This window comes from Ardenticatena maritima (genome assembly GCF_001306175.1).
In the GTDB taxonomy this organism is placed as follows: Bacteria; Chloroflexota; Anaerolineae; order Ardenticatenales; family Ardenticatenaceae; genus Ardenticatena; species Ardenticatena maritima.
This window is the reverse complement of record NZ_LGKN01000004.1, coordinates 461,372-691,535: the sequence shown is the minus strand read 5'-3', so window position 1 is coordinate 691,535 and position 230,164 is coordinate 461,372. Positions and strand designations below refer to the sequence as shown.

205 protein-coding genes, 15 tRNA genes, 2 pseudogenes and 2 riboswitches (2 of these 224 cut by a window edge) are annotated in these 230,164 nt (G+C 59.3%); of the genes and pseudogenes, 130 read left to right on the top strand and 92 right to left on the bottom strand.

All coding sequences use genetic code 11. From position 1 onward, the window contains the following. The 4 genes from SE16_RS07875 to SE16_RS07860 all read left to right on the top strand — a co-directional run. Positions 1 to 234: the 3' end of a glycosyltransferase family 4 protein gene (locus tag SE16_RS07875; RefSeq protein WP_054493329.1), read on the top strand. Its footprint begins 918 nt before the window's first position; only the last 234 of its 1,152 coding nucleotides appear in the window; the start codon falls outside the window, past its left edge; the stop codon is at positions 232 to 234. 43 nt (positions 235 to 277) lie between these two features. Next, entirely contained in the window at positions 278 to 1,402 is a 1,125-nt protein-coding gene (gene ald, locus SE16_RS07870) for an alanine dehydrogenase (RefSeq protein ID WP_054493328.1), read from the top strand. A gap of 63 nt (positions 1,403 to 1,465) precedes the next feature. Then, complete coding sequence (locus SE16_RS07865; RefSeq protein WP_054493327.1) at positions 1,466 to 1,699, top strand: ferredoxin; 234 nt, start codon at positions 1,466 to 1,468, stop codon at positions 1,697 to 1,699. Positions 1,700 to 1,800: 101 nt separating this feature from the next. After that, positions 1,801 to 3,141, top strand: a complete 1,341-nt coding sequence (locus SE16_RS07860; RefSeq protein ID WP_200907319.1) for a glycosyltransferase family 4 protein — start codon at positions 1,801 to 1,803, stop codon at positions 3,139 to 3,141. Here the strand turns inward: SE16_RS07860 and SE16_RS07855 are convergent. From SE16_RS07855 to SE16_RS07835, 5 genes are all read right to left on the bottom strand, one after another. Then, a complete protein-coding gene (locus SE16_RS07855; RefSeq protein ID WP_054493326.1) occupies positions 3,089 to 3,868 on the bottom strand; it encodes a glycerophosphodiester phosphodiesterase in 780 nt (259 codons plus the stop codon). The genes SE16_RS07860 and SE16_RS07855 overlap by 53 nt on opposite strands. Positions 3,869 to 3,875: 7 nt before the next feature. Then, positions 3,876 to 4,631: a 6-phosphogluconolactonase gene (pgl, locus tag SE16_RS07850; RefSeq protein ID WP_054493325.1), complete on the bottom strand. Its 756-nt coding sequence runs from the start codon at positions 4,629 to 4,631 to the stop codon at positions 3,876 to 3,878. Positions 4,632 to 4,640: 9 nt separating this feature from the next. After that, on the bottom strand, positions 4,641 to 6,170 hold the full coding sequence (gene zwf, locus SE16_RS07845; protein ID WP_054493324.1) for a glucose-6-phosphate dehydrogenase: 1,530 nt from the start codon (positions 6,168 to 6,170) through the stop codon (positions 4,641 to 4,643). A gap of 111 nt (positions 6,171 to 6,281) precedes the next feature. After that, a complete protein-coding gene (locus SE16_RS07840) occupies positions 6,282 to 8,741 on the bottom strand; it encodes an NHL repeat-containing protein (RefSeq protein ID WP_060687439.1) in 2,460 nt (819 codons plus the stop codon). A 24-nt stretch (positions 8,742 to 8,765) separates the two neighbouring features. Next, a complete protein-coding gene (locus tag SE16_RS07835; protein WP_060687437.1) occupies positions 8,766 to 9,986 on the bottom strand; it encodes a metallophosphoesterase family protein in 1,221 nt (406 codons plus the stop codon). 284 nt (positions 9,987 to 10,270) lie between these two features. Here SE16_RS07835 and SE16_RS07830 point away from each other — a divergent pair, with 284 nt between their 5' ends. Next, positions 10,271 to 11,839 (top strand): 4-coumarate--CoA ligase family protein, encoded by a 1,569-nt coding sequence (locus SE16_RS07830; RefSeq protein WP_054493961.1) that lies wholly within the window; start codon positions 10,271 to 10,273, stop codon positions 11,837 to 11,839. A gap of 47 nt (positions 11,840 to 11,886) precedes the next feature. On the opposite strand, the gene SE16_RS07825 is transcribed toward SE16_RS07830, so the two are convergent. From SE16_RS07825 to SE16_RS07810, 4 genes are read right to left on the bottom strand one after another with little or no spacing between them, the layout of a single operon-like run. Continuing rightward, entirely contained in the window at positions 11,887 to 13,077 is a 1,191-nt protein-coding gene (locus SE16_RS07825; protein WP_054493960.1) for an ArnT family glycosyltransferase, read from the bottom strand. Then, complete coding sequence (locus SE16_RS07820) at positions 13,074 to 13,613, bottom strand: hypothetical protein (protein ID WP_054493959.1); 540 nt, start codon at positions 13,611 to 13,613, stop codon at positions 13,074 to 13,076. Before SE16_RS07820 ends, SE16_RS07825 begins: the two co-directional genes overlap by 4 nt. Beyond that, positions 13,610 to 15,025 carry a FesM gene (locus SE16_RS07815; protein WP_054493958.1) on the bottom strand — a complete coding sequence of 472 codons (1,416 nt, stop codon included), beginning with the start codon at positions 15,023 to 15,025 and terminating at the stop codon, positions 13,610 to 13,612. The genes SE16_RS07820 and SE16_RS07815 overlap by 4 nt, the downstream gene beginning before the upstream one ends. Beyond that, entirely contained in the window at positions 15,015 to 15,398 is a 384-nt protein-coding gene (locus tag SE16_RS07810) for a FixH family protein (RefSeq protein ID WP_054493957.1), read from the bottom strand. Before SE16_RS07810 ends, SE16_RS07815 begins: the two co-directional genes overlap by 11 nt. A gap of 230 nt (positions 15,399 to 15,628) precedes the next feature. Here SE16_RS07810 and SE16_RS07805 point away from each other — a divergent pair, with 230 nt between their 5' ends. Together SE16_RS07805 and SE16_RS07800 are read left to right on the top strand one after the other, a co-directional pair. Further along, positions 15,629 to 17,188 (top strand): hypothetical protein, encoded by a 1,560-nt coding sequence (locus SE16_RS07805; RefSeq protein ID WP_060687434.1) that lies wholly within the window; start codon positions 15,629 to 15,631, stop codon positions 17,186 to 17,188. Positions 17,189 to 17,256: 68 nt separating this feature from the next. Beyond that, the gene (locus SE16_RS07800; RefSeq protein WP_054491922.1) at positions 17,257 to 18,849 is read left to right on the top strand and encodes a DUF5666 domain-containing protein; all 1,593 of its coding nucleotides are present in this window, start codon (positions 17,257 to 17,259) and stop codon (positions 18,847 to 18,849) included. A 64-nt stretch (positions 18,850 to 18,913) separates the two neighbouring features. On the opposite strand, the gene SE16_RS07795 is transcribed toward SE16_RS07800, so the two are convergent. The 4 genes from SE16_RS07795 to SE16_RS07780 all read right to left on the bottom strand — a co-directional run bounded on the left by SE16_RS07795 (position 18,914) and on the right by SE16_RS07780 (position 23,286). Beyond that, positions 18,914 to 20,581 carry a ribonuclease J gene (locus SE16_RS07795; RefSeq protein WP_054491923.1) on the bottom strand — a complete coding sequence of 556 codons (1,668 nt, stop codon included), beginning with the start codon at positions 20,579 to 20,581 and terminating at the stop codon, positions 18,914 to 18,916. A gap of 226 nt (positions 20,582 to 20,807) precedes the next feature. Continuing rightward, the gene (locus SE16_RS07790; protein WP_054491924.1) at positions 20,808 to 21,035 is read right to left on the bottom strand and encodes a cold-shock protein; all 228 of its coding nucleotides are present in this window, start codon (positions 21,033 to 21,035) and stop codon (positions 20,808 to 20,810) included. Positions 21,036 to 21,323: 288 nt separating this feature from the next. After that, positions 21,324 to 22,037: a hypothetical protein gene (locus SE16_RS16750; RefSeq protein ID WP_054491925.1), complete on the bottom strand. Its 714-nt coding sequence runs from the start codon at positions 22,035 to 22,037 to the stop codon at positions 21,324 to 21,326. A 7-nt stretch (positions 22,038 to 22,044) separates the two neighbouring features. Then, positions 22,045 to 23,286 carry a class I SAM-dependent RNA methyltransferase gene (locus SE16_RS07780; protein WP_054491926.1) on the bottom strand — a complete coding sequence of 414 codons (1,242 nt, stop codon included), beginning with the start codon at positions 23,284 to 23,286 and terminating at the stop codon, positions 22,045 to 22,047. A 385-nt stretch (positions 23,287 to 23,671) separates the two neighbouring features. On the opposite strand from SE16_RS07780, the gene SE16_RS07775 reads away from it, so the two are divergent. From SE16_RS07775 to SE16_RS07755, 5 genes are read left to right on the top strand one after another with little or no spacing between them, the layout of a single operon-like run. Next, positions 23,672 to 24,265 (top strand): 6-carboxytetrahydropterin synthase, encoded by a 594-nt coding sequence (locus SE16_RS07775; protein WP_161804522.1) that lies wholly within the window; start codon positions 23,672 to 23,674, stop codon positions 24,263 to 24,265. After that, positions 24,237 to 26,795 carry a 6-pyruvoyl-tetrahydropterin synthase-related protein gene (locus tag SE16_RS07770; protein WP_054491928.1) on the top strand — a complete coding sequence of 853 codons (2,559 nt, stop codon included), beginning with the start codon at positions 24,237 to 24,239 and terminating at the stop codon, positions 26,793 to 26,795. Before SE16_RS07775 ends, SE16_RS07770 begins: the two co-directional genes overlap by 29 nt. 8 nt (positions 26,796 to 26,803) lie before the next feature. Next, entirely contained in the window at positions 26,804 to 27,472 is a 669-nt protein-coding gene (locus SE16_RS07765) for a hypothetical protein (protein WP_054491929.1), read from the top strand. Further along, on the top strand, positions 27,469 to 28,095 hold the full coding sequence (locus SE16_RS07760) for an exosortase/archaeosortase family protein (protein WP_054491930.1): 627 nt from the start codon (positions 27,469 to 27,471) through the stop codon (positions 28,093 to 28,095). Before SE16_RS07765 ends, SE16_RS07760 begins: the two co-directional genes overlap by 4 nt. Beyond that, positions 28,092 to 29,432, top strand: coding sequence for a TIGR03111 family XrtG-associated glycosyltransferase (locus SE16_RS07755; RefSeq protein ID WP_054491931.1), 1,341 nt, complete (start codon positions 28,092 to 28,094; stop codon positions 29,430 to 29,432). Before SE16_RS07760 ends, SE16_RS07755 begins: the two co-directional genes overlap by 4 nt. 68 nt (positions 29,433 to 29,500) lie before the next feature. On the opposite strand, the gene SE16_RS07750 is transcribed toward SE16_RS07755, so the two are convergent. From SE16_RS07750 to SE16_RS07730, 5 genes are all read right to left on the bottom strand, one after another. Next, complete coding sequence (locus SE16_RS07750; RefSeq protein WP_054491932.1) at positions 29,501 to 30,745, bottom strand: S1C family serine protease; 1,245 nt, start codon at positions 30,743 to 30,745, stop codon at positions 29,501 to 29,503. A 47-nt stretch (positions 30,746 to 30,792) separates the two neighbouring features. Beyond that, positions 30,793 to 31,635, bottom strand: a complete 843-nt coding sequence (locus tag SE16_RS07745; protein ID WP_054491933.1) for a DnaJ C-terminal domain-containing protein — start codon at positions 31,633 to 31,635, stop codon at positions 30,793 to 30,795. A gap of 66 nt (positions 31,636 to 31,701) precedes the next feature. After that, positions 31,702 to 32,337, bottom strand: coding sequence for a nucleotide exchange factor GrpE (locus SE16_RS07740; protein WP_054491934.1), 636 nt, complete (start codon positions 32,335 to 32,337; stop codon positions 31,702 to 31,704). 149 nt (positions 32,338 to 32,486) lie between these two features. Beyond that, a complete protein-coding gene (locus SE16_RS07735) occupies positions 32,487 to 34,166 on the bottom strand; it encodes a R3H domain-containing nucleic acid-binding protein (RefSeq protein ID WP_152918007.1) in 1,680 nt (559 codons plus the stop codon). A 44-nt stretch (positions 34,167 to 34,210) separates the two neighbouring features. Continuing rightward, complete coding sequence (locus tag SE16_RS07730; RefSeq protein WP_152918008.1) at positions 34,211 to 35,236, bottom strand: hypothetical protein; 1,026 nt, start codon at positions 35,234 to 35,236, stop codon at positions 34,211 to 34,213. Positions 35,237 to 35,417: 181 nt separating this feature from the next. Here SE16_RS07730 and SE16_RS07725 point away from each other — a divergent pair. The 4 genes from SE16_RS07725 (at position 35,418) to aceK (ending at position 39,969) form a co-directional block, all read left to right on the top strand. After that, positions 35,418 to 35,506 (top strand) — tRNA-Ser (locus tag SE16_RS07725). Positions 35,507 to 35,625: 119 nt separating this feature from the next. Beyond that, complete coding sequence (locus SE16_RS07720) at positions 35,626 to 36,888, top strand: glucose-1-phosphate adenylyltransferase (protein ID WP_054491936.1); 1,263 nt, start codon at positions 35,626 to 35,628, stop codon at positions 36,886 to 36,888. Between the two features lie 15 nt (positions 36,889 to 36,903). After that, the gene (locus tag SE16_RS07715) at positions 36,904 to 38,175 is read left to right on the top strand and encodes a glucose-1-phosphate adenylyltransferase family protein (RefSeq protein WP_054491937.1); all 1,272 of its coding nucleotides are present in this window, start codon (positions 36,904 to 36,906) and stop codon (positions 38,173 to 38,175) included. A 51-nt stretch (positions 38,176 to 38,226) separates the two neighbouring features. Continuing rightward, positions 38,227 to 39,969 (top strand): bifunctional isocitrate dehydrogenase kinase/phosphatase, encoded by a 1,743-nt coding sequence (gene aceK / locus SE16_RS07710; protein ID WP_054491938.1) that lies wholly within the window; start codon positions 38,227 to 38,229, stop codon positions 39,967 to 39,969. On the opposite strand, the gene SE16_RS15760 is transcribed toward aceK, so the two are convergent. From SE16_RS15760 to SE16_RS07690, 5 genes are all read right to left on the bottom strand, one after another. After that, positions 39,970 to 40,404, bottom strand: coding sequence for a hypothetical protein (locus tag SE16_RS15760; protein WP_152918009.1), 435 nt, complete (start codon positions 40,402 to 40,404; stop codon positions 39,970 to 39,972). It abuts the gene before it with no gap. Positions 40,405 to 40,567: 163 nt separating this feature from the next. After that, positions 40,568 to 41,356: a formate dehydrogenase accessory sulfurtransferase FdhD gene (fdhD, locus tag SE16_RS07705; protein WP_060687432.1), complete on the bottom strand. Its 789-nt coding sequence runs from the start codon at positions 41,354 to 41,356 to the stop codon at positions 40,568 to 40,570. A 59-nt stretch (positions 41,357 to 41,415) separates the two neighbouring features. Further along, on the bottom strand, positions 41,416 to 42,705 hold the full coding sequence (locus SE16_RS07700) for an AI-2E family transporter (RefSeq protein ID WP_054491563.1): 1,290 nt from the start codon (positions 42,703 to 42,705) through the stop codon (positions 41,416 to 41,418). A 71-nt stretch (positions 42,706 to 42,776) separates the two neighbouring features. Continuing rightward, positions 42,777 to 43,292, bottom strand: coding sequence for a redoxin domain-containing protein (locus SE16_RS07695; RefSeq protein ID WP_054491564.1), 516 nt, complete (start codon positions 43,290 to 43,292; stop codon positions 42,777 to 42,779). A gap of 246 nt (positions 43,293 to 43,538) precedes the next feature. After that, the gene (locus SE16_RS07690) at positions 43,539 to 44,270 is read right to left on the bottom strand and encodes a restriction endonuclease (protein ID WP_054491565.1); all 732 of its coding nucleotides are present in this window, start codon (positions 44,268 to 44,270) and stop codon (positions 43,539 to 43,541) included. A 176-nt stretch (positions 44,271 to 44,446) separates the two neighbouring features. Between SE16_RS07690 and SE16_RS07685 the strand changes: the two genes are divergently transcribed. The 7 genes from SE16_RS07685 to SE16_RS15960 all read left to right on the top strand — a co-directional run bounded on the left by SE16_RS07685 (position 44,447) and on the right by SE16_RS15960 (position 52,613). Next, complete coding sequence (locus SE16_RS07685) at positions 44,447 to 45,811, top strand: TrpB-like pyridoxal phosphate-dependent enzyme (RefSeq protein ID WP_054491566.1); 1,365 nt, start codon at positions 44,447 to 44,449, stop codon at positions 45,809 to 45,811. A gap of 187 nt (positions 45,812 to 45,998) precedes the next feature. Then, positions 45,999 to 47,699, top strand: a complete 1,701-nt coding sequence (locus SE16_RS07680; RefSeq protein ID WP_054491567.1) for a patatin-like phospholipase family protein — start codon at positions 45,999 to 46,001, stop codon at positions 47,697 to 47,699. Positions 47,700 to 47,837: 138 nt separating this feature from the next. Then, on the top strand, positions 47,838 to 49,532 hold the full coding sequence (locus tag SE16_RS07675) for a patatin-like phospholipase family protein (RefSeq protein WP_082373716.1): 1,695 nt from the start codon (positions 47,838 to 47,840) through the stop codon (positions 49,530 to 49,532). Next, entirely contained in the window at positions 49,529 to 50,221 is a 693-nt protein-coding gene (locus SE16_RS07670) for a response regulator transcription factor (RefSeq protein WP_054491569.1), read from the top strand. The genes SE16_RS07675 and SE16_RS07670 overlap by 4 nt, the downstream gene beginning before the upstream one ends. Further along, entirely contained in the window at positions 50,218 to 51,684 is a 1,467-nt protein-coding gene (locus SE16_RS07665; protein WP_054491570.1) for a sensor histidine kinase, read from the top strand. Before SE16_RS07670 ends, SE16_RS07665 begins: the two co-directional genes overlap by 4 nt. Positions 51,685 to 51,711: 27 nt before the next feature. Next, a complete protein-coding gene (locus tag SE16_RS07660; protein ID WP_054491571.1) occupies positions 51,712 to 52,464 on the top strand; it encodes a cytochrome c biogenesis protein in 753 nt (250 codons plus the stop codon). After that, entirely contained in the window at positions 52,461 to 52,613 is a 153-nt protein-coding gene (locus tag SE16_RS15960; RefSeq protein WP_160316918.1) for a hypothetical protein, read from the top strand. Before SE16_RS07660 ends, SE16_RS15960 begins: the two co-directional genes overlap by 4 nt. Here SE16_RS15960 and SE16_RS07655 read toward each other — a convergent pair. Then, positions 52,590 to 53,246, bottom strand: coding sequence for a class I SAM-dependent methyltransferase (locus tag SE16_RS07655; RefSeq protein ID WP_054491572.1), 657 nt, complete (start codon positions 53,244 to 53,246; stop codon positions 52,590 to 52,592). The two genes, SE16_RS15960 and SE16_RS07655, sit on opposite strands and share 24 nt — an antisense overlap. A gap of 109 nt (positions 53,247 to 53,355) precedes the next feature. Between SE16_RS07655 and SE16_RS07650 the strand changes: the two genes are divergently transcribed. From SE16_RS07650 to SE16_RS07635, 4 genes are read left to right on the top strand one after another with little or no spacing between them, the layout of a single operon-like run. Continuing rightward, on the top strand, positions 53,356 to 54,489 hold the full coding sequence (locus SE16_RS07650) for a glycosyltransferase (RefSeq protein ID WP_054491573.1): 1,134 nt from the start codon (positions 53,356 to 53,358) through the stop codon (positions 54,487 to 54,489). After that, positions 54,489 to 55,184 carry a YveK family protein gene (locus SE16_RS07645; RefSeq protein WP_054491574.1) on the top strand — a complete coding sequence of 232 codons (696 nt, stop codon included), beginning with the start codon at positions 54,489 to 54,491 and terminating at the stop codon, positions 55,182 to 55,184. Before SE16_RS07650 ends, SE16_RS07645 begins: the two co-directional genes overlap by 1 nt. Positions 55,185 to 55,211: 27 nt before the next feature. Beyond that, complete coding sequence (locus SE16_RS07640; RefSeq protein ID WP_054491575.1) at positions 55,212 to 55,919, top strand: helix-turn-helix transcriptional regulator; 708 nt, start codon at positions 55,212 to 55,214, stop codon at positions 55,917 to 55,919. Between the two features lie 16 nt (positions 55,920 to 55,935). Next, positions 55,936 to 56,376, top strand: coding sequence for a hypothetical protein (locus SE16_RS07635; protein WP_054491576.1), 441 nt, complete (start codon positions 55,936 to 55,938; stop codon positions 56,374 to 56,376). 3 nt (positions 56,377 to 56,379) lie between these two features. On the opposite strand, the gene SE16_RS07630 is transcribed toward SE16_RS07635, so the two are convergent. The 5 genes from SE16_RS07630 to SE16_RS07610 all read right to left on the bottom strand — a co-directional run bounded on the left by SE16_RS07630 (position 56,380) and on the right by SE16_RS07610 (position 57,677). Next, positions 56,380 to 56,883: an HNH endonuclease gene (locus SE16_RS07630; protein ID WP_054491577.1), complete on the bottom strand. Its 504-nt coding sequence runs from the start codon at positions 56,881 to 56,883 to the stop codon at positions 56,380 to 56,382. Positions 56,884 to 57,005: 122 nt separating this feature from the next. After that, positions 57,006 to 57,353 (bottom strand): hypothetical protein, encoded by a 348-nt coding sequence (locus SE16_RS07625; RefSeq protein ID WP_054491578.1) that lies wholly within the window; start codon positions 57,351 to 57,353, stop codon positions 57,006 to 57,008. A 21-nt stretch (positions 57,354 to 57,374) separates the two neighbouring features. Further along, positions 57,375 to 57,446, bottom strand: a tRNA-Gln gene (locus SE16_RS07620). Between the two features lie 37 nt (positions 57,447 to 57,483). Further along, positions 57,484 to 57,555, bottom strand: a tRNA-Gly gene (locus tag SE16_RS07615). A 49-nt stretch (positions 57,556 to 57,604) separates the two neighbouring features. Further along, a tRNA-Trp gene (locus tag SE16_RS07610) sits at positions 57,605 to 57,677 on the bottom strand. Positions 57,678 to 57,831: 154 nt separating this feature from the next. Here SE16_RS07610 and SE16_RS07605 point away from each other — a divergent pair. The 3 genes from SE16_RS07605 (at position 57,832) to SE16_RS07595 (ending at position 60,003) form a co-directional block, all read left to right on the top strand. Beyond that, a complete protein-coding gene (locus tag SE16_RS07605; RefSeq protein ID WP_054491579.1) occupies positions 57,832 to 58,392 on the top strand; it encodes a tetratricopeptide repeat protein in 561 nt (186 codons plus the stop codon). 112 nt (positions 58,393 to 58,504) lie between these two features. Next, positions 58,505 to 59,557, top strand: coding sequence for an aspartate-semialdehyde dehydrogenase (gene asd, locus SE16_RS07600; RefSeq protein ID WP_054491580.1), 1,053 nt, complete (start codon positions 58,505 to 58,507; stop codon positions 59,555 to 59,557). Then, positions 59,554 to 60,003 carry a Mov34/MPN/PAD-1 family protein gene (locus SE16_RS07595; RefSeq protein ID WP_054491581.1) on the top strand — a complete coding sequence of 150 codons (450 nt, stop codon included), beginning with the start codon at positions 59,554 to 59,556 and terminating at the stop codon, positions 60,001 to 60,003. The genes asd and SE16_RS07595 overlap by 4 nt, the downstream gene beginning before the upstream one ends. A gap of 57 nt (positions 60,004 to 60,060) precedes the next feature. Here SE16_RS07595 and SE16_RS07590 read toward each other — a convergent pair whose 3' ends face one another. Continuing rightward, positions 60,061 to 61,209 (bottom strand): LCP family protein, encoded by a 1,149-nt coding sequence (locus tag SE16_RS07590; RefSeq protein ID WP_161804521.1) that lies wholly within the window; start codon positions 61,207 to 61,209, stop codon positions 60,061 to 60,063. Positions 61,210 to 61,502: 293 nt separating this feature from the next. On the opposite strand from SE16_RS07590, the pseudogene SE16_RS16720 reads away from it, so the two are divergent. The 15 genes and pseudogenes from SE16_RS16720 to SE16_RS07520 all read left to right on the top strand — a co-directional run. Beyond that, positions 61,503 to 61,703: pseudogene (locus SE16_RS16720) on the top strand (helix-turn-helix domain-containing protein); the annotation flags it as partial. A 3-nt stretch (positions 61,704 to 61,706) separates the two neighbouring features. Then, the gene (locus SE16_RS07585) at positions 61,707 to 62,423 is read left to right on the top strand and encodes a DUF4115 domain-containing protein (protein ID WP_407922988.1); all 717 of its coding nucleotides are present in this window, start codon (positions 61,707 to 61,709) and stop codon (positions 62,421 to 62,423) included. Positions 62,424 to 62,441: 18 nt separating this feature from the next. Continuing rightward, positions 62,442 to 63,839: a 30S ribosomal protein S12 methylthiotransferase RimO gene (gene rimO, locus SE16_RS07580; RefSeq protein ID WP_082373719.1), complete on the top strand. Its 1,398-nt coding sequence runs from the start codon at positions 62,442 to 62,444 to the stop codon at positions 63,837 to 63,839. Between the two features lie 134 nt (positions 63,840 to 63,973). Continuing rightward, on the top strand, positions 63,974 to 65,179 hold the full coding sequence (locus SE16_RS07575) for a DUF3179 domain-containing protein (RefSeq protein ID WP_200907145.1): 1,206 nt from the start codon (positions 63,974 to 63,976) through the stop codon (positions 65,177 to 65,179). 159 nt (positions 65,180 to 65,338) lie between these two features. After that, the gene (locus SE16_RS07570) at positions 65,339 to 66,442 is read left to right on the top strand and encodes an adenylate/guanylate cyclase domain-containing protein (RefSeq protein ID WP_054491584.1); all 1,104 of its coding nucleotides are present in this window, start codon (positions 65,339 to 65,341) and stop codon (positions 66,440 to 66,442) included. A gap of 2 nt (positions 66,443 to 66,444) precedes the next feature. Next, the gene (locus SE16_RS07565) at positions 66,445 to 68,268 is read left to right on the top strand and encodes a sensor histidine kinase (RefSeq protein ID WP_054491585.1); all 1,824 of its coding nucleotides are present in this window, start codon (positions 66,445 to 66,447) and stop codon (positions 68,266 to 68,268) included. A 51-nt stretch (positions 68,269 to 68,319) separates the two neighbouring features. Next, a complete protein-coding gene (locus SE16_RS07560; RefSeq protein ID WP_054491586.1) occupies positions 68,320 to 70,191 on the top strand; it encodes a histidine kinase N-terminal 7TM domain-containing protein in 1,872 nt (623 codons plus the stop codon). Further along, positions 70,181 to 71,593, top strand: coding sequence for a sensor histidine kinase (locus tag SE16_RS07555; protein WP_054491587.1), 1,413 nt, complete (start codon positions 70,181 to 70,183; stop codon positions 71,591 to 71,593). Before SE16_RS07560 ends, SE16_RS07555 begins: the two co-directional genes overlap by 11 nt. Beyond that, positions 71,586 to 72,788: a sensor histidine kinase gene (locus tag SE16_RS07550; protein ID WP_054491588.1), complete on the top strand. Its 1,203-nt coding sequence runs from the start codon at positions 71,586 to 71,588 to the stop codon at positions 72,786 to 72,788. The genes SE16_RS07555 and SE16_RS07550 overlap by 8 nt, the downstream gene beginning before the upstream one ends. Beyond that, the gene (locus tag SE16_RS07545) at positions 72,788 to 75,760 is read left to right on the top strand and encodes a hybrid sensor histidine kinase/response regulator (protein ID WP_054491589.1); all 2,973 of its coding nucleotides are present in this window, start codon (positions 72,788 to 72,790) and stop codon (positions 75,758 to 75,760) included. Before SE16_RS07550 ends, SE16_RS07545 begins: the two co-directional genes overlap by 1 nt. Then, positions 75,757 to 76,131 carry a response regulator gene (locus SE16_RS07540; RefSeq protein WP_054491590.1) on the top strand — a complete coding sequence of 125 codons (375 nt, stop codon included), beginning with the start codon at positions 75,757 to 75,759 and terminating at the stop codon, positions 76,129 to 76,131. Before SE16_RS07545 ends, SE16_RS07540 begins: the two co-directional genes overlap by 4 nt. A gap of 21 nt (positions 76,132 to 76,152) precedes the next feature. Further along, the gene (locus tag SE16_RS07535) at positions 76,153 to 78,681 is read left to right on the top strand and encodes a PAS domain S-box protein (RefSeq protein ID WP_054491591.1); all 2,529 of its coding nucleotides are present in this window, start codon (positions 76,153 to 76,155) and stop codon (positions 78,679 to 78,681) included. Then, positions 78,678 to 79,073 carry a response regulator gene (locus SE16_RS07530; protein ID WP_054491592.1) on the top strand — a complete coding sequence of 132 codons (396 nt, stop codon included), beginning with the start codon at positions 78,678 to 78,680 and terminating at the stop codon, positions 79,071 to 79,073. Before SE16_RS07535 ends, SE16_RS07530 begins: the two co-directional genes overlap by 4 nt. A gap of 1 nt (position 79,074) precedes the next feature. Beyond that, positions 79,075 to 80,172 (top strand): adenylate/guanylate cyclase domain-containing protein, encoded by a 1,098-nt coding sequence (locus SE16_RS07525; RefSeq protein ID WP_054491593.1) that lies wholly within the window; start codon positions 79,075 to 79,077, stop codon positions 80,170 to 80,172. Between the two features lie 147 nt (positions 80,173 to 80,319). Beyond that, complete coding sequence (locus SE16_RS07520; RefSeq protein ID WP_054491594.1) at positions 80,320 to 81,096, top strand: hypothetical protein; 777 nt, start codon at positions 80,320 to 80,322, stop codon at positions 81,094 to 81,096. 89 nt (positions 81,097 to 81,185) lie between these two features. Here SE16_RS07520 and SE16_RS07515 read toward each other — a convergent pair whose 3' ends face one another. The 5 genes from SE16_RS07515 to SE16_RS07495 form a co-directional block, all read right to left on the bottom strand. Next, positions 81,186 to 81,980, bottom strand: coding sequence for an energy-coupling factor transporter transmembrane component T family protein (locus tag SE16_RS07515; RefSeq protein WP_054491595.1), 795 nt, complete (start codon positions 81,978 to 81,980; stop codon positions 81,186 to 81,188). Between the two features lie 5 nt (positions 81,981 to 81,985). Then, the gene (locus tag SE16_RS07510; RefSeq protein ID WP_054491596.1) at positions 81,986 to 82,561 is read right to left on the bottom strand and encodes a histidine kinase; all 576 of its coding nucleotides are present in this window, start codon (positions 82,559 to 82,561) and stop codon (positions 81,986 to 81,988) included. 94 nt (positions 82,562 to 82,655) lie between these two features. Then, positions 82,656 to 83,936: a tetratricopeptide repeat protein gene (locus SE16_RS07505; protein ID WP_201782264.1), complete on the bottom strand. Its 1,281-nt coding sequence runs from the start codon at positions 83,934 to 83,936 to the stop codon at positions 82,656 to 82,658. A gap of 17 nt (positions 83,937 to 83,953) precedes the next feature. Further along, the gene (locus tag SE16_RS07500) at positions 83,954 to 85,561 is read right to left on the bottom strand and encodes a hypothetical protein (RefSeq protein WP_054493035.1); all 1,608 of its coding nucleotides are present in this window, start codon (positions 85,559 to 85,561) and stop codon (positions 83,954 to 83,956) included. 2 nt (positions 85,562 to 85,563) lie between these two features. Next, a complete protein-coding gene (locus SE16_RS07495) occupies positions 85,564 to 86,739 on the bottom strand; it encodes a methionine aminotransferase (RefSeq protein ID WP_054493036.1) in 1,176 nt (391 codons plus the stop codon). Positions 86,740 to 86,858: 119 nt separating this feature from the next. Here SE16_RS07495 and ftcD point away from each other — a divergent pair, with 119 nt between their 5' ends. The 5 genes from ftcD to SE16_RS07470 all read left to right on the top strand — a co-directional run bounded on the left by ftcD (position 86,859) and on the right by SE16_RS07470 (position 89,082). Continuing rightward, complete coding sequence (ftcD, locus tag SE16_RS07490) at positions 86,859 to 87,782, top strand: glutamate formimidoyltransferase (RefSeq protein ID WP_054493037.1); 924 nt, start codon at positions 86,859 to 86,861, stop codon at positions 87,780 to 87,782. A 27-nt stretch (positions 87,783 to 87,809) separates the two neighbouring features. After that, positions 87,810 to 88,712 (top strand): CPBP family glutamic-type intramembrane protease, encoded by a 903-nt coding sequence (locus SE16_RS07485; RefSeq protein WP_054493038.1) that lies wholly within the window; start codon positions 87,810 to 87,812, stop codon positions 88,710 to 88,712. 141 nt (positions 88,713 to 88,853) lie between these two features. After that, positions 88,854 to 88,926, top strand: a tRNA-Phe gene (locus SE16_RS07480). 5 nt (positions 88,927 to 88,931) lie between these two features. After that, positions 88,932 to 89,003 (top strand) — tRNA-Gly (locus tag SE16_RS07475). A 6-nt stretch (positions 89,004 to 89,009) separates the two neighbouring features. Next, positions 89,010 to 89,082 (top strand) — tRNA-Thr (locus SE16_RS07470). Positions 89,083 to 89,138: 56 nt separating this feature from the next. Here the strand turns inward: SE16_RS07470 and SE16_RS07465 are convergent. The 6 genes from SE16_RS07465 to SE16_RS07440 all read right to left on the bottom strand — a co-directional run bounded on the left by SE16_RS07465 (position 89,139) and on the right by SE16_RS07440 (position 96,863). Beyond that, on the bottom strand, positions 89,139 to 89,531 hold the full coding sequence (locus SE16_RS07465; protein WP_054493039.1) for a DUF7682 family zinc-binding protein: 393 nt from the start codon (positions 89,529 to 89,531) through the stop codon (positions 89,139 to 89,141). A gap of 12 nt (positions 89,532 to 89,543) precedes the next feature. Next, complete coding sequence (locus SE16_RS07460) at positions 89,544 to 92,531, bottom strand: hypothetical protein (RefSeq protein ID WP_060687430.1); 2,988 nt, start codon at positions 92,529 to 92,531, stop codon at positions 89,544 to 89,546. Between the two features lie 147 nt (positions 92,532 to 92,678). Next, positions 92,679 to 93,461, bottom strand: coding sequence for a segregation and condensation protein A (locus SE16_RS07455; RefSeq protein ID WP_054491718.1), 783 nt, complete (start codon positions 93,459 to 93,461; stop codon positions 92,679 to 92,681). Between the two features lie 22 nt (positions 93,462 to 93,483). After that, positions 93,484 to 94,242: a triose-phosphate isomerase gene (gene tpiA / locus SE16_RS07450; RefSeq protein WP_054491720.1), complete on the bottom strand. Its 759-nt coding sequence runs from the start codon at positions 94,240 to 94,242 to the stop codon at positions 93,484 to 93,486. A 103-nt stretch (positions 94,243 to 94,345) separates the two neighbouring features. Then, the gene (locus tag SE16_RS07445; protein WP_054491717.1) at positions 94,346 to 95,224 is read right to left on the bottom strand and encodes an SDR family oxidoreductase; all 879 of its coding nucleotides are present in this window, start codon (positions 95,222 to 95,224) and stop codon (positions 94,346 to 94,348) included. 22 nt (positions 95,225 to 95,246) lie between these two features. Continuing rightward, the gene (locus tag SE16_RS07440; RefSeq protein WP_054491716.1) at positions 95,247 to 96,863 is read right to left on the bottom strand and encodes an ABC transporter ATP-binding protein; all 1,617 of its coding nucleotides are present in this window, start codon (positions 96,861 to 96,863) and stop codon (positions 95,247 to 95,249) included. Positions 96,864 to 97,008: 145 nt separating this feature from the next. On the opposite strand from SE16_RS07440, the gene SE16_RS07435 reads away from it, so the two are divergent. The 7 genes from SE16_RS07435 to SE16_RS07405 all read left to right on the top strand — a co-directional run bounded on the left by SE16_RS07435 (position 97,009) and on the right by SE16_RS07405 (position 103,301). Then, entirely contained in the window at positions 97,009 to 97,473 is a 465-nt protein-coding gene (locus SE16_RS07435) for a hypothetical protein (RefSeq protein WP_054491715.1), read from the top strand. Further along, a complete protein-coding gene (locus SE16_RS16390) occupies positions 97,470 to 98,771 on the top strand; it encodes a hypothetical protein (RefSeq protein WP_200907153.1) in 1,302 nt (433 codons plus the stop codon). Before SE16_RS07435 ends, SE16_RS16390 begins: the two co-directional genes overlap by 4 nt. Positions 98,772 to 98,836: 65 nt before the next feature. Next, positions 98,837 to 98,949: riboswitch (TPP riboswitch) on the top strand. A gap of 111 nt (positions 98,950 to 99,060) precedes the next feature. After that, positions 99,061 to 100,389 carry a phosphomethylpyrimidine synthase ThiC gene (gene thiC, locus SE16_RS07425; RefSeq protein ID WP_054491713.1) on the top strand — a complete coding sequence of 443 codons (1,329 nt, stop codon included), beginning with the start codon at positions 99,061 to 99,063 and terminating at the stop codon, positions 100,387 to 100,389. A 69-nt stretch (positions 100,390 to 100,458) separates the two neighbouring features. Next, entirely contained in the window at positions 100,459 to 101,583 is a 1,125-nt protein-coding gene (gene thiO / locus SE16_RS07420; protein WP_054491712.1) for a glycine oxidase ThiO, read from the top strand. 21 nt (positions 101,584 to 101,604) lie between these two features. Then, positions 101,605 to 101,817 carry a sulfur carrier protein ThiS gene (gene thiS, locus SE16_RS07415; RefSeq protein ID WP_054491711.1) on the top strand — a complete coding sequence of 71 codons (213 nt, stop codon included), beginning with the start codon at positions 101,605 to 101,607 and terminating at the stop codon, positions 101,815 to 101,817. A gap of 39 nt (positions 101,818 to 101,856) precedes the next feature. Next, complete coding sequence (gene thiG / locus SE16_RS07410; RefSeq protein ID WP_054491710.1) at positions 101,857 to 102,651, top strand: thiazole synthase; 795 nt, start codon at positions 101,857 to 101,859, stop codon at positions 102,649 to 102,651. After that, a complete protein-coding gene (locus SE16_RS07405) occupies positions 102,648 to 103,301 on the top strand; it encodes a thiamine phosphate synthase (protein WP_060687428.1) in 654 nt (217 codons plus the stop codon). Before thiG ends, SE16_RS07405 begins: the two co-directional genes overlap by 4 nt. Before the next feature lie 27 nt (positions 103,302 to 103,328). On the opposite strand, the gene csx15 is transcribed toward SE16_RS07405, so the two are convergent. The 11 genes from csx15 to SE16_RS07350 all read right to left on the bottom strand — a co-directional run bounded on the left by csx15 (position 103,329) and on the right by SE16_RS07350 (position 113,568). Further along, positions 103,329 to 103,724: a CRISPR-associated protein Csx15 gene (gene csx15, locus SE16_RS07400; RefSeq protein ID WP_054491679.1), complete on the bottom strand. Its 396-nt coding sequence runs from the start codon at positions 103,722 to 103,724 to the stop codon at positions 103,329 to 103,331. Then, complete coding sequence (locus SE16_RS07395) at positions 103,721 to 104,872, bottom strand: putative CRISPR-associated protein (RefSeq protein ID WP_054491678.1); 1,152 nt, start codon at positions 104,870 to 104,872, stop codon at positions 103,721 to 103,723. The genes csx15 and SE16_RS07395 overlap by 4 nt, the downstream gene beginning before the upstream one ends. A 26-nt stretch (positions 104,873 to 104,898) precedes the next feature. Further along, positions 104,899 to 105,984: a type III-B CRISPR module RAMP protein Cmr6 gene (gene cmr6 / locus SE16_RS07390; protein ID WP_054491677.1), complete on the bottom strand. Its 1,086-nt coding sequence runs from the start codon at positions 105,982 to 105,984 to the stop codon at positions 104,899 to 104,901. Beyond that, on the bottom strand, positions 105,981 to 106,352 hold the full coding sequence (gene cmr5 / locus SE16_RS07385; RefSeq protein ID WP_054491676.1) for a type III-B CRISPR module-associated protein Cmr5: 372 nt from the start codon (positions 106,350 to 106,352) through the stop codon (positions 105,981 to 105,983). The genes cmr6 and cmr5 overlap by 4 nt, the downstream gene beginning before the upstream one ends. Before the next feature lie 10 nt (positions 106,353 to 106,362). Continuing rightward, entirely contained in the window at positions 106,363 to 107,214 is an 852-nt protein-coding gene (gene cmr4 / locus SE16_RS07380) for a type III-B CRISPR module RAMP protein Cmr4 (protein WP_054491675.1), read from the bottom strand. Between the two features lie 4 nt (positions 107,215 to 107,218). Continuing rightward, complete coding sequence (cmr1, locus tag SE16_RS07375; protein ID WP_054491674.1) at positions 107,219 to 108,529, bottom strand: type III-B CRISPR module RAMP protein Cmr1; 1,311 nt, start codon at positions 108,527 to 108,529, stop codon at positions 107,219 to 107,221. 1 nt (position 108,530) lies between these two features. Next, positions 108,531 to 109,694, bottom strand: a complete 1,164-nt coding sequence (gene cmr3, locus SE16_RS07370; RefSeq protein ID WP_161804520.1) for a type III-B CRISPR module-associated protein Cmr3 — start codon at positions 109,692 to 109,694, stop codon at positions 108,531 to 108,533. An 11-nt stretch (positions 109,695 to 109,705) separates the two neighbouring features. Continuing rightward, positions 109,706 to 111,421: a type III-B CRISPR-associated protein Cas10/Cmr2 gene (gene cas10, locus SE16_RS07365; protein ID WP_054491672.1), complete on the bottom strand. Its 1,716-nt coding sequence runs from the start codon at positions 111,419 to 111,421 to the stop codon at positions 109,706 to 109,708. An 18-nt stretch (positions 111,422 to 111,439) separates the two neighbouring features. Next, positions 111,440 to 112,078, bottom strand: coding sequence for a zinc-ribbon domain-containing protein (locus SE16_RS07360; protein WP_054491671.1), 639 nt, complete (start codon positions 112,076 to 112,078; stop codon positions 111,440 to 111,442). A gap of 178 nt (positions 112,079 to 112,256) precedes the next feature. Then, positions 112,257 to 112,895, bottom strand: a complete 639-nt coding sequence (locus SE16_RS07355; RefSeq protein ID WP_054491670.1) for a response regulator — start codon at positions 112,893 to 112,895, stop codon at positions 112,257 to 112,259. Continuing rightward, a complete protein-coding gene (locus SE16_RS07350; protein WP_054491669.1) occupies positions 112,888 to 113,568 on the bottom strand; it encodes a sensor histidine kinase in 681 nt (226 codons plus the stop codon). Before SE16_RS07350 ends, SE16_RS07355 begins: the two co-directional genes overlap by 8 nt. A 98-nt stretch (positions 113,569 to 113,666) precedes the next feature. Between SE16_RS07350 and SE16_RS07345 the strand changes: the two genes are divergently transcribed. From SE16_RS07345 to SE16_RS07320, 6 genes are all read left to right on the top strand, one after another. Continuing rightward, entirely contained in the window at positions 113,667 to 114,482 is an 816-nt protein-coding gene (locus tag SE16_RS07345; RefSeq protein ID WP_054491668.1) for an alpha/beta fold hydrolase, read from the top strand. A 125-nt stretch (positions 114,483 to 114,607) separates the two neighbouring features. Next, a complete protein-coding gene (locus tag SE16_RS07340) occupies positions 114,608 to 115,768 on the top strand; it encodes a cysteine desulfurase family protein (protein ID WP_054491667.1) in 1,161 nt (386 codons plus the stop codon). A 24-nt stretch (positions 115,769 to 115,792) separates the two neighbouring features. Beyond that, on the top strand, positions 115,793 to 116,944 hold the full coding sequence (gene mnmA, locus SE16_RS07335; RefSeq protein WP_082373792.1) for a tRNA 2-thiouridine(34) synthase MnmA: 1,152 nt from the start codon (positions 115,793 to 115,795) through the stop codon (positions 116,942 to 116,944). Further along, the gene (locus SE16_RS07330; RefSeq protein WP_152917986.1) at positions 116,941 to 117,192 is read left to right on the top strand and encodes a hypothetical protein; all 252 of its coding nucleotides are present in this window, start codon (positions 116,941 to 116,943) and stop codon (positions 117,190 to 117,192) included. Before mnmA ends, SE16_RS07330 begins: the two co-directional genes overlap by 4 nt. Before the next feature lie 62 nt (positions 117,193 to 117,254). Next, a complete protein-coding gene (locus tag SE16_RS07325; protein WP_054491665.1) occupies positions 117,255 to 117,548 on the top strand; it encodes a hypothetical protein in 294 nt (97 codons plus the stop codon). 14 nt (positions 117,549 to 117,562) lie between these two features. Next, positions 117,563 to 117,835, top strand: coding sequence for a hypothetical protein (locus tag SE16_RS07320; RefSeq protein ID WP_054491664.1), 273 nt, complete (start codon positions 117,563 to 117,565; stop codon positions 117,833 to 117,835). Positions 117,836 to 117,906: 71 nt separating this feature from the next. Here the strand turns inward: SE16_RS07320 and metK are convergent, their stop codons facing one another. From metK to SE16_RS07295, 5 genes are all read right to left on the bottom strand, one after another. Then, complete coding sequence (metK, locus tag SE16_RS07315; protein WP_054491663.1) at positions 117,907 to 119,139, bottom strand: methionine adenosyltransferase; 1,233 nt, start codon at positions 119,137 to 119,139, stop codon at positions 117,907 to 117,909. 39 nt (positions 119,140 to 119,178) lie between these two features. Beyond that, on the bottom strand, positions 119,179 to 120,450 hold the full coding sequence (gene ahcY, locus SE16_RS07310; protein ID WP_054491662.1) for an adenosylhomocysteinase: 1,272 nt from the start codon (positions 120,448 to 120,450) through the stop codon (positions 119,179 to 119,181). A 29-nt stretch (positions 120,451 to 120,479) separates the two neighbouring features. Further along, positions 120,480 to 121,442, bottom strand: coding sequence for a PfkB family carbohydrate kinase (locus SE16_RS07305; RefSeq protein WP_200907151.1), 963 nt, complete (start codon positions 121,440 to 121,442; stop codon positions 120,480 to 120,482). Positions 121,443 to 121,479: 37 nt separating this feature from the next. Then, positions 121,480 to 122,559, bottom strand: a complete 1,080-nt coding sequence (gene mtnA, locus SE16_RS07300; RefSeq protein ID WP_054491661.1) for an S-methyl-5-thioribose-1-phosphate isomerase — start codon at positions 122,557 to 122,559, stop codon at positions 121,480 to 121,482. A gap of 85 nt (positions 122,560 to 122,644) precedes the next feature. Continuing rightward, positions 122,645 to 122,753: riboswitch (SAM riboswitch) on the bottom strand. 112 nt (positions 122,754 to 122,865) lie between these two features. Next, on the bottom strand, positions 122,866 to 123,789 hold the full coding sequence (locus SE16_RS07295) for a DUF3267 domain-containing protein (RefSeq protein WP_060687426.1): 924 nt from the start codon (positions 123,787 to 123,789) through the stop codon (positions 122,866 to 122,868). A 253-nt stretch (positions 123,790 to 124,042) separates the two neighbouring features. Here SE16_RS07295 and SE16_RS07290 point away from each other — a divergent pair, with 253 nt between their 5' ends. The 11 genes from SE16_RS07290 (at position 124,043) to SE16_RS07240 (ending at position 134,939) form a co-directional block, all read left to right on the top strand. Beyond that, positions 124,043 to 124,696, top strand: coding sequence for a 50S ribosomal protein L25 (locus tag SE16_RS07290; protein WP_054491659.1), 654 nt, complete (start codon positions 124,043 to 124,045; stop codon positions 124,694 to 124,696). A 108-nt stretch (positions 124,697 to 124,804) separates the two neighbouring features. Further along, positions 124,805 to 125,866, top strand: coding sequence for a rod shape-determining protein (gene mreB, locus SE16_RS07285; RefSeq protein ID WP_082373789.1), 1,062 nt, complete (start codon positions 124,805 to 124,807; stop codon positions 125,864 to 125,866). A 12-nt stretch (positions 125,867 to 125,878) separates the two neighbouring features. Beyond that, positions 125,879 to 126,733, top strand: a complete 855-nt coding sequence (mreC, locus tag SE16_RS07280; protein ID WP_054491657.1) for a rod shape-determining protein MreC — start codon at positions 125,879 to 125,881, stop codon at positions 126,731 to 126,733. Further along, positions 126,730 to 127,230 carry a rod shape-determining protein MreD gene (mreD, locus tag SE16_RS07275; RefSeq protein WP_054491656.1) on the top strand — a complete coding sequence of 167 codons (501 nt, stop codon included), beginning with the start codon at positions 126,730 to 126,732 and terminating at the stop codon, positions 127,228 to 127,230. Before mreC ends, mreD begins: the two co-directional genes overlap by 4 nt. A gap of 8 nt (positions 127,231 to 127,238) precedes the next feature. After that, positions 127,239 to 129,680: a penicillin-binding protein 2 gene (gene mrdA, locus SE16_RS07270; protein ID WP_054491655.1), complete on the top strand. Its 2,442-nt coding sequence runs from the start codon at positions 127,239 to 127,241 to the stop codon at positions 129,678 to 129,680. Between the two features lie 37 nt (positions 129,681 to 129,717). Further along, positions 129,718 to 130,428, top strand: coding sequence for a septum site-determining protein MinC (minC, locus tag SE16_RS07265; protein ID WP_054491654.1), 711 nt, complete (start codon positions 129,718 to 129,720; stop codon positions 130,426 to 130,428). A gap of 116 nt (positions 130,429 to 130,544) precedes the next feature. After that, entirely contained in the window at positions 130,545 to 131,336 is a 792-nt protein-coding gene (gene minD, locus SE16_RS07260) for a septum site-determining protein MinD (RefSeq protein ID WP_054491653.1), read from the top strand. A 14-nt stretch (positions 131,337 to 131,350) separates the two neighbouring features. Further along, on the top strand, positions 131,351 to 131,629 hold the full coding sequence (minE, locus tag SE16_RS07255; protein ID WP_054491652.1) for a cell division topological specificity factor MinE: 279 nt from the start codon (positions 131,351 to 131,353) through the stop codon (positions 131,627 to 131,629). A gap of 9 nt (positions 131,630 to 131,638) precedes the next feature. Continuing rightward, the gene (gene rodA, locus SE16_RS07250) at positions 131,639 to 132,730 is read left to right on the top strand and encodes a rod shape-determining protein RodA (protein ID WP_054491651.1); all 1,092 of its coding nucleotides are present in this window, start codon (positions 131,639 to 131,641) and stop codon (positions 132,728 to 132,730) included. A 134-nt stretch (positions 132,731 to 132,864) separates the two neighbouring features. Then, complete coding sequence (gene ffh, locus SE16_RS07245; RefSeq protein WP_054491650.1) at positions 132,865 to 134,211, top strand: signal recognition particle protein; 1,347 nt, start codon at positions 132,865 to 132,867, stop codon at positions 134,209 to 134,211. Continuing rightward, complete coding sequence (locus SE16_RS07240) at positions 134,211 to 134,939, top strand: hypothetical protein (RefSeq protein WP_060687424.1); 729 nt, start codon at positions 134,211 to 134,213, stop codon at positions 134,937 to 134,939. The genes ffh and SE16_RS07240 overlap by 1 nt, the downstream gene beginning before the upstream one ends. Before the next feature lie 160 nt (positions 134,940 to 135,099). On the opposite strand, the gene SE16_RS16385 is transcribed toward SE16_RS07240, so the two are convergent. Next, positions 135,100 to 140,004 (bottom strand): hypothetical protein, encoded by a 4,905-nt coding sequence (locus SE16_RS16385; RefSeq protein WP_060687422.1) that lies wholly within the window; start codon positions 140,002 to 140,004, stop codon positions 135,100 to 135,102. A gap of 199 nt (positions 140,005 to 140,203) precedes the next feature. Next, positions 140,204 to 142,021 (bottom strand): DUF7452 domain-containing protein, encoded by a 1,818-nt coding sequence (locus SE16_RS07230; protein ID WP_054493145.1) that lies wholly within the window; start codon positions 142,019 to 142,021, stop codon positions 140,204 to 140,206. Between the two features lie 250 nt (positions 142,022 to 142,271). Here SE16_RS07230 and SE16_RS07225 point away from each other — a divergent pair, with 250 nt between their 5' ends. After that, complete coding sequence (locus SE16_RS07225) at positions 142,272 to 143,132, top strand: class I SAM-dependent methyltransferase (RefSeq protein WP_054493144.1); 861 nt, start codon at positions 142,272 to 142,274, stop codon at positions 143,130 to 143,132. Positions 143,133 to 143,171: 39 nt separating this feature from the next. Here SE16_RS07225 and SE16_RS07220 read toward each other — a convergent pair whose 3' ends face one another. The 8 genes from SE16_RS07220 to nusA form a co-directional block, all read right to left on the bottom strand. After that, on the bottom strand, positions 143,172 to 143,576 hold the full coding sequence (locus SE16_RS07220) for a glutaredoxin family protein (protein ID WP_054493143.1): 405 nt from the start codon (positions 143,574 to 143,576) through the stop codon (positions 143,172 to 143,174). A gap of 14 nt (positions 143,577 to 143,590) precedes the next feature. After that, entirely contained in the window at positions 143,591 to 144,553 is a 963-nt protein-coding gene (locus SE16_RS07215) for a bifunctional riboflavin kinase/FAD synthetase (RefSeq protein ID WP_054493142.1), read from the bottom strand. Between the two features lie 20 nt (positions 144,554 to 144,573). After that, positions 144,574 to 145,467 (bottom strand): tRNA pseudouridine(55) synthase TruB, encoded by an 894-nt coding sequence (gene truB, locus SE16_RS07210; RefSeq protein WP_054493141.1) that lies wholly within the window; start codon positions 145,465 to 145,467, stop codon positions 144,574 to 144,576. A gap of 8 nt (positions 145,468 to 145,475) precedes the next feature. After that, entirely contained in the window at positions 145,476 to 146,474 is a 999-nt protein-coding gene (locus SE16_RS07205) for a DHH family phosphoesterase (RefSeq protein ID WP_054493140.1), read from the bottom strand. After that, a complete protein-coding gene (gene rbfA / locus SE16_RS07200) occupies positions 146,467 to 146,868 on the bottom strand; it encodes a 30S ribosome-binding factor RbfA (protein ID WP_054493139.1) in 402 nt (133 codons plus the stop codon). The genes SE16_RS07205 and rbfA overlap by 8 nt, the downstream gene beginning before the upstream one ends. Before the next feature lie 100 nt (positions 146,869 to 146,968). Next, a complete protein-coding gene (infB, locus tag SE16_RS07195) occupies positions 146,969 to 148,804 on the bottom strand; it encodes a translation initiation factor IF-2 (RefSeq protein ID WP_054493138.1) in 1,836 nt (611 codons plus the stop codon). Between the two features lie 38 nt (positions 148,805 to 148,842). Continuing rightward, the gene (rnpM, locus tag SE16_RS07190; RefSeq protein ID WP_054493137.1) at positions 148,843 to 149,154 is read right to left on the bottom strand and encodes an RNase P modulator RnpM; all 312 of its coding nucleotides are present in this window, start codon (positions 149,152 to 149,154) and stop codon (positions 148,843 to 148,845) included. Between the two features lie 86 nt (positions 149,155 to 149,240). After that, positions 149,241 to 150,791 carry a transcription termination factor NusA gene (gene nusA / locus SE16_RS07185; RefSeq protein WP_082381991.1) on the bottom strand — a complete coding sequence of 517 codons (1,551 nt, stop codon included), beginning with the start codon at positions 150,789 to 150,791 and terminating at the stop codon, positions 149,241 to 149,243. Positions 150,792 to 151,391: 600 nt separating this feature from the next. On the opposite strand from nusA, the gene SE16_RS15740 reads away from it, so the two are divergent. From SE16_RS15740 to SE16_RS07160, 5 genes are all read left to right on the top strand, one after another. Further along, a complete protein-coding gene (locus SE16_RS15740; protein ID WP_152918111.1) occupies positions 151,392 to 151,661 on the top strand; it encodes a hypothetical protein in 270 nt (89 codons plus the stop codon). 187 nt (positions 151,662 to 151,848) lie between these two features. Continuing rightward, on the top strand, positions 151,849 to 152,724 hold the full coding sequence (gene nadC / locus SE16_RS07175) for a carboxylating nicotinate-nucleotide diphosphorylase (RefSeq protein ID WP_054493059.1): 876 nt from the start codon (positions 151,849 to 151,851) through the stop codon (positions 152,722 to 152,724). Next, positions 152,721 to 153,776 (top strand): quinolinate synthase NadA, encoded by a 1,056-nt coding sequence (gene nadA, locus SE16_RS07170; RefSeq protein WP_054493058.1) that lies wholly within the window; start codon positions 152,721 to 152,723, stop codon positions 153,774 to 153,776. The genes nadC and nadA overlap by 4 nt, the downstream gene beginning before the upstream one ends. Positions 153,777 to 153,788: 12 nt before the next feature. Continuing rightward, complete coding sequence (gene nadB, locus SE16_RS07165) at positions 153,789 to 155,336, top strand: L-aspartate oxidase (RefSeq protein ID WP_060687420.1); 1,548 nt, start codon at positions 153,789 to 153,791, stop codon at positions 155,334 to 155,336. Then, positions 155,333 to 155,878, top strand: a complete 546-nt coding sequence (locus tag SE16_RS07160) for a transcription repressor NadR (RefSeq protein ID WP_054493560.1) — start codon at positions 155,333 to 155,335, stop codon at positions 155,876 to 155,878. The genes nadB and SE16_RS07160 overlap by 4 nt, the downstream gene beginning before the upstream one ends. Here SE16_RS07160 and SE16_RS07155 read toward each other — a convergent pair. Further along, positions 155,863 to 156,804, bottom strand: a complete 942-nt coding sequence (locus SE16_RS07155; protein WP_060687417.1) for a DUF309 domain-containing protein — start codon at positions 156,802 to 156,804, stop codon at positions 155,863 to 155,865. The genes SE16_RS07160 and SE16_RS07155 overlap by 16 nt on opposite strands. A gap of 132 nt (positions 156,805 to 156,936) precedes the next feature. Between SE16_RS07155 and SE16_RS07150 the strand changes: the two genes are divergently transcribed. Genes SE16_RS07150 through SE16_RS07140 form a run of 3 tightly spaced genes read left to right on the top strand, consistent with a single transcriptional unit; the run spans position 156,937 to position 161,360 of the window. After that, complete coding sequence (locus SE16_RS07150) at positions 156,937 to 157,626, top strand: ABC transporter ATP-binding protein (protein WP_054493896.1); 690 nt, start codon at positions 156,937 to 156,939, stop codon at positions 157,624 to 157,626. Continuing rightward, a complete protein-coding gene (locus SE16_RS07145; RefSeq protein WP_082381990.1) occupies positions 157,619 to 160,186 on the top strand; it encodes an FtsX-like permease family protein in 2,568 nt (855 codons plus the stop codon). The genes SE16_RS07150 and SE16_RS07145 overlap by 8 nt, the downstream gene beginning before the upstream one ends. A gap of 13 nt (positions 160,187 to 160,199) precedes the next feature. Further along, positions 160,200 to 161,360 (top strand): lipocalin-like domain-containing protein, encoded by a 1,161-nt coding sequence (locus SE16_RS07140; protein WP_054493895.1) that lies wholly within the window; start codon positions 160,200 to 160,202, stop codon positions 161,358 to 161,360. Between the two features lie 22 nt (positions 161,361 to 161,382). Here SE16_RS07140 and SE16_RS07135 read toward each other — a convergent pair whose 3' ends face one another. Next, entirely contained in the window at positions 161,383 to 162,606 is a 1,224-nt protein-coding gene (locus SE16_RS07135; RefSeq protein WP_054493894.1) for a glycoside hydrolase 5 family protein, read from the bottom strand. Between the two features lie 96 nt (positions 162,607 to 162,702). After that, on the bottom strand, positions 162,703 to 163,317 hold the full coding sequence (locus SE16_RS07130) for a superoxide dismutase (protein ID WP_054493893.1): 615 nt from the start codon (positions 163,315 to 163,317) through the stop codon (positions 162,703 to 162,705). A 156-nt stretch (positions 163,318 to 163,473) separates the two neighbouring features. Between SE16_RS07130 and SE16_RS07125 the strand changes: the two genes are divergently transcribed. The 3 genes from SE16_RS07125 (at position 163,474) to SE16_RS07115 (ending at position 166,725) form a co-directional block, all read left to right on the top strand. Next, positions 163,474 to 164,625, top strand: a complete 1,152-nt coding sequence (locus SE16_RS07125) for a TolB family protein (protein ID WP_060687414.1) — start codon at positions 163,474 to 163,476, stop codon at positions 164,623 to 164,625. A 139-nt stretch (positions 164,626 to 164,764) separates the two neighbouring features. Continuing rightward, on the top strand, positions 164,765 to 165,970 hold the full coding sequence (locus SE16_RS07120) for a YgeY family selenium metabolism-linked hydrolase (RefSeq protein ID WP_054493084.1): 1,206 nt from the start codon (positions 164,765 to 164,767) through the stop codon (positions 165,968 to 165,970). Positions 165,971 to 166,074: 104 nt separating this feature from the next. Further along, positions 166,075 to 166,725: an LON peptidase substrate-binding domain-containing protein gene (locus SE16_RS07115; protein ID WP_054493083.1), complete on the top strand. Its 651-nt coding sequence runs from the start codon at positions 166,075 to 166,077 to the stop codon at positions 166,723 to 166,725. Between the two features lie 6 nt (positions 166,726 to 166,731). Here the strand turns inward: SE16_RS07115 and SE16_RS07110 are convergent, their stop codons facing one another. The 4 genes from SE16_RS07110 to efp all read right to left on the bottom strand — a co-directional run bounded on the left by SE16_RS07110 (position 166,732) and on the right by efp (position 170,180). Continuing rightward, complete coding sequence (locus SE16_RS07110) at positions 166,732 to 168,021, bottom strand: FIST signal transduction protein (RefSeq protein WP_060687413.1); 1,290 nt, start codon at positions 168,019 to 168,021, stop codon at positions 166,732 to 166,734. 94 nt (positions 168,022 to 168,115) lie between these two features. Further along, complete coding sequence (locus SE16_RS07105; protein WP_054493082.1) at positions 168,116 to 169,216, bottom strand: aminotransferase-like domain-containing protein; 1,101 nt, start codon at positions 169,214 to 169,216, stop codon at positions 168,116 to 168,118. 95 nt (positions 169,217 to 169,311) lie between these two features. Next, entirely contained in the window at positions 169,312 to 169,563 is a 252-nt protein-coding gene (locus tag SE16_RS07100; protein ID WP_054493081.1) for a hypothetical protein, read from the bottom strand. Between the two features lie 50 nt (positions 169,564 to 169,613). Further along, positions 169,614 to 170,180, bottom strand: coding sequence for an elongation factor P (gene efp / locus SE16_RS07095; protein ID WP_054493080.1), 567 nt, complete (start codon positions 170,178 to 170,180; stop codon positions 169,614 to 169,616). Between the two features lie 173 nt (positions 170,181 to 170,353). Here efp and SE16_RS07090 point away from each other — a divergent pair, with 173 nt between their 5' ends. From SE16_RS07090 to SE16_RS07035, 12 genes are all read left to right on the top strand, one after another. Beyond that, positions 170,354 to 173,212 carry a P-loop NTPase fold protein gene (locus tag SE16_RS07090; RefSeq protein ID WP_054493079.1) on the top strand — a complete coding sequence of 953 codons (2,859 nt, stop codon included), beginning with the start codon at positions 170,354 to 170,356 and terminating at the stop codon, positions 173,210 to 173,212. A 100-nt stretch (positions 173,213 to 173,312) separates the two neighbouring features. Beyond that, complete coding sequence (rarD, locus tag SE16_RS07085; RefSeq protein ID WP_054493078.1) at positions 173,313 to 174,209, top strand: EamA family transporter RarD; 897 nt, start codon at positions 173,313 to 173,315, stop codon at positions 174,207 to 174,209. Positions 174,210 to 174,254: 45 nt separating this feature from the next. Continuing rightward, positions 174,255 to 175,118, top strand: a complete 864-nt coding sequence (locus tag SE16_RS07080; RefSeq protein WP_054493077.1) for a fructosamine kinase family protein — start codon at positions 174,255 to 174,257, stop codon at positions 175,116 to 175,118. Positions 175,119 to 175,204: 86 nt separating this feature from the next. After that, positions 175,205 to 175,975, top strand: coding sequence for a 3-hydroxyacyl-CoA dehydrogenase (locus SE16_RS07075; RefSeq protein ID WP_060687411.1), 771 nt, complete (start codon positions 175,205 to 175,207; stop codon positions 175,973 to 175,975). Between the two features lie 49 nt (positions 175,976 to 176,024). Beyond that, on the top strand, positions 176,025 to 176,966 hold the full coding sequence (locus tag SE16_RS07070; protein WP_054493088.1) for an L-lactate dehydrogenase: 942 nt from the start codon (positions 176,025 to 176,027) through the stop codon (positions 176,964 to 176,966). 68 nt (positions 176,967 to 177,034) lie between these two features. Continuing rightward, a tRNA-Thr gene (locus SE16_RS07065) sits at positions 177,035 to 177,107 on the top strand. A gap of 27 nt (positions 177,108 to 177,134) precedes the next feature. After that, positions 177,135 to 177,207: transfer RNA gene (locus SE16_RS07060), tRNA-Glu, on the top strand. Positions 177,208 to 177,218: 11 nt separating this feature from the next. Beyond that, positions 177,219 to 177,292, top strand: a tRNA-Val gene (locus tag SE16_RS07055). A gap of 42 nt (positions 177,293 to 177,334) precedes the next feature. After that, positions 177,335 to 177,406, top strand: a tRNA-Gln gene (locus SE16_RS07050). A 7-nt stretch (positions 177,407 to 177,413) separates the two neighbouring features. Next, positions 177,414 to 177,497: transfer RNA gene (locus tag SE16_RS07045), tRNA-Leu, on the top strand. Between the two features lie 18 nt (positions 177,498 to 177,515). Further along, positions 177,516 to 177,590, top strand: a tRNA-Pro gene (locus tag SE16_RS07040). A 220-nt stretch (positions 177,591 to 177,810) separates the two neighbouring features. After that, positions 177,811 to 179,790: a choice-of-anchor X domain-containing protein gene (locus SE16_RS07035; protein ID WP_152918112.1), complete on the top strand. Its 1,980-nt coding sequence runs from the start codon at positions 177,811 to 177,813 to the stop codon at positions 179,788 to 179,790. 62 nt (positions 179,791 to 179,852) lie between these two features. Here the strand turns inward: SE16_RS07035 and SE16_RS07030 are convergent, their stop codons facing one another. Further along, positions 179,853 to 180,776: a YitT family protein gene (locus SE16_RS07030; protein WP_060687408.1), complete on the bottom strand. Its 924-nt coding sequence runs from the start codon at positions 180,774 to 180,776 to the stop codon at positions 179,853 to 179,855. A 90-nt stretch (positions 180,777 to 180,866) separates the two neighbouring features. Continuing rightward, complete coding sequence (locus tag SE16_RS07025) at positions 180,867 to 181,130, bottom strand: hypothetical protein (RefSeq protein ID WP_054493075.1); 264 nt, start codon at positions 181,128 to 181,130, stop codon at positions 180,867 to 180,869. 143 nt (positions 181,131 to 181,273) lie between these two features. On the opposite strand from SE16_RS07025, the gene SE16_RS07020 reads away from it, so the two are divergent. Then, a tRNA-Met gene (locus SE16_RS07020) sits at positions 181,274 to 181,345 on the top strand. A 30-nt stretch (positions 181,346 to 181,375) separates the two neighbouring features. Continuing rightward, positions 181,376 to 181,448 (top strand) — tRNA-Met (locus SE16_RS07015). 75 nt (positions 181,449 to 181,523) lie between these two features. Here SE16_RS07015 and SE16_RS07010 read toward each other — a convergent pair. Further along, positions 181,524 to 182,456 (bottom strand): GGDEF domain-containing response regulator, encoded by a 933-nt coding sequence (locus SE16_RS07010; RefSeq protein ID WP_054493074.1) that lies wholly within the window; start codon positions 182,454 to 182,456, stop codon positions 181,524 to 181,526. Between the two features lie 95 nt (positions 182,457 to 182,551). Then, positions 182,552 to 183,622 (bottom strand): saccharopine dehydrogenase family protein, encoded by a 1,071-nt coding sequence (locus tag SE16_RS07005; protein WP_054493073.1) that lies wholly within the window; start codon positions 183,620 to 183,622, stop codon positions 182,552 to 182,554. Between the two features lie 224 nt (positions 183,623 to 183,846). Between SE16_RS07005 and SE16_RS07000 the strand changes: the two genes are divergently transcribed. The 8 genes from SE16_RS07000 (at position 183,847) to dnaA (ending at position 192,611) form a co-directional block, all read left to right on the top strand. Next, positions 183,847 to 184,287 (top strand): RrF2 family transcriptional regulator, encoded by a 441-nt coding sequence (locus SE16_RS07000; RefSeq protein ID WP_054493072.1) that lies wholly within the window; start codon positions 183,847 to 183,849, stop codon positions 184,285 to 184,287. 149 nt (positions 184,288 to 184,436) lie between these two features. Further along, on the top strand, positions 184,437 to 185,450 hold the full coding sequence (locus tag SE16_RS06995) for a GNAT family N-acetyltransferase (protein WP_054493071.1): 1,014 nt from the start codon (positions 184,437 to 184,439) through the stop codon (positions 185,448 to 185,450). 37 nt (positions 185,451 to 185,487) lie between these two features. Further along, positions 185,488 to 186,825: a glycosyltransferase gene (locus SE16_RS06990; protein WP_200907284.1), complete on the top strand. Its 1,338-nt coding sequence runs from the start codon at positions 185,488 to 185,490 to the stop codon at positions 186,823 to 186,825. Between the two features lie 116 nt (positions 186,826 to 186,941). Next, entirely contained in the window at positions 186,942 to 187,298 is a 357-nt protein-coding gene (locus SE16_RS06985) for a DsrE family protein (protein ID WP_054493070.1), read from the top strand. 227 nt (positions 187,299 to 187,525) lie between these two features. Beyond that, positions 187,526 to 189,109 (top strand): LysM peptidoglycan-binding domain-containing protein, encoded by a 1,584-nt coding sequence (locus SE16_RS06980; RefSeq protein ID WP_054493069.1) that lies wholly within the window; start codon positions 187,526 to 187,528, stop codon positions 189,107 to 189,109. 74 nt (positions 189,110 to 189,183) lie between these two features. Further along, complete coding sequence (locus SE16_RS06975) at positions 189,184 to 189,996, top strand: O-methyltransferase (protein ID WP_054493068.1); 813 nt, start codon at positions 189,184 to 189,186, stop codon at positions 189,994 to 189,996. A gap of 70 nt (positions 189,997 to 190,066) precedes the next feature. Next, on the top strand, positions 190,067 to 190,927 hold the full coding sequence (locus SE16_RS06970) for a 3-hydroxyacyl-CoA dehydrogenase family protein (protein ID WP_054493067.1): 861 nt from the start codon (positions 190,067 to 190,069) through the stop codon (positions 190,925 to 190,927). Positions 190,928 to 191,219: 292 nt separating this feature from the next. Then, positions 191,220 to 192,611 carry a chromosomal replication initiator protein DnaA gene (gene dnaA, locus SE16_RS06965; protein ID WP_082374242.1) on the top strand — a complete coding sequence of 464 codons (1,392 nt, stop codon included), beginning with the start codon at positions 191,220 to 191,222 and terminating at the stop codon, positions 192,609 to 192,611. 60 nt (positions 192,612 to 192,671) lie between these two features. On the opposite strand, the gene SE16_RS06960 is transcribed toward dnaA, so the two are convergent. The 3 genes from SE16_RS06960 to SE16_RS06950 all read right to left on the bottom strand — a co-directional run bounded on the left by SE16_RS06960 (position 192,672) and on the right by SE16_RS06950 (position 198,716). Further along, positions 192,672 to 196,448 (bottom strand): DNA polymerase III subunit alpha, encoded by a 3,777-nt coding sequence (locus SE16_RS06960; protein WP_060687406.1) that lies wholly within the window; start codon positions 196,446 to 196,448, stop codon positions 192,672 to 192,674. 81 nt (positions 196,449 to 196,529) lie between these two features. After that, positions 196,530 to 197,762: a DUF58 domain-containing protein gene (locus SE16_RS06955; protein WP_054492462.1), complete on the bottom strand. Its 1,233-nt coding sequence runs from the start codon at positions 197,760 to 197,762 to the stop codon at positions 196,530 to 196,532. Positions 197,763 to 197,765: 3 nt separating this feature from the next. After that, a complete protein-coding gene (locus tag SE16_RS06950) occupies positions 197,766 to 198,716 on the bottom strand; it encodes an AAA family ATPase (RefSeq protein WP_054492461.1) in 951 nt (316 codons plus the stop codon). A 172-nt stretch (positions 198,717 to 198,888) separates the two neighbouring features. Here SE16_RS06950 and lspA point away from each other — a divergent pair, with 172 nt between their 5' ends. The 8 genes from lspA (at position 198,889) to SE16_RS06910 (ending at position 204,321) form a co-directional block, all read left to right on the top strand. Then, a complete protein-coding gene (gene lspA, locus SE16_RS06945) occupies positions 198,889 to 199,518 on the top strand; it encodes a signal peptidase II (protein ID WP_054492460.1) in 630 nt (209 codons plus the stop codon). After that, positions 199,515 to 200,447 carry an RluA family pseudouridine synthase gene (locus SE16_RS06940; RefSeq protein ID WP_054492459.1) on the top strand — a complete coding sequence of 311 codons (933 nt, stop codon included), beginning with the start codon at positions 199,515 to 199,517 and terminating at the stop codon, positions 200,445 to 200,447. The genes lspA and SE16_RS06940 overlap by 4 nt, the downstream gene beginning before the upstream one ends. A 34-nt stretch (positions 200,448 to 200,481) precedes the next feature. Continuing rightward, positions 200,482 to 200,817, top strand: coding sequence for a TraR/DksA family transcriptional regulator (locus SE16_RS06935; RefSeq protein WP_054492458.1), 336 nt, complete (start codon positions 200,482 to 200,484; stop codon positions 200,815 to 200,817). A gap of 218 nt (positions 200,818 to 201,035) precedes the next feature. Then, positions 201,036 to 201,989: a DnaJ C-terminal domain-containing protein gene (locus SE16_RS06930; protein ID WP_054492457.1), complete on the top strand. Its 954-nt coding sequence runs from the start codon at positions 201,036 to 201,038 to the stop codon at positions 201,987 to 201,989. A 144-nt stretch (positions 201,990 to 202,133) separates the two neighbouring features. Next, positions 202,134 to 202,427 carry a metal-sensitive transcriptional regulator gene (locus SE16_RS06925; RefSeq protein ID WP_054492456.1) on the top strand — a complete coding sequence of 98 codons (294 nt, stop codon included), beginning with the start codon at positions 202,134 to 202,136 and terminating at the stop codon, positions 202,425 to 202,427. A 26-nt stretch (positions 202,428 to 202,453) separates the two neighbouring features. Beyond that, positions 202,454 to 202,669 carry a heavy-metal-associated domain-containing protein gene (locus SE16_RS06920; RefSeq protein WP_054492455.1) on the top strand — a complete coding sequence of 72 codons (216 nt, stop codon included), beginning with the start codon at positions 202,454 to 202,456 and terminating at the stop codon, positions 202,667 to 202,669. 155 nt (positions 202,670 to 202,824) lie between these two features. Continuing rightward, positions 202,825 to 203,241, top strand: a complete 417-nt coding sequence (locus tag SE16_RS06915; protein ID WP_054492454.1) for a DUF420 domain-containing protein — start codon at positions 202,825 to 202,827, stop codon at positions 203,239 to 203,241. 216 nt (positions 203,242 to 203,457) lie between these two features. Next, positions 203,458 to 204,321, top strand: a complete 864-nt coding sequence (locus SE16_RS06910; RefSeq protein WP_054492453.1) for a DegV family protein — start codon at positions 203,458 to 203,460, stop codon at positions 204,319 to 204,321. A gap of 67 nt (positions 204,322 to 204,388) precedes the next feature. Here the strand turns inward: SE16_RS06910 and rpoD are convergent, their stop codons facing one another. The 4 genes and pseudogenes from rpoD to alr all read right to left on the bottom strand — a co-directional run bounded on the left by rpoD (position 204,389) and on the right by alr (position 208,418). Next, a complete protein-coding gene (gene rpoD, locus SE16_RS16715) occupies positions 204,389 to 205,471 on the bottom strand; it encodes an RNA polymerase sigma factor RpoD (protein WP_407922987.1) in 1,083 nt (360 codons plus the stop codon). A gap of 261 nt (positions 205,472 to 205,732) precedes the next feature. Next, positions 205,733 to 206,080 (bottom strand): annotated as a pseudogene (locus SE16_RS16710) (sigma-70 factor domain-containing protein); the annotation flags it as partial. Between the two features lie 146 nt (positions 206,081 to 206,226). Continuing rightward, entirely contained in the window at positions 206,227 to 207,240 is a 1,014-nt protein-coding gene (locus SE16_RS06900) for a D-2-hydroxyacid dehydrogenase (RefSeq protein ID WP_054492451.1), read from the bottom strand. Positions 207,241 to 207,287: 47 nt separating this feature from the next. Beyond that, positions 207,288 to 208,418 carry an alanine racemase gene (alr, locus tag SE16_RS06895; protein WP_054492450.1) on the bottom strand — a complete coding sequence of 377 codons (1,131 nt, stop codon included), beginning with the start codon at positions 208,416 to 208,418 and terminating at the stop codon, positions 207,288 to 207,290. A 179-nt stretch (positions 208,419 to 208,597) separates the two neighbouring features. Between alr and SE16_RS06890 the strand changes: the two genes are divergently transcribed. After that, positions 208,598 to 209,227, top strand: coding sequence for a YgjV family protein (locus SE16_RS06890; protein ID WP_060687404.1), 630 nt, complete (start codon positions 208,598 to 208,600; stop codon positions 209,225 to 209,227). Positions 209,228 to 209,258: 31 nt separating this feature from the next. On the opposite strand, the gene SE16_RS06885 is transcribed toward SE16_RS06890, so the two are convergent. The 6 genes from SE16_RS06885 to SE16_RS06860 all read right to left on the bottom strand — a co-directional run bounded on the left by SE16_RS06885 (position 209,259) and on the right by SE16_RS06860 (position 214,751). Next, complete coding sequence (locus tag SE16_RS06885; protein WP_054492449.1) at positions 209,259 to 210,449, bottom strand: ABC transporter permease; 1,191 nt, start codon at positions 210,447 to 210,449, stop codon at positions 209,259 to 209,261. Between the two features lie 66 nt (positions 210,450 to 210,515). Next, positions 210,516 to 211,202 (bottom strand): hypothetical protein, encoded by a 687-nt coding sequence (locus SE16_RS06880; protein WP_054492448.1) that lies wholly within the window; start codon positions 211,200 to 211,202, stop codon positions 210,516 to 210,518. 17 nt (positions 211,203 to 211,219) lie between these two features. Further along, positions 211,220 to 212,035 (bottom strand): hypothetical protein, encoded by an 816-nt coding sequence (locus SE16_RS06875; RefSeq protein WP_054492447.1) that lies wholly within the window; start codon positions 212,033 to 212,035, stop codon positions 211,220 to 211,222. A gap of 37 nt (positions 212,036 to 212,072) precedes the next feature. Further along, positions 212,073 to 212,522 (bottom strand): hypothetical protein, encoded by a 450-nt coding sequence (locus tag SE16_RS06870; protein ID WP_054492446.1) that lies wholly within the window; start codon positions 212,520 to 212,522, stop codon positions 212,073 to 212,075. A gap of 53 nt (positions 212,523 to 212,575) precedes the next feature. After that, on the bottom strand, positions 212,576 to 213,793 hold the full coding sequence (locus tag SE16_RS06865; RefSeq protein ID WP_054492445.1) for an ABC transporter permease: 1,218 nt from the start codon (positions 213,791 to 213,793) through the stop codon (positions 212,576 to 212,578). Positions 213,794 to 213,803: 10 nt separating this feature from the next. After that, positions 213,804 to 214,751, bottom strand: coding sequence for an ABC transporter ATP-binding protein (locus tag SE16_RS06860; RefSeq protein WP_054492444.1), 948 nt, complete (start codon positions 214,749 to 214,751; stop codon positions 213,804 to 213,806). Positions 214,752 to 214,882: 131 nt separating this feature from the next. Here SE16_RS06860 and SE16_RS06855 point away from each other — a divergent pair, with 131 nt between their 5' ends. Both SE16_RS06855 and SE16_RS06850 read left to right on the top strand, forming a co-directional pair. Further along, on the top strand, positions 214,883 to 215,656 hold the full coding sequence (locus tag SE16_RS06855; protein WP_054492443.1) for a TIGR00266 family protein: 774 nt from the start codon (positions 214,883 to 214,885) through the stop codon (positions 215,654 to 215,656). A 138-nt stretch (positions 215,657 to 215,794) separates the two neighbouring features. After that, complete coding sequence (locus tag SE16_RS06850; RefSeq protein ID WP_054492442.1) at positions 215,795 to 217,006, top strand: hypothetical protein; 1,212 nt, start codon at positions 215,795 to 215,797, stop codon at positions 217,004 to 217,006. A gap of 3 nt (positions 217,007 to 217,009) precedes the next feature. Here the strand turns inward: SE16_RS06850 and SE16_RS06845 are convergent, their stop codons facing one another. After that, on the bottom strand, positions 217,010 to 217,930 hold the full coding sequence (locus SE16_RS06845) for a universal stress protein (protein WP_054492441.1): 921 nt from the start codon (positions 217,928 to 217,930) through the stop codon (positions 217,010 to 217,012). 123 nt (positions 217,931 to 218,053) lie between these two features. Here SE16_RS06845 and SE16_RS06840 point away from each other — a divergent pair, with 123 nt between their 5' ends. The 11 genes from SE16_RS06840 to SE16_RS06790 form a co-directional block, all read left to right on the top strand. Further along, complete coding sequence (locus SE16_RS06840; protein WP_160316955.1) at positions 218,054 to 219,745, top strand: TolB family protein; 1,692 nt, start codon at positions 218,054 to 218,056, stop codon at positions 219,743 to 219,745. A gap of 15 nt (positions 219,746 to 219,760) precedes the next feature. Beyond that, entirely contained in the window at positions 219,761 to 221,512 is a 1,752-nt protein-coding gene (locus SE16_RS06835) for a hypothetical protein (RefSeq protein WP_054492439.1), read from the top strand. 170 nt (positions 221,513 to 221,682) lie between these two features. Continuing rightward, the gene (locus SE16_RS06830; RefSeq protein ID WP_054492438.1) at positions 221,683 to 222,123 is read left to right on the top strand and encodes an Hsp20/alpha crystallin family protein; all 441 of its coding nucleotides are present in this window, start codon (positions 221,683 to 221,685) and stop codon (positions 222,121 to 222,123) included. 99 nt (positions 222,124 to 222,222) lie between these two features. Continuing rightward, positions 222,223 to 222,579: a DUF5335 family protein gene (locus SE16_RS06825; RefSeq protein ID WP_054492437.1), complete on the top strand. Its 357-nt coding sequence runs from the start codon at positions 222,223 to 222,225 to the stop codon at positions 222,577 to 222,579. A gap of 185 nt (positions 222,580 to 222,764) precedes the next feature. After that, complete coding sequence (locus SE16_RS06820) at positions 222,765 to 224,312, top strand: nicotinate phosphoribosyltransferase (protein ID WP_152918051.1); 1,548 nt, start codon at positions 222,765 to 222,767, stop codon at positions 224,310 to 224,312. Positions 224,313 to 224,466: 154 nt separating this feature from the next. Next, positions 224,467 to 225,432, top strand: coding sequence for a GDP-mannose 4,6-dehydratase (locus SE16_RS06815; protein WP_054492435.1), 966 nt, complete (start codon positions 224,467 to 224,469; stop codon positions 225,430 to 225,432). 22 nt (positions 225,433 to 225,454) lie between these two features. Then, positions 225,455 to 226,495: a GDP-mannose 4,6-dehydratase gene (gmd, locus tag SE16_RS06810; protein WP_054492434.1), complete on the top strand. Its 1,041-nt coding sequence runs from the start codon at positions 225,455 to 225,457 to the stop codon at positions 226,493 to 226,495. A 3-nt stretch (positions 226,496 to 226,498) separates the two neighbouring features. Next, positions 226,499 to 227,929, top strand: coding sequence for a phosphoglucomutase/phosphomannomutase family protein (locus SE16_RS06805; RefSeq protein ID WP_082374127.1), 1,431 nt, complete (start codon positions 226,499 to 226,501; stop codon positions 227,927 to 227,929). 2 nt (positions 227,930 to 227,931) lie between these two features. Next, the gene (locus tag SE16_RS06800; protein WP_235472337.1) at positions 227,932 to 228,771 is read left to right on the top strand and encodes a TatD family hydrolase; all 840 of its coding nucleotides are present in this window, start codon (positions 227,932 to 227,934) and stop codon (positions 228,769 to 228,771) included. A gap of 17 nt (positions 228,772 to 228,788) precedes the next feature. After that, a complete protein-coding gene (locus SE16_RS06795) occupies positions 228,789 to 229,781 on the top strand; it encodes a polyprenyl synthetase family protein (protein WP_082374126.1) in 993 nt (330 codons plus the stop codon). Between the two features lie 24 nt (positions 229,782 to 229,805). Continuing rightward, positions 229,806 to 230,164, top strand: partial view of a glycosyltransferase family 2 protein gene (locus tag SE16_RS06790; RefSeq protein WP_054492432.1) — the beginning only. It continues 565 nt past the right edge of the window; only the first 359 of its 924 coding nucleotides appear in the window; it begins with the start codon at positions 229,806 to 229,808; its stop codon lies off the right edge, out of view.

Genomic DNA, 230,164 nt, shown 5'->3' with positions numbered 1-230,164 from the left:
TCCAATCGGGGGGGGATTCCCGAAGTGGCGGGAGACGCCGCCGTGTTGGTGGACCCCGACGACCTGGACGCGCTGGCGGCGGCGATGGAAAAAGCCCTCACGGACAAAGCCTGGCGTGATGAATTGCGCTTGCGTGGTCCGGGGCAGGCGGCGCGGTTTTCGTGGGAGCGTACCGCCCGCGAGACCCGCGATGTGTATGCAACCCTGGTAGGCGAACCAGTGGAACGCTGGTAAATTCCCAATCTGGTGATGAGTCAACAATTGAGGAGGATCAACGATGATCGTAGGAGTGCCGAAGGAAATCAAGGATAACGAATACCGTGTCGGATTGACGCCTGCATCGGTGCGCCAGCTGGTGGACGCCGGGCACAGTGTGCTGGTGGAGACCGGCGCGGGCGAAGGGAGCGGTTTTTCGGATGACGATTACCGCGCGGCTGGTGCATCCATTGTTGCATCGGCGGCGGAAGCGTGGGGGGCGGAAATGGTTGTCAAAGTCAAAGAGCCCCTGCCGCAGGAATACGACTTCTTGCGCCCCGACCTCATCCTGTTCACCTACCTGCACCTTGCCGCCGATGAGCGCCTGACCCTCGCCATGCGCGACAGTGGCGTCATCGGGATTGCGTACGAAACGGTTGAACTGCCCGATGGCCGCCTGCCGTTGCTGACGCCCATGAGCGAAGTGGCGGGGCGTATGGCGGTGCAGGTGGGGGCATACTACCTCGAAAAAATGAATGGTGGGCGTGGGAAGCTGCTTGGCGGTGTGCCCGGTGTGCGCCCGGCGACGGTGGTTATCATTGGGGGTGGTGTTGTCGGCACAAACGCCGCCAAAATCGCGCTGGGAATGGGCGCTAATGTGGTCATCCTCGATATCAACGTGGACCGCTTGCGCTATCTGGAAGAAATCTTTGGCGGTCGCTTGACGACCATTGCGTCCAACACGCACAACATTGCCGAAGCCGTCAAACGCGCCGACTTGCTCATTGGCGCGGTGCTGGTGAAAGGCGCCAAAGCCCCCAAACTCGTCACGCGCGAAATGGTCAGCACGATGAAGCCCGGTTCGGTGATTGTGGACGTGGCTGTTGACCAGGGTGGGTGTATCGAAACCACGCGCCCGACGACGCACTCCAACCCCACCTTCTTTGTGGATGGCGTCTTGCACTACTGCGTGGCGAACATGCCCGGCGCGGTTCCGCGCACCAGCACCTACGCCCTCAACAACGCCACGTTGCCCTACACGCTCAAACTCGCCGCGCACGGGCTGGACGCCATTCGCCAGGACCCGGCGCTGGCAAAGGGTGTCAATGTCTTCAAGGGGCATATCACCTATCCGGCGGTGGCCGAAGCCTTTGGCTTGCCCTACACGCCGCTGGAAACCTTGCTCGCCCCCGAAGTTGTTGACTGAATTTGTGATATGGAGTACAATGCTGCCGTGTTCGGCGACTGAAACAGTAAGGAGGATTCGACCATGGCCTACGTGATTTGTGAACCGTGCATTGGCGTGAAAGACGCCGCGTGTGTCGAAGTCTGCCCGGTGGACTGCATCTACGAAGGTCCGGATCAGTACTACATCCACCCGGACGAATGCATTGACTGCGGCGCTTGCGCCCCGGAATGCCCTGTCGAAGCGATTTTTGAAGACGTGGAAGTGCCCGAACAGTGGAAGCATTTCATTCAAAAGAACGCCGATTTCTTCAAATAATCTTTTTTGCCGTCAAAGCGCCGCCCCAAACGGGGCGGCTTTTTTATTTCAACCACTTCGGGCACAATATGACCACCATTTGAAAGAGAGGAGCCTATCCGATGAGTCCACTCCGTATTGGTTTTGTTTCGACACGCTTTCACGGCACGGATGGGGTTTCGCTGGAAGTGCGCAAGTGGGTCGCCGTCTTGCGCGAGATGGGGCATGAATGCTTCTTCTTTGCCGGGCAATCCGAGTGGCCCGAAGACGTTTCCTTTGTCGTGCCCGAAGCACACTTCACGCATCCCGATGTCGCCGCGATCAACCGCGATTTGTTTGACGATGAACGGCGCTCACGTGCCGTCAGCGAGCAAGTGCAGAAGCTCGCCGGGCGTCTCAAAGAGGCGCTGTATACCTTCACAGCAAAGTTTGGCGTTGAGGTGCTGATTACAGAAAACGCGCTTTCGCTCCCCATGAACGTCCCCCTGGGTGTGGCGCTGACCGAGTTCATCGCCGAAACCGCCTTGCCCGTTCTGGGGCATCACCACGATTTTTGGTGGGAACGCGAGCGCTATGCCGTTTCCGCCGCTGACGACTACTTGCGTGGTGCGTTTCCCCCCGTTTTGCAGCCGGTATATCACGTGGTCATCAACTCCTACGCGCGCGAACAACTTGCCTTGCGCACAGGCGCTTCTTCACGGGTCATCCCCAATGTGATGGATTTTGAAACGCCGCCCCCACCCCCCGACGAATACGCCGCTGACATTCGCGCGGAGCTGGGAATTCCCGAGGGGGCGTTTTTCATTTTGCAGCCCACGCGCGTTGTGCCGCGCAAGCGGATTGAGCAATCCATCGAGATTGTGGCACGCTTGCAACGCATGGGGATTTCGGCGGTGCTGGTCATTTCGCATGCCTCGGGGGATGAGGGGCACGAGTATGCGGCGTACTTGCGCGAATACGCCGACCTGCTCGGTGTGCGTATCATCTACGCGGCGGAACGCGTGGCGTATCGGCGTGGGCGCACCCCCGATGGGCGCAAGGTATACAGCCTGCGCGATGTCTATCAAGCCGCCGACCTGGTGACCTATCCCTCGGCGATTGAAGGGTTTGGCAACGCCTTTTTGGAAGCCGTGTACTATCGCCGCCCCATTTTGATGAACCGCTACGAGATTTTCAAAACCGATATTGGTCCGAAAGGCTTCCGCGTCATCCATTTCGATGGGTTTGTGCAGCAGCAATGCCTGGAACGCGCCCGCGAGGTGCTGCTCAACCCTGATTCAGCGGCTGAGGATGTGGCGCACAACTATGAACTGGGGCGGCGGTTCTACTCCTTCCACGTGCTGCGCCATGCGTTGCAAATGGCGTTGCATGAATGCTGTGGGCACGAACTCCCGCACCATTTGCCCGCGTTCAGCGAGAATGAGACGCCAGAAGCGCCTCGCGCACACGGCGAGGATGATTAGCCAGCAGCGCATCCACGCCGAGCCGCAGATACCAGCGCACGCGCCGTTCGGGGTTGGGGTCGAGGGGGCAGACGATTTTGCCCATGGCGTGCGCCCACTTCACATAAAGCGGGTTCAGCAGGAGGAGCGGCCAGAAGGGGCCGAGGAGCGGCGCTTTGACGGGGAAGGGGTTGTGCAGGGTGATGTAGCCCACGGGGATTTCGGGGCAAATGGCGTGCACCGTGCGCACATGTTCCAGATGAAACGAAGCGATGGCGGTCCGTCCGAGCATGTCGTAGGCGGCGAGGATGTCCACCAGGCGGCGGGCGTAGGCGCGGTCGCGAAAGAGCGGGTCTTTGAGTTCTAGCAGAAGGGGTACGCGCGCCTGCGTGAGGTCCAGCAGTTCGACGAGCGTGGGGATACGTTCGTCGGTGAAGCCCTGCCCATCGAGCCGCCGAATGGGAATGCGCTTCAACTCGCGCAACGGGAGGTCGCGGACGTAGCCGTGCCCCGCGGTGGTGCGGTCGAGCGTTTCGTCGTGGTGAAGCACGATTTCATCGTCGGCTGAAAAGCGCAAGTCGGTTTCGATGGCGTCTGCGCCGTCTGCCAGCGCGCGCGAAAAGGCGGCGAGGGTGTTTTCCGGTTCCAGCGCCGACGCCCCACGGTGCGCGACGATGAACGGTATGCCGCGGCGTTGGCGTTCAGCCTGAAAATCCGCCCACGTGAGTGGTTGTGTTGGTGTTTCCATGGCGTTTTCACTCCACGTATTCAGGTTGTGTGTGCGTGAGTTGGTGCGCGGCATCCCGGTCGAGGAGCCAGGTCAGGGTGCCGTCGCGCGGGTGGATGAGCATAGCGGGAAAGGTTTTGGGCGCAAACACGCCTTCCAGCACGCGGGCGACGGTGGCGGCTTTGGGTGCGCCCCGCACGAGAAAGAGCACATGGCGGGCGTGGTTGATGGTGGGGACGGTGAGCGTGAGCCGCCAGGTGTTCAGTTTCGGGACAAAGAGCGCGTGCGTCAGATGTTCCCAATCACAGAGGGCGTCGGTGTGTGGGAAGAGTGAGGCGGTGTGCCCGTCATCGCCCATGCCGAGCAAGATGAGGTCGAAGCGGGGCCATGCGCCGAATGGAAGCCCGAAGTGGGCGCGCAACTCTTCGGCGTAGGCGGCGGCGGCAACGTCCGGGGGCTGCTCGCCCGCCATGCGGTGGATGTTTTCGGGCGGGATGGGCACGTGCGCCAGCAGGGCTTCGTGCGCCATGCGGTAGTTGCTGTCGGGGTGGTCGGGTGGAACGGTGCGCTCATCGCCCCAAAAAACATGCACGCGCGACCAGTCGAGACGGTCGCGCCAGGTGGGGGTGGCGAGCAGGCGGTAGACTTCGCGCGGTGTGGAGCCGCCCGCCAACGCCAGCGAACAGACGCCGCGAGCGGCTATGGCGTCGGTGAGCAGGCGCACGATGGTTTGGGCGGCGGTTGTGGTCCAGTTGTCGGCGACCAGGATTTGTTGTGTCCCCATGCGTTTTCCTCACAAGAGCATCAGTTTCCACGCGTGGCCGTTGCGCGCCAGCAATTCATCCGCTTCAGGCGGTCCCCATGTGCCTGCGGCGTAGTTCGGGAAGTCGGGCGGGGGCATGCGTTGCCACGCTTCCAGCACCGGTGTGAAGAGCGCCCACGACGCTTCGGTTTCATCGGCGCGGATGAAAAGCGTGGCGTCGCCCAGCCAGGCGTCCAGGAGCAGGCGTTCGTAGGCTTCGGGAATGGCGAATTCAAAACTGCCGTGGTAGCAGAAGTCCATCATCACCGGTTCCAGCCGCATGGTGGCGCCGGGAATTTTGATGTTGACGCTGAGCGAAAGCCCTTCGTGGGGCTGGATTTGGAGATAGAGCACGTTTTGTTCCATTTTGCGGCGGCGCTGGTCGTCGAAAATGAGCAACGGCGGGCGGCGAAAGATGACGGCGATTTCGGAGACTTTGCGCGGGAGGCGTTTGCCGGTGCGCAGGTAGAACGGAATGCCCGCCCAACGCCAGTTTTCAATTTCAAGTTGGAGCGCAACGTAGGTCTCCGTGGTGCTGTCGGGCGCGACGCCTTCTTCTTCGCGGTAGCCGCGCACCGGCTTTTCGTTCACCACACCGGGACCATACTGCCCGCGCACAATCCGCGTGCGGATGGCGTTTTCATCGAATGGGCGAATGGCGCGCAGGACTTTGACTTTCTCGTTGCGCACGGCTTCGGCGTCGAATGAGGCGGGGGGCTCCATGGCAATCAACGTGACCAGTTGCATGAGGTGGTTTTGCACCATGTCGCGCAAGGCGCCCACGCGGTCGTAGTAGCCGGCACGGTTTTCAACGCCGATGGACTCGGCGACGGTGATTTGCACCTGTTCGATGTGGTTGCGGTTCCAGATGGGTTCAAACAGGCTGTTGGCGAACCGGAACGCCAGCAGGTTCTGGACGGCTTCTTTGCCCAGGTAGTGGTCAATGCGGTAAATCTGCGATTCGTCAAAGACGTGCTGAATGCGGGCGTTGAGGGCGCGGGCGCTGGCGAGGTCGGTGCCGAAGGGTTTTTCGATGACAAGGCGCACCCACGCCCCTTCGCGCGGCGGCTGGTTCAACCCTACCGCACCCAGCGATTCGACGATGGGCACAAAGGCTTGCGGCGGGGTTGCGGCGTAGAAGAGGCGGTTGCCGTCGGTGCCCTCTGTTTCATCAAGCGTGTTGAGGCGGTCGCGCAGGCGTTGGTAATCTTCCAGGTGGTCGTACCCTTGCGCGTCCAGGTAGAAGAGCCGCGCGGCGAATTCATCCCATTGCGTGGTGTCGAGCGGGACACGCCCAAACTCGGCTACGGCGTCGCGCATGGTGGTGCGAAAATCATCATCGCTCCAATCGCGGCGCGAAAAGCCGAGGATGGCGAAACGTTGGGGCAAAAGCCCGTGTGTGTAGAGCGCATACAGCGCGGGCATGAGTTTGCGGCGTGTCAGGTCGCCCGACGCGCCAAAGATGACGATTGCGGCGGGGTCGGGGCGGCGGCTGATGAATTCCGTGGCTGGCACGCTCATTGACTGCTCCCTTTGCGTTGGTTGACAGACGTGCATTTGACGCGGTGTGCCGCGATCATCGTACAGTCTGAAGAAAAGTATGCTTTTGACAAACCAGGTTGAGAGACTGTTTTAGGGGGCGCGGAGTGGGAACGCATAGACGCCGCGCGTGGTGAGCACATAGATGAGCCCGCTGGTTTCGTCGGCGGCAACGTCGGTGATGGCGCCCCAGTCGGCGGCGTTGGTGTATTGGGCAAAGAGCGCGCCTTGCTTGTCGAAAACCAGCACGCGGTCTTGTGTGGCGATGTAGAGGTAGAACATGGGGCGGTCGGGCGCGAGTTCATCGGTGAAGAGCGCCACAGGCGCTTCGATGGGAGGCGAAACGGGTTCCAGCGTGAAGGGGCGTACCTGCCCCGCCGTCATTTTGACGACGCCGCCGTCGGCTTCGAGGAAGTAGATGTCGCCGTCAATGGCGAAGTCCACGGGCGCGGTCAACTCCGCTTGGGCGTCGGGTTGCACCCATTCGGTGGGGGGCGTGGTGTACGTCCCGACGTTGTCGGGAACGTATTTCCAGACTTGCCGCGCGGTGCTGTCCAGCAAGTAGAGGTTGCCCTGGTAGTGCCCCAGCGAGACAATCTCGGCTTCCGCCGGGATGTAGGAGGGCACGAAGCGCACCAGCCCGGAGGGCAGGTATTCGTACAGTTCGGCTCCGCCCAGCGCCAGCAAGGCTTCGGTGGTGCGTGTGCCGCCCGTCGGCATCCAGGTCATCAGGCGCAGGGGCTGGCGCACGGTTGTGCCGTTAGGCGCGAGCACGGGGGAGAGGCGGTCGAGCGGTTCGGTGGGCGGTTGGGTGGCGTCAAACCACCAGATGCGCCCTTCGGCACGGTCGAGGACGTAGACCGCCGAACCACGTACCACCAACTCGCCGGGGACAACCGACGCGCCAAAGGTCGCCAAGGCTTGCGGTTCGACATGCACAATCCGCAAGACACGCCCTTCAATTTGCGCAAGGCGGGCTTCCAGCAGGGCGACTTCTTTGGCGTCGGGGCGCATGTCGGCGGCTTCGTCCAACGCCACGCGGGCTTGCAAGATGGCTTGTTGTGCGCCTTCACGGTCGCCCGCCAGGTCGAGTTGTTCGGCGAGCGCGATTTGCGTGTCGGCGGCGGTCAGGATTTCTTGCCAGGCTTGCGAGTTGACCGCCCCACTGCGCCAGAACAAGAGCACCGCCGCCATGATGAGCAGAATGGGCACCACGACCGAGGCGATGGGGTAGAAGTGTCGCCCTTGGTGGTCGGGTGGTTGGGTGGTTGAACGGCGTTGGCGGGGCGGGGCGGGTTTGACGCCCGGCAAGACATTGCGGGCGGTGCTGGTGATTTGATACCAGAGCCAGCCCATGCCGTCGAGCAGGGCGAGCGCCGCGGCGTCCAGAATGGGCACGAGACGCTGCCAAAGTGGCGGCACGAGAGAGGCGTAGAGCGCCAGCAGCCATTCGAGCGCGTGCAGGATGAGCGCCAGCAACATGAGCAGAAACGCCCCAAACAGGTAGAAAAGGCGCGCCACACGCTCGGTGGCAAAGGCTTCGGTGCGGGCAACGTCCGCCAGGTGGATGGTGCGCCGCCCCCAGGTGTCCACCTGCGCCAGCAGGCGTTCAAGCAAGCCGTGGGTGGGGCGCGGAAGCAGCGGCGCGTGGTCGCGTGTGGGGGGCGCGTCGGCGTTGTCGTCCAGGTTGGGGCGTGGACGTGGGCGCGGTTTGGGCATGGCGGTTGCCGCGCGGTGGGCGTGCGTGGTGGTTTGGCGCGTGGCGGCGGGCGTTGGTTCTTCGACCACGGTGGTGGCGGGCGTTGGCTCTGGCGCCGGTGTGTGCTGGCGCGGCGTGGGCGTCCGCGTTGATGTGGACGGCGTCGGTTCCGTGCGGGGCTGCACCTGCACGATGAGCGCCGAGTAGTCGTTTTCGCCCACCATGTCGGCGATGTCATCGGCGATGTCGTAGGCGTCGGTTTGTTGCAGAATCTCGCGGACGGTTTCGTGTTCGATGAGTGAAGGCAAGTGCGAGGCGCTCAGCACGAAAACGTCGCCGGGTTGCAGGTGGAAACGGGCAAAGCGCACTTGCACGCGGCGTTGTTCTCCCAGTGGGCGCAATGTCTCGCGGTCGGCGTCGTTGACGCGGTCCGGGTCGGTGGTTTTGGGGAAGTGCGTTGTTTTGGCACCGCGGGCGACGTAAGTCAGCGCCGGACCAGATTGGGCGAGGTAGAGGGTATCACCTTTGACGAGCGCCATGTTCAAGCCCGCCCACATGCGGTCTTCGGGGGGAAGGTCTTCGTTTTCGTACACGAGGGCGCGGTTTGCGTCTTCGGCGGCTTTTTGCAGGGCGCGGGTTTCGCCCCCTTTTGCCAGCGAGAAGCCTTGCACCGCTGTTTGCACAAGCAAGGCGGAAACGTCGTCCCACAGTTCCACGGGGGCGGAAAGTTCGACAAGGACAAAGAGCGTCGTCTCTTCGTCAATGTCGAGACGCCCCATTTCGGGCGGTGTGGAACGACGGTCGCCCTCGATGATGCTCAGTTCGACAGTTTCCAGGTCGAAAATGCGACTCATGCCATGCCCCCCCTTGGCGGCGCGTCAGGCTTCTTCCTCTTGGAACAGTTCTTCGGCGTAGTGGAGCAGTCGCTCGCTCTCATCGCGCGGGTATTTTTGGGCTTCAAAGTAGCGTCGCAAGGCGTCGCGCGGGTCCAGGTCGGCGATGGTCGCGGCGTCGCCCAACCGCAGGCGGTTGGGGCGTTCGGTTTCAAAGCGCAGGGCGGCGATGTGGGCGGCGTCGCTCAGCCAGGTGCGGATTTCGCGTTCGGTGAGCAGGCTGGCTTGTTCGGGCGTGCAGTGGATGACCACTTTGACGATTGCGTCGGCGATGTCGTGGGTTTCCAGCGCCGATTGGATGGCGTGCATGGGGTCGGGTTCGGCGCGCACGTCCAGCGTGATTTCGTAGAGGCGGCGGGTGGGTGTTTCGACGAATTGCCAGGCGGGCGGCTTGCCGCGTTCGATGTCCACCACGACGAAGCCTTTGGGATCGTTGCGCTCGCCGAAGTCAATGCGTTCGATACTGCCCGCATACACCATGAGCGGACGATGCGAGACGACCTGGTGCTTGTGAATGTGCCCCAGGGCGATGTAGTCGAACACCTCTTGCGCGAGCACCGATTTGGGGATGGTGAGGTCGCTCCCCAGCATGACGCTGCGTTCCGCGCCCCACTCCGCGCCTTCGACAGTCAGGTGGGCGGCGAGGATGGCGGGCTCGTCGGGATTGATGCGCTCGGCGAGTTTGTACACCAACTGTTCCAGGCGGTCGCGGATGAGGTGGTCAATTTCTTCGGGGCTGAGCCCCTGCGTCTCTTCTTTGGCGAGAAAACGACTGCGCGTCAGCCAGGGGAGCGCCGCCACCTGCACGGGACCGTGGGCAGTATTGATGCGGTGAATGTTCGGGCGGTCGCCGACGTGGACGCGGTCGAGCCCGAGTGTGGCGTAGATGTCCAGACTGTGGGCGCGCGTGGGTGAGTTTGGCATGTCGTGGTTGCCCACCAGCAAGAAGACGGGTTTGTCGGCTTCGATGAGGCGGCGGATACGGCGGGCAAATTCGCGCTGGTGGGTGGGCGATGGGTCGCGGTTCTTGAAGGCGTCGCCCGTGAAGAGCACCAGGTCAACGTCGTTTTCAAGCGCATAGTCCACCACAAAGTCGAACGCCCGCAAAAAATCTTCCAGGCGCGTGCTCAAACCCGTTTCAGGGTTGATGCGTCCGTAGTTTTCAGTCCCAATGTGCAAGTCGGAAAAGTGCAGAATACGCGGCACAGGACAACTCCTCTGGGCTTGGTTGTGGTGCTGGCGTGATTATACGTCAGGTATCAGTTGCCGGAAAACTTTTTTCAATGCCCCTTCACAATTGTAGAACATGTGTTCTGATGTGAGTATACACCATTTGGGGGCGAAATGCAACCCCTTGGCGGCGGATTCTTCACAATTGACGCGCCCCCCTGTCTCTTGCTAGAATAAGCGCGCCACACATAACCCGCTGTTTTCTTGAAGACCAACCAACACCTGATTGTCCAACTGAATCCGGCAAAGGAGGCCAGCGTATGATTTACCGAAGCCCGTACCCGGATGTTCAAATCCCCGAAATGCCTTTGACCCCCTTTGTGTTGCGCAAGGCGCAAGAATTGGCGACCAAACCGGCGCTGATTGACGGTCCCACCGGGCGCACACTCACCTACGGGCAACTGGCGGGCGCGATTCGTTTGGTGGCATCCAGTTTGCACAAGCGTGGTTTTGGCAAAGGCGATGTCTTCGCCATTTACAGCCCCAACCTGCCTGAATATGCCATTGCGTTCCACGCTGTGGCGTCGTTGGGGGGGATTGTCACCACGGCAAACCCACTCTACACGGCGGCGGAGTTGGCGCACCAGTTGAAAGACGCCAATGCGAAGTATTTGCTCACCATTCCTCTCTTCCTCGAAAACGCCAAAGAAGCGGCGGCGGAAGCCGGCATTGAGGAAATTTTTGTGTTTGGCGAAGCCGAAGGGGCGACTCCGTTTGCCAGTTTGTTGCAAGGTGATGGCGTGGTGCCCGAGGTGGAGATCAACCCGCGCGAAGATGTGGTGGCGCTTCCCTATTCCAGCGGGACAACGGGCTTGCCCAAGGGCGTGATGCTGACGCATTACAACCTTGTCTCCAACATTTGCCAGACCGAGGGGATTGAGGTTATTCGCGATACGGATGTGTTGGTTGGGGTGTTGCCTTTCTACCACATTTACGGGATGATGGTCATTTTGAACGCTAGCCTCTATCACGGCGCGACCGTGGTGACCATGCCGCGCTTCGATTTGGAGATGTTCCTCGAACTCATTCAGAAGTACAAGATTTCGCGCATGCACCTGGTGCCGCCTATTTTGCTGGCGCTCGCCAAACACCCGATGGTGGACAAGTACGACCTTTCATCGGTGCGCATGATTATTTCGGGTGCGGCGCCGCTAGGTGAAGAATTGGCGACGGCAGTGCGCGAACGCCTGGGGTGCCTGGTCAAACAAGGGTACGGGATGACTGAAACCAGCCCCGTGACGCACGTCAACCCCGATGATCCCGACAAAATCAAGGTGGCGTCGGTGGGGCCGCTGGTGCCGAACACAGAAGCCCGCATTGTTGACCCGGCTACGGGGCAAGATTTGGGTCCCAACGAGCGGGGTGAACTCTGGGTGCGTGGTCCGCAGGTGATGAAGGGCTACTTGAACCGCCCGGATGCGACGACGCAGACGATTGACAGTGAAGGGTGGTTGCACACGGGCGATGTGGCGTATGTGGATGAGGATGGTTACTTCTACGTGGTGGACCGCGTGAAGGAACTCATCAAGTACAAAGGCTACCAGGTAGCGCCGGCTGAACTCGAAGCGGTGTTGCTCTCGCACCCGGCTGTGGCGGACGCCGCTGTGATTCCCGTGCCGGATGAAGAAGCGGGTGAGATTCCCAAGGCGTTCATTGTGAAGAAAGCGGACGTGACCGCTGAGGAAATCATGGCGTATGTCGCCAAGCACGTTGCACCCTACAAGAAGGTGCGCGAAGTCGAATTTGTGGAGAGCATTCCCAAGTCGCCTTCGGGGAAGATTTTGCGGCGTGTGCTGGTTGAACAGGAGCGCATGAAGCGCGAACAGTAGCCGGCGGGGCGGCACAGCCAAAGGCGCGGAACACATCCGCGCCTTTTTTACTGCGTGCTGCGTGTGCGGCACAACGCGAGATGGCTTTGGGGGTGAAACCAGACGAGCGCGGCGCATTCGGGGTCTTCCACGCGCCCAGCCCACCATGCGTTCGGTGGGGGCGACGCATGGTCGGGCAGCCAGATGAGCGTAGCATTGGGCGCATAGTACGCCAGCGGACGCCCCAGCGTGCGGTGATAGACGGGGGCGTTGGGCAAGCGGGCGGCAAGCGTTTCGATGCCCTGCCAACGCCCATCGCGCCCCGCTAGCCCCGGCGTAGGGTGCGCCAAAAGCACCAGCGCCAGCGCAATGTTGCCGCCAAGCATGAGCAGGCGCGTGCGACGCGTGTTGATGTCAGCCCCAAGCCATGCCAGCAACGGCGCAAGCGGGAGCAGATAGCGGTCCCAGGGTTGAAAGCCCAGCATGATGTGCATGGGTATCCATGCCAGCACCAGCCAGGTGAGGGGGTGCCGGCGGCGTGGCAACACCGCCCACCACGTTGCCCCCACCCCTAGCAGGGCGGGCGTCAGCCAGGCAACGGCTGCTGCGAAGGTAGGACGCCCCAGCGAACCGTAGGCGTTTCTCCCCAACCACCACCACGACGGCGCGGCACGGCTGACGTCCCACGCCCATGCCGTCAAGAGTAGCCCCCCCGCGGTCAGCAGGGCGGGGCGTGCGTCCGCCGGGCGCTGTTTCACCAGCCAAAGCCAGAAGGGAAGCGTCAGGAGCGCGGTGGGCTTGGTGAGCAGCGCCGCCGCCCATGCCGCCCCCGCCGCTACGGGGGCATGGCGTTGCCAGGCAAGCCAGCCGATCGCCAGGAACGCAAGCATGAGCGGGTCGGTGAACCCCCCGGCGGCAAAGAAGATGACCAGCGGCGTTGTGGCGAAGAGGGCAAGCGCCCAGGTGGGGCGGCGGCTGGCACGCGCCACGATGAGCGCCGTCGCCACTGTTGCCAGCGCGTTGGGCAGGCGGGCGGCGAGGGGGCTGTCCTGCCAGAGCAGGAAGGGAAGTTGCGCGTAGAAAAAGAGCGGGGGCTTGTCCACGGGGGTCTGCGTGAGCAGGGGGTCGGTGAAGAGTGCGCGCGTCCAGACGGCGTAGATGGCTTCATCTTCATGCAGAGGGGCAGGGTGCAGCAGAAGCAGCCAGACCACCGCCCCCAGCAACCACCCAAACGCTGCGGCACGCCCCCGGTGTCTCATGCGTGTGTGGTTGTTTCGTCCATGCGTTTTGTTCCCCACCACCAGAGCACCCCGGCGGCGATGAAGGGCACCAGGCAGAGCAACGAGACGAGCGAGAACCCGCCCGGCGGCGTGACGCGCATGGTCCATTCGTAGCGTTCATCGCCTGCCGGTCCCGCTATTTCCAGGAACAAGCGCCATTCGCCTTCGCGGTCGAAGGGAATGGTGGCGGTGAACGTGCGGGGATCGGTGGCGCTGCGTTCTGCGGAAGCAACAAGCGCGGGGCTTGCCCCGTCCAGGGGTTCGCCGCCAAAGCGCACGGTTGTGCCATCGGGGGGCGCGCTGCCTTCAACCGTGATGATGGCTTCAAAGGTGCCGCCGCCCACGTCGGGGTCGGCGAGCAGGCGTTCGACAAGATACGCGCCCAACTGCATGTCGCGCACGACAACGATGGGCGCACCGCTATGTGCCCAGGCGGGGCGTGCAAAGAGCACGCTCGCCACGAGGGCGATGATACTGAGCCAAAGTGTGCGTGTGAAAGGTGTGTGATGGTTCATCCGAGCAGTGTCCCTCGCATTTCCATGGGTTGCGTCATCAGCCAAAGGGCGGAGAGAGTCAACACAAGCAAAACGCCCACCCAGGGCAGGGCAGCGCGTTGCCAGGCGTGGGGGGCGTCGCGTTGCGCCCGTTCGGTGATGGCAATGAGTGAGCCAAACGCCCCCAGCCCGATAAGCCCCCATTCGAGTGGGTCGAGCCACGCGAGCGGCACCAGCGCCGCGAGTTCCCAGTGTGGACGCCCCAGCCAGGTGATGCCAAATTCAAGGGCGATGCTCTGCACAACCGGGACGAACGACCAAAAGCCGCTGAGGAAGTGAAAGGCATAGTGCGCCGCCCACATGCCGACGCCAAAGGGCACGAGTGTGTACACGTAGCGCAGGGCGATGTGCACGGGGGTGTGTGGCACATGCGCCAGATGGCGTGTCAGCCACGCCGCGCCGCCGAGCAAAAGGAGCGGTTCCAGCAGCAGCGCCGCGCCGAAGATGATGGCTAGCACGGGCGTTTCGCTCTGCACATGGAGCAGGTCGGCGAGCCAGGCTTCCAGCGTGTAAACCGGGCTGACCATGCCGAAGGCGTTGAGCAACGCCCCAAACACGAAGATGGTTGTCAGCGCGGCAAAGTCGGCGCGGCGAAAGAGCCGCCCAACGCCCGAACGCGCCCCGTCGAACCAGAGTTCAGCGGCGGGCAAGCGGGGTTGGATGCCAATGTTGTCATGGGGACAGGCGTGGACGCAATCGAGGCAGAAGGTGCAGTCCAGATTGCCCACTTTGCGCGGTTGAAAGAGCCAGAGTTCACACCCCCGCTGCGTGCCGCGTCCACGCAGACAGTCGTGGGTTGTGCAGGCGGCGCATACGTCTTGCGAGCGGACACGCACCTCGAATGGTGAGACGAGACTGCCCAGGAAGTTGAATTGTCCCAAAGGGCAGACGTATTTGCAGAAGGGCGCGCCCTCGAACAGCGCATCGAGCAGCAGCGCGGTGATGAAATAGCCCACAATCAGCCACGCCGTCCACCAGGGCGTGCTCCACAGGTCATAGCGTTCATACACAAAGAGGAAGAGCGCGAAAAGCGCCGCCGCCAGCCATTTGTTGCGCAGGCGGGCAGGCCAATGGCGCGCAGGCTGGATGAAGCGGCGCAGAGCGTTCCGCGGCAGCATGAAGGGGCACGCCATGCAGAAGGCGTTGCCAAAGATGAGCAGCGCCAGAATGACGAAGCCGCGGTAATGTAGCCAGGGCAGAATGGTCGCGAGGTTGCGCGGGGCAAGCGGCGAGCCGGTGAACCCATCCCACACCACCACGAGCGCCACGAGCAAGAGGGGAATCTGCATGGCGGTGCGGGCGTGCCGCCAGCGCCAGAATCGCCCCAGCAGTGGGAGCGTCAGCAGGTCAAGCGTGGGGGGCTTATTCGCCACGGCGAACCTCTGGCAGCGCCACCTGGAGTTCGACGGTTTGCCCGTCTTCCCGCGCGATTTCGAGGATGGCGAACCATTCACCGGGCATGGTCAATTCGATGGTGCCTTCGTAGATGCCGGGCGCTGTTTCGGTGAGCGAAGCGCTGGACGGCTGCATGCCGGCGTGGTTCATGTTGGCAATCATTTTGACCTCTGCGCCGATGACGTGGGCGTTGGTGCTGTCGAGGAGTTCAATACGCACATGGTTTTCCCCCACGGTGCTGGGGGTGATGTTCAGGTTGGCAATGAGTGAAGACGCGCCATTTTGGCCGCGTGCACAGGCGGTTGTGAGACCGAGCAGCAACCAGAACACGATAAGCAAGCGTGCGCGCATGGCATACTCTTTCTCTTCATGTTTGAGTGTTGGTTTTGTTCAGCGGGAATGTTGTAGTGCAAAGGGGAAGGTTGGCAAGTTGGATGCTTTCAGAGGTGTGATGCTGATAATGCAGAGATCAGGTCGTTCAGATAGTGAATGTTTTCTTGGATTCACCGTAACCTTTTTCCTGCCCGTTCGTCTCCCCTTGTGAAGACCTCCACCCAAATACCTGCATGCTGAGGGGAATCATGAGTGAACTGAGCGACCACAAGAAAATCGTTGGGGCTATGTTGCCCACCGTGCAACCGTCGAGCACGAAAAGGCGGGGGCTGGTGTTTGCGCAGAAGCGCGTCCATGCGCGCACTGTTGTGCAGGCGGTGGGGGTCTTCTTACTGTTTGTAGTGGGGTTGGCGTGGTTGCAATTTTCCACGCCTCACCTCGTCGGCAATGACGGTTACTACCATATCAAGATGGCTTATCTCTTGCGCACCGAAGGGTTGCGCCCTGCATTCATCTGGTTGCCGCTGACCGTGCTCAACGCTAACCAGTTTGTGGACCATCATTACCTCTTCCATGTCTTGCTCATGCCGTTCACTTTTGGCGATTTGCGGCTGGGGGCGAAGTGGGGCAGCGTCTTCATGGCGGCGCTGGCCGGCGTTGCGCTCTGGTGGGTTTTGCGGCGGCGCAGGGTGCCGTGGGCAACCCTCTGGGCGCTGGGCTTCTTTGTCGTTTCCGATGCGTTTCTCTATCGCATGAGTATGCCGCGTGCGCAGTCGCTTTCACTCTTCTTCTTGTTGGTGGCTGTTGCGTGGTTGCTCGATGGTCACTATCGGCGGCTTGCACTGGTGGGCTTCCTGTATGTCTGGGCGTATAACGCCTTCCCGCTGCTGATTGTGCTGACCGGCGCGTATGGCGTGGCAACATTGCTGGCCGAAGGACGCTTTGAGTGGCGTCCTTTGGCGTATAGCCTGCTGGGTATTGCGGCGGGATTGGTCATCAATCCCTATTTCCCGCAGAACGTGCTCTTTCTTGTACACCACATTGCCCCCAAACTGAGCACACCGACGGAAATCGCCGTCGGGAATGAATGGTATCCCTACAAGACCGACCAACTGGTTCGCAACATGGCGCCGGCGATGGTGTTGCTGGCGCTGGGCTGGCTGGCGCAGGTGGCGTTTGGCGTGCGTCAACGCACCGAGAGCCTCTTTTTCACGCTTTGTGTCCTGCTGTTTGGCATGATGGTGTTGCAATCGCGGCGGTTCGTTGAATACGCGCCCCCGTTTGTCCTGCTCTTTGCCGCGTATCATCTGGGGCCTTTGCTGAGGAAAACGGCCTCGCGGCGTTCCAACATGCTGAGCGTGGCGTTGTTGCTGGCGGGGTTGGTGGCGGGTGGTTTCTACACATTGCCGCGCGCCCAGGCCGCTGTGCAGCGCTCCGCGCCTTCTGAACGTTATCAGGCGGCGGCGACGTGGTTGGCGAAAAACACACCGCCGCAGAGTCGCGTCTTCCAGACGGATTGGGACGATTTCCCACGCCTCTTTTTCTACAACCACCACAACACCTATCTCGTGGGACTTGACCCCGTGTTTCTAGAACGCGCCAACCCTGGGCTCTACAAAGTTTGGGTTGATATCACCGAAGGACGCAATGAGACACCTGGCTTGGTTATTCGCACATTCTTTGGTGCTGAGTATGTGTTCACCGACCACCGTCATGCCGCTTTTCTGCGCGTAGCGGCTGACGACCCATATTTGAAGGAGGTGTATCGTGATGATTTTGCTGTGATTTTCGCCGTAACCTTTCCATGAAGCCATACGTGTTTCAAGTGCCTCTGTCGAAAAGACATTTCATCAAAAGAACATGAGGAGGATAAACGATGAAATTTGTGCGAACATTGACGATCTTATTCGTGAGTGTGCTGGCTATGGTGCTGGCAACCGGCTGCGGTGATGCCCAAACCCTGGGCACAACGGTGGATGAATTGGCGCAGGTGCAAAACATCTCATTCGATGCGAATGGCGAGGTTGAAATTGTTGCCCCTATTGAAGCCATGGGCGATAGCACGATTGTTGTTGCGGGGCAGACTGTGCACCTGACCGACGCCACCGAAATCAAGGGGCAAATTGACGTTGGCACCATGGTGAAAGTGCACGTTTTCCTGGCGGATGACGGTACGCTTGTTGCGCGTGAAATTGAACCCGCCGATGAGGGCGCGGGCGATGACAACGCCAACGGCAATGAGAATGCGAACGACAATGGCAATGCGAATGAGAACGCCAACGAGAACGAGAACGAAGCCAACGAGAATGAGAATGAAAACGAGGACGAAAACGCCAACGAGACACCCGAAGGTGTTACCGGCGAAATTGAGATTGTGGCGTTGGTAGAAGCGCTGGACGAGGGCAGTGTGACGGTCGCCGGCTGGACGTTGCTGCTTACACCGCAAAGCGAAGTGAAGGGGCAGCTGGAAGTGGGCATGCTGGTGAAGGTGCATGTCTGGGTGATGGATGACGGCACGTTGGTGGTGCGCGAAATCGAGCCAGCGCATGATGACGATGACGCCAATGGCAACGAGAACGCCAACGAAGATGCGAATGGCAACACCAACGAGAACGAGATGGTTGGTGGTGTCGTAGGCGAGATGGAAATTGTGGCGCCGCTTGAAGTGATGGACGAACTGTCGGTGACGGTGGCCGGGCACACGCTCCTGTTGACGCCCCAAAGCGAGGTGAAGGGGCAGCTGGAAGTGGGCATGCTGGTGAAGGTACATGTCTGGGTGATGGATGACGGCACATTGGTGGTGCGCGAAATCGAGCCGGCGCACGATGACGACGAAGATGATGACGATGAAGACGACAACCGCAACGAGAACGAAGTGCGCGACAAGATGAAAATCGAAGCGCCGGTAGAGGCTCTGGGTGAAAACACTATCGTTGTCGCTGGCCAGACGCTCCTGCTGACACCACAAACGGAGGTGAAGGGACAACTCGAAGTTGGGGCGATGGTGAAGGTGGAAGTGTTGGTCATGGCGGATGGGACACTGGTGGCGCGCGAAATCAAGGTGGTGCGTGATGATGACGCCGATGATGACGATAATGCCAATGTGAATGAGAACAACGCTAACGATGACGATGATGACAATGACAACGAAGACCACGCCAACGCCAACGATGATGATGACGATGACGATGAAGGCAATGACAACCGCGGTGATGATGACGACGACGAAAACGACAACGGCGGCAATCCTGGCCCGAACCAAGGCGATCACAACGCCAACAACTCCGGTCCTGGCGGCGGCGACCACAATGGCAACGATGACGATCGCGGCGGCGACCATAACGACAACGGCGATGATGATGATGATGACCATGGTGGCAACGACAACGATGATGACGACGATGACGATGACCACGGTGGCAATAACAACGACGACGATGACGACGACCACGGCCGTGATGACGACTAATCACACGCCCATAAAAAAAGGCGCGGACACCATGTCCGCGCCTTTTTGGTTGTCGGCGAAAACCTTACACCGTGTTGATCACCGCCATCACGAATGGACGGCAGCCGGTGGCTTCATACAGATACCGTGATACGGTTGAGCGCAACCGCGTTTCCAGGGCGCTAATGTCGGTGCGATGCCCATTTTGGCTGTTGTTTACCACCTGGCGAATCCGCTCACTAATGGTGTTCAAAAGCTCTTCACTCTCGCGCAAGTAGACAAAACCCCGCGACAACAACTGCGGATTGCCGATCAGTTCGCCGGTTTGACGGTCGAGCGTCAGCACAGTGATGAAGAACCCATCACGCGCCAGCATTTCGCGGTCGCGCAGGACCACTTCGCCAATTTCACCCACGCGGTTGCCGTCCACGTACACCTCTTTCATGGGGAGCGGCTCGCCCAATTCAGCGCCTTTTTCATTGATGAGCAGCGGTTGCCCATTTTGAAGCACGAAAATGTTTTCACGTGGAATGCCCATCTGCTCCGCAAGCCGGGCATGCTGCACTTGCATGCGGTATTGCCCGTGAACCGGAATGACATACTTCGGGCGCAGCAGGTTGAGCATCAACCGCAACTCATCGCGGGCGCCGTGGCCACTGACGTGGACGCGCGCCATGCGCCCGTAAATCACATCGGCGCCCAAGCGGTACAGGTTATCAATCACGCGCGAAACGGCTTCCTCGTTGCCGGGAATGGGGTGGGCGCTCACAATCACGGTATCGCCCGGCATGATTTGGATTTGACGGTGCGAACCGTTCGCCAGCCGCGCCAACCCCGCCGCCGGTTCACCCTGCGACCCCGTGGTCAACAAACAAATGCGCTTGGGCGGCAATTGCAAGGCTTCTTCAATGGGCACAATCAACCCTTCGGGCGCTTGCAGATACCCCAACTTGAGCGCAATGTCCACGTTCTGCACCATGCTGCGCCCCGTGACGGCCACTTTGCGCCCGTGCTCCGCCGCTGTGTGCAAAATCTGGTTGATGCGTGCCAGCGAACTGGCAAAAGTGGCGACGATAATCCGCCCTTCAACCTCGCTGAAAATGCGGCTAATCGTTTCTTCCACAACCCGTTCCGACGGTGTTGTGCCTTCCACTTCGGCGTTGGTGCTGTCACCAAGCAGTGCCAGCACACCTTCTGCGCCCAAACGTCCCAATGTCGCCACGTCGGTGGGGTTGCCAATCGGCGGCGTGTGGTCGAACTTGTAGTCGCCGGTGACGACGACCAACCCGGCAGGTGAGCGAATGGCCAGCGCCACCGCATCGGGAATACTATGCGCGACATGCACAGGTTCGATTTCAAACGGCCCTACATGGAAGCGCTCGCTTGGGCGGATGGTGTGAATGGTCACGCCTTCGAGCAAGCCGTATTGCTCCAACTTGCCTTCCACCAGCCCGCGGGTGAGCCGCGTGGCGTAGATGGGGACATCGTGAAACCCATCGCGCAGAAGGAAGGGCAGCGCCCCAATGTGGTCTTCATGCCCGTGGGTGAGCACAATGCCGCGCACATGCTGGCGGCGTTCGCGCAAATAGTGCCAGTCGGGAATGACAAGGTCAATGCCATACTGTTCGGCGGTGGGGAATTTGACCCCCACATCAACTACGAGAATGTTGTTCCCGTACTCAAGCAGTGTCATATTGCGGCCAATCTCGCCCAGGCCGCCAAGCGGAATAATTTTCAGTTTACGTCCTGCCATAGAAACTCCTTCATTGGTATTGAAAAGACTTCGAGTGATTGTTCTCGATGGAGAATCCAATTTCAAGAAATTGCACTCTCCATCGCGCCCAATCAATCATCATAAAAAATGCCCCGTGTGCACGAGGCATCGAACATCATACCGCATATGTGCGAATGGCAAAAGCCGGTGGGTGGTGGGCTCATGCGAGCGGGATAACGGCTTGGTGAATGAGAACCGGTACAACCTACACAGTCTGTGGGGTCGCCAAGGGGCGCACGTTTTGCGCGCGTGGGCCCTTTTCGGCGTCAACAAGCTCAAATTCGACTTGTTGCCCTTCTTGCAGTGTGCGGTAGCCTTCCATTTGAATGTCTGTGTGATGCACAAACACGTCCGGCCCCTCGTCACGCTGAATGAAGCCGTAGCCCTTGGCGTTGTTGAACCACTTGACCGTTCCGACTTGAACTTCTGCCATCCTGAGCCCCCTCTTGATGACTGGCGGCCGCGTCGGCGCCGTATAGCAAAAAAGCGCCGAGGCTTGGCTCGCGCGCTTTGATGCTTCGTCGAACGCCTCACGACCTTACGGTTGGTTCTTGAATACGTCAAAGTGCCTCCGAGCAACACGCTATTGCCTGGTGCGACGCTTTCATGCCACCACCCACACCCCATGAAAGAATCGCACATCTGAAAGCGCATTACTCTTTGCATATTGTACAAGATTTGGCGGCCTACGTCAAGTAATTTTTGTAAACAATTAGCATAACTAATCAAATTCAACCACAAAACGATGCCGGTTGTGCCACCAGGTGCTGTAATCGTCCAGCCATTGCGCCGGTTTTGAGGATTCCTTGGCGGCTTGCAGGATGAACAGCGGCACTTGGACGCGCTCTTGGCGCCGTTTTTCGACCTCAGCGAGCAAGCCTTCGTCGGGTGTTGCGCCGCGAATGGCACGCAGTTTTACACGGTCATCCAGCGCAAGGCCGCTTTCAGGCGGGGGTGGTTCAAACACAACCACATTCAACGGGAGACGCAGGCGCTGTTTGAAAAAGCGTTGCCAGGCGCGTAAGGCGGCTTCTATGTCGGTGGGGTCAATGCCTTTGAGAATGCGCCGAATGCGTTTCCCTTGTTCGCCAAGGTACGCCCATGCGTGGCGGCGTTCGAGTTCAGCAATGGTGGCGGCGACGTCGGCTTCGGTGTCGCGCGGCTCGGCGCGTTCCAGGTCTTCAAACGCCAGGTACATGGTGCGCCAGTCCATGCCGTTTTCTTCGCATTCTTCGATCATGCGCGCGGGCATGTTGCGCAGGGTGTGGCTATCCCACGCCACGCACGCCAGGCGTTCTTCGGGCAGCACTTCGATGATGCGCCCTTGCCAGCCGCTCACATCAACATCCAGGTCGGGGTCGGCGACGCCTTGGCGGGCACGCACCACATCGTCAACCTGCCACACGGGGGAAATGTCATCAAGGTGGATGAGCATACGCGCGCTACTCCAGGCTCAATCGGGCGACGTTTTCGACATGGTAGGTGTGCGGGAACATGTCAAGCGGTTGGACAACATCGAGATGGTAGCCCTGCTCGCACAAGAAACGGATATCGCGCGCCAAAGTGGCGGGGTCGCAGGAGACATAGATGAGCCGCGGTGGGCGCAGGCGTGCCAGGGCTTCCAATGCTTCGCGTTCGATGCCGGCGCGCGGTGGGTCCACGATAACGAGATGCGGGCGCGGGGCTTCCCAGTTGCTGAGCGCGACCGCCGCATCTTCAACAAACGGGGAAACATTGCCCAGGTCGGCGCCGTTGTGGTGGGCGTCATGGATGGCGTCGGGGTTGGATTCGACGATGATGACATGCTGCACTTCGGGGGCGAGGCTGATGCCCAGAAGCCCAACGCCGCCGTACACATCCACCACTGTTTCGATGCCGAGCAGTGGTTGGGCAAATTCGCGCACAAGGTACACAAGTTTTTCAGCCATTTCAGTGTTGGTTTGGAAGAAACTGTTGGCGGAAATGCGCCAGCGCCGTCCGGCGACTTCTTCTTCCAGGTACGGCGAGCCGACGAGTGTCACCGGGGTTCCATCGGAGAGGACCATCACCACCGATACGGGCAAATCCACTTCGATTTCCGGCGGTTCATCTTCCAGGGTTTCCAGAATGACCATGCCGTCGCCGGTGCGGTCGCTTCCGCGCAGGGCAACCCGTTGCAGGCTGGGGAAACTGATTTCGAGTTGCTCGAACAGTTCGGCTACGCGGTGGTTCATAATCAAGCAAGCGTCAATGGGTTCGACACCGTTTTGGTCGGCGCGGATGTAGCCCAAGCGCCCATCTTCGCTGATATGCAATTGAACATGATTCCGATAGTGCCAGGGGGTTTCCATGCCAATGCATGGGCGCACAACTTCGGGGTTTTGTTTACCAATGCGCGCAATTTGGTCGCGCACGATGTCGGTTTTGTACGCGAGTTGGGCGGCGTAGTTGGCGTGTTGCCAGTGGCAGCCCCCACATGCGCTAGGACCAAAATGGGGGCACCGTGGTTCGACCCGCTCAGGTGCGTTGGTCAGGCGTTCTACCACCACGCCGCGCGCCCATCGTTTGTGGGTTTCTGTAAGGCGCACGATAGCGCGTTCGCCCGGCAACACGTAGGGCACGAAGACCACGCGCCCATCGTCAAGCCGTCCCAAGGCTTCGCCGCCGTGAACCATGCGTTCAAATGTGATGTCATAGGTTGTCATAAAACTTCCTGCTGTTCAGATTGGATTGCAGAGCAACCGATATTGTATCACACATTGCCAAAATGACGATGTTGCCGCGCCGTATGTGTTGAAGGGGAGCACGAAGGTGTGAGACGACATTTTGTTGAAATGCCGATTGTAGCCGTAAAGTCCTATTGGAGAAACGGGGCTTTTGGTTAGAATGTGCTTCCGGAAGCGGGCCTTTTGTTTGAGGTTTTTTCAAAAAACGGTATTCGCATTTACAAACAAGATTCATCTAAAACATGTATGATGCGCCTGGACAGTGTTCCAGGCTTTATTACATTGGGGTGTTTTTTCAAAAAACAGGTGTGTGCAAATGGCGTTTTTTTCCAGGAATAACGAAAAGAAAATTGAAGAAACATCATTGCCTGAAGGGTTTTGGGACGTTGACATCGAGCGTATTTTGAAGGCCCCCGAAGGCTTTGTTTATGAAATCACGCTCGATATGTTCTTCAATGCGCGCCACTTTGTCGTGATGAATGGCGTACCGGGCGAGGTACATACGCATTCGTATCGGTTGCAAGTGCGCTGTCGCAGTCGGCAATTAGAACAAGACTCGCACGTTGTTGTGGGGTATACGGCTATTCGTGAGCGGATGAACCAGGTGGTCTCGGCGTATAACAACCAGTTGTTGAACGATTTGCCGCCTTTTCAGCGATTACAACCCACAACGGAAAACCTGGCGGCTGTACTTTTTCAGCAGTTGGAACGCTTGCTCGCCGATTTGCCGGTTGAGTTGGTCGGGGTGACGGTGTGGGAATCCCCGACGGAGTCTGTCGCGTTTCGGCTCGAACCGGTGGAGCAGGAGCGCTTTCAACAAGAAGAAGCCTCGCGCGCATTGCGACGACCGGATACGCGCAAACGGTTCTATGCGCTGATGCGTGCCCAGCAGGCGGCGAGTTTGAAAGCGTTGCAGCATGGAGACGATGATGAACACCGTGCGCAACAGGCAAGTTGAAGCCTTCAAACCCATAGGCTGGTGGCTGGGGGGCGCCTTGGGGCTTCTGGCTGGGGCGCTTTGGTTTTATGCACCAGTGCTGTTCGCACCTGCCGGGACGTATCCCTGGGCGCCGGACACGTTGGGGCATGTTCTCAAAGCCACCTATCTCGCCGAAAGTGTGGCGCAGGGTGTCTGGTACCCCGACTTGTTTCCGGGCTGGTACATGGGGTTGCAAATGCTGCGCTACTATCCCCCGGCGGCGTATTACCTCATCGCTGCTCTGGCGCAGGTTGCGCCCAATATGCTTGTCGCAACCAACTGGCTCATGGTTGGTGCGCTGCTTGTGGGCGCGTGTGGCTGGTTGCTCTATCGGCGCTGGCTGGGCATGGGGTGGGCGCTTGTGGGGGGCGCATTGTACTTGATATTGCCCGACAATGTGCGTGTCGCGTTTGCTGATGGAAACGTCCCGCGGGTGGTGGCAATTGCTTTGTTGCCCTGGCTGCTCTTTGCCGTGTTGCGTGCGCTGGAACCGGATGGGCGCGCTCGACATCTGTTCATCATCGCCGTTGGCATGGCGCTCACCGTGCTGAGCCATGCCATGATGGCGGCGATTTATGCGGCAATGCTGGCGTTGCTCAGCCTGGCATGGGTGATGGCGTTCTCCGGCGGAATGCGCCGCGCTTTGCGCGTGATTGCCGCATTGGTGATTGGTATCATGCTGAGCGGCTGGTGGTTGTTCCCCAGTTTGACGGGTGGCATTACCGATATTGACACCACCGCCATGACCGAAGCCTTGGCGGTTGTGCCGATTGCGCACTACTTCGATCCAAGGGTGCGTTTGTCGGACATTGAAACGATGACAGTGGGCGCGTTCCTGTTGATGGGTGCGCTCATGCTGCTGCTCTGGCGACGTCGGCAGTCTCCGGCGGCGTTGGCGTTGGTGAGCGTCGGTTTTGTGGGCATTCTGCTTTCAACGCCACGCGTGAACACGTTTTACAACGCTTTACCCATGCACAGCCTGCTCTGGCCGGCGCGTTTTTTGGGGATTGCCAGCACATTTGTGCTCTTCGGCGTACTTTGGTATCTGCGCGATGTGCCCTGGCGTGGGCGCTGGCGCGTCGTACCAGTGGTGCTTTTGTTGCTGGTGTGCGCCGAGTTCATGCTGGGGCGGCGTTTGGTTTTCATGCGTCCACTTTCTCCCGATCTCGAAGCCGTTGTATCCAACCTGGCGCAAACGCCCGGCTGGCGCGTCGCCACGCTGGATCATAGTGCGCTTGGCTCGAAAACGTCCTATTGGTTTGCTGTGCAAGGGCGGGAGCAGGTGTTTGGCTGGGCGTATCAGGGCGCAACAACGGCTCGCACGGTTGCCGCGCTCAATGAGGCGTTGCAAACCGGGTTTATCCCCTACGTTTTGTCTCGCCTGGATGTGTATGGTGTGGATGATGTCGTGGTCTTGAAGCGCCTGCCGACAGTGAACGATGTGATGCGCGGGCTTCAGGGGCATGGGTTTCAGCGTTTGTACGATGGTGAAGAGATTGCCCTCTATCACCGTGATGGGGAACCCCGTGCGTTCGTTGTGGAGTGGCAGGGGTTGGGGATTGGGCGCGGCGCGCAAAATGCGGCTTACATTTTCCCTTCAATTGTGATGGGCACATCGCCTTATCTCGATGACTACACGCTGGATGAGTTGACGCGGTATCCGCTACTGGTGTTGTCGGGGTTTCAGTGGCATGACAAGCAGCGTGCCGAAGCGCTGGTGCGTGATGTGGCGCGGGCGGGTGTGCGTGTGGTGATTGACTTGACGGGTACACCCCCGGACCCGATGGCGAGCATTCCGCATTTTTTGGATGTGTGGGGGGAACCGGTGGTGCTGGACGAACGTCCCGTGCCTGTCAATCTGGCGACTGGCGAGACGATGACGCTCTCGCCTTTTGGAACGCATGACGGCGAAAAATCCATTTTGTGGTACACGCACACGCCCCAGGGGCTGAGTGGTGATGTGGCGACAACGTCCTACATTGGAGAAAAAGCCACGCTGGTCGGCTACAAAGATGTTGACGGCGGGCGTGTCTGGTTTGTGGGGTACAACCTCTTTTTCTACACCCTGGCGCGCGGCGATGTGGACGCTATTCATCTGCTGGAAGAAGCGACTGGTTTGACGGCGCACGCGCTCCCGGTGGTGCACCCCGTGCCGTTGCAGGCATACAAGGCTGGCACGTTTGGGTATCGCTTCACCTACACTTTGGAAACGCCGCAAACGCTCTTTGTGCCCATTGCCGCCCATGACCGCTGGGCGCTCACCCTGGATGATGCTCCCTCTGCGTATCAATCCTATGAACGCTTGCTGGTGATGGATGCCCCGGCTGGGACGCACCAGGTGGCGCTGCGGTTCCAGCCGCCGCCGATTTACACGGTCGGGCGGCTTGTCAGTCTGGCGGGGGTGGTCTTCTTATTCGTGTTGCTCTGGTATGTGCGGCGTACACCGGCGGAGCGCCCACTTTGGCCAACGTGGTATCCCATGCCGGAAGGTGTGCAGGTTTCTTCGTGAGGTAATGTATGTGGCGAATAGGAAAGGTTGTTCTGGTTGTACTCGTGCTGATGATGACGCTTGCACGCCCGGTGCTGGCGAATGGCCCCATTGTGTTGGATAGCAACATGGGGGAATGGGACGGACACCCTTACGTTGAAGACCCACCTGGCGATGCCGATAAAGAAAACGACATTCGTCGGCTCTATTTCGATACCAACCCGAATGAGGAAACGCTCTACTTCATGTTAGAGCGGTGGGCAAGTGATAACACAAAATTGGAAATTTCGCTCTTTCTTGATACGAACAACAACGGCAATTACGGCGAACCCGGCGACCGCCGTATTTTTGTGCGTTACCAGCCCAAGAACCAAGGTTCGCAAGTGGATGTTGAAGTGTACGACGGCACGGGAGGCTTTATCGCGCAGATTGCACACAACGCCGACTGGGGCGAAAGCCGTCAAGAAGGGGGCTTGCGTGTTGAGTGGGGTGTGCCGTTTGATGTCTTGGGTATTATTCCCGGACAAACCATGCTCATGTTTGCCGCCACAACACACAACCAACACCCCGACCGTATTGAAGATACGACACAGGAAGTGCAGTGGAGCCCGGCAAATGCGTTAGGGTGGCCCTTGATTGGTGTTGTGGCATTGAGTGGGGCGTTGTTGCTCGCTCGGCAACGGAGGCGGCTGTCATGAGCCTGGTCTGGTTTGTGCTTGGGGTGGGCGCGTGGGGCGCGCTGGTGCTCTTTTTGCGCGCGTACCGCATTTGGTTGCCGTATTACATCATCGCGACGGTGGGGCTTGCCTATGGGTTGATTCTCTTGGCGGGTCCATTCCTGGGGCTGGAAATGACCTTGGCGCATTCGGTCGCGTGGACGGTGCACGTTTTGTGTGAGAGCATTGGTATCCCGACACGCATTTTTCGCGGCGCGCCGGGGGTTTTGCTGGTACTGGTGATTGAGCAGGATGTGGGGTGGACAATGTTGCGCATTGGGGTGGAATCTTCGGGCTTGTTGGAATTGTCGGTGCTGGCGAGCCTGCTCGTCTTCTACCCCGGTTGGTCATTACCGCGCCGCACATGGTATCTGACGCTTGGGCTTGTGGCGACATGGGCGGCCAACATTGTGCGCGTGCTGCTCATCGTGGTGATTTTGCACTACATGGGGAAATCCTGGCTGGTGCTTGCGCATACGTATCTGGGCAAACTGGTTTTCTTCGCCTGCATTGTCGCCATTTTCTGGTGGTTGATTACGCGCGTGAGCATTGACGATGTGTATCAACGTCAGCAGGAAGCCTTGCAGATGAGGCGGACGTCATGAGTGAGCAGGTATGGCGTTTCATCATCTTTTGGGGGGTGTGGCTGCTCGTCCCCATACTGGTTGACTTGACTACCGCGATTGCCAACGTGGTGGGCGTGTTGGCAATGCGCTACCGTCGGCGGCGTTTGTATCGCCCGCTGACGTATTACCCTTTCATTTCGATTGTCATCCCTGTGTACAACAGTGAAGAGACATTGGAGCCTTGCCTGCGTTCCATTGCTGCGCAAGACTACCCACTCGACCGGATGGAAATTCTTTGTATCAGCAACGGTACGACGGATAACTCGTTTGGTGTGTTTGCCCGTTTGCAAGCCGAATTGCCCTTGCACATGCGCTGGCACACCATTCTCAACAAAGGCAAAGCGTGGGCGCTCAATGCAGGTATTCATCTCGCGCGTGGGCAATACATTTTCAACGTAGATAGCGATGTGGTGCTCGCGCCCGACGCTGTGCGCAAAGTCGTGGAAGTCTTTGAAGTGGAGCCGGATATGGTGGCCGCCACCGGTTCTATCCAAGTGTTGCCGCCGCCACCGGATGCCTCGTTGGCGCGGCGCGTGTTGGCCGAATGCGAGTTTTTTGAGTATCTCACAGCGTTCCACGTGGGGCGTGAGCATCAGACGTTGTTGAACAATCTCTACACGCTTTCGGGGGCGTTCTCCATCTTTCGGCGCGAAGCCCTGCTGGAAACGTTCCTGTACTCCCAACTCACCGTCACCGAGGACACCGACCTGACATTTGAATTCTACGAACGTTTTCGCGATAAGCGTGTCGGCGCGATTTCCACGGCGATTGCTTACGTCCATTCCATTGAATCACTGAGCGCGCTCTATGCGCAACGTGTGCGCTGGCAACGTGGACAGGTTGAGGTGAGCGCCCGCCACCGCCATTTGCTCAAGCGCCCCTGGTGGGCGTTTTGGGGGTTCAACCCGCGCCGTGTGCTCCTGATTGACCACACGCTTTCATTTCCGCGCGCCGTCTGGACGTTTTTGTTGCCTGTGCTGGTGTTTTTTGGGTATTCGCTTTCGCTGATTGTGACGACGTTTATCGTGTTGTATTTCTTCTATCTCGGTATTGACCTGCTGTGGGTGGCGGTGGCGCTCTCCAGCGCGCCACCTTTTGCCTGGCGGCGGGCACGTGCAGCCTGGTGGGTACTCTTTTTGCTGCCGGCATACCGCATGCTGGTGTATTGGTTCCGATTGAGTGGGTTCTTGCATGCGATGGCGGAACCGGGAACGTGGCGCGTGAGCGACCCCATGCAGCAAGTGCGCGCCGGTGTTGCCGATGTGCAACGGCGTGCAACGCAAGCGTATGCCGCTTTGCTGGCGTCGCTCAAATAGGCGGTTTGTGGAAGAGAAAAACCCCCGCCCTGGTGTGGCGGGGGTTTTGTGTGAAGCGTGTGTATGGTTTACGGCAACGATTGCGGGCGCGGACCAAGCGTCAGGTCCAGTTCTTGCTCTTCGCCGTTGCGCACGATTCGCAAGCGGATGGTGTCGCCGACGCGCTTCGTGTCCAGGTAGTTGATCAAGTCGTCGAAAGATTCCACTTGCACATCGTCAACCCCGATAATGATATCGCCACCTTTACGAACAAGCCCGAACCCTGGAATCTCGACTTCTTCGTCGCCACCGCGCAAGCCGGCTTTTTCAGCGGGTGAATCGGGAATCACTTCTTGTACCAGAACGCCATGTTGCACACTGGTGCCCAACGCCTCGGCGAGCGTGGGCGTCAGCGTCAGCGCCTGAATGCCAATGTACGGATACTGGAATTGCCCCGTCTCGATGAGGTCCGGCACGACGCGCTTTACCGTATCAATGGGAATGGCAAACCCGACCCCCGAATTGGCGCCTGGGGTTTGGGAGAAGATGAGGGTATTCACACCGACAACGCGGCCATGAATGTCCAGCAAGGGACCACCAGAGTTGCCGGGGTTGATGGCGGCGTCGGTCTGGATGAGGTTGGGCAAGGAGAATTGCCCCGTGGCGCGGGGAATGGTGCGCCCCAGGGCGCTCACAATGCCGGTTGTCACTGTGCGTTCAAACCCGAAGGGGTTGCCGATCGCAATGACCAAATCCCCCACAGCAAGGTCGTTCATGCTCCCCATTTCAACGGGCACCAGAATAGAGGGGTCAACCTCAACTTTGATGACCGCCAGGTCAACGTCCGGCGCTGTCCCGACCAACGAGGCTTTGACTTCCGTTTCTTCCGAGAATTTGACGATAATCTCGTTTGCGTCGGCGACAACGTGGTTGTTGGTGACGATGTGCCCCTCTTTGTCAATCACGAAGCCGCTGCCTTCGCCGCCGCCCAAAAGCGAATCGCTTGTGACGACGATGTTCACCACGCTGGGCGCAACCCGTTCATAGACGCGCCGAATGACCCGACTTTGCGCCGCGACGATTTGTTCATCCGTCAATGCGGCCAGGTCGGTGGGCGCAGCGGGTTCTTCGCTTGGGGGTTGTGCTTCTTCTTGTTCAGGCGCCGTTATGGCAGGTGTTTCTTCTTGTGTTTCTGTAAAAGAATCCATAAAGGCTTGCGAGCCACCGCTCTGTTCCCAGAAAAAGATACCCGCAACCATGATGCAGAGGCACAAAATAGAAACCAGAATGATGCTCAAAAAGGCTGTGATGAGTGCGCGACTGTTTCGGCTCATCGTCCCTACTCCTCATGATGGTCAATTTGTTGGCGTTGCATTGTGGTTTACGCATTCCCCTGACGCAAACGGCGTAATTCTTCAAACAGTTCGCGCTCGCGTGGCGAGAGTGACGTTGGCACAGTGACGATAATGTCGGCGTAAAGGTCGCCAAAACGCCCCGGTTCTTTCAAATTGGGCATACCTTTGCCCCGAATTCGCAATCGTTTGCCGCCGCCTGTGCCCGGCGGAATACGCAAAACAACTTTGCCGTCCAGCGTGGGGACGTCGGCTTCACCGCCTAACACAGCGGTGTAAAGGTCAATTTTGACGGGGACAATCAGGTCATCGCCGACGCGCTGGAAAACCGGATCGTCCATGACTTCAATCAGCAGGTACAAATCGCCCCGTCGTCCATTGGGCAGGCGGCGCCCCTTGCCGCGCACACGCACTTTTGCGCCCGTATAGACGCCGGGCGGAATTTTCACCTCAAATTGCTCTCCGTTCAGTGTAATCAAGCGGCGCGTGCCGTTGTAGGCTTCGCGCAACGTGATTTCGACTTCTTGCTCAATATCGGCTTGTTGCGGGCTTGCCTGCTGGTGCCGCGAAAAATTGTTGAAGATGGATTCAAAAATATCCTCAAAGTTCACCGAGCCGCCGCTTGGACGGCTCCAGCCGCTGAATGAGCGCGTATGCGACGTTGTGCGGGTGGCGTCGTAGCGACGGCGTTTGACCGGGTCGCCCAGAATTTCATAGGCTTCGTTGATTTCTTTGAAGCGTTCTTCGGCGACTTTATCCCCCGGATTGCGGTCGGGGTGGTATCGGCGCGCCAATTGGCGGTAGGCGTGTTTGATTTCTTCTTGGGTTGCTGTCACCGAAACACCTAGAATGGCATAGTAATCTTTTGCCATAGGCCACCTATCTTTGCTTGCGCTGAGTGTATCCCAACAGTGTGGATATTTGATGGAGATGATGCTTTATGTCGTCGGTTCGGCGGCAACATGCACAAACGCCGGACGCAACACACGCCCCCGATAGCGATAGCCGGGGCGCTCCACGGCGACAACCGTGCCCGGCGCATGCTCATCTGTTGCCACAACCCCCACAGCGTGGTGAAACGCCGGGTCGAATGGTTGCCCCAGGGCTTCGATACGCTCAACCCCCAGGTCTTGCAGGGCGCGCATCAATTCGCGGTACGTCAGCCGCACGCCTTCCGCCAGGGCGGACGGTTCGTCAGCCGCGGCGAGGGCGCGTTCGATATTGTCGGCGATGTCGAGCATCTTTTCAAGCGTGCGAATTTGCTCGCGGAACGCTTCTTCTTCGGCAATGCGGCGCAGGCGTTCACGCATGTGGCGCGTTTCTTTTTCCAACTCGGCGTAGCGTTGTTGCCATTCGTCGCGCTCTTTGTAGGCTTGCGCGAGTTCCTGTTGAAAGGCTTTGGTGATATTGTCGAGCACGGTATCGCGTGATGTGGATGGGGTGGGGGGATCGTCGCTCGCGGGTGGCGCGGCGACGTCGTCGGTCGGTTCATCCTGTTTGTCATCGCGTTTGTTGCGTGGGCGCACGGGAATTTTGCGCACGGTTCGACGGTTGAAAGGGTCGCCTGGAAACATGATTCATCCTCTCGCGGGGGTTCCGCTCCCATTCGGTACGTGGGCGTAGTATAGCCTTGCCACTACGCATGTCAACGCGCTTTTACGTGTGAGCCAAAAAAGAAGAAGGTGGCGCGTCAGGCCACCTTCTTGCTCTCTCGGTGTACGGATTAGAGCGTTTTGTTGGCGTAAATGCGCACACGCCGACGCGGCTCTTTGCCCAGACTGCGGCTAATGAGGTTCGCCTGGCGTGCCAGTTCATGCTGTTGGCGGCGAATGTATGCGCTTTGCGGTGAGAGTTCCACGCTGGTTGCCTGCCCCGATTGAATTTTCTCGATAGCGAGACGGGCTTCTTCCATGGCGCGCGTGTAAGGGTCCACTTCGGCGGCAAGCCCGAAAATGTCCGCCAGCGCCTGTTCCATTTGCGCCACAGTGTTTGAACGCAGGACGTAGACGGGCAAGCCGCGCCGTTCGGCGTCGCTAATGATTTGTGGGCGTTTGCGGTAGTAACTCCGCAAGGTCATCAGCATGTCGGCTTCGCCCAGGTCGGTGACGATGAGCAAGGGCAGGTTGAGCGCTTTCGCCGCTTGTTTCAGGCGGTTCTGGCTAATGCCGTAGGGATAAACGCGCATGGTGGAACGGACCGGCGCGGTAGGCTGGATGGCGCTCGGGCTTTCGGCGAGGCTTTGCCCCCCGTTGTTGCTTCTCCCCCGTGTGGGGGTGCGCTCATTGAGCGTTGGACGCCCGCGCAAGCCACCCGCGCGGCGCAACATTTCGCCCGGTTCAACCGCCACTTCTTCGCTGACGTAGCCGCTGGGGCGCGATTCGTCACGGCGGCGCACTTCGCTGTTGACGGGATACCCGCGCAACATGGCGTCCACCGCGCGCGCCACGTCGTGGTGGATGACGAGCGTATCGCGGTCTTGAATTTCGATGACGATGTCAAAGGTGGGCGGCGCTTTGCGTTCCAGCACGCTTTTTTGCGTCCCGCGGCGGCGGGCTTCTTCGTCCGAAAGGGTGACGCTTTGAATCCCGCCCAGCAGGTCGCTCAGGGTGGGGTTCATCAGCAGGTTGTCAAGCGTGTTGCCGTGCGCCGTCCCCACCAGTTGGACGCCGCGCTCGGCGATGGTGCGCGCCGCCAGGGCTTCCAGTTCGCGCCCGATTTCGTCAATCACGATGACTTCGGGCATGTGGTTTTCGACCGCTTCAATCATCACTTCGTGTTGCAGTTCGGGGCGCGGCACTTGCATACGGCGGGCGCGTCCAATCGCAGGGTGCGGAATATCGCCGTCGCCGCCGATTTCGTTCGACGTATCCACAATCACGACGCGCTTCTTCTCGGCAAGCACGCGCGCCGTTTCGCGCAGCATGGTGGTTTTGCCCACGCCGGGGCGCCCCAGCAGAAGAATGCTTTTGCCGCTTTCGACGATGTCGCGGATGATGTCAATCGTGCCGAAGACGGCGCGCCCCACGCGGCAGGTCAGCCCCACAATGTCGCCGCGCCGGTTGCGAATGGCGCTAATGCGGTGCAATGTGCGCTCGATACCGGCGCGGTTATCGCCGCCGAACTCGCCAATGCGGCTTACGACGTATTCCAGGTCGTCATGGGTGATTTCGTGGTCGCTCAGCACCACTTCACGGTTGGGGAAACGCGCTTCGGGAAGGCGTCCCAGGTCCATGACGATTTCGATCAGTTGGTCGCCGTCGGGCATGGCGCGCAACCGCTCGCGAATGCGCGGCGGCAACACGTCGAACAAGGCTTCGATATCATCAGTAATCATCTGGTTGACCACGGTTGAGGTTCCCTCACTCGTGTTGATTGCTTCCAAAGTTTCGTTGGCTGTCTCCATGTGTTTCATCCTATTCCCTGATTGTCCTCCTCTGTTTCAATCTGTTAGGGCTTATCTTTGGCGAACGGATACGTGGGCGGCATCTGCTTGGCGCTCATGGTGGGCGCATGTTCGCGCGAACCGTTGAGCACATGCAGCCGCTGACGCTCAGCCACACGCACCGGCACCGTTGTGTGGCGCACCAGCAAACGGCGCGTCATCACTGGTCGGAAGCCGTGTGTCTGCAATCCGTCGCCCACATAGCCTTCGTATTCGCGCACATCGCAAAAAATGGGGCGCTTAGGCCAATCGCGCATCAGGCTAAGCGCTTCTTGCACCAGGGCATCGGCGCGGTCGCTCAACTCCGGATGGAGCACGATTTTCAGCCAATGCCCTCGTTGTCCGCGCGTCAACCGCAGGTAGCCCAACACCTCGCCTGGTCCTGGTCGCACGACGTAGCATCCTTCGCGGGTTTCCCCCCACCAACCGCCGGCGGTATCGCCGTTGTTGCCCATGGATTCGGCTTGCTGCACCACAGCCGGCGTAATTGCGCGGTACAACTGCTGAATGCCGTGTGTATCCACGTCGAACTGCGGCGTCCAGTGGCGCGGGACGGTTGTTTGTTCCGCCAGCGGCCACGGTGGATCGAGCCGAAAGAGCCGGTCTTGGGCGTACAAGGCGAACCCGGATTGCCGCAACACTTCAATTTCGGCGTGGCGTTCGGCGGGTACATGGGCGAACAGCCGCTGCGCCCCGGCGGCTCCCGCAACCTCAGCGCCCCGTTGCAACAGGTGCTTCCAAAACCATGTCACACCAGGGGCGTGTTCCAGCGACGGTGCAATGTAGAGCACGTCCATGGCTGGAAGGCTGCTGCGCCAGCGCAGTTGCAGGAAACCGCTTTGCCGTCGTCCCTGGTCACGGCGGCGCAAGGGGATGGTGACAACGCGGTGATGCCACGGCGAAAGAAGCGCGGGCAGAACCAGACGCAACGGCGACGCAGGTTCCAACACGGCTGAACGCACGTCTAACCGAACCCCTTTGTGTTGGAGCCGATAGACCAGCCAAATATCGGCAAGCCTTATACGATACATGAATGTATGTGTTCCTGTGTTCCGCCCGTCACAGACGAAGGAGATTGTTTGTTGATGTGCCTTGCGGCTGGTCAAATTATAGTCGGCGGGAGAAGTGGGGTCAATGTTCGCCGGCAAGCGGCCTCTTCTTGCCCCAAAACTTGACAGCGCAGGGTTGGGGGATAGAATGCCGCAGGCATTTGGAGAGGTGCCGGAGCGGCCGAACGGGCACGATTGGAAATCGTGTAGGGTGGGAAACCGCCCTCGAGGGTTCGAATCCCTCCCTCTCCGCTCTGGTCAAGCGCGCTTGCGGGCGCGCTTTTTTTATGCCCAAAGTGCACTTGCCACCCCATTTCAAACACGATACACTTTGCCTGTAGCATGCACCAACAGCCAAAAAGGAGACCCCTATGCGAGTGGCAGCCATTATCCTCGCCGGTGGTGCAGGGACGCGCCTGACGGTTCTTTCGCACAAACGCGCCAAACCTTCTGTGCCCTTTGCTGGAAAATACCGCATTATTGACTTCACGCTTTCCAATTGCGTCAATTCAGGCGTTTTTGATGTTGCCGTGTTGACCCAATACCGCCCGCACTCGCTCAATCGCCATTTGGGGATTGGTCGCCCCTGGGATTTGGACCGCTCGCGTGGCGGGTTGCGCGTCTTGCAGCCTTACCAGGGGCGTGGGCATCAGGAGTGGTATCGTGGGACGGCGGACGCCGTGTTGCAGAACCTTGAATATCTGGACGAAGTCCGCGCTGATACGGTGCTGATTCTCTCGGGCGACCATATCTACAAGATGGATTACCGCCCCATGCTGGCGTTTCACCAGGAGAAGGAAGCCGATTTGACGATTGCCGTGATGAATGTGCCCGAGCACGAAACACACCGCTTCGGCATTTTGACGACCAACCGTCAATCGCGCGTGACTGAGTTCCACGAGAAGCCCGACACGCCGGAATACGGCACGTTGGCGAACATGGGCATTTACGTTTTCCGCGCGGATGTCTTGCGGACGGTGCTGCCGGCGCTTGGTGAACAGCACCCCGACCTGGATTTTGGCAAACATGTGATTCCGGCGCTGCTTGAAACGCACAAAGTGTACGCGTTCCCCTTCGATGGGTATTGGGTGGATGTGGGCACCATTCAATCCTACTGGGAAGCCAGCATGGATTTGTTGCGCCCCGATTCGCCGTTGCAACTCTATGACCGCTCATGGGTCATTCACACACGCAGTTATGAGCGCCCCACCGCCAAACTGGGACCTCAAGCGCACGTGGTGCAAAGCATGATTTGCAACGGGGCGATTGTGCGCGGGCGTGTGGAGCGTTCTGTGCTTTCACCGGGGGTGTATGTGTCGCCGGGTGCGGTGGTGCGCGAATCAGTTGTGATGAACGATACCTGGATTGGACCGGGTGCCGTGCTCGACCGCGTGATTGTGGATAAAGATGTCGTCATTGGGGCGGGGGCGCTGGTTGGGGTTGGCGATGATGTTGACACGCCGAACCGCACCGAGCCGGATAAACTCAACACCGGTATCAGTGTCATCGGCAAGGCGGCGCACGTGCCCCCCAATACGCGCATTGGGCGCAATGTGCTCATTCATCCGGATGTGGACGAAGACGCTTTCGCTCCTTTCGACGGTGTAGTGCCGTCGGGTGAAACCATCGAATAAGGCAGGAGTCTGCTCATGGCGACATTTCCTTCAACGTTGGCGATGATTTTGGCAGGTGGCGCTAGCCCCGCGTTGAGTGTGCTGACTGCACTACGCTCAGAGGCGGCGCTTCCGTTTGGCGGCAAGTATCGCATTATTGATTTTCCGCTGAGCAATTGCGTCAACTCCGACATTTACAACGTTGCTGTGTTGACGCAGTACCAACCGCGTTCGCTCAACGAGCATATCGGCATTGGTCGCCCCTGGGACCTGGACCGAACCACCACCGGCGGGTTGCGGCTGTTGCAGCCATATCAGGCGCGACCGGGAGAAAACACCGCCTGGCAGGAAGGGACAGCCGACGCGGTGCGCTTCCACCTGGATGTGGTGCGCGAGCAAAACACCGATGTGGTGCTCATTCTGGCGGGCGACCACATTTACAAGATGGACTACCGCCCCATGTTGCGCTACCACGTTGAACAACGCGCCGATGTCACCATTGCGGTGCGGTCTGTCAACCCGTATGAGGTGCGGCGCTACGGCATGGTGACGGCTGACCCCGATGGGCGCGTGACCTACTTTGAAGAAAAACCGCGCCGCACACGCAGTACGCTGGCGAGCATGGGCATTTACGTGTTCAACCGCCAGTTGCTGATTGAGTGGCTGAGTGGTCCCGGCAAAACGCAACGCGATTTTGGGCGTGAAGTGATTCCCACCATGCTGGAAGCCGGCAAGCGGCTCTACGCCTACCCCTTCCTCGGCTACTGGGCGGACGTGGGGACGGTGCAAGCCTACTGGGAAGCCAATACCGCTTTGCTAGCGGAAACCCCCGCGCTCGATTTGTACGACCCTGAATGGGTGATTCACACCAAAAGCGAAGAACGCCCACCGGTCTTTTTCAGCCCCGAAGCGCAGGTGGAAACAAGCCTGCTCAGCGACGGGGCGCAGGTTTTCGGGCGTGTGGTGCGCTCGGTGTTGTCGCCGGGGGTGTATGTCGCGCCGGGCGCTGAGGTGCGTGATTCCATCATTTTCACCGATACGGTCATTGAGAGTGGGGCGGTGGTTGACCGCGCGATTGTGGATAAAAACGTTGTGATTGGTGCGGGGGCGCATGTGGGGTTTGGCGAGGATAACACCCCCAACCATGAGCAACCAACCGTGCTCAATACAGGCATCACGCTGGTGGGGAAGGGCGCGCAGATTCCCCCCGAGGTGGTGATTGGGCGCAATTGCGTGGTCTATCCGTATGCTCAGCCGCGCCACTTCAAGCAAAAGGAAATTGCCTCGGGCACGACCATTCTGGCGTGAGGGAAAGTCGCCTGTGGTTGTCTGCAATGAAGCAGAAATGAGGAGCCTGGCATGCAGTCGCAGACCCGCCTGACCGATAGCCGTCTCGCCAATATCGGCGCGCATACCATTTTCGATGGGTTCTTGACCTATCGCCGACGCTTTGAAGCCATTACCGCACGTGCGCAGGAGCGGTTCGAGCAGCGCGATTGGCATGGTGCGCGGCAAGATGCCGCCGAACGGCTGGACCTGTACCGTGAAGTGGTCAACGGCGTGGTGTACGATATTCGCGAGACGCTTGCGGAGCGCCTGCACAACAAACTCGTGTGGGCGAGCATGAAGGCGGTCTATTCGGGCTTGATTGACGAGCGCGACGATTGGGAACTGGCGGAGACCTTCTTCAATTCGATTACGCGCCGCATTTTCACCACGGTGGGGGTGGACCCACAGATTGAATTTGTGCATACAGACTTTGCCGCACCGCCCACCCCCGCCCGCTACCCGATTTATCGCACATATGGGCGCACCTGGTCTATCGCCGAACTCATTCTGGCTATCCTGAATGATTTTGCGTTCAATGTCCCCTATGAAGACGCCGAGCGCGACGCCCAACAGGTTGCCGCCCGTATCGCCGACCATTTGCGTACCAGCGGCGCATTGCGCGTGATTGACCGCGCCGAAGTGGTGGATGCAGTGTTCTACCGCGACCAGGCGGCGTATCTGGTGGGGCGGTTGTTCTGTGGTCCCTACCTGGTGCCGCTGGTGCTTGCGCTGCACAATCGGCGGCGGGGGGTGCTGGTGGATGCTGTCTTGCTGGATGAGAACGATGTGAGCATTCTGTTCAGTTTCGCCCGTTCCTATTTTCATGTGCATGCACCGCGTCCTTACGATTTGGTGCACTTCATCAAAAAGATGTTGCCCCGCAAGCGTATTGCGGAACTCTACATTTCGTTGGGGTTCAACAAGCATGGCAAAACTGAACTCTACCGCGATTTGCTCTACCACCTGGCGACGACTGATGACAAATTTGTGATTGCCCCCGGTACGCCGGGCATGGTGATGACGGTGTTCACCATGCCAACCTACGATTTGGTGTTCAAAATCATCAAAGACCAGTTCGCCCCACCCAAAACAACCACCCGCCGCGATGTGATGGAACGCTATCGCCTTGTGTTTCGGCATGACCGCGCGGGGCGGCTCATTGATGCGCAGGAATTTGAGCATTTGCGCTTCGATCGGGCTCGGTTTGATGACCGCCTGGTGGATGAGTTGTGCCGTGTGGCGGCTTCAACCGTGCAGGCGGATGCCGAGAGCGTGGTTGTGCGCCATTGCTATGTCGAGCGGCGGCTCATTCCGCTGGATGTGTACTTGAAGGCGGCGGATGAAGCCGCGGCTGAAGCGGCGGTGATTGAGTACGGGCAGGCGATCAAGGATTTGGCGGCAATGAACATTTTTCCGGGGGATATGCTGCTCAAAAACTTTGGGGTCACGCGCCACGGGCGGGTTGTGTTCTACGATTATGATGAGTTGGGATTGCTGACCGACTACAATTTCCGCCGTTTGCCCAAGCCGCGTGATGAAGAAGAGGCGTTGTCGGCACAGCCCTGGTTTCATGTGGGGCCCAATGATGTTTTTCCAGAGGAGTTTCCGCGCTTTTGGGAGTTGACGGGACGTTTGCGCGAGGTGTTTGTGGCGCACCACGGGGATTTGTTCACGGTGGAGTTTTGGCAGAACATGCAGGAGCGCCACCGCCGCGGTGAGATTCTCTACATTCTCCCCTATCGTGAGGCGTGCCGGTTGTCGTCTGCAATCTAGTTAATAGGCAACTTTCACATCAAATATTTCAAAAACATCTTCATTCGGTTGCCAATATTTATAACGATATACTTTAAATTGATTTTGGTGATTTATAGTTAAGAAAAATGTGCTTTTACCATAACTCGTTTTGATGGAAAACAAACTGTATTTTGTGAGTTTTTTGTTTTGTAGGGCGTCTAAAATAAATCTTGGAATCTTAAATATATGTGTAGCTTGCCACCAGTAAAAAGAAATTATCACTAATTCTGATGAGGAACTATAGGACGATTTTTGTTTTTTGCTTGCCTTTAAAATTCCATTCAAAAAATCTTCATCAGATGGTGGGCAACCATATGTAGATGACAAAATTTTAAAACCATTATCGTTAAGAAAACGAGCCAATTTATAGCGTGCAGCCGATGCTCCCGCTGCTGAAGAATCTGTCCCGCACATTTTAACCTCCTCTAAGATTTAAAGCGTTTTGATAATTATAAACAAAAACGTTTTGCCATTCAAACAATAAAATACTAAATTCTTATAAAAATAAACAAATACAATCGTCTTTTGTGCTTTATGTTCAATTTATTAATATTAGTTAATTATCTAAATTTCTCTATCAAAAACTCTTCATCAACCCAACCCGCTGCGGCCATGTGTACACCCGAAAGCGGTTGTGGCGGGCGTAGCCAATCACCGTGATTTGCCACGCATGCCCCAGCGCCACCGACAGGCTGGTAGCCGATGTGCGTGAAATGACAACCGGCACGCCCATTTTGGCGGCTTTGTTGAGCATTTCGGAACTGATGCGCCCGGTTGCCACCAGGATTTTCCCCTCGGTTGGAAGCCCTTGCTTCAAGGCTTGTCCCCATAGTCGGTCAATTGTATTGTGGCGTCCCACGTCTTCGGCAACCAGCAATAACCGTTCGCCATCGCTCAACGCCGACGTGTGGACGCCGCGCACCTGTTTGTAGAGTGTTGCCGCTTCTTGCAACTGACGCATGAGGTTCCCGACGGCTTCAGGCGTGATGATGGGGTGTGTGTGCAGTGGAAGCGGTTGGGCGCGTGCGCTCAAATCATCGAACGTAATGCCGCCGCCGCAACCGGATGTGATGATCGGACGTGATGGGGGTTCTATTGTCAAGTCTTGGAGCCAGATTTCGACGCAATTGCGGTTGGGGCAGATGTTGAGCATGCGCACGTCATCAAGCGAGGCGATAAGCCCTTCGGCGCGCAAAAAGCCCAGCGCGAGTTCGTCAAGGTGATAGGGCGTGCACATGAACGTTGCTAATTCGCGCCCGTTGAGGTGGATGCGCACCAGCCCTTCTTCAATAACTGCTCCGTCTGCTTCTTCTTCCCATTGACCGTTATGCCACGTCCACGACGCCCAAGGGTGAATACCCTCCATAACCCGCCTCCTTGTGGGGATGATGGTCTCATCTTGGCGAAAAGACGGCAAGAGGGCAACTAGGGGGCGTCGGTGTCAATCTCGTCATCTTCGGCTGGGGGTGCTTCGTCGTCGTTGGCGTCGAGGAGTGGGAACTCATCTGGCAGGTAGGGTGGTGGGATGAAGGTGACCTCTTCGGGCACGAATGGGTCAGGTGCAATCAGCCGCTCGTGAGCGTAGAGCAACCAGACTTTGAGCGTGCCCAGCAAGGGCACCGCCAGAATCGCGCCCAGCACGCCGCCTTGGGTCGCGCCTACCAGGACGGCGAGAAAGACGACCACAGGGGGCAAATCCACTGTTTCGTGGTGGATGCGAGGAACGAGCAGGTTGTTTTCCAGTTGCTGAATAAGGGTGTACAAGCCCAACACCAGCAACATGACTTGCCAGCCGGGCAAGTTGAGATAGAGCGAACCTTGCACAAGCGCCACGAATGCCGCCGGAATGACGGCGATGATGGGACCGACGTTGGGCAAAATTTCCAGCACGCCGGCAATGAGGGCGAGCAACGGCGCACCGGGAATGCCCAGGGCAACGAGCCCCGCAAACGTCATCACACCGATGACGGTTGAGAGAATGAGTTGCCCGCGGAAGTAGGCGCGCCAGACGCGCGCTGTTTCATCCAGAAGGATATCGAGGTCGTCGCGTGTGGTTTCGGGGGCGATGCTCAGCAGGCGATGCCGCCAGTGTGGTCCATCTACAAGGAGATAGATGGAGAGAATGAAGACGATGAACGTGGACAGGACGAACCCCGACACCCGCCCGACGATGCCGGTTGCGACACCTACCACGCTCCCCGCCGAGCGGAGAACTTGCTGCACGGTTTGGGCGATTTCTTGCGCGGTAGGGGGCGTCAATGGAGCGGAGAGCGGGAAGATGTCGGCAAAGCTGGCAATAAGCGGTTCGAGGTTGTACTGGAACGCAAAGATGTGGATGGTGGGCGGGTTTTCCAGCCAAGTTTGAACAGCCAGGTTGATGCGCTGAATGAATTCGGGCAAGCCCTGGAAGAGTTCTTGCGTTTGTGAGACGAGGAAGGGCACGGCGAGCACAGGACCGCTGAACACAATCAGCAACAGCACAAGGTACGCGCCAAGCACCGCCAGCCAGCGCGGAATGAAGGTGTGACGGTCAATCCAATCAATGGGCATGCTCAACAGGTAGGCGAGGAGCGCCGCCACGAGAAAGACCGACCAATAGGGGCGTGCCAGCCAGACCAGCAAGAGAACAATGCCCACTTCGGCGATGAGGACGAGTGGGCGGTAGAGTGGCGGCCAGGGTCGTTTGTGCCGGGATGGTTGCGTGTGATGCGGCATAGGCGCTTGCGTGTTGGTGTGTCAGTTGTCAACCGGCGAGACATACGTCTGCCTCGCCGGTTGTGTTGCACTTAGGCGGTGCGTTCGATTTCGCAGCCCCAGGGTTCGTTTTGGGGGTCGGGGACTTCATCGCCCAGGAGCAGAGCGTCAACGGCTTCTTCCAGGTAGATTTTGTCGGGCGCGGGTTTTTCTTCGGAGCGGTCGTCAATGGCGCCCCAATAGCGCACAACGCCTTCGCCGTCGAGCACGACCACGGTGGGCGTGAGGGTAACGCCGAATGTGTCGGCGACCTTGCCGTCGCGGTCGAGCAGCAGCGGGAAGGTAAGCGGGCGTTTCCGCAGGACCATGTTCAAGCGCTCTTCGGTGTCGAAGGCGTGCGAATCAATGCCCAGCGTGACAACACCGCGTGCCCAGTAGGTCTCGGCAAAGCCGTTGAGGTAGGGCACATAGCGGCGTGAGATGTCGCACGTAGCCGCCCAGAAGACGAGCACGACAATTTTGCCCTTGTAATCGCTCAGGCGGTAGGTCTTGCCTTGCAAGTCTTGCAGTTCAAAATCGGGTGCTGTTTGGTTGATGCCAACAGCCATGAGCCCCTCCTTGTTTCGACGAGGTTGTGAGACGTCGCTACGGGTGCCCATTGTGCCGTGTATTGGGGTGAGCGTCAAGTGAGGGGCGTGATGGGGGATTGAGAAGAATGGGGAATCGCGCTACTGATTGCAGGGGGAAGGTGGTAGCGCACAAATGGCGATTGGGAAATACCCTTTGCTGAAAGGTGCAAGATGCACAGGAAACACAAAGCGGGATTTATTTGTTGAATCCCGCTTTGTGTAGGCCTATCCTGCTATTTTAGGGTGTTTGGTTTGACTTTTCTTGGCTCGCAGGGCCTGTGCTTTTTTCCACATTTGCACAAATTCATCACCACTTATCAGACTAATGGGTTTGCCTTTTGCCCATTCTTTTGCAGGCTTTGAAAAGCCGTTTGCGGCGACAATCATCCCTTGTGAGGCCTTTTCATGTTGAAGAGTACCATAAAAATCACGCACAACATTTTCGCCTACCGGTTTGCGCCAACGTTTACATTGAACGATCCATTTTTCGCCGTTTTGGGCTTTAACAACGACATCTACGCCGTGATCACCGCTTCGTCCTGTTCGTTTGGCCTTGTGCCCTAATAGGTTAAACAACTCGACAACCATTTCTTCAAATTCTATTGGTGATAAATCTGCTAAATCCTGGCCATCAGTTAATGTTGCCGCTTTTTTCCATAGATGGTTTTGTTTGCGATATTCTTGAAATTTCAAAAGACCAAGGATCGCGCCGCCTATGAGGAAAAACAAAAGCGTATTTAAGGGCTCTGGTATCAGGAAAGAAGTGAAAACAATTTTTTGTTCAAAGAACATCAAAAAGCGTCCAATGGCCAAAAATATCCAGAGGATGAACAACCCTCGTAGGAGTGAGCCACGCTTATGTTGTGCGATTGCAGAAACGAGAATGAGAGGCCAAAAATTGAAGGTGATCTCAAACACCAAAATAACAACACGGAGCGTACTGATATTTTCTGTCATAAGAGTGCTCCTTGTATGTTTTTATTGAGTATACCTTTATTACTTAAAACGACAAGCCTATAATCTTCCCTTCGCCTCCCCACTTGACGCCCGCAAGAGCCTTTGCCACAATGCGCTTCACGCGAGCCACGGCAATGGTGCCACGCCACTCAATCAACCCCTCAGGAGGTAAAAGTATGTCTGACCGTATCAAGTTTTTGCTGGAAGAATCCGCGCTTCCCACCGCCTGGTATAACATTGTTGCAGACCTTCCAGAACCCCCGCCGCCTGTTTTGCATCCCGGCACCGGGCAACCCGTTGGTCCCGATGATTTAGCCCCTCTGTTTCCGATGGCGCTTATCCAGCAGGAAGTGACGACTGAACCGTGGGTTGAAATCCCTGAACCGGTGCGGCAAGTCTATCGTCAGTGGCGCCCTTCGCCGCTCTACCGTGCGCGGCGATTGGAGCAACTCCTCGACACACCGGCGCGCATCTACTATAAATATGAAGGCGTAAGCCCCAGTGGTTCACACAAGCCCAATACCGCCGTGGCGCAAGCCTTCTATAACAAGCAGGAAGGCGTCAAACGCCTTGCGACTGAGACGGGCGCGGGGCAATGGGGGTCATCTCTGGCGATGGCGTGCGCTTTCTTTGGGCTGGAATGCAAAGTGTTCATGGTGCGGGTCAGCTATGAGCAGAAGCCCTACCGCCGCGCCCTTATGGAGACATACGGCGCTCAGGTCATACCCAGCCCCAGCACCGAAACCGAAGCCGGGCGTGCCATTTTAGCCAAAAACCCCAACTCGACCGGTTCGCTGGGGATTGCCATTTCGGAAGCCGTGGAGGTCGCCGCCAAAGACCCTGAGACGAAATACAGCCTTGGCAGCGTGCTGAACCACGTGCTCTTGCATCAAACCGTCATCGGGTTGGAAGCCTTGCAGCAAATGGAAATGGCGGACGACGAGCCCGATATCATCATCGGGGCGGCGGGCGGCGGTTCCAACTTCGCAGGGCTGGCGTTCCCGTTCATCGGGCGCAAACTGCGTGGTGAAAGCAACCCCCGCGTCATTGCCGTCGAACCGGCGGCGTGCCCGTCGCTGACCCGTGGCAAGTATGCCTACGACTTTGGCGACACCGGCGGGCTGACGCCACTGGTGAAAATGCACACGCTGGGCAGCCAATTTGTGCCCCCCGCCATCCATGCCGGCGGTTTGCGCTACCACGGCATGGCGCCGCTCGTAAGCCACTTGTACGAGCTGGGGGTGATTGAAGCCGTGGCAGTTCACCAGACCGAGGCGTTTGCCGCCGGCGTGCAGTTTGCCCGTGCCGAAGGCATCGTCCCCGCGCCGGAATCCAACCACGCGGTGGCGGCCGCCCTGCGTGAAGCCTTGCGGTGCAAGGAAGAAGGCGTCAGCCGCACGATTCTTTTCAACCTGAGCGGGCATGGGCATTTCGACATGCAAGCCTACATGGATTATTTTGCGGGCAAGCTCGAAGATTACGAGTATCCCGAAGAAGAAATCGCCATGGCGTTAGCCGGATTGCCCAGCGTCAACGCATAAGCAGATTTGCTCCGAGCGTCAAGGCGAGCACGTTTCAGTGCTCGCCTTTTTTGTTGCGGTTCGCGGATAAAGCGCCCTTCATTGAAAAAAACTCCACGTGCTTCTTTGAAGCGCTTCATACACCCTTCATCTGCCCCCCTTACCCTCAATGTGGCACAAGCCGACCAACTGGTGCTGGGAGTGAACCATGGTGACCAAACCCGACATGGCGTTGAACTTGCGACGCGTCCCATTCTTTAGCCTCTTGCCGGAACAAACACTCACGGCAATGGCGCGGCGTTTGCGTCGCGTGTCCTACCAGAAAGGCGATGTCGTCTTTTTGCAAGGTGAACCGGGCGACGCCATGTACTTCATTGAATCCGGGCAAGTCGAAGTCGTCGCGCAACAAGAAGACGGCAAGGAGAATGTGCTCGCGCGTTTGGGGCCTGGCTCGTTTTTTGGCGAAGTCGCGTTGTTGTTAGGGGGGACTCGCTCCGCAACGGTACGTGTGGTCATTGATGCCGTTCTCTTGCAGTTGCATAAAGAAGACCTCGAAACGTTGCTTGAAGAACACCCCGTGATTGCCATCAACATGAGCCGCGAATTGAGTTTGCGGCTTCGCCGAACCATTCACGGTGAATCCATCAATCGTGTGTGGCGGCTGGTGGCACTGCTGGCGGATGAACCGACGGCTATGGCGTTCATCCAGCGATTTGAAGAGGTGAGCGCTGAACGCCTGTTGTTGGTGGATGCGACCCGTGCCGACTGGCAGCCGGAGCAGTGGAGACTTTCCAACCGGGTGGAATGGTACACATGGCAACAGGAAAACCCGCTAGCGCTCCCCATCTTTCTGAGTGACAACGCCGCGGATTACGATCGTATCATCATGTTCATCTCCCCGTCCGACACCCTGTTGAACCGTACCGCCGTTGGGCAAGCCGATGTCGTGATTGAGTTGGGTACGCCAGTCACACATTGGGTCTCTTCCTTGGCGGGGGGCGTCTACTGGCATGCACTGGCTGAACCGCGTGCAGTGGATTACATGGCGCGAAAACTGGCGCACAAAACCGTGGGGCTGGTGCTCAGTTCGGGAAATGCGCGGGGATTGGCGCATATTGGCGTTATTCAAGTGCTGGAAGAAGTCGGCGTGCCGGTGGATGTGATTGCCGGGACGAGTATGGGCGCATTGGTGGGGGCGCTTTACGCCGCCGGCTACGACGCCGAGGGATTACAGACATTTGCTGCGCATCTTCCCTGGGCAACCAGCTGGCGCTCTGGATTGTACGATATTGCGTGGTGGCCGCGGCACGGGTTCATCAAAGGCGCAAAAGCACGGCGCTATCTTGCCGAACAATGGTTTCACCACAAAACCTTCCGCGACCTTCAACGGCGGCTCTATGTGGTCGCCACCGACCTTGTCACCGGGCAAGAAGTCGTCTTCCATACTGGTCCGGTGACCGAAGCGGTTTGGGCGAGCGCGTGTATTCCGGGCATCTTCCAACCTTTCTTCTACAACGGGCGGTATCTGGTGGATGGCGCCGCAGTCAACCCCATTCCCATCTCCGTTATCGAGCATGAAGTGGATATCCTGATTGTTGTCAGCACAATCCCCAGCTTATCGGAACGCCGTACCCGCCGCGCGATTGCGCGTGCCGGGCGTGTGCCGGGCTTGGTCAACATTATCATGGGGGTGCAGGAAATCATGGGGGCGGTCATGCTAGAGCACCAGACACAGCACAGCGCCGATCTGCTCTTGCGTCCTCACGTGAGCGATATTGGCGGGTTTGAATACGACCGGTGGGAGGAATTGATTGCGCGGGGGCGTCAGGCAGCTGAATCTTCGGTGGAGTCCATTCAGCGCTTGCTCTACCCACAAGTTGCTGTGCCGCTGTTATCGGTTCTTTCGTAAAAATGGGACTTTTATCCATCACAAACGGGTGTTGGCATAGGTAGAAAAGCGAAAGGCGCGTGCGCTTTTTTCAAAAGTATCAAACTTTTGTATTATACTTGAGCGCCAAACAACCGGTTTCCCAATACGAGGAACTCGATGAACCAGAATCTGCGCCGAGTACCATTTTTCCAGGGGCTTGATCAGGAAGCCTTATCCGCTATCCAAAAGCGGATGAAACTCCGCCGCTACAAAAAAGGCGACATTGTGTTCCCTGCCGGAGCACCGGGCGAATCCATGTTTGTGATTGAAAGCGGCCAGGTGCAAGTATTAGCCGACAGGGAAGGTGAGCCAACTGGCGGCGTTCTGGCCCATTTGGGACCCGGTTCGTTCTTTGGCGAAATGGCGCTGTTGTTGGGCGAGCGGCGCTCAGCAACGGTGCGGGTGGCGATTGATGCTGAGATTTGGGAACTGCACAAACGCGACCTTGACGACCTCTTGCAAGAATACCCACAAATCGCCATCAATATCAGCAAGGAACTCAGCCGCCGCCTGAGCAAAACCATTCAACAGCCCATTGAGATTGACGAAACCAACCTCATTACCATCACAGGGCAGCATATTCCTTTCTTTGTTGAACGCTTGAAAGCCGTCACGGGCGACCGTGTGTTGGTGGTGGATATTGGCGGCTTGCGTCCATCTTTGCCCGACATGCCGCCCGATGTGGATGTTCACCATTTTCCATGGGATGCACGTCCTGAGGAGTTAGCCGAGTTCCTCGGTCAAGAGGTGGATGAGTACAACCGCATTGTCATGGTGATTCGCACTCGCCAAACTCCGTTGGCGAGGAAAGCCGCTGAACTTGGGGAAGTTATTATCGAAGTGGACCATCACAGCACCACCTGGTTGCGGCGGTATGGGCGGCAGAATTATTGGCATGTGCAACCAAGCCGCAAGGATGTCGATCGCGCGGCGCGACGTGTCGCGCGCAAGTTGGTGGGGATTGCCCTCAGCGCCGGTAATTCGCGCGGATTGGCGCACGTGGGGGTGTTGGAAGTCTTGCGTGAAAACAACATCCCCATTGACTACATTGCGGGGACGAGCATGGGGGCGCTGATTGGCGGTTTGTACGCCTACCGCCCTTCCATCGAGTATCTCTATCAATTTGTTTCGCATCTCCCCAAAGCCACCAGTTTCCGCTTCGGCTTGTATGACTTTGCTTTTCCGTTCCGTACCGGCATTCTCAAAGGCGAAAAAATGCGCCGCTACCTTGCCGAAAAATGGTTTGGGAACGCCAATATCGAAGACTTGGAAATCCCGCTCAAAGTGGTGGCGGCAGACCTTGTCACAGGGGAAGAAGTCATCTTCACCGAAGGTCCTCTGGCGGATGCAGTGCGTGCGAGTACCAGCATCATGGGCATTTTTCAGCCCGCATATGTGGATGGACGCTATTTGATTGACGGTGGTGCCGTCAACCCTGTCCCTGCCAGTACGCTTGAAAACGATGTGAATATCATCATCGCCTCGAGTGTGATTGTGAACCTGACCGAACGCGCCCACCGCAAAGAAATTTTGCAAAGCGGTCGGTTGCCCAATGTGTTGAACATTGTGTTGGGTGTTCAGGAAATTATGGAGGCGGGTATTGTTGAAAGCCGCATGAGCAATGTAGATGTGCTCATCCAGCCGGACGTTACCGACGTTGATGGGATGAACTACAAAGAATGGAAGCCCATCGTTGAGCGTGGGCGTGTGGCGGCTGAAAAATTTGTTGATGATATCAAGCGCTTGTTGAGCGAACGTCGTGCGGGCGCTCGCGTGGATATTCGCCAGAAAGTCATCGAAAAAGCGCGATGAGCACCATTTTGGTTGTTGACGACGAGCAGCATATCTTTGAACTGGTGCGGTTGTACCTGGAACAAGAAGGCTTTGATGTCGCCTACGCTGCTGATGGTGTAGAAGCGTTACGGAAAGTGGCTGAAATCGAGCCGGATTTGGTTGTGTTGGATGTCATGTTGCCGGAGTTGGATGGGTTGAGCGTCTGCCGACAATTGCGGCAAGATGGCAACCGTGTTCCCATTATTCTGCTGACGGCGCGTGGTGATGATATTGACAAGATTTTGGGCTTGGAGTTAGGGGCTGATGATTATGTCACCAAGCCATTCAATCCGCGTGAATTGGTGGCGCGCGTAAAAGCCGTGTTGCGGCGTGTTGGGGGAACAGAGGGCTCATCAGACCAAACGCGCGAGGTGCCGTTAGCATTAGGGCGCGTGCGGTTGTTCCCGAAGCGCCGTGAGGTGTTTATCGGAAAAGAGCAAGTTTATTTACGCCCGAAAGAGTTCGATTTGCTGGAAACGTTTTTGCGCCACCCCGGACAAGTGCTCAGCCGTGAGCAGATACTCAACCGGGTGTGGGGCTACGATTACGTTGGCGAGACGCGTACGGTGGATGTTCACGTCGCTTCTCTTCGTGACAAACTCGAAGAGAGTGGCGTCAAAGTCGAAACCGTCTGGGGAATCGGGTACAAATTGGTGGAAGAGGTATGAAACTCCAAAAGCGCTTAACGACCAGTTATCTCATCATTGCGTTGATTGCCACATTGCTGGCAGGCACTGCCGGGGCCTTTGTGCTGCGTGTTCAGCAAGAACGCACGGCACGCACCACATTGCAGAGCATGGCGAGGCAAGCGGCGGTTGTCTTGCGCAATGCGCCTAATCGTTCGCTGGCTGCGCGCGAATTGCGTGCCCTTGCTGAGCAACACGGTTTGCGCTTGTTGGTCATCAATCGCGAGGGGCAAGTGGTCGCCGATACGGGCGACACGCTGGAAGGCGCTTCTTTGGGCGATCCGGCGAGTATTGCCGCCGCTTTGCGCACCGATTCTGTTTTTTCGTATCGCGGCAATGGCGAGGATTTGCTCCTGGCGCCTATCCCCATTGGCGGTAGCGAGGCCAACAACGTGGTCTTATTGGCTGTGCCGCGCAGCAGCTTGCTCAATAGCTGGATAGAGCTGTTGCCCGGCCTTTTGGGCGCGATGGCAGTGGCGGTTCTGGTTTCCTGGGCGGTTGGCTGGTACTTCTCGCGCCGCATTACCGAGCCGCTGGGCAAAATCACCGAAGCCGCCAAGCGTATTGCCGCCGGTGATTTTAGTGCGCGAGCTGAAGTGGATACGAGCGGCGATGATGAAATTGCCCAACTGGCGCGGGCTTTCAACACGATGATTGATGAAGTCAATGTAGCGCGTGATACACAGCGCGACTTCCTGGCAAATGTCAGCCACGACTTGCGTACCCCATTGACGAGCATTCAAGGGTTCTCCGAAGCGTTGATGGATGGGACGGTTCCCCCGGCGCAGCAGCAGCGTGTGGCGGCAATTATTCATGAAGAAGCGTCACGCCTCTCGCGCCTGGTGCAAGACTTGCTCGACCTGGCGCGTATTGAATCGGGACGCTTTATCATGGCGCGGCGTGATGTGGACTTGAACGAGATCATCCAGCGCTTGAAGGATATTTATGCGTCTCGTGCTGAAGCCGAAGGCATCAAATTCAAAGTGCGCCATCCGCGCAAAGCGCTTCCTATCATTGGCGACCCCGACCGCCTGGAACAAGTATTGACAAACTTGCTGGATAATGCGTTCAAGTATGCGCAACAATCTCCTGATGCGCCGGAAGTGCGCTTGATTGGTAAACTGGGTGGTGTCCGCGGTGTGGCCCAAGATGGCGCCGGCGGTGACCTGGGGCGCTGGTGGATTGAAATTCAAGTGATGGATAATGGGCCTGGCATTGCCGCGCAAGACTTGCCGCATATTTTCGACCGTTTCTATCGTGCCGACCAGGCGCGTAGTGGTGGTGGTGTTGGGCTTGGTTTGGCAATTGCGCGCGAGATTGTCCAGGCGCATGGCGGTGAAATTGCAGTTGAAAGTGGCGACAAAGGCACAACGTTCACCGTGCGTTTGCCCATGAACATGGGGCATCAATCAACACAAGAATCCGCACAACATGCGTCAGCCTGATAAACAAAAAGGAAACGAAAAAGCGATATGACCGTCAAAGTTGCGAAAACAACTAGTCCACATACTGCGGCGTTGGAATCATTGAGCGTCTGGCAAACACGCCTGGGGTGGTTGAGTCTTGTTTTTGTGCTGGTTGGCCTGGGGATGGCATTTTTCTATGCGCCAACCGAAGCCACGATGGGGGATGTGTACCGACTTTTCTTCTTCCATATGCCTGCCGCTATCGCCGGCTTTGCAGGCTTTTTTGTGACGTTTGTTGCCAGTATCGCCTACCTTGTCGAACGCTCAGCGGAACGCGATATGTGGGCGGTGGCTGGTGCAGAGACGGGCATTGTGTTCTCGTTGGCGGGGATTTTAGGAGGCATGTTTTGGGCGCGCCCCGTCTGGAATGTCTGGTGGACATGGGATGCCCGCCTGACGAGTGTGACCATCATGATGTTGACCTACATTGCGTACATGATGCTCCGCCAAGCCATTGACGACCCGGAACGCCGTGCCCGCTTTGCCGCAGTGATGGGCATTGTGGGGTTTGTCAATATCCCGTTGGTCTGGTTCAGCACGCGCTGGATTGACCGCACCATCCACCCGGTTTTGTTTGGCGGAGAATCCGCCGAGACGGCGCAAGGGGATTTGGCGTTGACGCAGTCCATGGAAATCACCTTGATGGTCTGCATGGTGGCAGTGCTTCTGCTCTTTGCGTACTTTTTGGTGCGCCGTGCTCGTTTGGAGATGGCACGCGCCGAATTGGCGCGTCTGCGCGAGGAAGGAGGGACGCCGTGACCAACGCGGAATATTTGTTCGGCGGCTATTTGGCGATGGGGCTTGTGTATCTCATCTACTGGTGGAGCCTGCGCCAGCGTGAACGTTTCGTCGAGCGCGAGTTGGACATAGAGCGTGAGATGCGTTCAGATGAGACGGCGCTTACATAGCAAAAGACGCACGTAGGTTTCACGAACAGGGACGATCTCCACGTGACAGTCGAAAAGATGGAGGTTGACGAAAGTGGGCGTGATAGAGGTATCAATCACGCCTTTTGTGTTGTGCATGCGCCACCCGGCGAATGTGTACACAAGCGTTGCCGGCCATAGCCGTATCGCCCAGCGGTGCGCCCCAAATGCCGCATCCAGGCAAATCCAGCGTCCCCCAGGGCGGAGGACCCGTGCAAATTCTTGTTGGGTGTGGCCTTCTTGCACATAGGGCGCCGGAAAAGTTGTGATCAACGTGCCAAATGTGGCGTCAGGAAAGGGGAGTGTGCGCCCATCCGCTTGCACGAGAGGTACGTGCCGATGATGGCGGCGCAACATGCGGTCTGCTGCGTGTACCATCTGTGCGGAGCGGTCTACACCAACAACGGGAATCCCCTTGCTGTGCAAAAAGGCTAATAAGCGCCCACGTCCAAAACCGACTTCGAGCACAGGGGGCGTTTCTACAAACTGGGCAGCGGTACGTACCCATTCGTACCAAAGACCGCCACTTGCGATCCAGGCGGCGCTGTCATAAAACCACCAGAGGTCGGTATACAGGTATTCAAAAAGCCGTTCCAAAACCCGTTTGCGGTTCATTCAATCAACCAAAGTATGATACACTGCTAGAAACGATTGACTTGTGTTCAATACATCATTATTGCCTTGTCTCTAAAAGTCAACCATCTTGTCAAAAGGCGTGAAATCCATGCGTATTGCACTCGTCCATGACTGGCTCAATCAAATGGGGGGCGCGGAAAACGTCCTCATCACGCTCAAAGAAATCTTTCCAGAAGCGCCGGTTTTTACAAGTATCTATGACCCGGATGCGATGCCGTCCCTCATGCGAGAGTGGGAGATTCATACCTCATTCCTCAACCGCATTCCGGGGATTACCAAGCGGCATCAAGCGTTTTTGCCGTTGTATCCGCTGGCGTTCGAGCAGTTCGATTTCAGCGGTTTCGACGTGGTCATAAGCAACAAGAGCGGTTTTTGCCATGGCATTATCACCCCACCGCAAACGTTGCACATCTGCTATTGTCTTACCCCGACACGCTACTTGTGGAATACCAGCACCTACATCGCACGTGAAGGGATTGGCGGCTGGGCAAAGCGCGTTTTGCCCCCCTTCTTGAGTGCGTTGCGTGTATGGGACCGCGTGGCGGCGGATCGTGTGGACCGCTTTGTCAGCATTTCGACGGCTATCCAGCATCGTGTGCGAAAATTCTATCGCCGCGATTCGGTGATTATCTATCCACCTGTGGAAACATCACGCTTTGCCACTGATGCGCCCCCCGGCGAATACGATTTGATCGTTTCGCGACTTATCCCCTACAAGCGCATTGACCTCGCTGTCAAAGCGTACACGCAATTACAAAAGCCGCTTGTGATTATTGGCGATGGTCGTGATCGGGAAGCGTTAGAGCGCATTGCGGGGCCCACCGTTCGCTTTTTGGGGCGCGTGAGTGATGAAGAATTGCCCCGTTGGGTGCAGGGGTGCCGCGCTTTCGTCTTCCCCGGCGAAGAAGACTTTGGCATTGCACCAATCGAGGCGCAAGCCGCGGGGCGTCCCGTGATTGCTTTTGCCGCTGGGGGCGCATTGGATACGGTCATCGAAGGCGTGACCGGAACATTCTTTCACGAACAAACACCCGCCGCTCTGGCAGAAGCCGTGCAACGCCTCGACCGCATGACGTTTGACCCTGACCGTATTCGGCGCCATGCAGTGCGCTTTGACACGACCGCCTTCAAAACAGCCATACGTGAATTTGTGGAAGAGGCGTTTGCCGAGCACCAAGCCCGATTTCGCCAAGGCGTTCGGCATACCGAGGAGGTTGGTTGATGGAATTGCGCCAATACTGGCATATTTTACGGCGACGTTGGTGGTTGCTTGTGGTTTTGCCCGCATTAGTGGGCGGATTGAGCTGGCTAACCTACACGCCGCCGGCGCCTGTGTATCAGTATGTGATTCGGCTGGTTGTCGGCGTGGAGCCGCTTGAAGAAGATGGAATGGCTTGGGAGACAGACCCCCGCTTGGCGGCTGCGCAAGCCAGCGAGTACATTGCCGACGATTTGAGCGTGATTGTGAGTGAGACCGCTTTTGCGCAAGCCGTGAGCGCCCGTTTGGGCGATTTGCAAGTGCCACCGGGGGCGATTGCAGGCGCAACCGTGGCTGAAAAACAACACCGCATTTTGACCATCACCATCACGTGGGGAGCCCCTGAGGCCTTGGAGCGTATTGGTGAAGCTGTTGTGGCAACCCTGGAATCCGAAGCCGACCGGTTTTTGCCGTTGATTGGGGGTACACGCACGCAAATTGCTGTCGTGGGGCAACATGGTCCTTTTCCCGTAGGGGGAGGGCTGCGTCAGAAACTGGACATTCCTTTGCGTATCGTGCTTGCTTTGATCGCTGCTGTCGCGTTTACGTTTCTCTGGGAATACCTTGATGATACCATTCGCTCACGCACCGACGTGGAACGGTATACCAGAACGCAGCTCCTGAGTGAAATTCCACGCCGCTCGCGGCGCTGGCGTTGAGATGGGGAGGCCAAAAAGGAGGTACCAATGCCAGAAACCGCAATACGTGTAGCCGTGTGTGGGCCTTTGCAATTTTTGCAGGAAGCGTTGGCGAGCGTGCTCCAACAACGCTATAAACTGGACGTCGCCCATTTTGTGCTCCCACAGGAATATTCTGAAGAAGACTCAAACACGCTTTTAGAGCAAGTCCAACAGTTTCATCCCGAGGTGGTTTTGTTTCTGCCGCCCGTCAAAGAAACCACTAGATGCCTGGACTTGATCGAAGCATTTGTGGCGCTCGATGCAAAAGTTATTTTAGTAACGTATACCGAGCATGAAACACGGCAATTGGTACACGAAGCGGTCTTGCGGGGGGTGGTCGGTGTGGTGCCCTCTCGTATGCCTTTGATGCTCCTGAGCCGTGCAATTTACAAAGTCTTTGAGGGCGAACTTTGGCTTGATCGCGCATTGACGGCTGTGGTCTTGAATAGCCTCACACGCTCGGAAATGGGGACCTCGAAAGATAAAACACAGGAGAAAATCGAATCTTTGACGGACCGTGAACGTGAAGTCATTCGTTGGTTGGCCAAAGGTTTGAAAAATCGCGATATTGCTGAACGAATGTCCATTAGCGAATCGACCGTGCGGCACCATTTTACGTCTATTTTCAACAAACTTGACATGAATAATCGTGTAGAGCTCTTGCTTTTTGCTCTCAAACATAATCTTGTCAGTATGGATGAGATTTTATCGTGAGAAAGGAGTATCCCGTATGGCATTGCGTCGTCGCCAAACATGGCTGATTGCTCTTCTTTCAGCATTGACATTGTTGGGAATGTGGGGCACTGGACTTTTGACGCCTTCTATTACCGTGGCCTGGGATGCAGAACATGCAGATGTTCAAGGATTTTATCTTTACCGGGGGCAGTCGGCTGAAGGACCTTTTGAACCGCTGATGTTGGAGATGATACCGGCGACGACGGATGAGGAGAACCATCCGCAATATCGTTTTATTGATACGAATGTTGTGCCTGGCGTGACGTACTACTACGTACTGGAAGAAGTCAAAACCTCGGGCGAGACGGAGCGCAAACTCCTCGAAGGGCCAGCGGTTGTCAATCAAAGCCCCTGGATGTTGATTGCCGCCTGGTTGATTGCGACAATCTTCCTCTTGTGGCTCGTCAACGCCACGCTTCCGCCGCACGTATCGTAGCGGTTAGGCGTAGATGTATTTCTTCCAGATATCGGGCGCGTTTCCATTGCCTAACAACGTCAGCCCAAAATAGCGTGGGCGGAAAGGCTTACGCAGCAATGTCATGCCGATTTCATGCGGCAGGTAATTGCCTTTGCGCCGATTGCAAGCAATACACGCGACGACCAAATTCTCCCACGAATGTTCCCCACCGCGCGAGCGCGGCACCACATGGTCAATCGTCAAGTGTTCAAGCCCCGGTTGCTTGCCGCAGTATTGACATGTGAATTCGTCCCGAAGCAGCAGGTTGCGCCGTGTCAATGGAACGCTCCAATGACGCGGCACATGAACATAGCGATACAGGCGAATGACCAGCGGACGTGGGAGGCTCAAATGCGCCGAATGGATGAACGCCTCATCGCTTTCAAGCAGTTCTGCTTTTTCTTTGAGCAGCAGGACGACGGCACGCTTGACAGAGACGGTATGGAGTGGTTCGTAAGAGGCGTTGAGCACAAGCACACCAGCCATGACTTGACTCCCTCTTCGCTTGATAAGCAAAAAGCGGCCTGCACAGGGCAAGGCCGCTTTTTATACAATCGTGTATTCTCGCTTGTGTATGAAAACTGAATGGCACATGGCCTCAAACCTTTTTACGCCATCACGTTCTCGGATGATTGTTGATGACGTAGTGCCAGAAACTCATTCACTTCTTCCTGGGCTTTGCGATAGCGGCGAAGAAGGGCAGCGTCGGTTCCGCTCAGGCTGCTGATGGTACGTGATGCACAGGTCTGACAGCCCAAGGAAAGTTTGTAAGAGCCGGGCTGACATTTCAAACACCCACATAATTGCACCATCATCAGCTGGAATGCCAACGCCTCGGGGTCGGTTTCTTCTTTTTGTGCGACGCTCTCAACCAGTTCCTTCCACTTAGGACCCCGCAAGTTGGCGAGTGTGCGTGTAATGCGATGTGGGAACAGGAACACGTTATTTCGGAACATAAGCCTCTACTCCATAAAAAACTCGGGGGCCAGGACTCGAACCTGGATTGGCGGATCCAAAGTCCGCTGTCTTGCCGATTAGACGACCCCCGATCGATAAACCCATCTGCTTTTCTGTTTTCCAGCAGAGAGCGGGCGATGGGATTCGAACCCACGACCTTCTCCTTGGCAAGGAGACGTTCTACCACTGAACTACGCCCGCTTATCAACGTCCCTATTTTAGCAAGAGCAACGCTATTTTCAAAACGAAGCAGGGGGGACAGGACTCGAACCTGCAGCCTGCGGTTTTGGAGACCGCTGCTCTGCCAATTGAGCTACCCCCCTGGGCAAAGCGCCGATACAATAGCAATGTTCCCGTTTTGTGTCAAATTTGGGCTGAGGGTCATATCCGCACACCGTGCCAAAACCTTGCTCCTCGCAAGTCCTCGTGGTATCATCCCACCAGCCAGAAGAAACGAGCGGACAAAAGGAGTTCCCCATGGTCATGGATGAAGGCGATGTGACGCAACGTGTGCAAGAATTGCTCGCGCGTGGACGCGAAGCCGCACGCAATGAGCGTCGTGAGGAAGCGCGCCAATACCTTCAGGCGGCTGTGGATATTGACCCCAACAACGCCGAAGCATGGCTATGGCTTGCCGGTGTGATGGACGACCCGTATGAAACGAAGTATTGCCTGGAACGTGCGCTTGAAATTGACCCTCTGAATGAACGTGCACGGCGTGGGCTGGCGTGGGCGGAACAACAAATCGCCGAACTGGAAGCGCAACCCACTTCAGCGGCGGAAGAAGCGGGTTTTTCGAGCATTGAAGCGCAATTGCGGGCGCAATTGCACACCGATGAGGAAGAACGCCCTGGAACCGGCTTGCTTTCGGGTCCCGCTTTGGAAACGTCCACGGGGTTTGATATTCGTGAATTTTTTGCAGCGCCCGATGCGCCGTACCGTATCGCGACACTGGTTTTGTTGGGGTTCTTGGCGCTGGGCGTGATCCTCATGCTTTTGCTGACCATTGGCGTTATTGACCCCATCACGGCTGTTTGACGGTTTCGCCTTTTCGCCCGATTTCTCTATACTGTAGGCGTGAGCAACGGCGCCGGACGTCTCCCAAGACGTCCGGCTTTTTCTATGCCAATTTTGATGAAAAGGAGGGGTTATGGCGAAGATTCCGGTGGCCGTTCTGGGGGCAACAGGGCTTGTTGGGCAGCGCCTCGTGCGCCGGCTGGCTGACCACCCCTGGTTTGAGGTGGTGGCATTGACGGGCTCGGCGCGCTCGGAAGGGAAACGGTATGCTGATGTGGTGCGATGGCGGCTTCCCGGTGATCCGCCGCCGCAGGTTGCCGACATGATTGTTCAGCCCAGCGACCCGGCGCATGTGCCGGCGAAATTGGTTTTTTCGGCGTTGCCGTCCAGCATTGCGGCGGACATTGAAGCGGCGTTTGCCCAGGCTGGGGCGTTTGTGTCCAGCAATGCGCGCAATTATCGCATGCACGCTGATGTGCCGCTGGTGTTGCCCGAGGTGAACCCAGACCACCTGGCGTTGTTGCATGTTCAGCAACGCCAACGCGGGTGGACGGGCGGGATTGTGACGAATGCAAATTGTGTTGCCATTCCGCTCACACTCGCTCTGAAACCGTTGCAAGATGCTTTTGGTGTGGAACAAGTCTTTGTCGTCACGATGCAGGCGATTAGTGGGGCGGGGTATCCCGGCGTTGCTTCGCTGGATATTGTGGACAACGTGATTCCATTCATCAGTGGGGAAGAGCCCAAAATTGAAAGCGAACCGCTCAAAATGTTGGGCACGCTTTCGGATGATACGGTTGAGGCGGCGCCTATTGCGATTAGTGCGCAGGCAAACCGTGTTGCGACACGTGACGGCCATATGCTTTGCGTGAGCGTCAAGCTGAAGCAGCAGGCGACGCCCGCGGAGGTGGCCGAGGTTTTGCGGGCGTTCCGTGGTAAGCCGCAAGAATTGAATTTGCCGAGCGCCGCACCGACGCCGATTGTGGTGCGTGAAGAGGACGACCGGCCGCAACCGGTGCGCGACCGTGATGCGGCGGGCGGTATGGCGATTACCGTGGGGCGCATTCGTGAGTGCCCATTGTTTGATGTGAAGTTTGTGGTGTTGGGGCACAACACGGAACGCGGCGCGGCAGCCGCGGCGCTGCTCAATGGCGAATTGTTGAAAGCCGAGGGGTTTGTGGCATGAGTGCGAAAACGGTGTATTTGCCGCGGACAATTGCAGAGCAGATGATTGCCCATGCGCGTGAGGGCAAACCGGAAGAGATTTGCGGCTTGGTGGCGGGGGATGCTTCGGGGCGTCCCGTGGCGTTGTTTCGTGTGCCCAACATTGCTACAAACAAAATCATCACCTACCACATGGACCCCCACGCGCAGTTGCAAGCCTTTCGCGAGATGGAATCGCGCGGGTGGCAGTTGCATGGTATCTATCACAGCCATCCCGCCACACAAGCCTATCCTTCGGAAACCGACCGTGGGCTGGCGTTTGACCCGTTCGACAACCAGCCGCTCTACCCGGATACGATTTACTACATCATCTCGCTGGCGGATGAGACGCGACCGGTGATTCGCGGCTTTCTCTTGCCCGATCCTGATACGATTGAAGAAGTCCACATTGAAATTGAGGACGAGTAAGCGCCACGCAGCGAAAAGCCCCGCTCGCCGAGCGGGGCTTTTTTCTTGCACAAGGCGTTATGGTGTTTCAACGGATGGCGTCGCCACTGGCTCGCTGGTTGGCGTGGCGAAGGGGTCGGGTGTTGGTGTGGGCGGTGGGGTGGGCGATGGTGCAATGGGCAAGAGTTCCGAAATGCCCAATGTTTCTTGCACATACGGGTAAATTTTGTCCCAACGTGGTTGGAGCACATCGCCCAAGCCTTCCAGTTTCAGGTCGTATACGAAGTTGGGCCCGATAATGCCGCGCCGGATATTCGCGGCGTCAATCTCGCTCCCCAAGCGCGCCAATGCAATCATCTCGTCAATCGTCATATCGGTTTCGATACTGCTGTAGACTGTGTTTGCCATTTGGTAGAGACGGCGCGGCGTGAGGCTCGTCAGGATGCCAAAACTGAGCACCTTATCGCGCACGGCCAGAATGACCTGTTGCTGACGCTCGGCGCGGTCAAAATCGCTCCCCGAATGGCGCGTGCGCGCGTAAATCAGCGCACGCTCGCCATCCATGTGTTGCAACCCCGGCTCGAACTCCACCCGCATGTACCCATAGTCCTCAGTGGGATAGTAGGGGTCAACAATGCGTTCGGGGACTTCAATGTCAATGCCGCCAATCAAGTCGATAATTTTGCGGAAGGCGTCGAAATCAACCACCACGTACCGATCAACAGTAATCCCAAAGTTGCGGCGAATGGTTTGTTTCACCAGCGCCGGCCCCCCACCGGGGTAGTCGTAGGCTTCGCCAAAGAAGAAAGCCGTGTTGATGCGATTCAGTTGCTCGCCAAAGCCGTAGTCGGGGATGGTGACGTACAAATCGCGCGGGATGGAGAGCATGGCGGCGCTTTTCGTCTGGGGGTCAATCCGCACCAAGATGATGGTATCACTGCGCCATGTGCGTTCGGCTTCATCCCGCTTGTCCACCCCTAAAACCAGGATGGTGAGCGGCTCTTGCAGGTCGGCAATCGAGAGTTGCTCGTTCTCTTCGCTCCCAAAAGAGATTGAGGGAAGCGAGATGGGACCGGCTGTTGTTCCTTGCCCTTGGGAAGATGAGGCGCCTGTGGCGACCGTCGCAAAAGGCAGGTTGGCTGTTGCAACGATGTGCCGTGCGGCTTTGTAGGTCAGGAATGTGGTAAAAAGCCCCGCGACAATAAAGAGCACCAGAAGCGAGGCCATAAAAATATCGAACCAGGGAAGTCCTTGATCCGATACGATTTTTCGTTGCGGTTGTTGAACACTTTTTTGCATAGGCGACCCGACTCGTGAGAGATTTCACAGCGCGAGAGTATAGCATACGCAAGGCGGAGCGCCAATCAATAAAGATGAAGGCGAACGGGGCGGGTTCGGCCAATTCTGAAAAAATTTTTGGCGATTTTGAAGGAAGGTGAGGAGATGATATTTGGTTTTTCGCTTTTCTCACTTATACTTCGCTGCCGCAAACCTGACAATATCATGTGGAGAGAACCCGCATGGCAAGCATTGGACAGCAATTACGAGAAGCGCGCGAAGCGCGAGGGCTTTCGCTCGAAGATGTCGCCGCTGAAACGCGCATTCGTTTGGAATATCTGGAAGCGATTGAGCAAGATAACTTTGCCGCGTTGCCGGATGACGTTGTGGCGCGCGGATTTGTGCGCAACTTTGCGCGTACAGTGGGGCTTGACCCAGAGGCGTTGATGGCGGCGTTGGGGGCTCCCAAAATTGAGGTGCTGACAGCCGAGCAGTTTAGCGTTGATCGTGAGATTGATGAGCCGCTTGCGCCCTCGCCTGTTCCGTGGGGGCGTTTGCTTTCCGCCGTGGGGCTTGTGATTGGGGTGTTGGCGGTGTTGGGCGCGCTGATGTGGTTCTACCCCCAGCGGAGCGAGTGGTTCGACCGTTTGGGGTTGGCTGGCTTGTTGGGAGCGGAAACCGTTGCTACGCCCACACCGACGCCGACCGTCCTGATTGCCGGCAGTGGCTCACAAGGGGGGGAAACCATCACCACACCGACCCCAACTCCCACACCGACGGCTACCCCTGTGCCCACCGCCACGCGCCCACCACGCACGCCAACCCCCACACCGGGCGAAGCCGAAGCCCCGCCCGTGGTGGATGGGCTGCAAGTGCGTGTGGTGGCTGAGCAGGATGTGTGGCTGTTGGTAGAAGTGGATGGTGAAAAGGTGTTCGAGGGGCTTTTGCAGTCCGGCGATACGCAGGAATGGGTGGGGCGTGAACGTCTGTTCTTGCGCACAGGGAACGCCGGCGGTACGCATGTCTTTGTCAATGGTGTGGATATTGGCGTGCTGGGCGAATCTGGTGAAGTATTGTCGCGTGAAATCTATCTCGATGCACAGAGCGGTATGCCCGTATTGGGCGAACCGCAACCCACCCCTGTACCGACGACGACGGGGTAAGGCAGAAGTGAGGCGTGTATGAAATATCATGTTGTCACCTTAGGATGCGCAAAAAACATTGCCGATAGTGAAGGCATTGGCACGTTGTTGCGGGCGGCGGGGTATGAACCCGGCACGCCCGATGAGGCTGATGTCCTGATTGTGAATACGTGTGGCTTTTTGCAAGCCGCGCGGCAAGAAAGTATTGAAACCCTGAACGCATTGGGCGAGCGGAAGAAGCCGGGGCAATTGCTCGTTGCCGCCGGCTGTTTGAGCGAGCGCTATGGCGCCGCACTTGCCGATGAAGTCCCGGCGCTGGATGGCATTATCGGCACACAACAATGGACACGCATTGCCGATTTCATCCAACAATTGCGTGAACGCGAAGAAGAAGCCCGCTGGCGCGCCTATGCGATGCCGCCGGATGCGCGCAACCATGTGGCCGATAGCGTCAGCCGCCGTGCGGAAGGGCATAGCGCCTATCTCAAAATCGCCGATGGATGCTCCGCCCCGTGCGCTTTCTGCACCATTCCCAGTTTCAAAGGTCCACAGCGTTCCAAGCGCCCAGGGACGGTGATTCGCGAAGCGCAGGAACTGGTGGCGCAAGGTGTGCAAGAAATTGTGCTGGTGGCGCAAGACCTGACAGCCTACGGGCGTGATTGGGGCGAAACCGACGGCTTGCCCACGTTGCTGGAACATTTGATGCAGGAAGTGGAAGGTGATGTCTGGTTCCGCCTGATGTATGCGTACCCGGGGCACGCCACGGAGCGCCTGATTGAGGTGATGGCACGCCATGAACGCATTTGCAACTACCTGGACATGCCTTTACAGCATGGCGACCCCAACGTGTTGAAGCGTATGCGCCGCCCGCACAAACTGGAGCGTATTTACCGCTTTTTCGAGCAGATGCGCGATGCGATGCCGGATGTGAGCCTGCGCACCACGTTCATTGTCGGCTACCCAGGGGAAACCGAAGAGGAATTCCAGAACTTGCTTGATTTCATGAGTGCGGTGCAATTCGACAAGGTGGGGGTCTTCACCTTCTCACCTGAACCGGGTACACCCGCCGCCGAATTGCCAGACCAGATTCCCGAAGAGGTGAAGCAAGAGCGTTGGGAGCGTGCCATGGCGCACCAGCAACCGATTGCGCTTGCGCGTCAGGAAGCGCAGTTGGGGCGCACGCTGGAGGTGGTGGTGGATGGGTACGACGCCGAAAACGGGTTGACGTTGGCGCGTTCCTATCGTGAGGCGCCCGAGGTGGATGGTTATGTGCTCGTGCGTGGGCAATATGACCCTGGCGAGCGGCTCACGGTGCGCATTACGGGGGCGATGCCTTACGATTTGGAAGGGCGCGTGGTGAAGCGTAAACCACGCCGCACTCCGCCACCGCATCCCGCCGCTATCAGCCTGGATGCGATCGGAGTGCGTGAATCCTGACCTGATGGTGTTGACGCCTGCCAGCCCCCGAACATGAACACGTTCGGGGGCTTCTGTTTTCGTAAGATTGACGCCGGCGAGCGGCTCTGAACGTGTGTATGCCTCTTGTCCTAGAATGATGAAAGGAGACGGTGATGTGGCACTATCTGGCTCTTGGTGTGGTGATGGCGTTGACCGTGGCATGTGCTCGCACACCGCCAGATGCTTCGCTGCCGTCGGCTACACAACCAGCGCAAGCAAACAGCGGTGTGGTGGCAACCCCTTCTTCCACGCCCGCTTTCGACCCGGAGGATATTCCACCCGGCGCAGCGCGCGAGTTTTCCACAGATTTTACCCGCCACAGCGTGCCGTATCGCGAAATCTTGTCGGGGGGACCGCCCAAAGACGGCATTCCAGCCATTGATGCGCCGCGCTATGTGAGTGTGAAGGCAGCCGACGAGTGGTTGCGCGACCGCGAGCCGGTGGTTTTGTTTGCCTTGAATGGTGATGCGCGCGCCTTCCCGCTTCAAATTCTGACCTGGCATGAAATCGTCAACACGGAAGTGGGCGGTGTACCGGTGACGGTGACATTTTGCCCATTGTGTAATACCGCCATTGTCTTCGACCGGCGGTATGGCGACCTTGTGCTTGATTTTGGAACAACCGGGCGTTTGCGGTACAGCAATCTCATCATGTATGACCGCCAAACGGAGAGTTGGTGGCAACAAGCCACGGGGGAAGCCATTGTGGGCACGTTGACGGGGGCGCAGTTGACGACCTATCCCGCGGCGATTGTGTCCTGGCAAGCCTTCAAGGAGGCGTATCCCGACGGCAACGTGCTCTCACGCGAAACGGGCTTCAACCGCGCCTATGGGCGAAACCCCTATGTTGGGTATGATGATATTGAAAGCCGCCCCTTCTTGTATGATGGACCAACCATTGATGGCCGCTTGCCGCCGATGGCGCGTGTGCTCACAGTGGCGGGCGAAAATGACGCAGTTGCGTTTCCTTATGATGTGTTAGCGGAGGTGCATGTCGCCAATGAAACCGTTGACGGCAAGCCCATTGTCGTCTTTTGGGCTGAGGGAACCGCTTCGGCGTTGGATGGGAATCTCATCGCTGAGAGCCGCGATGTCGGCGCGGCGTTAGCGTTTTCGCGTCTGCTCGATGGGCAGGTGCTGACGTTTTGGTGGGATGGGGAAGCGATTCGTGATGAGCAAACCAATTCACGGTGGTCGCCGTTGGGGCAAGCCGTTGAAGGGGCGTTGGCTGGTCGCCAGTTGGAGCCGGTTGTGAGCATCAATCATTTTTGGTTTTCGTGGGCGGCGTTTCGACCGGATACACGTCTGTTTTTGCCGTAAACCCACACATAAAAAGGGGAAAAGGATTGGTGCAATCAAGCGCCAATCCTTTTTTTATGGCGTCGGGGCATATTGTAATGTGTGTTGTAATGTTTACCTTTCATCATATCTCCTGTACCATGGGAGAACCACGCCCATTTTTTTCAACAGGTTGAATCTATGAAGAGGAACAACGGGGAACTGAGTCGCATTTTGGTCGTTGAAGATACCGATGACTTGCGCGCGTTGATGCGTATGCGCCTGGAACGCCGCGGGCATGAGGTATTGGAAGCGCGTAATGGTGCGGAAGCGCTACGCCTTCTTGCCACTGAGCCGGTCGATCTGGTGCTTCTGGACATTATGATGCCAGAAGTCAATGGCTTTGAAGTCTTAGAAACAATCAAAAATGATGTCTCCTTGCGTCATATTCCTGTGGTGGTGCTGTCCGCGTTGAATGATGCGGATAGCATTGTCAAATGTATTCGGATGGGCGCGGACGATTATTTGGTCAAGCCGTTCAAGTCGGTGTTTTTGTATGCGCGTATTGATAACTTGCTTGAACGCAAGCGCCTGCGCGACCGTGAACAGGCGGCGTTGCGGGCGTTGCGCGAGGAACAGGCGCGCACGGAACAGTTGTTGCACAGTATCTTCCCGCGGGCGATTGCCGAACGGTTGAAACAGGGGTTTACCGAAGGGGTGTTGGCAGACCAATTCGAGTCGGCCAGCATCTTGTTTGCTGACATTGTGAATTTTACCAGCCAGGCAGCACGGCTTTCGCCGCAAGAAGTGGTACAGTTTTTGGGGGAAATGTGGGGGCATTTTGAAGCACTGACCGCTTCTTTTGGCGCTGACAAAATCAAGACGGTAGGGGATGCGTTCATGGTGGCGGCGGGGGTGCCGGAACCATGCGATGACCATGCTGAGCGTCTGGTACGGTTGGCGTTTGCCATGCGCGATTCGGTGCGTGCATGGCGCTGGCCAGACGGTGCGCCTCTTCATCTGCGCATTGGCATCGCTACGGGACCAGTGGCGGCGGGGGTGTTGGGAACCAATCGCCTGCAATATGATGTGTGGGGTGATACGGTGAATCTGGCGAGCCGCTTACAGGAGCATGCCGAGCCGAACACTGTTCTGGTGGCGGAAGCAACATGGCAGGCGCTTCAACCGAAACTGGAGGGAGCGCCTCGCGAGGTGGAAATCAAGGGGAAAGGGCGCATGACCGCCTACGTTGTGCGTGGTCTGCGCGCTTTCAGTCCCCAGGCAAGTATCGAGGATCGTCAATAGGTATGAGTGTTTCTGGCTTGGCAAGTTTCCTTTTATTGAGCATGGCCGCACTGGTTGTGTTTGTGGTGTGGCGTGTGTGGTCACGCTTTCGCCAACCTACGCTGTATGACTTCCTTGTATTTGGGATTGGAACAGCGTGGTGGTGTACGTGGTATGCCATCGAAATCCTGGCGCCCTCGCTTGACATGAAATTGTTCGCGGCCAAAGCCCAGTATGTCGCGATCAGCATTACGCCTGTGGCGTGGGCGATTTTTGCGTATGATTACACGCGCCGGGGGCAACGGATGCCGCGGTGGGCGCGTTTGTTGTTTAGTTTTATTCCCTCGTTGACGCTGGTTTTTGTTTTCGGGTATCCCTTGTTGCGCCTTGTGTGGCAAGACCATTTTTTGAGCACCGAGGCGGTGGTGCCGGTCTTGCGTTTTCGGTATGGTCCGTGGTTTTGGGTGCATGTCGGCTTTTCGTACTTTTGCAACCTGTTCGGGGCGTATTACCTCGTGCGTTTTATGCTGCGCCAGGGGGATTTGTATCGCGGGCAAGCGTTGACCTTGTTGTTAGCCGTAGCGTTCCCTTGGGTCGGTAACTTGATTTACATAACGGGGACGAATCCCTTCCCTGGATTGGATTTGACGCCTTTTGCCTTTGGGGCGAGCGCATTGGCAGTGATGTGGGGGTTGTTTCGGTATCAACTGTTTGAAGTGACTCCAATAGCGCGCGAAGCCGTCATTCGTAATTCACCGACAGGTGTGCTCGTTCTTGACCTGGAAGGGCGTTTGATTGATATCAATCCTGCCGGGCGTGCCTTGACGGGATTGAAAAAAGATGAACACGTCCTTGGTCAACGGGCGATAGATGTGTTGCCTCATATGCGTGAGATTTTGGAACAAGCCATGCAATCTGAGACAACCCTGGAATGGCAGAAAAGTGTTGACGGTGAGCGTCGGTATATCGCTGTGCGGAGTTCTTTTTTGCGTGAGGCGTCCGGGCGCCATATCGGGTATGTGATTGTGTTGCATGATTCGACCGAAATACGGCGAGCGACATTGGAATTGGCGGCGGCGCGTGATGCCGCAGAGGCCGCCAACCGTGCCAAAAGTACGTTCCTGGCAAACATGAGCCACGAATTGCGCACACCGCTTACCGTTATTATTGGATATACAGAGATGCTCATAGAAGATATTGCGGCGGGTGAATACGATGCGTTAGAACCGTCCTTAGAACGTGTGCAAGCGGCTGGGCAGCATTTGCTCGATGTGATTGGCGAAATTTTGGACATGTCGAAAATCGAAGCCGGCAAGATGGAAATTGAATGCAGCTGGTTTGACGCGGATGAACTTGTTGAAACGGTCGTGTTGACGGTCCAACCTTTGATGGAGCGGCAAAACAATACTTTTCACTGGGAAATTGAGCGTCTTGGACAGATGTTCAGCGACCGCATCAAGGTGCGGCAAATCCTTTATAACGTTCTGAGCAACGCCGCCAAGTTTACCCAAAATGGCGAGGTTGTCTTTCATGCCAGAGTAGAGGTGGACGAACACGGGAACGAAATGATTGTGTTCCATGTGCGTGATACTGGCGTGGGTATTCCGCCCGATAAGCTTGAATCAATTTTTCGTCCCTTCGAGCAGGCGAACGGTTCACCCACACGTGGCATGGCTGGTACGGGGTTAGGCTTGCCAATTACGCGCCATTTTTGCGAATTATTGGGTGGTACAATTCACATAACGAGCGAGCCGAAAAGAGGAACGCATGTCTCTGTGTCCTTACCTCGTGTTACTTCGACAATGGAAGTCCTCGATGCCGAAGAAAATAGCGCCATTGTACGTTGATAGGGATAAGACAATGAAGCCACTGAATCATCTACACGTTAGGAGAGCGCAATGAACATTGCTGCTGTTGCTATTCTCATCTTATGGGGGATGGCAGCTGCAATCACTGCACTGGTGGTGCAGGTTTGGCACCGCTTTCGCCAGCCAGCCCTGCGAGGGTTTGTGTTGTTTGGGGGGGCAACAGTTTGGTGGTGTATCACGCATGCTCTGAGCTTGATGTTGCCCACGGCTGAGTTGAAATTGCTGGTGGTCAAGGTACAGTATCCGGCGATTGTGCTTGTACCGTTGGGTTGGCTCCTTTTTACGTATGAATACACCCAGCAAAAGCAATTCCCGCGTTGGGCGCTTGCTGTGTTGGGGGTTCTTCCAACGCTAACGGTGCTTTTCTTGTGGGGCTATCCAAGCATTCGCTTGGTCTGGCAATCTCATGAACTGGCAACCGACGGCATCGTCCCCGTTTTGCGCCCCACCTATGGACCATGGTTTTGGGTGCATGTCATCTATGCGTATGGGGCGCTTTTCGTTGGGGCGCTTTTCCTCTTGCGTTTTATGTTGAAGCAATCCCATCTCTATCGCGGGCAGATTGTAAGCCTGCTCTTGGCAATTTTCTTCCCATGGCTGGCCAGTATCGCCTATTTGTTGGGCAAGAATCCTCTGCCAGGTATTGATACGACACCCTATACATTTGGGCTCAGTGTGCTTGCATTGGTATGGGGGCTTTTTCGCTACCAATTGTTCCGTATTGTGCCGGTTGCGCGGGAAACGATTATTCGCAGCTCACCGACCGGGGTTGTTGTGCTTGACCTGGAAGGGCGTGTGATTGACATCAATCCGGTCGCTTTGCACATTTTGTGCGCCGCAGAAACGTCGGAGTACGACGTATTAGGGCGTTTGTACACGGAAGCGTTTTCACAAGAAATTGTTGAATCGTTGCAAACCTGCCTTGCCGAGCTGGGACGCCATGAAATGACGCGCCGTATTGGAGAAGAAGAGCGTTTTTATGAAGTTGAAAGCACACGCTTGCATGATGAAACAGGGCACCAATTGGGAACAATTTTGACCTTATATGATGTCACCGAAATACGGCGCACAGCGCTGGAACTGGCAGCGGCGCGGGACGCCGCCCAAGCCGCGAGCCATGCAAAGAGTATTTTTCTCGCCAACATGAGCCACGAATTGCGCACGCCGCTCACCGTGATTATCGGGTACACAGAGATGTTGCTGGAAGATATTGCCGCGGGGGAATATGAGTCGCTCATTCCATCATTAGAACGTATCCAGATTGCCGGGCGGCATTTGCTTGAAATCATCGGTGAAATTCTTGATATGTCCAAAATCGAAGCCGGCAAGATGCAAGTTGACCTGGATTGGTTCGATCTGCAATTGGTGTTGGATGAAGTGGTAGGCACAGTGCGCCCTCTAATGCGCGAGAATGAAAACACATTTGAGTATGTGAACCAGCTCCCGATAGGGACACGCATGTACAGTGACCGTGCCAAGGTGCGGCAAATTCTCTATAACTTGCTGAGCAATGCCGCCAAATTTACGCAGAATGGCACAGTGCGCCTGGAAATTTCCCTGACGCAACACCCCGAAAACAACCAGGAGTTGTTGCGTTTGCGGGTCAGTGATACCGGGGTAGGCATTCCCCCGGAAAAACTTGAATCAATCTTTCGCCCATTTGAACAAGCAGATAATTCGCCAACACGCGCATTTGGTGGCACGGGCTTAGGACTTCCGATTACACGGCACTTTTGTGAATTGCTGGGGGGGAGCATTCATGTGTTGAGTGAACCAGGTAAGGGAAGCGCCTTTACAGTGGTGTTGCCGCTTATTGTGCCTCAACGGAAGAATGATGCAATGAACCAGGAGGGGCAGGCGTCGCCGCAAGTCGTAGAAGAGGGGGATAACAGTGCTTACTAGAGATCAAGATCGCCGCAAATATGATGATGATATTCATATTGCGCCGGCAACGATTCGGCGCGCCCTGGATGAGCGGGTATTACTCACTTTGCCGGTGGTTGGCGTTGGGCTGGCGCTGTTATACTTGATTTTGGGGATTGGGCATGTTTTCGTCCTGCCGCCCGACGTCAAACGCATTATGGCGCCTATCGCGTTTGGCTCTGTCCTGTTGTTGCTGGGCATGGCGTGGTGGGTGCGTGCTCGTCTTCCTGCGCTTGACCCACGCTGGGCGCACCCTTTGGCGTTTGGGGTTGCCATGCTGGTATGGCTCAACTCGTGGGTTCATTTGTATTTGTTGAATGACCAGCCCCAACTCACGACGAATTTGGCGATTCTCATCATCGGTGTAGGGGTTTTCTATCTTTCATGGCGCTGGTTTTGGGCGACAGTGGCCTTTGTCTGGATTTCCTGGCTGGCTTTGGCTCTTCCAGCGGGCATGCAACCACCCTGGGATCACTTCTTCTTTATGATGATTGAAGCTACGTTTGTGGGGGCGATTATTCAGTGGATTCGCCTGCGGCAATCCTATTCATTGGAGTATATGCACCTGCGTGACCAAGAGCGCAAGGCGCAGCTGCGTGCGGCCTTGGCGGCTGCTGAAGTTGCCAATCAGGCGAAAAGCGCTTTTTTGGCGAATATGAGCCATGAGTTGCGCACGCCGCTGACGGCGATTTTGGGGTATGCGGAGATGCTTTTGGAAGAGCCGCATATTCAGCAAGATGGTATTATTGCTCCGGCCTTGCGGCGTATTCGGCGTGCTGCACATGAATTGTTGCAAATGGTGAGTGATGTGTTGTTGCTCGCCAATACCGGCGCCGATGCCGACGCCCTTTCATTGAGCCGTTTTGACCTGTGTGCCCTCGTTGCTGGTGAGGTTGAGCGCCAGATGCCGCGTGCACAACGACGTGCGAATGACGTGCAAATGCAATGTGATACGCCGATTGAAATACTCAGCGACCATGAAAAGGTGAGCGTGATTGTGCGCCAGCTTGTGAGCAATGCGATCAAGTTTACACGCAATGGGCGCATTACAATTTCGATCGAGCAAACGGAGGTTGAAGGGGAACCGTCTGTCTTGTTCCGCGTGCGTGATACAGGTATCGGCATTGCGCCGGAGCATATGGAGCGCATTTTACAACCGTTTATGCAGGCGCAAGACGTTTGGAGGCGTGAAGAAGGCGGCATGGGGATCGGATTGACGATCGTCAAAACGTTCTGCGATATGCTTGGCGCTACTTTCTCTATTGAGAGTACACCTGGCGAGGGAACGATTGTAACGGTTCTTTTCCCGCAACATGGACCGCCGCATGTGCGCGCGAATACCCAACAGATGCAGGCCAGAGAGGAGACGGCACATGCATAACCAAACAGAAACAACACAAACAACATTGCCTGTGCGTATGGAAACACTTGAACGCTGGGCTGTGCGTTTGATGCGTGTACCCCTCATCGGTGATGTTGGGCTGATTGACGCTTTGCTCCTTCTTAGCAGTTTTTTAACGTGGGCGCTGCATGATGAATTCGAGTTCTGGTTGTACTTGATTTATGCCTGGTTGGGGATTGGGGCTTTCTTCTGGACATGGCGCTCATTCGCGGTGCGAGGTCTCTTCTGGGTGCTGATTTCGTTTGTATTGATGATGCAAAAAATCAGCATTGGTGAGATGTCGGCTGATGCGTTTATCGAGCGCCCACCATTGCTCCTCTTGTTGGTTTCTATTTTCGTCCTGGCACGCTGGCGCGACCAAAATGCGGCGCAATTAGAAGCGACGAACCGTGAATTGGCACAGCGTGTGGCGGAACTCGTTAAGATTTCCAGCGACCTCGAAGAATCACAAGCCCAATTACGTCAAATGGCTGAGGCGCGTGCGACGTTTTTGGCGCATTTTAGCCATGAACTGCGCACGCCATTGAGCGCCATGTTGGGATATCTTGAATATCTGTTGGAAGATGCCACGCTCGCCTCTGATGGTGAAGTCGCTGATATTTTGCGCAAGACGTACAATGCCGGACAGCATATGCTAAATCTCGTCAACGAAACTCTGGACCTGGCACGCATTGATGCCGCAGAAGTAGACATCCATGTGGCAGCGTTTGACCTGAAAAAAGAAATACAAACAGTGGTTGAAACGATCCGGCCGTTGGTGGCACGAAACAACAACACATTGACGGTTGAGGTCCCGCAGCACCTGCCCAAAATGGAAAATGACCCGGTAAAAGTGCGACAAATTTTGTATAACTTGCTGAGCAATGCCGCCAAATTCACGCAAAATGGCGCGATTCATCTTTCTGCGAAAGTTGAATCGCACGACGGTAAAGAGTGGCTTACTCTCACGGTGCGCGACACGGGAATTGGCATGAGCGAAGAGGATTTGCAAATGCTCTTTGTCCCCTTTACGCGGCTCACATCTGCTCGTGAGATGCGTGGCACAGGTTTGGGTATGCCCTTGACTCAACGTCTCGTCAATCTGTTGGGGGGGGATATTCGTGTGCAAAGCGCACCAGGGCAAGGGACAACGTTTTTTGTGCGCTTGCCGATGGTGTATGAGGGGGGGAAATAATGCAAGAGAATGTCTTGCTTCCACTTGCAATGGCGTTTTTGCTCTTCATTGCCGGCATCCCATTGTGGGGTGAACGGAATGGACAAGCAGGGCGTTTCTTTGCGATTGCTTTATTTGGGCGTGCTGCCGCCTTTTTGGGGGCTGTGTTGGGCGTATGGGCCGCCGGTACGTTTTTCGAGCGTGTGGGAGTACTGCTGTTTGGTGCCGGCATTGCTGTGAGTGGGGTCTTTTTAGTCGCATTTGCCACTTCCTATGTCGGGCGTTTTCGGCCGGGGGCTTCCAGGCGCTTGCCTTTGTATTTTCTCCCGTATGCCGTGTGGGTGTGGGCAATCCGGGACATGCCGGCGCAAACGCTCTGGCAGCCAAGCCCCCTCCTTTCACTCCGTTTAGCCCTACCGCTGCCGTTGGTCGCTTTCTCACTCGTGTATGTCATTTTGCCGACGTTGGCGGCGGCAGCGCTACTCGCACCGCCACTTTGGCGGCGTGTTTCACAAGCGCGTTGGCGGCTGTTTTCATTGGGCATGCTTCTGGTTCTCACCTTCCTTTCAATGCCTATGGCGGCGCGCTTTGGCATATTGGCATCCAATACGATTCAATCACTGGCGTATTTATTGGTGGCCGTCGCCTTCTTTGTTCTTGATCGGCGCATAACGACTTTTGCCGCTGAGTTCGTTCTCGATAACTTGCCCAACCCGGTCCTCATTTTGAACGCCAAAAACGAAATTGTTGAGGTAAACCCGGCTGTGGTTCGTGGGTTGGGAATGCCTTTAGGCGAGATCTTGGGGCGTCCCATCGAGGAGGTCTGCCCGACGCTTGCAGAAGTGCTTGAATTGGGCATTACAGTCGAAACTCGCTTTGAGATGAAAGAGCGGCTATGGGCGGCAAATGAATCGGTCTTGCCCTCACCATTTGGGAATGAAGAGTGGCGTGCCTTGATTCTGACGGATGTGACGCATTCCCGGCGGATGCAAGAAGCGCTGGAACGTGCTCAACGTGAAATGGAGCGCTTGCAAAAACAGTGGGAGACAGTGATTAATGAACTCCCGCAGGTTATCGCGTTGCTCGATGAGTGTGGCTGTGTGATTCGCGCCAACCAAACATTGACGGAGTGGACAGGGCACGCCTGCCCAAGTGGGACTGCGCTTCATACGGCACTCCACCCGCAATGCACCGCTTCTGTTTGCTATGTAGAAGCCCTGTGGCGTGACGCTCAAAAATCATTGGCCGCCGGGAATTATTGGGAATACGAAGTGCAGGACGAGATACTCAATCGCCGCTTGCTCTATCGGTTTATGAGCGTTTCCGCCCCTACAGATGAACCCATTTTTGCACTGTTGATTGAAGATGTCACAGAGCGGTATCTCTATGAAGAAGAGTTGCGCCGTGCACGGGATGAAGCTGAAGCAGCAAACCGTGCAAAAAGCGCCTTTTTGGCCAATATGAGCCATGAACTCCGCACACCCCTCAACGCGATTATTGGATACAGCGAGCTGTTGTATGAAGACGCCATAGATGCCGGCGATAAAGATATGGCGAGTGACTTGAAGAAGATACATAGCGCCGGACGCCATTTGTTGACTTTGATCAACGATGTGCTCGACATTTCCAAGATTGAGGCTGGGCGCATGCAGGTTTCGCTTGAAGAGGTGGCGATACGCGATGTAATTGATTCGGTCGTGTATACTGTCAGTGGCTTGATTGAGCAGAATGGCAATACATTTGAGTGTGTCGTGGATGAAAATGTGGGCGTGATACGCACTGATGCCACAAAATTGCGCCAGATTTTGCTGAATTTGTTAGGCAATGCGGCCAAATTTACCGAACAAGGGAAAGTGGCGTTACGCATTTGGCGTGAGCGAGGGAAGCCCAACGACGAAATTGTGTTTGAAATCAGTGATACGGGGATTGGTATTCCCGAAGAGAAATTGCCGACGCTGTTCCAGCCGTTTACTCAGGTGGACCCCAGCCCAACGCGCAAGTATGGAGGAACCGGCTTGGGGCTGGCGATTACCAAAGCGTATGTGGATATGCTTGGTGGAACGATTGAAGTGCAAAGTGAGGTGGGTAAAGGGACAACATTCCTTGTACGGTTGCCTGTTGTTTCGACCTTGGTAGAAGAAGCATTGACGCTGCCAGAGACCCTCGAAGATGATACGAATGTGTTGCCGGTGATTCATCCCGACATGCCGGTTGTGCTGGTAATTGATGATGATCGCAAGGCGCGTGAATTGATGGCGCGTGTGCTGCGTAAAGAAGGGTTTGCGGTTGTTGAAGCGGCAAGCGGCGCAGCCGGTATTCGCCTGGCACAAGAAATTGTGCCGGATGTCATTGTGCTCGATGTCTTCATGCCGGAAACGGACGGATGGATGGTGTTGCAGTCGCTCAAACAGGATCGAACAACCGCCGATATTCCTGTCATTTTGTGTACAGTGGCGACTGAGCGGGAACTTGCCCTGGCGCTTGGTGCGGCTGAATTCATCCAAAAGCCGGTGGAATACGAAGAACTGGCGCGCCGTGTTCGCTATTATGTGGGCAAAAGTCAGGGCGAAGATGGCGGCGCGCCGCGCGTGTTGGTCGTGGAAGATGATGCCTCAATGCGTGAGTTATTGGTGCGCTTGTTGGGACGCATGGATATTCGGGCTGATGAAGCCCAAAATGGGCGTGAAGCCCTGGAGTATGTGCGTGCGCATCCTCCTGTGCTGATCCTTTTGGACTTGATGATGCCTGAGATGGATGGCTTTGAATTCTTGAAGCATCTTCGTGCAGACCCAGGCTTAGCAGGCATTCCCGTTATCGTGGTCACTGCGCGTGACCTTTCGCCGGCGGAGCGCGAACAACTGCGTCGCTCGACGCAAGAAATCATCCAAAAAGGCGCCTTTGATCGCTCTCAGTTTCTAAACATTGTGCATCATGCTTTGCAGTCATCAACTGCCCGAACTGCCGAACAATCAGAAGAGGAGCGGGAAGAATGACCCGAATATTGCTTGTGGAAGATAACGAATTGAACCGCGATATGCTGGCACGCCGACTGAAACGACGCGGCTTTGAGGTGTTCACCGCGGTGGATGGCGAAGAAGCCCTCGCACTCGTGCGCAGTGAGATGCCTGATATTGTGCTCATGGATATGAGCTTGCCCAAAATGGACGGTTGGACCGCAACCAAACACATCAAGACAGATCCGCAGACGGCGCATATTCCGGTGTTGGCGTTGACAGCGCATGCCATGATTGGCGACCGCGAGCGCGCTTTAGAGGTCGGCTGTGATGAATATGAAACCAAACCCGTCGATTTTCAGCGGCTTTTGCAGAAAATAGAGATGCTCTTGCAGAAGAACCGTTCATAAGACGCACAGGGAGCGCAGAGGATGCAGCCTGTTCAAAAGTATGTCGAGGCATTGGGGCATATCGCCACACAATTGATACGTACGGCGCGGTGGGGTGATGTTGCGGCCGACGTTGCCAATACACTCGCCGAGGTGTCCGGCGCTGAGACCGTGACGATCGTGCTCAATCAGTATGATGAAACGCATGCATGGCGTGGCGCATATGCGGCACATTACGGGCCTGAACATGATGCTTGGCCTTGGCGTGCTTCGCTTCCACCGGAAATAGCCGCGACGCTTGAGCGTGGCGCGATCTGGCGTGAGGGGCGTTATGCTTTTCTTCCCATCACTCTGCATGAACGTTGGATTGGTACGCTCGCATTGGCAGCGCCTGAGCAGGCCGAGTTCGACCTGGAAGCCTTGACCTTTGCTGAGCATGTTGCGCGTATGCTGGCGGAATCTGAAAACCGCCGTCGCCTCACATTGACAGAGCGCTGGAAGATGTTGCGTCAGGATATCCCCGACCTGGCGCACCAGCTCCATATGTACGCCAATATCGCCGATGCGCTCTTTCTGTGCGACCAAGATGGCGTTATTCTGGACGCCAACTTGACGGCGGCCACGCTTTTGGGCGTGTCGAGTGAAGCATTGCCTGGTCGCCATCTTTCCCAAGCGTGGGGATTGCCGCCTGCTGCCGCCGCCATTCAGTGGCAAGAAATTCAGAAAACATTGCAGCGCATTGGGCGTTGGATTCGGCGTTTTGAGGCGCGGCGTACTGATGGTTCAGTCATTATTTTGGAGGCGACGGCTGTTCCTTTGGAGCACGAGGCGGGGAACACCCATATTTTGGTGGTGGCGGAAGATGTGAGCGATGTCGCGCGCGCTTTTGAGCGGTTGCGTGCAAGTGAAAACCGCTATCGTGCACTGGTGGAGCATGCCCCTGACATTATCTTCGCTATGCAAAGTGATGGCACACTGTTGACACTCAACCCGGCCTTCGAGCGACTAACCGGCTGGACGCGCGAGGAATGGCTTGGGCGTAATGTGTTGGAACTTGTGCATGAAGAGGATGCACACTTGCTGACGACAGCACGCGAACAAGCACGCCGGCGCCAGATTATTCGGACCGATGTACGCTTGAAGCGGCGCGATGGCACGTATCTCTTCGCTGAAGTTACGGCTGCTCCTGAACATGCTGAGGACCAGATTGTTATTTACCATGGCATTGCACGCGATATTACCCAGCGCATTGCCATTGAACAGGAGCTACGCTCTCAACGCGAACTCTTCCGCAATTTGGTGGAAATTGCTCGCGTGACAAGCCAACGCCCATCTCTGGAAGCGACATTGCATGATATGCTCGATGTGGCTTGTTCGGTCACGGGCGCAGCGCGTGGCAGTGTCTTTTTGCTCGACCGCAATGGGCGCGTTACACACAGCATCCTGGCGCGCGAACAAGCCGATGAAGAGGAGAAAATCCGCCTGGCAACGCGCGCCGTCAAGAGCGGTGTGGCTGGGTTGGCGGTGCGTGAAAAGCGGGTGATTCGGATTGACGATATCGCCAACGACCCCCGCTGGGAAAAATTCCCCAATGCGCCCTTTATGGAAGGCTCGGCGCTGGCCGTCCCCATCTCGCATGATGAGGAAGTGCTTGGTGTGATGACACTCCTCGCTGGGCAACCCCATTTCTTTGATGAGGAGGATGTGGCATTGATGCAGGCAGCCGCCGACCAGATGGCGTTGGCGGTGCGCAACGCCCAATTGTATGAAGAACAGCGACAACTCATTCATGATTTGGAGCTGGCGCGCGATGCTGCGGAAGCCGCCAGCCGTGCCAAAAGCGCTTTTCTGGCCAACATCAGCCACGAACTGCGGACGCCGCTCACTGTCATCATTGGCTATGCGGAAATGCTCCTCGAAGACGCTCAGGATTTGGGCGATTCGCATTTGATACGCGGCTTGGAGCGAGTGTTGAATGCGGCACAACACCTTTTGAGTGTGGTGAATGATTTGCTCAACCTGGCCAAAATCGAAGCGGGCATCTCCGAGATAGATGTCCAGACCGTAGCCGTCACTGACCTGTTGGTCTCTCTTGAACAGCATATCGAACCACTCATTGCCGCCAGCACCAATACATTTGCCCTGGAAGTGAACGATAACGTTGGTGAATTTGTGGGCGATGTCGTCAAATTGCGCCAAATCTTGCTCAATTTGCTCAGTAATGCCATCAAGTTTACTGATGAGGGTACGATTACGTTGCGGGTATGGCGTGAAAACGATGGCGAACGGGAGATGCTCTCATTTGAGGTGCATGACACCGGTATTGGTATTCCGAGTGAACACTTGCAAAACCTGTTTGACCCATTCTACCAGGTCCATACCGACCGCAACCGCAAACACGGCGGTACTGGGCTTGGCTTGGCAATTAGCCAGCGGTACGCGCAACTGATGGGAGGGCGTATTACTGTCTCCAGCGAAGTGGGGAAAGGCTCGGTTTTCACGGTACGTGTCCCGGCAGTCGTCAAAACAGCACAACAATCGTATGAAGGAAAAAGGAGCATTGAGCAATGAACGCGACCCAACCCAAGCGACGTATTCTTGTTCTGGAAGATGATGAAGACTTGCGATTTATTTATGCCCGCACGATGCGCCGCGCTGGATTTGAGGTGCGGGAAGCGGCGACGCTTGCCGACGCCAACCGCTTCATTGATAACGAGCATTTTGATGTCGTCTTCTTCGATATTCGCCTGGAAGGTGAGCGTTCGACGGATATTTTGCGTGCGCGTGCACAAGAATTGCGCAAAAAAGGCACCTATATCATCGTTATCTCCGCTGAATCCCAATACGCCGACCTTGCCGAGGAATTGGGCGCCCATTTCTTTTTGGTGAAACCGGTTGAATTAAGCTCGCTGGTCACATTGGTGGAGCGCCTGTTGAGCGACCCTGAAGGTGCAAATAGCTAAGATGCATGCTTACCGCTATGCTGATGTCTTGCTCCAAATCGTTCATCACCACCCCCGTTTGGCGTTGGCATTGACTGATGCGCATTTGCGTATCCAGCATGCCAACGCCACGTTTTGCGCCTGGGTAGGTGATGAGTGTGTATCCGTCGAGCAGGTAGCGCTTCCCGAATTGTTGCCGGTATTGGTGGGGCTTGAACAACACTTGTTCCGTTTGGCAACAGAAGGTGGAACACCCTACACCTTGCCCTATGTGGCGCACAATGGGCGCGTTTTTGATCTCACCATCGAGCCGGTGCACCACCTGGGGGCTGATGAAGAACCGCTCTTGCTGGTCACACTCCACGATGTCACAGACCGCGCCCGCATTGAGCAAGAATGGCGGCAGCAGCGCAATGAATTGATGATGCAACGCGCGGCATTGCGCCGTGCTCGTGATCATCTTGATTATGTGCTGCGCCGTTTTGTGCCTTCCTCAGTCGCTGATGCGCTCATCGAAGGCACACATACACCAGCCCCCGTGGGCGAAAAACAGACCGCCACCATGTTTTTTGCCGATGCACGTGGCTTCACTGCTGTCGCCGAAACGTGCACGGTTGAGGAATTGTTCGACATGCTCAACGCCCATTGGGCTATCCTGGTGCGCGAAATTCGTGCCGAGGGGGGCACTGTTGTGCAATATGCCGGCGACATGATTATGGCTGCGTTCAACGTGCCCGACCCCATGTCCGACCATGCCCTGCGCGCGGCGCGTGCAGCATTCAAGGCGCGCGCGGCGCTGGAAACGTTCGCGGCGCAAATCGCCGAAAGCGGGTTGCCGCCATTGCGCTTTGGGTTTGGCTTGCACACAGGAAGCATTATGGCGGGATATGTGGGGGGCGGTGATTTTTATCAATACGCCACTATTGGTGATACAACCAATGTCGCCTTTTACTTGTGTACACAAGCACCGCCGGGCGCTATTTACGCCAGCCATACCACGTGGGCGTTGTTGGGCACACAGGTAGAAGCGCGTTTCGTTGCGCAACACATGGTCAAGAAACGCCGTGAGCCTATTTTGGTGTATGAATTGACCGCCTTGCGGGCTTCTCCCTCTTCCTGATTGTGATTGTTGATGCATTCTTCCCCTCTGTGAAGGAGTTTTGTCCCCCCAAAATAGCCATATTGGTTTATTGAAATCATGGTGGGGATGGGCGTATGGTATACATGCCTGACATCGCCGACAGTATCGAGTTTATGGGGGGGAGCCATGTTGACACGCCGCACATTCCTCAAAGCCGTTGCCGCTCTGGCGCTTGCACAGCCCTGGAAGACAACATTCAACGCAGATGCACGTCCCACATCACGTTTGCATGGCAAAACACTGGAAGGTTGGTCGGTGGTTGTGGGAGACGGTGTGTATGCCGCGCCGGGCGAAGCGCCGGTCAGCCTGGATGATATCGCCACCACGCACTCGCGCCGTTCCTCGCTTGTGCAGGCAAATATCCACCACCGCCGCATCATGGCGCATAACATCACCTTCTTGCGCGTGGTGGATGACCGCACACTGCACGCAGCCCACGAATGCCGCTACACGTTCCGTTTGCCGTTCACGCCTTCAATTGAAGCGCCCGAAATGAACGGGGAAACGGTCGAGGGCGGCTTGTTCGTGTGGGACGGCGCCAATACGCGCATGGACTATGGGCTGGCGTTTCAGTGGGTTATCAACCCATGGTCGCCGTCGTTTGGCGAATTGCGGGCGTGGTCGGGTGAAAATGGGGGGATGTGGGTGCCTATCGGTTCACTCGCGCCCGATACCCGCTGGCACCGTGTGCGCTACTGGCTGGATATTCCGTCTGGCGTCGCTCGTTTGCGGATTGATCAGCACATGTTTGAATTACCCGTCGCCGCTACACCCAAAAACGAACAGTGGGGAACCGAAATTGCCGCTCGTTTGCAATTTGAGGTGATTAGCCTCTACCCCGGCGAAACCGGGACGGGTGCCATGCACGCGGTTGAAGTGAGAGACTGGCGTTGGGAGTGGTAAGCAGAGCCGTCAATGCCTTCGGGGGGCGCGCCCCCCGTTTTTGTTGTCAAGCCACAAGGCGTGAGGGGGCTGTGGGCAAGGTGCGTCTTTTAGCGGAAACGCCAACGCATGAAGAGGACAAGCAGAAGTGCCGCGAGCACCATGCCCCAGCGGGCGATACGTTGGGCTGAGGTGTCGTGCAAGGTGCGAATCGTCGTCTTGGGTGTCGGGGCGCGAAAGGCGCGCGCTTCGAGCGCCATGGCGCGTTCTTCCACGTCTTGCAGGGCGCTGATGACCAGCGGCCCGAACAGCGGTAAGAGGGCACGCATGCGCTGAATGAGCGTGCCGCTGGTCTGCAAGCCGCGCGCTTGTTGCGCCATCATAATGGTTTGCAAGCGGTCGTACATGCGCGGCAGAAGCGAAAGCACCGCAAGCAGCAGGTAGGCGAGTTCGTGCGAAAGCCCCAGTTGCTCCAACCCCAGTACAAAGTCCGCAGGATGCGTGGTGAGGAACAGCAGCAAGAACGCGGCGACCGCAAGCACTAACCGTGTGGCGATGACCGCCGAAAAAGCCAGCCCGTCGGCGCTCAGGCGCAGCAGCCCCCATTCCCACAGAACGTTGGTGGTGTTGGGCCAGAGAAAGCCGTTGATGAGGAACATGGAAAGCAGGAAGGGGGCTGAGATGAGCAAAAGGCGGCGCGCCCATGTGCGAAACGTCATATCGCCGTCGGTGCGCGCCGCCAGTGCCAGTATGCCCAACAGGAGCACCGCCCAGAGCCAGGCGTGGGGCATGCGTTGCCATGGCAAACCGGCCAGCACCAGAAGAGCAAGGCACCCGCTCACTTTCGTAAGCGGGTGCAGGCGGTGCAAGAACCCGTTTCCGGGTAGGTACAGGCCGGTTTGCATTGCGGTTAGTCCACCACTTTGTCGCCTTGTGGGAATTGGAGCACTTGTTGACGCGGCAGGGCGCGCACAATGGCAAAAACAATCAGGTAGGTAATGAGTTTATCCAGCGGGTCGCTCACAATGCCTTGCCCAATCACCGATTGCCAGAGCCCCAAGCCGGTGCTGCGGAAGAACGCCACCAGCGCATCGGTGCCGCCGCCGGTGACGCCGCCAAAGACAATCGTGGCAATCGGGGCGCTGATGAGCGCCGCCACGACACCCGTAATCAGGCCGGCCAGCGCCACCCGCGCCGGAGATTTCATCCACCCATTGGCGCCAAAATAGCCCGCCAGCAGACCAATGGCCGCCGCCGTCAGGGCGAATGGAATCCACGTGGGGCTGTCCAGAACGCCAAGCAACACGTTGTTGATGACGCCCGTCAGTGCGCCGGGAATGGGACCGGCAAGGACGCCCGTCAACACCGTCCCAATGCTGTCAAGGTAGAGTGGCAGTTTGAGCGCCGCGATGAGTTTCCCACCGACAAAGTTGATGACAACACCGACAACCATCAAAGCCAGCGTGCGCGAATCAAAGCGTGTCATATGCGACCCTCCCTCTTGTGGAAAGTTGATCAAATAGCAAAGTTAGAGGCGGCGCAAAGATACGTAAAAGTGGCGATTTGACAACTTTTTGTTGTCATGGTGTGGACACGTGTTGCAAGGCCTGCTCGGCTTCGTGATAGGTGGGACGCAATCGTAGCGCACGCTCAAAATCGGCGCGCGCCCCGTCAATATCGCCCAGCGCCGTACGCGCCATCCCGCGCCAGTACCACGATTCTTCGAGGTCGTTGCTGGTTTTCAGGTTGGCGTCGGCAAGCGCGAGCACATCTTCGTAGCGCCCCGCGGCATAATAGGCTTCAAACGGGCCAAATTGATACCAGAGCATGCGCCACGGCAAGCCAAGCACCCGCGCCCGGTCGTAGGCTTCAACAGCGCCCGCAATGTCTCCTGTTCGCAAGCGGCTGGTGCCCAGGTTGAACCAGGCGAACGCATCATCGGGCGCGGCGGTAACCGCGGCTTCTGCCTGAGCGAGCGAGTGCGCCCACATGTTCGCCGAATCGGAGAGCGGTCCGAGGACTGCGCGCAACGCATCGGCGCGCTCCGGCGGTGCCACCACCACGTAGGTGCGGTTGAAGACGCGCCAGAGCGCGTCGGTTTCCGCGTAGGGCAAGCGCAGGTTTGGCCCATTGTATGAGTCGTTGGCGATGAAGACACCTTCGGCGTCGTCATAGCCGATGAGCAGGCGATAATGCCCCATGCCGTCGTCCGGTTCTGGCAGAAACCATGTTTCGATAATCACGGGAAATTGCGCGGCGAGCAGCCGTTTCAACAGAGGAAGGTCGCCGGCTACACCCACATGCGCCACAAATCCCACCCGCTCGGCGTATGCCGCCAACTCTTCGGGGCTGACGTTTTTGTCGTCGGGGTTGGGTTTCAGAAAGGGGGCGGTTTGGTCTTGTGTATCCGGTCGCCCGAAGAAACTGAGCGCCATGCCAATCGTGACAGGTCCGCAGTTGTTCCAGCGCTGGTATTCATGGCGCACACCCGACAGCATGACGTGCGTGGGGAGCGGCGGCCAGGTGGGCGTCGGGGTGGCGTGTGCGGCGCTGGGCGTGGGGGGAGGCGGTGTGGGGGGCGTGGCGGTCGGCGGTGCCGCGTCTGGTGTTTGGACGAGTGCGGCGAGGACGGGTGTGGGCACAAATTCAGGGTGCGGCTGGTGTTTGCGCCACTCGGTTTCAATGTAGCGTGGAAGGTAGCGCACACGCGCCGGCATGCGCTCCCAATTCAACCAGATAAGCGGGACACCGACCACCACGAACAACATACCGAAAAAGAGCACCGCGCTTGCCCACGAAACGTGGTAGCCTGTGCGTTCGGGGGGCTTCACATTGGGGGTGGTCTGTTTTTTGAAAGTCATAAGCACCTACCTGCGTGTCAAGGGGCATACACCAGCACGCCGTCCACCTGCAATTGCCCATTCACAACGGAAATGTGCAGCGTATGGCGGTGGTCGTCCAGGTTGTCCGCCAGCAGAATCGGCAATGGGTCGGCGCCGGCGGGGTGAATGTCAATGCGGCGTGGTTCGCCGTTGTCAAGGCGTATTTCGATGGTGGCTTGCGTCTCCGGTCGCACCATGAGAAGCACACGCCGCCCTTCCACGCCAAACGTGAGCGTCGCGCCCGCTTCGCCGCGGCGATAAGCGCCCAACACGGCGCGCGCATCGTTCACGGTGTGCCATTCGCCGTTGTACGTCAGCGCCCAATGGTTTTCTTGATGATAGCCGCGATAGAGGGTTGGTTGAAGCGTGGTCAGATACGCTTTGATGGCGTCATACGCGGCGGTGGGCGTAAAATCCGGTTCAACCAGGCGGAAGTAGTATTGCGGCTGGTCTTTTTCGCTCTCATCGGCCTGCTTGAAAAACCAATACGTCATGACGCCGGTCCATGGCCATTCGCGCTGGACGCGCTCGAACGCTTCCACCGCGTAGCGTGCGCGCATTTCTTCCGGTGTGCGACCGAACACGGGCAAAATCCCCTCAGGCGTACTGTTCCAGCCCATTTCGCTCAACCAGATGGCTTTTTGCCCGTCCCCGTTGCGGCGCATGATGTCGCGAATGTAGATGGGGCGCGAGAAGTTGAGCACACGGGGGCGCATGCGGCGGTCATAAGGACCGCTCCACAGTCCATAATCTTGCACGGCGAGCACGTCGAACGATTGCGCCGCGCCGGCGTCGTAGAGGCGTTGCAGGAACAGAAAATCGTTGAAATCGCGTTGCGTGAGTTCGATAGTGGGGGCGAGCGGTGCGGTCAGCACCACCGCGTCGGGGTCAACGGCTTTGATGCACGTGTAGCCGGTGTGCAACAGGCGGGCGTACTGTTCCGGGCTGATGGCGTATGTGCCCCATTCGGGGAAAATGTTGGGCTCGTTCCAAATCTGGTAGTAGCGGATGCGCCCTTTGTAGCGTGCGGCAACTGCTTGCACGTAATCGCAGTAATCTTCCAGCCTGTCAGGCGGCGCTTGTGGACCAACCTCATTCCCAGCGGCGCGGCTCCATGCCGGCGGGTTGGACAAGCGGGCGATGATGGCGATGTTATGCGCCTCGGCGCGTTCGACAATGTAATCGTATTTGCGCCAGGCGTTGCGGATTTCGTGATTGCGTAAATCCACAAACCAGCCTTTGCGGTGAATTTCAAGGTCTTCCCACGGGAATTCTTGACGAATCCACCGGAAGCCGGCTTCTTCAATCATCTGCAGCGTGCGCTCCACGCGCCCAGGGTCGGCTTCGGTTTGCAGAAAGGTGTTGACGCCGAAGGGGTACAACCCCGCGTGGGCAACCGGTTCATACGGTGCAGCGTCTGGTTGGGGGCGCAACATGCCGCTAAGCAAGTGCCCAACCCCACGCACTTGGGCGCGCCAATCTTCCTCGCCGGTTTGGTGGCGCAGAAACGTGCTCAGGCGCGGGCGCATGGTGACCAACGCCCACCCCGTGGCGAGAACGCCAATGAGAGCGAAAACAAGCACCAGTCGGCGAATGCGCCGCATGGCTATACCCGCTCCCGCAGTTTGCGCAGCCGTTCGGCGGCGGCTTCCAGGGTTTGCCAGGTTTTGCAGAAGGTGAACCGCGCCAGCCGCCGCCCTTCTTCTTTGTTGACGTAAAACGCGGATGGTGGAATGGCCGCAACGCCAATCTCGGTCGTCAAGAAGCGGCAAAAGGCAACGTCATCATCAAAGCCCAGTGGCGTGATGTCCGTCAGGACGAAGTAGGTGCCTTGCGGCTCGAAAACGCGCAACCCCGCCTCGCGCAAGACGGTGCAGAGGAAATCGCGGCGGGCGGTGTAATCGGCGACCAGGTGCGCATAGTAGCCGCGGGCTTCGGCTTCGCGCAACGCGGCGGCAATCCCTTCTTGCAGGGGTGTCGCCACAGCAAAGGTGATGAATTGGTGCGTGCGGCGTACTGCGGCGGTGAGGTGTTCGGGGGCGATTGCCCAGCCGATTTTCCACCCCGTCAGGCTGAATGTTTTGCCGGCGCTGCTGATGGTGATGGTGCGCTCCCACATACCGGGCAAGGTCGCCAGCCGCACATGGCGGTGTCCCTCAAAGACAATGTGCTCATACACTTCATCAGTGATGGCGACAACATCGTGCTCTTGGCACAACTCGGCGATGAGGCGCAGTTCTTCTTCGGTGAAGACGTGCCCCGTCGGGTTGTGGGGCGTGTTGACGACGATGGCTTTGGTGCGCGCCGAAAAAGCCGCCCGCAATTCGTCAGGGTCGGGGGCGAAGGTGGGGGGGCGCAGGGTCACCACCCGCACGTTGCCGCCCGCCATCTCGACGGCTGGGCGGTAGGAATCGTAGAAGGGTTCAAAGAGTACCACTTCATCACCGGGATTGACGAGACCGAGCAGTGTAGCGAAAATCGCCTCGGTTGCGCCCGCGGTGATGGTGATATGGGCTTGGGGGTCAATCGTCATGTTGTAGAAACGCGCCGCATGTTCGGCAAGCGCCTGGCGCAACGCAGGTTGCCCGGTCATGGGGGCGTACTGGTTCAGGTCGTTGGCGATGGCGGTGCGCGCCGCCTCTTTTGCCACGTCAAAACCGGCAAAATCCGGGAAGGCTTGCCCCAAATTGACCGCCCCATACTGGGCGGCAAGCGCGCTCATCTCTGTGAAAATGGTGGTCCCCATGCCGTGAATGCGCGTTGCCAGATAGTGCTCGTTCATTCTCGTTCTCCGTCTGATGCGATGTGTAGTTTTGTTTCTACATGATATGAAAAAACGCCCATGCAACAACAACGATGCGTAGGGCGTATGCAGGGAAAAATCATGCAAGGAAGGAAGCCATGACAGAAGCAACACCTTTGTTCGAGTGCGTGCCCAATTTCAGCGAAGGACGCCGGGCGGAAGTGGTGCAAGCCATTTGGAACGCTATTGCGGCGGTGCCGGGGGTGCGCGTCCTCAATCTGCACATGGATGCCGACCACAATCGCTCGGTCATCACGTTTATCGGCACGCCGGAAGCGGTTGAGGAAGCGGCTCTGCAAGCCGCCAAAACAGCCGCCGCCCTGATTGATTTGCGCCAGCACCAGGGCGAACATCCCCGCATTGGCGCAACGGACGTCATCCCCTTCATCCCGCTGGAAGCGGCAACGCTCGACGACGCCGTCCACCTGGCGCGGCGTGTGGCGCGTCGGCTTGCCGAGGAAGTGGGAATCCCCACCTACCTGTATGGTGCAGCGGCGCAGCGCCCTGAGCGGCGGCGGCTGGCGGACATCCGCCGTGGCGGCTACGAAGCCTTGGTTGACGCCATTCAGCACGACCCCGCGCGCGCCCCTGATTTTGGACCAGCGGCGCTGGGACCGGCGGGCGCAACAGCGGTTGGCGCGCGCGATTTTCTGATTGCCTGGAACGTCTTTTTGACGACATCCGACGTGAGCATTGCCCAACGAATTGCCCGTGCGGTGCGCCATTCCTCAGGTGGACTGCGGGGTGTTCAGGCGTTGGGCATGTTGGTGGATGGGCGCGCGCAAGTCTCAATGAACTTGACCGACTTCCGCCATACCCCTTTGCCGCGCGTGATGGAGATGATACGGCGCGAAGCCGCGCGTTATGGCGTGCTGGTTGAGCGAAGCGAGTTGGTGGGGCTGCTCCCGCTGGATGCAGTGCTGGATACGGCGGCGTGGTATTTGCAACTGGACACGCTGACCGCCGAAGATCTTATCGAGACGCATGTCTGGCGCTATCGGTGCGCGTTGCCAGAAGGATAACCAACATACATGGCGAAGGAGGTTGCAATGCGTTCGTGGGGGGTGAAACTCCTTTTTGTCGTCCTGGCCGTTTGTGCTTTTGTGTGGCCGCTGGTGTTTATCAACATAGCCCTCGCTAAGCCTATTCATCCGTCTGATAGGCTCATTGTTTCCAGTCGTGCAGAGTTTTGGTTGTTGACGACGACGTTTGGGGTGGCATATACCTATACCAGCCTGAGCACTGTCCAGGCATTGGTATATGCGCTTGGCCTGTTTGTACTCGGCTATGTTGGCATTCGTGTGAGTGGTATCTCGTTGGGGGCTCTTGGCTTGTCGCGTCAGAAACTCTTGCAAGCAGTGGTTTGGATGTGTATTGCCTGGGCGTCAATTGCTCTCTTTCTCCGGCTTATCGGTATCCCCTTCGGAAAATTGTTTGTCCTCTTCACGAAACCATCAGTTTGGGTATATTGGGTTCTTGTGTGGTGCTTCATCAGTGTTTCTGAGGAGGTTTTCTTCCGCGGCTATGTGTTCAGCGTGATAGAACGCATGACCGAGGGCAAACGATGGGCGAGCGGGGCGCCTGTCGTTGTGAGCACGTTGCTTTACATCCTGTTTTTGCAGGGGCAGGTCTATTTGCCTCGCCAATCTCAGCCTGATGCGCTGTCACTCACAACAGTTGCGCTCTTGTTTCATACCGGCTTGGCCGTGCTTTTGGGATGGGTTTTTGCGACATCACGCAACCTGGTGTGGACGGCCTGGCTCAAGGCGGCAATTGTTGCCCCCCTCTTCCCGGTCTCGCGAGGTCTCATCATCATGGTTCTGCTCACCTATGCCTGGCAACGGATTCGTATCATCAAGTACGAACAATTGTATAAAGCCGTAGAGGCACGTTTGGAGCTTTTGAAGTTGGTGTGGAAGTGGCGCAGATCTCAGGAGCAGGAATCGCAATAAAAAAGGATGGTGTGCCAGAAAAGCCGTCAGCGCCCTGCACATGTGCGTGTAGGGCGTTCTGCTTTTCCACGTATGGTTGCAACGAGCAACAAACATTTGACAAAAGCCCACGGCGCCATATAATTGGCGGCGCTGTAACGCGCTGAGGTAGCTCAGTTGGTAGAGCACCGCGCTGAAAACGCGGGGGTCCCCAGTTCGAGTCTGGGCCTCAGCACTCAAGCGGGCGTAGTTCAGTGGTAGAACGTCTCCTTGCCAAGGAGAAGGTCGTGGGTTCGAGTCCCATCGCCCGCTCTGGATGCCACCGTAGCTCAGTCGGTAGAGCAGCTCACTCGTAATGAGCAGGTCGTCGGTTCGAGTCCGACCGGTGGCTTCTTCAAAAAAAAAGCCCCGCATGTGCGGGGCTTTTTGCTTTCTTGCTCGCCATGTTCACTGCTTGAAGTGCCTGTAACGCTTGTTGTATTCCTCATGCGAGATGACTTCCAGCGGGATGACGCCACTGTCGGTTTTGCGCGCCAGCATGCGGTAGCGGTAGGTGACGGGAATGCTGATGAGGGTGTTGTCGAATTGCATGAGTTTGCCCTTGATGCGCGGGGCGTTCCAGGTCACGCCGTCCGCCAGCAGGGCGAGGATTTCACGGGCGCGGATGACCACATCGCGCGGGAGATGGCGCAGTTCGATGGGGTCGTGCTCAAACGTGGCTTCCCACGCGGCGCGTTTCTGGGCGCGTTTTTGGCGTTCTTTTTCTTCTTGGGCGCAACGGTGGCAGAAAGAGCCAAACCCTTTGTGCCCACATGGAAATTCTTTTTTGCGTCGGCCCATGGTCTGCTCCTGTTAGCGCCGTTTGCTGCGCCCCATGCTGCTGGAACGTGAGGCGGGGCGTGACCGTGAGGCGCGTGGACGGCTGACACGATGGCTGGGCGCGGCGTGCGGAATGGATGATGTGAGTCCCAGGCTGGTCGGGGCAATCGTGCGCGAACGGCGTTGTCGTTCAACTTGGCTAAGCACGCGCCGAAATTGCTGCAAAGCGCTTTCCGTGTAGGTGCGCACATGGGCGGCTTCTTTTTGGATGCGGCGCAATGTGTCGAGTGAAGCCCCTTCGAGCGGGATGCGGCGCAGGTTGGCGAACATGCGGCGGGCTTCTTCCAGCGTTTGCAGGTCGGTGGTGGCAATCATGGGGTGGTTGGCAAGGGTTTCGGCTTCGGCGAGTGCTTGGGCGGTTTCTTCGATGAGTTGCCGCGTTTCTTCCAGGGTTTGTTGGTAGAGGCTGGCGGCGATTTGCACTTGTTCCTGGGCGGCGCGCAGGGCGTCGAGGGCTTGGGTGTAGTGCCGGCGTGTTTCTTCAAGGGTGGCGTGCAATGCTTCATCAGCCAGGGTGGGCAGGGCGGCGCGCGCTTCTTCGGCTTCGTTCAGCAGGCGGCGGGCGGTGTTGGCTTGTGTGATGAGTTCGGGTGTGCGCGCGGATTCGGGGAGCGTGTCCAGGGCGGCTTCAAGGGCGGTGCGGAGCTTTTGGGCTTCGATGGCTTGGGCAGCGATTTCCTGTTCGGCGATGCGGGTGGCTTCGAGTTGTTGGTGCGCGCGTTGTTGGGTCTCGCTGAGCAGGGCAAGGGCTTCGTTGAGGGTTTGCTGGGCGGGGGCGTAATGGCGTTTGCCGATGAGGCGGCGCACGGTGTCGAACATGGTATGCAGTTCGTGCAGGTGTTCTTTGATATCCTCGCCCAAGCGGCGGTCTTCGCGCGTGTGCAGTTCTTCCAGCGCGTGCAGGTCGGCGATGGCTTTTTGCAGGCTGGTTTCGATGTATTGCTCCGCGTTGCGAACGGCTTGCAGGCGGTCGCTGATGAGTTGTTGCACGTTTTGCACGAGTGTGAGGGCGTGCGCGGCGTCGGTGAGTCGTTGGGCGGCGCGAGTGAAGTCTTGCACGTGGAGCGCATTGAAGCGGTCGGCTTCGGTGAGCGCGTCGGTGATGGTCTCGAAGGCGTGTTCGGCTTCACGCACTCGCGGCGCGATGTCGTCCCAATTGGCGCTGGGGTAGGCTTGCAGGGCTTCCCATTCGGGGCGGGTGCGGGTTTCCCACGTGGTGCGCACCTGTTCGGCGCGCTGTTTCAGGTTCTCGAAACGGGCGGCGTTGGTTTGATGCAGGGTGCGCCAGTCGTTCACCACGTTGCGCACGTGCGTTGTCGCGGCGATGAAGGCGTCCACGGCGTTTTGGGCGGCGACGCCTTCGGGCTGTGAAAGGGCGTGCATGGCGCGCGAAAGGGCGTCGTCGGCGGCGCGGAGTGCGTTGGGCAGTTCGGGGGGACGGTAGCCTTCGGCGGCGGCTTCTTCCACGAGTTTCAGGTGTTCGCGGTGCAATTCCACGGCTTCGAGGAAGGCTTCGGCGGCGTCGAGCATTGCGTCGAGGTCTTCGGCAAGGTCGAGCACGTCAAGGTAGCGGTGTTCGCGCAGCAGGTCGTCGGCGTGTGTCAGGTGTTGGTCAATGGGGGCGAGCAGGTCTTCGGGGGGCATGACAAAGTCGTCGGGAATGGCGGCGGCAAGGGCGTCGCGGCGGGCGCGCAGGGCGTCAATTTCTTGCGGCGCTTGTTGGCGGGCATGGTAGAGGTGGGCGATGTGGGCTTTGACGCGGTCAATCAGCCCAAGAATGCCCGCCTGGTCAACCCGCTCGGGGTCCACAAATTGCAGGGGAACGCGCATGGTTTTGCCGCGTAGGTCGGCGCGCAGGGCGTCGAGTTGGCGGGCGAGTTGCCCCTCTTCGGGGGGCGTGTTCTCGGTGATGGAGAGCGGGTCCAGCAGTTCGCGCACCTGGTCGTCGGTGAGGTTCCGCACGCGCTCGTCCGTGCCGACGAGGGTGAGGTAGAGCAGTTCCCAATCGCGTATCTGGTCTTCCAGGGGGCGTTGGCGTTGTGCGGCGGCGTCGCTGAGCGCGTGATAGACATCGAACGCGTCGCGCAGGGCGGCTTGCGCCTGACGGAGCAGGTCGTGCACTTCGGCGTCGAGGTCATCGTAGAGATGCCCGTGGTACGCCTGGAACATTTGGTAGAGCGGGGTGTCTTCGGGACGTATACCGCTCAGGAGTGTGTCGAGCGCGGCGAGAATGGTGGCGGTGGCGTTTTGCACAGCGCGCAAGTGGGCGCGCAGGCGGGCTTCTTCGCGGCGGCGGGCGCGCACGGGCTCGGACATTTTCCACCCCAAAGCGCCCGCCCCACCTAGCAGACCAAGCCCCACCAGCCAGCGCACCCATGAAGAAGCGGATTGCTCGGCTTCGGGGGCGATGGCGGGGGTGGGGGCGGTGGGTTCTTCACCCGTCGCCATTTGCACCGCGCCGACGGTCGCGGCGAGGCGCGCGAGTGCCTGCGCAACGCCCGTTTCGGGGCGGTTCTCGGCGAGGCCGCGGCGCACGGTTTCTTTGAGTTGGTCAATGGTCGCGTCGTTGTCGAGCGGCGTGCCAAACAGGCGTTCGCCGTAGGTGATGACGACGTTCCACGGCGCGTTTTGGGTGGTGACTTCAAGCGCAATGGCGTTGCGTGCAAAGCCGTCTTCGACACGTGGGTCGCGCAAGCCGGCTTCGGCTTCGACCTGGTCCAGATAGGCGAACCACTCCGCTTCGCTGTTGAAGGTGCGGTCGGTGAGCAGGACGAACACGCGATACCCCGCTTCGGAAAGGGGACGGGCGGCGGTGCAGATGGCGTTGGTGTCGGGCGGCGGGGTGATCTCCAGGCGAATGACGGCATAGGGGCATTCGGTTTGCGCTGTGGCTGTCAACGTGAGTGAAAATATCAAGCCAAGAGCGAGAAGCCACGCAAAAAATGAAACGATTGTGCGCATAAGTCGCATCCTTCATCAATTCTTGGGGTTGGATGATGTGGCGTTTCAATCAATGGCGATTATGGCAACAAATGAGACGCAACGCAAGAGCAGTGTGCAGAAAGGAACAGGGCGAGGAAAAATGCAGGCGAGGGGAAGCCGTCGCGGTTATTCCGCAGGCGGCTCGTCAAATTCCGAGGTGAATTCGGGTTCTTCACCCTCGGCGGGCACGTTTTCGACAATCGGCTCAATGTAAATGGGCGCAAAGGGCTTTTCTTGTTCGACACGCGCCCAGCCGAGTTTGAGCGTTTCCAGCAACGCCAGAAACGTGGCGATGACGTCTTGCCGGTCAACATCGCCGGCAAACAGTTCCTCGAAGCGGAAACGCCCCCCCTGGCGCAGGCGCGCCGCCAGGGTGCGAATGCGTTGGCGGACGGTCACGCGCAGAGGGCGCACAACCTTGTCCACAGATTCGGGCGGCGGGGGTTTTTGGCGCAAAATATCGCGCAGGGCGGCGAGCAAATCGTTCACCGAGACGCCGTTGGGCGACAAACGGGGTTCAAGGTCGGGCGGCGGGGCTTCGCGGACGTAGGCGCGCAACCCCGCCGCTTCACGTTCGGCAAGGAGTTCGGCAATCTGCTTGAATTGGCGATAGGCTTCCAGCGCCCGCGCAAGGGCTTCGCCGTCGTCTTCTTCCTCTTCTTCTTCCTGGCGTTCCTGTGGGAGCAACATGCGGCTTTTCAGCAACAACAAACGCGCCGCGACGACGAGAAAATCGGCAACGCGCCCCGGGTCAACGCGTTCAAGCGCCGCCAGGTACGCCATGTACTCGTCGGTGACCATGGCGAGTGAGACTTTGGTAATATCCAGTTCGCGCCGCTCGATGAGGTGCAACAGCAGGTCGAGCGGTCCTTCAAAGAAGGGAAGTTGGACGGTGAATTCTTCGGTCATCGAATGGCTTTGCCTTTGCGCTTTACTGGAATTGGATGATACGCGCAAAACTTTCGGCGTGCAATGATGCGCCGCCAACAAGGGCGCCGTCAATGTCGGGTTGCGCCATGAGCGCGTCCACGTTGTTGGGCTTGACGGAGCCGCCGTACTGGATGATGACCTGTTGGGCGACATCGTCGCCGAAGCGCGCCGCCAGCCAGCCACGGATAAAAGCGTGCATGGCTTGGGCGTCTTCGGGGGTGGCGGTTTCGCCGGTGCCGATTGCCCAGACAGGTTCATACGCAATGACGAGCGTGCGGGCTTGCTCGGCGCTCACGCCTTCCAGCCCTTGCGCCAATTGCGCTTCGACAACGGCTTCATGCTCGCCGGCGCGGCGTTGTTCGATTTTTTCGCCAACAGCCAGAATGGGGGTCAACCCGTGGGCGAACGCGGCGTGCACTTTTTGGTTGATGAAGGCGTCGCTTTCGCCGAAAATGTGGCGGCGTTCCGAGTGCCCAATGATGACGTAGGAGCATCCCAAATCGGTGAGCATGCGGGCGGAAATTTCCCCTGTGAAAGCCCCTTCTTCGGCGGGGTGCATGTTTTGCGCGCCCCAGAAAATGCCGGTGCCGTCGAGCACATCCCGCACGGCGCTCAGTGCCGTGAAGGGGGGGCAAATCAGCACGCGGCGGTCGGTGGGGGCTTGTCCACCCAGCCGGTCGAGCAAGTCGCGCAACATGGCAACGGCTTCGGGCACGGTTTTGTGCATCTTCCAGTTGGCGGCGATGAGCGGTGTTCGCATGAGCCCTCCTTCTTCATCGGGTTGGTCAAGCAGTTGTGCTGTTCGCTTTTTGACGGCGCTCAGCATAGCATGAGCCGTTGGCATCGCAAGTCGCACGTTTTTGTCAGGCGCTCTCTTCTTCGGCAATGTGCGGCCACGGGTCGAATGCGGGTTGTTGTCGCCATGTGGGGGGCGTTGTGCGCCCCTTTTGCGTGAGACGGAGCCATGCCAGGTGCGCCAACATGCGCGCCAGCCGCAAGCCGCTCATGTAGCGATATTCAACGAAGCGCTTGGTGTTCGTTTCCAGAAGGCGCACCAGTTCCGCCGCCGGGCGTTCGGGGGGATGGGCGAGGGCTTGCAGCACAAGCGGGTAGTTGCGCATCTGTGGGGCGACGGTATCGCCGACAATTTCATGCACGTCGAGCATGTCTGTGAGCATCATCCCCGGACTAAACCCGATGAACCGAATGGGCACGTGTTTGTATTCGGCGGCGGCGGTGCGTGTAAAAGAGGTAATCCACGCCTTGCTGGCGCCGTAAAGCCCCGAAGGGGTGGCGGGGCGCAAATCGCTCCCGCGCCCGTAGAGATTGACGATTGTGCCGCCGCCCTGGCGTTTCATCACGGCGACTGCGGCTTGTGTGCCGTGGAGTGTGCCCAGACAGTTGACCTGAAAGATGGTTTCGGCAACGTCCGGCGGAAAGTCAAGAATGCCGCCCGCCGCGGACGTGGCAATGCCGGCGTTGTTGACCCACACATCAATGCGCCCGAAGTGGGTGCGCGCATGCCTCGCCAGAGCGTACACCTGCTCGGCGTGGCGCACGTCGCACGCCAGCCCGCTCACGTCACCATGCTGTGCAAGCGTGGCGACGACGGTATCCACTGTCTCTTGTGAACGCCCCGAAATGACAACACGCGCCCCTTTTTCAAGGAGCATGCGCGCCAATGTGTTGCCAAACCCGCGCGTCGAACCGGTTATCACGACCACAGCGCCTTGCAGTCTCATCGTTCGCCTCCTTTGGTGTTGCTTACTGCATCAGTGTATGCAACTCCGCCTCGCGCACGACTGGTGTTGTGAATCCCATCTCCCGCGCGAGCGCAGTTGCCGGCGGCCAGTCCAGCGCGGCGGCGGTGAGCACCGTTTCATCCGTCAGCACCTCATGCGGCGCGCCGTCGGCAAGCACGCGCCCTTGCGCCATGACCACGACCCGGTCGGCGATTTCCGCCACAAAACCGACATCGTGCGAGATGAGGAGCACGGTGCGCCCCGCCCGCCGCAACGCCTGCAAGAGCGCATAGAGCCGCAACAGGTCTTCACGGTCGAACCCGCCGGACGGTTCGTCGAAGATGAGCACGGGTGTTTCCATTGCCAGCGCGGCAGCAATGGTCACCCAGCGGCGGCGGTTGAGCGGCATATCGTAGGGGTGTACCTCGGCGTACTCGCTCAACCCGCACAACGCCAGGGCGCGCTCAACCGCGCTCCGCAAGCGTTCGGGGGGAAACCCGAGATTGCGCGGTCCATAGGCGACTTCGTCCCAAATGCGGCGGTGGAAGATTTGGTCATGTGGGTTCTGAAACACGTACCCCACGCGGTGCGCCAATTCGTGTGCGGCGCGTGCTGTGGCGTCCCACTCGCCCACGCGCACTGTTCCATTGTCGGGGCGCAACAGCCCGATGAACATCTTGCTGAGCGTGGTTTTCCCTGCGCCGTTTTGCCCCATCAGCGCCACCACTTCCCCCGGTTGGGCGTGCACGGAAACGCCGCGTAGCGCCTCCACGCCCGTGGGGTAGGTGTAGTGCACAGCGTGGGCTTCTATCCCCATGGGCGGGGCGGCGGCAACCGCCTCATCGGCAAGCGTCGGGGCGTCGTGCGGCCAGGGACGCCACCCTGGGCGCTCTGCGCGCACGCGCAAGGGGAGAAGCACCCCCCACCCATCATCGGGGGCGGCGTGCATTCCCGACGGAAGCGGAGCGTGCGCCGCCAAACGCCCCTCACGAAGCGCCAGCATCTCATGCAACACAGGCGTGGCGTATTCCAGCCGCTGGGTTGCCGCGAGGACATACCGCTCTTCTTCGGCGAGCGCGGCAAGCAGGGCGAAGACATCACGCGCCCCTTGGGGGTCGAGTTGGGCGGTGGGTTCGTCCAGCGCCAGCGCGTGGGGGTTCATCGCCAAAATGGTGGCAATCGCCACACGCTGTTGTTGTCCGCCGCTCAGAGCAAAAGGCGACCGCTCGGCAAGGTCGCTCAGCCCCAGGTGTTCGAGTGTTGCGGCAACACGGCGGCGAATCTCATCGGGGGGCACGCCCAGGTTTTCCAGCCCAAACGCCACTTCTTCAAACACCGTCAGCCGAACGCCGCTCAGTTGGTTGAATGGGTTGGCGAAGACAAGCCCCACGCGCATTACCCACTCAGCCAGCGGCGTTTCGCGCAGGGAGCGCCCTTCAAACAGGATGTCGCCGTGCATCTCCCCGCGGAAGAAATGGGGCACAAAGCCGGCCACCGCCGCCAAAAACGTGCTTTTGCCGGCGCCGTTCGCACCAATCACCAGCACTTTTGCACCACGTTGGAACGTGGCGTCGAGACCGTTGAGCGCCGGCGCTTTGGCGCCCAGGTAGGTGAACGCAAGGTGTTCTATGCGTAGCATGGTTGCTCCTCGTGCGATTGACCTGGTGCGCATTCTATGGGGCTCCGGCGGAAAAACAAAAGGCGCGCGTGGCTTTGACGCGGCTTTTTGGCGCAGGTAAAATGAAAAAACCGGTCGCCGATTGCTCACTCAAGGGGGAGAACGTATGCCAACCGAAATGGAAACCATTCTGCCGGGACGCCCTACACCGCCTGATTCGTTTGCTTTGCCGCCTTTACACACTGTGGAAGGCAAAGACGAAGTGGGCGACGCCTTACTCCATCTGACACACCGCTACCCGCCTGTGATTACGGCCGAATTTGATGACAAAGAGAAGGCGGAAGCCCTTGTGGCGCATGCTCGCACGCTCAATCTCTCCCGTTCTGACGCGATTTTGTTGTATGAAGTGCCGCGCGCCAGTGCCGCGCGTCCCAAACTTTCGGTATGGCAACGCATACGCAACGCGCTGATTGGGCCGCCCCCTGTGGTCGAAGTTGAGCCGGAAGAAGTTCGCTACAAGGTGGTGGTCAAACTCGACCGCGATGACCAGATTGCCGAGTTTGAAGCCCAATGCCGCCAAATGGGGGCGCTCTCCATCCAAACCCGAACATCACGCACGCTCAAAGAATGAACCGTTCTGCCCTCTGGACGGTGTTGGCGGTTGTACTCGCCTGGCTGATGGCCGCCTGTACGCCGACGCCATCGCCCACGCCGACACCCTCACCAACATCACGCCCGTTGCCCACGGCGACGCCCACCGCGTCGCCGTTCCCTTTGCCCACGGCAACCCCCTCGCCGACGCCGCGCGCACCGACGCCCACGCCCAATGTTCAACTGGTGCCCGAAACATACACCCATCCCGACGGGCTCTTTTCGCTACGCTTGCCGGTTGGCTGGCTCGCGCAGGACCTCTCCGATGAACGCGAGGTGCTGGTGCGCTTCGATTCGCCCGCCACAGCGTTGCACTCCGCGCGCTTCCTGGTCAATATCATCAATACGGGTGCGCCGCTTGCCGCTGACCATCTGCCCGCCCTGGCGGACGCGTACCTGCAAGCCTTCTTGCAAACGCTCTACCCCCTGGTGGAACCTACCATCACCACGCATAACGGCTTGTACACGGTCGAAGTCGCCTCTCCCGTGCCCGACCCCCAACAACAGGCGCGCTTGCGGCTCCTGTTCGATGTGCAGGGGCCTTTGCTGGTGGTGCTGGTGCAAGAAAGCACCAGCGTGCATTGGGAAGCCGTCGAACCGGTGCTGGACAGTATCGCTGCCAGTTTTCGCCTCTCGCCCGATGCCGCCGCGCACGTGCCCGCCGCCGCACCGTCTGAGGATACGGCGCTCGCCACGTTGACCGTCACCCGCACCACCACCTACACAGCCCCCACCGGCACGCTGTATCTGCTCGGCGTTGTGCAGGCGACTGATGACCGCGCCTATGCCGACGTGCTGGCGCATGTGCGCTTGCGTGATGCCGAGGGCGCGGTGCTTGCCGAAACCGAATGGCCGCTCCCATTGCCCTTTTTGCCCGCCGCCGCCGAGATGCCGCTGGAAGTGTTGGTGCCGTCCCCGCCGCCTGAGTGGACTACGTGGGATGTGACGTTCACGGGGCGAGCCGCCGAGCCTGCCGTGCAGGGACCCTTGCCCTACACCATCACAGTCGCGCAAGAACCCCCAACGTTTGGCGCGTATGCCGTGCAAGCCGAGGTGCGCAACGCAACCGCAACGCCGCTGGGCACGCTTTGGGTGGTGGGAGCGCTCTACGATGCCGAAGGGCGTCCGCTGGCCGTCGAAACGTTGACCACGCATGAGGCGGTGCCGCCGGGCGACATCGCCACCGTGCAACTCCTCTTTGCCGCCAAAGCCCCCGCCCCCGTGGCGGACGTGCGCCTTTTGGTGTTTGGGGAAGCCACTCAACCGGAGAAGCGCTAGACAGGCCGAATTTGCCCGCGCGTCGGCTTTGTTTACAATTCTCCTGCCTTGACAACTGTATATGCCGTCTCCGTTAGGGGAGTCCGGGGAGCCGGGCTGAGAGGGTGGCCGTATCCGCCACCGACCCTACGAACCTGATCTGGGTCATGCCAGCGCAGGGAAACGGAGGCAGTCCTGACGTTTGGTCTGCAACCGCCCTCGCTGGGGCGGTTTTTTGTTGCCCCAGCACGCCCCTACCGGTTCGCCCCCACTGAGACGGCGCCAACCAACCAAACCAGGGAGGTGCCAGATGCCCACACAACTTGAAGCCGCTCGCCAGGGAAAAATCACCGAACAAATGGCGTATGTCGCCGCGCGAGAAGGGCTTGACCCCGAAACGGTGCGCGACCTTGTCGCCGCTGGTCGGGTGGTGATTCCCGCCAACCCGAACCACACAACGCTGACGCACTTCACCGCCATTGGTGAAGGGATGCGTGTCAAAGTCAACGCCAATCTGGGCACGTCTTACGACTACGTGAACCCCGATGAAGAAGTCGAAAAGGCGCGCGTCGCCATCCAGTACGGCGCGGATACCATCATGGACCTTTCCACCGGGGGCGATTTGCGCGCCATCCGCCAGCGCATTCTCGACGTGGCGACGGTTCCGCTGGGGACGGTGCCCATCTACGAAGCCGAATTCCGCGCCGCGGCACGCAAGAGTTTCTTCGACATGACCGCCGATGAGTTGTTCGAGGTGATTGAAGAACATGGACGCCAGGGGGTGGACTACATCACCGTCCACGCCGGCGTCACGCTGGAAACCTTGCGGCGCTACCGCCACAGCGAACGTGTGACGGGGATCGTCTCGCGTGGTGGCGGGCTGATGGCGGCGTGGATGCTCAAAAACGAACGCGAAAACCCGCTGTGGGAACGCTACGACGACCTTTTGGAGATTGCCCGCACTTACGACATGACGCTTTCGCTGGGTGATGGTTTGCGCCCCGGAAGTCTCGCCGACAGCACCGACCGCGCCCAAATTCAAGAACTGTTGCTGATTGGTGAACTGGTGGAACGGGCACGCAAAGCCGGCGTGCAGGCGATGGTGGAGGGTCCCGGTCACATTCCGCTGAACGAGATTCAGACGAACGTGCAGATTCAGAAGAAACTGACCAACCATGCCCCGTTCTACATCCTGGGCATGCTCCCCATTGACACAGGGGCGGGCTTCGACCACATCGTCGGCGCGATTGGCGGCGCGCTGGCGGGTTGGCATGGGGCGGACATGCTCTGCTACCTGACGCCCGCCGAGCACCTGGGCTTGCCTACACCCGAACACGTGCGCGAGGGCGTCATCGCGTTCAAACTGGCGGCGCACATCGCCGACGTGGCGCGTGGTCGCCAGGCGGATTTGGAACGCAACCGCGCCATGAGCGAAGCGCGCTACCGCCTTGATTGGGAACGTCAGTTTGCCCTGGCGCTCTACCCCGACGAAGCCCGCCGCCTCTATCATGAGCGGGGCACGCGCACCAAGGCGTGCAGCATGTGCGGTCCATTCTGCCCGATGAACCTGGTGGAAGCGGTGTTGAAGCAAGGAAAGTCATTTGAACAGGTGATCTCGGCGGATATTCCCGTGGTCTGAACGCACAAGGGCGTGGCGCGAGCCGCGCCCTTGTTTCTTCAACCAAATAGTGACGAAAGGGAGGAACCTATGTCACGCATTGCGATTGTTGGCGGCGGTATCATGGGATTGGGGATTGGCTGGTATTTGGCGCGCGAAGGCGCCGACGTGACGGTGTTCGACCGGGGGCGCGCCGGTCGCGCCGCGTCATGGGTGGCGGGGGGCATGCTGGCGCCCCACGCCGAAGCAGAGCCGGGGGAAGAACGGCTGTTGCCGCTCCTCATTGAGGGGCACAAGCAATGGCCGGCTTTCGTCGAAGCGTTGGAAGAAGCCGCCGGCGTCTCGCTGGATTACCGCACCGATGGCACGCTGGTGGTGGCGCTGGACGCCGACGATGCCCGCAAATTCCGCTTCTGGTATGAGTACCTGCGCGGGATGGGGCAGCCTGTGGAATGGCTGAGCGGCTACGAGGTACGCAAGCGCGAACCGCACCTTTCGCGCGAAGCCGTTGCCGCCATTTGGAGCGGGCATGATTACCACGTTGACAACCGCCGCGTCGTGGAAGCGTTGAAGAGGGTTTTTGTGCAGGCGGGCGGCGCATTGCGCGAAGAAACGCCCGTGCGCGAAATTGTCATTGAAGGCGGGCGTGTGCGCGGCGTGCGTCTGGATGAGGGGGTGTTTGAAGCCGAGACGGTTGTGCTGGCTGCGGGCGCGTGGTCGCGTGAGATTGAAGGGTTGCCGCCCGACATTCGGCCGCCTGTGCGCCCCGTGCGCGGGCAGGTGGTCATTCTGCAAATGCCGCCCGAAGCCCCGTTGTTGCACCATGTGGTCTGGTGTATGGATGCTTACCTTGTGCCGCGGAGCAACGGGCAGTTGCTGATTGGCGCGACCGTCGAGGAGATGGGGTTCGATGCCACACCGACGGCGGGGGGCGTGTTCCACCTGTTGCGCGGGGCGTGGGAGTTGTTGCCTGCTGTGTACGATTTGCCGCTGACCGAAATCGCCGTGGGCTTCCGCCCCACCAGCCGCGACGATGCGCCCATTTTGGGCCCCACGCCTGTGGAGGGGCTGGTGATGGCGACCGGCCACCACCGCAACGGTATTTTGCTGGCGCCGCTCACGGCTGACGTGGTGAGCCGCTTTGTGCTGACGGGCGAACTCGATCCGCTGGCGCAACCGTTCACGTTGGCGCGGTTTCTTTCGCAACCGGCATGATGCAGTTGAAGGAGGTGTCCAATGACCCAACATGTGGTCTATGTGAACGGCGAAGCCCGTCCTTTGCGTGAGGAAACTGTGGCCGAATTGTTGCAAAGCATCGGGCTTCCGCCTGAAAAACCGGGTATTGCGGTCGCCGTCAATGCCGAAATTGTGCCGCGCGAGGCGTGGCGCACCCACCGCCTCAATCCCAACGACCGGGTGGAAATTGTGCAGGCGGTTGCAGGTGGTTGAAAAAAGCAAGCAGACGAGGCAGAAACAGGAGGAACAGCCATGACCACAGCGGTTCAGACAAGCACACCACTGACCATTGCAGGGCGCACCTTTTCGTCGCGTCTCTTCATTGGCACAGCGCGCTACCCCAATCGGCAAGTGATGCTGGATGCGCTGGAAGCGAGCGGCGCGGAGGTGGTGACGGTGGCGATTCGCCGTGTGCGCCCCGACGCCGAGGGCGAAAACCTGTACGACCTACTCCGCGAGCGCTACTTCATCTTGCCGAATACGGCCGGGTGCTACACAGCCCGCGATGCCGTGTTGACGGCGCACCTGGCGCGTGAGGCGTTGGGGACGAACTGGGTGAAACTGGAAGTCATCGGGGATGAGGATACGCTCTTCCCGGACGTGGAGGAGTTGTTGAAGGCGGCTGAGCAGTTGGTGCGTGATGGGTTTGTGGTGTTGCCCTACTGCAACGACGATCCTGTCACCTGCAAGAAGTTGGAAGATATCGGGTGTGCGGCGGTCATGCCGCTTGGCGCGCCCATTGGGTCTGGCATGGGGATTCGCAACCCGTACAACCTGCGCATTATTCGCGAGATGGTTTCGGTGCCGCTGATTGTGGATGCGGGGGTTGGCACGGCGTCGGATGCGGCGATTGCCATGGAACTGGGGTGCGACGGTATCTTGCTCAACACGGCGGTTGCGCAAGCGCGCGACCCCGTAAAGATGGCGCGCGCCATGCGCTACGCGATTGAGGCGGGGCGGCTGGCGTATGAGGCGGGGCGCATTCCGCGCAAGTTGTACGCCAATGCGTCAAGCCCGCTGGAAGGCATGCCGGAGTTTGGCTGGTGAACCGCTTACCGCGGCCGCCCCTGCTCATCATCAGCGACCGCCGTTTGGCGCGCCGCCCGCTCTCGGAGGTTGCGGTTGACGTGTTTGAGGCGGGGGCGCGCTGGTTCATGCTCCGCGAGAAGGATTTGCCGCGCGTGCAGGCGGCGGCGTTGGCGCGCGCTTGCCACACTGCGGCTGAGGCGTATGGCGCGGTGTTGACGCTCAACATGCCGCATGCGGTGGAGATTGCGCGCGAGGTTGGGGTGTGCAGTGTGCATGTCCAGCAGGCGCAGGCTGTGGCGGCGGCGCGGGACGTGTTGGGCGATGCGGCGCTGGTGGGCATGTCGGCGCACACGCCCGACGATGTGGCGGCGGCTGTGGAGGCGGGGGCGGATTATGTGACGTGGAGCCCGGTGTTCCCCTCGGTGAGCAAGGCGGGGTATGCGCCCACGGGGGATGGCGTGGCGCAGTTGCGGGCGATGGCCCGCCAAGCGCCGATACCGGTGGTGGCGCTGGGCGGTATCACGCCGGCGAATGCGGCGCGCTGCCTGGCGGCGGGGGCGGCGGGTGTCGCGGTGTTGGGTGTGGTGATGCAAGCGCCTGCGCCGGGGCGGGTTGTGGCGGCGCTGTTGCGCGCATGTGGCTGGCAAACGGCGGCGGGGGCGTGGTGAGGGGGCGGACCACGCCCCCGCCAGGGTTCAGCGCCGTGCGCGCGCTTCGTCGCGGATGGCTTGGAGGTTGAGGATTTCTGCAACGGCGAAGCGAGGGGGGACGACACGCTGGCCGTCGGGCCCCAGAACGGGCTTGAGCCGCAGGACGGGGGGGAAGTAGCCCATGCGGCCGTGCAGTTCGGCCAGCAACGCCACGGCGCTGAAATTGAGGGCGGGTGGGTTGATGAGGAGAGGCAGGGTTTGCCATTCTTCTTGTGACAGCCCACATGCGTCGGCCATAGCAACGATTTGGGGGGCTAAAGGTTGTTCGGTATCAATCTGACTGTTAATCGCAACGATGCGCTCAACAGATTGGCCGGTAAGCGCCTCGATTTGTGACTTTTGCTCATCTGTGATGGGGTGAGAAAAGTTAAGAACAATCATCGAACTCCCTCTTTACTTTCGGTATAATCATGAGAACCAAAATGACGTAAATACAATTTACCACCAACAGCGATGCATGTCACTCGGTCACCTTCATTGATTCGGAAATGGCCAATAGGAGTACCATCTGGAAGTGATTTATTTGTATAATTGTCATACTGAAGTCCTCCGTGTTCCTTGAGTGCTTTTATATTTCCTTGGTGTTCAAGGAGTATTTTGCTGACCTTTGCCAATGTTTCTTGCAGACGGATTCGTTGTTCTGGCGTGGCCTTTTCAAAATCTTTCCGAAAAGTGCTCTCATATTCTAAGTAAGGAAATGGAAGTAAACCCTTGGAAAGGATGTCGTTTTTCACCTGGTCCCAAATCAGTTGCCCCCATTCCGAGATCGTCACGTCTCCCTTTTCATCTTCTTCCCAAAGCGCTCCTGGCAATTGAATGTCGCTTCGGCGGTAGATGTGCCCTGCCGCTAGCAAGGCAAGTTGTACGGCTTGTTCTGGTTGGCGTAGTTGCGAATCGTCAATTCTTAGTGGGAGCCTGGGAATGGAAAGCAATTTTCCGTTTTCAAAAATGTACACGATTTTATCGCCATAAAACATCCCCACAATGCTGAGATAGCTATACAGGCTTTTGAAACCTCCCGTCAGATTGAAAGTAATCTGGTACACCTTGTTTTTATATTCAGGTAAAATACTTTCTAAGTCGGCGAACAATTCTCGGATAGCCCTTCGGAACTGTACTTCGTCTTTTGTTTGCAAACCTGACGGGCAAATGATTTGAATGTTTTGTACACCATGCTCACGCAAAAATTCTTCCAGAATCCGGGCAGTCGTTTGCCCTAACTCGGTATCGGTCGCAATGAGGATATGCGTATCGGATTTGGAAAACTGACCGTTGGGAAACAAACCATATAAGCCATTCAGCTCTGCACTTAGTTTTCGACGCGTCTCGACATTTGCGTCAATGAGGTAAGTTAAAATTTCCTCAGACAATTCTTCTACCTGACCTGCTAATTCCTGTGGCAAATTTTTCTCGTTACTGCAATCCAGGAATTGCTTTCTCAGATTACCATCTTGGCGAATTTGCGATGCATAGTTCAAAAGCAGACTGATGCCTACAGGTGAAACAATCAGTTTAGATTGATTGTTCATCGCAACCTCCTCTTTTTCATCTTGTATCAATCTGGTTCTAACAACACATCAACTTTCTGGGCTTGTGTTTGACCTTTATATTTTCCTAAGCTGTATTCAACCACTTGGCCAACTTGCAAGGATGTAGCCCCTGATTGAAGTTGACTTACGTGGACAAAGATTTTGCCGCCACCTTGAGCGGGATTGATAAACCCATATCGGCCACGTACTTCGACAACTTCGCCACGAGATCGTCCAGGGGGGGGTGTTTCTTGTTTGAGAAGGCGCAATTTTGCCAGGTGATATGTTTCGCGTGGCTCTGCTGTTTTCGCTACCCCTTTCGCATACCCTTCCAGCACCATCCGCCCATAGCCGCTGTTGGTCTTCGCGCCAATGCCTTCCTCGGCCAGCGCCAGCCCCAAAATCTGGAACGCGGCTTCGACCCATTCTTCCGGCCCGGCAAGCGCCACCAGGAACTTCACCCCGGCGCGTACGCTGACAAAGGGCACCGGGTTGGGGCTGTCCCAGTCGGCTGGTGGGCTCTTCTCGCCCCGGTAGTACTCTTGGTGGTGAACGGTCACGACATCCAACGCGAGGGGGCGGTTATCTTTGACGCTATCAGGCACATACAGCGCGTCGAAAAAGGTGACGTAGCCGGCCGACTCGGTGTCGCCGAAAAGGGTTTTGTACGCTTCGCCGCCCTTCTGCCAAGCCGGCTCAGCCAGGCGGTTGCGGGCATACGCTGCGGCAAGCCCCTTGAGCGCACTGCCTGGAATGACAGGTACGCCGTAGGTGCGGTGCAGGGTGATGGCGTTTTCGAGCACGCTCTCCGCCCCCAAGCCGACCACGAGCCGCCCTTGCGTGGTTGCCACCTTGGTTTTGATGCCGCTTGCTTCGAGTGTATGCTTCCAGCGGTTGAAGGCGGAGGTGTAAACGTCCGCGACAGGAATTTTGACGGCTTGTTCAAAGTGATCGCGGTAAGCGCCTTCCCCCTCTGATTTACCTTGTGCGAACTGCTTGGGCAAGAATTTATCCAGCCAGAGACCTGCATGTGGGAAGCGTGCTTGATTCAATTGGACGTTTGCGAGGGTCTGACGCCGTGCAAAAAAGAAGCTTCGTTCAGAGATGCTCATTCTCGAACCTCCTCTGTCGACTCCACACCCAGCACCGATTGGGCGAAGCGCTTGTACCAGGTGAGCGCGATGGTGGCTTCGCGCGTCAGACGCATGTATTCGAGCAGGTTGTCTTCGCGTGATCGCTGCAACAAATCGTCTGTTGAATCCTCTCCAAGCGCCGCCGCGAGGTCTTCCAACAGTTGCTTGGCGCCCGGTTTGCCCCGCGCCGCCACATAGGCCAGCGCCTGTACCAGCCCCGCCTGGCGGATGAGCACCGGCAGTTTATGCGCCATGCCACCATACTCCTTAGCGCGTTCTTCGTCGGTTTGCAGACGTGATACTTGCTCGTAAATGGTTGCGGCCAATTCTTGTTCCAATGTGCGCATGGTGTCCCTCCTACGCAAGGCTCAAGCGGCACAGGCCGCGTCCCACGGTGGCGTTGCCGCCCACTTGCAGCGGATGCTGGGCGAGTTCGCTCACCTTCTCGAACACTTCATCGGGTTGGGCTTCTCCATTCGGCTGCGCAGCCACCAACCCGGCCAGAATGCTCTCGGCGGGCAAGGCTTCTTCGTACCAGAGCGCACCTTGAGCAACCGTCTTCGTGTCATCTTCCAGACGGATGCGGGCCGTGACGTCGGTTGCGACTTGGAGCAGGTAGGCCATCACATCGTCGTGGACGATGGCAAAGCGGGCTTTGAAGCTGGCTTGCCAGCCTTCGTCAGCGAAGACCTTGGGCGCAAGCCAATTCGCCCACGTATCGGCTTGCGTTTGCGCATTCAACTTCACATCTTCCAGCACCACCTCAGCATTGTTGACCTGGATGGTGCTGGTGCTGCTGACCAGCACGGTTTGAGCATTTGCCACCGACGGCTCTTTGGGGGCATCGCTTAAGCCCGCCATCTGCGCGTCACGGGCCAGGCGTTGCAACAGAAAGGGCGAACTCACCCAGGCGAAGACGCCCGCCAGCGAGCGGACCGGCAGAGCCACCAGGCGCAAGTCGGTGAGGATGACGGCGCCGGCGTGCGCAGAGGCGTTGTCCGTGTCGGGACCGAAAATGCGCGTGCAGGTGCCATTGCCGTGGAGCGCCTGACAAGCATCGCGCAGCACACCTTTCAGGCTGGAACCGGGTACGATGGGGATTTCAGTGCCTTTTTCGCGGGCGATGGGCAGGTCAATGGCACCAACGCCCTGGCCGGTGCCGGCGTGCAAGGGGGACAACGCGTGTAAGAAGATCAGTTTGGCTTGCATGATTTCACTCCTCTTTCCATCCAAGGGTTTTCAGAAAGGCTTTCAGAACATCGGGTTCGCCGTTGAGTGGTCCAATTTTCAGTGCGTCTTGCCTCGTCAGGTCAACATTCGGCCGCGCAAGGACTTGCCCATTGCTTTGTTGTTTCAATACATACCCGCCGGGCGGGTCTTTGGGTCCTTCCAGTACACAAGCCAAGCCGACGGCTCCACCTTGGCAGGCGAGGGGACGTAGAATCAGTCGGCTGGCGAAACGGTCGTGTTGTGCGCCTTCAAGTACCGTTTTGGGTGGGTCGCCGTTTTTCTCATCATCTTCCTTGAACTGAAAGATGATTGGAAGCCCAAATTGACCGCGTGGAAACTTATCTCGAACTGGATGCTGGGGCGCATGCCCTGGCGAAGAAGTGCCTGTAATCCGCCGAATGGCGTCTGGTTCTGGCCATTTACTGCGGCCAAATGGGCGGTTTTTGCTGTCTGGATAGCGTGCCTGACGAAAATCCTTGAGGCTTTTGAACAAATACTGCCATGCTGCGTCTGCATCGTTGTGGCGATTGGTAATTTTCCACATCATGTCAGATGTAAGATGGGCAACACCGCAGGGCCATTGCGTGCCACGCACATATTTGTGCAACCCATTCCGTACATATGATTCGACTTCTTTGGCTGTGGGTTCATGGACAGATTGACCATCAATTTTGGTCAACTGCAACGCCCCAAACCCGCGGCGCGTACGAGCGCCCACGCCGCCAAATGTCTCCCACGCCCAGAGCGCGGCTTCGACCTCTTCTTGCACATTGAGCGTTTTACCGCCGCCTTGAACATTGGTGCGATTGATGGTGATGTGCAACTCAAATTCAACGTCTTTCCAGACACTTCCTCGGCTGTCGCGCAATGGAAACGCAACATATCCGTAAGGAGATCGAGGGTCGCCAATGTTGACGCGCTGGTTGCCTCTCCGTGTTCGTATGGAAACATCTTCCATTTTCTGCCCACGTTTGAGAATACGCACAGCCAGCGCCACCGGCGACGGCCCCGCCTTGCTCTCTCCGGCGGCCGAGCCCCAAATAGCCTCCTCGGCAGCGCGCATTTTGGCCAGCGATCCGTCGAACTGCCCGCCGCGAGTAGCGCGCCACCAGAAGCGCAGCAGCCCGCGAATTTCACTGGCGCGCACCACAGTCACTTCGTCGGGTTTTTGCGTTTCAGCCCCACCGCCGTACAGCGGGGTGATGAGTTTGTATGTGCGCACCTGTGTGATTCGGCCATCTTTGGGGTGAACCCCAGGTGGTGAAAACGCTGGTGGTTTGCGGTTGCTCAGCATCTCATGCCTCCTTCTCGTTCCACGTGCCCAGCAGGGCAACGCCAAAGCCGTCGCGGCGATCTTGCTCTTCATCACTGATAGGGCGCAGCCAGACGGCATTGATGAATTGCGTGATGGCTGCTTCATCCCCCTCGACAATCTCGAAGAAATAGACACTTCCGGCGGGCGCCAGGCGGCGCGTAATTTTGGGTTTGCCTTTCTGGTAATCCCAGCCTGACACATGCACCGGCCGCCCCACGGCTGCCCCCACAATGCGCAGTTTCACCCCGCTTGGATGTTCGCACACCCACGTGGGCAGAAAACCGCCCGTGAAATGCGCCGGTGTTGCCAGAATGAGCCGCCCCCGCCGTCTCTGCTGAATGGCGGTTTGCACCTCCTCCGGGCACGTGGGCAATGTATCGTTCTGCTCTTCCCACGCGGCGAGGCGGCGCTCCCCGCCCAGTGTCCACATGGTGGCCCCAATCGGCGCGTCTGTTTGCAGCAGGAGCGCTAACTCGGCGGCTTCATCCAAGTCGGGGCGTTTCTCCTTGCGCGGCGCATGCACGAAAGTGAGCCCCGCCGTCTGGAAGAGCGCGCCCTCTTCTGCGGTGCCGCTTTGGTGCTGAATGCTCACGTGCGTGCGGTAATCCGTTGGCAGGGTGTGAATGCCAAGAGCGCTCAACGTGACCGTTGCCGGCGTCGGGTGCTTCAACCATGCTTCGATCTTCTCCCAGTACCAAAAGGCAGGCGCGTTGGGATGGCGCTTGGCCTTGACGGTTTCAACCGGCGCAACCAATTGCAAGCCATCCGGCATGTTTGTTAGCACATTCGAGAAGCGCGTTGTGGGGTGCAAGGGTACTTGTTGCGCCTTGGTTTCGTCGTGCGGTTCAAGTTTGACCAACAGGGCGTCTTGCGGGGCGGGGAAGAGCACCTGTTGCCGTCGTGTGTCGAAGAGAAAGGGCCCCGCCACCGGATACGCCAGCACCTTTTGGACAAGCGCGTCGTTGTTTTTCTTTGGGAAAATACCACCATTTTCCAGTGCTCCGCTCAATGTGCGCACCGCCCCGGCCAATGTGGAGGGAAACGGGAAGGGCACGGACGTTGCGCGTGCGCCCGGCGTTGCCGTGAACGGTTTGCCGTCTCGGAAGATGAGCGGGTCGTGGGGAACCACCCGCCATGTCTTCATGCTGTTGCTCATCACGCCTCCTTTCCTTGCGCCTGTTTGCTGGCTCGCGCCAATTCGTTGGCGACAATCATCTCTTGCGCCAGTTCGTGCAATTTGATTTGCTCCTTCTTCAGCCAGTTTTCGATTTGGTCAATCACCTCTTGCTTGACCTTTTCTTTCCCGCCTGATTCTCGCTTACGTTTCAAAATGCGCACAGCTTCGGCGGCAAGCGCCTCAGCAGGCAGAACGCCTTCCATATCACGCGCCAGTCGTTCCAGTTCATAGGCGGTGCCCTTGCTCAACGTCTCATTCAACCACCATCCTCGCATCGTTTGCAGGCGTTCGATCAATGCAAACAGGTTGCCTTTCACCGTGCGGTCGGCGCCGCTGCGTTTGTTGAGCGTGATGGCGAGCGCATTTTTGCCCGCAACGGTCTTGGCGCTTTTTTCAGCCGCCCGCACGAGCGCCAGCGCATCGCGCAGCGGTTCCAGGTGGTGTGTGATCACCAAACCGGCTGAGAGCGTGGGCGATTTCTGCTGACCATTCTCATCGAATGTGAATGCGCTCATCATCTCTTGGAACGTTTCGGCTAATTCACGCACGCATTCCAGCGCCGTGTGAAGTGGCAGATAGGCCAGGATGTCGTCGCCGCCGGCATACACGGGCACGCCGCGGTACTGTCTCACAATCTTGGGGACTTCCTGCGCAAATTCGCTCAACTTTTGCGAAAGCGCGCGGTGCGCTGCCGGCGATGTTTGGGCGTCAATCGCCTTGCCCATAGAGTCACCGTCGGCCAGGAGGAGGGCGTAGTATGGCGATGGGCGGCGTGTGCCCGCATACTGGCTCAGCAGGCGTTCATGTTTCTCTAAAACAGTTTTGGCCTTCTCTTTGTCATCGAATGCGGCGCGCACTTCTGCCGGGAAGAAGACGCTGTAGTCGTCTTTCGCAAAAAGGTTGCCATCATTGTCAGTTATGAGGTCCTCGAGGGCTTGATACAACTCATGGACATTGACGCCGTTTTGCGCCAGTCCTTCGGCGAACGGCAATGCCGCCATGTGCCCTGTGCTCTTGTACGTAGCACTGAGTTCCAACCCGCCCCAGCGCTTCAGCAGGTCCACCCCTGAAAGCAGTTCCCCATTGCGCATCTTGTAGCGCTTCATCTGCTTGTCGGTCGGGCTGGAAGCCGTGTTGGGGAGTTGCTCCAGCACATGCTCGCGCCAGCCGTCAATAGACGACTTGAAGCGCGGTTTGCCCGTGTACCGCCGGAAATCGCGCGTGGCTTTGCGGGCACTGAGGGCGGCTTCGCACGTAGCGCGCACCTCTTCGTACTTCCCCTCAAGTGGCGCCGCCACCCAGTAGAATTCGAGCAGGTCTTTGAGTTGCCAGCGTGCCAGTGCTTTATCCACGTCGTTTTGCAACTTGTCTTCGATGGGGTGCCAGGCGTTTAGGATGAATGCACGCAGCGCCTCTTCGATAGTGTCCGCCAAGCCCTGCGGTTCGCCTGACACCACCGCCACCACCTTGTTGGCGACCGAGAGAGCGCTATTTTCATCAAGGTCTTTTTTGCTCTTTGGCGCTGGAAAGATGAGTGCGTCGAAGCTCTCTTTGTCAGCAATGGTGCGTGCGGCCGTCTTGGCTAATTCGCTCAGCAAGTGCGACCCGTAGGTGAGGTCGCGGCTACTGCGGGCGGCGGCGATGAAGTCTTGCACGGGACCGATGGAACAGATGAAGAGGTATTTGGTGCTCATGTGCAGGCTCCCTATTTTTCATTCATTCAACTTTTCAATAACCTCGTCGAGGACAGCACGAACATGGTATTGGGACATTTGAAGTGCAAGCCCAATAGCCGTAATAAATTTCATTTCTTCTTCACTCAAGTCACCATCGGCTAATGCAACCAGAAATGCTCCTCTGAGAATGAGTTCTTTGCCTTTGTCATTAAGGTCTGTTGCAATCTCAGTGAGTGCGTCAACAACAGCGCGTGGGCTTGTCTCCATTGCAAGAATTTCGCGCTGGGTTTCTTGTGGTGTAGAAGAAAGTCCGAGGGCATGTTCAGAGAACGCGCAAATGGTTCGGATTTGTTCCAAATAGATACGATCGTTTGTACGAGCCATCAAGAACAGGACATCGCGCGTGACCTGTTGGAATTTTTGCCAAAAACGCTTTGCGGCTTGATCGGGATCATAATTGAGAACATTGAGTTTGTATGTGCCTTTGCATGTCTGACATTCAATGTATTCCCCTAATGTTTCAAGCGGTAAGAGCGGAATGAAGTAGAGTGTGAAATAGCGCCGGACTATTTGATGTTTGTATGGTTGTCGGCTTTCACATGCGGGACAGAAAAAATCCCCGGAGGCTTTTGTTGTTGTTACCCCACGCGTACCAAAGAGAATAAAAGCAATCATGAAAAACCCTCCTTCTACACGGAAGGCGCTGGTGGAAAGAACGGAGCCGATGAAGCAGCGGCTTCACTTTTCTGTTGTCATCTACAGCATAGCAAAAGCGATAGGGAAAAGCATCACCAACTGGTGGTGATGTTTTGGTGATATTTTGGTGATTGGCTTGTCAGAGGGGATGAACTGCTCAGCCGGAGTGCCGGAAATACCAGGCGGCGGCTTCCGTGCGGTTGCTCACACCCAGTTTCTCGTAGATGTTTTTCAAATGAAAGCGCACTGTATTTTCACTCAGATGGAGTTCATTGGCAATTTCGGGATTGGTGAGCCCGCGCGCCACCAGTGCCAGCACATCCCACTCGCGTGGTGAGAGGATGGATTGCTGCGATGGTTGGGGTTGGCGTTGCGGTTGGAGCGAAGCCAAAAGCCAGCGTTGTGCGGCGCGGGGGAACACCAGCCGCCCCGCGGCAATCTGGCGGATGGCTTCGACGGTTTGGCGCGGGGGTTCGGTTTTGAGGGCAAACCCTTCCGCCCCGCGTTCGATAGCCGATTGAATGCTCTCCCCGTCGCCGAAAGCCGTCAGCACCAGCACACGCACGGGCAGGTTGCGGCGACGGATTTCTTCCAGCGCACTGAGCCCGTGGTAGGGCATTTGCAGGTCGAGCACAACCACGTCGGCTTCTTGGGTTTCCAGCAGGTTCAGCAGTTCGTCGCCGCTTTGGGCGACGCCGACCACTTCGATATCCGGCTCTTCTTCGAGTAAGCCGCGTAATCCTTCCAGAACGAGCGCGTGATCGTCTGCGAGGATGACTTTGATGATGTCAGCCATTGCTGGGCACCTTTACTTTGATTCGTGTTCCTTCACCGGGTTTGCTGTACAGTTCAAAAACACCGCCAAGCAATGCCACACGGTCGCGCATGCCGCGCAAGCCGATATGTTCCTCACGTTCAGTTGCACCGGGGCCTTCCAGCGGCGGCGGCTCAAAACCGCGCCCGCGGTCAACCACTTCCATGCAGACCCAATCGTCTTCCGCCCAGAGTGTGACCCAATGCTCCTTGACGCCCGCATGGCGATAGGAGTTGGACAGCGCTTCTTGCAGAATGCGGTAGAGCGCAATTTTGACGGGCAAGGTCACCTCAGGGAGCGGCTCTTCAACTTCCAGCGTGACCGTGTTGCCCGTCCATTCTTCGTGCTGAATGACCAGCCCTTGGACGATTGAAAGAAGCGAGCGTTTGTGGAATTCTGGTGGGCGGAACGTCCCGAGGAATGATTTGATTTCGCGCAACGATGACTCAACCAGGCGCGTGATGCGCTCGACACGCTCTAATGCTTTGGGCGAAGCGTTTTCTTGTTCAAGTTGGTGTTGAAGTTGCGTGAGAAGTGAAAGTGCGGCAAACATGTATTGGACGGGGCCGTCGTGAATGTCAAGCACAATGCGGCTCAACTCTTCTTCGGTCACTGAGAGAATGCGACGTGAAGCGAGTGTGTTCTTGTCGGTCATGCTATGCTCCTCTGCATAGAGATTGCTTGACTTGGACGCCGCCCGTCCACCTCTACTTGCATTATGGTACACATCTTTGGCGAGGAGGGAAACATACCATGCCGCTTTTTGAACAGAACGGGATACGCCTTTTTTATGAAGTGCATGGCAACCCGGAAGCCGAACCGGTGTTGCTGCTGCATGGCTTGGGCGCAAGCCGCGACATGTGGCGGCTCCAGGTCGAAGCGTGGCGGTCGCGCTATTTTTTGATTGTGCCCGACTTGCCGGGGCACGGCGATTCGCCCCCGCTCCGCGCCCCCATTACCATCGCCGAAATGGCAGACCAGGTCGCCGCGCTGGTGCGCCATTTGGGCGTTGGGCCGGTGCATGGAGTGGGGTTGTCCATGGGGGGCATGGTGGCGCAAGAATTCGCCCTGCGCCATCCCGACCTGGTGCGCGATTTGGTACTGGTCAACACCTTCGCCCGCTTGCCGCGCCCTCGCTCTCTGCGCGACCGTCTGCGCCTGTGGTGGCGTTCATGGCTGCTCCGTGTGGCGCCGATGCGCGTCTACGCCCGGCAAGTGGCGCGCCGCATGTTCCCCAAACCCGAACAAGCCGCTCTGCGCACGCAAGCCGCTGCGCTGATTGCCCGCAATGATCGCCGCTCGGTGGCGTATGCGTGGCGTGCTATTCTGGCGTTCGACACCTTCGACCGGTTGCCCACCCTGCGCGTGCCAACCCTGGTCATTCACGGGGAAGAAGATACCACCGTGCCCTACGTGCTCTGTCAGCAACTGGCGCAACGTATCCCCAACGCCCGCCTGAAAACAATCGCCAACTCAGGGCACGCCACGCCCATTGATTCACCCAACCGGTTCAACCAGACGGTGGAAAGTTTTTGGCGCGGTGAACAGCCGGGCGTTCAACTCGCGTAGCGGGGGATAGAGCACCCAAACAGCATTGACACCCCTACGTGGGCGGCTATAATCCAGGCAGTCATGCAATTCAGGCACACAACGCGCCGACCGGCGCGTTCTTTTTTGACGAAAGGAGCGTTTCAATGGAGAAGCGGTACGTCTATCTCGATCACAGCGCCACAACGGCCATTCATCCGGATGTGCTCGAAGCGATGATGCCGTATCTCACCGACGAGTACGGCAACCCGAACAGCCTGCACCGCTATGGACAGCGGGCGCAACGCGCTATTGAAAAGGCGCGCCGCCAGGTGGCGGCGGTGCTCAACTGTTCGCCGCGCGAAATCGCCTTTACTGGATGCGGCACAGAAAGCGACAATCTGGCTATTCGCGGCGTGGCGTTTGCCCTGCGCGACAAGGGACGCCACATTATCACGACGCCCATCGAGCACAAAGCCGTCTTGCAGACGGTGAAGCAACTGGAAGAACACTTTGGGTTCGAGGTGACGTATCTGCCCGTGGATGAGTATGGGCGCGTTTCGGTGGATGATGTAGCGCGCGCGCTTCGCCCTGATACGATTTTGGTCAGCGTCATGTACGCGAATAACGAAATTGGCACCATTCAGCCCATTGCGGACATTGGGGCGCTCTGCCGCGAGCGCGGTGTTGTCTTCCACACCGACGCTGTGCAGGCCGGCGGCTACTTGCCGCTGGATGTGGATGCGCTCAATGTGGACCTGATGGCGCTCAGTGGGCACAAATTCCACGCGCCGAAAGGCGTTGGCGTGCTTTATGTGCGCCGCCGCACACCTTGGATAAGCATGATGACGGGCGGCGGGCAGGAACATGGTATGCGCTCCGGCACACAGAACGTTGCCGGCATTGTGGGGCTTGGCGCCGCCATTGAAATCGCGCATACCGACCGCGAAGCCAAAAACGCCCGCTTGCGTGCCATGCGCGACCACCTGGTCGGCTCGATTTTGGAACAGGTGGACGATGTGCAACTCACCGGCCACCCCACCGAGCGGTTGCCTGGGCACGCCAGTTTCGTCGTTAGCAATGTGGACGCCGATTCGCTCCTGCTAGGGCTAGATTTGGAAGGCGTCGCCGCGAGTAGTGGCAGTGCATGTTCAAGCGGGGCGATTACGCCCAGCCATGTGCTGAGCGCCATTGGCGCCACCAAACGCGAGGCGATGAGCGCCCTGCGCCTGACATTGGGTGACGATAACACAGAAGAAGAAGTGGCGTATGCCGCCGAAGCCGTGCCGCGTGTGATTCAGCGCTTGCGGCAGTACGCCCGCACATAGATGAGACGTTTTTCAGGATAGCGCATGACAACAATTCCGGTTTGTGAGATTCGCGATTGGACACAACTCAATATCAAGCCCGCGCCGCGCAACGGCAAGCGTGTGGTGGTGGCGATGAGCGGCGGTGTGGATTCATCCGTCGCGGCGCTGATGCTGCATGAACAAGGCTATGAGGTGGTGGGCGTCATGCTGCGCCTCTGGGCGGGCGAGCAAGGCGTGGTGGACGAGCGCACAGGGTTCGTCCACAATCGGTGCTGTACGCCCGACGCGGTCGAAGATGCGCGGGCGCTGTGTGATGCGATTGGCGCGCCCTTCTTCTTGAAGAACCTGGAAGAACCGTTCCGCGAAGCCGTGGTGGAGCCGTTCATTGACGCCTATCTGCACGGCAAAACGCCGAACCCATGCTTGCATTGTAACCGCACGGTGCGCTTCACCCACTTGCTGAACATTGCGCGCGGCTTGGGCGCAGACTACCTGGCGACGGGACACTATGCGCGTGTCGTCAAAGGGGATGATGGGCTTTACCACCTGTACAAGGGGGTTGACGCCAACAAAGACCAATCCTACGTGCTCTATTCGCTCACGCAGGAAAAGTTGGCGCATTTGATGTTCCCGGTCGGGCATTTGACGAAGCCCCAGGTGCGCGAATTGGCGCGACAGTATGGGATGCCGCTGGCGGAGAAGCCCGAAAGCCAGGAAATTTGCTTCATTGCCACGGGCGATTACCGGCAATTTTTGCGCCGTCATGCGCCGCCGGGCGCGCTCAAACCGGGGCCAATTGTGCATGTGGATGGCCGCGAATTGGGACGCCACGAGGGGTTGCCGTTCTACACGTTGGGGCAGCGCCGCGGGTTGGGCATTCCCTGGCATGAACCGCTCTACGTCGTCGCCAAAGACCACGCACGCAATGCGCTGATTGTGGGACCGCGTGACGCCCTGCGCACTGAGACGGTGGAAATCGAACAGGTGAACTGGATTTTGGGCGAGCCGGACGGCGCGCTTGATATTGAAGTGCGTATCCGCTACAAAGCGCCCGAAGTACCGGCGATTGTGGAACCGTTGCCCGGTGCGCGTGCACGGGTGACGTTCCCCATTCCGCAACAAGCCGTCACCCCCGGGCAGGGGCTGGTCTTTTACGACGGCGATGAGTGTCTGGGCGGTGGGTTGATTGTTTGACGATGATTCCGCTCATCATGGCAGTGCTGATTGCCGGTATCGCGTCGGCGCTGTTTCATCTCTTTGTTGGGGACAGCGTGTTGGAACTGTTCGCCTATTGGGTGGCGGGGAGCGTCGGTTTTCTGCTGGGGCATTGGCTGGGGGCGCTTTACGCGGTGCCCCTGCCTACGCTTGGCGTTGTCCACATTATCCCCGCCGTCCTGGGGTGTTTGAGCGGAATAGCCGTTGCCAACGTGTTGAAGGTGTGATATAGTCGCGGCGGTGCGCTGCATGCACCCGCCCGAAACGAACAGAGAGCCGAGGCTTGTCTATGGTGCAAACCGTTCGGGATATCTTGATCATTGTGCTGGCGCTGGAATCCATCGCCTTGGGGATTTTCCTGGGGCTGGTGCTCTGGCAAATCTGGAAACTGGTCAAATTGATTCGTGAAGAAGTCACGCCGCTCTTGGATACGACCAAAGAGTCGGTTGAAGAAATCACACACACAACCCAATTTGTGGGGCGCTCAGTCGCCGCTCCCTTCGTCAAGGCGCAGGCGTGGGCGGCCGGCCTGCGTGAAGCCGTGCGCACGGTACGTGAGAGCCGCCGCCAACCACGTGTGTGAAGAGGAGGAATGCCATGCGCAAAGTCATGCTGGGGTTGATGCTGGGCGCTGCGGCGGGTGTTGTGGCGCTGATGATGCGTGAATTGGAAGAAAGCGGCGTTTTGGACCGCAGCGACGACCCTGTGGAAGCCATCAAGTTGCGCGTTGAAGAGGAACTGGCCGAGCAACGCCGCCGCCTGGCAGCCGCAATTGAAGCCGGTCGGCGTGCTGCGGAACGCCGCCAGCGTGAATTGTGGGCGGAGTTGAATTTGCCCGCTCCCGATGGAGAAGGCGCGCAAAACGTCTAACCCGCCTGGCTGGCTTGTATAAAAAAAGCCGCACGCAATGCGCGTGCGGCTTTTTGCTTCAACAGTGGGAATTACGCCTGGCTGGGAACCGTGTCCAACCCGGCGGCGGCGCGCAAGGCGTCCGCCTTGTCGGTGCGTTCCCAAGGCAGGTCTACGTCCTCGCGGCCAAAGTGCCCGTATGCCGCGGTTTGCTTGTAAATCGGGCGGCGCAGGTCCAGGTCGCGGATGATAGCCGCCGGGCGCAGGTCGAAGAACTGGTTGATGAGGTCCACAATCTTGTCATCGGGGATGCGTCCCGTGCCGAACGTTTCCACGCTAATCGAGAGCGGGCGCGCCACACCAATGGCGTAGGAGATTTGCACTTCAAAGCGGTCGGCGATACCCGCCGCCACAATGTTCTTGGCCACATAGCGCGCCATGTACGCACCCGAGCGGTCCACCTTCGTGGGGTCTTTCCCGGAGAAAGCGCCGCCACCGTGGCGAGCAACGCCGCCGTAGGTGTCCACAATGATTTTGCGCCCCGTCAGGCCGGCGTCGCCCATGGGACCGCCAACGACGAAACGCCCCGTCGGGTTGACGTAAATTTTGGTGTTCTCATCCAGCAATTTTTCGCCGACCACCGGGCGGATGACGTGTTCGATAATGTCGGCGCGAATTTGCTCTTGCGTAACGTCGGGCGCGTGCTGCGTGGAGATGAGGACGGTATCCACGCGCACCGGCTTGCCGTAGGCGTATTCAACCGTCACCTGGCTCTTGCCGTCGGGGCGCAGGTAGCCCAGCAAGCCGCTCTTGCGGACTTCGGTCAGGCGGCGCGTCAGGCGGTGCGCCAGGCTGATGCTGAGCGGCATGAGTTCGGGGGTTTCGTTGCACGCAAACCCGACCATCATGCCCTGGTCGCCGGCGCCGATGGCTTCGATTTCGGCGTCGCTCATTTCGCCGGTTTTGGCTTCCAGCGCCTTGTCCACGCCCATCGCAATATCGGCCGACTGCTTCTTGATCGAGACAATGACGGCGCAGGTGTCGGCGTCAAAACCGTATTCGCTGCTGGTGTAGCCGATTTGGCGCAGGGTTTCGCGCGCAATTTCGGTGTAGTCCACATTGGCGCTCGTGGTAATCTCGCCGATGATGGCAATCAAGCCGGTGGTGGTGGCGGTTTCACACGCCACGCGCGCGTCCGGGTCTTGCGCCAGAATGGCGTCCAGAATGGCGTCGCTAATCTGGTCGCAAATTTTGTCAGGGTGCCCCTCTGTCACCGATTCCGAGGTGAAATAGAGTTTGGGGCTGGACATAAATGTTGTACTCATGAGTCTTCCTCCATCACTTCTCAATCAAACGAGTTAGCATTAGGTGCCTTCTTGCCAGGAGGCAAGGTAGCGCTTCTGTTCTTCGGTCAGTTCATCAATCTGCACACCCATCGCCTGCAATTTCAGGCGGGCGATTTCGCGGTCAATTTCTTCCGGCACGGTGTAGACTTTGTTTTCCAGTTCGGCGTAGTGTTCCAGAATGTACTTGGCCGCCAACGCCTGGTTAGCGAAACTCATGTCCATCACCGCCGAGGGGTGCCCTTCGGCCGCCGCCAGGTTCACCAGACGCCCTTCACCCAACACGTTGATGCGGCGACCATCGGGGAGGATGTACTGGTCCACGAATTGGCGCGGCTGGCGCTTTTCGACGGCCATTTCTTCCAGCGCGGGGATGTTCAATTCCACGTTGAAGTGCCCACTGTTGGCGACAATCGCGCCGTCTTTCATCACTTCAAAGTGGTGGCGGTCAATCACGTGCAAGTCGCCCGTCACGGTGATGAAAATATCGCCCACTTTGGCGGCTTCCAGCATGGGCATGACGCGGTAGCCGTCCATGACGGCTTCCAGCGCTTTCAGCGGGTCAACCTCCGTCACGATGACGTTGGCGCCCAAGCCGCGCGCACGCATGGCGACACCCTTGCCGCACCAGCCGTAGCCGGCCACCACAACGGTCTTGCCGGCAATCAGCACGTTGGTTGCGCGAATGACGCCGTCCATGGTGCTTTGGCCAGTGCCGTAGCGGTTATCGAAGAAGTGTTTGGTCATGGCGTCGTTGACGGCGATGACGGGGAATTTCAGCGCGCCGTCTTTCGCCATGGCGCGCAGGCGGATGACGCCGGTGGTGGTTTCTTCCGTGCCGCCTTTCACGTATTCAAGCAGTTCGGGGCGGTCTTTGTGCAACGTGCTCACCAGGTCGCACCCGTCATCCATGGTGATGTTGGGCTTGTGGTCCAGCGCGGCATGAATGTGGCGGTAGTAGGTTTCATTGTCTTCGCCCTTGATGGCATAGACCGGGATTTCATCGTACACCACCAGCGCGGCGGCCACGTCATCCTGGGTGCTGAGCGGGTTTGACGCGCAGAGCACCACGTCCGCACCGCCGGCCGCCAGCGCCCGCATGAGGTTGGCGGTTTCGGTGGTCACGTGCAAACAGGCCGAGATGCGCACGCCTTGCAGGGGTTTGGTGCGCTCAAAATCTTCCATGATTTGCTTCAGAACGGGCATTTCTTGCGCCGCCCATTCGATGCGCTTGCGTCCTTGTTCGGCAAGCCCCAAGTCTTTGACGTCATACGGCTTCGTTTCGGTACTCATGACGGAAAAACTCCTTTCGTTTCTGGAATTTATGAACGTGCTACTTCAAGTGGCTCGAAGTAAGTAAAGGCGCGGAACTCTTTGGTACGCGCCCAGATATCCTCAATGCGAATCTCTTTCAGACGGTTGATGCTGAAATCTTCGACGGTGAAACTGGCGACGACACTCCCTTGCACCATTGCACGACGGAGCGCGTTGGTGTCCAGCACCGGTTCATGCGCCAGCGCTCCGATGAACCCACCGGCGAACGTATCACCGGCGCCCGTGGGGTCGCGCACGTCTTCCAGCGGGTACGCAGGCACAAAGAAGAAACTATCCACCCGCGAGGAGCCGCTGGTGAACAGCGCCGCCCCGTATTCGCCGCGTTTCACCACCAGCGCCCGCGGTCCCCACGAAAGAATGGTGCGGGCGGCTTTGAGCAGGCTGGGCGTTTCCGCCAGGTCGCGGGCTTCGGCTTCATTGATAATGACCACGTCCACCTTCTGAATGACGCGGATAAGCGCTTCCTTTTGCGAGTCAATCCAGAAGTTCATCGTGTCCAGCGCCACCAGGTCGGGGCGTTCGACTTGGTCGAGCACGCTCAGTTGCAATTCAGGAGCAATGTTCGCCAGGAAGAGCAGACTGGGCGTGCGGTAGTGGGGCGGCAGTTGGGGGTTGAAGTCGGCAAAGACGTTCAGGCGGGTTTCCAACGTGTGCGCGACGTTCAGGTCGTAATCGTAGCGCCCCGCCCAAAAGAAGGTTTCACCTTCGACGATTTCCAATCCGTCCAGATTGACGCCGCGTTGTTGCAGAAAGTCAATGTGCTCTTGCGGAAAATCCGTACCGACGATGCCCACAAGATTGACGGGGGCGAAAAAACTGGCGGCGGTGGCAAAGTAGGTGGCGCTACCGCCCAACGCGCGTTCAACTTTGCCAAACGGCGTTTCAACATTGTCAAGACCGACGGAACCGACAACCAAAATTTCACGTGGAAGACGGGTTTGTTCTGTCACTGTTTCTCAACCTCACTCATGTTCCATCTCGACCGCATTACACACTGCCCGATGCCTGGCGGGCTTTGCGGTCGGCTTCGGCTTGTTCAACCACCCGGCGCAGGTTTTCCTCATACGGTGGGCGCACCACGCCGTACTCGGTGATGATCGCCGTCACCAGTTCGTGCGGTGTGATGTCGAAAGCCGGATTGTAGGCGTTCACACCTTCCGGCGCGATGTTGCACTGCCCCAACACATGCGTGACTTCGCGCGGGTCGCGCTCTTCAATGGGAATATCGCGACCGGTGGGGGTTTGCAGGTCAATCGTCGAGGTGGGCGCGACAACGTAGAAGGGGATGTTGTTTTCTTTGGCGACGACCGCCAGTTTGTACGTGCCGATTTTGTTGGCCACGTCACCATTGGCAGCGATACGGTCTGCGCCAACCGTCACCAAATCCACCTGCCCACTCCACATGAGATACCCCGCAGCGTTATCGGCAATCAGCGTCATGGGAACGCCCCACTGCATGAGTTCCCAAGCGGTCAGGCGGGCGCCTTGCAGGCGTGGGCGGGTTTCATCAACCCAGACATGGATGTTTTTGCCCTGTTCGTGCGCCATACGGATGACGCCCAACGCCGTGCCCCAGTCCACCGTGGCAAGCCCGCCCGTGTTGCAATGGTGCAGAATATTCGCGCCTTCGGGCACCAATTCAGCGCCGTAGCGCGCCATGCGTTGGTTGGTTTCAATGTCTTCGTCGGCAATGCGTTGCGCTTCGGCAACCAGGGCGTCACGCACAACCTGGTGGGGCTGCTCGCGCAAGGACGTTGCTAGCGCCATCATGCGGTCCAGCGCCCAGCGCAGGTTGACGGCGGTGGGGCGCGACGCATAGAGTACATCGTAGGCGGTGCGCAAGTCGTTCAGCAAATCCTCTGTGGTCGCGGCCTGGCTGCGTTGCGCCGCCAACGCCATGCCAAAGCCGGCGGCGGCGCCAATGGCCGGCGCACCGCGGATGTACATCTCGCGAATGGCGCGCGCCACATCGTGCTCGTTATCGAAGGCGACAATTTCAAATTGATGCGGCAACAATCGCTGGTCAATCATCTTGACGACGCCGTCTTCCCACCAGACTGTGCGCATGTGTGCCTCCTTCTGTCCCATTCATGAATCGCCGGCTCGCTTCATCAAAAAAGCCTCTCATACTGAGAGGCCGTACATCTGACTCCTCTCATCTTCCAGCCCCACAGGGGCTGCCGGACTTGGCACCTGGCGGCATGTTGCCGCTGGTTGCCGGGGCTTCACAGGGCCGGTCCCTCCACCCCTCTTGATGAGCGTCCGTATCTACGGTTGTTCAACCACGGCAGGATAGAAGGAAGTGGCGCTTTTGTCAAATTTTTCACAGGCCAAAGCGCCTTTTGGGTGAAAAATTGAAGGTGTGCGCACGCTTCAAGTTGTCTCTGCGGGTCGCTGAGGAAGAAGCACCGCTAGCCCCCCACCCAACACAATACTGACGACCAATGTGGCGGGCAAACCAAGCGACGTTTGGAAGCCGCCATCTGGCGTTCGTTCAAATTCAATCAGATACCATATGCCGGCGGGGCCAATGCGGAGCGCGTCCATATCCAATTGAACCGCAAGGAGCGGTAAAAAATTAAGTAGAACGGTGATGATGAGAAAAACCAGTGCGGTCATGCCGAACCAGCGCAAAACAAATCCGCTCGTGATCGTCGTGACGGGAACGTCGCTATCAACGGGGGCATACACCTCCCACTGGTCAGCCTGATCCACAATACGCACCTCGTCTGGAAGCCGCAAAAGGACGACACTCAACCACAAGTCCCCTATCGCACCAGCCGCATTTGCCGTGAGAAAGAGAATAATGTAAGGCACAACCGCTGTGGGGGCGAATGGGAGGAGGAGCAGGCCCATCAGGGTAAGCAGTACCAAGGGGGCGAGGGTCACACTGAGCGCCTGACGACGTGTCATGAGCGCATTGGGGGCTGTGGCATAGGCGTACAACCAGCGAAACCCATAACGTGGTTGAAAGCCGTTGAGGCGAAACAAAAGCCCGTGGCAACCTTCGTGCAGAACAATGAGAAGCGGACCGGCAACGAAAAAACCGAAGAGGAGACGAAGCCAATCCGAGAGGCCAGCGGGGGTGAAATGAAGGGTGAGTGAAAACGTATTGCCTGTCAGAAAAGTGCTGATGGTGTGAAAGATGAGCAACCAGACAGGAAACGCAAGTGTGCCGGCGAGCAAGAGATGGGACATGGCGGGCTTGACGAAAGCGGTGCGACGGTACGCTGGGGGCAGGTTCGGTACTTCCGATGGCATGGATGGTGTGGGTTGAACAAGCGTCGAACGGCGCATGGCGTTCACCTCCTTTTGGTGCGTGAATTCTACGGAGCAAAATACGGAGACAACCGAAGGAAGTTTTACAAAATGCGTTATCCGCTTGCCATTTTCCGGCAAAACGCCTTTTCTTTCAAGACGTTTGACCTTTTTGTGCTTTTCTGTACAATGGCACGCCGACTGTGGGCGCTTCTGCGCCCATTCCTTATGAACACATGCAGATGACGCATCGGCGCTTGCTGGTGCAAGAAGCAAGGAAGAGGGTAGCGTTATGGGAATTGAACTGAAAGCCGCACCCCGCACGGTGCTTGGAAAGAAGGTCAAACAGTTGCGCCGCGAAGGGTTCATCCCCGGCGTTGTGTATGGCGCTGCGTTGGAAGAACCCATTTCTGTGCAGGTGGACGCTCGCGAATTGCGCAAGGTGTTGCAACAAGCCGGCGTCTCGCACTTGATTGATTTGCGCATTGAAGGTCGCTCGCGTCCTGTGAATGTGCTGGTGCGTGATGTGCAGCGTGATCCTGTGCGCCAAACGCTGTTGCACGTTGATTTTTTGGCGGTGCGCATGGATGAGCCGGTGCGCATCGAAGTGCCGATCCACCTGACGGGTGAGCCCGCACCGGTGGCGCAGAATATCGCCCTGGTGAGCCAGGTGCTGGAAGAAATTGAGGTCGAAGCCCTGCCGGCGCATTTGCCCTCGGAAATTGAAGTGGACGTCACTGACTTGCTCAAAGAAGTGGGCGATGTGTTGACGGTGGCGGACTTGCCGGTTCCCGAAGGCGTCGAAATCATTACCGAAGGCGACATTGCGGTTGCCGTGCTGGAACCGTTGCGCGCCGAAGAAGCCGTGGAAGCCGAAAGCACCGAAGCGCCAGCCGCCGCGGGCGACGTCGAAGTCATTGGCGAGCGCGAAGAAGAGGAAGAATAGAGTTTCCCGCTTTTCTCGCAATACCGAAGCCCGGTCGCTATGGCCGGGCTTTGCTTGTGTTATGGAAATGCCTAGAATGTAAGCCATCTGTAAACAGATGAGGAGCGAATCGTGATTAGCCCACTGAGTAAACTGTTTGGTCTGTTTTCGCGCGATATTGCGATGGACTTGGGCACAGCCAACACGGTGGTGGCTGTGCGTGGGCAGGGAATTGTCATCAACGAGCCGTCCGTAGTGGCGGTTGATAAACGCAACGGGCGCGTGCTTGCCGTTGGCGCCGACGCCAAAGAGATGGTGGGGCGGACGCCCGCGCACATTGTGGCTGTGCGCCCCTTGCGCGACGGCGTTATCTCCGACTTCGATGTCACCCACGCCATGATTTCGGAGTTCATCAAAAAGGTGCATGAGCGCACGATTTTGCCGGTTTCACCCCGCATCGTCATTGGTATTCCGGGGGGCGTCACGGAAGTGGAACGTATCGCCGTGCGTGACGCGGCTCTCAGCGCGGGGGCGCGTGAGGTGCATCTCATTGAACAGCCGATGGCGGCTGCTATCGGCGCAGGCTTGCCGGTGACCGAAAGCGTGGGGAGCATGGTTGTGGACATTGGCGGCGGAACGACCGAGATTGCCGTCATCTCCATGGGGGGCATTGTGGTCAACAATTCCATTCGTATTGCAGGCGATGAGTTGGACGAGGCTATTATTGACTACGCCCGCCAACGCTACAACTTGCTCATTGGCCCACGCATGGCGGAACGTGTCAAGGTGCAAATTGGCTCCGCCTACCCGCTTGAAGACGAAATGACGATGGAAATCCGCGGGCGCAACTTGATTACAGGGCTGCCCGAAGCCGTCACGGTGACGAGCATCGAAATTCGCGAAGCCATCAGCGGGCCGGTGGGCGCCATTGTCGAAGCAACGCGCGCCGCCATTGACCAGACCCCGCCCGAATTGGTTGCCGACCTGATGGAAAACGGGATTGCGCTTGCCGGCGGTGGGGCGTTGTTGAAAGGGCTGGCGCAACGCTTGACGGATGAAACGCGCATGCGCGTCTATGTGGCTGACGACCCGCTGAGCTGTGTGGTGCGTGGGTGTGCGCACGCCCTGGAGCGCCCCGATTTGCTGAAACAGGTGCAAGCGCCACCACACCGACCAGTCACACCGCACTAATCGCTGAGCGTCATGTTTCAACTGCGGCGTCAATCGACACCGATTCTCATTTTGCTCGTCGTGACCATTGTGCTGATTTTTGTGGATCGCAGTGGTCTTCTGCGGGGGAATGAGCGTACCGGCAGAGGCTGGTTGGCTGGTCTCAGCGGCTTTTTCACCGAAAGCGTGGACTTCCTGGGCGAGTGGCGCTTTGCGCTGACGCATTTTTCCACTTTGAAAGCCGAGAACGAGCAATTGCGCCGCCAGTTGGAAGACCTCGCTTTGCTCAACGCGCGCCTCATCGAACTTGAAAATGAGAACCGCCAATTGCGGGCGTTGCTCGAATTCAAGAACGCCCACCCCAACTACTTGCTCCTGGTCGCCGAAGTCACACGCAACCAGACGCCCGCCCGTGTGGTGAGCACCGACCCCAACAACCTGGTGCGGGCGTTGCGTATCAACCAGGGGCGCGCCGATGGTGTTGAACCGGGGATGCCCGTAGTGACGGCGCGCGGTTTGTTGGGGCGCGTTGTGGAAGTGGGCGAGCATTGGGCGGAAGTCATGCTCATCATTGATGAAACCAGCGCCGTCGCCGCGCTCGACCAGCAGAGCCGCGCTGGCGGCATTGTTGAAGGCACCGGCACCGGGCTTGTCATGCGCTACATTGACAACGACCAAAGCGTTGAGCCGGGGGATATCATCCTCACGTCGGGGCTTGGTGGACAATTCCCCAAAGGGTTGGTGATTGGTACGGTGCGTGAAGTTATCCGCAAAGACGTCAACCCCTATCAGGAAGCCATGATTGACTCCCCGGTGGACTTCAACAACGTTGAATACGTCTTCGTCGTGCGCGACTTCCGCCCTCTCACCGAGGAAGAGATGCGATGAAATGGTGGATGCCGATTCTGGTGATGCTGGTTGCCGCGCTTATCCAGGCAACCTGGTTGCACCATTTCGCCATTGGCGGCGTGCATCCCGACCTGGTGTTGCTCATCGTTGTCGCGTGGAGTTTGCTCCGTGGCACGCGCGAAGGCGTCATCCTGGCGTTTTTAGGCGGCTTCTTTCTTGATTCGCTTTCGGCGGCGCCGTTTGGCGTTTTCACAATCTCCTTGTTGTTGGTGGCGTTCATCACCGGTTTGGGGGAAATCAACATTTTGCGCATGACATTCATTTTGCCGCTTTTGGTTGGCTTTTTGGCAACACTTTTGTACTATATACTTGCATTTGTGATGCTCCGAACGTTGCAATGGAACATAAGCATCACATTTGCGTTGCAAACGGGGGGGCGCGCCGCACTGTATAATACCCTGCTCATGCCGTTCGTCTATGTGTTGAGCCTACGTGTGCATCGTGTTCTGGAACGCATCGAGCAGCGGCAGTATTGAGCAACCAGATGAAACCGGTCTATCACGACGAGCCAATCCAAAACGTACGTCGCGAAACAGTGCGCCTTTTTGTGTTGCGTGGCGTACTGGTGCTCGTCTTCTTCATTCTTGTGGTGCGCCTCTGGCAGTTGCAGTTCATCGAAGGTGAACGGTATCGCCTCCAAGCCGCCGGCAATCGCCTGCGGATTGAAACCATTCCCGCCCCGCGGGGCGTTGTGTATGACCGCGAGGGGCATATCCTCGTGCGCAATGAAGCCACGTTTGACGTGCTCATTGTCCCCGGCGCAGTGCCCGAAGAGTCTGTTGACCGCGTGCTGACGACTGTCGCCAGCGTGGTGGGCGTGCCGCTCACCAACCAGATTGCGTTGGCGCAGGCAAGCGCAACCCAGCCCGCCGATGCGGTTCTGCCGCTCGACCCGCAATGTGGTGAACCGGGCTTGAAAGAGTGCTTTGAGGCGGGTGCGCTTTACGCGCCCTATCGTCCCATCGTGGTCAAAAAAGATGTGGATGAGCGGGTAGCGTTCCAGTTGAAACAAGACGCCGCCTTTTTGCCCGGCGTGATGGTTGAATCGCGCGCACGGCGGCATTACCTCTACGGACCGCTGTTTAGCCACATTCTCGGTTTTGTGTTGCCCGTGAACGAGACGTTTTTGGCGCAGGCGTCCGCCAGCGACAACTACGAATTGAATGATGAAGCGGGCATGAGCGGCATCGAAGCCAGCCTGGAACGCGAATTGCGCGGGAAAAAAGGCGTGCGCCTGGTGGAAAAAGATGTGATTGGGCGCGAGGTGCGTGTTCTGGAACAAACACCGCCCGAACCAGGGCACAATGTGTTTCTCACGATTGACATGGACTTGCAGCGGTACGCCACCGAAGCCCTGCGCAAGGGCATGGAAGCCGTCAATAGTCCGCGCGGTGCTGTGGTGGCGATTGACCCGCGCGATGGGCAAGTGCTGGCGCTGGTTTCATTGCCCAGTTACGATAACAACGTCTTTGTGGGGGGCATCTCACAATCCGCCTACGAACAGTTGCTGAACGACCCCCGCACACCCATGCTGAACATGGCTGTCAGCGCCTACGGCTTCCCGCCCGGCTCGATTTTCAAACTCGTGACCGCCGCCGCTGCGTTGCAAGAGGGTGTGATTACGCGCGAAACTCGCCTCGATGCGCCCGGCATCATCTACTTGCCGAACAAGTATGACCCCGACAACAAGGAATTGGCGCAACCCTTCTACGACTGGCTGCGCAGTGGACATGGGCGCGTCAATGTGATTGATGCCCTGGCGCGTTCATCGGACGTTTTCTTCTACAAAGTGGCCGGCGGTTTCCCCGGAGAAATTGAAGGCTTGGGCATTGAAAAGTTAGCCCAGTATGCTGAATTGTTTGGCTTGGGGCAACCGACCCGCATTGACTTGCCGGGCGAGTCGGCCGGGTTGGTGCCGACCCCCGATTGGAAGCGCCGCACGTGGGGCGAAACCTGGACAACCGGCGATACCTACAACATGGCCATTGGGCAGGGGTTCTTGACGACGACGCCCTTGCAAATGGTGAATGTCACCGCCGCTGTGGCGAACGGCGGCACGCTCTACCGCCCCCAATTGGTCTATCAAATTCAGGACGCCGACGGCAACGTGGTGCAGGGCTTCATGCCCGATGTCATTCGCAACATTCCGGTTGACCCCCAGCACCTGGAAACGGTGCGCGAAGGGATGTTGGCGGTTGTTCAGCGTTCGGACGGGACGGCGCACTACGCCGGCTTGCCCACCAGTGTGGCGATTGCCGGCAAGACGGGGACGGCGGAGTATTGCGAACCGTTGCCCGACCTGAGCGATTGTAAGCGCGATGAAGAAGGCAACCTGGTGACGCATGCCTGGTTCGTGGCGTTTGCGCCCTACGACAACCCAGAGATTGCCCTGGTGGTTTTCGTGCATGGCAATGGGCGCGATGTTCTGGAAGGTTCCAAAGTGGCCGCCCCCATCGCCGCGGACATTTTGCGCTACTGGTTTGAAATTCGCCCCAAGCAGGCGGAAGGCGCTCCCCTGCCGGTAGCGACCCCCGCCGTCGAAACGGGACCCGCTGAGACGACCGACGAAGTGGTGCAAACACTCCTGCCCCCCTTGCAACCCAGCAACTTGTCGGCAACGCGCCCCTTCCACGGGCAACTTGTGCAAACCTTGCCCAACCAGGCGGAACTGAGCGTTCTGCGCGGGACGGTGCGCGATGTGAGCGGACGCCCCGTTGCCAATGCGCGCATTCTGTTGACGCCGGAAGAGAGCGACACCCCCGCGACGTACCTGATGACCGACGCGAACGGAACATTTTACTACGATTTCCTCTCCCCCTCCATCTCCTCCGTTTGGCGTGTCGCCGCGCCCGACATACCGGGCGCGCCGGAATTGACCTTGCGTGTTGAGCCTTCTCAACAATATGTGGTAGAATTCACGAACTGAGAAGGCCAAACGCATGCCACACGCGAGGAGAGACCCGATGCCGATTCCCATCAAAGGCGAGCGCGATGGGCTGGTGCTGGCGCTGGATGCGCTGTACGTCGAAACGGCTTCGCCGGATGAGACGATCGCCGCTTTGCAAGCGTACCTCGAACAGCATGGCGCTTTTTTCCGCGGCGGGCATGTCATCCTTGAAACAGGCGAAGAGGCGTTCGACCGCGAGTTTTTGCAGCGCGTGATTGACACCCTGCACGCCCACGCCTTGCGCACCGTGGCGCTCCGCGGTCATCATCCCGAAACGCGCGCCGCCGCCCATGCGTTGGGGCTGGAACTGCCTTTTGTGCCCACGGCGCACCCCACCGACACCATGGCGTCGGCGGTTGATGAGGGCGCCCCCGCGCTGATTGTGCGCCGCACACTGCGCAGTGGTCAGCGGGTCGAATACGAAGGGAGCGTGGTCGTGTGGGGCGATGTCAACGCCGGGGCGGAAATCATCGCCGGCGGGGATATCTTCGTCTGGGGGGCGTTGCGCGGCGTGGTGCATGCCGGCGCGTTTGGTGATGAAACGGCTGTCGTCGCTGCGTTGCGGCTGGAACCAACCCAACTGCGCATTGGCGGGCTGATTGCCCGCGCACCGGATGAACACCAGCGCCCACGCTGGCGCTTCTGGAAACGACAGCGCCCCCAGCCTGAAATCGCCCGTGCGGTAGATGGCATGATTGTGGTGGAAGCCGTGCGCATGGACCGTTGAATCTTCAACAAAGGTGTGCAAAAAGCGCCTTTTTGCGAGCCATCTTTGCCAGTTTGCGTAAGCCACGTTAGCATACGCACCACTCAGGGATTGAGGGATACACAAGAGGAGCAGGTATGGCCGGAACTGTCATAACCATCACGTCTGGGAAAGGTGGTGTCGGCAAAACAACCACCACCGCCAACCTGGCGGCGGCGTTGGCGCTTTTGGGGCATTCGGTTGTTGCCATTGACGCCGACATTGGCTTGCGCAACCTTGACGTCGTCATGGGGTTGGAAAACCGCATTGTGTACGATATCGTGGACGTTGTGGAAGGGCGGTGCCGCTTGCGGCAAGCCCTGATTCGCGACAAGCGCCTGCCCGAACTGCATTTGCTGCCGGCCGCCCAAACGCGCGACAAATCGGCGGTTTCACCCCGCCAGATGGCCGAAATTTGCGACGCTTTGCGCCCCCACTTCGATTACGTGCTGGTGGATTCGCCGGCGGGGATTGAGCAGGGGTTTCGCAACGCCATCGCCGGAGCGGACCGCGTGCTCATCGTCACCACGCCCGAAGTGAGCGCCGTCCGTGACGCTGACCGCATCATCGGCTTGTTGGAAGCGGCCGAAAAAGGCCCCCTGGCGTTGATTCTCAACCGCGTCAAACCGGATATGGTGCGGCGCGGCGATATGCTCGATGTGAGCGATGTGCTGGAAATTCTGGCGATTGACCTGATTGGCATTGTGCCGGACGATGAGGCCATCATCGTGAGCACGAACCGGGGGACACCGGTTGTGTTCAATGAACGCCAACCGGCCGCCCGCGCATTTTTGAACATTGCGCGGCGTTTGCGTGGCGAACAAGTCCCCTTCGAGCCGTTGCGCGAGGAGGGGTTGATTGACCGCTTGTTGAAATTCATGCGTTCGTGAAAAGGAGGGCATTCTTGGGAATCTTTGAAAGACTCTTTGGTAAACGCCCTTCCAGCCGCGACATTGCCAAAGAGCGCCTGCAATTGGTGCTCATTTACGACCGCGCCGGTCTCTCGCCGGAATTGCTTGAAACGCTGCGTAGCGAGATTGTGGATGTGCTCTCGCGCTACATTGAGATTGAGCGCGACGGCATTGAGTTGCACCTGGCGCAAGAAGGGCGCGAGGCAATGCTCGTGGCGAATATCCCCTTTCGGGGGCGCGTCAAAACAGCGCCACCACACACACAGGAGTAGGCGGGGCTCATGCGACGCGCACTCAATGCGTTTGATTACGCCCTTCTGGGGGTGGTGCTCGTCATCATGACCTTTGGGGTCTTGATGATTTACAGCGCCCAGCCCGCCCCGGAAGATGGGCAAATGCCTTTCGTCACCCGCCAGTTGATTTGGATTGCGATTGGGCTGGTGGGGATGTTGCTCGCCAGCGCCGTGGATTACCGCTTACTGGGATATTTTGTGCGTGTTTTGTATGTAGGCATCGTGGCGGCGCTGGCGGTGGTGTTGGCGCTCGGCTCGACCTCGTTCGGGGCGCAGCGCTGGTTCAGCATCATGTTCTTCACCATTCAACCTTCCGAATTGTCCAAGTTGGTGCTCATCCTGACGCTGGCGCACTACCTTGGGCATCGCCCTTTCGATTGGAAAGCCCTCATTGGCTCCTTCATCCTGACCGCCATTCCGGCGGTGTTGGTCTTTTTGCAACCCAGCCTCTCCGTGGCGTTGTCGCTGTTCGCCATTTGGGGCGGCATGGTGTTTGTGGCCGGGCTGCCCTGGCGGTACATGGTCGGGGCGGCGGCGGCTGTGGGGGCGGCCGCGCCCCTCATCTGGACGCAGGTGCTGCAAGAGTACCAGCGTCAGCGGGTGATGATTTTCCTCAACCCGCTGGCAGACCCCCTGGGTGAAGGCTACAACCTGGTGCAAAGCCGCATCGCCATTGGGTCGGGCGGCTTGTGGGGGCAAGGCTACATGCACGGTTCGCAAAGCCAGTTGGGTTATTTGCGCGTGCGCCACACCGACTTCATTTTCACCGTGGTGGCTGAAGAACTGGGCTTTGTGGGCGCGCTCCTGCTGATGGCGCTCTTTGTGTTCCTGCTGTGGCGCTTGCTGAACATTGCCCAGCGTGCCACCGACCGCTACGGGCGGTTTATCGTGGTGGGTGTGATGACCATGATTTTCTTTCAAGTGGTCGTCAACATTGGCGTCAATGTGGGGCTGGTGCCGCCCACGGGCGTTGTGTTGCCGCTCTTTTCCTACGGGGGCAGCAATCTCATCACCATGCTCATTGGGTTGGGGCTGGTGCAGAATGTGGCCATGCGCTACAAGCGTTTTACGTTCGAGTAAGCCATCGCCGTTTGGCGGCGCCCGGTGATTTTCCTTGCCGGGCTTTTTTCTTTTGTCGGAAGTGATTGACGCTCATTCTTGTCTGGGCTACAATCCGCGCACCGAGACTTCAGGGAAGGAATAGGTGGGTTGAGATGTTTGATGAACTGAGCGAAAAACTTCAAAGTACGTTCGACCGCCTGGCGGGCAAAGGGCAGCTGACCGAAAAAGATGTTGATATCGCCATGCGCGAGGTCAAAATCGCGCTGCTGGAAGCCGATGTCAACTTCAAGGTGGTGCGCGACTTTGTCAAGCGGGTGAAGGAAAAGGCGATTGGCGCCGAAGTGCTGAAAAGCCTGACGCCCGCGCAGGTGGTGGTGAAGATTGTTCATGACGAGCTGATTGACCTGTTGGGTGAAGCCGGCCGTCTGGACCTGTCGGGACCGCCGCCGACGGTGATTATGCTGGTGGGCTTGCAGGGGTCGGGGAAAACGACCACCGCGGGGAAGCTGGCGAACTGGCTGCGCAAGCAGGGGCATCGTCCCATGTTGGTGGCGGCCGACACCTACCGCCCGGCGGCTGTCAAACAGCTGGAAGTGCTGGGCGAGCAGCTGGGCATTCCTGTGCATAGCGAGGGGACCGAACCGCCGCCCCCCGATATTGCCGAGCGTGGCGTGCGCGAAGCCAAACACAAAGCCTACGATGTCGTGATTATTGACACGGCGGGGCGCTTGCAAATTGACGAAGCCCTCATGCAGGAGCTGGAAGAGATCAAGGCGCGCGTCAATCCGCGCGAGATTTTGCTTGTGGCCGACGCCATGACCGGGCAGGAAGCGGTCAATGTGGCGGATACCTTCCACAAGCGCATCGGGCTCACGGGGGTTATCTTCACCAAGGTGGATGGCGACGCGCGCGGTGGTGCGGCGCTTTCCATTCGGGCTGTGACGGGCGTCCCCATTAAGTTTTTGGGGGTGGGCGAAAAACTGGACGCGCTGGAACCCTTCCACCCCGATCGCTTGGCCTCGCGTATTCTCGGCATGGGCGATGTGCTCACGCTGATTGAAAAAGCGGAGCAGACGATTGACACGAGCAAAGCCGAGAAGCTGGAAAAACGCCTGCGCCAGGGTGAATTCGACCTGGAAGATTTTCTGGAACAGTTGCAGCAGCTGAAAAAGTTGGGGCCCTTCACGCAACTGCTGGAACTCATCCCCGGCATGAGTGGGCTGAAAAACGCCTTGCCGGCGGATGTGACCGAGCGCGAATTGAAGAAGATTGAAGCGATTATCAACTCGATGACGCGCGAGGAGCGCCGCAACCCGCGCATTATCAACGGGAGCCGCAAACGCCGTATCGCCGCTGGGAGCGGGACGACTGTGCAAGATGTGAACGAACTGTTGAAGCAGTTCCGCATGATGCAGAAGATGATCAAACAGTTGAGCGGCAAGGGAGGCAAACGCCGAATGCGCTTGCCGTTCGACCTTCCACCGGGGTTTGGGCTTTGATGCCGGCACGCCTGTTGCCGCTTCACCGCCTTTCAGACGACACCGCCACCGACCACCGCCTCGCGCTTGTTGATTTGCGCGGGGCGGTTTCTTTGCGCGGCTGGTGGGCGGGGCCGTTGGTGGTGCTGGTGGGCGCGTGGGCGGCGGCGCCTACGTGGAACCGCGCCACGCTGGTGAGCACGCTGGCGGCCGCGGCCGCGGCGCTGCTGCTGGGCGCTTTCTGGACCGACGTGGCGACGGCGCAAGATACGCCACCGTTGCGCCTGATTTGGCCGCCGTTGCTGGCGGTGGCGTTGAGCGCCGGGACGACGCCGCCAGCCGCCCTGGCGGCGCTGGCCTGGTCTGGGCTGGCGCTTCTGCATGTTCATGGGAGCGTTGCGGCGCTGACATGGCCGCGTGCGCTGGGGGCGGTGGCGTTGCCCTGGTGGCTGGGCTGGTTTGCCGTGGGGGGCGGCGTGCACGTGGAGATGGTGATGGCGCCCTTGGCGGCCGCCTGGCTGGCGCGAGATTGCTGGCGCGCTGATACGTTGGGGCTGTGGGGCGGGGCGGCGTTGCTCGCCGCGCTGCTCATGTGGCGGCAGGCCGGGGTGCGCTTGGCGGCGCTGGCGGTTCTGCTGGTGGGGGTCTGGGTGTTTCGGGTGCAGCGCTCCCGGCGGGGCGACGCCTGGTATCGCCAGCATGTCCAGCTCTGGGTGGTGGTGGTGCTTGGGGTGGCGGCTGGCGTCTGATGGGCCGCGCCGGACACACCGCAACAACGCACCTCTGAACACGCGTTCGCCCTACGTTGTAGGTGTGCCTCTTTTGCTCATTGCCCGTTGCCCACAGGCTGGATCCCCTTTGCTGAAAGCCAACCACCGCTTCCATCTCAGGCAGCGCACATCCTCTCTCTCACGGCCACCAGCGCCCCACATCCACGATGGCGCGGGCCGTCTCGGCCACCGTCGCCTCGCCCCCCAGCGCGAAAACCACCTCTTGCAGCGCCTGCAGGTCGGAGAGGAGGTCGCTACGCGTGCGCCGGGCCAGGACGGGCAGCGTCTCGGCCCAGAGGGGGTAGAGCGTGGTGCAGGAGAGTTGCGCTAGGTGGGGGGTGAGAGCCGCAAGGACAAGGGCGCGGTCGTCTTCCTCCCGGATGCTGCGGGCGGCGGCCAGGGCCTGGGCCAGCAGGTCCTGGGGCAGGTGTGGGGCGAGGGCGGCCAAGGCACGGGCGCGGTTGTCTTCATCCTGGATGCTTTGGGCGGCGTGGAGAGCCTCGGCGAGCAGGTCCTGGGGCAGGTGTGGAGTGAGGGCGGCCAGGGCCTCGGCACGGACGTACTCATTGCGGATGCTTTGGGCGGCGTGGAGAGCCTCGGCGAGCAGGTCCTGGGGCAGGTGTGGGGCCAGGGCGGCCAGGGCGCGGGCGCGGGCGTCTTCATACTGGATACTGCGGGCGGCGTGGAGAGCCTCGGCCAGCGCCTGCTTCTGCTCCTCCTGGGGCAGGTGGGGGGCGAGAGCGGCCAGGGCGCGGGCGCGGGCGTCTTCATACTGGATACTGCGGGCGGCGTGGAGAGCCTCGGCCAGCGCCTGCTTCTGCTCCTCCTCGGGCAGGTGGGGGGCGAGAGCGGCCAGGGCGCGGGCGCGGGCGTCTTCATACTGGATACTGCGGGCGGCGTGGAGAGCCTCGGCCAGCGCCTGCTTCCGCTCCTCCACGGGCAGGTGGGGGGCGAGAGCAGCCAGGGCGCGGGCGCGGGCGTCTTCATACTGGATACTGCGGGCGGCGTGGAGAGCCTCGGCCAGCGCCTGCTTCTGCTCCTCCTGGGGCAGGTGGGGGGCGAGAGCGGCCAGGGCGCGGGCGCGGGGCCACTCACGCTCAATGCTGCGGGCGGCTTCCAGGGCCTGGGCCAGCAGGTCCTGGAATAGGTGGGGGGCGAGGGCAACCAGGGCACGGGCGCGGTATTTTTCACGCTCAATGCTGCGGGCGGCTTCCAGGGCCTGGGCCAGCAGGTCCTGGGGCAGGTGTGGGGCCAGGGCGACCAGGGCTTCGGCGCGGTATTTTTCACGCTCAAAGCTGCGGGCGGCTTCCAGGGCCTGGGCCAGCAGGTCCTGGGGCAGGTGTGGGGCCAGGGCGACCAGGGCCTCGGCGCGGTATTTTTCACGCTCAAAGCTGCGGGCGGCTTCCAGGGCCTGGGCCAGCAGGTCCTGGGGCAGGTGTGGGGCCAGGGCGACCAGGGCCTCGGCGCGAGGGTTGCCGAAAAGCCCTTGTTCCGGCAATTGCCGGGCGGCGTGGAGAGCCTCGGCCAGCGCCTGCTTCTGCTCCTCCTGGGGCAGGTGGGGGGCGAGAGCGGCCAGGGCGCGGGCGCGGGGCCACTCACACTCAATGCTGCGGGCGGCTTCCAGGGCCTGGGCCAGCAGGTCCTGGGGCAGGTGGGGGGCGAGGGCAACCAGGGCACGGGCGCGGTATTTTTCACGCTCAAAGCTGCGGGCGGCTTCCAGGGCCTGGGCCAGCAGGTCCTGGGGCAGGTGTGGGGCCAGGGTGACCAGGGCCTCGGCGCGGTATTTTTCACGCTCAAAGCTGCGGGCGGCTTCCAGGGCCTGGGCCAGCAGGTCCTGGGGCAGGTGTGGGGCCAGGGTGACCAGGGCCTCGGCGCGGGGCCACTCACGCTCAATGCTGCGGGCGGCTTCCAGGGCCTGGGCCAGCAGGTCCTGGGGCAGGTGGGGGGCCAGGGCGACCAGGGCACGAGCGCGGTTGTTGGCATCCCGAATGCTGCGGGCGGCGTGGAGAGCCTCGGCGAGCGCCTGCTTCCGCTCCTCCACGGGCAGGTGTGGGGCGAGAGCGGCCAGGGCGCGGGCGCGGGCGTCTTCATACTGGATACTGCGGGCGGCGTGGAGAGCCTCGGCGAGCGCCTGCTTCCGCTCCTCCACGGGCAGGTGTGGGGCGAGAGCGGCCAGGGCGCGGGCGCGGGCGTCTTCATACTGGATACTGCGGGCGGCGTGGAGAGCCTCGGCGAGCAGGTCCTGGGGCAGGTGGGGGGCGAGGGCCGCCAGGGCTTTGGCGCGGGGCCACTCATGCTCAATGCTGCGGGCGGCGGCCAGGGCCTGGGCCAGCAGGTCCTGGGGCAGGTGGGGGGCGAGGGCGGCCAGGGCACGGGCGCGGTATTTTTCACGCTCAATGCTGCGGGCGGCGGCCAGGGCCTGGGCCAGGACTTGTGCCCGTTCTTCTTCGGGCAGGTGGGGGGCGAGGGCGGCCAGGGCACGGGCGCGGTTGTAGGCATCCCGAATGTTGCGGGCGGCGGCCAGGGCCTGGGCCAGGACTTGTGCCCGTTCTTCTTCGGGCAGGTGGGGGGCGAGGGCGGCCAGGGCACGGGCGCGGTTGTAGGCATCCCGAATGCTGCGGACGGCGGTCAGGGCCTGGGCCAGCAGGTCCTGGGGCAGGTGGGGGGCGAGGGCGGCCAGGGCACGGACGCGGTATTTTTCACGCTCAATGCTGCGGGCGACGTGGAAGGCCTCGGCCAGCCATGCAGGGGCTTTTTGCGCCAGCGCACGCAGTGCTGCGGCCTGTTTCCAATCACTTGGCATCTGGCGGATGTGTGCCAGGGCCTGGGCGGGGGTCCACAGGTCGTTTTCCACCAGCCGGGCGGGTAGTTCGAACGGCAGGCTGCCGGCCAGACTGTGAATGGAGGCTTCAATCAGGGCGCAGCGGATTTCCAGGCCGATGTGCGGCAGGTGGCAGGGGGGCGTTTGGCCTTCGGCGGTCGGCGCTGCAAGCAAACGGTGGTTTTCGGTGGTGGCCCGTTTCCAGATGGCGTGCACATCCTCCAGAAAGCCGGCGTAGTCCCCCTCCTGGGCGTGGCGGGTGCGGTGCCAGGCGGGGCGGTCCACCAGGCGGCGCCAGGTTTCCAGGGGGGCTTCGGCCAGGTGGTCCAGGGCGTAGCGCAGCACATAGGGCGAGGCGTCAGGGGCGGCCGCTTCCCCCTCGACGATGCGCGCCACCTCCTCCCGCATCCATGCCCGGTAGCGGGCTTCCAGGGCACGATAGCGGGCTCGGTCGCGGCCCCGCAAGCGCTCTTCGGCGAAGTGTTCGCGCATACGCGGGTGAGAGAAGGTGAACAGGGTCTGCGCGCCCTCCCGGCGGCGAATGACGATGCGGGCCAGGTTCTCCCACACCTGGTCCAGGACATAGGTGTCCAGGGCAGTCATGCCGGGCGCGCGGCGGGCCAGGGCCAGCAGGTCGGCCTCGGGGATGGGGCCGCGGGCCAGGGCCAGCAGGTTCAGGATCTCCCGCACCTGGGTCTCGGTGTCGCCGGGCAACCCCCGCGCCTCCCACAGTTTGCGCTGCTCGGGCCACCAGTAGCCCTCGAAGAAGGTGGTGTAGCCGCTGCCCACCAGTTGGGCAATCTGCCGCGCTTTGGTCTGCGCGGCTGCTTCCCCCTCGGCCTCCAGGGTGTCCAGCAGGCTCTGGGCGTACAGCCCCACCAGCAGGGGGTCGCCCTGGTCCGTCAGGCGGTAGAGGGTCTGCACCAGGTCCACATCCCGGCTGAGGGCGTCCAAGGGCACCTGCATCTGGGCCAGCACCTCGCGCACGCCCTCGAGGGAAAGGTGCGCCAGTTCGCGGGTGGTGGTCCGGCCCCGGCGCCAGCCCAGGCGCTGCAACCAGGTGGGCGCATTGGCCGTAGCCAGCACGCGGGCGGCGGCCGCCATGCGCAGGTGGGCGGGGATCTCGCCGGGGAAGAGGGTGCGCCAGGCTTCGCCGTAGGAGGGCCAGGCGGCCTCGTCCAGGCCGTCCAGCACCACCAGCACCCCGCGGCGGTTCGATGGGGGCGTTGGTCGCCGCAGGTAGTCGGCGGCCATGCTCAGGAGCACGTCGGGGTCCTTTTCGGTCAATTTGGCCTCGGCGCCCTCATAGGCTTTGGCCAGCCCGTGGGCCAGCAGGGCCAGGAAGACGCTCGGGCGGTGGGTATCAAAGCGCAGGCTGACGGGCACGAAGACCACGGCCCAGGCCTCCTCACGGGCCACGGCGGTGGCCCAGCGGGTGAGCAGGGCGCTCTTGCCGCGGCCGGCCGGCGCGTGGAGGAAGAAGTAGGGGCGTGCTTCGCCTTCCAGCCAGGCGCTCAGGCGCTGCAGGTCGGCCACGCGGCCGCCGAAGGGCACGGGGCGGCTCGGTGTGCCCAGGTACTCTTCCAGAAAACGCTGCACCCGGGAGCGGTGGTCAACCGGCGTCGCGCCCAGGAAGACCTGCACCGTGTTGTAGTCGCCGGTGACGATGAGGGCGTGGCGCACATCCCCGGCGATGCGCACGCTGCGGTCGGCGGCGCGCAGGGCGGCGGCGTGCTGTTCGCGCAGGGCCGCCAGCAGCGCCTCGGTGTTGTCTGCGATGCGCTCCAGCGCCCGGCTGTCGAAGAGAGGGCGCAGGGCCTCCTGGTTGCCCAGTTCCTCCTCGAAGAAGTGCAGGAAGTCGGCCAGGGCGCGGGCGGCCTCATCCCGGTGGCGTGCGCCCACCCGAGGCAGTTGGGCGGCCCAGGCCGCGGCCAGGGCGTTCACATCGGGCGTGTCATGGCGGGTGAGGAAGCGGGCCAGTTCACGGGTCACCGCCTCGCTGGTGAAGAAGGGTTCGTCCAGCAGGGAGGCGGCCCACGCAGGATGGGCCGCCGCGAAGCGGTCCACGGCACGCAGCAGGGCGGTCTGGAAGGCCAGGCGGGCCGGCTCGCGGCCCAGCCAGTCGCGTATTTTGTCTGTCGCGGAGTTGGCCAGAGCGTCGAATACCCGGTTGGTGAGGGTATCGGCCAGTTTTTTCAGCAGGGAAGCGCTCACGGGGTCCATGCACCATCTCCTCAGGTCGCGCGTGACGGTATGCGCGCATTATAAACCAACCGTCGGGTGGAAGAAAACAAGGCAATGCGAGCGGCAGGGTGGAATGGCTGGCAAGTGGGGCAGGTTGGTGCGGAACGTGAGCGTGCGGGGGAAACAAAAGGGAGCGCCGCATGGGCGGCGCCCCCTCTTGCGGGCGGTGGTGCGGGTGCTAGCGGATCACCAGGGGTAGGTAGGATTGCAGGGTGATCACCAGCACGTTGAAGCCCACGCCGGTGGGCATACCGCTTTGGTCCTGGTTGAAAATCGTCCAATTCTGCTTCGTAATGTCAGAATTGTACCAGACACCAACGGCGTGGTTGTGGTCCTTGCCCGTCGCAGCGCCGCCGGGGTTCCAGTTCAGGGTGGTGAAGACAAAGGCCACCGGGTTCTTATTCGTCAATGGATGGTCCAGGTTGGTCCAGTTGTTCGCGACGGTATCGGCTGCCGACGTGTGGGTGAACGCGTCATTTGCGCCAGGCAGGCTGGTCAAGTCGTTCAGCACCAGCACGTTGAAGCTGATGCCTTCTGCCATGGTGAGCTGATCTTCGTTGAAAATCGCCCACTGCTTTGGTCCGTCGTCATACCAGATACCGACATGATGGTCGTGGTACTGCCCGCCAATTCCGCCGGGATTCCAGTTCGGCGTAACAAGAACCACCGCATTCGGATTGTTGTTGAGAAGCGGGTGGTCAATGTACGTGCTGTTGTTCGTAATGTTCGCGCTTGTGGTCGTATGCACAAAGACGTTGGCGCCCGGCGGTGGGATGAGCACATTGAAGGCGGCGCTTTCAGATAAGGATTCTGTGTCCTGGTTGAAGATAGCCCATTGTTTGAGGCTGGTCGAATAATAGACCCCAATGGGATGGTCGTTGTAGGCGAAGGTATCCGCACCATTGGCAGTCCAGGTAGGGGTGACGAAAAAGAGGGCATTGGGATTGTCGTTCAACAGCGGGTGGTCAATAAAAGTACAGTGGTCCGAAAAACACGAGATGGTGCTGGCTGTGGCAACATGCGTAAAGACACTTGTTTTGGTCTCCGGCAGAAGGATGTTGAAGTCGGCGCCTTCCGGCATGGCCGCCAGGTCCTGGTTGAAGATGGCCCACTTCTTCAGCGCCGCGTCATACCAGACGCCGATGGCGTGGTCGTTGTAGGTGCCGGTGGTGTCGCCCGGGTTCCAGTTTTGCGTCACGTAGAAGATGGCGTTGGGATTGTTGTTGAACGCGGGATGGTCAATGTAAGTGCACTGATTTGAACCACAGCCAATGTTGCTTGTCGTGGCTGCATGGACAAACGCGGTGGCCGTATCTGCGATCAGCACATTAAAGTCGGCGCCATCTGGCATAGGATCCTTATCCTGGTTGAAGATGGCCCATTTCTCTACCGCGTCGTCATACCAGACGCCGATGTAGTGAGAGTTGTAGATGCCGGTGGTGTCGCCCGGGTTCCAGTTCTGCGTCACGAAGAAGACAGCGTTGGGGTTGTTGTTGAGCGATGGATGGTCAATGTAGGTACACTGGCTGAGTCCACAGCCAATGTTGCTCGCCGTGGCGGAGTGGACAAATGCGCCGAGACTGCTATCAGGGATGAAGACGTTGAAGTCGGCGCCCGCTGGCATTGACGCCAAATCCTCGTTGAAGATTGCCCATTGGGTGCCGGTGTACCAAACGCCGATGGGGTGATTGTGGTGCAAGCCGGTCGAGCCGCCCGGGTTCCAGTTCTGGGTTACAAAGAAGATGGCATTGGGGTTGTTGTTCAATAGAGGATGGTCAATGAGCGTCGAGTTGCTGAACCGGTTAGCGTCTGTCGAAGTGTGCACGAACCGCACACCCGGCATGGCGCTTGCGCTCAGGCTGGCTTTCGGGGCGGCGGCAATGTGTGGCTGTTCTTGCGGGGGGCGTTGAGCGCCAAGCAGCAGCAATGTGAACATGGTCAGCAACAAGAGAGGCCAGCGGGGGAAACCGACGGTTATCAAACGAAAAGGTAACATGGGGCTGCTCCTTACAAGAGTTGATGGAATAGGCGGCCGCACTTTTGTAAACGAAGATAACCGGCTTTTTATGCCATGAAGTTTTTAAGAAAGCGCCTTGTTTGATTGCGCAGACCTTTCAACACTTGCGGTGTGGTGCGCCGCGCGCTTTTTCACGGTTGTTTGCCCGCCAACAATTTGCCCTGCGCGATGCAGTTCCCCCATAATGGCGGCCCCAAACAGCGGCAAAGAAACGCATGGAGTGGCTTTGATGGGCAATCTTCTGGTGGCGCTGGTTGTCGTGGTGGGAGTACTGCTGGCCCTTTATTGGCTCATCTACGTGGCCGAAGGCAGTTATGCCGGGGCGTGGCTGGTGCGCTGGCTCTACGACCGCGGCGCGCCGACGTATGATGCGGTCAAGGGCTTTTCGCCGGCTGATGAGTTTGCCTTTCTTGGCAAGCCCCTGTTCGACCGTTTGGAAGAAGCCCTTGGGGAAGGCGGTCCTGGTTTGGTGTTGGATGTGGCTACAGGCACGGGACGCCTTCCGCTTGCGTTGCTCGACATTCCTTTTTTCACAGGCGCGCTGGTAGGCGTGGACGCCTCGTTTGAAATGCTGGCGCAAGCCGCACACAAACGCGCCCAGCGCGAATTGGACGCCCGTTGGGCGCTCTTGCACCACCCCGCCGCCCCTCTCCCCTTTGCTGATGAGGCTTTCGATGCCGTGACGATGCTCGAAGCGCTCGAATTCCTGCCCGACCGCGACGCCGCCATTGCTGAAATGGTGCGCGTCTTGCGCCCCGGCGGATGGTTGCTCATCTCCAACCGTATCGGCCTGGACGCCCGTTTGATGCCGGGGCGCACCGATTCGCCGGCGCAGTTCGAGAAGCGCCTAGCGGCGCATGGCTTGACGGAGATTTTCACCCGCCCCTGGCAGACCTACTACGACCTGGTGTGGGCGCGCAAGCCCGGGAGCCTCACGCCGCGCCCCTTGCCTGATTGGCGGCAGGTGTTGCAATGCCCCCAATGCTACACGGTTGGGGCGTGGGATGCCCCCGCCCCCGAGACACACAAATGCCGCACCTGCGGTATGCAGATGCGGCTTCTGCGTGGCGTCTGGACGTTTCAGCGCTAACGCCGGGTTGGCGGTGTGGGCTTTCGCCTGGCGTGCTGCCTACACCGCTAACTCATTGTCGGCAATGGCAACCAACTTGTGGTCGAGCAGGAAGGCGAGCAGTTGCTCGTTGCTCGGCTCGGTGATGAGGGTGCCGCGGTGCAGGCCGCGCGGGCGACGACCATTGAGCGGTTCGGGTGGGGCGATGGGTTCATCTTCCCCAGGGCGTGCGATGATAAACGTCGGGACGCTGAGATACCCAACCCAGTGCAGCAGGCGTTCGGCGGCGCCCGGTTCGCGGCTGATGTCCACAACGCGATACGGGATGCTGTGTTCACGCAGCCAGGCTTCAGCACGCGCTTGGTCCCAGCAGCCAAAAGTGCGGGCGTACATCACCAATTCAATATCGCGGCGCTCGGTTGGATAGATGAATGGCCGTTGACGCTTGCGTTGAAACAGATTCATGGTTGGCATGCTCCTCATTCGTTTTCGCAGTAGGGCGACAAGGTTGGTGTTGGTGGCGTGTGTGTGGCGAACCAGCGCCGCGCCGCTTCGATATCCGCGTGAATTTGCGCAATCAGTTCTTCGAGCGATGGGAATTTGCGCTCATCGCGCAGGCGTTCCAGAAATTCGACGCGAATGCATTGCCCGTACAGGTCGCCTTCCCAGTCCAAAATGTGCGTTTCGATGAAGCGCGTGTGCCCGTCCACGGTGGGGCGCACGCCGATGTTTGTCACGGCGGGGTGCGCTTCACCATTCCAGAAAACTTGCGTCACATAGACGCCGTTTGCCGGTACGACTTGCCCTTCGGGCGGCGCCAGGTTGGCGGTTGGAATGCCGATGCGCCCGCCCCGCTGGTTGCCGTGGCGCACCACGCCGGTGATGGCGTAGGCGCGCCCCAGCAGCGCCACCGCTTCCCCGACGTCTCCATTCAGCAGTTTCTTACGTACCAGCGAGCCGCTGACCCGTTCGCCGTTCACCACCACCGGCGGCACAACAATGACGCGCTTGCCGCGTTCGCTCGCCCAGGCGCGCAGCAGGTCGAGCGTGCCTTCGCGCCGATAGCCAAACGCAAAATCGGGCCCGACGACGAAAACGCGCGGACGCAAGCCGGCTTCAATGCGCGCCAGAAAGTCCAGGGCGCGCGTCTGCGCCAGTTCGTGGGTGAAGGTGAGAATCGCCATGATGTCGAGCCCGTAGAGGGCGAGCAGGCGTGTTTTTTCAGGCAGGGGGGTGATGAGCGGCGGCGCGGCTTCGGGACGCAAGACGGCGAGCGGGTGTGGGTCGAAAGTAAGCAAGGCGGCGTGCACGCCCAGGGCGGCGGCTTCTTCACGCACGGTGCGGATGAGCGCTTGATGCCCAACGTGCAAGCCGTCGAATTTGCCAATTGTGAGCACGGTTTCGCCATGAAAAGATGAGAAATCGTCGCGCAGGATGTTCATGACTCCTCGCTGTGTTGTCTTCACGTTCGTTGATTGGGTTCTGAGACCAGCACTTTCACAGGACGCCAGGCGCGGCGTTGTTCATCGTACTGCACAAGCGCCACCAGTTCGTCGCCCAGCAGGGCGCGCACCATACCGTCCAGCGGGGTGTGCGCACGAATGAATTGCCCTTGCGCCAGGCGGCGCGCTTCCTCAGGCGAGAGGCGAACGGCGGGCAAGGTTTCCAGCCCCGCGCCGAGCGGCAACAGCAATTCATCCAATCGGCGCTCACGCGCGGCGGCTTCGATTTCAGGTAGGGTGTGGGCTTGTTCAATGGTGAAAGGCCCGCTGGCGGTGCGCCGCAGGGCGGCTAGAAAAGCCCCTGTGCCGAGGGCTTCGCCCAGGTCGTGGGCGAGTGAGCGGATGTAGGTGCCCTTGGAACAGCGCACGTCCAATTCGAGGAGCGGCGGCGCGTAGCGCAGTAGGTGCAGTTCGTGAATGATGACACGGCGCGGCGGTACGTCCACGTTTTCGCCGCGGCGGGCTTTTTCGTAGAGCCGTTCCCCGCCCTGCTTGATGGCTGAAAAGAGGGGCGGACGTTGCTCAATCTCGCCACGAAAACGTTCCAGCGCGGCTTCCACCGCCTCGCGCGAGGGCCATTCGCCTTCGTAGGTACGCACCACTTCGCCCTCGGCGTCGTAGGTGGTGGTGGTTTGCCCAAGCATGACCGCGGCGAGGTAGCGCTTATCGTGTCCGGTCAAGTATTCGAGCAGGCGGGTGGCTTTGCCCAGCCCCAGCACGAGCACGCCGGTCGCCAGGGGGTCCAGCGTGCCGGCGTGCCCGATTTTGCGCTGGCGTGCCAGTTTGCGTACCCGCGCCACCACGTCGTGCGATGTCATGCCGGCGGGTTTGTCCACAATCAGAATGCCGTCCATGCCGCTCCTCAGGCGCTCGCCGCCGCGCCGGTTGCGCTTGCGGTGGTTTCGGCTTCGCGGATGACCTCGTGGAGCATGGGAATGACAGTACGCACGGCTTCTTCGATGGGCATATCGAGCGTCGCCCCCGCGGCGAGGGGGTGCCCACCGCCGCCCAGGCGGAACGCCAAATCGGCGAGGTTGTGCCCCGGTTTGGCGCGCATGCTGATTTTGGTGCGCCCATCTTCAAGTTCGTTGAAGGTGATGGCCACTTTGACGCCGCGAATGTTGAGCAGGAAGTTGCTCATGCCGCCGGCGTCGTTTTCGCTGGCTTGGGCTTTGGCTTGCTTCTCGCGCGTGTTGATCGCCCAGGCGATGCCATCTTCAACGGCGAAATCGTAGAGCACTTGCCCCCACAGGCGCACTTCTTGCAGGGTGCGGCTGCGGATGGCTTCTTGCATGATGGTGGGTAGCGGCGCGCCCGCTTCCATCAGGTCGGCGGCGTCACGCAGGACGGCGGGCGTGGTGTGCGATGTGCTGAATGCATTGGTGTCGGTGACCATGCCGGTCAACAGGCAGGTGGCGGTGTTGGCGTCGGGGCGCTCAATCCCCAGCAGGGGGAGCAGGTGGTAGATCATTTGTGCCACGGCGGGATATGACGGATCTACCCAGTTGACCGTGCCATAGTTGACGTTGGTGACGTGGTGGTCAATGTTGACCACTTCGCGCCCTTGCATGGCTTCCGCGGGTAGCGGTCCCCCCACACGGTCGGGGTCGCTGGCGTCGAGGACGACAATCAACTCATCGTCGGCGGGTGGGCGCGGTGCGACTTCCTCGCTCCCCGGAAGAAAACGCAGGCGTACCGGCACCGGGTCGGCGAACGAAACGTTGGCGTGCTTGCCAATCGAGCGCAGCGCCCACATCAGCCCCAACGCCGAGCCGATGGCGTCGCCGTCGGGGTCCACATGGCTAAAAATGAGCACTTTGTCAGCGTTCAGGATAGTGTTGGCGGCGTGCTGTTTACTCATCGTCTTCCCCAGCCTCCTCTTCTTCGAGTTCGATGTCATCGCGCGGCTTGGCCGCCTTGGTCAGGTCCAGCAATTCCCAGACGCGCAGGCTGTTTTCGAGCGACTCATCCAGGTAGAAGTGCAGCGTCGGCACGCGCCGCATGGTCAGGCGCGACGCGAGCAGACTGCGAATATAGCCGCGTGCATGGTGGAGCGCGGCGAGTGTTTCCTCACGCTCGGCGTCTTCCGCCATGATACTCACAAAGACCCGCGCATGCCGCAAATCGTCGCTCATTTCGACGTGCGTCACCGTCAGGAATTGCAAACGTGGGTCGTCCATCTCTGTTTGGACGATGATCGCCACTTCTTCAAGAATTTGTTCGGCGAGTCGTTCTTTACGACGGAGTGTTGCCATGACGTCCTCCTTCACACATCATCCTTCCTAACAAAAAGATGGCTCGCCCGCCGCAACATGCGCGCCAGACGAGCCATCGGCCCTTGTCATCAAACAGGCGTTAGACTTCGCGGACTTCGTAGGCTTCGATCAGGTCGCCTTCCTTGTACTCGGTCACACCTTCGAGGGCGATACCACACTCAAAGCCCTGGCGCACTTCGGCGACGTCTTCCTGGAAGCGTTTGAGCGAAGCGACCTTGGTGTCGGCGACCACCTCGCCGTCGCGGATGAGGCGGGCTTTGGCGTTGCGGCGAATGACGCCATCCAGCACGTAGCACCCGGCCACCTTGCCCCCACGCACTTTGAAGACGGCGCGCACTTCGGCAGTCCCCAAGACAAACTCTTCTGTTTCAGGTTCCAGCAGCCCTTTGAGCGCCTTTTCCATGTCTTCGAGCAGGTGGTAGATGACATCATAGGTGCGAATCTGGACGCCTTCCTGCTCGGCGCGTTCACGCGCCACACGATCCACCTTGACGCCGAATCCAATCACAATGGCGTCGCTGGCGCTGGCGAGCATCACATCGCTTTCGGAGACCGCCCCAACGCCCTGGCGAATGATTTTCACCGCCACATCCTCGGTTGCCAGGTCGTGCAGGGAATCTATCAGCGCGTCCAGCGTCCCCTGGGTGTCGGCTTTCACCACCAGGTTGAGTTCTTCACGCTGGCCGGCTTGCAACTGGCGGAAGACATCTTCCAGCGTAATGCGCCCACGCGAGCGTTTTTGTTCCAGGCGGCGCTTGCGCTGTTCCACGATTTCACGCGCGGCGCGTTCGCTTTCCACCACTTCAAAGAATTGCCCGGCGGGCGGCACTTCGTTCAAGCCCAATACTCGCACCGGCATACTGGGTGGGGCTTCTTTGACACGCTTGCCCTGGTCGTTGAACATGGCGCGAATACGGCCGTAGGCGGTTCCAGCGAGCACGGTATCGCGCTGGCGCAGTGTGCCGTTGAGCACCAACAGCGTAGCCGCCACCCCCTGGCGTGGGTCAAGTTCACTTTCGAGCACGACGCCCTGCGCCGAGCGGTTCGGATTGGCGACGATGTCATCCTGGTGCAGGTCGGTGACAATCAAGATGTAGTCCAGCAGTTCGTCAATGCCTTGCCCTTTGAGCGCCGCCACATTCACGAAGGGCACATCGCCCCCCCATTCTTCGGGAATCAAGCCGAGTTTGTCGGCGGCTTGCTGGCGTACACGGTCGGGGTTGGCGTTCGGTTTGTCCACCTTCGTCACAGCGACGATGATGGGCACACCGGCGGCTTTGGCGTGTTCGTAGGCTTCGATGGTTTGGGGCATCACGCCGTCGTCGGCGGCAATCACCAAAATGACGATGTCCGCGCCTTGTGCACCACGGGCACGCATCGCGGTGAAGGCTTCGTGCCCCGGCGTGTCAATGAATGTAATCAAGCGCCCTTGTTTTTTGACCTGATACGCACCGATGTGCTGCGTAATACCACCAGCTTCGCCCTCCGCCACGCGCGTTTGTCGGATGGCGTCCAGCAAGGTTGTTTTCCCGTGGTCTACGTGCCCCAGGACAGCCACAATGGGCGGCCGCGGCTTCAAATCTTCGGGGCGTTCGTTGGCATAAAGCCGCTGTTTCCGCGTCGGCTTGACTTCGGCCACCGGCTCGACTTCTTCTTCGATGTCGGCGGCTTCTTCTTCGGCGGCTTCTTCTTCGGTCTCTTGGGCTTCTTCTTCGCCCGGCAAAAGCACCGGATGCCCCATCTCTTCGGCGGCCAGAGCGGCCGTGTCGGGGTCCAACACCTGGTTGATGTTGGCCATTACCCCCATTGCCATCAATGTTTTGATGACGGCAATCGGGCTTTCGTCCAGCAGTTCGGCCAATTCACGAACACTTATTGGTCCTGGGATACGGATAGCTTCATGCGCGTGGCTCATAGGCGTCCTCCTTACTCCTTCTTCGCAGCGCATCGGCGCTACGGTTGTTCAACATCTGTCAATTCATTTTCTTCGTCAAACGTGGCTGCTTCAACATACTGGCGCAGCATAGCCACCTCGTCGGGCGAGAGCGGGCGTTTCAGGGCGTTGCCCAGCAGTTTGGGGCGTTGCGCCACACGTTCCCAACATGCACGCCGTCGGCAGAGATACGCGCCGCGCCCCCGGGCTTTCTGGTCGGCGTCGAACACCAGTTCGCCTTCCGGTGTGCGCACAATGCGCATCAGTTCGCGCTTGGGGCGCGACGTGCGGCATGCGATACAGGTGCGAATTGGAATGTGTTTCTTGCCCATACCCCTCACCCAGTGATGATACAGAAGCCGGTAGCACGCACAGCGGCGCGGTACCGGCTTCTGTCGGTTCACACGTTCCGTTTTGGTTAGCGGCCTTTCTTCTTGCTCTTTTTGCCGCCTTTGCGTTCTTTGCGCCGCTTGCGGATTTCGTCTTCGAGTTCCACTTGTTGGCCGCGCTTGTCCAGCGTGTAGAAGAGGTCGGCCAGGCTGGGCTTTTCGCCTTTTGCCTTGGCGGATTTGGTTTCTTCAAAGAAGTCGTCTTCCTCTTCTTCCTCTTCCTCGAAGAAGTCTTCTTCAAAGAAATCTTCTTCCTCTTCTTCTTCAACGTCTGCAACGGTTGTCACCGTTTCAGCGCGCGGCTCAGGTGCTGTGGCCGTCGGTTCCGGCTCCGGTTCAACCTCGGGCAGCTCCGGCTCGACCGCCGCCACGGCTTCCTCTTCTTCCTCGGCGTCCGCAGCCAGCGCTTTTTGCGCTTCTTCGAGCAGGCGGCGCGCTTCTTCAAGTTTGCGTTCGCGCTCCAACCGCTCTTGCTCTTCTTGCAGGCGGCGTTTGGCTTCCAACTCGGCGCGGCGCAAGGCTTCGTCGGCCGCTTCGCTTGTGCTCTTGATGTCAATGCGCCAGCCGGTCAGCTTTGCCGCAAGACGTGCGTTTTGACCGCCCTTGCCAATCGCCAGCGACAATTGGTTGTCGGGCACGATGACCAGCGCCGTCTTCCCTTCGGGATGGTCGGGATCGAGGAAGACGTGCGCCACTTTGGCCGGGCTGAGCGCGTTTTTGACGAACGTGGCTTCGTCGGGGCTCCATTCGACAATGTCAATTTTTTCGCCCCCCAACTCGTTCACGATACTCTGGTTGCGAATGCCCTTCATGCCGACACAAGCGCCGACGGGGTCCACACCTTCCTGCGTAGCCCAGACCGCCACTTTGGAGCGCGCCCCCGGCTCGCGGGCAATGCCTTTGATGATGACCGTGCCGTTGGCGATTTCGGGCACTTCCAGTTCCAGCAACCGCCGCAGCATGTCGGGATGTGTGCGGCTCACGTAAATTTGCGGGCCGCGCTGGCTCTTCTTCACTTCGTACACATACACACGTATGCGCTGACCGGGGCGGTAGCGTTCGGTTGGAATCTGTTCCTGGCGTGGCATCACCGCTTCGGCGCGCCCCAGGCTCAGCCGGATCGTGCCGGTTTTGGCGTCAATGCCCTGCACCGTCGCGACAACAATCTCACCTTCGCGGCTCGAAAAGTCCGCATAGACTTTATCGCGCTCTGCTTCGCGAATCGCCTGCATGATGACTTGCTTGGCGGTTTGCGCCGCAATACGCCCGAAGTCCTTGGGCGTGATTTCCACTTTGATGACGTCCCCAATTTGGGCGTCAGGCTCGAACTGCCGCGCCTCTTCCAGCGAGATTTCCGTGTGCGGGTGCATCACTTCTTCGACCACTTCTTTGTCCACGTACACCCGCGCATCCCCCGTCACAGGGTCAATTTTGACCACGGGGTTGTACGCCTTGCCGCCGTAATCACGCTTGTAGGCTGTGAGCAAGGCGCGTTCCACCGCCTGAATGACCACTTCTTTTGAAAGGTCACGTTCATGGCAGAGCGCGTTGAGCGCCATCATGAATTCGCTGGTTCGCATGCTGTTTGCACTCCTTCTATCCCATCTCTCTTCACACACCCTTTACAACAAGAAAAGTGGGGAATCCCCACTTCTCCGGTGCGCGAGTGCTTGTTTCTTGCCTCGGATTATAGTCAGTTGTGAAGAAGATGCAAAGCAGACGCACGCTTTTCGGGCGTATTTTGTCGGTTGGGTACGCCCACGCTGAGAACGATTGCGACATTGTTGCAACGCAAGTGGCGATGGTTGCAAAATTGTTGCAAAGAGGGGGCGGAGGGATTGATGTTGAGGGGAAAAGTTGGTATAATGAGAACGTTCCCGAACGGTGGGGTTGTGAAGAGGAGGTGGAAGATGCGTTTTTACCTGCGTGTTTGTAGTCTCTGTTTGATCATTGCTGCGCTTTTGCTCCCAGCAACGCTTGAGGCTGCCACTTACATTACGAACCACACGGGCACTGCACCGCAGTGGCTCAGCCCAGGCTGGCGGTTTTGGGTTGAGTCTAATACCACTTTTGGCGAGTCTGTATGTGTTGAAGTGCACCCGACGGGTGATGCTGGGAACTATTACCGCCAACGCTGTGAATATGATACAACGAATCCCCCAAGCAACTGGCGTTGCGATGTGTTTACAACAAGCGTGCCGGCTGCATTTACGAATACAACAGTTGAATATCAATTCTTTATCGCCCCTTGGGATAATAACTGCTCAGGCGGTGAATCGCTGTTTACTGGATTCAATTGGACGTTCTCAACTGGCCCCACCGCCGTCACGCTGCAAACGTTGCGCGCCGAGCGGTCTCCCACCCATAGCCGCATGCTCACGCTGGCTGTGAGTGGGCTTTTGGCGTTGGCGGGCGGTGTTTTGCTGGTGCGCACGCGCCGCCGTGTGTGAGGTTTGAAGGCTGTGCATGGGGTATCTGGAAAACAATGCGGCTACCATCACCGGTAGCCGCTTTTTGCTTGCTGCTTTTGACGTATCGCCGCGCTTTCCTCTCCTTTGAAATGACAAGACAGTTGACAAGACAGTCAGCATAGTGTATTCTCGACACCACCAACCATAATAGCGCCAGAGGTGCAGAATGGACAACTCGCGTACAGACTGGCTTGACGACATCATCCGCCGCGCGCTGGATGAAGACATCGGCGACGGCGACATCACAACGCAATGCACTATCCCCTCCGATATGTGGCTCTCGGCGACGATTCGCGCCAAAGCCGATGGCGTTGTGGCGGGGCAGGCGGTGGCGGCGCGCACGTTCGCCCTGCTGGATGAGCGCGTGCGCTATACCCCCCTCGTCCCTGATGGTGCATCCGTTGCGCGCGGCACAGACATTGCCACGCTTGAAGGCCCTGGGCATGCGCTTCTGCTGGGCGAGCGCACTGCGCTCAACTTCATGCAGCGCATGTCCGGCATTGCGACGCTCACGCGCCGCTTTGTCGAAGCCGTGGCGCATACGCGCGCCGTCATTCTCGATACGCGCAAAACCGCGCCGGGCTTGCGCAGAATTGACAAATGGGCGGTGCGCCTGGGTGGCGGGCAAAACCACCGCATGGGGCTCTATGACATGGTGCTCATCAAGGAAAACCACATCGCCGCCGCAGGAAGCATCACCGCCGCCGTCCAGCGGGTGCGCGCCGGCGACCCCCGCGGTCGCCCCATTGAAGTCGAAGCCCGCACGCTCGACGACGTGCGCGAAGCCCTGGCGCTCAATGTGGACCGCATCTTGCTCGATAACATGTCGCTCGATGAGATTCGCGCCGCCGTTGAACTGGTGGCGGGACGCATTCCGCTGGAAGCCTCGGGCAATGTCTCGCTCGAAACAGTAGCGCGTATCGCCGAAACGGGTGTGGCGTACATCTCGGTGGGCGCTTTGACGCATTCCGCCCCCGCTTTCGATCTCAGCATGCTGGTGCATATGCCAACCAACATCCACCAAGAGGAGCGTGTGTCATGACAACAACCATCGAAACACCGACAGTCGAACGCATCTACGCCGACCTGAAAGCCAAACTTGGCGCGTTCACCCCCGACGCCGAGTTGTGGTACAAAGCCGAACTCGCCGCGCAGATTTTGCCGCTCAAAAAAGAGCGCAATGCCGTCATTTTGGGGCACAACTACATGGAACCGGCGTTGTTCCACACCATTCCCGATTTTGTGGGCGACTCGCTGGAACTGAGCCGCCGCGCCGCCGAAACCGACCACGACATCATCGTCTTCTGCGGCGTCGAGTTTATGGCGGAGACGGCGAAAATTCTCAACCCTGAAAAAACCGTGCTCATTCCCTCGCGCAAGGCGGGGTGCTCGCTCGCTGAAAGTATCACCGCCGAAGACGTGCGCCGTTTGCGTGAGCAGTTTCCCGGCGTGCCCATTGTGGCGTACATCAACACCTACGCCGACGTGAAAGCCGAAGTGGACATCTGCTGCACATCCAGCAACGCCGCCAAAGTCGTCGAATCGCTCAACAGCGACACGGTCATCTTCTTGCCCGATGAGTATTTGGCGCGAAACGTGGCGCGTGAAACCGGCAAGCATATCATCTTCCCCACCCAAATCCCGCGCGACGGGCAAGACACAATGCTCGATTACCACATCATCGCCTGGCATGGGCGCTGTGAAGTTCACGAGCAATTTACCGTTGAAGACATTGAAAACGTGCGCGCCACCTTCCCCGACGTGGTGGTGCTCGCTCACCCCGAATGCAGCCCCGAAGTGGTTGCCGCCGCCGACTTTTCGGGCAGCACCAGCGCCATGATTCGTTTCGTCGAAGAAACAAACGCCCCGCGCTATCTCCTGCTCACCGAATGCGCGATGGGCGACAACATCGCCGCCGCTCACCCCGACAAGGAGATGGTGCGGCTCTGCTCCATCCGGTGCCGCCACATGAACCAAATTCGTCTGGAAGATACACTCGCCGCGCTGCAACACATTCAATATGAAGTCCATGTGCCGGAAGAGATTCGCGTGCGGGCGTTGCGCGCCGTCCAGCGTATGCTTGAAATTGGTTGAGCGAGGTGCGCCATGGAAACGCTTCACACGCCCGTTCTGGTGATTGGCAGCGGCGTTGCGGGGGGGATCACGGCGTTGTGCCTTGCCGACGCCGGCGTGCCCGTTGTGCTCGCCACCAAAGCCCGCGACCCCCACGAATGCAACACCTTCTACGCACAGGGCGGCATTGTCTATCGGGGCGAGGATGACTCGCCCCGTTTGCTTGCCGAAGACATCATGCGGGCGGGAAGCCACCACAACCGCCCGACCGCCGTCCACCTGCTGGCGGCGGAAGGTCCAGCCGCGGTGGAACGGCTTTTGCTGGAACGCCTGGGCGTCACATTCGACCGCACGCCCGACGGGGCGTTGGCGCGCACGCTGGAAGGGGGGCATTCGCGCCCGCGCATCATCCACGCCACCGACGCCACCGGGCGCGCCATTCACATCGCCCTGCTCAACGCCGTGCGCGCCCATCCCCGCATTACCTTGCTGACGGGGCACATTGCCGCCGCCCTGGTGCGCACCGCCGGGGCGGACGCCTGCGCGGGGGCGCTCTTTTGGGTTGAACGCGAGACCCGCTGGCGCTTGGTCGTTGCCGGGGCAACCGTCCTCGCCACGGGGGGCTTGGCGGCGCTCTACGCGCGTACCACCAACCCGCCGGGCACGCTTGGCGACGGCATCGCCATGGCGCACGCACTCGGCGCCGAACTCGCCGATTTGGAATTCGTCCAATTCCACCCCACCGCCTTTGCCGCGCCCCATGCGCCCGCCTTCCTCATCTCCGAGGCGGTGCGCGGCGCCGGCGCGCGCCTGCTGAACGAAGCGGGCGAAGCCTTTATGGCGCGCTACGCCCCCGAATGGCGCGACCTTGCCCCGCGCGACGTGGTGGCGCGCGCCATCTACACCGAAATGCAGACGCGCGGCTTGCCCCACGTCTGGCTGGATATTGCCTCGGTCATGCCGCCCGAACGCATTCGCGCCCGCTTCCCCACGATTGCCGCCGCCTGCGCGGAGTACGGCGTGGACATCACACGCGAGCCGATTCCTGTTGCACCCGCTGCACATTACACCTGTGGGGGTGTCGTTGCCGACGAGTGGGGGCGCACCAGCGTGCCGCGCCTCTACGCAGTGGGCGAAGTCGCCTGCACGGGCTTGCACGGCGCGAACCGGCTTGCCAGCACCTCATTGCTCGAAGGGGTGGTGTGGGGGGCGCGTGTCGCCCAGCATCTGGTGGAAGAACACCCGCGCCCGCCCGCCCGCATCCGCCCACCCGAAACACCCGGCGGCGCGACCGCCGACGCTGACGCCGCCAACGCCCTGCTTGAGCAGATTCGCACGCTTTTGTGGCGGAACGTGGGGCTTGTGCGCACACGTACCGGCTTACAGCAGGCGGTTGAAACGTTGGCGCGTTTGCGGAAAGAAGCGGCTTCCATGTATCATACCCACGACCCAGCGCCGGAAACCATTCGGTTGTGGCATGCCGCTACTGCGGCGTGGCTGGTGGCAACCGCCGCCTGGCGCAATGAGCAGAGCCTGGGTTGCCATGTTCGGCTCGAAGACGAGGAATTGGAGGTCGCATGACCCAACAAACAGCCCCTCAGGAAACAACGTATTCAACCGAAGAGCGCCGCCGTGAAATTGTGCGCCTTTTGAAACAAGCCAACGCGCCCCTCACAGGCACCACGCTCGCCGACCATTTTGGCGTCAGTCGGCAGGTGATTGTGCAGGATATTGCAGTGTTGCGTGCCGCCGGCGAGGAGATTCACGCCAGCCCGCGCGGCTACTACATGCATCCGCCGGGGCGCACCGTGTGGCGCAGTGTGGTGGCGGTGCGCCACACGCCCGAACAGACCGAAGACGAATTGCTGGCGCTGGTGGACGTGGGGGTGGAAGTGGTAGATGTCATTGTTGAGCATCCCATCTACGGCGAACTGCGCGGCAATTTGCACATTGCTTCACGCGCCGATGTGGCGCAATTCATGCAACAACTGCGCGAAACCAAAGCGCATTTGCTCAGCGAACTGACCGACGGCTTGCACTTGCACACACTCGAAGCGCGCACCAACGAAGCCCTGGTGCGCGCTCGTGAGGTGCTTCGCGAGAAAGGTTATTTGGTGGAATAGCGCCACTGCTCGCGAATGGCGTTGATTTCGCCCGTGTGATACAGGTCGTGCTCCGCCAGAATGTTCCCAATTCGTTCCACCGAGAGCGTCCAGCGGGCGAAGGGGCGCTCTTCGTCCAGCATGGCGTCTTCGGCAAAGCCAAAATGGAAGCGCAAGCGTTCCTGATACTCGGCAATCCAGTGCAGCAAGTCGGGGACGCGCTGCGGCGGTTCGACCGCATCCCACGAGAGTGTGCCTTCGCCAAAGAGCCGGTCCAGATTGACCACTTTCGCCGTCCCAATGTGTTGCAACAACATGCGAATGGTGCGCGCCCCGTGCACCGCTTGCCAGTCGGCTTCTTCCTCGCTCAGGTCGCGCACATTGCGCGTGAACGCCATCACACTTTCGTTGTACGCCCAATCCAGGCGCTGCAAAATCGCCGTGACGCGGGGGTGCGCCGCCCGACGCTCGAAAGGCACGCGCAACCCGCGCACCATCTGCTTGACGGCGTCCCAATCGGGTTCTTCTTCGGCTTGTAAACGCGCCGCAAAGGTTTCCACCTGCGCCAGAACGGCGTCCACGTCAATCGCGTAGGGGCGTGTGCCGGCGTAGGGGCGCAGGTATTCCAGCGCCGATGTCCATTTCGCCAGCGCCCCGTGGCGGTTGCGTTGGCGCGTGTGGTACGCCCCCACCCCCGCCAGCAAAATGCCTTTGAACACGTCGCGCACCGGTTCATCGGTGGCGCGCCAGAGCCATTCCAGCGTTTCGTGTTGCTCGTACCAGAAACCGCCGTTGAGTTGTTCCAGCCCACGGATAAGGAGCGGCGGTTGCCGCCGTGCTTCCAGGTCGGCAATCACGTCCGGCGTCGGCGGTTCGGTGGTGGCGCGGCGGTTGGGAACCACACGGTTGCGGATGTGGTCCAGGTGGTTTCGCAGGTCTTCGTTCATCACGGCTCCTCTTGTTTTCGGTTGGCTTCCGTCTGCTGATTGAAACCCAACCCCAAGGCGTTGTCAACCGCTCCCCCGCCGGCTACAATTCCCCAATGCTTGTGAAACAATGCACAGACAGGGCAGAGCCGCATGATCAGACTCGACCGCATTACCAAAACATTTCAAGAAGGCGAACGCACCCGCGTCATTCTCGACGATGTCTCGCACACCTTCCCCGCCGGGCGCATTTCCGCCCTGCTGGGGCGCAGCGGCACGGGCAAAAGCACCCTGCTCAACCTGGTAGCGGGGCTGGATACGCCCGACCGCGGCGCGATTTGCGTGGGAGATGTGGATCTTACCGCGCTGGATGAACGCGCCCGCACGCTTTTCCGCCGCGAACAGGTGGGCTTCGTCTTCCAGTTCTTCAACCTCATTCCCACGTTGAGCGTGCTGGAAAATGTCACCTTGCCGCTGGAACTGCAAGGGGTGCCGCTGCGCCATGCCCGCGCCCGTGCGCGCGACTTGCTGGCGCAGGTGGGGCTGGCGGGGCGCGAGCACGCCTTCCCCGATACGCTTTCGGGTGGGGAGCAACAGCGCGTGGCGATTGCGCGGGCGCTGGTGCATGAGCCGCGCCTGGTGCTGGCGGATGAACCGACGGGCAATCTCGACCTGGAAACGGGCGAGCAGGTGCTGGATATGCTCGAAGCGCTGGTGCGTGAGCGTGGCGTGACAATGCTCATGGCGACACACAGCCGCGCCGCTGTGCGCCGCGCCGATGCCGTGTGGCGCATTCTGCATGGCAAACTGGTGCCCGAAGAGGAGACGATGACCCATGAATGAGCGCATGGCGTGGCAGTGGCGCTACAGCCTGCGGGCGCTCTGGCGTCGGCGCTGGCTGAGTGTGCTAGCGGTGGTAGGCATCGCGCTGGGGGTGGCGGTGGTCGTCGCGGTGGATTTGGCGAACGCGAGCGCGGCGCGGGCGTTCACCCTCTCCACCGAAAGCATTACCGGACGCGCAACGCACCACATTGTCGGCGGACCCGCCGGGCTGGATGAGCGCCTCTACACGCGCCTGCGGACCGACCTGGGCGAGCGCCTCATTGCGCCGGTGGTGGAAGGCTACGTGCGCGTGGATGAATTCGGCGCGGCGCCCATGCGCCTGCTGGGGGTAGACCCCTTTGCCGAAGCCCCCTTCCGTCCTTACCTTGCCACCTCGCCTGACGTCCCGCCCGATTTGCTAGTGCCCTTGTTGCAGGGCAAGCCCGCCGTAGTGCTCTCGCGCGAGATGGCGCAGCGCGCCGGCATTGGTTTGGGCGATACGGTGCACTTGCGCTACGGGACGGAGCGGTTCAGCGTGCAGGTGGTTGGTCTGCTCGACCCCGCCGATGCATTCACCCGCCGCGCGCTCGACGGCGTTCTGCTCACGGACGTGGGCGTGGCGCAGCGCCTGTTGGGGATGACGGGGCGGCTCAGCCGCATTGACCTCATCGCGCCCGAAGACGACCCCGCCGGCGCCGCCCGGCTGGAACGCATTCGCGCCGTCTTGCCCCCCGACGCCCTGTTGACTACCGCCGCGCGCCAGGCGCAAAGCGTGCGCCAACTCAGCGCCGCCTTTGAACTCAACCTGACGGCGCTCAGCCTGTTGGCGCTGGTGGTGGGGATGTTCCTCATCTACAACACCATGACCTTTTCGGTGGTTCAGCGCCGCCCGGTGTTGGGCACGCTGCGGGCGCTCGGCGTCACGCGGGAGGGGATTTTCGCGCTGATTGCCGGTGAAGCCCTGCTGCTTGGTCTGGTGGGGAGCCTGCTGGGGGTGCTGTTTGGCGTGTTGCTCGCGCGTGAACTGGTGCGCCTGGTCACGCAAACCATCAACGACCTCTATTTCGTGGTCTCGGTGCGCGAAGTGGCGGTGCCGCCGACGGTGTTGTTGAAAGGCATGGCGCTGGGCGTTGTCGCTACCCTGGCGGCAACGGCGCTCCCCGCCTACGAAGCCGCCACAACGCCCCCCGCGGGCACAATGCGCCGCTCGAATATCGAACGCCGCGCCCGCCGTGTTGCGCCCCGCCTGGCGGGGGTGGGTGTGGTGCTTTTCGCCCTCTCCTGGGGACTGTTGCAGTGGCCCTCGCGCGCTCTGGTGCCGGCGTTTGTAGGCGTGTTTGGCGTGGTGCTTGGGTTTGCGGCGTTCACCCCCATGCTGGTGCTGGTGATGGCGCGTGTGGGAAGCCCGCTGCTGGGGCGGTTGTTGGGACCCGTGGGGCGTATCGCGCCGCGCACCATCGCCAACGCGCTCAGCCGTACCGGTTTGGCGATTGCCGCGCTCATGGTGGCTGTTTCGGTGAGCATTGGTGTAGCGCTCATGGTGGATGCCTTCCGCCTGACCGTGGAGCGCTGGCTCGATTCGACCTTGCGCGCCGACGTGTACATTTCCGCGCCGGCGCTGGCGGGCAACCGCGCCGACGCCCCGCTCGACCCCGCGTTGGGTGAGCGCATTGCCGCCGTGGAGGGGGTGGCGGTGGTGGAAGCCGCCCGTAACGTGCGTATCGAAAGCGCCGACCTGGGACCGCTGTTGTTGGTGGCGGTGGAGTGGAAACGTCCCCGCGACCCGGCGTTGTTCATTTGTCGCGCCGGCTCTGTGGATGATGTGGCGGCGGCGGTACGCGCGGGGGCGGTGATTGTCTCAGAACCGTTCGCCTATCGGCACGGTGTCACATGCGGCGATACGCTTGCCTTGCGCACCCAACGGGGTGAAGAACGTCTCCCCATTGTCGGCGTCTTCTACGACTACTCCGCCGACCAGGGCGTGGTGCTCATGGATTTGACGCAATACCGCGCCCGCTGGGACGACCCATGGGTTTCATCGTTCAGCCTCTACACCACCCCCGACGCCGATGTGGCGGCGGTTGCGGCGCGTGTGCAGGCGGCGCTGGCGGGCGAAGAGGTGTTGGTGCGCACCAACCGCACCCTGCGCGAAGCCGCGCTGGCGGTGTTCGACCGCACATTTGCGATTACGCGCGCCTTGCAGTTGCTGGCGGTGGTGGTGGCGTTCATCGGCGTGTTGAGCGCGCTCATGGCGTTGCAAATCGAACGCACGCGCGAATTGGCAACCTTGCGCGCCATTGGGCTGACGCCGCGCCAGTTGTGGCGGCTCACGGTGCTGGAAACGGGGTTGATGGGCGCATTGGCGGGGGTGCTTTCGTGGCCTACGGGCATCACGCTGGCGGCAATTTTGGTCTTCATCATCAACAAGCGTTCTTTCGGGTGGACTATTCAGTTCACGCTTTCGACCACTGCCTTGTGGCAAGCGTTTGGCGTCGCCGTGCTTGCCGCGATTGTGGCGGGCGTCTATCCCGCCTGGCGGTTGATGCAGTTGCGGCTGGCAACCGCTATTCGCAATGACTAACATGGAGAATCGTATGCGTCGCCTGTTTGTTCTTCTGCTGATTGGGGTGTTGGCGCTGGCGGTGGCTGTGTCCCGCCGCGCACCGACCAGCCAGACCACACCCCGCCTGGATGTCGCCGAGGCGCTTGCCGCCCCGCTGGACGGGTTCGAGCGGGCGTTTGCGCCGCGACCTTTCACCTTCCCCCGCGACCACGGGGCGCACCCCACGTTTCAAACCGAGTGGTGGTACTACACGGGCAACCTGTTTGCTGAAAACGGCGACCGCTTTGGCTTCCAACTGACGTTTTTCCGCCGCGCTCTTTCCCCCGAACCGCCCGCAACCGGTTCGGCGTGGCACACCAACCAAATCTACTTCGCGCATTTTGCGCTGACCGACCGCGAGCGCGAGCGGTTTCAGGCTGAGGAGCGTTGGGCGCGCGGCGCTGTGGGGCTGGCGGGAGCCGATGCGCCGCCGTATCGCGTCTGGCTGGATGATTGGCGGGTGGAAGCCATCGCCGAAGACGCCGACCAGGTGCGCCTGTTCGCCACCCACGCTGACGGCACCACACTGGACCTGGTGGCGGAAGCGCAGAAGCCGCTGGTGCTGCATGGCGAGGCGGGATGGAGCCCCAAAGATGACGCGCCCGGCAATGCGTCTTACTACTACTCGTTCACGCGCATGCAGGCGGAAGGGCGCATTGTGCGCCCCGACGCTTCGGCGGTTGCCGTGCGTGGGACGGCGTGGATGGACCATGAGTTCAGCACGAGCGCACTGGGGGAAGACCAGGTGGGCTGGGATTGGTTCTCCATTCAGCTGGATGATGGGTGGGAGCTGATGTACTTCCAACTGCGGCGCGCCGACGGCACGGTGGATACAGTCTCTGGCGGTACGCTGATTGCGCCCGACGGTACCACCACCATGCTGGCGCGTGATGATGTCCAGCTGGAGGTGGAAGCCACCTGGGAAAGTCCTCGCACTGGCGCTCTCTATCCGGCGGCGTGGCGGTTGCGCGTGCCTGCGCAGGCGCTGGATGTGCGTATCACGCCGGTGTTGAACGACCAGGAGCTGGATGTTTCGGTGCAGTATTGGGAAGGGGCGGTGGATGTGCGCGGAACGCACGGGGGAACGCCCGTGCAGGGTGTGGGCTATGTTGAATTGACGGGCTACGCGCAGAGCATGCGGGGGCGGTTCTAGCGGTGCGCCCCCGCCGCGCGCCTTAGATTTCCCCTTCGCGGAATTGCCTGAACCAGCGTGCCAGCGTGGCGTGCGGCTCGGCGCGCAGGGCTTCGAGATCTACGTCGAGGGGGCGCAAGGGGGTTGGTTCTGCGGCGAGCCGGGTTTCACGCCAGAGGCGAGCGGCTTCTTTTTCGCGCCCATTGTCGGCAAGCAAGCCCATGAAGCGCGGGCGAATGGCTTTGTCGAAGGGGGGCGTTTCCCACAAGACGGGGGGCACGTCGGCAAAGGTGGCGTTGCCCAGCAGGGGCGCGTCGCTTTGCCCCAGCGTCTCAAACAGCGTTTGCCAGATGTGCGCTTGCACGCTTTCGTGCGGCAGGCGGATGGTGGTGGGGGGCGTTGCGTCGTCCTCGGCGGGCAGAACCAGCAGGTGCTCGCGTTCCTGGTTGGGGGCGGTTGCCACTCCCACCAGTACCCCCGGCGCGGCGTCGGCGGTGGCGCGCCAGAGGTGCGCTGTGAAGCGAACGAAGTCGGCGGGGGCGTCTGCGGCAAAGGGGTAGATGTGCGGATAGGTTTCCACCAGCACGTGCAAGCCCTCGCGCGTCAGGTCCCACGCCCAGGGCAGGAAAGGCAGCGACGCGGCGGCGTCGGGCAAGGTGAGCCAGACGGGATGGCGTCCTTCTTCTGCTTCGCGGGCGGTTTCGCGGAGCAGCGCCGCCCATTCAACCAGCGCTTCGGGGGTGCGGGGTGGCACATAGGCGGGCAACCCGTTGCCGCTGAGGTCCCAGGCGTAGATGGCGGGGTGTTCGCCAAAGTAGCCCACCACTTCGGTGATGAGCCGACGTTGGGCGTCGAGCAGGGGGCGCGCTTCGTAGATGTTTTTCACCAAGGCATGGGGCTGTTCGCGCCCTTCGCTCAGCGTGCGGGCAAAGGGGCGTGCGGTCGGGTCGAGTTGCAGCGCCCAGCGGGGCAAAAAGCGTTGCCCGAAGAGAACGCCTGTGAAGAGCACGGGGAGAACACGCACGTGCTCTTCGTGGGCAAGGTCGAGCAGTCGCCCCAGCGTGTCAAGCGCTTGGGTGTTGATACGCTCGGCGCTGGGCTGAAAGGTCTCCCAGGGCAGAAGCAGGCGCACAAGGTCGCCGCCCAGGTCGGCAAAGTGGGCGAGTTCGTCGCCGATTTCGCCCAGGTCGGCTTGCTCCCAGAAGAAAGGTCCCTGGCGCGTGGGCCAGTAGGTGCAGACGCGAAGGGGTGTTGTTGTGCGTTCCACGGTCTTGCGGCCTCCTCGTGCGTTGATGTGGGGTACACTTTGCATGAAAAAAGGCCGATCGGCAAGAGCGATCGGCCTTGTCTGTGTCGGTTGGGATTACTTCTTGGCGGCGGCGTAGTACTCGGCCACCTTGTCCCAGTTGACAACGTTCCACCAGTTGCCGATGTAGTCGCCGCGGCGGTTCTGGTAGTTCAGGTAGTACGCGTGCTCCCAGACGTCCAGCCCGAGGATGGGCGTGTGCCCGAACATGTAGGGGCTGTCCTGGTTGGGCGTGGAGTAAACTTTCAGTTCACCGAAGGCGGTGACAACCAGCCACGCCCAGCCGCTGCCGAAACGGGTTGCGGCGGCTTTGGAGAAGGCTTCCTTGAACGCGTCGAACGAGCCGAAGGCGGCGTCAATCGCGGCGGCCAGTTCGCCCGAGGGCGCGCCACCGGCGTTTGGCGCCATGATCGTCCAGAAGAGCGAGTGGTTGGCGTGCCCACCGCCGTTGTTGCGGACAGCGGTACGGATGTCTTCCGGCACGCTTTCGATGTTGCGCAGCAATTCTTCAACCGACTTGTCTTGCAAGTGCGGGTAGGCTTCAAGCGCTTTGTTCAGGTTGTTGACGTAGCCCTGGTGGTGTTTCGTGTGGTGAATTTCCATCGTGCGCGCGTCAATGTAGGGTTCGAGCGCATCGTAGGCGTACGGCAGTGCGGGCAATTCGTGGGCCATGGTTCTACCTCCCTTGGCAGTTGTTGACTGACTTTACCAACAAAGAAAACTTTATCTTGTTCAAGTATTTTGTCAACCGCCGTTGCGCGGAGTGTTTGGCAAACGTGCATTTGTTGGCTAGATTGTCGCGCTGTGAAGATGCCAGGGAGGAAGACGATGCCGACAGAGAGACCCGAACCAGGACAACCGTTGCCCGCGTGGGTGCGCCGCGTGCTGGCGGGGCTTTTCGTGGTGATTGCCGTCGCCGTCATCAGCGGGGCGCTGTGGCTGGCGATGAACGCCGCACGCCGCGAAACATCCGCCATCCGCCTGCACTGGCAGGCGGGGGAGCCGCGCCAACTCAACGTTGATTGTTTCCCCTGGCTGGCGCCCGACGCCGAGACGTTTGTCTGCGAACGCGAAGGGGCGCTCTGGCTGGGCACGCTGAACGCAGGCGCCACGACGCGCCTGGACGTTCGGTTCCCCGAAGGCGTTGAGCATGTGCGTCAGGTTGAATGGCTGCCGAACGGTGAGGCGTTTGTGGTGCTGTTCGCCACCCCCACCCCGCGCACAGACGACGAACAAGCCGCACCGTGGCCGCTTCTCCACGTGGCGCTGAATGACGCCACCCCCACCCCCCTGCCCGACGCCGTTCCAGGCGCATCCTTGCAACGCCTGCCTGCCGGCGTCGCCTATCCGACGCGCGAGGCGTTGGTGGTGTGGGATGGGCAACACCTGCGCACCATTCCCACTGGGCAAAACGCGACGGTCTATCCCCACGTGGTGGACATCATTCAGATTGCCCCCATCGAAACGCTGACGCCGACGCGACTGGCGCGGCTGGTGGTGGGGCAAAGCGGCGCGGTGTTGCGCGTGATGACGTTGGAAGAGGGGCGACGTGATGAGCGCCAGGTGGATATGCGGCTCTACCGCGGCGAGCGCATCTTTGCCTGGTCGCCGTCGGGGGCGTGGCTGGCATACGCCAACCGCGAGGAACGCCTGCGCACACCGGCGCTCTGGGTGACCACGGTGGACGGGCAAACCCGCTACCAACTCTGGAAAGCCGACGAGCAGGGCAAAATTGACTTCCTGCACTGGCTTGACGAGGGCACACTCTTTTTCGCCTTCGTGCCCGATGGCGCACGCCCTTCGGAGCGCACGCGCTTCTTCCTGGTGGACGCCACCCGCTCGGCGGGCACGGTCGAGGCGCTCTGGCAAGGGGGGCACACGCCCACATTGGCGCGTGATGGGCGCACATTGGTCTTTGCCCGTGGAGCGGCGCCGAACGAAACCTATTGGCTGGTGCAATTCACGCCCGTTGGCGAGTGAACCCACGGGGGCAACGCGCGCTGGCACGGCGTGGTGTTGCCCCCGTCCAAAACCCCGTTCAACACCCCATTTGCGTTGCCTTTTCACCTCAGGTAGCATTGATTCTTCCAGCCAACCAATTCAGACAAAGAGGTGCGCCATGCCTGCTCCTTCTGCGGCTCAAATTGCCACACTCCATCAACGTGTCGAATCCCACCGCGACGACATCATCACATTTTTGCGCGAAATTTGCGCTATCCCCAGTTTCGACAGCCAGATTCGCGAGGTGGGCGAGCGGATTGCCGACGAAATGCGCCGCCTGGGATTTGATGAGATTTTCTTCGATAGCATGGGCAACATTCTTGGGCGCATTGGCGACGGTGAGCGCATTCTGCTCTACGATAGCCACATTGACACGGTCGGCATCGGCGACCCCGACGCCTGGGAATGGGACCCCTTCGAGGGCAAAATCGAAAACGGCATTTTCTACGCGCGGGGGGCGTGTGATGAAAAAGGCAGTACCCCCGGCATGGTGTACGGGTTGGCGCTTGCCCGCGACCTTGGCTTGCTTGATGGGTGGACGGCCTACTACTTCGGGAACATGGAAGAGTGGTGCGATGGCATCGCCCCCCATGCGCTGGTGGAACATGAGGGCATTCGCCCCGATTTTGTGGTCATCGGCGAACCCACCAAGATGGGCGTCTATCGCGGGCACAAAGGACGTGTGGAAATGCAAGTGGTGGCGAAGGGGAAAAGCGCCCATGCCGCATCCAACCATCTGGGCGACAACGCCATCTACAAAATGCTTCCGGTGATTGCCGGCGTGCGCGACCTGAACGACCAACTCCCCACCGACCCCTTCTTGGGACAAGGGCGCATCACCGTTTCCTACATCGAATGCCGCACGCCCAGCATCAACGCCGTGCCCGACGAGTGCACGATTATCATTGACCGCCGCGTCACCTGGGGCGAAACCAAAGAAGACGCCATCGCCCAGGTCGAAGCGCTCATTCCCGAAGCGGAACGGCACAACATCCGCGTCGAAATGCTCTTTTACGATGAACCTTCGTACACGGGCTTTCGCTTCCCTGTGGAAAAATACTTCCCCGCCTGGGTCTTGCCGGAGGAGCACCCCCTGGTGCAAGCCGGCCAGGAAACCTACCGCCTGCTCTGGGGAAGCCCCACGCATATCGGCAAATGGAATTTCAGCACCAATGGCATCTACTGGATGGGCAAGGCGGGCATTCCCAGCATTGGGTTTGGTCCCGGCGATGAAATTCACGCCCACACCGTGCTCGACCAGGTGCCGCTGGATGACGTGGTGCGCGCCACCGCGTGGTACGCCCTTCTGCCGGCGATGATTTGAGGCGCATCCGGCGGTATGCTGGGAAGAGGGAGACAACTGGGGTTGGGGGTTCACGCACGACGGGCTACAATTCCCGTATCGGGGTGAAGAAAAGGAGCCGAACCATGCCGCAATTGCGCTTGTTCCCGCTGCATATCGTCCTCTTTCCGGGCATGCCGCTGGGATTGCACATTTTTGAAGAACGCTACAAGCAACTCATCAACGAATGTCTCCGCGACGGCGAACCGTTTGGCGTGGTGGCTATTCGGCGCGGCAGTGAGGTGGGCGACCCCGCGCCCGACCTGTTCGATGTCGGTACGGCGGCGCACATTTTGCAGGTAGAACCGCTGGACGAAGGGCGTATGAACATTGTCGGGGTGGGGCAGGCGCGTTTCCGTATCGAACACCTCTACACCGACCGCCCCTATCTCTACGCCGACGTGGAATACCTGCACCTGCGCGACCAACGCGACCCCTCATTGCCGGCGCTCATGAACCGCGTCGGGCTTCTGTTGCACCGCTATCTGGACGTGTTGCGTCAGGCGGATTTGGTGAAGGGGGGAGGGCACGAATTGCCGGGAGACCCTGTTTCGCTGGCGTATCTTGCCGCCTACGTTCTGCAAATTCCCGATGAACAGAAGCAGGTGCTCGTAGAGGAGAACTCTCTGCCCGCGTTGTTGCACCGCCTGGCGGACATGTACCGCCGCGAACTGCCGCTCGTGCAGGTGCTCCTTTCGCCGCCCCCGCACGAACCCATGCCCTTCTCCGAAAACTAGCCGCGTTCAGGGGAGACACGCCGATGGCACTTCCAGGGCTTCGGCATGGGCGTTGACGGCTTCGTCGCTTTCGGCGGGGCGCAACAGCGCCACACAAGCCGTGTGCCCGTGCAAAAAGTTCTGCCCGCCCAGCAGTCCAATCTCGCCGGCGCAGAACATCCCCGCCAGCGGCACATCGCCCAGCACGCCGCGCACAATCTGCACATCGCCGTTGGGCGCGCCGTAGAGGTTCGTGCCGCGCCCGTTGCAGGAGAAAAGCCAGACGCCCGCCGGCGGTTCGTAGAGTTGTTGGGGCGTCAACCGCATCGCCAAATCATCGGCGGCGGCTTCGGCATCATGCAGGAAGAATTGCACCAGCGCCCCCCGATGAATCTCATCGCCGATGGCAATCGCGCCGGTGCTGGCATCTACCCCCAAAATGTTGCGAATAAGGAACTCCCCCGTCTGCATCAGGTCGTCCCGGTCGCGGTAGGAGCCGACCGCCCGCCCAATCAGCAAGCCGCCGCGTGCCAACGCCTCACGCTCAATGTCCCCCATGCGGTCCACCAGCGCTTGAATGTGGTCGAACGGGGGCTGATGATTGAGCGACAAAATCACATTGTCGCGCGCGCCGGTCACCTTGAAGACGGGACTTATCGGGCGGCATCCCGTTGAAACGACCACATCCACATCCACGTTGCCGCTCAACGTCAGCCCCACCAGCCCCGCTTTGTGCGTTTTGTCGCCTGCAAACAGGCGGTTGCCCCCGGCGGTAATGCTCGCCAGCCCCCCAATGACGGGCACACCGGGCACGAACGTGTTGAAAGCGTCCAGCACATGCTCAATCGGCGTCGTGAAGGGGTCCGCCAGCAGCAAGACGGCGCGCGTTTGACGCGAAAGGTGCGTGCGTACGCAAAACTCGGTCGCATCTTGCAGAACGGCGCGCCAGTCGGGGGGGCGCAGGGCAAACGCATGCACCTGCACGCCCGGCAGCCATCCCGCCATGAGCACCAGCGCCGGTTCGCGCTCCCATTCGTAGGCGTCGGCAATCACGCCCGACGAGGTTGCGCCTACCAACGCGCGGGGGCGCAACGCCTGGCGCACCGCTTCGCGGGCGTCGTCGGCGCGCTGCGCCAGCGGTTGATTCACAAAGAGCAACGCCACGTCGGGCGGGCGCTGGCGTACATCACGGGTGGCGTCTTCCAGCAGAGTTTGCAGTGCCGTGTCAAATGAGTTGTGGATGGCGTACCAGGTGCGAAAGCGGAACATGCAGATACCAAAATCCCAATCTTGAAGCGTCTCACACTGTGCGATCATGAAGGTGTGCGCTGAGTATACGGCGGATGGCGTGAAAAGAAAAACAAAAGCCCCGACGAACGCTTGCGCCGTCGGGGCGAAGAAAATGCGCTGCTCAGGCGCTGGTTTGCTGCAATGCCTGCACCGCCGCCGCCAAACGCCGCACGCCTTCGCGCAGTTCGTCGGGGGTGAGCGCGCAGAAGGGCAGGCGCAGGAAGCGCTCGCCGTCCGCGGGGTTCACGAAGAACGCGCGCCCGTCGCCCAAAATCAAGCCTTGCTCGCGAGCCGCCGCCCGCAGCGCTTCGGACGTGACGCCTTCGGGCAGGGTGACGGAGACGAAGAAGCCGCCATCCGGTTCGATCCAGTCGGCGTCGGGCAGGTAGGTGCGGATGGCGTCGCAGACGGCTTCCAGGCGTGGGCGGTAGAGGTCGTGCAGGAAGCGCAGTTGTTCGTCGAGCCAGCCGCGGCGGCAAAATTCGTTCACGGCGGCCGCGCCCAGGTGGTTCGGCATGATGTAGGTGTCTTCGGCGACTTTGGCGATGGGCGTCAGCCGCGCTTCATCGCCAATCAGGTAGCCTACACGCACGCCGGGGCTGATTTGCTTGGTGAACGAGGACATTTGCAGGGTGACGTCGGGTCCCAGGTCGTAGAGCGAGGGGAGCGGTTCGCCCCGATAGCGCAGAGGGCGATAGGGCGCGTCTTCCACGAAGAAGAAGCCGTGCGCCCGCGCCAGTTCCACCAGCCGCTGGCGCTTTTCGAGCGAGGCAGTTGCGCCGGACGGATTTTGGAAGTCGGGGATAATGTAGAAGAAACGGGGCGTCGCGTTCTGCAAGGCGCGTTCCAACGCCGCCATGTCGGGACCATCGGCTTCGAGGGGAATGCCCACAATGTTGGCGCGGTGGCGGCGCAAAAGCGTAATCGCGCGGTCGTAGGTGGGCACTTCGACAAAGACTGTATCGCCCGGTTGGAGATACGCCCACGCCACAAATTCGACGAATTGGAGCGAGCCGTTCGCCAGCATCACTTGTTCGGGGCGCACGCCATGCCGCGCCGCCAGCCATTCACGCAGGGGGGGATACCCCCACGATTTGCCGTACTGCATCACCCGCACGGCGTCGGGACCGCGCAGGGCAGCGGCGGCGCATTCCGCCAGGCGTTCCGAGGGGAAACTCTCATCGGCGGGAACACCGCGCGTAAAAACGATTGTGTCGGACATTTGGGGCCTCCTTTTCGCTTCACGATTGCAAACAAAATGCCGCCTGCTCACAACAGGCGGCATTGCCGGGCATATTCATGAGGAGAGCGCCGTGTTTATTGGCGCTCCTCGGTTTCCGCAGGACCCAGGGGCGCACCCGTCGGCCCGTGAATCGTGATAATGTCGAGACTGCGGTAATCATCGCGCAGGCGAATGCGGAAGACGGTGTTGCAGTCGTCGCACGCCATTTCTTCTTCGTCTTCGATTTGCACACCGGCGACCTTGTATTTTTGCCCACAGCCGGGGCATTCAAAGATGAATTGCGTTTTGGTCGGGTCGTAGAGGTCGCGCGCGGTTGGTTTTGCCATGGATTTCCTCCCGTTCGAGCGTGTGCCTGGCGCACACGTGGGTTGCTGCCTTACGCCGACTTGACGCGCGTCACATATTCGCCGGTGCGCGTATCCACGCGGATGATATCCCCCGTGTTGACGAAGAGCGGCACGTTGACCGTCAGCCCCGTTTCCAATTCGGCGGGCTTGGTCGCGCCTTGCGCCGTATCGCCGGCGAAGCCCGGTTCCGTGTAGGTCACTTCCAGGTCCACCGTGGGCGGCAGTTCGATTTCGATGGCTTCCCCTTCGTAGAAGGCGATTTCCAACTGCATGCCTTCCTTCAAGAATTTCACCTGGTCGCCCAACAGCGAAGCCGGCACGCCGGGTTGCTCGTAGGTTTCCAAATCCATGAAGTAGTAAAAATCGCCGTCGTTATAAATGTATTCCATCTTGCGCGATTCGAGGCGCACATCCTGAAAACGGTCTGTGGGCGAGAACGTGCGCTCGATGGTGGCACCGCTCCGCAAATTGCGCAGTTTGACGCGCACCGTCGCGCTGCCACGTCCAAGGTGGGTTTGTGAATGGGTCAGGACGCGGTAGAGTTCACCATCCATCTCAAAGACGGTTCCAGGGCGCATATCACCGGCTGCAATCATGGGCAGTATCCTCCTTGGTCTCACCTGACGGGCAGAGCGCCCGTGTGTTTCTTGTATGCGGCGCGATTATACGAACAATGACGGCGTTGGCAAAGGGCTTTGTGCGGGTGTGGTTGAAAGCCACCCTGTGTGGTGTTATACTCGCGGAAAAATCAGAATGCGAGCGAGGGCACATGGACGCGCAAAGCCTGCAAGCCGAGTTAGAACGTATTGCACGCATTGAAAATGAGTACGAACGACTTGGTGGCTTGCTACAAGTCTTGAGTAGCGTCGAACAGTTTGAAGACGCCCATCGTGCATTGTCCACAGCATTGGACATCAGTCAGCGTTTTCGATATCCCGTGCACCGCGCCCTTGCCCTGGCGGCCCTCGCCCCCTACCTGCCCGAGGGGTTGCTCGCCGAAGCTCTCCACGCCGCTCGGGGCATTAAAAATGAGGGGGTTCGCGCCGAAGTTCTCGCCGTCATCGCCCAAGCCTTTGCCCAGGCTGGTGATACCGACCACGCCCTCGCCACCGCCCGCAGCATTGAAGTTGAGCGGTACCGCGCTCATGCCTTAGCTCTCCTCGCCCCCCACCTGCCGAAGAAGGAACGGGCACATGTCTTGGCCGAGGCTCTTGCCACGGCCCGTAGTATTGAAGATGAGCGGTACCGCGCTCGCGCCCTCGGCGCCCTTGCTCCTCACTTGCCGCAGGATCTACTAATCGAGATCATCGACGTTGCTCGCAGCATTGAAGATGAGCGGTATCGCACCATCGCTCTCCTCGGTCTTGTCCGCTACCTGCCGGCGGAGTTGCTGCCCGAGGCTCTTGATGCCGCCCGCAGCATTGAAGATGAGCGGTATCGCACCATCGCTCTCCTCGGCCTTGCCGACCACCTGCCGGCGGAGTTGCTGCCCGAGGCTCTTGATGTCGCCCGCAGCATTGAAGATGAGTGGGACCGTGCTCATGCCCTCGCTGCCCTCGCCCCCCACCTGCCTAGAGACTTGTTAGCGGAGGCACTCAACGCCGCTCGCAGCATTGAAGATGAGCGGTACCGTGCTCATGCCCTCGCTGACATCGCCCGCGCTATGGTGCAGGTTGGCGACACCGAACAAGCAATCCAAATCCTGCAAGAGGCGCTGGACAAAATATCAGATGAAGAGATACGGGATATTCTCCGACGCGCACTCGATGAGATACATGCCGATGCAGGTGGCTCCCGCTCTGAAACCCGCATCGAAAAAGAACTTACTATTGAAGCCGCCGCCTTTGGCGACCACCCCACCACAGACGACGCTCTTGGCTATCGCATCTATGCCAGGGTACTCGCCGATTTCATCAAAAGTGAGCAAACGCAAAAACCGCTCACCATCGCCATTCTGGCCCCCTGGGGCATGGGCAAAACGTCGCTCATGCGCATGATTCAGAAAGAATTGCAGAAAGAATTGCAACCAGAAGAGGAGGCGTCGCCATCGCGTTTGCGCCGGATATGGCAAAAGCTCAACGCTCCATGGCGGTGTCTCCGCGCTTTTTATACGGGGCGTCCCCCTAATACGACATTCCCGCTTGTCTGGTTCAACGCCTGGAAGTATGAGAAAGCCGAAGCGTTGTGGGCGGCGTTGGTGGTTGACCTACTCGCTCAAGTCAAAGCGCAAGGCGGCTGGTGCTGGTGGGCGGGCGTTGCGCTTCGACTCCGAATGAAGCGCATGCGCTGGGGGCGTTTTGGGCAGGATATCGCCAAAGCTTTTGTGCTGGGGGGGCTTGTCTTTGGAGCCGTCAAATTTGTAGCCTGGTGGCAAGGAGACGTCCTGCCAATTCTCAAAACGATGCCCGAGGTGGCGGCATTCATTGCCTTCCTCGCCCCGCTTCTCAATAGTATCTGGATGTATCTGCGCCATACGGGCCCCTTCAACATCAATGCCTATTTGCACAACCCCGACTACGAAGCCCGCATCGGGTTTCTGCGCACATTTGAGGACGATTTCCGGTATGTCGTGGAGAGCATCACTCAGGGGGGGCGATGGCCGCTGGTGGTCTTCATTGACGACCTCGACCGTTGTCCACCGCCCAAGCCGGTTGAAATCATCGAAGCCATCAACCACCTGATTGACGCGCAACACTGCGTCTTCGTGCTGGCGATGGATGAAGAGATGGTTTTGCGCAGTATCGCCGTCAAATACAAAGAGCTGGATGATGGGCAGTACACCGTGGGCGGTCGCACACTCGCCCACCGCTTTATGGAAAAAATCATCCAGTTGCCTGTGCGTCTGCCCCCACTTCACCAGTTGACCATGGAGAAATTTGTAGAGAAGTTGCTTGGTCCCATTCAGGAAACGGCTCGCCCAACACTGCAACAACGCACCACCCCACAATTGCAACCCGTTGCGCCTGCTCAACAACCAACCGACGATGCGCCTCCAAAAGACCCATCTGAGACCAACACGCCGACCTCTGAGCGCATCCAGCAGGCCGCTGAACGTCTGCAGGCTGAAAGGCGCGCGCGTCCCGAAAAGGCCGTGGAAGAGATTGCCCAGGAACTCTTCCCCAACGAACCCGAAGAAATCCGTCGCCGGGCGGTCGAATACGTCGAAGAACGCTGGCACGAATCAGCGGATATTCGGCACGCCATCCATCGCGCCCTGGAGCATCTAGAACCCAACCCCCGCCAGGCCAAGCGGTTCGTCAACATTTTTCGCCTGCAAACCATGCTCGCAAAAGAAGTTGGGTGTCTCTCACGCGTCCCCACCGATGCGGAGCTCGATGCGCTTGCCGCCGCCATCGTCATTCAGATGCGTTGGCCCCACCTGGCGCGCCAAGCGCTCACCAACCCGGAAGCCTTTGGTAAGCTCCATGAGGCTGTGCAAAACGGGAATGAACAGCAAACCGACGTGCCGGAAACCCTGCGCTCATACCTTCAGGACAAAGACGCGCATACCTTCCTCAAATCAATTTCAGACCGCGATTACTTTCGGGACATGCTCGCCTTTGCTGATTTCTCCCTGGACACATCATCCCTGCCGCCGCCGGAAGAAGAGGCGCAAAGTGTGGTATAACCTGCATCCCACAGGCGCAATCTGTTGCCCATCTGCACACGCCGGCTATACTCTTGGCCTGGCTAACTGTTCACCAAACCCGTGCAAGTGAGGCAACCGTATGCGTTCCGACCGCAAAGGCATCGTGTACGCCTTTCTGGCGTACGTGTTGTGGGGCTTGTTCCCGCTCTACTGGAAACAACTCGACGGCGTCCCAGCCACCCAACTCATCGGGCATCGCATCATCTGGTCGTTCATCTTTCTGGTGGCGCTCTTTGCCTTGCGGGGGCAACTCGCGCACCTGCACACCCTGCTGCGCAACCGTCGTATCGTGCTCATCTACGGCGGCGCGGCTGTGCTCATTGCGCTCAACTGGCTCATCTTTGTGTGGGCGGTCAACGCCGGCTACATCGTCGAAACCAGCCTGGGCTACTTCATCAACCCCTTGCTGAGCGTTCTGCTGGGCATGCTCGTGCTGAAAGAACAGTTGCGCGGCTGGCAGTGGGTCGCCATTGGGCTGGCGACGCTTGGCGTGGGGTATCTCACCCTCTCCTACGGTCGCCTTCCCTGGATTGCGCTGGCGCTGGCGGGCTCGTTCGGCGTCTATGGGCTGGTCACCAAAATCGCCCCACTCGACGCGCTCGACGGGCTGACGCTTGAAACAGGCTTGCTCTTCATCCCGGCGCTCGCCTTCCTCCTGCTGGAAGAAAGCGCCGGACGTGGCGCATTCGGGCACGCGGGGCTGGTCGCCACGCTCTTCATGGCTGGCACAGGGGTGGTGACCGCCGTGCCCTTGCTGCTTTTTGGCGCCGCCGCCCGCCGCATCCCGCTCAGCACCGTGGGCATTCTGCAATACCTCGCCCCCACCCTGCAATTTCTGATTGGCGTGCTGATCTATGCGGAACTATTTCACCGCCAGCACCTGATTGGGTATAGTTGCGTCTGGCTGGCGCTCGCCATCTTCTGGCTGGAAGGGTGGTACACCGCTCGGCGTGGCGCACTCGCCGCCGCCCAATAGCCCACAGCGACGCCCGCTGCAACACCCAACCCAAGGAGCAACCGCATGGCACACCTCCCCAACCACCTGCGCGAACAAATCGAACAGCACCTGGGCACAGCCATCACACGCATCACGCCCGTTGGCGGGGGCGACATCAACCAGGCCGCCCGCCTCGAAACCGGCGGCGACGTTTTCTTCTTGAAGTGGCACGCCGCACCGCCGCGCGGCATGTTCGCCGCCGAAGCGGATGGATTGCGCCGCATTGCCGCCACACAAACCGTGCGCGTGCCCCACGTCATCGCCCAAGGCGACACCTGGCTCCTGCTGGAATGGCTCCCCATCGGACGCCGCACCGCCGCCGCCGCCAAACGCTTGGGCGAAGCGCTTGCCGCCCTGCACCGCCACACCGCCGCCCACTACGGGCTTGAACACGACAACTACATCGGGCTGACGCCGCAAATCAACCATCCCGAAACCGACTGGGTGCGCTTCTGGCGCGAGCACCGCCTGCGCCCCCAAATGCGGCTGGCCGCCGAACGTGGCCGCATGCCCGCCCATCGCCGCCGCGCACTCGAACGCCTCATCGCCCGCCTGGATGAATGGCTCCCGCGCACACCGCCCGCCTCACTCCTGCATGGCGACCTCTGGGGAGGCAACTGGGTCGCCCTGGAAGACGGCACCCCCGCGCTCATTGACCCCGCCGTGTACCACGGCGACCGTGAAACCGACATCGCCTTTACGCACCTGTTTGGCGGCTTCCCCGCCGCCTTCTACGACGCCTACACCGCCGCCTGGCCGCTCCCGCCCGACGCCGACGCACGCCGCGACCTCTACAACCTCTACCACCTGCTGAACCATCTCAACCTGTTCGGCGAAGCGTATGGCGCAAGCGTGGACCACATCCTCGCGCGCTACGTGGGCGGGTAAGGCGTTCCCCCACTTTTGACAAACCCACCCCGCGCCTGATAATACCAGGCGCAACAACCAACCAATCCACCACAACGAGGTGAGCCATGAACGTGCAAGGACGCACTATCCTCATCACCGGTGGCGCATCGGGATTGGGAGCCGCCACCGCCCGCCGTTTTGTCCAGGAAGGCGCTCACGTCGTCCTGCTGGATATGAACAGCACCGCCGGCGAAGCCATGGTTGCCGAACTGGGCGACCGCGCGCGTTTCGCCAAAACCGACGTTACCAGCGAAGCCGACGTCCAGGCCGCGATTGCTCTCGCCCAAGAAGCCTTCGGCGGCGTGCATGGGCTGGTCAACTGCGCCGGCATCGCCATCGCCGAGCGCGTGTTGGGGCGCGAAAACCGCATCCACGACCTGGAACGTTTCGCCAAGGTGATTGCCGTCAACCTGACCGGTACGTTCAACTGCATTCGGCTCGCCGCCGCCGCGATGGCGCAAAACGAACCCAACGAAGACGGCGAGCGCGGCGTCATCGTCAACACTGCGTCGGTGGCCGCCTTCGACGGGCAAATTGGGCAAGCCGCCTACTCCGCATCCAAAGGCGGCGTCGTCGGCATGACCTTGCCCATCGCCCGCGACCTGGCACAGTACGGCATTCGCGTGATGACCATCGCCCCCGGCATCATGGACACGCCCATGCTCGCCGGCTTGCCCGAAAAAGCGCGTCTTTCGCTTTCGCAACAGGTGCCGTTCCCACAGCGCCTGGGCAAACCGGAAGAATACGCCGCGCTGGTGCTGCACATCTTCCAGAACGCCTACCTCAACGGCGAAGTCATTCGGCTTGACGGCGCTATTCGCATGGCGCCACGCTAAACGGGCGGGGAAAAAGCCCCCGCCCCAACCAACCAGAGGGAGTCTCACCATGAAAATCGGTATTGTTGGGACGGGGGCCGTCGGCGCAACCGCCGCCTACGCGCTCGTTGTACGGGGCATTGGGCGCGAAATCGTCCTTGTGGACATCAACACCAAACGCGCCATCGCCGAAGCGGAAGACATTTTCCACGCTGTGCCCTTCACCAACCCGCTCATTGTGCGCGCTGGTGAGTACGCAGACCTTGCAGGCGCGCAGGTCGTCATTGTTGCCGCGGGCGTGGCGCAACGTCCCGGCGAAACGCGCCTGCAACTGCTCGAACGCAACGCCGCCGTCTTTCGCGCCGTCGTGCCCAGCATTCTCGCGCACGCCCCGGACGCCATCTTGCTCATTGCCACCAATCCGGTGGACGTGATGACCCACTTTGCCGCCCACGTAGCAGCGGAACATGGCATCCCGGCGCACCGCGTGATTGGCTCCGGCACCACGTTGGACACCGCCCGCTTTCGCGCCTTGCTGGGCGCCCACCTGGGCGTTGACGCGCACCACGTTCACGCCTACGTCTTGGGCGAACACGGCGACAGCGAAGTGCTGGCGTGGTCGCTCGTCAACATCGGCGCCATCCCGCTGGAACCGTTTTGCGCAGCGCGCGGCATCGTCCTTGACGACGCCACACGCGCCCGCATTGACGACGGCGTGCGCCGCGCCGCCTACCGCATCATCGAAGGCAAAGGCGCCACCTACTACGGCATCGGCGCCGCTCTCGCGCGCATCGTGCAAGCCATCCAACACGACCAGCGCGCCATCCTGACAGTCTGCACCCGCACACCCGCCGTTGGTCCCGTGCAAGACGTGACACTGGCGCTCCCCCGCATCGTCGGTCGGGAGGGCGTCCTGGAAACGCTCACGCTCGAACTCGCCCCCGACGAGCAAGCAGCCCTGGAAGCCAGTGCGCGCATCATCCGCACAGCGATTGACGATCTGGGTATCTAGGCTTGCTCGCCCAACGCGGCGAACATTTGACAAGCACGCCCAACCACCTATAATGTTCGCCGCTTCAAGCCCACGTAGCTCAGTCGGTAGAGCACGTTCTTGGTAAGAACGAGGTCACGGGTTCAAGTCCCGTCGTGGGCTCTGAACATTGACAAATGCACATGTGGTGGCCCCTTCGTCTAGTGGACTAGGATACCGCCCTCTCACGGCGGAGACACGGGTTCGAATCCCGTAGGGGCTACTGTGAAGCATGGGCGCGTAGCTCAGTTGGTTAGAGCGCCACGTTGACATCGTGGAGGTCAGAGGTTCGAGTCCTCTCGCGCCCACCTTGACAAAAAAGTGCACCTTGCTATACTCAATAACCGCACTGCGGGGTCGTCTAATTGGCAGGACGGCTGACTCTGGATCAGCTAGTCTAGGTTCGAGTCCTAGCCCCGCAGCTCGCATGCCGATGTGGCGGAACTGGTAGACGCGCTGCGTTCAGGGCGCAGTGGGCTTACGCCCGTGGGGGTTCGAATCCCTCCATCGGCATTTTTTCTTTTTGAGTATCGGGGCGTAGCGCAGCCCGGTTAGCGCGCGTCGTTCGGGACGACGAGGTCGGAGGTTCAAATCCTCTCGCCCCGACTCTCAAAAGCCTGCAACAACTGTTGCAGGCTTTTTTTGTTTTCCCCGCCTCTTTTTGCGTGTTTTGCCGCTTGCAATCCGTTTTCAAATATGGTACATTCCCCTTTACCTCGTGTGCGACCGAGCCCGTCTGACCCACTTCCACGAGGATTGAGTCGTCATCGGAGCCCCATTGCCGCCTGTTCTGTGTCAACCAACTGAATAATGAAAGGGTGCAATGATGCGTACCACTCGGTTGTTGCTCACGCTTTTTGTCGTGGCAGTTCTTTTTGTCGTTGCCGGGCCTGTGGGCGGAACCCCCACCGCGCAGGCTGATACGCCGCTGTTCAAACAAGTGGCCGGCCCCGCCGATGACATCGCCGCCGGGCTAACGGCGCTCCCCTCGCCCGAACGCCTGGGTATCCGGTCGCACTCGGCCATGCTGCCTGTCCACCTTGTACGTGACATCAACGGGACATGGCGCTGGCAAACGGCTATCCCGCTGGATAGCACCGAAGAATTGACGTTTGTGCTTCTTTCCCCCCACAGTGACGAATGGACGATTGACGTTCAATCGCCCGGCGCCGCTCCCATGCGGCTCAACGACGCTTCTGCCACCGAGAGCACGTTTGGCTTTGATGGGGCATCCTACCCGGCAACAGTCTATCACTTCGACAAGTCAGCCCCTGCGGGCACATGGACGGTCTCGGTGACGGCACCCACCAGCACCGCGCGCGGCGCAACCCCCGATGGCTATCTCATCGTGGGGAGTGAGAGCCCCTACCGCCTGTACGCCCACCTGCGCGACTACAATTTGCACGTGGGGCGGGAAATTGGGCTGGTGGCATACGCCTACGATGACACTTCGGCTGTGGACGGAGAAGCGCCCACGCCGCTGCGTACCGCCAAACAAGTGCTGTACGCCCGCGTCCAGCAACCCGACGGGCGCGAACTGACGCTCGCCATGTACGATGATGGACGCCACGGCGACAAGCAACCGAATGACGGCGTGTACGGCGCGACGTTCACGGCACGCCAGGCGGGCACTTACACAGCCCAGGTGGTCTTGCAGGGCGTCACGCCCGAGGGGACGGCTTTCCTGCGGACAAGCCAACATGTCTTCCCTGTGATTGACGCCACGGCCTCCCTCGGCAAGCAGGCGGTGGGCGTCCCGGTAGACGATGTGCGCATGCGGCTCACCATCCCCGTGCAAGGGCTGAGCGACGGCGCTACCGTGCAGGCATACGCCGAAGTGTGGGGCATTGGCGCAACGGGCAAACCCGTGCCGGCGGCGTGGATCGGCGGCATGAGCGAAGTACGAAATGGCGTCGCGACGCTCACGTTTGACACGCGCTGGCTGGGCTATGCCAATGTGCAACCTCCGTACACCTTGCGCAACATCCGCCTGCAAGACCGCGAAACGCACATTCCGCTGGCCACCAGCCACGCCATGAGTCTCATGACGTTCAGCGTCCCCAAAGCCGCCCTGCAACGTGTCAGCACCATCACCGATGAAATGCTCATGGGCCCCCGCCCGGATGCCGGTATCGCCCCCATGGCCACGGGTGGCAAGTTGATGCTCGTGCATGGGTATTGTTCAGGCGGCAATCCCTGGCCAACATCGCATTTCAGCAATTACGCCGTCTTCCAGGACTACAACCAGAACCGCTCGCATGATGAATTCGCCCGCCTCATCCGCGATTACGGCGCGCAATTCCCCTCGTTCGGCATTGTGGCGCACAGCCAGGGCGGTGCGGCTTCCCTGCACCTGTACACCTACTACTGGAGCGGGCTGGACTATTCGAGCGGGTCGCGGCTCATTCAGACAGTCGGCACGCCCTACCAGGGGACAGCCCTTGCCGGCAATCTGGCGCTTTTGGGAGAGATTTTCGGCATTGGGTGCGGCTCGAACTGGGACTTGACCTACGACGGGGCGGCGCTCTGGCTTTCAGGCATCCCCTCGTGGGCGAGGAGCCGTGTGCATTACTGGACCACATCGGACAAAGAGGTTTGGTGGCGTTGGGACTACTGCAACATGGCCACCGACCCCATCCTGGATGACCCCGAAGACGGCGTTGTCGAGAAGTGGTCGGGGCAACTCGCGTATGGCGTCAACCACGGGCACAAAGAAGGCTGGTGCCACACCTCCTCCATGCGCGACCCCGCGCAAACCAGCGATTACAGCCGCAACAGCGAGATGAACCTGTACGGCAATCGCTAAGCACATACGGGCTCGGTTGCATACGAAAACGGGCGCTCACGCTGAGCGCCCGTTTTTCGCGCTTACTCGGCAATCGGTTTGCGCAACGGGTCAAACCCGTATCCCAACGCCTGATGCCCCTGTGCAATGACCATGAACGCACGCGGGTCAATTTCCGCCACCACCCGCTTGACGGTTTGCACCTGTGGGCGGTTGATCGTACACCAGAGCATGGTATGGGTTTCACCGGTGTAGCCGCCAACTACTTGCCACGCCGTCACGCCGTGCCCGGTTTCTTCGATGAGGGCTTTTGCCAGGGGCTGCGGATTGTCGGTCACAATCAGCACCGAACGAATCGAGCTCGGTCCTTCAAGCACATAGTCGGAGACAATTCCCCCCAGAAAGAGCGTCAGAAAAGCGTACAACGAGAGCTCCCAGCCAAAGACAAAACCAGCGCTGAGGATAATCAGCCCGTCGCTGTAAAAATAGACCTGACTCAGCGGGAAGCCGGTCTTTTTCTGGATGATACGCCCCAAAATTGCTGTGCCGCCAATCGTGCCCCCCGCACGGTAGATCAAGCCGCCGCCAATGCCGCCCATCACACCTGCGTAAAGGGCGTTGAGCAGCATATCACGCGCCAGGGGGAACGGGTCAATGAGGCGAGGAAGCCAAAAGCTCAGCAGGTCAATCGCCGAAGAAAAGAGAATGACCGCGAGAATGGTTTTCCACAAAAATTGCCGTCCGCCCAAATGGCGAAACCCCAAGGCAAAAAGCGGGATATTCACCAGCATGTAAAAAAGCCCGTTGGGGAAGCCGGTGAAGTGATTGACGAGAATGGCAATCCCACTGACGCCCCCCGCCGCTAAGTCGAAGGGCATTTGAAAGGCGACATAGCCAAACGCGGCAATGAACGCACCGGCAACAATAAGCACAATTTGCACAAAAAGCTCATACAGGCGTTCCAGCGTTAAATGGGCGCGTAAACGCCGCAAGAACAAAGTTTGCATACCCTCCTCCCGCAAGCAAAAAGCGCGGGGCTTCCGCGCTTCATGTTGAACAAGCCACCAATGGCTTTTATGAGACCATCCCCATTGTCGTCAGAACCAATCGTCCTCGTCGTCCTCTTCGTATTCCAGCGGCTGTCCAACCAGGTTGACTACATAGCCAGCCGCGCGCAAGAGCTCCGCCAACTCATCCAAATCACCGCCGGCCACGTAGCGGTTCGTACCGCCGGCATTCGTCAGTGCACCAACTTTACGAACGCGCCCTCCGGCAATTTCCTTGATACGCTCAGCCTCACCGGCGGGGAAGACCATGGTCTTCGTTGCACGGTTAATCGTAATTTCAATCGGCTCACTCATTCTCCTGCCTCCTTCTCTCAAACTCCACCGCATTCTACCTTCAAGATGAAGTCGGGTCAATCCATGCAGAAGGAGAGTAAGTGTCTCCACAACAACACTGATTTGACAAAATCACATCTCTGCATATACTTCTCAACCGTCAACGCGGGGTGGAGCAGTGGTAGCTCGTCGGGCTCATAACCCGAAGGTCGTGGGTTCGAATCCCACCCCCGCAACTTAACCGGTTTTCAACCGGTTGTTTTTTTGCCGGCGTAGCTCAATTGGCAGAGCAAGGGACTCATAAGCCCTGGGTTGTAGGTTCGAGTCCTACCGCCGGCACACGAAAACCCCCACCAATCTGGTGGGGGTTTTTGCTTTGTTTCAATGCCAAATCAGTTGTTTATGAAGCAATCCTCAAACAGTGGAATTTGAAGGCGCTACAACGTAAATGCGTTCTTCCACCGGGGGCGCATCTTTCAACGTGAGCAAACGCTCGACGGCTTCCATCATTCCATCCACAGAAGAGAATGCCATTTCAGGAACAGTGGCGACCGCACAAACAAATTTGGGGCGAAACAGACGCCCATCCCTGGCTGTCCACGTCATGCTGTCGGTGACCTCTTTGAGCCGATGCGCGACAACAAGCGCCTGTTCTAACGTCGTGCCGGGCAAAACAAACAAATAATGCGCATCATCCCACTTGCCAATACTATCGTACCCACGAACACTGAGCGTCCACATGCGCAACAGATGCTCTAAAAATGCTTGCTGGTCTGCGTTTGCCAACGAGTTCCATTCATCCGGCTCGGCAAACCCAACCAGAAGAACACTGAGCGCCGATTCCTGGCGATGCGAACGCGCAAATTCACGCTTCAACCACTGGTAAATGGCGCGACGGTTGAACGCCCGACTGGACTGTTCGAGCAATGCCGCCTGTTCAATACGCCGCCGCACCTGGTCTAATTCATTGCGCAACCGCAAAGCATGCGCTGCAACCGCAATCCGAGCAATCAAATCCGGCAAGCGAAAAGGTTTTGTGAGGAAATCATCCACGCCCAAGGTTTCGGGAACGATGGGAACAGATTGCTGCGCGGTCAACAGAATCACGTAAGGCATTTGTGGCGGGTGGCGTTCTTTCAAGCGCTGAACGAAGTCCACGCCTGACATCTCTTCAAGCGTCCAATCCACAATGAGAATGTGCGGACGCTGATTGAAAATCATATCCATCGCCGTTTCGGTATCGCCGGCTTCCAGGACTTCATGCCCAAGTTCTTCAATCGCATTGCGAATATGCACTCTCGAAACAACATCCGTCTCGAGAAGTAAAATCTTCAAGGTAGCGAACATGGTTTTTCCCCTATCTGCGCTTGCCAGTTCTCTCAACCTGCCCTGTATCATAGAGGATTTTATGCCACCTTCAATACGACCTTTCTCCTACTTATTCAACTTTTGGTACGTTCTATTTGATCAAAACGCCGCGTTTCATCAATTTCAAGTACAAAATCAGCCCCAAAGGCTTGCGCCGGCGTCAATGCGCCCTGCACCGTCGTCTCCGCCAACCGCTCGACAACAGCTACCACCGCCAACGCCGTAAAGCGGTAGCCCTCGCAAGTTTCCAACCAGGCTTCGGCGGTTTCACCTGCCGCGTTGCGTACCTGCGCCCACAAATAGGAACGCCCCCGCGCCAACAACTGCTCATCGGGTCCTTTGACGCTGCGACGAATCCAGGCTTGCACGGCACGACGCACAGCGCCGATACGAAACAGCGGCGCCAACCACGAGAGAAACCGCATTTGGCGAATCATCGCCGGCGGAAACGCCATGTAGGTGGTAATGTTGGGAATGCCAGTGGAGCGATAGGCGGTAGCCAAATCCCCCCATGGAATAGCAACCGCCTGGCGCGGTTTATCTGAAAAGTGAATGGTACGCGTCAGCGTTCCAAAAGGAACACGCACCAACACACCATCACGCCGCACAAGGTTGCCTTGTGGCACATGCTCAATCATCGTCTGCGCCGTGCCTGGGCTGGTGCGGCTCAGCGCCGCGATACCGATTTCGAGCGCTATCGGTTGTTCGATTTTGCTGGCCACATAGGCCGCCAAACAATCAGACGGCACGACATCAAAGCCGCTTCCCGGCAACAGCGCCACACCGGCTTGACGCGCTTCCTCATCGCGGGCAAAGATTTGCTCAAAGACGCTGATTTCGCCCGTGATATCCACATAGTGCGTTTGGGTCGCCAAACAGGCTTCAACCATCGGCATAGCCGTTCGCACAAATGGCCCAGCCGCGTGCACAACTACATCCACATCGCGCAGAGCGTGCCGCAAAGCCCCCGCATCGTCCAGCGAGACGACACGCGCCTCAAGATTGTAGGCTTGCGCCACAGATTCGACCTGCTCCGCGTTGCGCCCCGCCACAATCGGGCGGTAGCCTCGCGAAACTGCTTCGGCAACAATCAAACGTCCCGTGTACCCATACGCGCCGTAAACCATCCATGTGCCTGGTTGCATCGCCGCTTCCTCCGCACGTGTTTCTCATCAAAAGACACGACAACTGTATGCCAAGATACACAGAAAACAAAACATCTTCAACCTTGCTCGCGACGCGCGTTTTTCAATGAAGCAAGGTAGTATCAAATTTGTACTTTTGCCGCGCTTCTTTGACAGGGTGTCCCCCGTTTGCTATGCTTTCATCACCTAACAATCAAAGCGCCAAAGCAAATGGAGTGCGCCCCATGCGTATTACAACTAAAGGGGAATACGGTATTCGTGCGTTGCTGGAATTAGCCCAACGCTATGGCGAAGGGCCTGTGCCCAGCGCGGTGATTGCCGCCGCCCAGCATGTGCCCGAAAACTATCTGGACCAGATTTTGCTGCTTTTGCGCCGCGCGGGGCTGATACGCAGTATCCGCGGGCCGGCCGGCGGGCATATGCTGGCGCGCGCACCCGAAGAAATCAACCTTGGCGAAGTCCTTGCTGTGTTGGAAGGCACGTTCGAGCCCATGGAATGCGTCAACCCTGATTTTTCGGACTGTATGTTGCTTGAATCATGCACCATTCGGCGTGTTTGGCGCGAACTGAAACACGTCACCGACGAAGTGCTGTATTCAACAACGTTGGCGCACCTGGTTGAACAATCACAACCACGCACAGAGCAACTCATTTACTTCATTTAGTGTAAGAAAATCGCCCAAGTTGGCGTCAATACAACCCAGGCAACTTGAAGGATGAGCGGCATGTTCCAGCAGACGATCCACTTTGCTGATTCCAGCGTCCGGCGTTCTCGCCGGGCATTTTCTTGTTGCATCTGTACGGAGGGCGTGCTATGCGCCCGCACCTGATCACATCCACGGCAGAGTTTGCCAAGCTGCGCCCCTCATGGGAGGCGCTTTTTCATGCCTGCTCCTGGGCAACCGTCTTTCAATCGCCCCAGTGGCAACTCACTTGGTGGCAACACTTTGGGCGCGAAGGGAGCCTGCGCGCACTCGCGCTCTACGACGGCGAGACGCTGGTTGGGCTGGCGCCCTTCTACATCACACGCGAAGGAAAAACGCCGCTGCTGCGGTTGGTGGGCGGTATTGACCTGACCGATTATCTGGACGTTTTGGCGCGTCCTGGCTACGAATCCCACCTGTGGGAAGCCGTGCTCGACACCTGGCTGGGCGAGCAGTGCGAATGCACGCTTGACCTGCACAGCCTGCGCGCCGATTCACCCACCGTGCGCCTGCTTCCGGAGCACGCATCAGCGCATCACATCGCCCTCACCCATCAGCAAGAAACCGTCTGCCCGGTGATTGCCTTGCCCGCCTCGTGGGAAGCCTATCAGGCGGCGCTGCCGTCCAAAGCCCGCCACGAATTGCGGCGCAAATTGCGCAAAGCCGGGCGCGACGCGTTGACATCGTGGTACATCGTCGCCCACCCAACCGCTATTGCCGAAGATTTGCCGCGCTTCTTCCACTTACATGAACAAAGTTCGCCTGAAAAAGCCGCTTTCTGGACACCGACGCGCCGCGCCTTCTTCGAGGCAATGGCTGTCGAAATGAGCCGCGCCGGCTGGCTGAAACTGGCGTTTTTGCTCGTCAATGGCGCTCCCGCTGCCACGTTCATGTTCTTCGACGACGGCGAACGCTTTTTGCTCTACAATTCCGGCTTTGACCCGGCGTTTGACGCCTTCAGCCCCGGCTGGGTTTTGCTGGGCTATTTGATTGAACACGCCATCCGGCTTGGACGCCGTGAGTTTGATTTTCTCCGTGGCGATGAAGCCTACAAGTATGAATTTGGCGCACGCTCCTGCCCACTGTTCAACATGCGCCTTATCCCGCCACACCGCACCGCCTAGGCGGACGAGGAATTGAGCCATCTCAAGGAGGTCAATCGTGCACATCGAAACAGAATGTTGTCATCAGGTGGGGGAACTTTTTCCAACCTCATCTCCGCCAAAAGAGAAAATTCGCTGGCGCATTGTGCCGCGCGGGCGCATCGCAATGCTGAGTGTGCACACATGCCCGCTGGCAATGCTCGGCGGCAAAAATACCGGCGGCATGAACGTCTATGTGCGTGAACTGAGCCGACAGCTCGGAGCGCGTGGCTGGCAAGTGGATATTTTCACCCACGCTGAAAATATGGCGCGCCCGCTGATTGTCCAAATGAGCGAAAATGTGCGCGTGATTCACATCGTCGCCGGTCCTGTGCGCCACATTGGCAAGAACGAACTCTATCACTACCTGCCGGAATTTACCGAAAACGTCTTGCGCTTTGCCACCCTTGAAGGACACACCTACGACATCATTCACAGCCATTACTGGCTGAGCGGTCTGGTTGCGCAAGCCCTGCGTGAAGCATGGGGCGCGCCCATCGCCCACATGTACCACACGCTCGGTGTGATGAAGAACGCAGTCGCCCGCAGTGAAGCCGAGCGCGAACTCGACATCCGCATCCGCAGTGAAGCGCAGATTGCCCGCGCGGTTGACCGTCTCGTTGCCGCAACCCCCATTGACCGCGCCCAAATTCTGGAACATTACCCCGCCGACCCCTCGAAGATTGAAGTTATCCCGTGCGGCGTAGACCTGGATTTGTTCCACCCGATTCCCAAGCGTGAGGCGCGCCGCCTGCTTGGCATTCCCGACGACCACAAACTCATCCTCTTTGTGGGGCGCATAGACCCCCTGAAAGGGATTGACGCCCTGATTGAAGCCATCGCCGAAGTTGTGCGCCGTGAACCCGCCTGGCGTGAACGGCTCTGCCTGAGCATTATCGGGGGGAGCGCCGAAGACGCCGCGCAGGCACTGACGGCTGAAATGCGCCGCCTGCATGCCTTGCGTGCCGAATTAGACATTGAAGACGTGGTCACATTCTTGGGCGCGCAAAGCCAGGAGACCTTGCCCTACTTCTACTCGGCGGCGGAAATGGTTGTCATGCCAAGCCACTACGAAAGCTTTGGCATGGTTGCCCTGGAAGCCATGGCGTGCGGCACACCGGTGATTGCCAGCGACGTCGGCGGCTTGACGTACACCGTCCAAGATGGCGTGACGGGGTATCTTGTTCCCCCGCGCCGTCCCGACATTCTCGCCGACCGTATCCTCGAATTGCTGAACGACGTTGAGCGTCGGCGCGAAATGGGGCGTAACGGCGTCAAACGCGCTGAACGGTTTGGCTGGCCTGCCATTACCCGGCAAATCGAGCGGCTCTACGCTGAACTGCGCATCCTCGCTTGAACAGAACACGGGGCGGCAACCAGCCGCCCCGTGCGCATTTGCGCGCGCCTGGGTAAGAGTTTCCCCCATCACGCCATCTACACCACGCACAAACCAACCCCTCAGGAGGAAACGCGATGCTCAAACTCGCCGTGATCGTCCTCGCCGACACCGAAACGCACGCCGATTTGGGGCGCGTCGTCAACGCCATGGAGGTGGTGCGCGAATGCCTGGAAAAGGGCGACGATGTGCGTCTCATCTTCGACGGAGCAGGCACGCGGTGGGTGCCGGAACTCGCCGACCCCCAGCACAAGCGGCACGCGCTTTTCCAGCAGATTTTGCCTGCGGTTGAAGGCGTTTGCCTTTTCTGCGCCGGCGCTTTTGGCGTGCGCAATGCTGTACAAGCCTGCGGCGTTCGCCTGCTGGACGAGCACGATGGACACCCCAGCGTGCGGGCGCTTCTCGCCGACGGATACCAGGTCCTCACGTTTTGACATTTCTGCCGCGCGCATACTCGTCTCACAAAATACCCGTCTGGATAGCCTACCACGCAGATGCCCTTCTATCCTATTTGCTTGACGCCTCGAATGCTTTATAATTCGCCCGGCTTTGTGAAAACGCGAGCAGATGGTGTGCGAGCAAAAAGCCACGTTGTGCCCGAAAGCCGTTGATGTGAAATCTGTTGAGACGTTCGGACATTACGTGGTTTGAGAAGGAGCCTATGAACGACAATTTATCGTCATGGAGACGTCAAGGGTTGGTTGTTGGGGCGCTGGTTTTGTTGGTTGTATTGAGCGCCCTGCTTGTGCAAGGGTGTCGTATCGAACGCGCACCCAGCCCTGAATCAGCCAATGAAGCCGAAACGGGTGGCGTTGTCGCCCATTCGGCTGAACCAACAACCGAAGTCCTGCGTGTGGTGGCTGTCACGCCCGCCCCTGAGCCAACCGCCGAAATGGTGGCGCTTGATGGCATGGGGGGGACGGACGCCCTGGCATCTTCTGAGGAAGCCGCTAATGCCTCACTTCCGCCGTTGTCGGATGGTGCGATCAACTATACCATTTCCGCCGGCGATACGCTCTACGCGATTGCCGAGCGTTTCGATGTGAGTGTGCAAGCCATTCTGGCGTACAACAACATTGAGAACCCCGACAGCCTGCAAGTTGGTGATGTGTTGCTCATTCCCCAAGGGGCACAAGCCACAGTGACGCCTACGCCGGTGGAGTCGCCCGATGGCACGCCCGTTGTGGTGATTCAGGTGCCGGAGGTGGATGAAGCGCTGGCGACCATTCACTACGTGCAGGCGGGGGAAACGCTGAGCGAAATTGCCGCCCAGTACGATACCACCGTGGATGTGGTGATGGCGGCGAACGGGCTGACGCCCGACACGCAGTTGATTGCAGGCGAGCCGCTCATCATTCCCAAAAACCCGCTCTACGTGACGCCCATGCCGACGCGCACGCCCATTCCCACGGTGGAAATTGCGACGCCGACGCCAACGCCGCTTTCGTTGTTGGCGATGCTGCAACCGTCGCCGACGCCCATTCCACCGACGCCGACGCCTATCGTGTACGAGGTGCGCGCCGGCGATACGCCATCCAAAATTGCCAAGGCGTATGGTATCACCGTGGATCAACTCTTGGCTGCGAACCCGCGCCTGAGCCCCACACGCATGCGGATTGGCGATAAGGTGCTCATTCCGCTGAGCCAGAACGTGGCGGTGGCCGCCGAACCGACACCCACACCCACCCCCGTCATCATTTTCGAGACCTACACGGTACGCGAGGACGAATCGCCGAAGAGTATTGCCGAACGCTTCAAGGTTGCGCTGGATGCGTTGCTGACGTTCAACGCGTTGGAAGACGGCGACCAGGTGCTTGAACCCGGTAGCACGCTGCGCATTCCTATCGGCACACCGACGCCGACGCCAACCCCGACGCCGCTTCCCACACCCACGCCGATGCCGCGTTTGCCCTACGCTGCGCCGGTGCCGCTGATGCCCGTCAACGGTATGCGGGTGAGCGGCACAACGCCGGTGGTGCTCTCGTGGACGTCGTCGGGGATTTTGGAGGACAACATGGCCTACGTCGTGCGGCTGCGCTATGTGCGCGCCGGGCAGGTTGTGCATAGCGAAACGTTTACCACACGCGCGACGTCCCTGCGCCTGCCGCCTGAGGTCAAACCGATACGCCCCACGTTGATGCGCTGGAACGTGCTCATCGTGCGGCAGGTGCAGCAGAATGGCGAAACAGTTGTGGAAGCGGTCAGCCCCTTGAGCGAAAGCCGCGAGTTCTACTGGATGCCGTAGGGCAATGCTTCATTGAGCAAGCAACCGGAGCCTCAGCACAGGCTCCGGTTTTCTCTGTCAAACAGGAGGAGCATGTGACCGCCTGGCCTGGTTTGGCGTTTGTACCGCCTGCGGTACGCGCCCACATAAACGATACCCCATCCGGTGCGGCGCAACTGGCGTTGACGCTGGCGCTGTTGAAACAACCGCGCCATATGCTTTGTGTCGGCGATGCCGCGCTGGACGTAGCGCCCTGGCTGGCGGGGTTGTTTGATGAAGCGGGGACGCTCATCCTTGTGGACGCCGACGCCGACCGTTTGAGCGCCTTGACATGGACGTTGACCATGTGCGAGCGTGCCCATGTGGCGGAAAGTTGGCACGGCGACGCTGAACAGATTTTGCCGCGGCTGGAATACGCCTACGACCTCGCCCTGGTGGCGACCACGTCCCCCGCTGTCTGGGAACAGGCTGCGCGCCGTGTTCGCTTGGGGGGCGCGCTGGTCGCGCTGGATGTTGACGCCCCCGCCCCGCCGCTCGATACGCGCGTCTGGTTGCCGGTCACGTTGCGCGACCATGCCGCCGCGTTCTGGGTGCGCGCGCGTGATGCCACCTGGTTGGCGCATGTCCCGCGCCCTTTGCTGGCGCTGACGCGCTTTGCACTGGGGGCGCACGTGTGGGCGGGCGATGAAGACGCCCGTGTGCTCGTGCACGCCGCCGCCGCCGACATGCCGTCGCCGCCGCTCGTGGTAGAGACGCCCCACCGCGAGGCGCTTTTGGTGTGCGGCCTGGCATGCGAGCAGGCGCAATGGCCCTCGGGCGCGCGCTGGCTGACATGGGGCGTGCCGCCGTTTCCACCGCTGTTTGCCTTCACAGATGAGATGACCGTGTGGGCGGGCGTCGTTCCGTGAGGCGCTTGTCCTTCTGCAACTTCGTGCTACAAACATGCTGAACAACCGATTTTCACGAGGAGGTGAACGCATGACCATTCAGACGGTTGGGGTTGTTGGCTGTGGCCAAATGGGTAGCGGCATTGCCGAAGTTGTTGCCCGCAGTGGGTATCGCGTCATCGTGCGTGAAGTCAACGATGCCTTGCTGGAACGAGGGCAGCAGCGCATTCGCGCGAGCCTGGAACGCGCTGTGAAGAAGGGCAAACTTTCGCAGGCGGATGCCGATGCCGTGTGGGAGCGCTTGACGTTCACCACCACGCTGGATGAGATGCGCGCGTGCGATTTGGTGATCGAAGCCATCGTTGAAAACAAGGAAGCCAAGCAAGAACTGTTTGCCGCGCTGGATACCATCACCCCACCGCATGCCATTTTGGCAAGCAACACGTCGTCCATCAGCATTACGGCGATTGCCGCCGCGACCAGCGAAGCGCGCCGCCCGCGTGTCCTGGGCATGCACTTCTTCAATCCGGTGCCTGTTATGCCCTTGCTCGAACTGGTGCGCGGGCTGGAAACCGCCGAGGAGACCCTGGCAACGGCGCGCGCGTTTGGCGAATCGCTGGGGAAAACCATCATCGTTGCCAAAGACAACCCCGGATTCATCGTCAACTTGCTACTTGTGCCCTACCTGCTGGATGCCATTCGTTGGCTCGAATATGGGCTGGCAACGCGCGAAGATATTGACACAGGTGTCAAACTGGGGCTGAACCATCCCATGGGACCCTATGAACTGTCCGACTTCATCGGGCTGGACACCTTGCTCTTCATTGCCGACGCCATGTATGATGAATTCCGCGACCCCCGCTATGCCGCGCCGCCGTTGTTGCGCCGCATGGTTGCCGCGGGACATTTGGGGCGCAAGAGCGGGCGTGGCTTTTACGAATATCAGCGGTAAGCGTACTTTGCAGGCAGGTGGGGCGGCGTGCACACGTCGCCCCGCTATGACAAAAGGTCGGGGGTTTATGTGGCGCGTATCACTTGCCCACTCCGCCGCCCTTTGATAGAATGCCACCGCTCAGGAGTTGGTTCCACACCATCAATCTTGCACGCTCTGTGCATCGCCGCACAGCATGCGTTTGTACTCTTCACCTGGCATTGGCTCAGTTTTGTGTGAATTTTTCTTTTGGGGGGAAATTGTGTCTGCTCATTAGCAGATGGTTCTGAGCAGAACGTAGTGAGGTGTTGCCTTGAAAACCAATCATCATCAGGAGTATACACGTCTTTGGAATGCTGCTTTGGGCGATTTGCAACTGCAAATGGCCCCTTCGACGTTTGATACATGGATGAAGGGAACGCAACTCCTGGATGTGTCCGATGACGGCACGTTTGTCATCGGGGCGCCGACGATCTACGCGGTTGAATGGTTGCAAAATCGGCTGGCACCCCTGATTGCGCAGACATTGGAGCGGCATGTGGGCAAGCCTGTGTCGCTGACCTTCACCCTGCTCAAACAGAGCGATACGCCACCACCGGAAAGCACGGAGGACTTCTTTACGATGCCCGCGCCGCAACCGTCGGTGCACCCAAACGGCAGCAAAAGCCCCGAGCAGGAAGAGGTGCTGGGCGACCCGCTGCAACCGCGCTACACGTTTTCCACCTTCATTGTTGGGGCGAGCAACCGCCTGGCGCACGCCGCCGCGCTGGCTGTCGCCGAGCGCCCCGCGCAAGCCTACAACCCTTTGTTCATTTATGGGGGTGTGGGACTGGGAAAAACCCACTTGTTGCACGCCATTGGGCATGAAACGCGCAAGAAAGGCTTGCGCACGGTGTACATTACCTCGGAACGCTTTACCAACGAGTTGATTGCCGATATTCGCACGCAGAATACCGAGGCGTTTCGTCAGCGATACCGCAATGTGGATGTTTTGCTGATTGACGATATTCAGTTCATTGCGGGCAAGGAAAGTACACAGGAAGAGTTTTTCCACACGTTCAACACGCTGCACGCCGCCAACAAGCAAATTGTGCTGAGCAGCGACCGCCCGCCGCGCGCGATTGTGCTTCTGGAAGAACGCTTGCGCTCCCGTTTTGAGGGTGGGTTGGTGTGCGATATTGCCCCGCCTGATTTGGAAACCCGTATTGCGATTTTGCAAGCCAAAGCCGAAACGCAACCCATTCGCGTGCCCTCGCAGGTGATTCAGTTGATTGCGCAACGGGTGCAAAGCAACATTCGCGAACTGGAAGGGGCGTTGACGCGCGTGGTGGCGTATGCCCAATTTGGGCACCAACCGCTAACGGTGGAACTGACCGAGCGTGTCTTGCGCGATATTCTCGACCGCCCGACGAATATTGACCTGGACATGGTCATTCAGGAGACGGCGCGCCATTTTGGGGTTTCTGTGGAAGATTTGAAAGGCAAATCGCGGCGCAAGGAGATTGCGCTGGCGCGGCAAGTGGCGATGTACCTGGCGCGTGAAGAAACCGATGCGGCGCTGGCGGCGATTGGCGCGGCGCTGGGTGGGCGCGACCACTCGACGGTGCTCTATGGGCACGAGAAAATTGCCAAAGCCATCGAAGCCGACGACCAGTTGCGGCGTGAGGTGCTGACGATTCGCGAGCGATTGTACAATAAGAGTTGAGCCGATGCCGGTGGGATGAAAAAAACGGGCGCTCTCGGCGCCCGTTTTTGTTTGGTGCTGTTAGCCCGCCCGCTTGTGCCGTCGCCCATTTTCGTGCGCCAGTTGGACGACTTCGACACGGCAGCCGATGGCCTCGCTTTCGAGTTGGAGTTTCAGTTGGCGGCGGAATTGTGTGCGCAGGCGCGGAAAATCGAGCAGAACCAGGCGGCCGTCGGGGAAGCGCATGCGCAGATGAACGCGGTCGTTGCCTTGAATGGCTTGCAAGGCTTCCAGCATGCGGCGGAAGCGCTGCATATCGTGTTGCTCGTCCTGCGTGCGTGGAAACTCGATGCGCAGGAGATAGGTCACGCCTTCGCGCAGATTGTCGCCGGGGTCGGCGGGCGGTTCGCCTGGTGTGCCAGCCGGCGCCGATGCCATCTCTTCTTCGGGCGGCGGTGGGGGGGGCGGCGGCGGGGCTTCGCCGTTGTACCACGTTGCTTCGGCGGGCGGTTCGGCGAGCGTGTGAACGCTCTCCGCGCGGTAGAGGGTGATGGTGTCCGCCAGGATGCTGAGGCTGTCGTTGCGGGCGTCCACCTTGCCGCGCACCAGGATGACGGCGTCGGGTTGGAGAAACTCGCGGCATTCGGCAAACGTGCGTGGGAAGACTACCACGTCGGCTTCGCCTTGCAGGTCTTCCAGCGTGATGAACGCCATTTGGTCGCCTTTGCGGGTGAAGATGGTGCGCATGTCTTTGATCAACCCCGCGACAATGACCTCTTTGCCGATATCCTCTTCGCTGAGTTCACCGCAGAAGTGCGTCGCCTGTTCGCTCAGCACGCCCGCCAGCGCTTTGAGCGGGTGGCTGGAAACATAGACGCCCAGCACTTCTTTTTCGTCGGCGAGTTTTTGTTTGGGATCGGGTGGGGTGATGGGGGGCAGGTTCGCCAGGATGGATTCGTTCGCGAATGTGTTGGCGGCGCTGTTGTCTGCGTCTCCCAGCACGTCAAAGAGGCTCATCTGCCCGATGTCGGCGGCGGCGTGCACCTCGGCGCTCATCTGCATCATGCGGTCGAGGATGGCGAGCAGGGTGGCGCGTGGGGCTTCGGGCGCCGCCTCGCGCATCAACTCGTCGAAACAGCCGGCTTTGATGAGGCATTCGACGACGCGGCGGTTCAACTGGCGCAAGTCCACACGGCGGCAAAAGTCGTCAATGCTGGTGAAAGGCCCGTTCGCCTCGCGTTCGCGCAAGATGATTTCGATGGCGCTTTCGCCGACGTTTTTGATAGCCCCCAGCCCGAAGCGAATCGCCCAGCGCCGCGGGTCGGTTTGAGGCAGGGTGTCGGCGTTTTCGGGCGGGTTGGGGTGTGGTTCGATTGTGAAGTAGACATAGCTTTTGTTGATGTCGGGCGGCAAGACTTCAATGCCCAGACGGCGGGCTTCGGCGATGTACACGGCCACTTTGTCGCTCTTGTGGCGTTCCACCGTGAGCAGGGCGGTGATGTATTCGACGGGGTAGTGCGCTTTGAGAAACGCCGTTTGGCAGGTGATGACGGCATAGTCAGCGGCGTGGCTTTTGTTGAAGCCGTAGCGTGCGAAGAATTCAATATCGGCGTAGATGGCGCGGGCGGTTTCTTCGGGAATACCGTTTTTCTTGCAGCCCTCGACAAACAATTGCCGGTGGCGTTCGATTTCTTTCTCTTTCTTTTTGGCAACGGCACGCCGCATGAGGTCGGCGTCGCCGGGGGAGTAGCCCGCCAGTTGAGAGGCAATCTGGATGATTTGTTCCTGATAGACGATAATCCCGAAGGTTTCGGCCAAAATGGGTTCGAGCATGGGGTGGTGGTAGGTAATTTCTTCTTCCCCATGCATACGGCGAATGTAGTTCGGGATGTATTCCATGGGACCAGGGCGGTAGAGCGAGATGGCGGCGATGATATGCTCGAATTGCGAGGGGCGCATACCGCGCAACACTTCGCGCATGCCCGCCGATTCCACCTGGAACACCCCGGTCGTCTCACCGCGTGAGAGCAGGTCGTAGAGTTTTTTGACTTGCGCGTCTTTTTCGGGGTCGTTGGGGCAACGTTCGTAGGGAATGTTTTGCAGGTTGTAGCGCACGCCGTAGCGCTCTTCGATGAGTTCGCAGGCTTTGCGCATGATGGTCAGCGTTGCCAGCCCAAGGAAGTCCACTTTGAGCAGGCCGATGCTTTCGAGGATTTCCATGGGCCATTGCGTCACCACGCCCAACCCTGATTCGTCCTGGTCGCCTTTGGTGGGGCGGTGCAAGGGGCAGTATTCAACCAGCGGTTTGTCGGAGATGATGACGCCCGCGGCGTGTGTGGAAGCGTGGCGCGCCAACCCTTCCAGTTTCATGGCGGTGTCAACCAGTTCACGCACGCGGCTATCTTTTTCGTAAAGTTCCGCAAATTCGGGGTTGTCGAAGGCTTCTTTCAACTTCACTTTGGGACCGCTCGGCACCATTTTGGCGATGCGGTCCACCTCGGCGACACTCATGCCCAGCGCGCGCCCAACGTCGCGGATGGCGGCGCGCGCGCCCATGGTTCCGAAGGTGATGATTTGCGCCACGTTTTCCACACCGTATTTCTGCACGGTGTACGCCATCATCTCGGCGCGGCGGTCGTCGGGAAAGTCCATGTCAATATCGGGCATGCTGACACGTCCGGGGTTGAGGAAGCGCTCGAAAATCAGGTTGTTTTTGAGCGGGTCAATCCCCGTGATGCCCAGGCAGTAGGCGACAATCGAACCGGCGCCCGAACCACGCACGTTCCACCAAATGTCGTTTTCGCGGGCGAAGCGGCACAAGTCCCACACGATGAGGAAGTACGTGTCGAACCCCATCTGGTGGATGATGCGCAACTCGTGTTCAAAGCGCTCGCGCACCTCGGCGGTTTCGGCGCGGTCGCCGTAGCGTTCACGCAAGCCGCGTTCGGCGAGTTCGCGCAGGTAGGTTTCGGCGGTGTAGCCTTCGGGCACGTCAAAGTTGGGCAGGTGATAGCCTTGGCTGTCCAGGTTGACGTCGCACATTTCGGCAATGAGGACGGTGTTGTGCAGGGCTTCGGGGATTTCCCCGAACATTTCCATCATCTCGACATAACTTTTCAGGTAGTAACCGTCATCGCTCATGCGCATACGGTCGCGGTCGCTCACGCGCTTGCCCGTTTGCACACAGAGCAACACGTCATGGGGAATGGCGTCTTCACGGCGGACGTAGTGCACGTCGTTGGTGGCGACAACCTTCAAGTCGTATTTCTTCGCCAGTTCGAGCAACCGGCGATTGACAACCTTGATTTCGGGGATGTCGTGGTCTTGCAGTTCAACGAAAAAGCGCTCGCGCCCGAAAACGTCGAGATACCATTCCAGGCGGCGGATGGCTTCTTCTTCCTGGCTGCGGTTGAGCAGGCGGGGGACTTCCGCCGCCAGGCAGCCTGTGGTGACGATGAGCCCCTCGCTGTACTTCGCCAGCGTCTCGTGGTCAACGCGGGGGCGATAGTAGTAGCCGCGCAATTGGGCTTCGCTGGCAAGTTTGAGCAGGTTTTGGTAGCCCGTCTGGTTCATCGCCAGCAGAAGCAGGTGGAAGCGGTCTTTGTCTTTCACGGGGTCGCGGTCTTCCATGCGCCGCGCCGCCATGTAGCCTTCCATGCCAATCAGCGGCTTGATGCCCGCTTTTTTGGCTTCGCGGTAAAACTCCATGGTGCCATACATGACCCCGTGGTCGGTGAGGGCGATGGCGGGCTGTCCCAACTCTTTGGCGCGTGCCACCAGGTCGGGGATGCGGCTCAATCCGTCCAACAGGCTGTATTCGGAGTGGCAATGCAAATGTACAAAGGCTTCTTGCGACACAGCGACCTCCGTCGGGGAATCGAATTCGGTGTGCGTTCATTCTACAACAGGCTGGGGGGAACACAAACGGCTTGGTGGTGTTCACCGTTGGTAGGGAATCTGGTGGACGACGATGCCCGCGGCTTCCAGGTTGGGGTCGCCAGACCAGCGCGGGTCGAGGCTGACGAGCGCCAGATGCCGCCGGGCGTGGCGCAGTTGCAGCATGGTTTGCACGAGTTCCGGGGTGACAATACCGGTGACGACGACGAGCGTCGCCCCCCAGTTGAGGCGCGGGCTTTCTCGCAAAAGCAGTTCTTCAATGGAGATGCGCGGGTATGGCGTGATGGCGGCGAGCGCTTCGAGGATGCGGCGCATTTGATACATGCTCCGCCCAGGCGGCACTTTGATGGGTTGGTCGCTTCGTGGAATGGACGCGTTGGCAAAGAGCCCAACGGGGCGTTTTTGCTGCGAAATGGCAAGCGCCAGGCTGGCGGCGACGCTGATGGTCTCTTCCAGCAGGTCGGGGATAATCCCTTCCCAGAAGCGGGCGAATGTGGCGACGTTCAGAAAGAAGACCACTTGCGATGATTCACTCGGTTCCCAAATGCGGACTTGCAGTTCTTGCAGGCGTGCCGTCATCTTCCAGTGCACCCGTTTGAGCGGGTCGCTGTGGGTGTATTCGCGCACCCCGACCGTGCGTGTGGGGTCTTCAAACAGGCGCTGGTGGGCTTTGCGATGCCCGAAGGGGTCTTTGGTGGGGAGCCCCAGTTCGGTCAGCGTATGGATGCGCGGGTAGACAATCAGCCGGTCGTGGTGGGTGTATGTGCGTGTGGTGGTGAAAAAGCCGAACAAATCGCCCGATGAGATGGTGACGGGACCGAAAAAGTAGAAGCCCCGTTTTTGGCAGGCAAGCGTTAGTTTCCATTGGGCTTGCTGATGCCGCCCCATGGCGGTGATGCGGGTGAAAAGTTTGCGGTTTTGCTGGCTGCTGGGGGGAAGTTCGCCCTCTACGGGGGGCACCTCTTCGGGAAATTCGTCTTCGATTTTCACCCAAAGCAAGGGCAGCCACTTGCGGTTGGCGAGCGTGATGGTCAGTTCAACTGTTTCGCCGACGAAAGCGCGTTCCACCGAAAAGGTGCGCGTATAGTTCAGGCGGTGCAGGGCAAACTTGTTCCAGAGCCAGGCGGTAGGCCCGACGATGAGGATGAACGCGGCGAGCATTTTGAGTGTGTTGGAATGGGTGAACAAGCCCGCCATCAGCACGAGAAACCCCATCCAGAACCAGGCTTCGTGGTAGGGTACTTGTGGTCGGTCGCGTTTCTGAGACGGATACACGGCTTACACCTTTTCAACCGGGACTGGAATGCTTTCGATGATGTCGTTGATGGCGGCTTCCGGGGTGCGCCCACGCAGAACAACTTGTGTGCTCAGCAGCACGCGGTGCGTGAGGACTACGGGGCAGAGCCGCTTCACGTCGTCGGGGATGACGTAGTCGCGCCCTTGAATGGCGGCGAGGGCTTGCGCCGCCTGGTAGAGGGCGAGCGTGGCGCGTGGGCTGGCGCCGAGTTCGATGGCTTCATGCTCGCGTGTGGCGCGGGTGATGTTGATGATGTAGCGGCGGATGTCGTCATCAACACGCACGTGGCGTATCGCTTGCCGCGCGGCGAGAAGGTCGTCGGCGCTGGCGACGGGTTCAAGCGTGGGGAGCGGGTCTTCGCGCTCGAAGCGCAAGAGCATTTTTTCTTCGTCTTCGGCGCTGGGGTAGCCGAGTGAAAGGCGCAGCAAAAACCGGTCGAGTTGGGCTTCGGGAAGCGGGAATGTGCCTTCCAGTTCGACGGGGTTTTGCGTGGCAATCACCAGGAACGGACGCGGGAGCGGGTAGGTTTCGCCTTCAACCGAAACCTGGCGTTCTTGCATGGCTTCCAGCAGCGCCGATTGGGTGCGCGGCGTGGCGCGGTTGATTTCGTCCGCCAGCAAGATGTTGGTGAAGACGGGACCGCGGCGGAAGACAAAATCGCCCGTGCGCTGGTCGTAGATGTAAAGCCCCGTGACGTCGCTTGGGAGCAGGTCGGGGGTGAATTGCAGGCGTTGAAAGTCCACATTCAGCGAACGCGCCAGCGTGCGTGCCAATGTGGTTTTGCCGGTGCCGGGCACGTCTTCCAGCAGGATATGCCCCTCGGCAAGCAGCGCGACGAGTACCAGTTCGATGATGTCGCGTTTTCCAACGATAACACGCTGCACGTTCTCGATGATGCGTTCGGCAAGCGGTTGAACAGCGGCAATTTCCATACGGTGTCCTCACGGGTTTTGGCTTGGTTGGCAGGTTGGCGCTCATTGTATGCAGAGGGGCGAAGAACGAAAATTGCGGCAGAGGGGGAGATTTTGGTATAGAAGGGCGAAACTGGCTACAATGCAGTACCGCGAATGGAACGGAATACGTACGAAACGAAGCAGGTGTTCAATGAACGAAACGCGACGGGGGCGGCGATGGCTGTTATGGGGGCTGGCCATTGCCGTGTTCGCTCTGGATCAAATCACAAAACAGATGGTGCGCATGTGGTTGCCCATGCACACCACGTGGCGCCCATTTGACACATTCCCGCTCAACCGCCTGGGGGTTATGCATACCTACAACACCGGGGCGGCGTTTGGCATTTTGCAGGATTACGGGCTCTTTTTTGTCGTGATTGCGTTCATCGTGATTGCGGGGATTGTCGTTTTTCAGCACCGTTTACCGCCCGATCGCACGTTGATTTTTTCGGCGTTGGGGTTGCAACTGGGCGGTGCGTTGGGCAACCTGTCCGACCGCCTCATTTTTGGGCATGTCACGGATTTTATTCGGATTGATTTGACCGACACGTACACCTTCCCCATTTTCAATGTCGCCGATATGGCCATTGTGGGGGGCGTGTTGTTGCTGGCGTGGAAATTGCACCAGGAAGAAGAGCAGGGACGCATGGCGAAAACGCCGCCTGTGGAAGAAGAGCCGTTTCCGCCGGTGGTGGTTCATATGCCTGAAGGGAATGGGCGGCGTGCCGCCGATGAGTCGCGCGTCTTGTCGTGGCCTAGCGAAGAGGTGGAGAGCGAATGAGCCGTATCACCTGGCAGGTTCCCGAAACAGCGCGGGGTGAGCGGCTTGACCGGTGGCTTGCCGGGCAACTCCCCGACCTCACCCGCTCGGCGGTGCAGAAGTTGATTACCGACGGGCGCGTGCAGGTGGACGGCGTTGTCGCCGCCAAAGGGGGGGTGAAACTGCGCGGTACCGAGCACGTCAGCGTGGCGTTGCCTGAACCGCGCCCGCCGACGCCGCAGCCGGAACCGTTGCCGCTGGATGTGTTGTACGAAGATGAGGATGTGATTGTGGTGAACAAGCCGCCGGGGCTGGTGGTGCATCCCGCGCCGGGGCACGAAGGCGGCACATTGGTCAACGCCTTGTTGGCGCGCTATCCCGACCTGGCGGTGCGCGACCAGAGCGACCGACCGGGGATTGTGCATCGCCTCGACCGCGATACGTCGGGGGTGTTGATTGTGGCGCGGCATGCCGAAGCACGGCGGTTTTTACAGCGGCAGTTTAGCCGCCGCGAGGTGGAGAAGTTTTATTTGGCGGCGGTGCATGGGCGTCCGTCAAGCGACCATGGCTTGATTGACGCGCCGCTGGGGCGTGACCCGCGCGACCGCAAGAAATTTGCCGTTGTGCCGGGGGGACGCCCCGCGCTGACTGAATTCACGGTGCGCGAACTCTTTCCTGAATACACCTTGCTGGAAGTCCGTTTGATTACAGGGCGCACGCACCAAATTCGTGTGCATTTGGCTTCCATTGGAACGCCGATTGTCAATGACACGGTCTATGGACGGCGTCGCCCTGTGCCGGGATTACCGAGCCAGCGGCAATTTTTGCACGCCTGGCGGTTGCGCCTGCGTTTGCCGTCTGGTGCGATACACACATTTGAAGCACCGCTGGCGCCGGATTTGGAAGCGACCCTCGCGTTCTGGCGCCAGCAGGTTGATGTGCGTCGATGAAGATGTGCATCCTGGACAACAGAAAGGGGGCTTTATGCTGCAAACAGATCAACTCTCACTGCTGCGTGCCAAACTGGAAGAAGCGTTGCAAGACGCACAACGCGAACTGGAAACGCTCCGCGAAGAAATCGAGACCGAAGCCGACTATGGGCTGGGGGAAGGCGACCCCGCCATCGTGGAGCGTGAGATGGCGATGGCGATGATTGAGGAAGTGGAAGGGCGTATCAAGACGATTGAAGCGGCATTGCAACGCATGGAAGAAGGCACATACGGGATTTGCGTTGAGTGTGGCGCGGAAATTCCCTACGAACGCTTGGAAATTATCCCCGAAACGCCTTATTGCGTGCAGTGCGCAGCCAAGAAACGCTAAGCCATCCCCGAAAGCGGCCAACCAAGGCCGCTTTTTTGTGCCCCCTTTTTCTGACCAAGCCCCGCGTGTGAAAAATTGGATATTTGGTGGGTGTGTTCTAATATCCTTCTAATGGAAACGCCGTATTCTGAACGCAGGTCTACGAGTGTCGTGGAGGCGGTTGGAACAACGACACTCCATCTCAACGATAACTCCACGGCAAAGTGAGGTGAAGCCATATGGAATACAAGGACTATTACAAAATTCTTGGGGTTCCCAAGACAGCAACGCAAGAGGAAATCAAGAAGGCGTACCGGAAACTGGCGCGCCAATACCATCCCGATGTGAACAAGGGAGACCCGAAAGCGGAAGAAAAATTCAAGGAAATCAACGAAGCCTATCAGGTGCTGAGCGACCCGGAGAAGCGCGCCAAATATGACCGGTTGGGTGCGGATTGGGAACGCTGGCAACGTGCGGGTGGACAAGGTGGCTTCGATTGGAGCCAGTATACGCAAGGCGGTCCGGGTGTTGAGTTTCGCTGGTCAACCAGTGGTGAAGGGTTTGAGGATATTTTCGGCGATTCCATTTTCTCGGACTTCTTCGAGCAGATTTTTGGCGGACGTGGACGCGCCGGCGCCGGGACGCGAACCCGCACGCGCACAACCGCGCCGCGCAAAGGTCGCGACCTGGAAGCGCCCGTCGAAATTACGCTTGAAGAAGCGTATCATGGCACAAAGCGCCTGATTGAGTTGGGCGATGGGCGCCGTATCGAAGCGACTATCCCGCGTGGTGTGCGCGAAGGGCAGAAGGTGCGCTTGCGTGGGCAGGGTGAGCCGGGTATCGCCGGTGGTGAGCCGGGCGATTTGTACCTGGTTGTGCATATTTTGCCGCACCCCACCTGGCGTATCGAGGGTGAAGATTTGCACACGGATGTTCCCGTGGATATCTTCACCGCCGTTGCGGGTGGGGAAGTGCCCGTGCCTACGCCGAGCGGGACGGTCATGCTCAAAATTCCGCCGCGCACCCAAAATGGGCGCACGTTCCGCTTGCGCGGCAAAGGGATGCCCAAGCGCAAGGGCGATGGATATGGCGACCTCTACGCCCATGTCAAACTCGTCTTGCCTGACGATTTGACGCCGGAAGAGGAACGGGTCTTGCGCGAACTCGCCGAAAAACGGCGCGCGCGCGTCTAAGACGGCGCGGAACAAATGTTGCCCCCGATGGCCTGAATGCCGTCGGGGGCTTCTGTTTGGCAAGCAAAATTGACGACCGCCTGAATCCGCGTATACTTTGAATATGAACCCCTTATACACTGGGAGAGTATTCAGGAGATTGTGATGAGCGAGAAAGCGCAAAATCACCGTCACAAAAAAGAAATTCTGGCGCGCTTGCAGAGTATCGAAGGGCATGTGCGTGGTGTTGCCCGTATGGTCGAAAACGATGCCTATTGCATTGACATTATTCAACAGACGCAAGCCATCAAGCGCGCACTGGATAAAGTCAACCAGTTGATTCTCAACGACCACCTGAACCATTGTGTGATTACAGCCATTCGTGGTGATGACCCGCTGGAACGTGAACGGGTCATCAGTGAATTGGCTGATTTGTTTGAAGCCCAAAGTCGTTTGTAGTGTAGCGAAAATGAAGGAGGATTGCGATGCAAACTGAAACGTATGCCGTGCCGTCCATTTCCTGTGGCCATTGCGTGATGACCATTCAGCGCGAGTTGAAAGAGTTGGAAGGCGTGGTTGACGTCAAAGCCGACCAGGAGACAAAGCGCGTGGTGGTGACGTATGATGCGCCGGCGTCGCGCGAGAAGATTGCCGCGTTGATGGAGGAGATTGGGTATCCCATCGCCGAGGTCATCGCCTGAACGCTGGCACATTGGCGAATGTGGCCCCACCTTCGGGTGGGGTTTTTTGTTGCGCGCGAGCGTTTTGGCGTATCAGTTGGCAATCTTCTTCAAAATAGATAGGATGGCGGGCAGCCTGCACCCCTTGAACAACAATCGAGCGATAAGGAGGCACAATGGGGGTCGAAACGTGGTTGCCGCCACTCACAAGCGGCATGATTTTGGTGAGTGGTCTCTTTTTGGTAGCCGGCTGGATTGCAATCAAGCGCAAACAGCGTGAACGCCATCATCGGCTCATGCTGGGCGCGACCATTTTTGCGGCGCTGTTTCTTGTCCTCTACGTGACCCGCTTTTTGCTCTTGGGCGCGAAACCATTCGAGCATGGCGGATGGTTGCGCACGCTCTATTTTGCCATTCTGATTCCGCATTCCATCCTGGCGATGGTTGTGGGTCCGGCGGCGTTGCTTGCCATTTACCGCGCCAACAAGAAGCAGTTTCGCCAACACCGCCGGATTGGGCGCTGGCTTGTGCCGGTCTGGTTGTTTGTGGCGGCGTCAGGGTGGGTAATTTATTGGATGCTCTATCAACTCTGAGCGAGATCGAGATACAGGAGGAAACCCATGTGCGCGAACGCAAAATGTCGTGTCAAGGCGGTTGTGTTGGGCACTTGTAAGCGTTGTGGCAAAGAGGTCTGTCTCTCGTGTGGGTACAAGAATGCAAAGGGTGTTTGGCATGATGCGCGCTTTTGCCATGCCGAAGGCGCACGATATGAAAAATAGAGTCCGTGGTTGTGTGGAGAGGGGTGCCCCATGATTCGGATTGTTACAGATAGCGCGGCAAATTTGCCGGAACCGTTTGTCAACGCCTTCGACATTGCCGTCGTGCCGTTGAAAGTCATCATCGGCGACCATATCTATCGCGATGGCGTTGACCTTTCGGTGGCGGAATTTTACGAGATGTTGCAGTCAAAAAACATTTCGCCTTCCACGTCGCAGCCTTCGCCGGATGACTTTGCGGAAGTGTACAAACCCATCCTTGACGCCGGCGATGAGATTTTGTCCATCCATTTGGCGCATACACTGAGCGGTACGTTCAACTCGGCGGTGCAGGCGGCGCAACAATTCCCCAATGCGCCCATCACGCTTGTTGATACGTATCTCGTTTCGATTGGGACGGGGCTGGCTGTCCTTGGCGCGGCGCAGGCTGTGCGGCAAGGCGCCACGCGGGAAGAAGCCGCCGATGTCGCGACGCGCATGTCCAAGCAGACAACCTTGCTTTTCACGCTGGAAACGCTTGAGTATTTGCGGCGTGGTGGGCGTATTGGCAACGCCAGCGCCTTTTTCGGGACGCTCTTGCGGATCAAGCCGGTGCTGGCGCTTCAGCATGGCGTGGTGGAACCGGTTGACCGTGTGCGCACACGCCAGCGCGCATTGGCACGCATGATTGAGATGGTGGCTGAACAACACCAGGACACCCCCGTCTGGATGGGGGTTGCGCATGCCAACGCCCCTGACGAAGCGGCGCAGGTGCGCGCCGAATTGGAAGCCAGGCTGGATGTGCGGTTCTGTGTCGAAACGGTGATTGGGCCTGTGGTGGGGGCGCACGCTGGACCGGGGACGGTGGGCGTGGCGGTGACGCCAGCCCCCGAAGGGGTAGAAGCGCCGCGTGTGTAGGCGTGTGGTGTGTGCAAAAGAAAACGCGCGAGAGTTCCTCGCGCGTTTTTGTGTTCATGCGTTGCTTTCAGGAGAGATAATCGCGCAACTCTTTGCTCCGTAGCGGGTGGCGCAGTTTGCGGAGCGCTTTGGCTTCGATTTGGCGAATACGCTCGCGTGTCACGCCAAACTCTTGCCCGACTTCTTCCAGTGTGCGGGGGCGACCATCGTACAAACCGAAACGCAGTTCGAGCACTTTGCGCTCGCGGTCTGACAGTTGGCTGAGAATTTCGCGCAATTGTTTGGCGAGCATGGTGCGGCTGGCTTCATCCACGGGTGTGGTTGATTTTTCATCCGCGATGAAGTCCCCCAGGCTGCTGTTGTCTTCGTTGCTGATGGGGGCTTCCAATGAAATGGGGTCTTGTGCAAGGTTCATGATACGGCGCACTTTGGCGGCGGCGCGGCGCAATTTGCGCGCCAATACGGGGTCCAGGCGTTCGCCATGTTCGCGCGCCTGGCGGATGAGTTCGGCTTCATGCTCAGGCAACAAGCCCATTTCAAGGGCAATGTCTTCATCGCTTGGTTCTTGCCCCAGTTCTTGGGTCAGGCGGCGCGAGATGCGGATAACGCGGTTGATGGTGTCGAGCATGTGGACGGGAATGCGGATGGTGCGCGATTGGTCGGCGATGGCGCGTGAGATGGCTTGCCGAATCCACCAGGTGGCGTAGGTGCTGAATTTATAGCCCTTGGTGTGGTCGAATTTTTCCACGGCGCGCAGCAAGCCCAGGTTGCCTTCCTGAATGAGGTCCAGAAAACTCATGCCGCGGTTCATGTAGCGTTTCGCAACGCTCACCACAAGGCGCAGGTTGGCGTTGGCGAGCAATTGCTTGGCGTTGACAGCGCGGCGATGAATGCGGTTCAGATGTTGTTCCAGGGTCTCGTCGTCCAGTTCGCTCAGCCAGTGGTTGACGGTTTCCGCCAGCGGCAGGCGATTCTCTTGGGTGGTGTCCAAGAGGCGTTTCAACAGTTCATCCGGCAAGAGATAAAGGTACAAGGGAATTTCATAAAGATGCCGCCGGAGAGTGTTGATGGTGCTGGGCGCGACGGAGGCGAGAGCCGCCGGTGTTTCAGCCGGTGTTTCATCATTGGTGTTGGGTACGGGCAAGTGCAGTGTCGAATAATGCGCCGGCATAAAAGGCACATTGGGCGGCCAGGCGTCGCGCACGTCCAGCACATTTTGGATGAGGTGCTCGATGGCAGGCGGTTCGATGCCCAACTCGTCCATCTCGCGCAGGAGTTGTTCCCAGAGGGCGAACAGACGCTCGTACACCAATTGCAAGAAGTGCCGCCGCCCCAGTGGTGAGGTGCTGGCGCCGTTTTCTTCATGCTCATGCAGAAGGCTTCCGGCGCTAATCATCAAGCCTAGCCACAACTCTTCATCGCTGTTGAGCAGTGGCACGCGCCCGATTTCGTGCAGATACATGCGGACGGGGTCTTCACTGAGGAGCGAGAGCGTTTCATCTTCAAGGTCAAGGTCTTCTTCTTCGCGGGCGACTTCGGCGAGTTCTTCATCCAGCGGCTCTTCTTCTTGCCACGTGCTGCTCGCGTCTTCGATGACGATGCCGTGCGCCTGGAGGTCGCGGTAGATGTCATTCAACGCTTGCTGGTCGAGGTCGTATTCGGAAAGGGCGTCAATGACAGTGCGACGTCGTAGGCGTTTTCGCGCGCCGGCGAGAGTGATGAGTTTCTGCACCACTCTCTCGCGATTGATATCACTCATGCGCTCCTCCGCAATGGCACGGCTGGTTGTTGAAAAGTTGGTTGGCTGTGTGGGTGATGTGGCCGAGCGTATAGTACCGAAAGGGGGCGTTGGCGTCAATTATGCCCCCAAGGTTAAGAGCGTATGACGTTCTCTTGCAATGTCTTTCAGTAGCCATGTTGCCGGTTGACTTCATTGAGCAAAGGTTCTTCCTGAAGGTAGCGGCGCAGGTTTTCAGCAAACAGGGCGACCGCGAAGTCGTCGTATTCGGGAAAAGCGGCGCTGACGTGCGGTGAGATGATGACGTTGTCGAGCGACCAGAGCGGATGATGCGCCGGCAAGGGTTCTTGCTCAAACACGTCCAGGGCGGCGCCCCCCAATGCGCCGGTGCGCAAGGCGTCAACCAGCGCCGTTTCGTCCACTGTGCGCCCCCGCCCGATGTTGACGAAGAGCGCCCCCGGCGGCATGTGCCGAAAGGCGTCGGCGTTGAGCAGGTGCTCTGTTTCGCGTGTGGCGGGCAAGGTGTTCACCACCACATGGCTTTCTTCCAGCAGGCGGAACAATTCCCCCGGACCAAACCAGGCGTCGGGGAAACGCCCTTCCGGGTCGCCTGTGCCGGGGAGGACGAACGTGTGGTCCGCGCGTTGCGCCGGGTTGCGTTTGTATGCCAGCACGCGCATGCCAAAGGCTTTGGCGAGCCGCCCGATTTCGCGCCCGATAGCGCCATAGCCCAGGATGCCCATCGTTTGCCCGCGCAAGAGGGGGCGTGCGTAGAGCGCCCAACGGTCGGGTGGCCAGGCGTGCCATGGCTTGGCGAACATCATGTCGGTGAGCCGCCGCCGCAACGCCAGTATCATGCCAAAGGCGTGTTCCGCCATGCAAACGGCGTGAATGCCGCTGGCGTTGGTGATGCGCACGTGGGGCGGAATAACGTCCAGCGGGATGTGGTCCACGCCGGCGGAGTGCAGTTGAATCCAGCGCACGCCCCACTCGGAGCGCCATGCCGTCGGCAGGCGAATGGCGTAGAGCACTTCGGTGTCCGGGTACTGATTGAGCGCCTCGGCGACGCCTTCGGGGGTGCGGGTGCGCACCTGGCGGATGACCAACTCATCGGAGATGGCTTGCAAACGCGCAATGTGTTCGGGGGTGAAATCCAGCGTGATGAGAACGGGCACAGTCATCGCGACGCCTCCTTGAATCGGGTGCGGGTTGACGCTTTCGGGTTGTGTCAGATGTAAAAACGCGGCACGCGCGGCAAAATCTGGGTGACGACTTCGTAGTTGATCGTGCCGAGCCAGTGCGCCAGGTCGTCGGCGGTGATGGCGGCGTCGCCCTGGCGACCAATCAACACCACTTCGTCGCCTTCTTCCACGTGTTCAACGTGGTTGATATCCACCACAATGTTGTCCATGCAGACGCGCCCCACAATGCGGCACCGTCGCCCCTGAATGAGGACTTCCCCCCGATTGGAGAGGGCGCGCGGGTAGCCGTCGCCATAGCCGACGGGCACCAGCGCCACGCGCATGGCGTGGGGCGTGACAAACGTGCCCCCATAACTGATGGCTGTGCCGGCGGGAAGTTCACGCACACGCGCCACGCGCGCTTTCCAGGTGAGAACGGGGCGCAGATGAATAGGCCATGCCACCTCGCGGCTGGGACGCAAGCCGTAGATGCTGATACCGGGGCGCACGGCGTTGAAGTGCGCGGCGTTTTCCAGCGCCGGGTTCAGAATGGCAGCGCTGGCGGCGGTGTGAAGCCAACGTGGGTGAACGCCTTCGGCATGCACGGCTTCGAGGACATGGGCGAAGCGGGCGAGTTGGCGCTGTGTGGGGGTGGGGTCTGGTTCGTCGGCGCGCGCCATGTGCGTCCATAGCCCCTCGATGGACAGGTGGTTGAACATGCGCATGTCGCGCACAAAGGGCAGCACTTCATCCGGCAAGAGACCGTAGCGGCTGAGCCCGGTATCCACTTTGATGTGGATGGGGGTCTGTTCGCCGCGCGGGGTGGCGGCGTGCAGTGCGGCGGCTTGCGCCAGACTGTTGATCGTGGGCGTCAGGCGGTATTCGACCGCTGCGCTGATGTGTTCGGGCGGAATCCAGCCGAGTATCCAGATGGGCGCGCGGATGCCAGCCTGGCGCAGGGCAATGCCTTCATCAAGGCGGGCGACGCAAAGCCCGGCGCAACCGGCGCTGAGCAAGGCGTGGGCGACGGGGACAGCGCCGTGTCCGTAGGCGTTGGCTTTCACCACGGGAAAGAGCGCCACATTTTCACCAACAACGCGGCGCAGGGCGGCGACGTTTTCGAGCAGCGCGGTGATGTCAATTTCAAGCCAGGTTGCTGGGCGTGGTTGGGTGTTCATGCGTCCAATCTGCTGATGGTTCCGTGTCATGTTTCGGACAGTGCATTGTGCCACCGCCTGGCAAAATGCCAAACTCGCAACCTGCTTTGCAGTTGGAGGAACCACGCTATACTCACGCGCTTTGCGTCGAACGGCGTTTGTTCGGCGACCGAGGTTTGGAGAAGGAGGATAAAACAGACATGGACGCACAGACCTTCTACGAGTTGATTGGCTATGTGGCGTCGGTGCTGGTGGCGATTTCGCTCACCATGCGCTCGATTTTGCGTTTGCGTCTCATCAATTTGTTGGGGGCGTTGCTCTTTACCATCTACGGCGTCGTGTTGGGCATTTGGCCGGTCGCCGCGGTCAACGCCTTTATCGTGGGGATAGACCTGTACTATTTGTGGCAACTTCTGCGCCAAAAAGACGCCTTTGACATTTTGGAAGTCAATCCGCAGGGGGCGTACATTCGGCGCTTTCTGGATTTCTATGCCGACGAGATTGCCCGTTTTCAGCCCGAATTTCGCTATGACCCCAAAACGCCGAACATGATTGCCTTCTTTGTGCTGCGCAACATGGTGCCGGCGGGGTTGTTCATCGCCCGGAAGGATGGCGAAACCGCCGAGGTGTTGCTGGATTTTGCCATCCCCGGCTATCGTGATTTCAAGATTGGGCGCTACTTGTACGATGCCCGCGCCGATTTGCTTTGCGCCTATGGCATTCGTCGTTTGCGTACACGCGCCCATGTGCCGGAGCATATCGCTTATTTGAAGCGCATGGGGTATCGGCAAACGGAGATGGGTGTTTTCGAGCGCACGATTGCGTGTTAGGCGCTTCGTTTCCCCGCGCGACGCCCCAGGGTCAAATGGGGTTGCGGAATGTGCGCATGCCAGCCAGCAGGAACAGCGCGGCAAATCCCGCCAGAATGGCGATGTCGGGGAGCACGCCGCGCGTTCCTGCGCCATGCGCCACAACTTTTTGGAACGCTTGCATTGCCCAGGTGGTGGGGAGCAGGCGCGCCACAGTCTGATACGCCGGCGGGGTGATTTCGAGCGGCCACCAGGCGCCGCCCAGCGCCGACAACAGCATGGCTAACAGGGTTGAGAGGGCGGCGGCGGCCGACGCTGAGCGGACGAAGGTTGCTATGGCGATGCCCAGCGCCACCCCCGTCAGCGCGAATGCGAGCACAACCAGCGCCAGCGCTATCGGTTCTCCCCAGTGGACGCCCAGCAACACCGTGCCCGCCCCCAGGAGAAGAAGGCTCTGCACCACGCCAAGCGTGTAGCGTGAGAGCAGTTTCCCCATGAGCACCAGCCACGGGGGCGTAGGCGACGCCAACAGGCGGGCGAGCGTTCCCCGTTGGCGTTCGGTGAGAAACACGGTACTGGCGCCCAGGAAGGTAATCAAGCCCCAGGTGATGATTTGCCCCAAAACGGCTTGCTCTGTGCCGCTCAGTAAGCCCGTTTCTTGCGGTGTGATGCGTGTTTCGGTGAGTGTGAGGGCGGGGGTTGCCTGGCTTGCCAGCAATGGGGGCAACAGCGTGTGGATGTCAGGCGGCGTGATTCCCCGCTCGCGCAAGAAGGTGTGCATGGCGTTGAGTGTGGTGGCGACGGAACCGGCGGCGGCGACGGCGTTTTCGACGGCTTGTTGGGCGGCAATGGCGCGTGTGCTATCGGACGCGAGGCGGTAGCCGATTTCGACCGGCTGGCCGGCGAGCACGTTGGTCTCGAAACCGCGTGGAAGCACGACCAGCATAAGCGCTTCATCTTCCTCGAACCGTTGCATGGCGCGGGCGAGGTCGGTTTCTTCCAGCAAGACGATGGAAGGCTCATGGCGCAGACGCATGGCGACGAAGGTGGAGAGTTGTGTCTGGTCTTCATCTACCAGAAGAATGGGCAATGTGATGGATTCGTTCTCTTGACCGCCGCCAAACGTCGCCCCAAGCACCCACATGAACAGAATTGGAAGCAGGAAGAAGAAAAGCAGTGCGCTGCGATACGAGAAGTAGAGCCGTATATCATTCAGCATGATGTGCCAGAGTTTGCGTCCCATGGAAGCCTCCTGAATGAATGTCGCGTGTCTGCGGTTTTTGTACATGCGCAAGATGTTGCAACTGGTTCAAGACAATCCCGATTCCCACTCGTATTCGTAGATGATGACCCACTCTGTGTTTTGCAAGGCGCGGGTGAAGCGGGTCATTTCTCGGCGATGGTGAGGGGCTAACTTTCGCCCAAACGCTTCCAGGTCTTGCAGATAGGCTTTTTGTTTGCGTGCATTCATCTCTTGGGCTTCGGCTTGAGTGAGCAGCCATACCCTATCCTGCCAGAACGGATTGGGCAGTTCAAAGATGCGTTCGCGGATGCGGTGGCTTTCCCAAAAGGTGGCACGCCATGCGGTGTACTCTTCAATTGTGTGGTATTCGTGAAACCACCAGACGGGGCTTTTCCAAATCTCGCAGCCTGGTTGGCTTTTTTCAGGCGCCATCCAAACGTGGTCTCGCGCCACGATGAACCACGCGGCGTCTTGCACCGCTTCCAGAAGGGCGGCGCGTTGATATTCTCTCTCCGGAGTCGCCACGTTGCGCTCTGGGAGATCCCACATCTTCTTGCCTGAGGGCAGGTCAAACGTGAGAAGCGCAGTCCAGTCCAGGAGAAGCACCTCTCGACCGTCGGGCAGGCGAATTTGCCACTCGCGTTGCACCTCAAAAAGGCGCTCCACGTCCCACCAGGGCGGTGTGGCAAAGGCAAGCCCCTCCTGGGGCGCGTTCTGTTTGATGAGATAGAGCAGTGTAGCACGAGCGCCCACAAGCCCCCTCCTCAGCGCTATTCCGCTTCTCGCCCCTCGTGGTAGGCGCGTCGGCGTGCTTCCAGGCGCTCCCATACGGCCGTCGGCACCATTTGCCGCACCGCCGGCATGACCACTTCCAGCAAGAAAGCGCGTTGCTCTGGCGGCAGGTGTGTTGAGCGAATGTGCCACGTCCGACCTTGCGCGGTCACGTCCAAACTCACCGTTTCACCGCCGACAGGCGTTGCGCCCGCTTCAGGATGCGTGCCCTCAGCGAGAAAACCGCCCTCAGCCAGCAGGGCGTACACGCGCAGGCTGGCTGGTGTGCCCACAAAAAACGTTTCTTGCCATACGGGCACGTCCGCGCCTGGGTAATCAGGCCAGAAGGTGATTTCACCGTGCAGGCGAGGGGGGAGGGCTTCGTCTGTGTCGGGGGGCGGTTCATACGGGTGCAACGCAATGCGGTATTCGTAGTGGTGAGGCGGCGGCATAGCACCAGCCGCCCACTCACACGTAAGGGCGAAATCTTCGGGCAGAAGAGACTCGTACAGTGCGAGATAGTCGCACGCTTCCGGCGTGGCTGGGTGGCGGATAAAGTCGTCCAGTTCCACAGAGGCGCGGTAGATGACGCCCTCCGGTCCCACAACGCGGCAATCTTCCCCGAAGGTGTACCACAAATTGCGCAGTTCCTCAGCCGTTTGCCCCGGCTTGCGCAACTCTTCCACGGAACGGCGCACCCGTCGGCGGGCGTACTCGATAGCCGCTTCCTTGGTGAGAAAGCCGGGAATTTCAATTTCATGATCGGGGTCGTCGGCGAAGTGGAACATATCGCACGCGATAACAGTGTAAGCCATGGGGCTCTCCTTCCTCGCGCCAAAGCGGCTTCCTGGCTCAAAAGATATCTCCCCACCTGTCGGGTGGGTAGGGGGGTGTCTCTTTCCCGCGATTGTCCACACGCTTTGTGGCCACAACGACGCCCTTTTCAATCTTGATGTAGAGTTCTTCTTCGTACACGCTGGCGAAACCCATATGCACGTAGTGCAGCATGTTGCCCAGGGGAATGCGGAGCACGCCGCTGAACCAATCGGCAAAAATGGGCGTGTCTGTCGTCAGTTTGTAGCGTCCCTCAATGTCCACCAGGTAGAATTTTCCATTTTTGATTTCCCACGTGGCGATGTACCCGCGCCAGCAGGCGGTAGAAGTGATGATTGGGTCGCACGCTTGCAATTCCTCAAGAGTGCGCTGCTTGATGCGGGGGTCATCTTCGGGCAAGGGCGGGCAGAAGGCCATGGAGAGTTCTTCGCCCTCGTAGATGAGTTTCTCATGCACCTGTGCCGTCATGCGAGTGGCCTCCTTTTTGTTTCGTCGGCGCGTGCTGCTCTGAATGCCTCTGTTTAAGCCGAGAATTGACGCCGTGCGCCAACCGCAGCCACACCAAAGAGGATGAGCGCCATGGTGAAGAGGGCTGTGGTGTGAAACAGGATGTCGGAAAGTGTACCACCATTCAGGAGCGTCAAAAAGGCGTCCAATCCCCAGGCGTTGGGCGAAATGCGGCTGGCTTGCTGCAACCAGGGCGGAAGGCTTGTGCGAGGGAAGAAGTGCCCGGCGGCAATACCAAAAATCATCGAGATGAGTACGCCCAGCGTGCGCGTTTCGCTGGATGTGCGGGCGAACGCTGCAATGAGAAGCCCCCAACTGGAAGCCGCTACAACCAGCGCGAAACAGACGACGCCTACGGCGAGCGGGTTCCCCCACGAGACGCCAAACAGGAGTGCGCTGGCGCTGAGCAAAATGGCAAGTTGTGCGCCGCCTCCGAGCCACAACCCGATGAGTTTGCCCGCCAGGATGGTGGAGAGCCGTGTGGGGGTGGCGAGCATACGTTGCAGGGTCCACTGTTCGCGCTCTTCGAGCAGTGTGTTGCTGCCTTGTGTCATGGTGAACATGAGGGTGAAAATCGCCATGCTGGGCGCAAAGTAGGCAATCGGGTCAAAATCGCGCTGGGTTTCGCCCAGCGGAACGAATGTGATGCGCGCCGCGCTTTCTTGGGCGAAGGTTTGCGCAGCGGAAGCGCCCCATGCTTCCCCCAATGTTTGGAGCGCAGTTGCTTCTTGTGGCAGGGCGTTTTGCTCCGCCAGCGTCTGAAAGACGAGTGAGCCGGCGGCAAAGGAGAGGTTGAGCGTGTCGGTGAAACGCGCCAAAATGGTGCGCACAATAAGGCTGCTGACTGGCCGCGAGGGGTTGGTGATGAGTGTGATGGATGCGGTGGAAGGTTGGCCGATGGGAAGGGTGTCGCTGAGCGGGGGAACCAGGATGACGGCGGCGGCTTCATCGGCGCGTAGGCGTGCTCTGGCGGCGTCTGGGTCGGTCATGGTTTCGACGTTGAGCAGGGGGCGCAACCCTTCGCTGGCAAACATGCGCGAGAGCGCGGTGCCAACCGGGCCGGGGTCTTGATTGACGATGATGACGGGAATATCGCGCAAGGTGGTGTCGCCAAAGGCGAAACCCGTCACCAGCGTCAAGCCGAATGGCAGGGCGAGCATGAAGATGAGCGCGGTACGGTCGCGGAAGAGTTGCAACAGGTTTGCGCGAGCGATGAGCACTATTTTGCGCATGCGGGCCTCCTCAATCGCGTAAAGACCGACCGGTCAGGTGGAGAAAGACTGCTTCGAGGTCGGGACGTTCGATTTCAATGGCGCTAATCGGGATGTGGTGTTGGCTGAGGTGGGTGGCGATGGCGGGCAAGGCGGCGGCGGCATTGGGAACAAGCGCCGTGATGTGGTGGTCGGTGAGCGTGGCGTTTTCGATGGATGGAATTTCAGCCAGTACGCGGCGGGTGGCTTCTTCATCGGCGGTTTCGCGCAGAGTGATGCGTATGCTTTCATGTTCGCCAACCAATTGCCGCAATTCGTCCAGCGTGCCCAACGCGATGATATGCCCGTGGTCCATAATGGCGATGCGATGCGAAAGTTCTTCGGCTTCTTCCATGTAGTGCGTCGTGTAAAGAACCGTCATGCCGTGTTCGTTGAAGCGCTTGACGGTGTCGAGGATGCGGCGGCGGCTTTGGGGGTCAATGCCAACCGTCGGCTCATCAAGCAAGAGCAGGCGCGGTTGGTGAAGCAAGCCGGCGGCGATGTTGAGGCGACGCTTCATCCCGCCTGAGAACGTTTCGACGCGCTCATTCGCATGCTCGCGCAAGCCCACAATTTCCAGGGCTTCTTCGATACGGGCGCGGAGTGTTGTCCCTTGCAAGTCGTACAAGCCGCCCCAAAACGCCAGATTCTGGCGTGCGGTGAGCGTGGGGTAGAGCGCGATTTCTTGGGGAACAACGCCGATGAGGCGCTTGGCTGCCAGAGGGGCGTGGCGGATGGAATACTCGCCGATGAAGGCGTCGCCACTGGTTGGGGCGAGGATGCCGCTGAGCATGGAGAGGAGTGTCGTTTTGCCCGCGCCGTTGGGTCCCAAGAGACTGAAAGTTTCGCCTTCTTCAATCGTGAAAGAGACATTGTCCACGGCAAGCGTGCCACTGGCATAGCGCTTCGTCAGGTGCTCAACGCGCACAAGTGTTCCCATAAGCGACTCCGTTTGTCGGTTGGGTTGGCAGACGATACGATACTCGTGGAACCGCAACTATCCTCTGCGCACTACGTACACATGATTGGTTCTGTTGCTTTTTCACCGAGTTGATGAAAGGAGGTCCCCCCATGGCTGATGTGATTGATTACCAGATTTACGGCGACGACATGCAGTTGGTCGAAATTCGCCTGGACAAGGGCGAAGGTGTGCAGGCCGAAGCGGGCGCGATGCTCTACATGAGCGATGGCATTGAGATGCAAACCACCACGGGCGGTGGATTGTTGAAGGGCTTGAAACGCGCGATTGCCGGCGAAAGTTTTTTCATCACCACATTCTACAACAAGGGTGAAACGAAAGCAGCCGTTGCGTTTAGCGCCCCCTATCCTGGCAAAATCATTCCGCTTGATTTGAGTGAAGTGGGTGGGGAGTATCTCTGCCAGAAGGATTCCTTCCTCTGCGCCGCCAAGGGAATTGACATTGAAGTGGCGTTTACCAAGCGGCTGGGTGCTGGGTTGTTCGGTGGTGAAGGCTTCATCTTGCAACGCTTGCGCGGCGATGGGCTGGCGTTTGTCCATGCCGGCGGCACGATTGTGGAACGCACACTGGCGGCTGGTGAAAGCCTGCGCGTTGATACAGGCTGTTTGGTCGCGTTTTCGCCAACCGTGACGTATGACATTCAGTTTGTGGGTGGTTTCAAAAACGCGCTGTTTGGCGGCGAGGGGCTTTTCCTCGCCAGTCTGAAAGGGCCCGGCAAGGTGTATTTGCAGAGCCTCCCGTTTTCACGCCTGGCTGACCGTGTGATGGCGGCGGCGGGCTCTGTCGCGCGGGGTGAACGCAAAGGCGTGGCCGGTTTGGGCGGCGGGGTGCTTGGCTCCATTTTGGGCGGTGATACGGACTTCTAACCTTCTCACACAACGCAGGTTCAGGCGCGGCGTCTCGCAAGGGCGTCGCGCTTTTTTTGTGGCGGCGTTGCGTGTTGAGTGGGTTTGGGATATAGTCGTGTTGTCAAAGTCAATTACAGCAGAGGCGAGCGGCTCGTTATGTCCCACATACGCTGGCATGAGCATATCATTCTTGGCGCATCTCTCACAACGTTTTTTAGCTTCTTTTTTGCTGAGTGGTGGAGAACGCTCAGCGCCGCCGCTCAGTTGCTTCAGCCGGATACACCGTCCTTCTTGCTCCTCTGCCTTCTTTTGCTTGCCGGCGCGTTGATCGTGCAAATCGTTGCGGCGTTCATGCATATCAACCGCCCCACGCAAACCACAACGTATGGTTTGTTGGGAAGCGCCCTGCTCATCGTTGCGGGATGCCTGGCGGCCGTCTTCGCGTTTGGCGCGCGCGGTGTGGGAAGCTGGCTGGCGTTGGGTTCGCAAGTTGTGTTGTTGGGGACCGTGTGGCGACTCGCGCCGGAGTTTGTGCCGCGCTTATTGCCGTCTCGCGAAGATGGATTGCAACGTTTGTTGACGGTGTGGTCATCGCATGTGCGCCGTGCGCAGGATGAAGGCAAACAGTTCGCACTCTTGTCGGTCCACACCATTCGTCCTCTCACCTACACAGAACGCGAAACACTCCGTTTGCATTTGCGCTTGCATGATGATTTTCTCGCCGTGCGCGATGGGTTGTGGGTCTTGATTTGGGATACGGATTATCATGGTGCATTGCGCGCCGCGGAGCATATTCAGGCGCTCTTGCGTTCGATGTTCGCGCTATCGAGCCGCATTGGCGTGGGGCTCTACCCAACCGATGGTGAGAGTTTGGCCGCTGTGGCGATGGCTGCGGACCAGGCGGTCTTGCAGACCTACGAAGAGGGGGCGGCGCCGATTGCCGCCGCGACACCGCCGGGGGTCAATGATGCGGCGCTCTTCTTGCGTCGCCGTTGGGCGCCGATTTTGGTTGAAGCCTTGCAAGCCAATGTGCCCGTCTCCGTGTTGGCGGTGCGTACTTCACGCCGGCTTTCCTCGCATGAGATGGAGATGCTCAAGCGCGAATTACGCGCTCGTGATGAGGTGTTTGCAGTACGCGATGGGCTCTTCATTTTATTGTGGCGTGCCTCACGCGAAGGTGCGCACTTTGTCGCCAACAAAGTGCGCACCATTCTGGCAGCGCATCGTATTGAATCGTGGGTGGGAGGTGTTCCCGAGACGTTCACTCCCACGCGCCTGGCAGATGAATTGTTGCAGGCGTGGCACCTGGCGGAGACCGCCGATGATGAAACGCCCATACGCGTAGCGGAAGTGGCGATGTTTGAATAGGATCTACTCCTCGTCAAACTCTGTTTCTGGATTGAGGACGAGTACCGGCGCTTTCCCACCCCGCACAACGCGGTCGGTGACACTCCCCAAAATGGCACGTGTCAGCCCACTGCGTGCGTGTGTCGTCATCACCACCAGGTCTATCGCGGCTTCTTCCTCGTACTGCAAAATGGCGTCCGCTATCGGTTCGGTGCGCAAGGCGGTCTGCACGGTGAACCCTTCTTCGCGCAGTTGTGCCGCGATGCGCTCCAGGTAGCGCTCTCCTTCTTCGCGTATGCTTGCCCAATAGGCCGCTTCCACAGGACCGGCTTCAAGCCCTGCAAGCCCCGAAATGGGCAGGGAGAGAACGTGCAGGAGATGGATTTCCGCGTTGTACAGACGCGCAAGGATGCGGGCGTACGTCAGCGCACGTTCGGACAATTCGCTTCCGTCCAGGGGGACGAGCAGGCGGTGCAGATGCGCCGGTTCAAGCGTGGTTTGGGTATCGCGGGGGCGCACCAGCAACACCGGGTGGCGTGTCAGCCGGATGACGCGGTCGGCAACACTGCCCAACGCCCACCGTGCCAGCCCGGCACGTCCATGCGTGGCCATGACGGTGGCAAACACATGCCGCTCATCGGCAACCTCGGCGATGACTTCACCCGCCGAACCTTCCAGCACCAGCGTTTCAACCTCCACCCCGAAGGGCTTGAGGCGCTGCGCAACCCCTTCCAGGTATGTGCGCCCGGTTTCGTTCAGCAAGGCGAGTTGTTCATCCAGCGCCAACGTTTCCCCGGTTGGGAGCGGAATAAACTCCACAACGGGCATTGGCGTCACATAGAGCAGCACCAGCGGGCGCCCACTCTTTTGCGCCAGAGAAAGCGCCAACGGCAACGCTTGTTCAGCCAGTTCGGAACTATCGAGGGGGACGAGGATGGGTCTCATGTTGGACCTCCTGCTTGGTTGGTTTGTCCGTGCGCTGAGTGTACCATGAGTTTCAATGGCGGGCGAGTGCCATATGGCATATCTCCTTTTGACGCGTATGGGGAGCATTCTATACTAACCGGCATGAACAAACGATGGATGCTCTTTTTCTTCATTTTTATTTTGTGGCCCCACACGGTGTACGCCGACGGCGGCGGCTGGCTTGTGGCAACGCGCCGTTTGGATGGGCAAGACGACATTTGGGCGCAACCGGCGGATGGCGGCGCCTGGGTTCGCCTGACCGCTACCCCCGATGATGAGCGTGACCCCGTCTGGTCGCCCGATGGCACGCGTCTGGCGTATGCGGCGCGGCGCGCCAAGAACTGGGATGTGTATCTGCTCGACCTGCGCGACGGCAGTGAAACACGCTTGACCACCGACCCCCACTATGACGGCGAACCGGCTTGGTCGCCTGATGGCACACGTCTGGCGTTTGTTTCGCAACGCGCCGGCGATTTGGATATCTTCCTGCTTGACCTCCGCGATGGGAGCCTGCAAAACCTCACCGCCGACTCACCCGCGCATGAGTTCTCGCCCGCCTGGTCGCCCGATGGACGCGCTCTTGCATTCATTTCGACACGCAACGGCACAGGCGACCTGTTCGCGCTTGACCTGGCGACAGGTGATGTGGCGCCGCTGTTGGTGAGTGACGGCGAGGAGCGCCACCCGCACTACCTTCCAGATGGGCGATTGGTGCTTCAGCGCACCCTTGGGCGCGAGACGCAAGTTGGCGTCTGGACGCCGGAGACGGACACATGGCAGCCGCTCAATCTGGTGAACACGGCGCTGGAACCGGCTGTTTCGCCCGATGGGCGCGAGGTGCGTTGGCTGGAACCGCGGAGCGAAGCCGCAACCCTCATGCAAGCCCGCGATGTCGAAGGGCGCACCTGGCCTGAACGGCGCTCGCCGCCCATGCCTGAAACCGTGCGCGGCCTGGCGTGGGGCACGCCCGATGAAACCTTGTTGCGCGCCTACGCCCAAACGGTTCCGCCGCTTGCGCCGCCTGCGCCTCAATCCGACGATGAGCCCGCTGAAATCGTCGAATTGCCTGAGTTTTCGCTGGGCATTCCCTACTCGACGGTGCGGCTGAGCAGCAAGGTGGCTGAAAGTTTTCGCCGCTTGCGTGAGCGCGTGTGGCAGGCAAGCGGCATTGATTTTCTGGTTGACATAAGCGATGCTCTGCGCCCGCTCAACCTCGAAACAGGCGATAGTGACTATCTTTCGTGGCACAAAGCCGGGCGCGCGGTGGATACGTTGTGGGATATTGGGTGGCGTGGGCGCTACGCCTGGCTGGAAGTGGTGCGTGAAGACCGCAACGGCGAAGTGTTTTGGCGTTTGTGGTTGCGTTGCCGCGTGCAAGATGGTTCGTGCGGCGAACCGCTGACCGAGCAACCGTGGGATTTCAGTTATGCCGCCCGTTGGGAGTTGTACCCAGGCGAAGGGGGCGCACCGCGTGGCTTTCTCGACGGGTACTACGTGGATTTTACAACCTTGGCGCGCGATGAAGGCTGGTTGCGTATTTCTTCCTACGAAGATGCTGATTTTGACTGGCGCACCGACAAGAACGCGCTTGAATACTGGCATTATCAGCGCACCGATGGGCTGACCTGGTGGGCGGCGATGCAAGAACTCTACACGCCCGAAGAGTTGCAACGCTGGTTTGATTGGCCGCACCTGGTCGAACGCGCAATTCCGCTCTGGTATGTGCGCGCCAAAGCCATTCCCGTTCCGCCCGAAATGCAACAAACCACAACCTGGTACGTCCTTGACCGCTAACGAGATGGAGGCTGTATGACCGACACGTTCGACCTGATTGTCCATGCTACACATGAAGCCGGCGTCAAGGTTGGCGGGATTGGCGCTGTGCTCGACGGCATGTTGCGCGAACCTGCTTACAATGCGGCGGTGCAGCGCACCGTGCTGGTGGGGCCTTTCAACCGTGACAATGCGACCGAGATGGAACGGCTTTTTGCGCCGCGCAACGGGTTGCGAGTACGCTATTTCAGCAGTGCGGGCGTGTACGATCTGCCCGAAGCGCTGGCGCAGGCGCTCACACGGGTTGAGATGGATTTTCACGTGGCGGTGCTCTACGGAACGCGCCGTTTTGGCGAGCATGAGCATGAAGTGCTGTTGGTGGATGCGCGCCACGTGCGCGATGATGTGGTGCGCGATTACAAGTACCATTTGTGGGAACGCTACGGGATTGACAGTTACAAATACGAACACAACCCCGAATATGAAACCTTCATCCGCGCGGCGGAACCGTCGCTAGCGGCGTTGCAGGCGGTTGTGGGGCATACCCCGCCGCGGGCGGTGATGATTGCTCATGAGTGGCTGGGTGTGCCGCTGGCGCTGAGCGCCGCACGCCACGTACCGGGCGCGTACAAAACCGTTTTCTACGCACACGAAGTGGCGACCGTGCGCCCGCTGGTTGAAAACCACCCCGGTCATGATACACGTTTCTACAACGTCATGTACACCGCCCGCGACCAGGGGCTGTTTCTGCCAGATGTGTTTGGCGACCAATCGCACTACTTCAAGCATGCGCTGGTGATGGCTGCCGCTGCATTTGACGGGTTTTTTGCCGTGGGCGATTTGGTTGTTGACGAGTTGCGTTTTCTGGCGCCGCAGTTTGCCCAGCGCCGTATTGATTTGGTTTACAACGGCGTGCCCGCGCACCCCCTCTCGCTGGACGCCCGCCATGCCAGCACCGAGCGCTTGCGCACCTACGCCCAAAACCTGCTCGGCGTGCGCCCCACGTGGATATTGAGCCACGTCACGCGCATGGTGGTCAGCAAAGCCCTTTGGCGCGATATCCGCGTGATGGAGCACCTGGATGGCTTGCTGGCGGCGCGTGGCGAAAGTGCTGTGCTCTTCACGCTCAGTTCCGCCATTCCCACCGGACGACGCGCCGAGGACGTATGGCGCTGGGAAGCCGAATATGGCTGGCCTGTCTATCATCGCGCCGACAACGGCGACCTGGTGGGGCTGGAAGTGGACTACTACCGCGCCATTGAAGCCTTCAATCGGCGTGCGCGGGCGACGCGCATTGTGCTCGTCAACCAGTTTGGCTGGGACCGCGAACGGTGTGGGCGGCGTATGCCCGCCGAGATGCAGTTTTCCGACTTGCGGCACGGCACGCATGTGGAATTTGGACAATCCATTTATGAACCCTTTGGCATTGCGCAAGTTGAACCGCTTACCGCCGGCGCCCTCTGCTGTGTGAGCAACGTTTGCGGGTGCGTCGGGTTTGTGGAGAAAGCCGGGGGCGGTTCATTGCCCAACGTTGTCGTGGCTGACTATGTGACGCCGGTTGCGGCGTTACATCTTGACATTCCGCATTTGCTGGCGATTGGACAGCAGACGCGCGATATGATCGAAGCCGCAACGGCGCGTAAAGTCGCGGCGGTGCTTGCGGAGCGCTTGCCGCGCACACGTGAAGCCGAGACCGACCTGCTCGAAAGCGGCTTTGCGCTGGCGCAACGCATGTCGTGGGATGTCGTCGTGCGCGACTACTTTCTGCCGGCGTTGGCGGCGCTCTGAATCTGAATATCAGGCCTAGCTGGTTGTGCAACACCAGCCAGGCCCTTGTTTTCCCCCAATTCTAACACTCTTCTAGCACTGCGTTTATGAGTTTCTAACAGCCCCTGCGTACATGTAAAGGCGGATTTGTCCAGGAGTGACAAAATCCCTGACGAAAGGAGGTGAGGCCTATGCTGACTCGCTGGGACCCGTTCCGCGAAATGCTGAGCATTCGCGATGCGATGGATCGCCTGTTTGAAGAATCGTTCCTGCGACCGGCATGGCTGACGGCTGGTGAAGACACCTTCGCGTCAATGCCCATCAACCTGTACGAAACGGACAAGGAACTGGTGCTTGAAGCGACGCTGCCGGGCTTCTCGCCGGATGAAGTGGACATCGAAGTGCAGAACAACACGGTCGTGATTCGCGCGGAACACACCGAAGAACGCGAAGAAAAGGAACGCGACTACCACATCCGCGAACGCCGCTATGGCAAGTTCTATCGCCAAGTGGCGCTGCCTGTCGAAGTCAACGCTGACAAGGCGCAGGCTGAATTCAAGAACGGTGTGGTCGTTGTCCACTTCCCGAAGGTTGAGCAAGCCAAGCCGCGCAAGATCAAAATCAAGAAGTAATGCACCAGCCTGAACACCTCCGGCAACGCGGGACGTCTAATACGCGTCCCGCGTTGTTTTTTCAAGCCCATCAACAGGAGCAGAGGAAAGGAGACCAAGATGACCGACAAACGATTGCCGCGTGAAGAATGGACGACAGTCCTGGCGCGTCTCAGTGAAGAGAACGCCGGACGCCCTGTGGACGTGCGGGTGGTGAACACAGACGTGGGCGACCAGGCGCTGGCGGAAGACGAACCGCTGGTGGCGATTGACGCCGACCTGGAAGATGGCATTGACGACGCCATCATCATCACCGTTGGGCGTGACGATGACATTTTCGGACACACCGTCAACGACCCTGTGAACATCTGGCTGCGTTACGATGACGAGGGGCGTTTGCTCGATATTGACATTGAGTCGCGTGAAGAGGGGCGCACGTTAATCGAATTCAAGGACGTGCCGCGCGTGGTTGCCTGACCTGAACGCGCCACCCATGCCAATGTGAACGCGCGACGCATGAGCGCCATGCGTCGCGCGTTTTTTCTGCCTTGTGGGTGTTCACCATGCGCCTTCGTGTCATTTTTACACGAAGGGTTTGGCGTTTGCACAAAAATGTGTTAGCATGCCGTCACCTGTCCAACCGAGTGATGAAGGGGGCATACATGTTTGCGCCGCTGACCGAAAGCATCTTGTACACCGATTTTTACCAGTTCACCATGGCGCAGGTCTATTACCGTTTAGGCATTCACGAACGGCCGGCGCTTTTTGACCATTTCTTCCGCGAATATCCCGATTATGGCAGCCATCAGGCTGGGTTTGCGGTAAACGCCGGGCTGGAACCGTTCATCGAGTGGATGCGTCAGGCGCGCGTTGAGCCTGAGCATATCGAATTACTGCGCGGGCTGAAAGGGCGCACTGGCAAACCCCTGTTTGACGCCGATTTTCTCGACTGGCTTTCACGCCACGGCAACTTTGAAGCGCTCACAATCCGCGCCGTCCCTGAGGGGCGCGTCGTGCATCCCAACACCCCGCTTACCGTCGTCGAAGGGCCGCTGGCCATGGCGCAAATTCTCGAAACCGCCCTGCTCAACCAACTCAACTACGCCACGCTCATCGCGACCAAAGCCGCCCGCGTGCGGTACAGCGCCCAATCGTCACTCGTGCTTGAATTTGGGTTGCGCCGCGCGCACGATCGTGGCGGGCACGCCGGCGCACGTGCGGCGCTCATCGGTGGCGCTGACTTCACCTCCAACGTCGCCATGTCTTTTGCGCTGGGGCTTCCGCCAAAAGGCACGCACGCCCACAGCATGGTCCAGGTGGCTATGGCGCTCGGCATGGGCGAACTGGGAGCGTTCGAGGCGTATGCCGACATGTATCCGGATGACTGCATCCTGCTGGTGGATACGATTGACACGCTAGAAAGCGGCATCCCGAACGCCATCAAAGTGTTCGAGAAACTGCGCCGCAAGGGGCACCGCCCCGTGGGCATTCGCCTCGATTCGGGCGACCTGGCCTATCTGAGCATTCAAGCCGCCCGCATGCTGAACGCCGCCGGTTTTGAAGATACCATCATCGTCCTTTCCAGCGAGTTGGACGAACTCGTCATCTGGCAAATCATCACCCAAATTCAAGAAGAAGCGCCCCGCTATGGCGTGGACCCTGACGCGCTCATCAAGCGGCTGACGTTTGGCGTGGGCACGCGGCTCATCACCTCGTGGGGCGATCCGGCGTTGGGTGGGGTATACAAACTGGTCGCCATTCAGGAGAAGGGCGAATGGGTCCCCGCCATCAAAATTTCCGAATCGCGCATCAAAACCCCCAATCCGGGGCGCAAACGCTTGTGGCGGCTCTACGATGCTCGCGGCAAAGCCACCGCCGACTTGATGGGGCTTGATGATGAAGACATTGCCGCGATGGAACCCATCATCTTGCGGCACCCCGCCGACGGCACCAAGTGGCGCAGTTTGCCCCGTGAAGGGACTTCCTGGGAAGAGTTGCACGTCACCGTCCTTGATGAGGGGCGGCTGGTCTACGACTTCCCCCCGCTTGAAGAACTCCGTCGCCGGGCACGTGAGGACATCGAACGGCTCGACCCCGGTGTGCGCCGCCTGGTCAACCCGCATGTCTACCATGTTTCGCTGACCCCGCGCCTCTGGAAGATGAAACGCGACCTCATTCGCCAGGCGCGCGGCGAACCAGAGACCGAATAACCACGTTGATGGTGAAAGAGGGCGGTTGTGCCGAACAGCCGCCCTCTTTTTTGTGGAACAGCGCACCGCAGGGCAACGCTCCGCGTAAGCGTTGGCTTTTCATTTGAAACTCGCTATAATGGCGCGCGTCTGTGATAAAAGGAGCAAGCGGAACGTGCGAGTCTTTATCACCGGAATCAGTGGGTTTGCCGGCAGTTTCCTGGCGGAACATTTGCTGGCAAACGGCTATGAGGTCTGGGGCCTGGTTCATCGTGGACCAGGCCATGTTGCGCATATTCAAACGCAACTGACCCTGCGCCAGGGGGATATCACCGATTTTGAAAGCGTCTACGCCGTGTTGGCGGAATGCCGTCCGGCGCGCATTTATCATCTTGCGGCGCAATCTTTTGTGCCGCGTTCATGGGAAAACCCGTGGGAAACATTGGAAAACAACATCCGCGGGCAACTGAACGTGCTGGAAGCCGCGCGGCGTCTCGATAGTGCCCCGCGCATTCTGGTCGTTGGCTCAAATGAAGCCTATGGGCGTGTGCAGCCGAACGAATTGCCTATCTCGGAAACGACGCCGTTTCGCCCAATAAGCCCGTATGGCGTCAGCAAAGCGACGCAGGATTTAATGGGCTACCAGTATTGGGCGACGTATGGCATGCATGTGGTGCGCGTGCGCCCGTTCAATCATATTGGGCCACGCCAGAGCGCCCAATTCGTCGCCGCGGCGTTCGCCAGCCAACTGGCGGAAATCGAAGCAGGCGTGCGCCCGCCTGTGCTCTACGTGGGCAACCTGGACGCCAAGCGCGATTTTAGCGATGTGCGCGATGTGGTGCGGGCGTATCATCTCGCCTTGGAAGAGGGCACTGCCGGCGAGGTGTACAATGTCGGGAGTGGCGAGGCGCGTTCGGTGCAATCTTTGCTCGATACGTTGCTAGCCTTCACATCGGTTGAAGTGCGTGTCGAGCGCGACCCGGCGCGTATGCGTCCGTCGGATATTCCCGAAGTGCGTGCTGATATTCGCAAAATCCAAGCCACCACGGGCTGGGCGCCGGAAATACCTTTTGAACAAAGTGTCCGCGATGTGTTAGACTATTGGCGTCAACGCGTGCGGGCGCGTTTTCATTCTTCATAAACATAGGGGGGAAGTAAATCATATGTGTGCACAGAAAACTGCCCTGATTACAGGGATTACTGGCCAGGATGGTTCGTACCTGGCGGAATTTTTGCTTTCCAAAGGCTATCGTGTCGTGGGGATGGTGCGGCGCAGTAGCACCATCAACTTTGAACGTATCAAGCACATTCAGGACAAGATTGACATTGTACAGGGCGACCTGATTGACCTGGCGTCGCTGATTGACATCATGAAAGCCTATCAGCCCGATGAAGTGTACAACCTGGCGGCGCAAAGTTTCGTGCCCACCTCGTGGCGTCAGCCGGTGTTGACGGGTGAAGTGACGGCGTTGGGCGTGACACGCATTTTGGACGCCATTCGCATGGTCAAGCCCGATGCCCGCTTCTACCAGGCGAGTTCGTCTGAAATGTTCGGAAAAGTGCGCGAAGTCCCGCAGAACGAAGAGACCCCCTTCTATCCGCGCAGCCCGTATGGCGTTGCCAAAGTGTACGGGCACTGGATTACCGTCAACTATCGCGAGTCCTACGGCTTGTACGCCGTCTCCGGCATTCTCTTCAACCATGAAAGCCCGCGCCGTGGGCTGGAATTCGTGACGCGCAAAATCAGCCACGGCGTGGCGCGGATCAAACTGGGGCTTGCCAAGGAATTGCGTTTGGGCAACCTGGAAGCCCGCCGCGACTGGGGCTATGCCGGTGACTATGTGCGCGCGATGTGGATGATGCTTCAGCAAGATGAACCGGAAGATTACGTCATCGCGACGGGCGAAACCCACAGCGTGCGCGAATTCGCGAAAATCGCTTTCGAGCATGTGGGACTCAACTACGAAGATTACGTGGTGGTCGACCCCGCCTACTATCGCCCCGCCGAAGTGGATTTGCTGGTGGGGGATGCGTCAAAAGCGCGTGCCAAACTGGGCTGGGAACCGGAAGTCTCGTTTGAAGGACTGGTCAAGATGATGGTGGACGCCGACATTGCCGCTTTGGAAGAAGCCATCAAGCGCGGGGTGGATTTCCCCGACTTGCATGAAGCAACCGCTGTTGTGGTACCAACCAAAAAGGAGTGAGCCATGGCACACAAAATCAAATTCGGGACGGACGGTTGGCGTGGCGTCATTGCTGAGGATTACACCTTTGCCAACGTGCGCCGTGTCGCCCATGCCTTTGCGCAGTTCCTCAAAGAAGAAGGCGATGCAGACCGTGGCGTCGTTGTCGGCTACGACCACCGTTTCCATGGCGAAAACTTTGCCGCCGCTGTCGCCGAAGTGATGGCGGCAAATGATATCCACGTCTATCTGACGGCGGGACCGATGCCTACGCCGGTCATTTCGCACGCCATCCTGGACATGGCGGCGGGGGGCGGCGTCAATATCACCGCCAGCCACAACCCGCCAACCGATAACGGCTTCAAGATTCGCGCCGATTACGGCGGCGCTGTTGCCAGCGAAAAACTGCCCGATGTGGAAAAGCATTTGCCTGAATCCGAAGACGACGTGCCCCGCATTGCCCTTGACGAAGCGGTTGAACGTGGGCTGGTGGAGTACATTGACCCCACCGAGACCTACATTGAACGTGTGCGCCGTCTGGTTGACCTGGACGCCCTGAAAGAAGCCGATTTCGATGTAGTCGCCGACCCCATGTGGGGCGTGGGCGCCGGCTGGTTGCCGCGCTTGCTCGCCGGGGGGAAGGTGCGCATTACCGAAATTCACGACCACCGCAACCCCATCTTCCCCGAAATGAGCCGCCCGGAGCCGATTCCGCCCAACATTGACGTGTTGCGTGAACGTGTGCCGGCGCTCAATGCCGATGTGGGAATTGCCACCGACGGCGACGCTGACCGTGTCGGTATCGTGGCGGAGACCGGGCGCTTTGTGAACCAGCTGGAAGTCTTCTCGTTGCTGGCGTACTACTTGCTGGAAGTGCGCGGCTGGCGTGGTCCCATTGTGAAGACGCTCAGCGCGTCCAGCATGTTGGAAAAGCTGGGCGAAATATACGGCGTGCCGGTGTACGAAACAGGCGTCGGCTTCAAGTATGTGGCGCCCAAAATGCTCGAAACCGACGCCATCATCGGTGGCGAAGAAAGCGGCGGCTACGCCTTCCGTGGGCACTTGCCCGAACGCGACGGCATTCTGGCGGGGTTGATGTTCCTCGACCTCATGCGCCAGACCGGCAAACGCCCCACCGAACTGCTGGACACGCTCTTCGACCTGGTGGGGCCGCACTACTACGACCGCTGGGATGTGCGGTATCCCGCTGAGCGCCGCGATGAAATTTGCGCCAATGTGGCGAACGCCCGCCCCACCGAAATCGCGGGCTTCCCTGTTGAACGCATTGACACCACCGACGGGTGGAAATTCCACCTGGGGAATGGCGGCGGCTGGCTCTTGATTCGCTTCAGCGGGACCGAGCCGCTCATCCGCGTTTACACCGAAACGACACGCGAAGACAAGGTTGAAGAGATCTTGCAAGCCGGGCTTGACCTGGCTGGTGTGGAGCGCTAGCCTTGAACCAGACACACAGCGCGCCAACGCTGATTGACACCCACCTGCATCTGGACTTCGACGCGTTCGATGACGACCGCGAGGCCGTCATCGAACGCGCGTTGGCCGCTGGTGTCCAGCGCATGATCACGATTGGCATCAATCGCGAAACGTGCCGCCGTGCGGTTGCCCTGGCGGAACAGTATGCACCCGTCTATGCCGCTGTTGGCATCCATCCGAACGACGCAACCGAATGGGACAGCGAGACTGAGCGCGAACTGCGCGAACTGGCGCGCCATCCCAAAGTTGTGGCGATTGGCGAAATCGGGTTGGATTACTACTGGGAGCGTGTGCCCCACGATGTACAGGGGCGTGTCTTTCGGGCGCAGTTGGCGCTGGCCAGCGAATTGGGCTTGCCCGTCATCATCCATGACCGGGACGCCCACGCCGATGTGCTGAACATTTTGCGTGAGTGGGTGGAGAGTGGGCGCGCGCCAACGCCGCCGGGGGTGCTGCACTGCTTTAGCGGCGACCAGACGATGGCCGAAGAAGCGCTTGCTTTGGGGTTCTACCTGGGTGTTGATGGACCTGTGACGTTCAAAAACGCGCGCGCCTTGCAGGCGCTTGTGGCACAATTGCCGCTCGACCGCCTGCTGATTGAAACCGACGCGCCTTTTCTCACCCCCCATCCCTATCGGGGGAAACGCAACGAACCCGCCTACGTGCGGTTTGTCGCTGAAAAAATTGCCGAATTGCAAAATTGCACATTTGAAACGGTGGCGCACCAGACCACGCGCAACGCTGAAACGCTTTTTGCGCGTCTGAGTGAGGCTGCGCCGCCAACATACACATCACGGCTGTAAAGCCGGGTAGCGGGAGGATGACTCTGTCAACCGCAGCAACTGTTCACACATTACCCATATTTGCACCCATTGAGCCGGATTTGCGCGCCGTGCTCGACAAAATGCGGAGCGCCGCCACCATCCAGCTCGAATTGCTGGATGAGGCGCTCGCCCATGTGGTCGCATCGGGCGGAAAATTGGTGCGCCCGTCGCTGGCGATTCTCGTTTCGCGCATTTACGGCGCTGAATACGAGAAGATGATTTCCCTGGCGGCGTCGCTCGAAATGCTGCACACCGCCACACTCGTCCACGACGATATGATTGACGCATCCGCCAAGCGGCGCGGCAACCCCACGCTGCATACCTTGCTCAATCCGGCCAGCGCCGTTCTGCTGGGCGACTACCTGTTTGCGCAAGCGGCGGCGTGGGCAACCGAAACCGACAATGTGCGCGTGGTGCGTATTTTCGCCCAAACCCTGATGACCATCGTCAACGGCGAATTGCGCCAGATGTGGGCGAAGTGGGATTGGAATCGCGCCATTGAGGATTACTTCAACCGCATTTACGGCAAAACAGCCGCGCTCTTCTCGGCGTCGTGTGAAACGGCGGCGGCACTTTGCCACACACCCGAACCTGTCACCACGGCGTTGCGTGAGTACGGGCGTCTCATCGGCTTAGCCTTCCAGATTGTGGACGATGTGCTCGATTACGCAGGCGATGAAGAGACCTTGGGCAAGCCGGTGGGGAGTGATTTGCGCAGTGGCAACATTACGTTGCCGTTGATTTATTACGCGCAAAACAACCCCAACAACCCGTTGCTTGAACCCGTGTTGGATGGCAAACGCCCCTCGCGTGAAGACGTGGCGACCATTGTCGAAGCCGTTGTCAATTCAGACGCCATCGAGCGCAGCCTGGCGGAAGCCAACCGCCTGGTAGAAGAAGCCTTGACCCATTTAGACGTGGTGCCTGAATGCCCCGAGCGCACCATGTTGGTCGAACTGGCGCGGTACATTGTTCGACGGCGTGTGTAGCGTGCGTGGGGGCGGCGTTGCGCCATGGAGCAGGTAGACCTTTCCATTGTCATCATCAATTGGAACGTGCGCGATTTGCTGGTGCAGTGCTTGCGTTCGCTGTTTCGCGCACTGGAAGGGTCTCCACTGCGGGTTGAATACATTGTGGTGGACAATGCCAGCCACGATGATTCGGTGGCGACCGTGCGGCGGCTCTTCCCCGATGTGCATCTCCTGGCGTTGCCTGAAAATCGCGGCTACACCGGTGGCGTCAATGCTGGGTTGGCTGTCGCACGGGGGCGTTTTGTCTTGGTGCTCAATCCCGATACAGAAGCCCTGAACGACGCGCCACAGCGATTGGTACAGTTTTTGGAAACGCATCCGCGTGTTGGGTGTGTTGGTCC

Bases quoted from the DNA above. Each gene is read 5' to 3' on its own strand.
- SE16_RS07295 (WP_060687426.1), bottom strand. From the start codon at position 123,789: ATGCGCCGTTCGACGCTTGTTCAACCCACACCATCCATGCCATCGGAA.
- thiS (WP_054491711.1), top strand. From the start codon at position 101,605: ATGACCCAACATGTGGTCTATGTGAACGGCGAAGCCCGTCCTTTGCGT.
- infB (WP_054493138.1), bottom strand. From the start codon at position 148,804: ATGAGCCACGCGCATGAAGCTATCCGTATCCCAGGACCAATAAGTGTT.
- SE16_RS06855 (WP_054492443.1), top strand. From the start codon at position 214,883: ATGGCTGATGTGATTGATTACCAGATTTACGGCGACGACATGCAGTTG.
- SE16_RS07230 (WP_054493145.1), bottom strand. From the start codon at position 142,021: ATGTTACCTTTTCGTTTGATAACCGTCGGTTTCCCCCGCTGGCCTCTC.
- SE16_RS07790 (WP_054491924.1), bottom strand. From the start codon at position 21,035: ATGGCAGAAGTTCAAGTCGGAACGGTCAAGTGGTTCAACAACGCCAAG.
- SE16_RS07575 (WP_200907145.1), top strand. From the start codon at position 63,974: ATGTGGCACTATCTGGCTCTTGGTGTGGTGATGGCGTTGACCGTGGCA.
- mrdA (WP_054491655.1), top strand. From the start codon at position 127,239: ATGAAACCGGTCTATCACGACGAGCCAATCCAAAACGTACGTCGCGAA.
- SE16_RS07865 (WP_054493327.1), top strand. From the start codon at position 1,466: ATGGCCTACGTGATTTGTGAACCGTGCATTGGCGTGAAAGACGCCGCG.
- SE16_RS07355 (WP_054491670.1), bottom strand. From the start codon at position 112,895: ATGGCTGACATCATCAAAGTCATCCTCGCAGACGATCACGCGCTCGTT.
- SE16_RS15760 (WP_152918009.1), bottom strand. From the start codon at position 40,404: ATGTGCGGGACAGATTCTTCAGCAGCGGGAGCATCGGCTGCACGCTAT.
- SE16_RS07720 (WP_054491936.1), top strand. From the start codon at position 35,626: ATGCGAGTGGCAGCCATTATCCTCGCCGGTGGTGCAGGGACGCGCCTG.
- SE16_RS07800 (WP_054491922.1), top strand. From the start codon at position 17,257: ATGAAATTTGTGCGAACATTGACGATCTTATTCGTGAGTGTGCTGGCT.
- SE16_RS06865 (WP_054492445.1), bottom strand. From the start codon at position 213,793: ATGCGCAAAATAGTGCTCATCGCTCGCGCAAACCTGTTGCAACTCTTC.
- SE16_RS06915 (WP_054492454.1), top strand. From the start codon at position 202,825: ATGGGGGTCGAAACGTGGTTGCCGCCACTCACAAGCGGCATGATTTTG.
- cmr1 (WP_054491674.1), bottom strand. From the start codon at position 108,529: ATGCTGAGCAACCGCAAACCACCAGCGTTTTCACCACCTGGGGTTCAC.
- SE16_RS07675 (WP_082373716.1), top strand. From the start codon at position 47,838: ATGAACCAGAATCTGCGCCGAGTACCATTTTTCCAGGGGCTTGATCAG.
- SE16_RS07350 (WP_054491669.1), bottom strand. From the start codon at position 113,568: ATGACCGACAAGAACACACTCGCTTCACGTCGCATTCTCTCAGTGACC.
- SE16_RS07395 (WP_054491678.1), bottom strand. From the start codon at position 104,872: ATGAACAATCAATCTAAACTGATTGTTTCACCTGTAGGCATCAGTCTG.
- SE16_RS07465 (WP_054493039.1), bottom strand. From the start codon at position 89,531: ATGGGCCGACGCAAAAAAGAATTTCCATGTGGGCACAAAGGGTTTGGC.
- rnpM (WP_054493137.1), bottom strand. From the start codon at position 149,154: ATGGGCAAGAAACACATTCCAATTCGCACCTGTATCGCATGCCGCACG.
- gmd (WP_054492434.1), top strand. From the start codon at position 225,455: ATGTGTGCACAGAAAACTGCCCTGATTACAGGGATTACTGGCCAGGAT.
- SE16_RS07715 (WP_054491937.1), top strand. From the start codon at position 36,904: ATGGCGACATTTCCTTCAACGTTGGCGATGATTTTGGCAGGTGGCGCT.
- tpiA (WP_054491720.1), bottom strand. From the start codon at position 94,242: ATGCGAACACCGCTCATCGCCGCCAACTGGAAGATGCACAAAACCGTG.
- asd (WP_054491580.1), top strand. From the start codon at position 58,505: ATGGCGAAGATTCCGGTGGCCGTTCTGGGGGCAACAGGGCTTGTTGGG.
- SE16_RS07485 (WP_054493038.1), top strand. From the start codon at position 87,810: ATGCGTTCGTGGGGGGTGAAACTCCTTTTTGTCGTCCTGGCCGTTTGT.
- SE16_RS07150 (WP_054493896.1), top strand. From the start codon at position 156,937: ATGATCAGACTCGACCGCATTACCAAAACATTTCAAGAAGGCGAACGC.
- SE16_RS07670 (WP_054491569.1), top strand. From the start codon at position 49,529: ATGAGCACCATTTTGGTTGTTGACGACGAGCAGCATATCTTTGAACTG.
- SE16_RS06950 (WP_054492461.1), bottom strand. From the start codon at position 198,716: ATGGAAATTGCCGCTGTTCAACCGCTTGCCGAACGCATCATCGAGAAC.
- SE16_RS07215 (WP_054493142.1), bottom strand. From the start codon at position 144,553: ATGAACATCCTGCGCGACGATTTCTCATCTTTTCATGGCGAAACCGTG.
- truB (WP_054493141.1), bottom strand. From the start codon at position 145,467: ATGGACGGCATTCTGATTGTGGACAAACCCGCCGGCATGACATCGCAC.
- mnmA (WP_082373792.1), top strand. From the start codon at position 115,793: ATGACAACAATTCCGGTTTGTGAGATTCGCGATTGGACACAACTCAAT.
- zwf (WP_054493324.1), bottom strand. From the start codon at position 6,170: ATGAGCGTGCCAGCCACGGAATTCATCAGCCGCCGCCCCGACCCCGCC.
- SE16_RS06850 (WP_054492442.1), top strand. From the start codon at position 215,795: ATGTCCCACATACGCTGGCATGAGCATATCATTCTTGGCGCATCTCTC.
- cmr5 (WP_054491676.1), bottom strand. From the start codon at position 106,352: ATGCGCACATTGGAACAAGAATTGGCCGCAACCATTTACGAGCAAGTA.
- SE16_RS07755 (WP_054491931.1), top strand. From the start codon at position 28,092: ATGAGTGAGCAGGTATGGCGTTTCATCATCTTTTGGGGGGTGTGGCTG.
- SE16_RS07005 (WP_054493073.1), bottom strand. From the start codon at position 183,622: ATGCAACCAGGCACATGGATGGTTTACGGCGCGTATGGGTACACGGGA.
- SE16_RS07605 (WP_054491579.1), top strand. From the start codon at position 57,832: ATGGTCATGGATGAAGGCGATGTGACGCAACGTGTGCAAGAATTGCTC.
- SE16_RS07160 (WP_054493560.1), top strand. From the start codon at position 155,333: ATGACCCAACAAACAGCCCCTCAGGAAACAACGTATTCAACCGAAGAG.
- SE16_RS07115 (WP_054493083.1), top strand. From the start codon at position 166,075: ATGCCGCAATTGCGCTTGTTCCCGCTGCATATCGTCCTCTTTCCGGGC.
- SE16_RS07805 (WP_060687434.1), top strand. From the start codon at position 15,629: ATGAGTGAACTGAGCGACCACAAGAAAATCGTTGGGGCTATGTTGCCC.
- SE16_RS07650 (WP_054491573.1), top strand. From the start codon at position 53,356: ATGCGTATTGCACTCGTCCATGACTGGCTCAATCAAATGGGGGGCGCG.
- SE16_RS07520 (WP_054491594.1), top strand. From the start codon at position 80,320: ATGTTGACACGCCGCACATTCCTCAAAGCCGTTGCCGCTCTGGCGCTT.
- SE16_RS06995 (WP_054493071.1), top strand. From the start codon at position 184,437: ATGCGCCCGCACCTGATCACATCCACGGCAGAGTTTGCCAAGCTGCGC.
- mreC (WP_054491657.1), top strand. From the start codon at position 125,879: ATGTTTCAACTGCGGCGTCAATCGACACCGATTCTCATTTTGCTCGTC.
- SE16_RS07495 (WP_054493036.1), bottom strand. From the start codon at position 86,739: ATGAACGAGCACTATCTGGCAACGCGCATTCACGGCATGGGGACCACC.
- SE16_RS06820 (WP_152918051.1), top strand. From the start codon at position 222,765: ATGTTTGCGCCGCTGACCGAAAGCATCTTGTACACCGATTTTTACCAG.
- SE16_RS07000 (WP_054493072.1), top strand. From the start codon at position 183,847: ATGCGTATTACAACTAAAGGGGAATACGGTATTCGTGCGTTGCTGGAA.
- SE16_RS07290 (WP_054491659.1), top strand. From the start codon at position 124,043: ATGGGAATTGAACTGAAAGCCGCACCCCGCACGGTGCTTGGAAAGAAG.
- SE16_RS07690 (WP_054491565.1), bottom strand. From the start codon at position 44,270: ATGACAGAAAATATCAGTACGCTCCGTGTTGTTATTTTGGTGTTTGAG.
- SE16_RS07590 (WP_161804521.1), bottom strand. From the start codon at position 61,209: ATGGCCTCGCTTCTGGTGCTCTTTATTGTCGCGGGGCTTTTTACCACA.
- SE16_RS07565 (WP_054491585.1), top strand. From the start codon at position 66,445: ATGAGTGTTTCTGGCTTGGCAAGTTTCCTTTTATTGAGCATGGCCGCA.
- nadB (WP_060687420.1), top strand. From the start codon at position 153,789: ATGGAAACGCTTCACACGCCCGTTCTGGTGATTGGCAGCGGCGTTGCG.
- SE16_RS07080 (WP_054493077.1), top strand. From the start codon at position 174,255: ATGGCACACCTCCCCAACCACCTGCGCGAACAAATCGAACAGCACCTG.
- SE16_RS07645 (WP_054491574.1), top strand. From the start codon at position 54,489: ATGGAATTGCGCCAATACTGGCATATTTTACGGCGACGTTGGTGGTTG.
- SE16_RS07505 (WP_201782264.1), bottom strand. From the start codon at position 83,936: ATGACTTTCAAAAAACAGACCACCCCCAATGTGAAGCCCCCCGAACGC.
- nusA (WP_082381991.1), bottom strand. From the start codon at position 150,791: ATGCGAACCAGCGAATTCATGATGGCGCTCAACGCGCTCTGCCATGAA.
- rbfA (WP_054493139.1), bottom strand. From the start codon at position 146,868: ATGGCAACACTCCGTCGTAAAGAACGACTCGCCGAACAAATTCTTGAA.
- mtnA (WP_054491661.1), bottom strand. From the start codon at position 122,559: ATGCGCACAGTCTGGTGGGAAGACGGCGTCGTCAAGATGATTGACCAG.
- SE16_RS06925 (WP_054492456.1), top strand. From the start codon at position 202,134: ATGAGCGAGAAAGCGCAAAATCACCGTCACAAAAAAGAAATTCTGGCG.
- ftcD (WP_054493037.1), top strand. From the start codon at position 86,859: ATGACAGAAGCAACACCTTTGTTCGAGTGCGTGCCCAATTTCAGCGAA.
- SE16_RS07595 (WP_054491581.1), top strand. From the start codon at position 59,554: ATGAGTGCGAAAACGGTGTATTTGCCGCGGACAATTGCAGAGCAGATG.
- SE16_RS07560 (WP_054491586.1), top strand. From the start codon at position 68,320: ATGAACATTGCTGCTGTTGCTATTCTCATCTTATGGGGGATGGCAGCT.
- SE16_RS06920 (WP_054492455.1), top strand. From the start codon at position 202,454: ATGCAAACTGAAACGTATGCCGTGCCGTCCATTTCCTGTGGCCATTGC.
- SE16_RS07830 (WP_054493961.1), top strand. From the start codon at position 10,271: ATGATTTACCGAAGCCCGTACCCGGATGTTCAAATCCCCGAAATGCCT.
- ald (WP_054493328.1), top strand. From the start codon at position 278: ATGATCGTAGGAGTGCCGAAGGAAATCAAGGATAACGAATACCGTGTC.
- SE16_RS07640 (WP_054491575.1), top strand. From the start codon at position 55,212: ATGCCAGAAACCGCAATACGTGTAGCCGTGTGTGGGCCTTTGCAATTT.
- SE16_RS07125 (WP_060687414.1), top strand. From the start codon at position 163,474: ATGCCGACAGAGAGACCCGAACCAGGACAACCGTTGCCCGCGTGGGTG.
- SE16_RS07545 (WP_054491589.1), top strand. From the start codon at position 72,788: ATGCAAGAGAATGTCTTGCTTCCACTTGCAATGGCGTTTTTGCTCTTC.
- SE16_RS06940 (WP_054492459.1), top strand. From the start codon at position 199,515: ATGAGCCGTATCACCTGGCAGGTTCCCGAAACAGCGCGGGGTGAGCGG.
- cmr4 (WP_054491675.1), bottom strand. From the start codon at position 107,214: ATGCAAGCCAAACTGATCTTCTTACACGCGTTGTCCCCCTTGCACGCC.
- SE16_RS07360 (WP_054491671.1), bottom strand. From the start codon at position 112,078: ATGATTGCTTTTATTCTCTTTGGTACGCGTGGGGTAACAACAACAAAA.
- SE16_RS07535 (WP_054491591.1), top strand. From the start codon at position 76,153: ATGCAGCCTGTTCAAAAGTATGTCGAGGCATTGGGGCATATCGCCACA.
- csx15 (WP_054491679.1), bottom strand. From the start codon at position 103,724: ATGATTGTTCTTAACTTTTCTCACCCCATCACAGATGAGCAAAAGTCA.
- SE16_RS06825 (WP_054492437.1), top strand. From the start codon at position 222,223: ATGACCGACAAACGATTGCCGCGTGAAGAATGGACGACAGTCCTGGCG.
- thiG (WP_054491710.1), top strand. From the start codon at position 101,857: ATGACCACAGCGGTTCAGACAAGCACACCACTGACCATTGCAGGGCGC.
- cmr6 (WP_054491677.1), bottom strand. From the start codon at position 105,984: ATGAGCATCTCTGAACGAAGCTTCTTTTTTGCACGGCGTCAGACCCTC.
- SE16_RS07030 (WP_060687408.1), bottom strand. From the start codon at position 180,776: ATGCAAACTTTGTTCTTGCGGCGTTTACGCGCCCATTTAACGCTGGAA.
- SE16_RS07225 (WP_054493144.1), top strand. From the start codon at position 142,272: ATGGGCAATCTTCTGGTGGCGCTGGTTGTCGTGGTGGGAGTACTGCTG.
- SE16_RS07525 (WP_054491593.1), top strand. From the start codon at position 79,075: ATGCATGCTTACCGCTATGCTGATGTCTTGCTCCAAATCGTTCATCAC.
- SE16_RS07530 (WP_054491592.1), top strand. From the start codon at position 78,678: ATGAACGCGACCCAACCCAAGCGACGTATTCTTGTTCTGGAAGATGAT.
- SE16_RS07635 (WP_054491576.1), top strand. From the start codon at position 55,936: ATGGCATTGCGTCGTCGCCAAACATGGCTGATTGCTCTTCTTTCAGCA.
- SE16_RS07840 (WP_060687439.1), bottom strand. From the start codon at position 8,741: ATGAGTCGCATTTTCGACCTGGAAACTGTCGAACTGAGCATCATCGAG.
- SE16_RS06900 (WP_054492451.1), bottom strand. From the start codon at position 207,240: ATGACTGTGCCCGTTCTCATCACGCTGGATTTCACCCCCGAACACATT.
- minD (WP_054491653.1), top strand. From the start codon at position 130,545: ATGGCCGGAACTGTCATAACCATCACGTCTGGGAAAGGTGGTGTCGGC.
- SE16_RS07735 (WP_152918007.1), bottom strand. From the start codon at position 34,166: ATGGAGACAGCCAACGAAACTTTGGAAGCAATCAACACGAGTGAGGGA.
- rodA (WP_054491651.1), top strand. From the start codon at position 131,639: ATGCGACGCGCACTCAATGCGTTTGATTACGCCCTTCTGGGGGTGGTG.
- SE16_RS07780 (WP_054491926.1), bottom strand. From the start codon at position 23,286: ATGACAACCTATGACATCACATTTGAACGCATGGTTCACGGCGGCGAA.
- SE16_RS07035 (WP_152918112.1), top strand. From the start codon at position 177,811: ATGCGTACCACTCGGTTGTTGCTCACGCTTTTTGTCGTGGCAGTTCTT.
- SE16_RS07500 (WP_054493035.1), bottom strand. From the start codon at position 85,561: ATGCGGCGCATTCGCCGACTGGTGCTTGTTTTCGCTCTCATTGGCGTT.
- efp (WP_054493080.1), bottom strand. From the start codon at position 170,180: ATGATTGCAGCCGGTGATATGCGCCCTGGAACCGTCTTTGAGATGGAT.
- SE16_RS07100 (WP_054493081.1), bottom strand. From the start codon at position 169,563: ATGGCAAAACCAACCGCGCGCGACCTCTACGACCCGACCAAAACGCAA.
- SE16_RS07320 (WP_054491664.1), top strand. From the start codon at position 117,563: ATGCGCAAAGTCATGCTGGGGTTGATGCTGGGCGCTGCGGCGGGTGTT.
- SE16_RS07760 (WP_054491930.1), top strand. From the start codon at position 27,469: ATGAGCCTGGTCTGGTTTGTGCTTGGGGTGGGCGCGTGGGGCGCGCTG.
- SE16_RS07325 (WP_054491665.1), top strand. From the start codon at position 117,255: ATGGTGCAAACCGTTCGGGATATCTTGATCATTGTGCTGGCGCTGGAA.
- SE16_RS07820 (WP_054493959.1), bottom strand. From the start codon at position 13,613: ATGAACCATCACACACCTTTCACACGCACACTTTGGCTCAGTATCATC.
- SE16_RS06985 (WP_054493070.1), top strand. From the start codon at position 186,942: ATGCTCAAACTCGCCGTGATCGTCCTCGCCGACACCGAAACGCACGCC.
- SE16_RS07680 (WP_054491567.1), top strand. From the start codon at position 45,999: ATGGTGACCAAACCCGACATGGCGTTGAACTTGCGACGCGTCCCATTC.
- SE16_RS07105 (WP_054493082.1), bottom strand. From the start codon at position 169,216: ATGTCCGACACAATCGTTTTTACGCGCGGTGTTCCCGCCGATGAGAGT.
- SE16_RS07435 (WP_054491715.1), top strand. From the start codon at position 97,009: ATGCCAACCGAAATGGAAACCATTCTGCCGGGACGCCCTACACCGCCT.
- SE16_RS07205 (WP_054493140.1), bottom strand. From the start codon at position 146,474: ATGAGTAAACAGCACGCCGCCAACACTATCCTGAACGCTGACAAAGTG.
- SE16_RS07730 (WP_152918008.1), bottom strand. From the start codon at position 35,236: ATGTATCGTATAAGGCTTGCCGATATTTGGCTGGTCTATCGGCTCCAA.
- SE16_RS07540 (WP_054491590.1), top strand. From the start codon at position 75,757: ATGACCCGAATATTGCTTGTGGAAGATAACGAATTGAACCGCGATATG.
- nadC (WP_054493059.1), top strand. From the start codon at position 151,849: ATGGACAACTCGCGTACAGACTGGCTTGACGACATCATCCGCCGCGCG.
- SE16_RS07515 (WP_054491595.1), bottom strand. From the start codon at position 81,980: ATGCAAACCGGCCTGTACCTACCCGGAAACGGGTTCTTGCACCGCCTG.
- thiO (WP_054491712.1), top strand. From the start codon at position 100,459: ATGTCACGCATTGCGATTGTTGGCGGCGGTATCATGGGATTGGGGATT.
- SE16_RS07090 (WP_054493079.1), top strand. From the start codon at position 170,354: ATGGACGCGCAAAGCCTGCAAGCCGAGTTAGAACGTATTGCACGCATT.
- SE16_RS07110 (WP_060687413.1), bottom strand. From the start codon at position 168,021: ATGATCGCACAGTGTGAGACGCTTCAAGATTGGGATTTTGGTATCTGC.
- SE16_RS06930 (WP_054492457.1), top strand. From the start codon at position 201,036: ATGGAATACAAGGACTATTACAAAATTCTTGGGGTTCCCAAGACAGCA.
- SE16_RS16750 (WP_054491925.1), bottom strand. From the start codon at position 22,037: ATGCTCATCCACCTTGATGACATTTCCCCCGTGTGGCAGGTTGACGAT.
- mreD (WP_054491656.1), top strand. From the start codon at position 126,730: ATGAAATGGTGGATGCCGATTCTGGTGATGCTGGTTGCCGCGCTTATC.
- SE16_RS07220 (WP_054493143.1), bottom strand. From the start codon at position 143,576: ATGAATCTGTTTCAACGCAAGCGTCAACGGCCATTCATCTATCCAACC.
- SE16_RS06830 (WP_054492438.1), top strand. From the start codon at position 221,683: ATGCTGACTCGCTGGGACCCGTTCCGCGAAATGCTGAGCATTCGCGAT.
- SE16_RS06870 (WP_054492446.1), bottom strand. From the start codon at position 212,522: ATGACGGCACAGGTGCATGAGAAACTCATCTACGAGGGCGAAGAACTC.
- SE16_RS06840 (WP_160316955.1), top strand. From the start codon at position 218,054: ATGAACAAACGATGGATGCTCTTTTTCTTCATTTTTATTTTGTGGCCC.
- SE16_RS07570 (WP_054491584.1), top strand. From the start codon at position 65,339: ATGAAGAGGAACAACGGGGAACTGAGTCGCATTTTGGTCGTTGAAGAT.
- SE16_RS07130 (WP_054493893.1), bottom strand. From the start codon at position 163,317: ATGGCCCACGAATTGCCCGCACTGCCGTACGCCTACGATGCGCTCGAA.
- SE16_RS07585 (WP_407922988.1), top strand. From the start codon at position 61,707: ATGGCGGCGTTGGGGGCTCCCAAAATTGAGGTGCTGACAGCCGAGCAG.
- thiC (WP_054491713.1), top strand. From the start codon at position 99,061: ATGCCCACACAACTTGAAGCCGCTCGCCAGGGAAAAATCACCGAACAA.
- SE16_RS07145 (WP_082381990.1), top strand. From the start codon at position 157,619: ATGAATGAGCGCATGGCGTGGCAGTGGCGCTACAGCCTGCGGGCGCTC.
- SE16_RS07685 (WP_054491566.1), top strand. From the start codon at position 44,447: ATGTCTGACCGTATCAAGTTTTTGCTGGAAGAATCCGCGCTTCCCACC.
- SE16_RS07825 (WP_054493960.1), bottom strand. From the start codon at position 13,077: ATGAGACACCGGGGGCGTGCCGCAGCGTTTGGGTGGTTGCTGGGGGCG.
- SE16_RS06795 (WP_082374126.1), top strand. From the start codon at position 228,789: ATGACTCTGTCAACCGCAGCAACTGTTCACACATTACCCATATTTGCA.
- SE16_RS06980 (WP_054493069.1), top strand. From the start codon at position 187,526: ATGAACGACAATTTATCGTCATGGAGACGTCAAGGGTTGGTTGTTGGG.
- SE16_RS07460 (WP_060687430.1), bottom strand. From the start codon at position 92,531: ATGCGCACAATCGTTTCATTTTTTGCGTGGCTTCTCGCTCTTGGCTTG.
- SE16_RS06970 (WP_054493067.1), top strand. From the start codon at position 190,067: ATGACCATTCAGACGGTTGGGGTTGTTGGCTGTGGCCAAATGGGTAGC.
- ahcY (WP_054491662.1), bottom strand. From the start codon at position 120,450: ATGAGTACCGAAACGAAGCCGTATGACGTCAAAGACTTGGGGCTTGCC.
- minC (WP_054491654.1), top strand. From the start codon at position 129,718: ATGCCGATTCCCATCAAAGGCGAGCGCGATGGGCTGGTGCTGGCGCTG.
- SE16_RS07075 (WP_060687411.1), top strand. From the start codon at position 175,205: ATGAACGTGCAAGGACGCACTATCCTCATCACCGGTGGCGCATCGGGA.
- SE16_RS07655 (WP_054491572.1), bottom strand. From the start codon at position 53,246: ATGAACCGCAAACGGGTTTTGGAACGGCTTTTTGAATACCTGTATACC.
- alr (WP_054492450.1), bottom strand. From the start codon at position 208,418: ATGAACACCCAACCACGCCCAGCAACCTGGCTTGAAATTGACATCACC.
- SE16_RS07740 (WP_054491934.1), bottom strand. From the start codon at position 32,337: ATGTTTCCAGGCGACCCTTTCAACCGTCGAACCGTGCGCAAAATTCCC.
- rimO (WP_082373719.1), top strand. From the start codon at position 62,442: ATGAAATATCATGTTGTCACCTTAGGATGCGCAAAAAACATTGCCGAT.
- SE16_RS07120 (WP_054493084.1), top strand. From the start codon at position 164,765: ATGCCTGCTCCTTCTGCGGCTCAAATTGCCACACTCCATCAACGTGTC.
- SE16_RS07440 (WP_054491716.1), bottom strand. From the start codon at position 96,863: ATGCTACGCATAGAACACCTTGCGTTCACCTACCTGGGCGCCAAAGCG.
- SE16_RS06910 (WP_054492453.1), top strand. From the start codon at position 203,458: ATGATTCGGATTGTTACAGATAGCGCGGCAAATTTGCCGGAACCGTTT.
- cmr3 (WP_161804520.1), bottom strand. From the start codon at position 109,694: ATGAAGACATGGCGGGTGGTTCCCCACGACCCGCTCATCTTCCGAGAC.
- SE16_RS07855 (WP_054493326.1), bottom strand. From the start codon at position 3,868: ATGGAAACACCAACACAACCACTCACGTGGGCGGATTTTCAGGCTGAA.
- nadA (WP_054493058.1), top strand. From the start codon at position 152,721: ATGACAACAACCATCGAAACACCGACAGTCGAACGCATCTACGCCGAC.
- SE16_RS07765 (WP_054491929.1), top strand. From the start codon at position 26,804: ATGTGGCGAATAGGAAAGGTTGTTCTGGTTGTACTCGTGCTGATGATG.
- SE16_RS07140 (WP_054493895.1), top strand. From the start codon at position 160,200: ATGCGTCGCCTGTTTGTTCTTCTGCTGATTGGGGTGTTGGCGCTGGCG.
- SE16_RS07070 (WP_054493088.1), top strand. From the start codon at position 176,025: ATGAAAATCGGTATTGTTGGGACGGGGGCCGTCGGCGCAACCGCCGCC.
- SE16_RS07345 (WP_054491668.1), top strand. From the start codon at position 113,667: ATGCCGCTTTTTGAACAGAACGGGATACGCCTTTTTTATGAAGTGCAT.
- SE16_RS07665 (WP_054491570.1), top strand. From the start codon at position 50,218: ATGAAACTCCAAAAGCGCTTAACGACCAGTTATCTCATCATTGCGTTG.
- SE16_RS07510 (WP_054491596.1), bottom strand. From the start codon at position 82,561: ATGACACGCTTTGATTCGCGCACGCTGGCTTTGATGGTTGTCGGTGTT.
- SE16_RS07010 (WP_054493074.1), bottom strand. From the start codon at position 182,456: ATGTTCGCTACCTTGAAGATTTTACTTCTCGAGACGGATGTTGTTTCG.
- SE16_RS07025 (WP_054493075.1), bottom strand. From the start codon at position 181,130: ATGAGTGAGCCGATTGAAATTACGATTAACCGTGCAACGAAGACCATG.
- SE16_RS07550 (WP_054491588.1), top strand. From the start codon at position 71,586: ATGCATAACCAAACAGAAACAACACAAACAACATTGCCTGTGCGTATG.
- SE16_RS07340 (WP_054491667.1), top strand. From the start codon at position 114,608: ATGGAGAAGCGGTACGTCTATCTCGATCACAGCGCCACAACGGCCATT.
- SE16_RS07860 (WP_200907319.1), top strand. From the start codon at position 1,801: ATGAGTCCACTCCGTATTGGTTTTGTTTCGACACGCTTTCACGGCACG.
- SE16_RS07810 (WP_054493957.1), bottom strand. From the start codon at position 15,398: ATGCGCGCACGCTTGCTTATCGTGTTCTGGTTGCTGCTCGGTCTCACA.
- SE16_RS07155 (WP_060687417.1), bottom strand. From the start codon at position 156,804: ATGAACGAAGACCTGCGAAACCACCTGGACCACATCCGCAACCGTGTG.
- SE16_RS07445 (WP_054491717.1), bottom strand. From the start codon at position 95,224: ATGAGACTGCAAGGCGCTGTGGTCGTGATAACCGGTTCGACGCGCGGG.
- ffh (WP_054491650.1), top strand. From the start codon at position 132,865: ATGTTTGATGAACTGAGCGAAAAACTTCAAAGTACGTTCGACCGCCTG.
- SE16_RS07455 (WP_054491718.1), bottom strand. From the start codon at position 93,461: ATGACCGAAGAATTCACCGTCCAACTTCCCTTCTTTGAAGGACCGCTC.
- SE16_RS06845 (WP_054492441.1), bottom strand. From the start codon at position 217,930: ATGAGACCCATCCTCGTCCCCCTCGATAGTTCCGAACTGGCTGAACAA.
- SE16_RS07700 (WP_054491563.1), bottom strand. From the start codon at position 42,705: ATGCCGCATCACACGCAACCATCCCGGCACAAACGACCCTGGCCGCCA.
- SE16_RS06885 (WP_054492449.1), bottom strand. From the start codon at position 210,449: ATGGGACGCAAACTCTGGCACATCATGCTGAATGATATACGGCTCTAC.
- metK (WP_054491663.1), bottom strand. From the start codon at position 119,139: ATGAGTACAACATTTATGTCCAGCCCCAAACTCTATTTCACCTCGGAA.
- SE16_RS06835 (WP_054492439.1), top strand. From the start codon at position 219,761: ATGACCGACACGTTCGACCTGATTGTCCATGCTACACATGAAGCCGGC.
- SE16_RS06875 (WP_054492447.1), bottom strand. From the start codon at position 212,035: ATGGCTTACACTGTTATCGCGTGCGATATGTTCCACTTCGCCGACGAC.
- SE16_RS07695 (WP_054491564.1), bottom strand. From the start codon at position 43,292: ATGGCTGTTGGCATCAACCAAACAGCACCCGATTTTGAACTGCAAGAC.
- SE16_RS07795 (WP_054491923.1), bottom strand. From the start codon at position 20,581: ATGGCAGGACGTAAACTGAAAATTATTCCGCTTGGCGGCCTGGGCGAG.
- SE16_RS06890 (WP_060687404.1), top strand. From the start codon at position 208,598: ATGGACGCACAGACCTTCTACGAGTTGATTGGCTATGTGGCGTCGGTG.
- SE16_RS07660 (WP_054491571.1), top strand. From the start codon at position 51,712: ATGACCGTCAAAGTTGCGAAAACAACTAGTCCACATACTGCGGCGTTG.
- SE16_RS16390 (WP_200907153.1), top strand. From the start codon at position 97,470: ATGAACCGTTCTGCCCTCTGGACGGTGTTGGCGGTTGTACTCGCCTGG.
- rarD (WP_054493078.1), top strand. From the start codon at position 173,313: ATGCGTTCCGACCGCAAAGGCATCGTGTACGCCTTTCTGGCGTACGTG.
- lspA (WP_054492460.1), top strand. From the start codon at position 198,889: ATGAACGAAACGCGACGGGGGCGGCGATGGCTGTTATGGGGGCTGGCC.
- SE16_RS06860 (WP_054492444.1), bottom strand. From the start codon at position 214,751: ATGGGAACACTTGTGCGCGTTGAGCACCTGACGAAGCGCTATGCCAGT.
- pgl (WP_054493325.1), bottom strand. From the start codon at position 4,631: ATGGGGACACAACAAATCCTGGTCGCCGACAACTGGACCACAACCGCC.
- SE16_RS07630 (WP_054491577.1), bottom strand. From the start codon at position 56,883: ATGGCTGGTGTGCTTGTGCTCAACGCCTCTTACGAACCACTCCATACC.
- SE16_RS06805 (WP_082374127.1), top strand. From the start codon at position 226,499: ATGGCACACAAAATCAAATTCGGGACGGACGGTTGGCGTGGCGTCATT.
- SE16_RS06935 (WP_054492458.1), top strand. From the start codon at position 200,482: ATGCTGCAAACAGATCAACTCTCACTGCTGCGTGCCAAACTGGAAGAA.
- SE16_RS07625 (WP_054491578.1), bottom strand. From the start codon at position 57,353: ATGTTCCGAAATAACGTGTTCCTGTTCCCACATCGCATTACACGCACA.
- SE16_RS07770 (WP_054491928.1), top strand. From the start codon at position 24,237: ATGAACACCGTGCGCAACAGGCAAGTTGAAGCCTTCAAACCCATAGGC.
- SE16_RS16385 (WP_060687422.1), bottom strand. From the start codon at position 140,004: ATGGACCCCGTGAGCGCTTCCCTGCTGAAAAAACTGGCCGATACCCTC.
- aceK (WP_054491938.1), top strand. From the start codon at position 38,227: ATGCAGTCGCAGACCCGCCTGACCGATAGCCGTCTCGCCAATATCGGC.
- SE16_RS07750 (WP_054491932.1), bottom strand. From the start codon at position 30,745: ATGAGCCGAAACAGTCGCGCACTCATCACAGCCTTTTTGAGCATCATT.
- cas10 (WP_054491672.1), bottom strand. From the start codon at position 111,421: ATGAGCACCAAATACCTCTTCATCTGTTCCATCGGTCCCGTGCAAGAC.
- SE16_RS07240 (WP_060687424.1), top strand. From the start codon at position 134,211: ATGCCGGCACGCCTGTTGCCGCTTCACCGCCTTTCAGACGACACCGCC.
- SE16_RS07745 (WP_054491933.1), bottom strand. From the start codon at position 31,635: ATGGCAAAAGATTACTATGCCATTCTAGGTGTTTCGGTGACAGCAACC.
- fdhD (WP_060687432.1), bottom strand. From the start codon at position 41,356: ATGGAGGGTATTCACCCTTGGGCGTCGTGGACGTGGCATAACGGTCAA.